Source organism: Saccharothrix sp. HUAS TT1, from assembly GCF_040744945.1.
GTDB lineage: Bacteria > Actinomycetota > Actinomycetes > Mycobacteriales > Pseudonocardiaceae > Actinosynnema.
The window spans coordinates 1,700,898-1,925,601 of record NZ_CP160453.1 but is presented as its reverse complement, the minus strand read 5'-3'; the positions used below and the strand labels follow the sequence as shown (position 1 = coordinate 1,925,601).

General features: G+C 72.0%; 230 protein-coding genes, 4 tRNA genes and 2 pseudogenes (2 of these 236 only partly in view). 90 read left to right on the top strand and 146 right to left on the bottom strand.

Translation table 11 applies throughout. The features are described from left to right. Window positions 1-49, top strand: partial view of a 1,4-dihydroxy-2-naphthoate polyprenyltransferase gene (locus AB0F89_RS09515; protein ID WP_367134639.1) — the 3' end only. The gene continues 824 nt to the left of window position 1, outside the view; 49 of the gene's 873 nt are visible here — the last part of the coding sequence; its start codon lies beyond the left edge, outside the window; the stop codon is at window positions 47-49. Window positions 50-77: 28 nt separating this feature from the next. Here the strand turns inward: AB0F89_RS09515 and AB0F89_RS09510 are convergent, their stop codons facing one another. Both AB0F89_RS09510 and AB0F89_RS09505 read right to left on the bottom strand, forming a co-directional pair. Then, window positions 78-476, bottom strand: a complete 399-nt coding sequence (locus tag AB0F89_RS09510; RefSeq protein ID WP_367134637.1) for a hypothetical protein — start codon at window positions 474-476, stop codon at window positions 78-80. Window positions 477-554: 78 nt separating this feature from the next. After that, window positions 555-1,649: a PLP-dependent cysteine synthase family protein gene (locus AB0F89_RS09505; RefSeq protein ID WP_367134635.1), complete on the bottom strand. Its 1,095-nt coding sequence runs from the start codon at window positions 1,647-1,649 to the stop codon at window positions 555-557. A gap of 23 nt (window positions 1,650-1,672) precedes the next feature. Between AB0F89_RS09505 and AB0F89_RS09500 the strand changes: the two genes are divergently transcribed. From AB0F89_RS09500 to AB0F89_RS09490, 3 genes are all read left to right on the top strand, one after another. After that, window positions 1,673-2,707 carry an ADP-ribosylglycohydrolase family protein gene (locus AB0F89_RS09500; RefSeq protein WP_367134634.1) on the top strand — a complete coding sequence of 345 codons (1,035 nt, stop codon included), beginning with the start codon at window positions 1,673-1,675 and terminating at the stop codon, window positions 2,705-2,707. A 61-nt stretch (window positions 2,708-2,768) separates the two neighbouring features. Next, the gene (locus AB0F89_RS09495; protein ID WP_367134632.1) at window positions 2,769-3,053 is read left to right on the top strand and encodes a PadR family transcriptional regulator; all 285 of its coding nucleotides are present in this window, start codon (window positions 2,769-2,771) and stop codon (window positions 3,051-3,053) included. Next, window positions 3,050-3,349, top strand: coding sequence for a hypothetical protein (locus tag AB0F89_RS09490; protein ID WP_367134630.1), 300 nt, complete (start codon window positions 3,050-3,052; stop codon window positions 3,347-3,349). Before AB0F89_RS09495 ends, AB0F89_RS09490 begins: the two co-directional genes overlap by 4 nt. A gap of 135 nt (window positions 3,350-3,484) precedes the next feature. Here AB0F89_RS09490 and AB0F89_RS09485 read toward each other — a convergent pair whose 3' ends face one another. Both AB0F89_RS09485 and AB0F89_RS09480 read right to left on the bottom strand, forming a co-directional pair. Beyond that, window positions 3,485-3,742, bottom strand: a complete 258-nt coding sequence (locus tag AB0F89_RS09485; protein WP_367134628.1) for a DUF4229 domain-containing protein — start codon at window positions 3,740-3,742, stop codon at window positions 3,485-3,487. A gap of 11 nt (window positions 3,743-3,753) precedes the next feature. Then, on the bottom strand, window positions 3,754-4,221 hold the full coding sequence (locus AB0F89_RS09480) for an Lrp/AsnC family transcriptional regulator (protein ID WP_367134626.1): 468 nt from the start codon (window positions 4,219-4,221) through the stop codon (window positions 3,754-3,756). Window positions 4,222-4,379: 158 nt separating this feature from the next. Between AB0F89_RS09480 and AB0F89_RS09475 the strand changes: the two genes are divergently transcribed. Together AB0F89_RS09475 and AB0F89_RS09470 are read left to right on the top strand one after the other, a co-directional pair. Next, window positions 4,380-4,589, top strand: coding sequence for a BldC family transcriptional regulator (locus AB0F89_RS09475; RefSeq protein ID WP_367138796.1), 210 nt, complete (start codon window positions 4,380-4,382; stop codon window positions 4,587-4,589). Window positions 4,590-4,641: 52 nt separating this feature from the next. Continuing rightward, window positions 4,642-4,821 carry a hypothetical protein gene (locus tag AB0F89_RS09470; RefSeq protein WP_367134624.1) on the top strand — a complete coding sequence of 60 codons (180 nt, stop codon included), beginning with the start codon at window positions 4,642-4,644 and terminating at the stop codon, window positions 4,819-4,821. A gap of 40 nt (window positions 4,822-4,861) precedes the next feature. Here the strand turns inward: AB0F89_RS09470 and AB0F89_RS09465 are convergent, their stop codons facing one another. The 4 genes from AB0F89_RS09465 to AB0F89_RS09450 form a co-directional block, all read right to left on the bottom strand. Continuing rightward, window positions 4,862-6,247 carry an AAA family ATPase gene (locus AB0F89_RS09465; RefSeq protein ID WP_367134622.1) on the bottom strand — a complete coding sequence of 462 codons (1,386 nt, stop codon included), beginning with the start codon at window positions 6,245-6,247 and terminating at the stop codon, window positions 4,862-4,864. A 155-nt stretch (window positions 6,248-6,402) separates the two neighbouring features. Then, a complete protein-coding gene (gene ccsB / locus AB0F89_RS09460; RefSeq protein ID WP_367134620.1) occupies window positions 6,403-7,344 on the bottom strand; it encodes a c-type cytochrome biogenesis protein CcsB in 942 nt (313 codons plus the stop codon). Continuing rightward, window positions 7,344-8,855 (bottom strand): cytochrome c biogenesis protein ResB, encoded by a 1,512-nt coding sequence (locus AB0F89_RS09455; protein WP_367138794.1) that lies wholly within the window; start codon window positions 8,853-8,855, stop codon window positions 7,344-7,346. Before AB0F89_RS09455 ends, ccsB begins: the two co-directional genes overlap by 1 nt. Before the next feature lie 50 nt (window positions 8,856-8,905). Further along, entirely contained in the window at window positions 8,906-9,682 is a 777-nt protein-coding gene (locus tag AB0F89_RS09450) for a cytochrome c biogenesis CcdA family protein (protein WP_367134619.1), read from the bottom strand. 187 nt (window positions 9,683-9,869) lie between these two features. Here AB0F89_RS09450 and AB0F89_RS09445 point away from each other — a divergent pair, with 187 nt between their 5' ends. Beyond that, window positions 9,870-10,835 (top strand): M64 family metallopeptidase, encoded by a 966-nt coding sequence (locus tag AB0F89_RS09445; RefSeq protein WP_367134617.1) that lies wholly within the window; start codon window positions 9,870-9,872, stop codon window positions 10,833-10,835. 4 nt (window positions 10,836-10,839) lie between these two features. On the opposite strand, the gene AB0F89_RS09440 is transcribed toward AB0F89_RS09445, so the two are convergent. The 19 genes from AB0F89_RS09440 to AB0F89_RS09350 form a co-directional block, all read right to left on the bottom strand. Continuing rightward, window positions 10,840-11,430, bottom strand: coding sequence for a TlpA disulfide reductase family protein (locus AB0F89_RS09440; RefSeq protein ID WP_367134615.1), 591 nt, complete (start codon window positions 11,428-11,430; stop codon window positions 10,840-10,842). Then, window positions 11,427-12,056, bottom strand: coding sequence for a histidine phosphatase family protein (locus AB0F89_RS09435; RefSeq protein ID WP_367134613.1), 630 nt, complete (start codon window positions 12,054-12,056; stop codon window positions 11,427-11,429). The genes AB0F89_RS09440 and AB0F89_RS09435 overlap by 4 nt, the downstream gene beginning before the upstream one ends. After that, window positions 12,053-13,354, bottom strand: coding sequence for a glutamate-1-semialdehyde 2,1-aminomutase (hemL, locus tag AB0F89_RS09430; protein ID WP_367134611.1), 1,302 nt, complete (start codon window positions 13,352-13,354; stop codon window positions 12,053-12,055). Before hemL ends, AB0F89_RS09435 begins: the two co-directional genes overlap by 4 nt. An 11-nt stretch (window positions 13,355-13,365) precedes the next feature. Continuing rightward, a complete protein-coding gene (locus AB0F89_RS09425; RefSeq protein ID WP_367134610.1) occupies window positions 13,366-13,713 on the bottom strand; it encodes a hypothetical protein in 348 nt (115 codons plus the stop codon). A 13-nt stretch (window positions 13,714-13,726) separates the two neighbouring features. Next, the gene (locus AB0F89_RS09420; protein ID WP_367134609.1) at window positions 13,727-14,188 is read right to left on the bottom strand and encodes a DUF3093 family protein; all 462 of its coding nucleotides are present in this window, start codon (window positions 14,186-14,188) and stop codon (window positions 13,727-13,729) included. After that, the gene (locus AB0F89_RS09415) at window positions 14,188-14,619 is read right to left on the bottom strand and encodes a hypothetical protein (RefSeq protein WP_367134607.1); all 432 of its coding nucleotides are present in this window, start codon (window positions 14,617-14,619) and stop codon (window positions 14,188-14,190) included. The genes AB0F89_RS09420 and AB0F89_RS09415 overlap by 1 nt, the downstream gene beginning before the upstream one ends. 149 nt (window positions 14,620-14,768) lie before the next feature. Further along, window positions 14,769-15,173: a hypothetical protein gene (locus AB0F89_RS09410; RefSeq protein ID WP_367134605.1), complete on the bottom strand. Its 405-nt coding sequence runs from the start codon at window positions 15,171-15,173 to the stop codon at window positions 14,769-14,771. Continuing rightward, window positions 15,170-15,709, bottom strand: a complete 540-nt coding sequence (locus AB0F89_RS09405; RefSeq protein WP_367134603.1) for a hypothetical protein — start codon at window positions 15,707-15,709, stop codon at window positions 15,170-15,172. The genes AB0F89_RS09410 and AB0F89_RS09405 overlap by 4 nt, the downstream gene beginning before the upstream one ends. Before the next feature lie 77 nt (window positions 15,710-15,786). Then, a complete protein-coding gene (locus tag AB0F89_RS09400; protein WP_367134601.1) occupies window positions 15,787-16,326 on the bottom strand; it encodes a hypothetical protein in 540 nt (179 codons plus the stop codon). 43 nt (window positions 16,327-16,369) lie between these two features. Beyond that, window positions 16,370-16,927 (bottom strand): hypothetical protein, encoded by a 558-nt coding sequence (locus AB0F89_RS09395; RefSeq protein ID WP_367134599.1) that lies wholly within the window; start codon window positions 16,925-16,927, stop codon window positions 16,370-16,372. Further along, window positions 16,924-17,901: a porphobilinogen synthase gene (hemB, locus tag AB0F89_RS09390; protein WP_367134598.1), complete on the bottom strand. Its 978-nt coding sequence runs from the start codon at window positions 17,899-17,901 to the stop codon at window positions 16,924-16,926. Before hemB ends, AB0F89_RS09395 begins: the two co-directional genes overlap by 4 nt. 273 nt (window positions 17,902-18,174) lie before the next feature. Then, complete coding sequence (locus AB0F89_RS09385) at window positions 18,175-19,707, bottom strand: uroporphyrinogen-III synthase (protein ID WP_367134597.1); 1,533 nt, start codon at window positions 19,705-19,707, stop codon at window positions 18,175-18,177. Between the two features lie 14 nt (window positions 19,708-19,721). Continuing rightward, window positions 19,722-20,678, bottom strand: coding sequence for a hydroxymethylbilane synthase (gene hemC / locus AB0F89_RS09380; RefSeq protein ID WP_367134596.1), 957 nt, complete (start codon window positions 20,676-20,678; stop codon window positions 19,722-19,724). Continuing rightward, window positions 20,675-21,997, bottom strand: a complete 1,323-nt coding sequence (locus tag AB0F89_RS09375) for a glutamyl-tRNA reductase (RefSeq protein WP_367134594.1) — start codon at window positions 21,995-21,997, stop codon at window positions 20,675-20,677. Before AB0F89_RS09375 ends, hemC begins: the two co-directional genes overlap by 4 nt. Window positions 21,998-22,031: 34 nt before the next feature. Next, entirely contained in the window at window positions 22,032-22,793 is a 762-nt protein-coding gene (locus AB0F89_RS09370; RefSeq protein WP_367134593.1) for a redox-sensing transcriptional repressor Rex, read from the bottom strand. Window positions 22,794-22,989: 196 nt separating this feature from the next. Continuing rightward, complete coding sequence (locus tag AB0F89_RS09365; protein ID WP_367134591.1) at window positions 22,990-23,643, bottom strand: fasciclin domain-containing protein; 654 nt, start codon at window positions 23,641-23,643, stop codon at window positions 22,990-22,992. An 81-nt stretch (window positions 23,644-23,724) separates the two neighbouring features. Next, window positions 23,725-25,227, bottom strand: coding sequence for a molybdopterin-dependent oxidoreductase (locus AB0F89_RS09360; protein ID WP_367134590.1), 1,503 nt, complete (start codon window positions 25,225-25,227; stop codon window positions 23,725-23,727). Window positions 25,228-25,291: 64 nt separating this feature from the next. Then, window positions 25,292-25,528, bottom strand: coding sequence for a glutaredoxin family protein (locus AB0F89_RS09355; RefSeq protein WP_201437781.1), 237 nt, complete (start codon window positions 25,526-25,528; stop codon window positions 25,292-25,294). Between the two features lie 5 nt (window positions 25,529-25,533). Then, complete coding sequence (locus tag AB0F89_RS09350) at window positions 25,534-27,015, bottom strand: AMP-binding protein (protein ID WP_367134589.1); 1,482 nt, start codon at window positions 27,013-27,015, stop codon at window positions 25,534-25,536. 172 nt (window positions 27,016-27,187) lie between these two features. On the opposite strand from AB0F89_RS09350, the gene AB0F89_RS09345 reads away from it, so the two are divergent. The 3 genes from AB0F89_RS09345 to AB0F89_RS09335 all read left to right on the top strand — a co-directional run bounded on the left by AB0F89_RS09345 (window position 27,188) and on the right by AB0F89_RS09335 (window position 29,981). After that, a complete protein-coding gene (locus AB0F89_RS09345; RefSeq protein ID WP_367134588.1) occupies window positions 27,188-27,841 on the top strand; it encodes a sigma-70 family RNA polymerase sigma factor in 654 nt (217 codons plus the stop codon). A gap of 103 nt (window positions 27,842-27,944) precedes the next feature. After that, the gene (locus AB0F89_RS09340; protein WP_367134587.1) at window positions 27,945-29,054 is read left to right on the top strand and encodes a DUF5667 domain-containing protein; all 1,110 of its coding nucleotides are present in this window, start codon (window positions 27,945-27,947) and stop codon (window positions 29,052-29,054) included. 39 nt (window positions 29,055-29,093) lie between these two features. Next, entirely contained in the window at window positions 29,094-29,981 is an 888-nt protein-coding gene (locus tag AB0F89_RS09335; protein ID WP_367134586.1) for an HAD family hydrolase, read from the top strand. Between the two features lie 6 nt (window positions 29,982-29,987). On the opposite strand, the gene AB0F89_RS09330 is transcribed toward AB0F89_RS09335, so the two are convergent. The 14 genes from AB0F89_RS09330 to AB0F89_RS09265 all read right to left on the bottom strand — a co-directional run bounded on the left by AB0F89_RS09330 (window position 29,988) and on the right by AB0F89_RS09265 (window position 41,791). Next, the gene (locus AB0F89_RS09330) at window positions 29,988-30,956 is read right to left on the bottom strand and encodes a lysophospholipid acyltransferase family protein (protein ID WP_367134584.1); all 969 of its coding nucleotides are present in this window, start codon (window positions 30,954-30,956) and stop codon (window positions 29,988-29,990) included. 44 nt (window positions 30,957-31,000) lie between these two features. Then, window positions 31,001-32,038 carry an NAD-dependent epimerase/dehydratase family protein gene (locus AB0F89_RS09325; protein WP_367134582.1) on the bottom strand — a complete coding sequence of 346 codons (1,038 nt, stop codon included), beginning with the start codon at window positions 32,036-32,038 and terminating at the stop codon, window positions 31,001-31,003. Window positions 32,039-32,169: 131 nt separating this feature from the next. Then, window positions 32,170-32,271, bottom strand: a complete 102-nt coding sequence (locus AB0F89_RS09320; RefSeq protein WP_015105422.1) for an AURKAIP1/COX24 domain-containing protein — start codon at window positions 32,269-32,271, stop codon at window positions 32,170-32,172. Window positions 32,272-32,394: 123 nt separating this feature from the next. Then, a complete protein-coding gene (locus AB0F89_RS09315) occupies window positions 32,395-32,598 on the bottom strand; it encodes a helix-turn-helix domain-containing protein (protein WP_053722699.1) in 204 nt (67 codons plus the stop codon). Window positions 32,599-32,718: 120 nt separating this feature from the next. Further along, window positions 32,719-33,531: a pyrroline-5-carboxylate reductase gene (proC, locus tag AB0F89_RS09310; RefSeq protein WP_367134580.1), complete on the bottom strand. Its 813-nt coding sequence runs from the start codon at window positions 33,529-33,531 to the stop codon at window positions 32,719-32,721. Between the two features lie 113 nt (window positions 33,532-33,644). After that, window positions 33,645-34,451 carry a thioesterase family protein gene (locus AB0F89_RS09305; protein WP_367134578.1) on the bottom strand — a complete coding sequence of 269 codons (807 nt, stop codon included), beginning with the start codon at window positions 34,449-34,451 and terminating at the stop codon, window positions 33,645-33,647. An 8-nt stretch (window positions 34,452-34,459) separates the two neighbouring features. Beyond that, window positions 34,460-35,365 carry a proline dehydrogenase family protein gene (locus AB0F89_RS09300; protein WP_367134576.1) on the bottom strand — a complete coding sequence of 302 codons (906 nt, stop codon included), beginning with the start codon at window positions 35,363-35,365 and terminating at the stop codon, window positions 34,460-34,462. 108 nt (window positions 35,366-35,473) lie between these two features. Further along, window positions 35,474-36,259, bottom strand: coding sequence for a sugar phosphate isomerase/epimerase family protein (locus tag AB0F89_RS09295; RefSeq protein ID WP_367134574.1), 786 nt, complete (start codon window positions 36,257-36,259; stop codon window positions 35,474-35,476). Continuing rightward, a complete protein-coding gene (locus tag AB0F89_RS09290) occupies window positions 36,256-37,521 on the bottom strand; it encodes a hypothetical protein (protein WP_367134572.1) in 1,266 nt (421 codons plus the stop codon). Before AB0F89_RS09290 ends, AB0F89_RS09295 begins: the two co-directional genes overlap by 4 nt. Continuing rightward, window positions 37,521-38,531, bottom strand: a complete 1,011-nt coding sequence (locus AB0F89_RS09285) for a hypothetical protein (RefSeq protein WP_367134570.1) — start codon at window positions 38,529-38,531, stop codon at window positions 37,521-37,523. Before AB0F89_RS09285 ends, AB0F89_RS09290 begins: the two co-directional genes overlap by 1 nt. 27 nt (window positions 38,532-38,558) lie before the next feature. Further along, window positions 38,559-39,239 (bottom strand): response regulator, encoded by a 681-nt coding sequence (locus AB0F89_RS09280; protein ID WP_367134568.1) that lies wholly within the window; start codon window positions 39,237-39,239, stop codon window positions 38,559-38,561. After that, entirely contained in the window at window positions 39,236-40,432 is a 1,197-nt protein-coding gene (locus AB0F89_RS09275; protein ID WP_367134566.1) for a sensor histidine kinase, read from the bottom strand. The genes AB0F89_RS09280 and AB0F89_RS09275 overlap by 4 nt, the downstream gene beginning before the upstream one ends. A 276-nt stretch (window positions 40,433-40,708) precedes the next feature. After that, window positions 40,709-41,455, bottom strand: a complete 747-nt coding sequence (locus AB0F89_RS09270) for a phosphoglyceromutase (RefSeq protein WP_367134564.1) — start codon at window positions 41,453-41,455, stop codon at window positions 40,709-40,711. Between the two features lie 117 nt (window positions 41,456-41,572). Then, window positions 41,573-41,791 carry a hypothetical protein gene (locus AB0F89_RS09265; protein WP_367134563.1) on the bottom strand — a complete coding sequence of 73 codons (219 nt, stop codon included), beginning with the start codon at window positions 41,789-41,791 and terminating at the stop codon, window positions 41,573-41,575. A 160-nt stretch (window positions 41,792-41,951) separates the two neighbouring features. On the opposite strand from AB0F89_RS09265, the gene fxsT (AB0F89_RS09260) reads away from it, so the two are divergent. Together fxsT (AB0F89_RS09260) and fxsT (AB0F89_RS09255) are read left to right on the top strand one after the other, a co-directional pair. Beyond that, window positions 41,952-44,432, top strand: coding sequence for an FxSxx-COOH system tetratricopeptide repeat protein (gene fxsT / locus AB0F89_RS09260; protein ID WP_367134561.1), 2,481 nt, complete (start codon window positions 41,952-41,954; stop codon window positions 44,430-44,432). A gap of 55 nt (window positions 44,433-44,487) precedes the next feature. Then, the gene (gene fxsT / locus AB0F89_RS09255; RefSeq protein ID WP_367134559.1) at window positions 44,488-46,866 is read left to right on the top strand and encodes an FxSxx-COOH system tetratricopeptide repeat protein; all 2,379 of its coding nucleotides are present in this window, start codon (window positions 44,488-44,490) and stop codon (window positions 46,864-46,866) included. A 345-nt stretch (window positions 46,867-47,211) separates the two neighbouring features. On the opposite strand, the gene AB0F89_RS09250 is transcribed toward fxsT (AB0F89_RS09255), so the two are convergent. Together AB0F89_RS09250 and AB0F89_RS09245 are read right to left on the bottom strand one after the other, a co-directional pair. Then, a complete protein-coding gene (locus tag AB0F89_RS09250) occupies window positions 47,212-47,820 on the bottom strand; it encodes a GIY-YIG nuclease family protein (RefSeq protein ID WP_367134557.1) in 609 nt (202 codons plus the stop codon). Between the two features lie 753 nt (window positions 47,821-48,573). Continuing rightward, entirely contained in the window at window positions 48,574-52,344 is a 3,771-nt protein-coding gene (locus tag AB0F89_RS09245; protein WP_367134555.1) for an NACHT domain-containing NTPase, read from the bottom strand. A 397-nt stretch (window positions 52,345-52,741) separates the two neighbouring features. Between AB0F89_RS09245 and AB0F89_RS09240 the strand changes: the two genes are divergently transcribed. Both AB0F89_RS09240 and AB0F89_RS09235 read left to right on the top strand, forming a co-directional pair. Continuing rightward, entirely contained in the window at window positions 52,742-53,614 is an 873-nt protein-coding gene (locus tag AB0F89_RS09240; RefSeq protein WP_367134553.1) for a hypothetical protein, read from the top strand. A 27-nt stretch (window positions 53,615-53,641) separates the two neighbouring features. Further along, window positions 53,642-54,211, top strand: a complete 570-nt coding sequence (locus AB0F89_RS09235; RefSeq protein WP_367134551.1) for a hypothetical protein — start codon at window positions 53,642-53,644, stop codon at window positions 54,209-54,211. Window positions 54,212-54,906: 695 nt separating this feature from the next. Here AB0F89_RS09235 and AB0F89_RS09230 read toward each other — a convergent pair. From AB0F89_RS09230 to AB0F89_RS09205, 6 genes are all read right to left on the bottom strand, one after another. Next, entirely contained in the window at window positions 54,907-56,469 is a 1,563-nt protein-coding gene (locus AB0F89_RS09230) for a 4-coumarate--CoA ligase family protein (protein ID WP_367134549.1), read from the bottom strand. A gap of 391 nt (window positions 56,470-56,860) precedes the next feature. After that, complete coding sequence (locus AB0F89_RS09225; protein ID WP_367134547.1) at window positions 56,861-57,733, bottom strand: DUF4349 domain-containing protein; 873 nt, start codon at window positions 57,731-57,733, stop codon at window positions 56,861-56,863. 68 nt (window positions 57,734-57,801) lie between these two features. Further along, on the bottom strand, window positions 57,802-58,284 hold the full coding sequence (locus AB0F89_RS09220; RefSeq protein WP_367134545.1) for a YbjN domain-containing protein: 483 nt from the start codon (window positions 58,282-58,284) through the stop codon (window positions 57,802-57,804). Continuing rightward, window positions 58,281-59,534, bottom strand: a complete 1,254-nt coding sequence (gene mshA, locus AB0F89_RS09215) for a D-inositol-3-phosphate glycosyltransferase (RefSeq protein WP_367134543.1) — start codon at window positions 59,532-59,534, stop codon at window positions 58,281-58,283. The genes AB0F89_RS09220 and mshA overlap by 4 nt, the downstream gene beginning before the upstream one ends. Continuing rightward, the gene (locus AB0F89_RS09210) at window positions 59,531-60,325 is read right to left on the bottom strand and encodes an alpha/beta fold hydrolase (protein ID WP_367134541.1); all 795 of its coding nucleotides are present in this window, start codon (window positions 60,323-60,325) and stop codon (window positions 59,531-59,533) included. The genes mshA and AB0F89_RS09210 overlap by 4 nt, the downstream gene beginning before the upstream one ends. 453 nt (window positions 60,326-60,778) lie before the next feature. Then, window positions 60,779-61,924, bottom strand: a complete 1,146-nt coding sequence (locus AB0F89_RS09205; protein WP_367134539.1) for an Ig-like domain-containing protein — start codon at window positions 61,922-61,924, stop codon at window positions 60,779-60,781. An 87-nt stretch (window positions 61,925-62,011) separates the two neighbouring features. Here AB0F89_RS09205 and AB0F89_RS09200 point away from each other — a divergent pair, with 87 nt between their 5' ends. Beyond that, window positions 62,012-62,743, top strand: coding sequence for an SDR family NAD(P)-dependent oxidoreductase (locus AB0F89_RS09200; RefSeq protein WP_367134537.1), 732 nt, complete (start codon window positions 62,012-62,014; stop codon window positions 62,741-62,743). Here the strand turns inward: AB0F89_RS09200 and AB0F89_RS09195 are convergent. After that, on the bottom strand, window positions 62,697-63,695 hold the full coding sequence (locus AB0F89_RS09195; RefSeq protein ID WP_367134535.1) for a hypothetical protein: 999 nt from the start codon (window positions 63,693-63,695) through the stop codon (window positions 62,697-62,699). The two genes, AB0F89_RS09200 and AB0F89_RS09195, sit on opposite strands and share 47 nt — an antisense overlap. 164 nt (window positions 63,696-63,859) lie before the next feature. Further along, the gene (locus AB0F89_RS09190) at window positions 63,860-64,966 is read right to left on the bottom strand and encodes a UDP-N-acetylmuramate dehydrogenase (RefSeq protein WP_367134533.1); all 1,107 of its coding nucleotides are present in this window, start codon (window positions 64,964-64,966) and stop codon (window positions 63,860-63,862) included. Here AB0F89_RS09190 and AB0F89_RS09185 point away from each other — a divergent pair. The 5 genes from AB0F89_RS09185 to AB0F89_RS09165 are packed head-to-tail and all read left to right on the top strand — an operon-like array spanning window position 64,965 to window position 68,970. After that, window positions 64,965-65,459: a DUF2505 domain-containing protein gene (locus tag AB0F89_RS09185; RefSeq protein ID WP_367134531.1), complete on the top strand. Its 495-nt coding sequence runs from the start codon at window positions 64,965-64,967 to the stop codon at window positions 65,457-65,459. The genes AB0F89_RS09190 and AB0F89_RS09185 overlap by 2 nt on opposite strands. Continuing rightward, window positions 65,438-66,241, top strand: coding sequence for a class I SAM-dependent methyltransferase (locus AB0F89_RS09180; RefSeq protein ID WP_367134529.1), 804 nt, complete (start codon window positions 65,438-65,440; stop codon window positions 66,239-66,241). Before AB0F89_RS09185 ends, AB0F89_RS09180 begins: the two co-directional genes overlap by 22 nt. Before the next feature lie 10 nt (window positions 66,242-66,251). Next, on the top strand, window positions 66,252-66,986 hold the full coding sequence (locus tag AB0F89_RS09175; RefSeq protein WP_367134527.1) for a maleylpyruvate isomerase family mycothiol-dependent enzyme: 735 nt from the start codon (window positions 66,252-66,254) through the stop codon (window positions 66,984-66,986). Window positions 66,987-66,998: 12 nt separating this feature from the next. Next, on the top strand, window positions 66,999-67,877 hold the full coding sequence (gene purU, locus AB0F89_RS09170) for a formyltetrahydrofolate deformylase (RefSeq protein ID WP_367134525.1): 879 nt from the start codon (window positions 66,999-67,001) through the stop codon (window positions 67,875-67,877). A gap of 25 nt (window positions 67,878-67,902) precedes the next feature. Beyond that, window positions 67,903-68,970 (top strand): LOG family protein, encoded by a 1,068-nt coding sequence (locus AB0F89_RS09165; protein WP_367134523.1) that lies wholly within the window; start codon window positions 67,903-67,905, stop codon window positions 68,968-68,970. A 10-nt stretch (window positions 68,971-68,980) separates the two neighbouring features. Here the strand turns inward: AB0F89_RS09165 and AB0F89_RS09160 are convergent, their stop codons facing one another. Further along, window positions 68,981-69,535, bottom strand: coding sequence for a YbaK/EbsC family protein (locus AB0F89_RS09160; RefSeq protein ID WP_367134521.1), 555 nt, complete (start codon window positions 69,533-69,535; stop codon window positions 68,981-68,983). Between the two features lie 69 nt (window positions 69,536-69,604). Here AB0F89_RS09160 and AB0F89_RS09155 point away from each other — a divergent pair, with 69 nt between their 5' ends. Further along, entirely contained in the window at window positions 69,605-70,363 is a 759-nt protein-coding gene (locus AB0F89_RS09155) for a TipAS antibiotic-recognition domain-containing protein (RefSeq protein WP_367134519.1), read from the top strand. A 42-nt stretch (window positions 70,364-70,405) separates the two neighbouring features. Here the strand turns inward: AB0F89_RS09155 and AB0F89_RS09150 are convergent, their stop codons facing one another. From AB0F89_RS09150 to AB0F89_RS09130, 5 genes are all read right to left on the bottom strand, one after another. Further along, on the bottom strand, window positions 70,406-70,960 hold the full coding sequence (locus AB0F89_RS09150; RefSeq protein WP_367134517.1) for a type 1 glutamine amidotransferase domain-containing protein: 555 nt from the start codon (window positions 70,958-70,960) through the stop codon (window positions 70,406-70,408). 9 nt (window positions 70,961-70,969) lie between these two features. Next, the gene (locus tag AB0F89_RS09145; RefSeq protein WP_367134515.1) at window positions 70,970-71,632 is read right to left on the bottom strand and encodes an alpha/beta fold hydrolase; all 663 of its coding nucleotides are present in this window, start codon (window positions 71,630-71,632) and stop codon (window positions 70,970-70,972) included. Beyond that, window positions 71,626-71,946 carry a DUF2516 family protein gene (locus AB0F89_RS09140; RefSeq protein ID WP_367134513.1) on the bottom strand — a complete coding sequence of 107 codons (321 nt, stop codon included), beginning with the start codon at window positions 71,944-71,946 and terminating at the stop codon, window positions 71,626-71,628. The genes AB0F89_RS09145 and AB0F89_RS09140 overlap by 7 nt, the downstream gene beginning before the upstream one ends. Window positions 71,947-72,026: 80 nt before the next feature. Next, window positions 72,027-72,719 (bottom strand): hypothetical protein, encoded by a 693-nt coding sequence (locus tag AB0F89_RS09135; protein WP_367134511.1) that lies wholly within the window; start codon window positions 72,717-72,719, stop codon window positions 72,027-72,029. Window positions 72,720-72,724: 5 nt separating this feature from the next. Next, window positions 72,725-73,138, bottom strand: a complete 414-nt coding sequence (locus AB0F89_RS09130) for a helix-turn-helix domain-containing protein (RefSeq protein ID WP_367134509.1) — start codon at window positions 73,136-73,138, stop codon at window positions 72,725-72,727. 112 nt (window positions 73,139-73,250) lie between these two features. On the opposite strand from AB0F89_RS09130, the gene tgmC reads away from it, so the two are divergent. Continuing rightward, window positions 73,251-74,375, top strand: coding sequence for an ATP-grasp peptide maturase system methyltransferase (gene tgmC / locus AB0F89_RS09125; protein ID WP_367134507.1), 1,125 nt, complete (start codon window positions 73,251-73,253; stop codon window positions 74,373-74,375). Between the two features lie 4 nt (window positions 74,376-74,379). Here tgmC and AB0F89_RS09120 read toward each other — a convergent pair whose 3' ends face one another. Further along, window positions 74,380-75,093 carry a zf-TFIIB domain-containing protein gene (locus AB0F89_RS09120; RefSeq protein WP_367134505.1) on the bottom strand — a complete coding sequence of 238 codons (714 nt, stop codon included), beginning with the start codon at window positions 75,091-75,093 and terminating at the stop codon, window positions 74,380-74,382. Window positions 75,094-75,167: 74 nt separating this feature from the next. Here AB0F89_RS09120 and AB0F89_RS09115 point away from each other — a divergent pair, with 74 nt between their 5' ends. Beyond that, window positions 75,168-77,099, top strand: a complete 1,932-nt coding sequence (locus AB0F89_RS09115) for an NACHT domain-containing NTPase (protein WP_367134503.1) — start codon at window positions 75,168-75,170, stop codon at window positions 77,097-77,099. On the opposite strand, the gene AB0F89_RS09110 is transcribed toward AB0F89_RS09115, so the two are convergent. Then, complete coding sequence (locus AB0F89_RS09110; RefSeq protein WP_367134501.1) at window positions 77,088-78,260, bottom strand: pyridoxal phosphate-dependent aminotransferase; 1,173 nt, start codon at window positions 78,258-78,260, stop codon at window positions 77,088-77,090. The two genes, AB0F89_RS09115 and AB0F89_RS09110, sit on opposite strands and share 12 nt — an antisense overlap. An 80-nt stretch (window positions 78,261-78,340) precedes the next feature. On the opposite strand from AB0F89_RS09110, the gene AB0F89_RS09105 reads away from it, so the two are divergent. Further along, window positions 78,341-79,546 carry a DUF445 domain-containing protein gene (locus AB0F89_RS09105; protein WP_367138792.1) on the top strand — a complete coding sequence of 402 codons (1,206 nt, stop codon included), beginning with the start codon at window positions 78,341-78,343 and terminating at the stop codon, window positions 79,544-79,546. A gap of 12 nt (window positions 79,547-79,558) precedes the next feature. On the opposite strand, the gene AB0F89_RS09100 is transcribed toward AB0F89_RS09105, so the two are convergent. Next, the gene (locus AB0F89_RS09100; protein ID WP_367134499.1) at window positions 79,559-80,098 is read right to left on the bottom strand and encodes a CGNR zinc finger domain-containing protein; all 540 of its coding nucleotides are present in this window, start codon (window positions 80,096-80,098) and stop codon (window positions 79,559-79,561) included. A gap of 152 nt (window positions 80,099-80,250) precedes the next feature. Here AB0F89_RS09100 and AB0F89_RS09095 point away from each other — a divergent pair, with 152 nt between their 5' ends. The 8 genes from AB0F89_RS09095 to AB0F89_RS09060 all read left to right on the top strand — a co-directional run bounded on the left by AB0F89_RS09095 (window position 80,251) and on the right by AB0F89_RS09060 (window position 89,986). Beyond that, on the top strand, window positions 80,251-80,775 hold the full coding sequence (locus AB0F89_RS09095; RefSeq protein ID WP_367134497.1) for a PadR family transcriptional regulator: 525 nt from the start codon (window positions 80,251-80,253) through the stop codon (window positions 80,773-80,775). After that, complete coding sequence (locus AB0F89_RS09090) at window positions 80,772-81,467, top strand: ABC transporter ATP-binding protein (protein WP_367134495.1); 696 nt, start codon at window positions 80,772-80,774, stop codon at window positions 81,465-81,467. Before AB0F89_RS09095 ends, AB0F89_RS09090 begins: the two co-directional genes overlap by 4 nt. Beyond that, window positions 81,464-83,761, top strand: coding sequence for an FtsX-like permease family protein (locus tag AB0F89_RS09085; protein WP_367134493.1), 2,298 nt, complete (start codon window positions 81,464-81,466; stop codon window positions 83,759-83,761). Before AB0F89_RS09090 ends, AB0F89_RS09085 begins: the two co-directional genes overlap by 4 nt. Window positions 83,762-83,942: 181 nt before the next feature. Continuing rightward, the gene (locus tag AB0F89_RS09080) at window positions 83,943-86,135 is read left to right on the top strand and encodes an FtsX-like permease family protein (RefSeq protein ID WP_367134491.1); all 2,193 of its coding nucleotides are present in this window, start codon (window positions 83,943-83,945) and stop codon (window positions 86,133-86,135) included. A gap of 88 nt (window positions 86,136-86,223) precedes the next feature. Then, window positions 86,224-86,763 carry an RNA polymerase sigma factor gene (locus AB0F89_RS09075; protein WP_367134489.1) on the top strand — a complete coding sequence of 180 codons (540 nt, stop codon included), beginning with the start codon at window positions 86,224-86,226 and terminating at the stop codon, window positions 86,761-86,763. Then, window positions 86,760-87,182, top strand: a complete 423-nt coding sequence (locus AB0F89_RS09070) for a hypothetical protein (RefSeq protein WP_367134487.1) — start codon at window positions 86,760-86,762, stop codon at window positions 87,180-87,182. Before AB0F89_RS09075 ends, AB0F89_RS09070 begins: the two co-directional genes overlap by 4 nt. Then, on the top strand, window positions 87,179-88,717 hold the full coding sequence (locus AB0F89_RS09065; protein ID WP_367134485.1) for a CHAT domain-containing protein: 1,539 nt from the start codon (window positions 87,179-87,181) through the stop codon (window positions 88,715-88,717). The genes AB0F89_RS09070 and AB0F89_RS09065 overlap by 4 nt, the downstream gene beginning before the upstream one ends. 315 nt (window positions 88,718-89,032) lie before the next feature. Then, on the top strand, window positions 89,033-89,986 hold the full coding sequence (locus AB0F89_RS09060) for a hypothetical protein (protein ID WP_367134483.1): 954 nt from the start codon (window positions 89,033-89,035) through the stop codon (window positions 89,984-89,986). 728 nt (window positions 89,987-90,714) lie between these two features. On the opposite strand, the gene AB0F89_RS09055 is transcribed toward AB0F89_RS09060, so the two are convergent. Both AB0F89_RS09055 and AB0F89_RS09050 read right to left on the bottom strand, forming a co-directional pair. Beyond that, the gene (locus AB0F89_RS09055) at window positions 90,715-90,903 is read right to left on the bottom strand and encodes a hypothetical protein (protein ID WP_367134481.1); all 189 of its coding nucleotides are present in this window, start codon (window positions 90,901-90,903) and stop codon (window positions 90,715-90,717) included. 182 nt (window positions 90,904-91,085) lie between these two features. Continuing rightward, a complete protein-coding gene (locus tag AB0F89_RS09050) occupies window positions 91,086-92,546 on the bottom strand; it encodes a PLP-dependent aminotransferase family protein (protein WP_367134479.1) in 1,461 nt (486 codons plus the stop codon). 61 nt (window positions 92,547-92,607) lie between these two features. On the opposite strand from AB0F89_RS09050, the gene AB0F89_RS09045 reads away from it, so the two are divergent. Further along, window positions 92,608-93,237 carry a YitT family protein gene (locus AB0F89_RS09045; RefSeq protein ID WP_367134477.1) on the top strand — a complete coding sequence of 210 codons (630 nt, stop codon included), beginning with the start codon at window positions 92,608-92,610 and terminating at the stop codon, window positions 93,235-93,237. Here the strand turns inward: AB0F89_RS09045 and AB0F89_RS09040 are convergent. Both AB0F89_RS09040 and AB0F89_RS09035 read right to left on the bottom strand, forming a co-directional pair. Next, the gene (locus AB0F89_RS09040; protein ID WP_367134475.1) at window positions 93,206-93,742 is read right to left on the bottom strand and encodes a Clp protease N-terminal domain-containing protein; all 537 of its coding nucleotides are present in this window, start codon (window positions 93,740-93,742) and stop codon (window positions 93,206-93,208) included. The two genes, AB0F89_RS09045 and AB0F89_RS09040, sit on opposite strands and share 32 nt — an antisense overlap. Continuing rightward, window positions 93,739-93,951 carry a helix-turn-helix domain-containing protein gene (locus AB0F89_RS09035; protein ID WP_141980138.1) on the bottom strand — a complete coding sequence of 71 codons (213 nt, stop codon included), beginning with the start codon at window positions 93,949-93,951 and terminating at the stop codon, window positions 93,739-93,741. Before AB0F89_RS09035 ends, AB0F89_RS09040 begins: the two co-directional genes overlap by 4 nt. A gap of 65 nt (window positions 93,952-94,016) precedes the next feature. On the opposite strand from AB0F89_RS09035, the gene AB0F89_RS09030 reads away from it, so the two are divergent. After that, the gene (locus AB0F89_RS09030) at window positions 94,017-94,760 is read left to right on the top strand and encodes a protein phosphatase 2C domain-containing protein (protein WP_367134473.1); all 744 of its coding nucleotides are present in this window, start codon (window positions 94,017-94,019) and stop codon (window positions 94,758-94,760) included. A gap of 42 nt (window positions 94,761-94,802) precedes the next feature. Here AB0F89_RS09030 and AB0F89_RS09025 read toward each other — a convergent pair. The 4 genes from AB0F89_RS09025 to AB0F89_RS09010 form a co-directional block, all read right to left on the bottom strand. Beyond that, a tRNA-Phe gene (locus tag AB0F89_RS09025) sits at window positions 94,803-94,879 on the bottom strand. A 36-nt stretch (window positions 94,880-94,915) separates the two neighbouring features. Next, window positions 94,916-94,989, bottom strand: a tRNA-Asp gene (locus AB0F89_RS09020). A 34-nt stretch (window positions 94,990-95,023) separates the two neighbouring features. After that, a tRNA-Glu gene (locus AB0F89_RS09015) sits at window positions 95,024-95,096 on the bottom strand. A 266-nt stretch (window positions 95,097-95,362) separates the two neighbouring features. Further along, window positions 95,363-95,608, bottom strand: coding sequence for a hypothetical protein (locus AB0F89_RS09010; protein ID WP_367134471.1), 246 nt, complete (start codon window positions 95,606-95,608; stop codon window positions 95,363-95,365). Between the two features lie 164 nt (window positions 95,609-95,772). Here AB0F89_RS09010 and AB0F89_RS09005 point away from each other — a divergent pair, with 164 nt between their 5' ends. Both AB0F89_RS09005 and AB0F89_RS09000 read left to right on the top strand, forming a co-directional pair. Then, window positions 95,773-96,168, top strand: coding sequence for a hypothetical protein (locus tag AB0F89_RS09005; RefSeq protein WP_367134469.1), 396 nt, complete (start codon window positions 95,773-95,775; stop codon window positions 96,166-96,168). Window positions 96,169-96,440: 272 nt separating this feature from the next. After that, window positions 96,441-96,749: a hypothetical protein gene (locus tag AB0F89_RS09000; protein WP_367134467.1), complete on the top strand. Its 309-nt coding sequence runs from the start codon at window positions 96,441-96,443 to the stop codon at window positions 96,747-96,749. Window positions 96,750-96,841: 92 nt separating this feature from the next. Here AB0F89_RS09000 and AB0F89_RS08995 read toward each other — a convergent pair whose 3' ends face one another. The 4 genes from AB0F89_RS08995 to AB0F89_RS08980 all read right to left on the bottom strand — a co-directional run bounded on the left by AB0F89_RS08995 (window position 96,842) and on the right by AB0F89_RS08980 (window position 99,082). Then, entirely contained in the window at window positions 96,842-97,045 is a 204-nt protein-coding gene (locus AB0F89_RS08995) for a cold-shock protein (protein ID WP_310310099.1), read from the bottom strand. Between the two features lie 213 nt (window positions 97,046-97,258). Continuing rightward, window positions 97,259-98,086, bottom strand: coding sequence for a glutamate ABC transporter substrate-binding protein (locus tag AB0F89_RS08990; RefSeq protein WP_367134465.1), 828 nt, complete (start codon window positions 98,084-98,086; stop codon window positions 97,259-97,261). A 157-nt stretch (window positions 98,087-98,243) separates the two neighbouring features. Beyond that, window positions 98,244-98,912 (bottom strand): oxygenase MpaB family protein, encoded by a 669-nt coding sequence (locus AB0F89_RS08985; protein ID WP_367134463.1) that lies wholly within the window; start codon window positions 98,910-98,912, stop codon window positions 98,244-98,246. Continuing rightward, a complete protein-coding gene (locus AB0F89_RS08980) occupies window positions 98,912-99,082 on the bottom strand; it encodes an oxygenase MpaB family protein (RefSeq protein WP_367134461.1) in 171 nt (56 codons plus the stop codon). The genes AB0F89_RS08985 and AB0F89_RS08980 overlap by 1 nt, the downstream gene beginning before the upstream one ends. A 198-nt stretch (window positions 99,083-99,280) precedes the next feature. On the opposite strand from AB0F89_RS08980, the gene AB0F89_RS08975 reads away from it, so the two are divergent. Continuing rightward, on the top strand, window positions 99,281-99,736 hold the full coding sequence (locus AB0F89_RS08975) for an excalibur calcium-binding domain-containing protein (RefSeq protein ID WP_367134459.1): 456 nt from the start codon (window positions 99,281-99,283) through the stop codon (window positions 99,734-99,736). 22 nt (window positions 99,737-99,758) lie between these two features. On the opposite strand, the gene AB0F89_RS08970 is transcribed toward AB0F89_RS08975, so the two are convergent. The 5 genes from AB0F89_RS08970 to AB0F89_RS08950 all read right to left on the bottom strand — a co-directional run bounded on the left by AB0F89_RS08970 (window position 99,759) and on the right by AB0F89_RS08950 (window position 109,134). Continuing rightward, on the bottom strand, window positions 99,759-104,660 hold the full coding sequence (locus AB0F89_RS08970) for a DNA repair ATPase (RefSeq protein WP_367134456.1): 4,902 nt from the start codon (window positions 104,658-104,660) through the stop codon (window positions 99,759-99,761). Next, window positions 104,657-106,654: an SPFH domain-containing protein gene (locus AB0F89_RS08965; RefSeq protein WP_367134454.1), complete on the bottom strand. Its 1,998-nt coding sequence runs from the start codon at window positions 106,652-106,654 to the stop codon at window positions 104,657-104,659. Before AB0F89_RS08965 ends, AB0F89_RS08970 begins: the two co-directional genes overlap by 4 nt. Next, complete coding sequence (locus tag AB0F89_RS08960; protein ID WP_367134452.1) at window positions 106,654-107,238, bottom strand: hypothetical protein; 585 nt, start codon at window positions 107,236-107,238, stop codon at window positions 106,654-106,656. Before AB0F89_RS08960 ends, AB0F89_RS08965 begins: the two co-directional genes overlap by 1 nt. Window positions 107,239-107,318: 80 nt before the next feature. Next, complete coding sequence (locus AB0F89_RS08955) at window positions 107,319-108,539, bottom strand: hypothetical protein (protein ID WP_367134450.1); 1,221 nt, start codon at window positions 108,537-108,539, stop codon at window positions 107,319-107,321. A 49-nt stretch (window positions 108,540-108,588) separates the two neighbouring features. Next, on the bottom strand, window positions 108,589-109,134 hold the full coding sequence (locus tag AB0F89_RS08950) for a TetR/AcrR family transcriptional regulator (RefSeq protein WP_367134448.1): 546 nt from the start codon (window positions 109,132-109,134) through the stop codon (window positions 108,589-108,591). Between the two features lie 57 nt (window positions 109,135-109,191). On the opposite strand from AB0F89_RS08950, the gene AB0F89_RS08945 reads away from it, so the two are divergent. Beyond that, complete coding sequence (locus AB0F89_RS08945) at window positions 109,192-110,238, top strand: FAD-dependent monooxygenase (protein ID WP_367134446.1); 1,047 nt, start codon at window positions 109,192-109,194, stop codon at window positions 110,236-110,238. A gap of 6 nt (window positions 110,239-110,244) precedes the next feature. On the opposite strand, the gene AB0F89_RS08940 is transcribed toward AB0F89_RS08945, so the two are convergent. Continuing rightward, complete coding sequence (locus AB0F89_RS08940; protein WP_367134444.1) at window positions 110,245-111,108, bottom strand: exodeoxyribonuclease III; 864 nt, start codon at window positions 111,106-111,108, stop codon at window positions 110,245-110,247. Window positions 111,109-111,254: 146 nt separating this feature from the next. On the opposite strand from AB0F89_RS08940, the gene AB0F89_RS08935 reads away from it, so the two are divergent. After that, window positions 111,255-111,330 (top strand) — tRNA-Lys (locus AB0F89_RS08935). Window positions 111,331-111,383: 53 nt separating this feature from the next. Here the strand turns inward: AB0F89_RS08935 and AB0F89_RS08930 are convergent. After that, complete coding sequence (locus AB0F89_RS08930) at window positions 111,384-111,740, bottom strand: tyrosine-type recombinase/integrase (protein ID WP_367138790.1); 357 nt, start codon at window positions 111,738-111,740, stop codon at window positions 111,384-111,386. Between the two features lie 269 nt (window positions 111,741-112,009). On the opposite strand from AB0F89_RS08930, the gene AB0F89_RS08925 reads away from it, so the two are divergent. Further along, window positions 112,010-113,404, top strand: a complete 1,395-nt coding sequence (locus AB0F89_RS08925; protein WP_367134442.1) for a hypothetical protein — start codon at window positions 112,010-112,012, stop codon at window positions 113,402-113,404. A 3-nt stretch (window positions 113,405-113,407) separates the two neighbouring features. On the opposite strand, the gene AB0F89_RS08920 is transcribed toward AB0F89_RS08925, so the two are convergent. After that, window positions 113,408-114,325 (bottom strand): phosphotransferase enzyme family protein, encoded by a 918-nt coding sequence (locus AB0F89_RS08920; RefSeq protein ID WP_367134440.1) that lies wholly within the window; start codon window positions 114,323-114,325, stop codon window positions 113,408-113,410. 395 nt (window positions 114,326-114,720) lie between these two features. Between AB0F89_RS08920 and AB0F89_RS08915 the strand changes: the two genes are divergently transcribed. From AB0F89_RS08915 to AB0F89_RS08900, 4 genes are all read left to right on the top strand, one after another. Further along, entirely contained in the window at window positions 114,721-115,584 is an 864-nt protein-coding gene (locus tag AB0F89_RS08915; protein ID WP_367134438.1) for a DUF5753 domain-containing protein, read from the top strand. 14 nt (window positions 115,585-115,598) lie between these two features. Beyond that, complete coding sequence (locus tag AB0F89_RS08910; RefSeq protein ID WP_367134436.1) at window positions 115,599-115,793, top strand: DUF397 domain-containing protein; 195 nt, start codon at window positions 115,599-115,601, stop codon at window positions 115,791-115,793. 346 nt (window positions 115,794-116,139) lie between these two features. Then, window positions 116,140-116,517, top strand: coding sequence for a hypothetical protein (locus AB0F89_RS08905; protein ID WP_367134434.1), 378 nt, complete (start codon window positions 116,140-116,142; stop codon window positions 116,515-116,517). 138 nt (window positions 116,518-116,655) lie between these two features. Then, entirely contained in the window at window positions 116,656-119,001 is a 2,346-nt protein-coding gene (locus AB0F89_RS08900) for a tetratricopeptide repeat protein (protein WP_367134432.1), read from the top strand. A 400-nt stretch (window positions 119,002-119,401) separates the two neighbouring features. Here the strand turns inward: AB0F89_RS08900 and AB0F89_RS08895 are convergent, their stop codons facing one another. After that, a complete protein-coding gene (locus AB0F89_RS08895; protein WP_367134430.1) occupies window positions 119,402-120,049 on the bottom strand; it encodes an HAD family hydrolase in 648 nt (215 codons plus the stop codon). 662 nt (window positions 120,050-120,711) lie between these two features. Between AB0F89_RS08895 and AB0F89_RS08890 the strand changes: the two genes are divergently transcribed. The 5 genes from AB0F89_RS08890 (at window position 120,712) to AB0F89_RS08870 (ending at window position 125,925) form a co-directional block, all read left to right on the top strand. Further along, entirely contained in the window at window positions 120,712-122,346 is a 1,635-nt protein-coding gene (locus tag AB0F89_RS08890; RefSeq protein WP_367134428.1) for an HNH endonuclease family protein, read from the top strand. Between the two features lie 363 nt (window positions 122,347-122,709). Further along, a complete protein-coding gene (locus AB0F89_RS08885) occupies window positions 122,710-123,180 on the top strand; it encodes a superoxide dismutase (protein WP_367134425.1) in 471 nt (156 codons plus the stop codon). Window positions 123,181-123,281: 101 nt separating this feature from the next. Further along, window positions 123,282-124,430, top strand: coding sequence for a tRNA dihydrouridine synthase DusB (gene dusB / locus AB0F89_RS08880; protein WP_367134423.1), 1,149 nt, complete (start codon window positions 123,282-123,284; stop codon window positions 124,428-124,430). Next, window positions 124,423-124,881, top strand: a complete 459-nt coding sequence (locus AB0F89_RS08875; RefSeq protein ID WP_367134421.1) for a hypothetical protein — start codon at window positions 124,423-124,425, stop codon at window positions 124,879-124,881. Before dusB ends, AB0F89_RS08875 begins: the two co-directional genes overlap by 8 nt. A 240-nt stretch (window positions 124,882-125,121) precedes the next feature. After that, the gene (locus AB0F89_RS08870; protein WP_367138788.1) at window positions 125,122-125,925 is read left to right on the top strand and encodes a GGDEF domain-containing protein; all 804 of its coding nucleotides are present in this window, start codon (window positions 125,122-125,124) and stop codon (window positions 125,923-125,925) included. A gap of 182 nt (window positions 125,926-126,107) precedes the next feature. On the opposite strand, the gene AB0F89_RS08865 is transcribed toward AB0F89_RS08870, so the two are convergent. Next, entirely contained in the window at window positions 126,108-126,581 is a 474-nt protein-coding gene (locus AB0F89_RS08865; protein ID WP_367134419.1) for a hypothetical protein, read from the bottom strand. A 782-nt stretch (window positions 126,582-127,363) separates the two neighbouring features. On the opposite strand from AB0F89_RS08865, the gene AB0F89_RS08860 reads away from it, so the two are divergent. From AB0F89_RS08860 to phoU, 3 genes are all read left to right on the top strand, one after another. Then, window positions 127,364-127,951 carry a hypothetical protein gene (locus tag AB0F89_RS08860; RefSeq protein WP_367134417.1) on the top strand — a complete coding sequence of 196 codons (588 nt, stop codon included), beginning with the start codon at window positions 127,364-127,366 and terminating at the stop codon, window positions 127,949-127,951. Between the two features lie 50 nt (window positions 127,952-128,001). After that, window positions 128,002-129,744 (top strand): LCP family protein, encoded by a 1,743-nt coding sequence (locus AB0F89_RS08855; protein ID WP_367138786.1) that lies wholly within the window; start codon window positions 128,002-128,004, stop codon window positions 129,742-129,744. Window positions 129,745-129,824: 80 nt separating this feature from the next. Further along, window positions 129,825-130,493 (top strand): phosphate signaling complex protein PhoU, encoded by a 669-nt coding sequence (phoU, locus tag AB0F89_RS08850; RefSeq protein WP_367134415.1) that lies wholly within the window; start codon window positions 129,825-129,827, stop codon window positions 130,491-130,493. A 23-nt stretch (window positions 130,494-130,516) separates the two neighbouring features. Here phoU and AB0F89_RS08845 read toward each other — a convergent pair whose 3' ends face one another. The 10 genes from AB0F89_RS08845 to AB0F89_RS08800 all read right to left on the bottom strand — a co-directional run bounded on the left by AB0F89_RS08845 (window position 130,517) and on the right by AB0F89_RS08800 (window position 139,788). Continuing rightward, window positions 130,517-131,314 (bottom strand): ESX secretion-associated protein EspG, encoded by a 798-nt coding sequence (locus tag AB0F89_RS08845; RefSeq protein WP_367134413.1) that lies wholly within the window; start codon window positions 131,312-131,314, stop codon window positions 130,517-130,519. Further along, entirely contained in the window at window positions 131,311-132,882 is a 1,572-nt protein-coding gene (locus tag AB0F89_RS08840; RefSeq protein ID WP_367134411.1) for a hypothetical protein, read from the bottom strand. The genes AB0F89_RS08845 and AB0F89_RS08840 overlap by 4 nt, the downstream gene beginning before the upstream one ends. A gap of 15 nt (window positions 132,883-132,897) precedes the next feature. After that, window positions 132,898-133,434 (bottom strand): DUF3558 family protein, encoded by a 537-nt coding sequence (locus AB0F89_RS08835; RefSeq protein ID WP_367134409.1) that lies wholly within the window; start codon window positions 133,432-133,434, stop codon window positions 132,898-132,900. Window positions 133,435-133,447: 13 nt separating this feature from the next. Next, window positions 133,448-133,849: a hypothetical protein gene (locus AB0F89_RS08830; RefSeq protein WP_367134407.1), complete on the bottom strand. Its 402-nt coding sequence runs from the start codon at window positions 133,847-133,849 to the stop codon at window positions 133,448-133,450. A gap of 164 nt (window positions 133,850-134,013) precedes the next feature. Next, window positions 134,014-134,790: a phosphate ABC transporter ATP-binding protein PstB gene (gene pstB, locus AB0F89_RS08825; RefSeq protein ID WP_367134405.1), complete on the bottom strand. Its 777-nt coding sequence runs from the start codon at window positions 134,788-134,790 to the stop codon at window positions 134,014-134,016. A gap of 10 nt (window positions 134,791-134,800) precedes the next feature. Beyond that, on the bottom strand, window positions 134,801-135,715 hold the full coding sequence (gene pstA, locus AB0F89_RS08820) for a phosphate ABC transporter permease PstA (protein WP_367134403.1): 915 nt from the start codon (window positions 135,713-135,715) through the stop codon (window positions 134,801-134,803). After that, on the bottom strand, window positions 135,712-136,767 hold the full coding sequence (gene pstC / locus AB0F89_RS08815) for a phosphate ABC transporter permease subunit PstC (RefSeq protein ID WP_367134401.1): 1,056 nt from the start codon (window positions 136,765-136,767) through the stop codon (window positions 135,712-135,714). Before pstC ends, pstA begins: the two co-directional genes overlap by 4 nt. A 34-nt stretch (window positions 136,768-136,801) precedes the next feature. Next, window positions 136,802-137,923, bottom strand: coding sequence for a phosphate ABC transporter substrate-binding protein PstS (gene pstS, locus AB0F89_RS08810; RefSeq protein ID WP_367134399.1), 1,122 nt, complete (start codon window positions 137,921-137,923; stop codon window positions 136,802-136,804). 192 nt (window positions 137,924-138,115) lie between these two features. After that, window positions 138,116-138,970: a mycothiol synthase gene (gene mshD / locus AB0F89_RS08805; RefSeq protein ID WP_367138784.1), complete on the bottom strand. Its 855-nt coding sequence runs from the start codon at window positions 138,968-138,970 to the stop codon at window positions 138,116-138,118. 62 nt (window positions 138,971-139,032) lie between these two features. Further along, the gene (locus tag AB0F89_RS08800; protein WP_367134397.1) at window positions 139,033-139,788 is read right to left on the bottom strand and encodes a winged helix-turn-helix domain-containing protein; all 756 of its coding nucleotides are present in this window, start codon (window positions 139,786-139,788) and stop codon (window positions 139,033-139,035) included. A 175-nt stretch (window positions 139,789-139,963) separates the two neighbouring features. Between AB0F89_RS08800 and AB0F89_RS08795 the strand changes: the two genes are divergently transcribed. From AB0F89_RS08795 to AB0F89_RS08750, 10 genes are all read left to right on the top strand, one after another. Further along, window positions 139,964-140,752, top strand: a complete 789-nt coding sequence (locus tag AB0F89_RS08795) for an alpha/beta hydrolase family protein (RefSeq protein ID WP_367134395.1) — start codon at window positions 139,964-139,966, stop codon at window positions 140,750-140,752. Next, window positions 140,749-141,546 carry a DUF2993 domain-containing protein gene (locus AB0F89_RS08790; protein ID WP_367134393.1) on the top strand — a complete coding sequence of 266 codons (798 nt, stop codon included), beginning with the start codon at window positions 140,749-140,751 and terminating at the stop codon, window positions 141,544-141,546. The genes AB0F89_RS08795 and AB0F89_RS08790 overlap by 4 nt, the downstream gene beginning before the upstream one ends. Next, window positions 141,547-141,972 (top strand): TlpA family protein disulfide reductase, encoded by a 426-nt coding sequence (locus tag AB0F89_RS08785; protein WP_367134391.1) that lies wholly within the window; start codon window positions 141,547-141,549, stop codon window positions 141,970-141,972. Window positions 141,973-142,219: 247 nt separating this feature from the next. Further along, window positions 142,220-142,657: a DUF4395 domain-containing protein gene (locus tag AB0F89_RS08780; RefSeq protein ID WP_367134389.1), complete on the top strand. Its 438-nt coding sequence runs from the start codon at window positions 142,220-142,222 to the stop codon at window positions 142,655-142,657. Window positions 142,658-142,695: 38 nt separating this feature from the next. Next, a complete protein-coding gene (locus AB0F89_RS08775) occupies window positions 142,696-143,541 on the top strand; it encodes a sulfurtransferase (protein ID WP_367134387.1) in 846 nt (281 codons plus the stop codon). A 2-nt stretch (window positions 143,542-143,543) separates the two neighbouring features. Continuing rightward, window positions 143,544-143,846: a DUF1416 domain-containing protein gene (locus AB0F89_RS08770; RefSeq protein WP_367134385.1), complete on the top strand. Its 303-nt coding sequence runs from the start codon at window positions 143,544-143,546 to the stop codon at window positions 143,844-143,846. 211 nt (window positions 143,847-144,057) lie between these two features. Further along, entirely contained in the window at window positions 144,058-144,693 is a 636-nt protein-coding gene (locus tag AB0F89_RS08765) for an FABP family protein (protein ID WP_367134383.1), read from the top strand. A gap of 75 nt (window positions 144,694-144,768) precedes the next feature. Beyond that, window positions 144,769-145,365: an allophanate hydrolase subunit 1 gene (locus AB0F89_RS08760; protein WP_367134381.1), complete on the top strand. Its 597-nt coding sequence runs from the start codon at window positions 144,769-144,771 to the stop codon at window positions 145,363-145,365. Between the two features lie 77 nt (window positions 145,366-145,442). Further along, window positions 145,443-146,285, top strand: coding sequence for a biotin-dependent carboxyltransferase family protein (locus tag AB0F89_RS08755; protein ID WP_367134379.1), 843 nt, complete (start codon window positions 145,443-145,445; stop codon window positions 146,283-146,285). A 153-nt stretch (window positions 146,286-146,438) separates the two neighbouring features. After that, entirely contained in the window at window positions 146,439-149,000 is a 2,562-nt protein-coding gene (locus AB0F89_RS08750) for a glycosyl hydrolase family 18 protein (RefSeq protein WP_367134376.1), read from the top strand. 48 nt (window positions 149,001-149,048) lie between these two features. Here AB0F89_RS08750 and AB0F89_RS08745 read toward each other — a convergent pair whose 3' ends face one another. Then, window positions 149,049-149,891 (bottom strand): aminodeoxychorismate lyase, encoded by an 843-nt coding sequence (locus AB0F89_RS08745; protein WP_367134374.1) that lies wholly within the window; start codon window positions 149,889-149,891, stop codon window positions 149,049-149,051. Between the two features lie 34 nt (window positions 149,892-149,925). Between AB0F89_RS08745 and AB0F89_RS08740 the strand changes: the two genes are divergently transcribed. The 5 genes from AB0F89_RS08740 to AB0F89_RS08720 all read left to right on the top strand — a co-directional run bounded on the left by AB0F89_RS08740 (window position 149,926) and on the right by AB0F89_RS08720 (window position 154,300). Next, window positions 149,926-150,375, top strand: coding sequence for a Fur family transcriptional regulator (locus tag AB0F89_RS08740; protein WP_367134372.1), 450 nt, complete (start codon window positions 149,926-149,928; stop codon window positions 150,373-150,375). Continuing rightward, window positions 150,372-151,463 (top strand): folate-binding protein YgfZ, encoded by a 1,092-nt coding sequence (locus AB0F89_RS08735; protein WP_367134370.1) that lies wholly within the window; start codon window positions 150,372-150,374, stop codon window positions 151,461-151,463. The genes AB0F89_RS08740 and AB0F89_RS08735 overlap by 4 nt, the downstream gene beginning before the upstream one ends. Before the next feature lie 103 nt (window positions 151,464-151,566). Then, the gene (locus AB0F89_RS08730; protein ID WP_367134368.1) at window positions 151,567-152,415 is read left to right on the top strand and encodes a 3-keto-5-aminohexanoate cleavage protein; all 849 of its coding nucleotides are present in this window, start codon (window positions 151,567-151,569) and stop codon (window positions 152,413-152,415) included. A 60-nt stretch (window positions 152,416-152,475) separates the two neighbouring features. Further along, a complete protein-coding gene (locus tag AB0F89_RS08725) occupies window positions 152,476-153,057 on the top strand; it encodes an aerial mycelium formation protein (RefSeq protein WP_367134366.1) in 582 nt (193 codons plus the stop codon). Between the two features lie 46 nt (window positions 153,058-153,103). Further along, window positions 153,104-154,300, top strand: coding sequence for an MFS transporter (locus AB0F89_RS08720; protein WP_367134364.1), 1,197 nt, complete (start codon window positions 153,104-153,106; stop codon window positions 154,298-154,300). Here the strand turns inward: AB0F89_RS08720 and AB0F89_RS08715 are convergent. After that, window positions 154,253-155,134, bottom strand: coding sequence for a hypothetical protein (locus AB0F89_RS08715; protein ID WP_367134362.1), 882 nt, complete (start codon window positions 155,132-155,134; stop codon window positions 154,253-154,255). The genes AB0F89_RS08720 and AB0F89_RS08715 overlap by 48 nt on opposite strands. 162 nt (window positions 155,135-155,296) lie before the next feature. Here AB0F89_RS08715 and AB0F89_RS08710 point away from each other — a divergent pair, with 162 nt between their 5' ends. Continuing rightward, window positions 155,297-155,482: a DUF3073 domain-containing protein gene (locus tag AB0F89_RS08710; protein WP_367134360.1), complete on the top strand. Its 186-nt coding sequence runs from the start codon at window positions 155,297-155,299 to the stop codon at window positions 155,480-155,482. A gap of 72 nt (window positions 155,483-155,554) precedes the next feature. Here AB0F89_RS08710 and AB0F89_RS08705 read toward each other — a convergent pair whose 3' ends face one another. After that, window positions 155,555-156,619 (bottom strand): NADH:flavin oxidoreductase/NADH oxidase, encoded by a 1,065-nt coding sequence (locus tag AB0F89_RS08705; RefSeq protein WP_367134358.1) that lies wholly within the window; start codon window positions 156,617-156,619, stop codon window positions 155,555-155,557. A 286-nt stretch (window positions 156,620-156,905) separates the two neighbouring features. Here AB0F89_RS08705 and AB0F89_RS08700 point away from each other — a divergent pair, with 286 nt between their 5' ends. The 3 genes from AB0F89_RS08700 to AB0F89_RS08690 all read left to right on the top strand — a co-directional run bounded on the left by AB0F89_RS08700 (window position 156,906) and on the right by AB0F89_RS08690 (window position 158,944). Next, window positions 156,906-157,652, top strand: a complete 747-nt coding sequence (locus AB0F89_RS08700) for a Crp/Fnr family transcriptional regulator (RefSeq protein ID WP_367134356.1) — start codon at window positions 156,906-156,908, stop codon at window positions 157,650-157,652. Window positions 157,653-157,757: 105 nt separating this feature from the next. After that, entirely contained in the window at window positions 157,758-158,600 is an 843-nt protein-coding gene (locus tag AB0F89_RS08695; RefSeq protein ID WP_367134354.1) for a hypothetical protein, read from the top strand. A gap of 2 nt (window positions 158,601-158,602) precedes the next feature. Further along, window positions 158,603-158,944 carry a hypothetical protein gene (locus tag AB0F89_RS08690; protein ID WP_367134352.1) on the top strand — a complete coding sequence of 114 codons (342 nt, stop codon included), beginning with the start codon at window positions 158,603-158,605 and terminating at the stop codon, window positions 158,942-158,944. Window positions 158,945-158,957: 13 nt separating this feature from the next. Here the strand turns inward: AB0F89_RS08690 and iolD are convergent, their stop codons facing one another. The 9 genes and pseudogenes from iolD to AB0F89_RS08645 form a co-directional block, all read right to left on the bottom strand. Further along, a complete protein-coding gene (gene iolD / locus AB0F89_RS08685; protein WP_367134349.1) occupies window positions 158,958-160,805 on the bottom strand; it encodes a 3D-(3,5/4)-trihydroxycyclohexane-1,2-dione acylhydrolase (decyclizing) in 1,848 nt (615 codons plus the stop codon). Next, the gene (iolB, locus tag AB0F89_RS08680) at window positions 160,802-161,683 is read right to left on the bottom strand and encodes a 5-deoxy-glucuronate isomerase (protein WP_367134347.1); all 882 of its coding nucleotides are present in this window, start codon (window positions 161,681-161,683) and stop codon (window positions 160,802-160,804) included. The genes iolD and iolB overlap by 4 nt, the downstream gene beginning before the upstream one ends. Beyond that, window positions 161,680-162,615 carry an aldolase gene (locus AB0F89_RS08675; RefSeq protein WP_367134345.1) on the bottom strand — a complete coding sequence of 312 codons (936 nt, stop codon included), beginning with the start codon at window positions 162,613-162,615 and terminating at the stop codon, window positions 161,680-161,682. The genes iolB and AB0F89_RS08675 overlap by 4 nt, the downstream gene beginning before the upstream one ends. Beyond that, window positions 162,612-163,541 (bottom strand): 5-dehydro-2-deoxygluconokinase, encoded by a 930-nt coding sequence (gene iolC, locus AB0F89_RS08670; RefSeq protein WP_367134343.1) that lies wholly within the window; start codon window positions 163,539-163,541, stop codon window positions 162,612-162,614. Before iolC ends, AB0F89_RS08675 begins: the two co-directional genes overlap by 4 nt. Continuing rightward, on the bottom strand, window positions 163,538-164,332 hold the full coding sequence (locus AB0F89_RS08665) for an ATP-binding cassette domain-containing protein (RefSeq protein ID WP_367134341.1): 795 nt from the start codon (window positions 164,330-164,332) through the stop codon (window positions 163,538-163,540). The genes iolC and AB0F89_RS08665 overlap by 4 nt, the downstream gene beginning before the upstream one ends. Beyond that, window positions 164,329-165,363: an ABC transporter permease gene (locus AB0F89_RS08660; RefSeq protein WP_367134339.1), complete on the bottom strand. Its 1,035-nt coding sequence runs from the start codon at window positions 165,361-165,363 to the stop codon at window positions 164,329-164,331. Before AB0F89_RS08660 ends, AB0F89_RS08665 begins: the two co-directional genes overlap by 4 nt. An 11-nt stretch (window positions 165,364-165,374) precedes the next feature. Then, entirely contained in the window at window positions 165,375-166,379 is a 1,005-nt protein-coding gene (locus AB0F89_RS08655) for a sugar ABC transporter substrate-binding protein (RefSeq protein ID WP_367134337.1), read from the bottom strand. A 22-nt stretch (window positions 166,380-166,401) separates the two neighbouring features. Then, window positions 166,402-167,256: a TIM barrel protein gene (locus tag AB0F89_RS08650; RefSeq protein ID WP_367134335.1), complete on the bottom strand. Its 855-nt coding sequence runs from the start codon at window positions 167,254-167,256 to the stop codon at window positions 166,402-166,404. Continuing rightward, a pseudogene (locus tag AB0F89_RS08645) lies at window positions 167,253-168,269 on the bottom strand (Gfo/Idh/MocA family oxidoreductase); the annotation flags it as partial. The pseudogene AB0F89_RS08645 and the gene AB0F89_RS08650, both read right to left, overlap by 4 nt. A gap of 114 nt (window positions 168,270-168,383) precedes the next feature. Between AB0F89_RS08645 and AB0F89_RS08640 the strand changes: the two are divergent. Next, the gene (locus AB0F89_RS08640; RefSeq protein WP_367134333.1) at window positions 168,384-169,382 is read left to right on the top strand and encodes a LacI family DNA-binding transcriptional regulator; all 999 of its coding nucleotides are present in this window, start codon (window positions 168,384-168,386) and stop codon (window positions 169,380-169,382) included. Here the strand turns inward: AB0F89_RS08640 and AB0F89_RS08635 are convergent. Further along, the gene (locus tag AB0F89_RS08635; protein WP_367134331.1) at window positions 169,369-169,680 is read right to left on the bottom strand and encodes a multidrug efflux SMR transporter; all 312 of its coding nucleotides are present in this window, start codon (window positions 169,678-169,680) and stop codon (window positions 169,369-169,371) included. The genes AB0F89_RS08640 and AB0F89_RS08635 overlap by 14 nt on opposite strands. Window positions 169,681-169,682: 2 nt before the next feature. After that, a pseudogene (locus AB0F89_RS08630) lies at window positions 169,683-170,416 on the bottom strand (SDR family NAD(P)-dependent oxidoreductase). An 84-nt stretch (window positions 170,417-170,500) separates the two neighbouring features. On the opposite strand from AB0F89_RS08630, the gene AB0F89_RS08625 reads away from it, so the two are divergent. After that, window positions 170,501-171,052 carry a TetR/AcrR family transcriptional regulator gene (locus AB0F89_RS08625; protein ID WP_367134329.1) on the top strand — a complete coding sequence of 184 codons (552 nt, stop codon included), beginning with the start codon at window positions 170,501-170,503 and terminating at the stop codon, window positions 171,050-171,052. Between the two features lie 3 nt (window positions 171,053-171,055). Here the strand turns inward: AB0F89_RS08625 and AB0F89_RS08620 are convergent, their stop codons facing one another. Further along, on the bottom strand, window positions 171,056-171,502 hold the full coding sequence (locus tag AB0F89_RS08620; RefSeq protein ID WP_367134328.1) for a VOC family protein: 447 nt from the start codon (window positions 171,500-171,502) through the stop codon (window positions 171,056-171,058). 62 nt (window positions 171,503-171,564) lie between these two features. Here AB0F89_RS08620 and AB0F89_RS08615 point away from each other — a divergent pair, with 62 nt between their 5' ends. Then, window positions 171,565-172,527, top strand: coding sequence for a helix-turn-helix transcriptional regulator (locus tag AB0F89_RS08615; RefSeq protein WP_367134326.1), 963 nt, complete (start codon window positions 171,565-171,567; stop codon window positions 172,525-172,527). A gap of 21 nt (window positions 172,528-172,548) precedes the next feature. Here the strand turns inward: AB0F89_RS08615 and AB0F89_RS08610 are convergent, their stop codons facing one another. The 7 genes from AB0F89_RS08610 to AB0F89_RS08580 form a co-directional block, all read right to left on the bottom strand. Continuing rightward, window positions 172,549-173,193, bottom strand: a complete 645-nt coding sequence (locus AB0F89_RS08610; protein ID WP_367134323.1) for a class I SAM-dependent methyltransferase — start codon at window positions 173,191-173,193, stop codon at window positions 172,549-172,551. 63 nt (window positions 173,194-173,256) lie between these two features. Then, entirely contained in the window at window positions 173,257-173,688 is a 432-nt protein-coding gene (arfB, locus tag AB0F89_RS08605) for an alternative ribosome rescue aminoacyl-tRNA hydrolase ArfB (RefSeq protein WP_367134321.1), read from the bottom strand. Between the two features lie 9 nt (window positions 173,689-173,697). Next, window positions 173,698-174,510 (bottom strand): hypothetical protein, encoded by an 813-nt coding sequence (locus tag AB0F89_RS08600; RefSeq protein WP_367134319.1) that lies wholly within the window; start codon window positions 174,508-174,510, stop codon window positions 173,698-173,700. Then, window positions 174,507-174,998 (bottom strand): SigE family RNA polymerase sigma factor, encoded by a 492-nt coding sequence (locus AB0F89_RS08595; RefSeq protein ID WP_367134317.1) that lies wholly within the window; start codon window positions 174,996-174,998, stop codon window positions 174,507-174,509. Before AB0F89_RS08595 ends, AB0F89_RS08600 begins: the two co-directional genes overlap by 4 nt. Window positions 174,999-175,053: 55 nt before the next feature. Then, a complete protein-coding gene (purM, locus tag AB0F89_RS08590) occupies window positions 175,054-176,115 on the bottom strand; it encodes a phosphoribosylformylglycinamidine cyclo-ligase (RefSeq protein WP_367134315.1) in 1,062 nt (353 codons plus the stop codon). 61 nt (window positions 176,116-176,176) lie between these two features. Then, window positions 176,177-177,709: an amidophosphoribosyltransferase gene (gene purF, locus AB0F89_RS08585; RefSeq protein ID WP_367134313.1), complete on the bottom strand. Its 1,533-nt coding sequence runs from the start codon at window positions 177,707-177,709 to the stop codon at window positions 176,177-176,179. Between the two features lie 104 nt (window positions 177,710-177,813). Then, the gene (locus AB0F89_RS08580) at window positions 177,814-178,545 is read right to left on the bottom strand and encodes a maleylpyruvate isomerase N-terminal domain-containing protein (protein ID WP_367134311.1); all 732 of its coding nucleotides are present in this window, start codon (window positions 178,543-178,545) and stop codon (window positions 177,814-177,816) included. Between the two features lie 2,157 nt (window positions 178,546-180,702). Between AB0F89_RS08580 and AB0F89_RS08575 the strand changes: the two genes are divergently transcribed. Both AB0F89_RS08575 and AB0F89_RS08570 read left to right on the top strand, forming a co-directional pair. Next, the gene (locus tag AB0F89_RS08575; RefSeq protein WP_367134309.1) at window positions 180,703-181,071 is read left to right on the top strand and encodes a hypothetical protein; all 369 of its coding nucleotides are present in this window, start codon (window positions 180,703-180,705) and stop codon (window positions 181,069-181,071) included. Further along, a complete protein-coding gene (locus AB0F89_RS08570) occupies window positions 181,068-183,062 on the top strand; it encodes an alpha/beta hydrolase (protein ID WP_367134307.1) in 1,995 nt (664 codons plus the stop codon). Before AB0F89_RS08575 ends, AB0F89_RS08570 begins: the two co-directional genes overlap by 4 nt. Here AB0F89_RS08570 and AB0F89_RS08565 read toward each other — a convergent pair whose 3' ends face one another. The 7 genes from AB0F89_RS08565 to AB0F89_RS08535 all read right to left on the bottom strand — a co-directional run bounded on the left by AB0F89_RS08565 (window position 183,063) and on the right by AB0F89_RS08535 (window position 189,220). Further along, complete coding sequence (locus tag AB0F89_RS08565; protein ID WP_367134305.1) at window positions 183,063-183,404, bottom strand: hypothetical protein; 342 nt, start codon at window positions 183,402-183,404, stop codon at window positions 183,063-183,065. A gap of 14 nt (window positions 183,405-183,418) precedes the next feature. Then, window positions 183,419-183,796: a sterol carrier family protein gene (locus AB0F89_RS08560; RefSeq protein WP_367134303.1), complete on the bottom strand. Its 378-nt coding sequence runs from the start codon at window positions 183,794-183,796 to the stop codon at window positions 183,419-183,421. A gap of 74 nt (window positions 183,797-183,870) precedes the next feature. Beyond that, on the bottom strand, window positions 183,871-184,683 hold the full coding sequence (locus AB0F89_RS08555; protein ID WP_367134301.1) for an ESX secretion-associated protein EspG: 813 nt from the start codon (window positions 184,681-184,683) through the stop codon (window positions 183,871-183,873). Window positions 184,684-184,756: 73 nt separating this feature from the next. Continuing rightward, window positions 184,757-186,073 (bottom strand): PPE domain-containing protein, encoded by a 1,317-nt coding sequence (locus AB0F89_RS08550; RefSeq protein ID WP_367134299.1) that lies wholly within the window; start codon window positions 186,071-186,073, stop codon window positions 184,757-184,759. A gap of 83 nt (window positions 186,074-186,156) precedes the next feature. Continuing rightward, window positions 186,157-186,549 (bottom strand): transcriptional regulator, encoded by a 393-nt coding sequence (locus AB0F89_RS08545; RefSeq protein ID WP_367134297.1) that lies wholly within the window; start codon window positions 186,547-186,549, stop codon window positions 186,157-186,159. Between the two features lie 117 nt (window positions 186,550-186,666). Beyond that, window positions 186,667-187,239: a DUF3558 domain-containing protein gene (locus tag AB0F89_RS08540; protein ID WP_367134295.1), complete on the bottom strand. Its 573-nt coding sequence runs from the start codon at window positions 187,237-187,239 to the stop codon at window positions 186,667-186,669. Between the two features lie 64 nt (window positions 187,240-187,303). Further along, on the bottom strand, window positions 187,304-189,220 hold the full coding sequence (locus tag AB0F89_RS08535; RefSeq protein WP_367134293.1) for a glycoside hydrolase family 15 protein: 1,917 nt from the start codon (window positions 189,218-189,220) through the stop codon (window positions 187,304-187,306). Between the two features lie 57 nt (window positions 189,221-189,277). Here AB0F89_RS08535 and AB0F89_RS08530 point away from each other — a divergent pair, with 57 nt between their 5' ends. Beyond that, window positions 189,278-191,125, top strand: coding sequence for a glycoside hydrolase family 15 protein (locus tag AB0F89_RS08530; protein WP_367134291.1), 1,848 nt, complete (start codon window positions 189,278-189,280; stop codon window positions 191,123-191,125). Beyond that, complete coding sequence (locus AB0F89_RS08525; RefSeq protein WP_367134289.1) at window positions 191,122-192,147, top strand: alcohol dehydrogenase catalytic domain-containing protein; 1,026 nt, start codon at window positions 191,122-191,124, stop codon at window positions 192,145-192,147. The genes AB0F89_RS08530 and AB0F89_RS08525 overlap by 4 nt, the downstream gene beginning before the upstream one ends. Window positions 192,148-192,160: 13 nt before the next feature. On the opposite strand, the gene AB0F89_RS08520 is transcribed toward AB0F89_RS08525, so the two are convergent. Then, the gene (locus AB0F89_RS08520) at window positions 192,161-194,320 is read right to left on the bottom strand and encodes a putative bifunctional diguanylate cyclase/phosphodiesterase (RefSeq protein WP_367134287.1); all 2,160 of its coding nucleotides are present in this window, start codon (window positions 194,318-194,320) and stop codon (window positions 192,161-192,163) included. A gap of 84 nt (window positions 194,321-194,404) precedes the next feature. Further along, window positions 194,405-195,226 (bottom strand): SAM-dependent methyltransferase, encoded by an 822-nt coding sequence (locus tag AB0F89_RS08515; RefSeq protein WP_367134285.1) that lies wholly within the window; start codon window positions 195,224-195,226, stop codon window positions 194,405-194,407. A gap of 148 nt (window positions 195,227-195,374) precedes the next feature. Here AB0F89_RS08515 and AB0F89_RS08510 point away from each other — a divergent pair, with 148 nt between their 5' ends. Both AB0F89_RS08510 and AB0F89_RS08505 read left to right on the top strand, forming a co-directional pair. Continuing rightward, entirely contained in the window at window positions 195,375-196,487 is a 1,113-nt protein-coding gene (locus tag AB0F89_RS08510) for a pentapeptide repeat-containing protein (RefSeq protein WP_367134283.1), read from the top strand. A gap of 1 nt (window position 196,488) precedes the next feature. After that, window positions 196,489-197,454, top strand: a complete 966-nt coding sequence (locus AB0F89_RS08505) for a pentapeptide repeat-containing protein (RefSeq protein WP_367134281.1) — start codon at window positions 196,489-196,491, stop codon at window positions 197,452-197,454. Here the strand turns inward: AB0F89_RS08505 and AB0F89_RS08500 are convergent. Further along, window positions 197,398-198,282 carry a LysR family transcriptional regulator gene (locus AB0F89_RS08500; RefSeq protein ID WP_367134279.1) on the bottom strand — a complete coding sequence of 295 codons (885 nt, stop codon included), beginning with the start codon at window positions 198,280-198,282 and terminating at the stop codon, window positions 197,398-197,400. The genes AB0F89_RS08505 and AB0F89_RS08500 overlap by 57 nt on opposite strands. A 107-nt stretch (window positions 198,283-198,389) precedes the next feature. Here AB0F89_RS08500 and AB0F89_RS08495 point away from each other — a divergent pair, with 107 nt between their 5' ends. Beyond that, on the top strand, window positions 198,390-199,235 hold the full coding sequence (locus tag AB0F89_RS08495) for an aldo/keto reductase (protein WP_367134277.1): 846 nt from the start codon (window positions 198,390-198,392) through the stop codon (window positions 199,233-199,235). 413 nt (window positions 199,236-199,648) lie between these two features. Beyond that, window positions 199,649-200,335 (top strand): lysozyme, encoded by a 687-nt coding sequence (locus tag AB0F89_RS08490; protein WP_367138782.1) that lies wholly within the window; start codon window positions 199,649-199,651, stop codon window positions 200,333-200,335. 51 nt (window positions 200,336-200,386) lie between these two features. Here the strand turns inward: AB0F89_RS08490 and purL are convergent, their stop codons facing one another. The 4 genes from purL to AB0F89_RS08470 form a co-directional block, all read right to left on the bottom strand. Continuing rightward, window positions 200,387-202,648, bottom strand: a complete 2,262-nt coding sequence (gene purL / locus AB0F89_RS08485; protein WP_367134275.1) for a phosphoribosylformylglycinamidine synthase subunit PurL — start codon at window positions 202,646-202,648, stop codon at window positions 200,387-200,389. Beyond that, entirely contained in the window at window positions 202,648-203,319 is a 672-nt protein-coding gene (purQ, locus tag AB0F89_RS08480; protein WP_367134273.1) for a phosphoribosylformylglycinamidine synthase subunit PurQ, read from the bottom strand. Before purQ ends, purL begins: the two co-directional genes overlap by 1 nt. After that, window positions 203,316-203,555, bottom strand: a complete 240-nt coding sequence (gene purS, locus AB0F89_RS08475) for a phosphoribosylformylglycinamidine synthase subunit PurS (protein WP_033428368.1) — start codon at window positions 203,553-203,555, stop codon at window positions 203,316-203,318. The genes purQ and purS overlap by 4 nt, the downstream gene beginning before the upstream one ends. Before the next feature lie 228 nt (window positions 203,556-203,783). Continuing rightward, window positions 203,784-204,323: a hypothetical protein gene (locus tag AB0F89_RS08470; RefSeq protein WP_367134271.1), complete on the bottom strand. Its 540-nt coding sequence runs from the start codon at window positions 204,321-204,323 to the stop codon at window positions 203,784-203,786. Between the two features lie 145 nt (window positions 204,324-204,468). On the opposite strand from AB0F89_RS08470, the gene AB0F89_RS08465 reads away from it, so the two are divergent. Next, window positions 204,469-205,455, top strand: a complete 987-nt coding sequence (locus tag AB0F89_RS08465; RefSeq protein WP_367134269.1) for an NAD-dependent epimerase/dehydratase family protein — start codon at window positions 204,469-204,471, stop codon at window positions 205,453-205,455. Window positions 205,456-205,482: 27 nt separating this feature from the next. Continuing rightward, on the top strand, window positions 205,483-206,094 hold the full coding sequence (locus tag AB0F89_RS08460; protein WP_367134267.1) for an MBL fold metallo-hydrolase: 612 nt from the start codon (window positions 205,483-205,485) through the stop codon (window positions 206,092-206,094). Here AB0F89_RS08460 and AB0F89_RS08455 read toward each other — a convergent pair. Both AB0F89_RS08455 and AB0F89_RS08450 read right to left on the bottom strand, forming a co-directional pair. Continuing rightward, window positions 206,013-206,741: a DUF2334 domain-containing protein gene (locus tag AB0F89_RS08455; protein ID WP_367134265.1), complete on the bottom strand. Its 729-nt coding sequence runs from the start codon at window positions 206,739-206,741 to the stop codon at window positions 206,013-206,015. The two genes, AB0F89_RS08460 and AB0F89_RS08455, sit on opposite strands and share 82 nt — an antisense overlap. A gap of 71 nt (window positions 206,742-206,812) precedes the next feature. After that, entirely contained in the window at window positions 206,813-207,703 is an 891-nt protein-coding gene (locus AB0F89_RS08450) for a phosphoribosylaminoimidazolesuccinocarboxamide synthase (protein ID WP_367134263.1), read from the bottom strand. Between the two features lie 62 nt (window positions 207,704-207,765). On the opposite strand from AB0F89_RS08450, the gene AB0F89_RS08445 reads away from it, so the two are divergent. The 4 genes from AB0F89_RS08445 (at window position 207,766) to AB0F89_RS08430 (ending at window position 210,703) form a co-directional block, all read left to right on the top strand. Further along, window positions 207,766-208,617: an ABC transporter substrate-binding protein gene (locus tag AB0F89_RS08445; RefSeq protein WP_367134261.1), complete on the top strand. Its 852-nt coding sequence runs from the start codon at window positions 207,766-207,768 to the stop codon at window positions 208,615-208,617. After that, window positions 208,614-209,444, top strand: coding sequence for an amino acid ABC transporter permease (locus tag AB0F89_RS08440; protein WP_367134259.1), 831 nt, complete (start codon window positions 208,614-208,616; stop codon window positions 209,442-209,444). Before AB0F89_RS08445 ends, AB0F89_RS08440 begins: the two co-directional genes overlap by 4 nt. Further along, the gene (locus AB0F89_RS08435; RefSeq protein WP_367134257.1) at window positions 209,441-210,190 is read left to right on the top strand and encodes an amino acid ABC transporter ATP-binding protein; all 750 of its coding nucleotides are present in this window, start codon (window positions 209,441-209,443) and stop codon (window positions 210,188-210,190) included. The genes AB0F89_RS08440 and AB0F89_RS08435 overlap by 4 nt, the downstream gene beginning before the upstream one ends. A 72-nt stretch (window positions 210,191-210,262) precedes the next feature. Then, window positions 210,263-210,703, top strand: a complete 441-nt coding sequence (locus AB0F89_RS08430; protein ID WP_367134255.1) for a hypothetical protein — start codon at window positions 210,263-210,265, stop codon at window positions 210,701-210,703. Window positions 210,704-210,713: 10 nt separating this feature from the next. On the opposite strand, the gene purB is transcribed toward AB0F89_RS08430, so the two are convergent. From purB to AB0F89_RS08400, 6 genes are all read right to left on the bottom strand, one after another. Next, window positions 210,714-212,147: an adenylosuccinate lyase gene (gene purB, locus AB0F89_RS08425; protein WP_367134253.1), complete on the bottom strand. Its 1,434-nt coding sequence runs from the start codon at window positions 212,145-212,147 to the stop codon at window positions 210,714-210,716. Between the two features lie 64 nt (window positions 212,148-212,211). Next, a complete protein-coding gene (locus AB0F89_RS08420) occupies window positions 212,212-212,979 on the bottom strand; it encodes a hypothetical protein (RefSeq protein ID WP_367134251.1) in 768 nt (255 codons plus the stop codon). Continuing rightward, window positions 212,976-213,506 carry an RNA polymerase sigma factor gene (locus AB0F89_RS08415; protein WP_367134249.1) on the bottom strand — a complete coding sequence of 177 codons (531 nt, stop codon included), beginning with the start codon at window positions 213,504-213,506 and terminating at the stop codon, window positions 212,976-212,978. The genes AB0F89_RS08420 and AB0F89_RS08415 overlap by 4 nt, the downstream gene beginning before the upstream one ends. A 47-nt stretch (window positions 213,507-213,553) precedes the next feature. Beyond that, window positions 213,554-214,138, bottom strand: a complete 585-nt coding sequence (locus tag AB0F89_RS08410; protein ID WP_367134247.1) for a TetR/AcrR family transcriptional regulator — start codon at window positions 214,136-214,138, stop codon at window positions 213,554-213,556. 55 nt (window positions 214,139-214,193) lie between these two features. Beyond that, complete coding sequence (locus AB0F89_RS08405) at window positions 214,194-214,946, bottom strand: hypothetical protein (RefSeq protein WP_367134245.1); 753 nt, start codon at window positions 214,944-214,946, stop codon at window positions 214,194-214,196. Between the two features lie 17 nt (window positions 214,947-214,963). After that, entirely contained in the window at window positions 214,964-215,482 is a 519-nt protein-coding gene (locus AB0F89_RS08400) for a SigE family RNA polymerase sigma factor (protein WP_367134243.1), read from the bottom strand. Between the two features lie 152 nt (window positions 215,483-215,634). On the opposite strand from AB0F89_RS08400, the gene AB0F89_RS08395 reads away from it, so the two are divergent. Together AB0F89_RS08395 and AB0F89_RS08390 are read left to right on the top strand one after the other, a co-directional pair. Further along, the gene (locus AB0F89_RS08395) at window positions 215,635-216,654 is read left to right on the top strand and encodes a low specificity L-threonine aldolase (RefSeq protein ID WP_367134240.1); all 1,020 of its coding nucleotides are present in this window, start codon (window positions 215,635-215,637) and stop codon (window positions 216,652-216,654) included. Window position 216,655: 1 nt separating this feature from the next. Beyond that, the gene (locus AB0F89_RS08390) at window positions 216,656-216,787 is read left to right on the top strand and encodes a hypothetical protein (RefSeq protein ID WP_367134238.1); all 132 of its coding nucleotides are present in this window, start codon (window positions 216,656-216,658) and stop codon (window positions 216,785-216,787) included. A gap of 52 nt (window positions 216,788-216,839) precedes the next feature. Here AB0F89_RS08390 and AB0F89_RS08385 read toward each other — a convergent pair whose 3' ends face one another. The 10 genes from AB0F89_RS08385 to AB0F89_RS08340 all read right to left on the bottom strand — a co-directional run. Next, window positions 216,840-217,583, bottom strand: a complete 744-nt coding sequence (locus AB0F89_RS08385) for a potassium channel family protein (RefSeq protein WP_367134236.1) — start codon at window positions 217,581-217,583, stop codon at window positions 216,840-216,842. 61 nt (window positions 217,584-217,644) lie between these two features. Then, on the bottom strand, window positions 217,645-217,818 hold the full coding sequence (locus tag AB0F89_RS08380) for a hypothetical protein (RefSeq protein WP_367134234.1): 174 nt from the start codon (window positions 217,816-217,818) through the stop codon (window positions 217,645-217,647). 26 nt (window positions 217,819-217,844) lie between these two features. Continuing rightward, window positions 217,845-218,999, bottom strand: a complete 1,155-nt coding sequence (locus tag AB0F89_RS08375) for a pyridoxal phosphate-dependent aminotransferase (protein ID WP_367134232.1) — start codon at window positions 218,997-218,999, stop codon at window positions 217,845-217,847. Window positions 219,000-219,064: 65 nt separating this feature from the next. Then, on the bottom strand, window positions 219,065-219,595 hold the full coding sequence (locus tag AB0F89_RS08370; RefSeq protein WP_367134230.1) for an ESX secretion-associated protein EspG: 531 nt from the start codon (window positions 219,593-219,595) through the stop codon (window positions 219,065-219,067). 104 nt (window positions 219,596-219,699) lie between these two features. Further along, window positions 219,700-220,467, bottom strand: coding sequence for an ESX secretion-associated protein EspG (locus tag AB0F89_RS08365; RefSeq protein ID WP_367134228.1), 768 nt, complete (start codon window positions 220,465-220,467; stop codon window positions 219,700-219,702). Between the two features lies 1 nt (window position 220,468). Then, complete coding sequence (locus AB0F89_RS08360) at window positions 220,469-221,773, bottom strand: PPE domain-containing protein (protein ID WP_367134226.1); 1,305 nt, start codon at window positions 221,771-221,773, stop codon at window positions 220,469-220,471. A gap of 9 nt (window positions 221,774-221,782) precedes the next feature. Further along, a complete protein-coding gene (locus tag AB0F89_RS08355; RefSeq protein WP_367134224.1) occupies window positions 221,783-222,397 on the bottom strand; it encodes a DUF3558 domain-containing protein in 615 nt (204 codons plus the stop codon). After that, complete coding sequence (locus AB0F89_RS08350) at window positions 222,381-222,836, bottom strand: hypothetical protein (RefSeq protein ID WP_367134222.1); 456 nt, start codon at window positions 222,834-222,836, stop codon at window positions 222,381-222,383. The genes AB0F89_RS08355 and AB0F89_RS08350 overlap by 17 nt, the downstream gene beginning before the upstream one ends. A gap of 163 nt (window positions 222,837-222,999) precedes the next feature. Beyond that, window positions 223,000-224,256, bottom strand: a complete 1,257-nt coding sequence (gene purD / locus AB0F89_RS08345) for a phosphoribosylamine--glycine ligase (RefSeq protein WP_367134220.1) — start codon at window positions 224,254-224,256, stop codon at window positions 223,000-223,002. Between the two features lie 28 nt (window positions 224,257-224,284). Then, a protein-coding gene (locus tag AB0F89_RS08340) for a TAXI family TRAP transporter solute-binding subunit (protein ID WP_367134218.1) crosses the window boundary here: on the bottom strand, window positions 224,285-224,704 show its end. 576 nt of this gene lie beyond the right edge of the window; only the last 420 of its 996 coding nucleotides appear in the window; its start codon lies off the right edge, out of view — the gene reads right to left on this strand; it ends in the stop codon at window positions 224,285-224,287.

Here is a 224,704-nt window from a genome sequence, read left to right as displayed (position 1 = left end):
GATGCTGGTGTGGGGTGTGGCGGTGCCGGTCGCGTTGGTGCTGGGCTGACGGTCGGTGAGGGCGCGAGGGTGCGGGACTACCAGGCGTCCTCGGTGAAGGACATCGGCTCGTCGTCGTCCGAGGGCTTGGGCTTGGGCGGCTGCGGGCGCGGGTCCTCGCCGCGGCACAGCGCCGACAGGGTGGCGCGGTCCGCCTCCAAGGCCGCCTTCACGCCCCGGTCGTCGGCGGCCTCCCCCATCAGCACCTGCCGCCAGCTCAGGTAGCCGCCCGCGACCCGGCGCTGCAGCGCCCGCAGCTCCGGCGAGGCGTCGTTCGACTTGGCGAACTGCATCACCCGCCGGACGTCCTCGGCCGAGGGCTCCTTCTGCGGGTGGCGCAGCTTGGCCGCCTCGCGCATCGCCTTGTCGGCGTCGGCGACCGACCTGGCCAGCACGTCCTCGGCTGTCAGCACCTCCGCCGTCCGCCACGCGCCCACCGCGAACCCCTCTCCACGCGCCGATCCCGCTGCGACGCACGGCGCGCGCCGTCAGTTCCACTCAGGGGGAAGATTCATTCACCCGGCCCACCGGCCGGATTCGCGGAACCCGGTCAGCGCGGTCAGGTGCGGTTCCAGGTCCATGCCCTGGGCAGCCACCCACTCGTCGTCGTAGTAGGTGTTCGCGTAGCGCTCGCCGCCGTCGCACAGCAGCGTCACGACGCTCCCCCGCTGCCGAGACGCCCGCATCTCGGCGATCAGCTGGAAAGCGCCCCACAGGTTCGTGCCGGTCGACCCGCCGACCCGCCGCCCGAGGACGTCCTCGACGTGCCGGATCGTCGCCACCGACGCCGCGTCCGGCACCTTGATCATCCGGTCGATGACCGCGCCGATGAACGACGGCTCCACCCGCGGCCTGCCGATGCCCTCGATCCGCGACCCGCGCGTCCCGATCAGCGACGAGTCGCCGTCGCACCAGGCGTCGAAGAAGACGGAGTGCTCGGGGTCCACCACGGCGAGGCGGGTCCGCAGCTTGCGGTAGTGGATGAACCGGCCGATGGTGGCGCTGGTGCCCCCGGTGCCCGCGCCGACCACCACCCACTCCGGTTCGGGCGCGGCCTCCATCTCCATCTGCTGGAACACCGACTCGGCGATGTTGTTGTTGCCGCGCCAGTCGGTCGCCCGCTCGGCGTGCGTGAACTGGTCCATGAAGTGCCCGTCCAGCTCGGCGGCGAGCCGCCGGGACTCGTCGTAGATCGCGCCCGGCTCGTCGACGAAGTGGCACTGGCCGCCCTGGCGCTCGATCAGCGCCACCTTCTCCGAGCTGGTCGAACGCGGCATCACGGCGATGAACGGCAGCCCGAGCAGCCGCGCGAAGTACGCCTCCGACACCGCCGTCGAGCCGGACGACGCCTCGATCACCGGCGTGCCGCCGACGACCCAGCCGTTGCAGATCGCGTAGAGGAAGAGGGATCGGGCCAGGCGGTGCTTGAGCGAGCCGGTGGGGTGGGTCGACTCGTCCTTGAGGTACAGGTCGATGCCCCACTCCGGTGGGAGCGGGAAGCGCAGCAGGTGCGTGTCGGCGCTGCGGTTGGCGTCCGCCTCGATGATGCGGACGGCCTCGCACACCCATTCCCTGGTCCGGGAGCTGCAACGGTCTACCGAAGAGGTCACGCCGGCACGATAACTTCTGCGACGTGAACTCACTTCTGAGCGGTTCAATCCGCGGCAGCCTCCTCGCCGGCGCCGTCGGCGACGCGCTCGGCGGTTCGATCGAGTTCGACCGGATCGACCGCATCCGGGGCCGCTTCGGCCCGTCGGGGCTGACCGACTACGCACCCGCCTACGGCAGGCTCGGCGCGATCACCGATGACACCCAGATGACCCTGTTCACGCTGGAAGGGCTGCTGCTGGCGCGCAAGCGCGGCAGCGACCCGGTGCACGAGGTGCGGGTGGCGTACGCGCGGTGGCTGCGCACGCAGGGCGGGCCGGAGGTGCGGGCCGACGGGTGGCTGCTGGACGTGCCCGAGCTGCACGACCTGCGCGCACCCGGCACCACGTGCCTGACCGCGCTCCGGTCCGGGGTGCTGGGGACGGTGGAGCACCCCATCAACGACTCCAAGGGGTGCGGCGCGGTGATGCGCGCGGCGCCGGTGGCGCTGTGGTCCGACGACGTGCGCGAGGTGTTCGACCTGGCCGCCGCGACCGGGGCGCTGACGCACGGGCACCCGAGCGGTTACCTGTCGGCGGGGGTGCTGGCGGTGCTGGTGCAGCAGGTGCTGGCGGGCGCCGAGCTGCCGGAGGCGATCGAGGTCGGGCGGGCGGAGCTGATCAGGTGGGAGGGGCACCAGGAGCAGTTGGCGCTGCTGGACCTGGCGGTGGAGCTGGGTGTGGGCGGCGTGCGGCCGACGCCCGAGGTGATCGAGACGACGTTGGGCGGGGGGTGGGTCGGCGAGGAGGCGTTGGCGATCTCGGTGCTGACGGCGTTGGGGGCGCGGGACCTGGAGGACGGGTTGCTGCTGGCGGTGAACCACTCGGGGGACAGCGACTCGACGGGTGCGTTGTGCGGGAACCTGCTGGGGGCGAGGGACGGGGTGGAGGCGATTCCGGCGCGGTGGTTGGAGGCGTTGGAGTTGCGGGAGGTGGTGGAGAGGTTGGCGGATGACGCGGTGAGGACGTTGGTGGGGCGTAAGGGTGGGAGTGAGGGTGAGGGTGGGGGTCGACATGCTTAATCTACATAGGTAGAGTTGGGGTGTGGAACCGCTTGGGCGTGTCGGAGGAGCCACGGTCGACGTGCTGGGAGTGCTGCTTGCGAGCGACCAGCCGCGTTGGGGCCTGGAGATCATCAAGCTGACCGGACGGCCGTCCGGCAGCGTCTACCCGCTGCTCGACCGCTTGGAGCGGGCGGGGTGGGTGACGTCGTCGTGGGATGACGACAGCGAGCGCCGCGGGCCTCGGCGGCGGATGTACGTGCTCACGGCCGGAGGTGCGGTGGAGGCGACCAAGGTGTGCGCGAAGAGGGGCAGAGCCGGGTCGGCGAGGTCCGCGGGGATCGGGAGGGGGGAGGTGGCGCGATGACTCGGGTTGCGTTGTTGCTGGTGAGGGTGGCAGCGGTGTGGCTGGCAAGTGCGGAGAGGGAGAGGTACCTGGAGCAGTGGCGCGCCGATGTGGTCGGGGCGCGGGAGCTCGGGTTGAGTCCGCTGGGCGTGGCGGTGGGGGCGATGCGCATTGCGCAGCGTGAGCGGAGGCCGGTGGTGTTGCCGGTGGGGGTTTTGGCGTTGGCCCTGAGGTTGCGCGGGAGCACGAATGTCGGGGCGGTGTTGGCGGTGATGTTGTTGGCCAATTTGGGTGGGGCGATCGTGTTGGTGATGTGAGGGTCGTGGTGGTCTTTTCCGGTTCGATGTGACATGGGGCCCTTACGGGTGCCCCATGCAGGCCGAAGCCATGTCACATCGAACCTCTGCGGGTTGGCGGCGGGCCCGATGTGGTGGGGGTGGGGGGTGTTGGGGTTAGGCGGTGTCGCCGCGGAGTTGGGCGCGGAGTTTTTCGCGTTCGGCGCGGCGGAGGGATTGTTTTTCGTCCAGGGCTTGGGCGACTCGTGTTCGCAGGCCGCTGAAGACGAAGAGGGACAGCGGGAGGGCCACCACCACGCCCACGGCGATGGCGACCAGCAGTGGCACGTTGACGAGCACGAGCAGCGCGGTGACCGCGGCGACCATGCCCAGGCGCGCGCAGATGTAGAGCGTCACATCACGACCCAGGTGCACGGTTACCCAGGTTACGCGTCGCTCCCCGAGCCGGCCGCCGCGGTGTTGGGGCGGCCCTCGAACCTGGTCGACAGGACGACCGTGGTGCGGGTGCGCGCCACGCCCTGGATGCGGCGCAGCCTGCCGAGGGAGCGCTCCAGGTCGTCGACCGTGGCCACCCGGACCTTGACGATGAACGACTCGTCGCCGGCCACCCGGTAGCAGGACTCGACCTCGATCAGCTCGGCCAGGGAGAGGGCCAGCTCGTCGTCGTCCGCCGTGTCGGTGGGGTGGATGCTGACCAGGGCGGTCACCCCCAGGCCCACGGCGCTGGGGTCGACCACGGCGTGGTAGCCGACGATGACGCCGGTGGCCTCCAGCTTGCCCACCCGTTCGTGCACGGCCGAGGCGGAGAGGCCCACTTTCCGGCCCAGGTCGGCGTAGGTGGCCCGACCGTTCTCCCGCAGGGCGGCGATGATCTGGCGATCAAGAGCGTCCACCGGTCACAGGGTAGGCCCACGGGTGGTGATGTCCGAACCGCACGCTTCGTCCCTTACTACCTCTTTACCATCACCCAAGCGTTCGAGTACCCGATGGGTGGGGTGCCACGATGCGTCCGGTACGTCTGTTCACCATCGGGGAGGATGCCGTGACCGTGATGCAGGGACACCAGGGGGAACGTCTGCTCACGCCGGGCGAGGTGGCGAACCTCTTCCGGGTCGACCCGAAGACGGTGACCCGCTGGGCCACCGCAGGTCGGATCGGTTCGATCCGCACGCCGGGCGGCCACCGCAGGTTCCGGGAGTCCGAGGTCCAGCACCTGCTCTCCCAGCTGACCACGGAGGCGACCGAACCCGTTCGGCACTGATGACGTGCACCTCCGGGACACGGGTAATCTCGTGGCAAAGGAGGTGGCGACCATGCTGTACCTGCTCGCGGTGGTCGGTGCTCTGACCATCGCCGTGCTGCTCTGGCGTGCGTTCGGACCGGACCGGGTCGATACCGCCCCCAGCCGTCGTTTCGTGGCTCCGGACGACGATCCGGACTTCCTGCGCAAGCTCGGTGAGCAGCGCAAGAAGAAGCCGGACGACGAGGAGTGACGGCGGGAGGGGCCTCGCGACCGAGGCCCCCCGTCCTGGGCTAGTTGTTCGGGAAGTCGTCCGCCACGGTGGCGGCCAGCTCCAGCAGCGCCAGCCTGGTGTCCGGGGCGAGCTTGTCCAGCTCGATCTCGGCGCCCTCTTCCAGGTGGGTGTCGAACGGGATGCGGACGACGGCGCGGCAGCGCTGCGCGAAGTGCGCGGCCAGCTTGTCCAGGTCGACCTTGCCCGAGCCCGGCCGCACCGAGTTGATCACGGCGACGGACTTCGCGACCAGGTCGCGGTAGCCGTGGGCGTCCAGCCAGTCCAGGGTGGCCGCCGACGTCTGCGCGCCGTCCACCGAGCCGGACGAGACCAGCACCAGCGAGTCGGCCTGGTCGAGCACGCCCTTCATGGCCGAGTGCATCAGGCCGGTGCCGCAGTCGGTCAGCACGATGTTGTAGAACAGCTCCAGCAGCGCGACCGTGCGCAGGTAGTCCTGGTCGCTGAACGCCTCCGACACCGCCGGGTCCTGCTCGGACGCGAGCACTTCGAGGCGGCTGGGCGACTGCGACGTGTAGGCGCGCACGTCGCTGTACCGGGTGATCTTCGAGGCGTCGCGCAGCAGGTGCCGCACGGTGGCCGTGGTCTCCCTCGGCACCTTCAGCGCCAGCGTGCCCCGGTCGGGGTTGGCGTCCACGGCGATGACCCGGTCGCCGCGCAGCGACGAGAACGTCGAGCCCAGCGTGGTCGTCGTGGTGGTCTTGCCGACGCCGCCCTTGAGGCTCAGCATCGCGATCTTGTAGCAGCCGCGCAGCGGTTGGTTGATCCGGCCGATCAGCTCGCGCCGGCGGATGTCGGCGGGGCTCTCGCCCAGGTTCACCAGGCCACCGGTGACCGAGTGGACGGTCTTGCGCCAGCCGGACTGCGGTGGGCGCTTGGCGCGCTTGATCAGCTGCTGCGAGGAGACGTCGCTGGCGTTGGCCCGCTGCGGTGAGGACTGCGGGTGCTGTTGCTGCTGGGGCTGGACGCTCTGCGGGAAGTTGTTGGGGAAGCCGCCGGGGTACTGGTGCCGGCCCGACTGGTTGGGGCCGGGGTACGGGCCGGACTGGCCGCCGGAGACCTGGTAGGAGCCGGACTGGTTGCCGGAGACCTGGTAGGGGCCCGACTGCTGGCCCTGGACCGGGTAGGAGCCGGACTGGTGGCCTTGGACCGGGTAGGAGCCGGATTGGTGGCCGGGGGGCTGCGCGGGGAAGCCGCCCGAGGGCGGGCCGGTCACCGGGCCGGACGTCGACGGGTCCAGGTAGACGGTCGGGGGTTCTGCGTAGTGGGCACCCGATCCCGGCTCGACCTGGTAGCCGCCCGACTGGTTCGGGTTGGGCGGCTGCTGCCCCTCCGCTCCGGTCGGCTGCTGCCACGACGGCTCAGGATTCTCGTAGCGACCGGTCACCGCTGGGGTCCTCCCTGAGCGAAGCGGATCGAGACCTCCCCGACCCCACGCGTCCGACGGTAGTCGGCGACCAGTGGTTCCACGACACTGGGTGTGAGCTCACCCGAGCGTTGGAACAGGTCGGGAACACCGCGTGACCTCTGTGGTCTACGGGATCAGCCGACGCCCGCGTACGAGTGCAACCCAGTCGTTACGAGGTTGATGAAGAACAGGTTGAACACCGTCAGCGCGAAGCCGAGCGAGTTGATCCACGCGGCCGGCCTGCCGCGCCAGCCGGCGGTCGCCCGCGCGTGCAGGTACGCCGCGTAGACGACCCACGAGACGAACGCCACGGTCTCCTTCGGGTCCCAGCCCCAGAACCGGCCCCACGCCGCCTCGGCCCAGATCGCGCCGCAGATGATGCCGATGGTGAACAGCGGGAACGCGAACACCGTGCTGCGGTAGGCGAGCCGGTCCAGCACGTCGGCATCGGGCAGCTTGCGGAACCGGGCGCGGTCCGAGGACTTCAGCAGGTAGAGGACGCTGGCCACGCCGGGCACCAGGAGCACGCCGCTGGACACCGAGATCACCGAGACGTGCACGACGAGCCAGTACGACTGGAGCGCGGGCTGCACGGGCGCGGCGTCGGCGTAGAGGACCGTGCCGCCGAGGAACATCAGGATGACGATCGGCACGAGCACGAAACCACCGAGCTTGCGCACCGGGAACGTGCGCGACAGCACCAGCCAGGTCACCACGGCGGCGAGCGTCAGCAGCGAGCCGTACTCGTACATGTTGCCCCACGGCGCGCGCTCGGTCGCGATCCCCCGCAGCACCAGCGAGGCGGTCTGCAGCAGCGCGCCGAGCACGGCCAGCGCCGCGCCCATCCGGCCGAGGCGTTCGGCGCGGGACCGCTCCGGCCTGGTGACCAGGCCCGGTGTCCACGTGCCGTCGGCCCGGGTGCCGCCGGTGACGGCGGCCAGCTCCTGCTGCTCGACCTTCGCGGGCCGGGCGAAAGCCGCCTCGCACAGGTACAGCACCGCGGCGAAGAAGTAGATCGCCACGGCGGCGCCGTAGGTCCAGTCGCTGTAGGTCGACAGGGTCGCGTTGACCGGCATCAGCCCTCCTCCTTGTCCGCGAGCAGGTCCCGGGACGTGGTCAGGTCACGGGCGAGCACCGTGAACTCCTCGCCGTACCCGGCCTGATCGGTGCGTGCGAGGCCGCCGACCTCGACAACGGTACGCCCGTCCTCCTGGGGTGTCGCCCGCACCCAGACGCGGCGGCGCTTGATGCTCAGCGAGACGCCGAGACCCAGGATGACCAGCACCGAGAACGCCAGCACCCACACCTGGGTCGGGTCGTGGGACACCTGGAGCGACACCCAGTCGCGGACGCCGTCGAAGCGGATGACGGTGCCGTCGTCCAGCGTCAGCTCCTCGCCCTGCTTCAGGTTCTCGCGGGCGACCTTGTTGAGCTTGCCGTCCTCGACCATCCGCCGGTCGATGGAGAAGATCGACTGGCCGCGCCCGGAGTCGGTGCCCAGGTCGCCGCGGTAGACGTCGATCGCCACCGCCGGGTCGTTCGCCGCCGGGAAGGCCGAGTCCAGCAGCTCGCCCTGGAAGACGGCGGTCGGCGCGAGCAGGCCGGTGATGGCGAGCTGGCTCTTGCGGCGCTGCTCGGCGTCCGGCACGTCCGGCGGGTCGAACTTGGTCGCGCCCTCGGAGGCCAGCGTGAGCTGGTCGACCGGCCGCCACTGGGTCGAGCCGGTGCGCGTCTCGCCGTTGGGGAAGGTGACGGTGAACAGCGGGGTGTAGCCGTGGCCGAGCAGGTAGAGCCGGTCGCCCGCGGTGCGCAGCGGGTTGTTGACCTCCAGCGGGAACGGCCGCCAGGAGCCGGTCCGCAGGTCCGCGCCGGACTGGTACTCGATGGCGGCGTGGAAGCTCTCGGCCTGGCCGTTGTGCAGGTAGGTGGCGTCGAAGTCGTTGACCCGCACGCAGAACTGGTTGAGCTGCGTGCCGTCGACCCGCAGGCCCGGCCGGAAGGTGTCGTAGTTGTAGACGCCGGAGTTGCAGAACTGGCCGCCGGCGGCGGGCACGATGACCTGGCCCTCGTAGCTGAACATCTTGCCCAGCGCGAACGCGACCAGCAGGCCGAGCAGGGAGAAGTGGAACACCAGGTTGCCGGTCTCGCGCAGGAACCCGCGCTCGGCGCTGATCGTGCGGGCGCCGTCGGCCTCCTCGCGGACGACCGTGCGCCAGCCCTTGAGCCGCTGTTCGGCGTGCTCGATGACCGCTCGCGGTGACGCGGTCGTGCCGGCTGACGCGTGGTGCGGCATCCGGGCCAGGTTGCGCGGGGTCAGCACGGGCTTGGCCCGCATCTGCTTGAAGTACTCCCAGGTGCGCGGCAGCAGGCAGCCGACCAGGGACACGAACAGCAGCACGTAGACCGCGGAGAACCAGTAGCTGGCGTAGACGTCGTAGAACTGCAGCTCGTCCAGCAGCCGACCCCACCAACCGTGCTCGGCGATGTACTCGTCGACCTTCAGCGAGTTCAGCGAACGCTGCGGCAGCAGCGCGCCCGGCATCGCGCCGAGCGCGAGCAGGAACAGCAGGGTCAGCGCGGTGCGCATGGCGGTCAGGCCGCGCCACGTGTTGCGCAGGAAGGCGAGGACGTCGCGCACTACAACGGCAGTTCTAGGTCGTTGATGACGGCGTCGCGCAGCCAGCCGACGAACTCGCCCCACAGGCCGGTGACCAGGGCGACGCCGACGCCGATCAGCAGCACGCCGCCGAACACCTGCACCTGGCGGACGTGCGAGCGCAGCCAGCCGGTCGTGCGGACCGCCCAGCGCGCGCCGAGCGCGATGAGGATGAACGGCACGCCGAGGCCGAGGCAGTAGGCGAGCACCAGCACCGCGCCGCGGGCGGTGACCGAGCCGACCTCGGTGCTGCGGGCCAGCGCCATCACGCCCATCAGCGTCGGGCCGAGGCACGGCGTCCAGCCGAGCGCGAACACGCCGCCGAGCAGGGGCGCGCCGAGCAGGCCGGCGTTGGGCGTGCGGTGCACGCGGACGTCGCGCTGGAGGGCGGGCACCAGGCCGATGAACACCAGCCCCATGGCGATCGTGATGACGCCGCCGATGCGCTGGAGCAGGTCGCCCTGGAACCAGAACAGGTCGGTCAGCCCGAGCACCACGAACGAGGTCAGCGCGAACACGACCGTGAAGCCGAGGACGAACAGCAGCGCCGCGCCGGCGACCCGCCAGCGGCCGGTCTTGCGGGCCTCGCCCTCCTGGACCGCGGGCGCCTCCGCGCCGACCAGCCCCGCGAGGTACGCCAGGTAGCCGGGCACCAGCGGGACCACGCACGGCGAGGCGAAGGAGATCGCCCCGGCCAGCACCGCCACCCCGGTCGCGAGCAGGATCGGGCCGGAGGTGGCCAGATCGGTCGGGTTCACGGGTCCAGGGTAGGTATCCGCCACTTGACGCCGTGCACCGGTATCCCTTATGGGCGATCCAGGTCACACCTTCGCCGGGGCCGTGCCACCGAGGTCGGGCGCAGGTGGTGTAGTACCCGATCCAGTGAATGTTTAAACGCGACCATCAACCCTTGTGGGTCAGCGGGCAACTTCATAGCGTGACGTCATGCGCGCACACCGGTTCACCTTGACCGTGCTGGCCGTTGCCTTCGCCGTCGTCGCCGCTCCCCTGCCCGGCGGCGCCGCGGAACCCGCCGCCCCGGACGTGGAGCTGATGGAGGTCTTCTCGCCCGACGGGACGATCTCCCGGACGGAGGTCCCGGTCGCCGCGCAGACCAGGGCCGCGGCCGCCGAGGTCGTCGCCGAGGTGGTGCCCATCCAGGAGACGGGCGCGCCGGACCAGCGGTTCGACCTGGTCTTCGTCGGTGACGGCTACACGGCGGCCGAGCTGGGCGCCTACCACTCGCACGTGGTCAGCAAGTGGACCGAGCTGTCCAACGTGGAGCCGTTCAGGTCCTACCGCCAGTACTTCAACGTCTGGCAGGTCGACGTGGTGTCGAACCAGTCCGGTGTGGACAACGACCCGAGCCTGGGCACCGACCGCGACACCGCCCTGGACATGGGCTTCTGGTGCCAGGGCCGGGACACCCAGACCGAGCGGCTGCTGTGCGTGAACCAGACCAAGGCCGGCCAGTTCGGCGCGCTCGCGCCGCAGGCCGACCAGGTCATCGCGCTCGGCAACACGGCCAAGTACGGCGGCGCGGGCGGTGGCGTGGCGACCGCCGCGGGCGCGAACGACCAGGCCGGGCAGATCGCGGTGCACGAGCTGGGCCACTCGATCGGCAAGCTGGCCGACGAGTACGACTACCCGTACGACCGGTACAGCGGCCAGGAGCCGACCGAGGTCAACGTCACCGCGGACCCGACCGGGGCCAAGTGGGCGGCCTACCTGGGGCAGCCGTCGCCGGACGGCGGCGTGGTCGGCGCGTTCGAGGGCGCCCGGTACCACCGGTACGGCCTCTACCGGCCCACCTCGGACTCGATCATGCGCACGCTGGGCCGGGAGTTCAACCTGGTCGGGCGGGACGCGATGGTCGAGGCGTTCAAGGCGAAGGTGCCCGAGCTGCGGTGAGTCGTCAGGACTCGGCGGCCAGCTCCCTGACCAGCGGGACCAGGTCGGTGGCGATCACCGCGCCGAGGAACGCCGCCGCCACCCGGTGCTGCTTGTCCAGCACGAACGTGGACGGCACGGCGTTGGGCGGCACGCCGCGGAACGCCAGCATCGCCCGCCCGGACTCGTCGTAGATCGACGGGTAGGACAGGTCCCGGTTGGCCATGAAGTCGCGCGGCGACTCGGTGGACGTCTCCTTGACGTTGACGCCCAGCACCTGCACGCCGAGCGGACCGGTCTCGTCCTGCACCTTCTGCAGCTCGGGGGCCTCGGTCCGGCACGGACCGCACCACGCGCCCCAGATGTTGACGATCACGACCTTGCCCGCGTAGTCGTCCAGGGAGACGGTCTTGCCGTCCTCCATCAGGCTCGGCCCGGACAGCCCCTCGACGCTCTTGCGCTCGTCCCCGTCGTAGCGCAGCCGCGTCTCGCCGTTGGGCGCGACGAGCTGGAACTCGGACCCGGCCACCACCGCGTCGTCACCGGACGTGCACGCCGTGACCCCCGCGACCAGCAGCGACGTCGTCAGGGCGACCAGCGCCCGCCGGACCCTCATGCCCCGGTCACCCGCGGGTTCGTCGCGCCGACCGGCTCGGTGTAGACCACCCGCACCAGCCGCTCCCCCTCGAACACCAGGCTCGTCAACGAGGCCAGCGAGCACTCGCGGCGACGCGGGTCGTGCCACATCCGCTTGCCCTCCAGGAACCGCCGCAGCGTCCAGATCGGCAGCTGGTGGGACACGCACACGGCCTCGTGGCCCTCGGCCTCGGTCCGGGCCCGCTGCACCGCGCCGAGCATCCGGTGCGCGATCGCCAGGTACGGCTCGCCCCAGGACGGCCGGAACGGGTTGACCAGCTTCGGCCAGTGCTTGGGCGAGCGCAGCGCGCCGTCGCCGACGGCCACCTTCAGGCCCTCGAACTGGTTGTCCGCCTCGATCAGCCGCTCGTCGGTGGCCAGCTCCAGCCGGTGCGAGTCGGCGATCGGCGACGCGGTCTGCTGCGCCCGGTCCAGCGGTGACGCGACGACGTGCGCGATGTCGTGGTCGGCCAGGTGCTCGGCCACGGTCAGCGCCTGCTTCTGGCCGCGCTCGGACAGCTTGAACCCCGGCAGCCTGCCGTAGAGGATGCCCGTCGGGTTGTGCACCTCACCGTGCCGCAGCAGGTGGACGACCGTGCGGCTCACTTGGCGCCCCCCTCGGTGGCGGCCGCGGCGGCGCGGGCGGCGTGCGGGAGGGCGTCGGCGATGACCTGGAAGTCGTCGTCGGTCATGGCGGCGTTGACGAACCACGCCTCGTAGGCGCTCGGCGGCGCGTACACGCCGCGTTCGAGCAGCGCGTGGAAGAACGGCGGGAAGCGCCACGTCAGCGCGGCCTGCGCCCCCGCGTAGTCGGTGACCTCGCTGTCGGTGAAGAACACGCTGACCAGGTTGCCCGCGAACTGGACCCGGTGCTCCACGCCCGCCTCGGTGAGCGCGGCGGTGAACAGCGCGCCCAGGCGGGTGGCGTTGGCGTCGAGGGTGCGGTAGACGTCGTCGGTCGCGGCGCGCAGCGTGGCCAGGCCCGCGGCCACCGCGACCGGGTTCCCGGACAGCGTGCCGGCCTGGTAGACCGGGCCGGACGGGGCGAGCTTCGACATCACGTCGGTCCGGCCGCCGAACGCCGCCGCGGGCAGGCCGCCGGACATGACCTTGCCGAACGTGTACAGGTCGCCCTCGACGTTCTCCAGGCCGTACCAGCCGGCGCGGGAGACCCGGAAGCCGGTCATCACCTCGTCCATGACCAGCAGCGCGCCGTCGGCCCGGCAGAGCTCCTTCAGCTCGGCGTTGTGCTTGGGCGGCACCGCGCCCATGTTGCCCGCCGCGGCCTCGGTGATCACGCAGGCGATCTCGCCCGGGTTCTCGGCGAAGGCCCGCTTGACGGCTTCGACGTCGTTGTACGGCAGCACCAGGGTGTCGGCCGCCTGCGCGCCGGTGACCCCGGGCGAGGTGGGCAGGCCCAGCGTGGCGACGCCGGAGCCCGCCTGCGCGAGCAGCGCGTCCACGTGGCCGTGGTAGCAGCCGGCGAACTTGACGACCTTGCGGCGACCGGTGAAGCCGCGGGCCAGCCGGATCGCGCTCATCGTGGCCTCGGTGCCGGAGTTGACCAGGCGGACCTGGTGCACCGGCGCGACCCGGTCGATGATCTCCTCGGCCAGTTCGACCTCGCCCTCGGTGGGCGTGCCGAAGGACAGGCCGCGCACGGCCGCCGCGCGGACGGCCTCGACCACGTCGGGGTGCGCGTGCCCGAGGATCATCGGGCCCCACGACGACACCAGGTCGACGTAGCGGTTGCCGTCGGCGTCCCACAGGTGCGGACCCTCGCCGCGGACCATGAACCTGGGCGTGCCGCCGACCGAGTGGAAGGCCCGGACCGGGGAGTTCACGCCACCGGGGATCACCGCCGCCGCGCGCTCGAACAGTGCCTGGGATCGCGTCGCTGTCACGGGGTCCAGTCTCACACGTCGGGTTCTCCGACCTGCTCCCGACCACGGGTGCGCACCGCGAGCAGGGTCTGGCGCAGCGCGTCGAGCAGCAGGACGCCCGCGATCGTGACGAGGCCGACGGACGCGCCGATCCAGTTGCCCTTGAACCGGGTCGACTCCAGGGGCGGGCGGTCGGGCACGGGGTAGCTGTAGTGCAGGACGCCCCGGTTCCAGCACCAGACGGCGGCCGGGACGAGGAGCGCGATGAGCACCACCTCGCCGATCGCGATGAGCGCGCGTTTCGGCTGGTGGAGCTGGGGGGCGTCGGGTTCCGGCTCGGGGTCCGGGACGGTTCCGGCGTCGGCGGTGGCCGCAGTCACGCCGGTCAGCTTCTCATGCCGGGGGCGGGTGGGGCCCGGAGCGGCGGGCGGCCAGCAGCTTCGCCACCTCGGCCCGGAGGGCGTCGGCGTCGTGCGCCCAGCCCAGCACCACCGTGCCGTCGGTGAGGCGGAGGGGCAGCGGCTCCGTGCCGCGGGGCAGCGACCAGCCGCCGCCCAGCACCTTGGCACCGGACCGCGGCTCGACGCCCTCGACGTCCCCGACGTCCCGGATCGGCAGCTCCTCCCGGCCCTGGTGCAGGGCGACGGGGGTCAGGCGCACGGCGTAGAGGCGGCGGCGGCCCTGCACCCAGAGCACCGTGGGCAGGAGCAGGACGACGGCGACGACGAGCCACAGCAGCGGCCGGGTGGAGCCGGTCACCACCTCGACCAGCAGGCCGAGCGCGGCGAACACCGGGCCCCAGAGCAGCGGCCACCAGGACGCGCCGGGCTCGGCGTAGAGGGTGGGCTGGTCCACTAGCCGTGGTTCCCGGAGAAGAACTGCCGCGTGCCCGGCAGGAAGCAGGCGACGGTCGCGGCGGCGGGCAGCGCCAGTCGCAGCACGATCACCACCCACGACAGCGGCTCGGTGTCGCCGTCCCGGGCCGCGACGATCGCGGCGGCCAGGGCGAGCACGCCGATGACCAGCGAGCCGCCGCACAGGCCGAGGCGTGCGTGGTAGCTGCCGCCCAGGAGGAGGAACGCGGCCCAGGTGCCGCCGATGGCCAGGCACGTGCCGGCGAACAGGGCCATGATCGTGCCGAAGCCGATCAGCGGGTCGCCCTCGGCCAGCGACCGCACCAGGGTGCCGACCGGCCACGACAGCGCGGCGAGCACCCAGAGGGCGAACGAGACGACGACGGTGGTCGGGCGGACGAGTGCGGTGGTGAACTGGTCGACGTTGCGCATCTGGCCGGGGTAGGGGCCGAGGTGGGGCGGAGGGTAGGAGTGAGGCGGAGGGTAGGGAGAAGGAGGGGGGTAGGAGTGAGGAGGGGGGTAGGAGTGAGGCGGGGGGTAGGAGTGAGGCGGGGGGTTCGGGGTGGGGTCTCTGTCCTCGGTCATGCCATCGACCTCACCCAGCGCGCGGTGGCGGGCAGCCACGTGAGCGACAAGCCCACGGCGATCAGCAGGAGGGTGACCACGTTCACCGCACTGGCGCCCGGCAGCACGATCCACAGCACGTGCAGCACGCTCACCCCGGTGAGCACGCCGCGCGCCCACCGCGTCCCGCGCCGCAGCAACCAGCCGAACAGGCCGTAACCGATCGCGAACCCGACCGCGACGACGGTCAGCTGCGTCAGCAGGCTGACGACCGCAGCCGGGTCGTCACCCGCACGGGCGGCGGCTTGCTCGAACTCGTCCCGGCGCAGCCACCGCACCACGTTCTCCAGCACGAGGAACGCGCTGAGGGCGAACCACACGCTGACCGCGCCGCGCACCACGGGAGGCGGCTGCACGGTCATCCGGCGCGCTTGACCGAGTCGAAGTACTGCTTCGAGGCGGGCAGGTACAGCGTCACGACGGCGGCGGCCACGGCCAGCATGATCAGCAGGCCTAGCTGCGACACCGCGAGCATCTGGAAGAGGAAGATCAACGCGCCGAGCACCGTCAGCGAGACCCGCGCCCAGTTGCGACCAGCGCGCGCCTTGAACGCGAAGAACGCCATCAGGGCGGCCAGGACGACGCCGATGGTCACGAGCACCGCGAGCGTCGCGGTCACCGTGGTGACGAACTGCTCCTCGGTGAGGCCCTGGGTGCCGCCGGCGTCGCGAGCGGCCTTGATGGCCTCCTCGCGCTCGGTGAGGATCAGCACGGAGGACAGCACGAGCAGGGCCGCGCCCGCGATCCACAGCCAGAAGGAGATCTGGAGCTGCTTCGGCGCCGGTCCGACGGGCTGGGCGTACCCGCCCTGGTTGCCGAAGTTCAGCTCGGACTCGCTGAGCGGGGGCGGTGGCGGGACGTACGGCGGCCGGTTGTCCGGATCATGTGGGGTTGTCACGATTGAGAACGCTAGGGCCGCCCGAGGCGTGCTGTCCACCGCGACAGGCAGCGGACAGCACACCTGTGACCTCGTGGTCAGCTGGCCTTGAAGTAGCGGTTCGAGTCGGACTTGAACATGAACACGATCGCGGCGATGGTGATCGCGAGCTGCACCAGGCCCAGCAGGGCCTGGATCGCGCCCAGGAAGCCGATGGAGAACATCACGCCGAGGGCCAGCAGGCCGAGCAGGCCGGCGATGACGGAGAGGGCGCCCAGCACGGTCAGCAGGATGCGGGCCCAGTTGGCGCCCTTGCGCATCTGCATGACGACCAGGATCCACACCACGGACAGGACGAGGCTGAAGATCAGGGAGCCGTAGCTCGGCTGGACCGACGCCGCCGCCGACGTGTCGAGGTTCATCGCCTCCAGCGTCTCCCGCGCCACGGCCTCGGCGGTGGCGAAGCCGATGAGGTTCGCCACGATGCTGACGCCCGCCGAGATCAGCCACAGCAGGTACGCGGTGTCGACCGACTTCGGCCGGTCGGGGCGGCGCAGCTCGCTGTCGCTCAGCGGCGGGGCCTGCGGCGGGTAGCCGGGCTGCTGGGGGTGGTTGTAAGGGTCGTTCGGATTGGTCATGTGACGGACCGTAGGAGGGCGGTGGCTTCCGGTCGACCGGAAATCACAATCCGTTAGCTACCTGCCGTGGCGTTCCCCTGACCGGCTGCACTGATCTGAAGTACCCGGAAACCGAACGCTGGTACATCAGCGCGACGGCCACCCCGTCGATCAGCATCGTGACCGAGCCGAAGGCCAGGTCGACGCCGCTCACGGCGAAGCCGAACGCGGCCGCGAAGCCGGAGCCGGCGGCGATCAGCCGCACCAGGCCGAGGAAGATGCCGCCGACCGCGAGCACGGTCAGCACGACCCGCGCCCAGTTCCGACCGGCCGCCATCCGGTTCGCCAGCAGGGCGTAGACCAGGACCAGGCCGGACGCCAGGACCAGGCCGAACACGATGCCGCCGGTCGCGGCGGCGTCCAGGTCGTCCTGGCCGAGGGTCGGCTGCCGGGTCCGCAGCTCGCGGATCAGCATCTCGCGGTCGGACAGCTGCACCAGGAACCTGGCCACGCCTACCAGGGCGCTGACGATGAACAGCCAGCGGGCCAGGTCGACCAGCTTGGGCGGGGTGGGCTTGGGGGTCTTGGTGGTCTTGGGTGGGGTCGGTCCCGGGGTGGTCATTCGCGGTCCAACCAGGAGGCGGCTTCGACGGCCCAGTAGGTCAGGACGACGTCCGCGCCGGCGCGGCGGATCGACGTGAGCATTTCCAGGACGGTCCGCTCGCGGTCGATCCAGCCGTTGCGGGCGGCGGCCTCGACCATCGCGTACTCGCCGGAGATCTGGTACGCCGCGACCGGGACGTCGGACATCTCGGCGACGGCCTTGACGACGTCCAGGTAGGGCAGGGCGGGCTTGACCATCACCATGTCGGCGCCCTCGGCGAGGTCGAGGGCGACCTCGCGGAGCGCTTCGCGGGCGTTGGCCGGGTCCTGCTGGTAGGTCTTGCGGTCGCCCTGGAGCTGCGACTCGACCGCCTCGCGGAACGGGCCGTAGAGGGCGGAGCTGTACTTGGCGCTGTAGGCGAGGACGCCGGTGTCGGTGTGCCCGGCCTCGTCCAGGGCGGCGCGGATGAACCCGATCTGGCCGTCCATCATGCCGCTGGGGCCGACGACGTGCGCGCCGGCCTGCGCCTGGGCGACGGCCATCTCGCCGTAGACCTCCAGCGTGGCGTCGTTGTCCACGGTGCCGTCGGGGGTGAGCACGCCGCAGTGCCCGTGGTCGGTGAACTCGTCCAGGCAGCAGTCCGACATGAGGACGGTGGCGTCGCCCAGTTCCTGGCGCAGGTCGCGCAGGGCGGCGTTGAGGATGCCGTCCGGGTCCGTCGCGCCGGAGCCGACCGCGTCCCGCTCGGCGGGAACGCCGAACAGCATGATCCCGCCGACGCCCGCCTGGACCGCCTCCACGGCGGCTTTGCGCAGCGACTCGCGGGTGTGCTGGAGGACGCCCGGCATGCTCTTGATCTCGGTCGGCGCCTCGGCGCCCTCCTTGACGAACATGGGCAGCACCAGTTGGCGGGGGCGCACGGTGGTTTCGCTGACCAGGCGGCGCATGGCCGGGGTGGTGCGCAGGCGGCGGGGGCGGTGGGTTGGGAACACTGCGGGGTACTCCCTGTTGGTGCTGGTGTTCGGGTCTGGTGCCGGTGTTCGGGGTTGGTGCTGGTGTTCAGGGTTGGTGTTCGGGGTTGGGGCAGGTCCGGCTTGATTTGACATGGGGCCCTTACGAGCACCCCAGGCAGGCCAAAGCCGGCAGGCCCGGCGGGGAAGAGCGTCCCGCCAAGCCTGCCGGCTTCGACCAGCCTATGGCACTCGAACCCATGTCAAATCAAGCCTCGTCGGCCGCCGGCTGTTCCGCCGAGGGCCTGTCGGTCGTCAAGACCGGCGGAGGCGCTTGGTCTTGCGCGGGGGTGGGAGGGCGCCTTCCGCGCGCAGGCGGGCGGCGTGCTGGGCCAGGGCGTCGACCAGGGCGGGGACGTTGGCGTCCTCCGGCTGGACGTCGACGCGCAGGCCGAACTCGCGGGCGGTTTCGGCGGTCTGCGGGCCGATGCACGCGACCAGGGTGCGGGCGTGGGGCTTGCCCGCGATGCCCACCAGGTTGCGGACGGTGGAGGAGGAGGTGAAGCAGACGGCGTCGAAGCCGCCCGACTTGATCATCTCCCGGGTGTCGGCGGGCGGCGGGGCGGCGCGGACGGTGCGGTAGGCGGTGACGTCGTCGATCTCCCAGCCGCGTTCCCGGAGGCCGGCCGCCAGGGTCTCGGTGGCGATGTCGGCCCGTGGGAGCAGGACGCGGTCCACCGGGTCGAGGATGTCGTCGTAGGGCGGGAAGTCGGCGAGGAGGCCCTCGGACGACTGCTCGCCGGACGGCACCAGTTCCGGGATGATGCCGAAGCTGCGGACCTTGGCGGCGGTGGACTCGCCGACGCAGGCGATCTTCACGCCGGAGAACGCGCGGGCGTCCAGGCCGAACTCGCGGAACTTCTCCCAGACCGCGCGGACGGCGTTGGTGGAGGTGAAGACGACCCACTGGTAGCGGCCGTCGACCAGGCCCTTCACCGAGCGCTCCATCTGGGCGGGGCTGCGCGGCGGCTCGACCGAGATGGTCGGGACCTCGACCGGGATCGCGCCGTGGGAGTGCAGGCGGTCGCTCATCGCGCCGGCCTGCTCCTTGGTGCGGGGGACGAGGACGCGCCAGCCGTACAGGGCGCGCGACTCCCACCAGGAGAGCTTGGTGCGGCCGGCCACCGACTGGCCGACGGTGACGACCAGGGGGCCGCCCAGGTCGCCGGCGTCGGCGGCGAGGGAGGCCAGGGTGGTGTCGACGGTGCGCTGGCCGAAGCCGGTCCCGTCGCAGGTCACGGCCACCGGGGTCTGCGGCGCGACGCCGTTCTCCACCAGGGAGGAGGCGGCTTCGGCCAGGTGGCCGCCGGTGGCGTGCAGGACGAGGGTCCCCGGTGCGGCGGCGAGGCCGGACCAGTCGACCGCGCCCCGGACGTCGGCTTCGGTGTGGACGGCGCCCAGGGCGACGCCCGCGTAGGCGGGCACGGCGGTGCCGGCGGGGACGCCGGGCACCACGTCGAAGGCGATCGTGGTCTTGGAGACCGCTTGGGCCTCCTTGACCACGGAGTCCAGGGTCAGCGGGTCGCCCGCCACCAGGCGGACCACGGCGTGGCCGTTCTTCGCCTCGGCGACCAGGTCCTTCGCCACGTCGGCGGGGTCGCCCACGGCGGGTCGCACCTCGACGCCGTCGGGCACCAGCGCCACCACCTCGGCCGGGACGTCGGGGTCCGTGACCACGAGCTCCGCCTTGTGGAGCAGGTCGCGGGCCCGGACCGTGAGCAGCCCGGTGTCGCCCGGACCTGAGCCGACGAACGCGACTCGGCCGGGGGTCTTGCGTGCGCGGGTCATCAGGGCACTCCCCATCAACTACGCCCCGCCGGCGACGCGGTGGCGTGGCCGGAGAGGTCGAGCAACTCGGCGGCCAGCGCGCGGCCGAGTTCCTCTGCTGCGGTCAAGTCACCGGTGGCGGACGCACGGAGGAGGTCGCCGTCCTCCGTCGCCATGACCCCGCGCAGGGACAGGCGGAGAACGACTTGCGTCGACCCGTCGGCTGCGTCTTCGGCGAGGTCTTCCACCACATCGGCCAGTGCGCCGACCGGCGCGCTGCAACCTGCTTCGAGCGCGGCCAGGAGGGCGCGCTCGGCGGTGACAGCGGCCCTGCTGGCCGAGTCGTCCAGAGTGGACTGGAGGAGGTGTTCGGCGTCGACGTCGTCGACCCGGCACTCCACTGCGAGGGCGCCCTGCGCGGGCGCGGGGAGCATCTGGATCGGCTCCAAGGTCTCGGTGATCTCGGCGGCACGGCCGAGGCGGCTGATGCCCGCGCGGGCCAGCACGACGGCGTCCAGCTCACCGTCGGCGACCTTGCGGATGCGGGTGTCGACGTTGCCCCGCAGGGGGACGACCTCGATGCCCAGGCCGAGGGCTTCGAGCTGCGCGGCGCGGCGCGGTGAGCCGGTGCCCACCTTCGAGCCGGTCGGCAGCTCGCCCAGGGTCAGCCCGTCGCGGGCGACGAGCGCGTCGCGCGGGTCCTCGCGGGGCGGGACGGCGGCCAGCGACAGGCGCGGGTCGCGCGCCGTCGGCAGGTCCTTGTACGAGTGCACGGCGACGTCGATCTCGTTGTTCGCGAGCGCGTCGCGCAGCGCCGAGGTGAACACCCCGATGCCGATCTCGGCGATGGGTGCGGACGAGCGGTCACCGGGGGTGGAGATCGTGACGATCTCCACGTCCGCGCCTGCCGCGCGCAGCGCGTCGGCCACGTGGCCGGTCTGCGCGAGCGCGAGGGCGCTGCCGCGGGTGCCGATCCTCAGGGTGCGGTTCACCGCTTCTCACCTTTGGGTTGCGTCGAATGGGGGGTGCTGACGGCGGTCGGCGCCTGCGGGTCGAGCCCGAACAGCTCGCGCAGCGCCTCGGCGTAGCCCGCGCCGCCCGGCGCCGCGGCCAGCTCCTTCACCCGCACGGTGGGGGTGTGCAGGAGCTTGTCCACCACCCGGCGCACGGTCTTGGCCAGCTCGTCGCGGACCGCGCCGTCCAGCTCGGGCAGCCGCGAGTCCAGCCGCAGCAGCTCGGCGTCCACCACTTCGGCGGCGCGCTTGCGCAGCGCCGTCACCGTGGGGGTGACCTCGGCCGAGCGCTGCCCGGCCAGGTAGGCGCGGACCTCCTCGGCCACGATCTCCGCCGCGCGCAGCGTGCCCTGCCCGGTCGGGGCGTCGGACAGCCTGCGCTGAAGGGTCTCCAGGTCGACCACGCGGACGCCGTCGAGCAGCGTCGCGGCCGGGTCGACGTCCTTGGGCAGGCCGAGGTCGCAGACGACCAGCGGCCGGTCCGGGGCGCGGTCGCCGATGTGCTCGGCGCCGACGACGGTGCCGACCGAGCCGGTGCAGGCGAACAGCACGTCCGCCCCGGCGATCTCGGCGGTCAGCGCGTCGAGGCCGGTGGAGGTGGCCTCGACGCCGTCCGCGCGCAGGGCCGTGGCCAGGCGCTCGCCGTTGGCCGGGGTGCGGTTGGCGATGACGACCTCGCCGATGCCCGCGCGGCGCAGGTGGGCGGCGGCCAGGCCGCCCATGGAGCCCGCGCCGACGATCACGGCCTTGCGGCCGTCGAGGCCGCCGAGCGCGGTGGCCGCGTCGCCGAGGGCTTCGGAGACGACGGACGCGCCGGCGTGGTCGATGTCGGTCTCGGTGTGCACGCGCTTGCCGACCCGCAGGGCGTGCTGGACCAGCTCGTGCAGCGAGCGGCCGACGACGCCCCGGTCGTCGGCGGCGTTGTAGGCGTTGCGCAGCTGGCCGAGGATCTGGGCCTCGCCGACCACCATCGAGTCCAGGCCGCCCGCGACGGAGAACAGGTGCTCGACCGCGGCGCCCGCGTAGTGGACGTACAGGTGTTCGAACAGGTCGGCGGGCTCGGCCCCGGCCTGGCGGGCCAGCACCTCGACGACCTCGTTCACGCCGCCGTGGAACGTCTCGACGACCGCGTACACCTCGACCCGGTTGCAGGTCGACAGCAGCACGGCCTCGGACACGCTCGGCGCCGTCAGCAGCTGGTCGAGGACCTTGCCGCGGTCGGCGTCGGCGACCGCGACGCGCTCCAGCACGGGGACGGGGGTGGTCCGGTGGGACAGGCCGACGACGAGCACGCTCATGCGCGCACCACCGACCGACGCACTACCCGCACGATCACGGGCGAATCACCACCCCGTCCACACCGATGCCGTTGACGACGTCACCGGCGGCCTCGTCAGCCCGTCGCGCGACGTGGAACGACAGGATCTGCATCTCGACCGCCAGGTCGACCTTGCGCACCTCGACGTAGTCCGGCACTTGGAGCACGACGGGTGCGAAGTTCAGGATGCACTGGACTCCGGCGGATACCAAACGGTCGCAGACGGCCTGAGCTGCCTGCGGCGGTGTCGCGATGACGCCGATCGAGACCTCGCGCTCGGCGCAGACGGTCGTGATGTCGTCGATGTGGTTGACCGGGATGCCGCCTACCGGCACTCCCGTCAGGTCGTCGTCGATGTCGAACAGCGCGGCGACCGGGAAGCCCCGGCTGGGGAAGCCGCCGTAGTTGGCCAGCGCGTGACCAAGATTACCGATCCCGACGACCGCCACCGAGTGCTTGCGGGTGAGGCCGAGGATGCGCTCGATGTGGCTCACCAGCACCTCGACGTCGTAGCCGACGCCCCTGGTGCCGTACGAGCCGATGTAGGACAGGTCCTTGCGGAGCTTGGCCGAGTTGACGCCCGCGGCGCCGGCCAGCTCCTCGCTGGAGATGGTCGTCACGCCCTGCTCGGCCATGCCCGAGAGCACCCGGAGGTAGACCGCCAGCCGCGCGACCGCCGCCTCGGGGATCGCGCGCGCCCGCTCCCGGACGTCGGCGGGGGCGGTGTCTCCTGGGCGGGTCACGACACCGTCACCCTCGCCCCGCTGAGCCGCCACGCTGGAACTCCTCGACATCCGTCGCACTGACCCGCCGGGTACCGCCACCAGCGGAGTGATGCGTCCACCGTACCGCTTGTGAACGCATGCACAAAGTTGACGAACGCGTGGGCGCGGGGACGCCGCCCACCATCGGGTGATGGGCGGTGGGAGTGGCGCGATCCGCCGCGCCACTCCCACCACGTCGGGGTCCGCCTCAGGCGGCGGGCGGGGTGAGGACCTTGCCGATCACGAACACGGTGGCGTTGGCGGTGGGGATGTTGCCGCACAGGACCGGGGCGCCGTTGACGGTCATCGAGTCGCCGGAACCCGCGATGGTCAGCTCCTCGCCGAGCAGGGTGTCGACCGTGCCGGCGGACTCCAGGGCCGCGGCGTCGTAGCGCTCGCCGACCACGTGGTACTTCAGGATGTCGCCGAGGACGGCGGGCTGCCCTGCGAGTTCGTTGAACTTCGCGTCGCCCAGCTCGGCGAACGCGCCGTCGTAGGGCGCGAACACCGTGATCGCCTTCTGGGTGTTCAGCGTGTCGCCGAGCCCGGCCGCGCCGACCGCCGCGACGAGCTTGGTCAGCAGCGGGTTGTTGGACGCGGCGGTGGCGACCGGGTCGGTGGCCATCCCCTCCAGCGAGCCCTTGTCCGACGGGTCGGTGGGCACCTGGGCGCAGCCGGGGCCGAACACGTCGGCCGTCGTCGTCATGCCGTCGGACGCGGCCATCGACTCGGTGGTGGTGGCGGCGGTCGTGGTGCTGGTGCTGCCGGACCCGGAGGACGCGGGGTCCATCCCACCGCAGGCGGCGAGGGAGAGCGTGGCGGCAGCGATGGCGGCAGCGGTGGCGAGCTTGCGGTTCCGCACTGGGATCACTCCTCGGTGGACTTGGTGGTCACTGAGGCGTTCGAAGTGGCCCCGGATCCGGTTCGCCCTTTTTCGAGTGATCTAGGCAACGGTGAAGAAGATGGAGTGCCAGCCGGTCGCGCCGTCCGGGACGGGGGCCAGCCGGGCCTGCGGCTGGGTGGAGCCGGCCTTGTCGGTGGCGCGTGACTCGATCGTGTGACCGCCGGACGGGAGGTCCAGCTCGATCCGCCACATCCGCCACGTCGAGCCGTTCACGTCCTCGGCGAGCGTCGCGGTCCGCCACGGGCCGTTGTCGACCCGGACCTCCACCTTCGCGATGCCGGTCGGCTGGGCCCACGCCACACCGGTGGCGACGACCTTGCCGGGCACCGTGGACAGGCCCTCGGGGCGGTCGATCCGGGACATCACCTTCACCGGCGCCCGCCGCGCCCAGCCGCGGTCCAGCCAGTAGCCGCGCTTCGCCTCGAACGTGGTCAGCTCCAGGTCGACCACCCACTTCGTGGCCGAGACGTAGCCGTAGAGGCCGGGCACCACCAGGCGGGCCGGGAAGCCGTGCTCCAGCGGCAGCGGCTCGCCGTTCATCGCGAGCGCGATCAGCGCGCCCCGGTCCTCCTCCAGCACGACGTCGACCGGCGAGCCGGCGGTCCAGCCGTCGGCGCTGGTGGAGAACAGCTGGTCCGCGCCCTCCCGGACGCCCGCCTCCAGCAGGACCTCCCGCAGCGGCACGCCGACGAAGTTGGCGGTGGAGATGTACGGCCCGCCCACCTCGTTGGACACGCAGACCATCGTCACGGTCCGCTCCACCAGGTCACGCCGCCGCAGGTCGTCGTAGCGGAGGTTCAGCTCGCGGTCGACCATGCCGTGCACCCGCAGCACCCAGTCCTCGGCCCGGACCCGCGGCACGCTCAGCGCCGTGTCGATCCGGTAGAAGTCCTCGTTCGGCGTGATGAAGGCGGGCGTGCCCTCGGCGGCGAAGTCCGCGCCCGGCGGGACGGCCGGGGCCGGGGTCGTCGGCTTGAGCTCGCCGACAGCCCGGCGGGACGCCTCGACGTCCACGCGGCCGCCCGCGAACTGGCCGACCAGTCCCGCGAGCCCCGCGCCGACCGCCGTCGCGCCGGAGGCGATGAGGAACGCGCGGCGGCCGTCGGCGGTCTCGGCGGGCCGGGACGCCTCGGCGTGCAGCCGGCGGAACACCACCACGCCCACGACCAGGCTCGCGACCGGCGCGAGGACGCCCAGCTGACCCAGGTCGGGCCGGTACAGCACGGCGGCGACGCCCAAGAGGCCCAGCACGGTCGCGAGCACCGTGCCGGGCAGCGGTGAACGCCGGGACAGCAGGCCCGCGACCACCGCCGCGACCAGCAGCACCACCGCCATGCCGAGCAGCAGCACGAGCTTGTCGTAGGTGCCGAACGTGCGGACCGCGAAGTCCTTCAAGGGGCTCGGCGTGAAGTCGATCGCGGTGTTGCCCACCGCGAGGAACGGCGAGGCCGACGGCCCCACCACCCCCGCGACGAGGTGACCGGCCGCGAGCGCGGCGGCCACGCCGAGGGTGCCGACGAGGGCGGCGGTCGAGCGCTTCATGGTGTTGATTCGACACCAGGAGCCATCCGGTTCGCCGAAACCGTAAGCGCGCGGTAATCGGCCCTCAGCGCAGGGCCGCGCGCAACCGGTCCTCCTCGACCGACCAGTAGCCGTGCTCCTCGCCGTCGACCAGGATCACCGGCACCCGGTCCCCGTACTCGGCGCGCAGCTCGCGGTCGGCGTCGACGTCCCGCACGTCCCAGGGGACGCCCAGCTCGCCGCAGATCCGCTCCAGGTCGGCGCGGGCCTGCTCGCAGGCGTGGCAGTCGACCCGGCTCATCAAGGTGACGTGGTGGCTCACGGTGCTCAGGCTAGGGGCAGCCGCAGCCGGGCCCGCGCCAGCTTGCCGGTCGGCGAGTGCGGCAGGGTCGTGGCGAACTCGACCACGGTCGGCACCTTGAACTTCGCCAGCCGGGCCGCGCAGTGGTCCTTCACCGCGTCCTCGGTCAGGCGGGCGCCCTCGTCCGCCACGATCACCACCTTGACCGACTCGCCGGTCCGCTCGTCCGGCACGCCGACCGCCGCCGCCTCGGCCACCCCGGCCAGCTCGGCCACCACGTGCTCGACCTCGTGCGGGTAGACGTTGAAGCCGTTGACGATGATCAGGTCGCCCGCCCGGTCGACCAGGTGCAGGTCGCCGTCGGCGTCGAGGTAGCCGACGTCGCCGGTGCGGAACCAGCCCTCGGCGTCCGGGCCGTGCGCGCCGTCCGGCCAGTAGCCGTCGAACAGGTTGTCGCCCCTGGCCGCGACCAGGCCGGTGCCCGGCTCGTCCTCGTCCTGGTCCAGCGGCCGGCCGTCGGTGTCGACCAGCCGCACCTCCACGCCCGGCAGCGCGCGGCCGACCGAACCGGCCTTGGGCGCGCCGCCCGCCAGCGTCGTGGTCAGCACCGGGCCGGTCTCGGTCAGCCCGTAGCCCTCGTAGACCGGCAGGCCGACGGCGTCGCGCATGGCGTCGAGCAGGCCGGGCGCGAGCGGCGCGGCGCCGGAGGTGAACAGGCGGACCGTGGCCAGGTCGTCGCGGAGCCGGTCGACCGGCTGGGCCAGGATCGCCGCGTACATCGGCGGCACGCCGACCAGCGTGGTCACCCGGTGCTCGCGGATCGCGGTCAGCGCCTGGTCCGGGTCGAACCGCTCCAGCAGCACGGCCGTCGCGCCCGCGCCCGCCACCTGGAACAGGCCGGGGCCGAGGCCGTAGACGTGGAACAGCGGCAGCGCCAGCAGCACCCGGTCCCCCGCGGTGACCGGCGCGGGCCGCAGGGACGCGCACTGCGCGACGTTGGCCAGCAGCGCCCGGTGCGACAGCATCGCGCCGCGCGGCGAGCCGGACGTGCCGGAGGTGTAGCCGAGCACGGCCAGGTCCTCGCCGGAGCCGATGGCGGTGAACTCCTCGCCCGGCTCCAGGCCCGGCGCGGGCAGCGCCTCGACGTCCACGTCGCCGCGGTCGCCGACGAGCAGCTTCGCGCCGCTGTCCGAGACCAGCTTCCGGAGCTCGCGGCCCGGCTGGCCGGGACCGGCGGGCACCAGCACGCCGCCCGCGCGCAGCACCCCGAACACGGCGACGCAGAACGGGAGGCCGGTGGGCAGCCGCACGACGACCCGGTCGCCCGGTCGCACGCCCGCGGCGACCAGCCGGTGCGCCTCGCCGTCCACGGCGGCGTCGAACTCGGCCCAGGTGCAGTCGGCCCCGGCTGCACCGGGGGCAGTGACATCCACCAGTGCGACGTGCTTGGGTCCACGGTGCGCGGAGGCGCGAACCAGGTCGGAGATGTTGCTTGCGGAAGCGGTCAACGTCGACCTCCTGGTGAACCACAGCGGACCTCAGCGCAGTCTGTCACGCGCGGGTGGCGTCACGCAGTGCCTCCGCCCGCGTGGCAGGTTCGAGACCACTTGCCGCTACCTACTACGGAGTAACAACACGTATGCTGCCGGCACGGCGACCCTGTGGAGGTGCCGCGAGCCGATGACCGCACGGGCACGCGAGAACTCCGTCCGAACCGTCCGGACGCTCCGGTCCAGGTGGAGCGCGGGAGGGCAGTCCAGCACGATCGAGAACGTGGAGAGCAACGCGGCCGAGGAGCCGTGGAACCTGGTCCGCGCCGCTCAGGGCGGCGACACGGACGCGTTCGGCGCGCTTTACGACCGGTACGTCGACGTGGTGTACCGGTACGTGCTCTTCCGGGTCGGCGACCGCACGCTGGCCGAGGACGTCACCAGCGAGACGTTCCTGCGCGCGCTGCGCAGCATCGGGTCGATCAGCTACCAGGGCCGCGACGTCGGCGCCTGGTTCGTCACGATCGCGCGCAACATCGTCTTCGACCACGTGAAGTCCAGCCGCTACCGGCTGGAGGTCACGACGGCCGAGCTGGCCGACAACCGCGAGGTCGCGGACGGTCCCGAGCAGGAGGTGCTGACCGACGCGACCAACGCCGAGCTGCTGCGATGCGTCGCCCAGCTGGGTGAAGACCAGCGCGAATGCATCACCCTGAGGTTCATCCAGGGGTTGTCCGTGGCGGAGACGGCCGCGAGGATGGGGCGCAACGAGGGCGCGATCAAGGCCCTGCAGCACCGAGCGGTGCGCCGGTTGGCCCAGCTGCTGCCCACGTGGTTGCGGTGAGATCACCGTTGCACCACGCGCCCCGCGCGTAACCCCGGGACCACCCGGTTCGTTGTTCGGGGCAGGGACGCTCCAGACAGTGCGGGATGGTTGGCCACGCGGGATGGTAGGCAAGGGGATCACGCCGCTATGGCGGCACAGGCAGCGCGAGCAGTTCGCCCGCGCGGTCGACGCGCACCCCGAACCCGTCGGTGACGGCCCCGACGACTTCGCGGACCTCGCCGACGAGCTGGCGGTGGTGGCGCTGCTGCGGGAAGCCGCAGTCACGTCGGGCCCCGACGAGGCCGCCCGCGCGCGGATGCGGGCCAGGGTGCTGGGCGCGGTGGCCGAACCGCCGCCGACCGGGCTCGACCTCGACCGGCCCGGGCGGGAGCGCCGCAGCGGCGCCCGGGCGCGATTAGCGGTCGCGCTCGCCGCCGCGCTGTGCCTGCTGTTCTCGCTGACCGGGATGAGCCTGCTGCTCAGCCGGGACGCCCTGCCGGGTGACGCGCTGTACGGCGTCAAGCGCACCGCCGAGACCGCCTCGCTCGGCCTCACCTTCGACGAGGAGTCGAAGGGCCAGAAGCGGCTGGAGTTCGCCGCCGCGCGCGTCGCCGAGCTGGAGACCATGGTCGACCGGTACCGCGAGTCCGGCGGCGGGCCGCTCGGTGGCTACCTGACCGCGCTGGCCGACTTCGACGCGGACGCCGCCGCCGGTTCCCGCGTGCTGACCGCCGTCGGGTCGAACTCCGACCGGCGCGCCCTCGAAGACCTCCGCGACTGGGCCACCGCGCACGCCGCCCGGCTGACCGGGCTGCGGGCGGCGCTGCCCGCCGAGGCCGCCGAGCGGGCGGGCACGTCGCTGGACCTGCTGGAGCGGATCGCCGACCGCGCGTCGGCGCTGCACGGACGGATGAACTGCGGGACCGTGACGTCGGGGCAGGTCGACCAGGTCGGGCCGCTGCCCGCCGAGGACGGGTGCGCGGCGCAGCCGGTCGTCCCGAACCCCGCGCCGGAGAGCGGTCAACCGCCGCTCCCGGCGCCCACGACCACCGCCGTCGCGCCCACCACCACCCGTGAGGTCCCGGGCGCCACCAGCGCGCCGGCCGGCGTGCCGACGTCGGCGCAGCCCACGACCCCGCCACCCGCGCCGACCACCACGACGACGAGCCCGCTGCTGCCGCTGCCCACGTTGACCCTGCCCCCGTTGCCGCTGCCCGGCCTCGGCGGCTGATCGCTACCCTGTCCCCATCGGACCTCGGGAGGCGCTGACGTGGTGAGAAGGCGTGTGGTGGAGGGTTCGGCCGAACGGGAGAGGCTCGCCGCGCTGGCCGGTGAGGCGTCGGCCGAGGCCGCGCTGACGGTCGGGCCGGTCGGGAGCGTGGCCACCGACCTCACCGCCGCCGCCTTCTTCGACGTCGACAACACCATGATGATGGGCGCGTCCATCTTCCACTTCGCCCGCGGGCTCGCGGCCCGCAAGTACTTCAAGAACTCCGACCTCGCCGGGTTCGCCTGGCAGCAGCTCAAGTTCCGGGTCGGCGGCCGGGAGGACCCGCAGAGCGTGGCGGCGTCGCGCGAGCAGGCGCTGTCGTTCGTGGCCGGTCGGACGGTGGCCGAGCTGATCTCGCTCGGCGAGGAGATCTACGACGAGCTGATGGCCGACCGGATCTGGGCGGGCACCCAGGCGCTGGCGCAGATGCACCTGGACGCCGGTCAGCGGGTGTGGCTGGTGACCGCGACGCCGGTGGAGCTGGCGCAGATCATCGCCCGGCGGTTGGGCCTGACCGGCGCGCTCGGCACGGTGTCGGAGCACACGGACGGCGTCTACACGGGTCGGCTGGTCGGCGACCTGCTGCACGGCCGGGCCAAGGCGCACGCGGTGCGCGCCCTGGCCGCCAAGGAGGGCCTGGACCTGCGGCGGTGCACGGCCTACTCGGACTCGGTGAACGACGTGCCGATGCTGTCGGTCGTCGGCACGGCGGTCGCGGTGAACCCGGACTCGGGCCTGCGCGAGACCGCCCGCAAGCGCGGCTGGGAGATCCGCGACTTCCGCACCGGCCGCAAGGCCGCCAAGATCGGCGTCCCGTCGGTCCTCGGCGCCGGCGCCCTGGCGGGCGTCGTGGCCGCCACCCTGGCCTACCGCCGCCGCGACCGCTGACGCCGGTCAGCCCAGGAACACGTTCCGGCGCTGGGTGAGCAGCCGGTAGAGGGTCTGCTGGATCGTCTCGCGCACCTGGTCGGTCAGGTTGAACACCAGCATCGGGTCGTCCGCCGCGTGCTCGCCGTAGCCGTCGGTCCGGATCGGCTCGCCGAACTCGATGTACCACTTCGACGGCAGCGGGATCGCGCCCAGCGGCCCCAGCAGCGGGAAGAACGGCGTCACCGGGAAGTAGGGGAAGCCGAACAGCCTGGCCAGCGCCTTGATGTCGCCGATCTTGGGGTAGATCTCCTCGGCGCCCACGATCGAGCACGGGATGATCGGCACGCCGGTGTTCAGCGCCGCCGAGACGAACCCGCCCCGGCCGAACCGCTGCAGCTTGTACCGGTCCTTGAACGGCTTGCCGATGCCCTTGAACCCCTCGGGCCACACGCCGACCAGCTCGCCCGACGTCAGCAGCCGCTCCGCGTCCGGGTTGCACGCCAGCGTCTGCCCCGACTTGCGGGCGATCGCGCCCAGCACCGGCGTCTTGAACACCAGGTCCGCGCCCAGCATCCGCAGGTGCCGGTGCTTCGGGTGGTCCGCGCGCATCGCGAACGCCGTCATCGTCGCGTCCAGCGGCAGGGTGCCGGAGTGGTTGGCGACGATCAGCGCGCCGCCCTCGCCCGGCACGTTGTGCATGCCGATCGCCTCGACCCGGAACCACTTCTCGTACAGCGGCCTGAGCGGCGGCATCAGCAGGTTGTCGGTGAGGTCCGGGTCGAAGCCGAACTCGTCCACCTCGTAGTCGCCCTGGACGCGCCGGCGGGCGAACGCCAGCAGCTCCGCCAGGCGCCGCTCCCACCCCTCGGACGCCGCCTCCTCGACGGGCCGGACCGGGGGCTCGGGCGGCGGAGCCGGCGCCTCGGCCCTCGCCCGTGCCGCGCCGTGCCGTCGGTCCGCACCGTGCAGCGGGATCACCCGCGCCTCCGCCACGTGTCCACCTCCTCCGTTGGGTCGCCCGGTCCGCCGGCGCGCGGCTAGCGGAACCTGGCCGCCAGGTCGAGCACGCCCCGCTCGACCGACGTCACCAGCTCCGGGTCGATGAGCGGACGCAGCGCGCGCCCGCTCACGTAGTCGTCGAACGCCTGCTGGGTGGTCCACCGCGGGGTGAAGCCGAACTCGCGCTTCAGCAGCGTCGTGTCCACCACGCGGCCCCAGTTCAGGAACCTCATCTGGTCCGGCGAGAAGTCCACCAGCCGGGCGCCGCGGAAGAACCGGCCCATCAGGGGCGCGGCGCCGCTCGGCACCGGCAGGCTGATCCGGCCGGCCCGGCGGATGGCCTGCGACAGCATGAGCACGCCGTCGCCGCCCACGTTGTACACGCCGGGCAGGTCGTGCAGCGTCGCCCGCTCCAGCACCGCCAGCGCGTCCTCGGAGTGCAGCAGCTGCACCCTGGCGTCGTAACCCAGCACCGTCGGCACCACGGGCAGGGCGAAGTACCTGGTCAGGACCGTGTCGATGCGCGGCCCGATGAAGTTGGTGAACCGCAGCGCGGTGACGTCCACGTCGGGCCTGCGCCGGGCGAAGCCGCGCACGTAGCCCTCGACCTCGACCGCGTCCTTGGCGTAACCGCTGGACGGCAGGTCCTTCGGGCCCATGTCCTCGGTGAACACCGCCGGGTCGCGCGAGCTGGACCCGTACACCGCGCTGGTCGACTTCACCACCAGCTTGCGCACGTGCGGCGACTTCTGGCACGCGGCCAGCAGCTGCATCGTGCCGATGACGTTCATCTCCTTCATCGCCGTGCGACCGGCCGGCCCGGCCGGGTTCGCGGTCAGCGACGCGTGCACGACCGTGTCGACCTGCGCGGTGGCGATGACCTTGGCGATGAGCGGGTTGCGGATGTCCGCGCGGACGAACTCGGCGCGGCCCATCCGGCGCCGCAGGTCCCGCGACGGCGGCTCGGTGTCCACCCCGAGCACCCGTTCGACGTCCGGGTTCGCCGCGAAGCGCGCGGCGAGGTGGCCGCCGAGGTAGCGGCTGGAACCGGTGACGAGGACGACCTTGGGCGCCATGCGACTCCCTGGTGCGGGTGGGGCGACCCGCCCGATGCTAGTCGGAACCGGACCCGCACCGCCCCGCAGACGAGGGCACCGCCAGCCCCGCGGCTGTCGCCGGGGACTGGCGGTGCGCGAACCCGCTGGGGTTACTTGCCGCGCTTCCTGCGCTGGACCCGCGTCTTGCGCAGCAGCTTGCGGTGCTTCTTCTTCGACATGCGCTTGCGGCGCTTCTTGATGACCGAGCCCATGCGGGTTCCTTCACTACTAGACGTCGGGTGGTCTCCACGCGCCGGTGGAGACACCCGTCAAGTGGGCGCGCCGACACCAGGCACGAACGGCCTATGAGTTTACCCGCCCGCCCGCACCGACCCTCACCCGGCGTCGAAGTAGGCGTTGCGCAGGTACTCGTGCACCGCCTTCTCCGGCACCCTGAACGACTTGCCCACGCGCACCGCCGTCAGCTCACCGGAGTGGACCAGGCGGTACACCGTCATCTTCGACACGCGCATCATCAGCGCGACCTCGGCAACCGTCATGAACCTGACTTGACCGAGCGACTTCTCCTCCGCTGGCATGGATCACCGCGTCCTTCGACACGCGTCGTGCCGTCGGCTTCCCCACCGACGGTTCGACACGCACGTGCTGCTCTGAGGGTAACGGGACGGGTGGGACTGGTGCGACGGCCAATGGCGGTATCAGTCCGCCTGGTGGTCCCGTCCCAGTTCCACCGAACGGTCGCGAGCCGCCTCGATGGCCGCCAGCAGGGCCGCGCGCACGCCGTGCTTCTCCAGCTCGCGGATGGCCATGATGGTGGTGCCCGCGGGCGACGTGACGGCCTCGCGCAGGATGACCGGGTGCTGGTCGCCCTCGTTCAGCATGGTGGCCGCGCCGACCGCCGACTGGATGATGAGCCGGCCGGCCAGGTCGCGCGGGATGCCGAGCAGGATGCCCGCGTCGATCATGGCCTCGACCAGGTAGAAGAAGTAGGCGGGGCCGGAGCCGGACAGCGCGGTGACGGCGTCCTGCTGGCTCTCCGGGACGCGGGCCACCTGGCCGACGGTGGTCAGCAGCTCCTCGACCAGGTTCAGGTGCTCGTCGGTGGCGTACCGGCCCGCCGAGATGGCGCTCATGGCCTCGCCGACGAGCATCGGGGTGTTCGGCATCACCCGGACGACGGGGGTGTGGTCGGGCAGCCTGCGCTCGTACAGCGACGTCGGCAGGCCCGCGCACAGCGAGACGACCAGCGTGCCGGGCTTGAGCACCGGCGCCAGCTCGTCCAGCAGCGGTTCGATGTCCTGCGGCTTGACCGCGACCACGAGCACGTCGGCCCGCTGCGCGGCGTCCGGCACGTCCAGGCCGCGCACCCCGTACCGCTCGGTCAGCGCGGCGGCCCGGTCCGGGTGCTTCTCGGTGAACACCAGCTCGTCGGCCCGGCGCCCGCCCTGCAACAACCCGGACAGCAGCGCCTCACCGATCTTGCCCGCTCCCAGCACGGCGATCGTCGTCATGGCCACCAGCCTGCCACGCGCCCCCTCACGAGAGCCCAACGCCCAGAACCCGAGAGTCCAACCTTCGGAACGCGAGAGTCCAACGTTCAGGACCCCTGAGTTCAACGCTCAGGTCACGTCGCGGGCGTCAGCGCGAGCTGCCGCGCCTGGCACACCAGCCGCCCGGCGGAGTCGATCACCACGGCGTCCTCGTCGAACCACTGCCCGTGCACCGCGCTGCACGACACCCGCACGCGCAGCCACCCCGGCGCCGGGTTCGCCCGCAGCAACGCCGTCAGCTGCACGGTCGGCGACCACCCGAACCGGCCCAGGTTGAACGTCACCGGCATCGAGACGTCCCCGGCGACCAGCGCGAAGTACGGGTCCGGCCGCTCGCCGAGCGGGCGCACCCACAGCCGCAGCACCAGCGGATCGCCCACCCGCCCGGTCAGGAACCCGGCGCCCCGCTGGTCCAGCCGCACGTCGCACACCGCGCCGAGCTTGTACACGCCGCCGGAACCCGTGGTCGCCAGGTCGATCGCGTCCGCGGGCGGCGCGGCGGGCATCTCCGGCAGGTCGGCGTAGTCCGGCGCGGCGGTGGGCATCCGGCCGACCGTCACCACCGCCTCGACGCAGCTGCGCCCGCGCTGCTCCAGCGTCGACGTCACCACGGTCGCCGTCCGGCCGGCCTTGCGCACGTGCGTCCGCACCAGCACCGGACCGACCTCCGGCGCGCGCAGGAACTGCGTGCTGACGGCCAGCGGCGCGAGGTCGTCGGCGCCGGGCACGGCCGCCCGCGCGCTGTCCACCGCCGCCCGCGCCACCAGGGCCAGCAGGAACCCGCCGTGCGGCTTGGGACCGATGGTCCACTCGGCGGGCAGGGACGCGGTGTACGTGCCGTCGCCCAGGGGGCGGACCGCACTGGCTACCGAGAAGGACACGGGGCTCCTCACGAGCGGGTGACCAGCGAGCGCAGGACGAACGCGACGTCGGCCGGCCGTTCGGCGAGCCGGCGCGCCAGGTACCCGTGCCACTGCCGGCCGAACGGCACGTGGACGCGCACCACGTGGCCCTCCGCCGCGAGGTGCCGCTGCTCGGCGGTCCGGACGCCGTGCGGCAGCTGGAACTCGAAGTCCTCGACCGACCGGCCGTGCCAGCGGGCGCGTTCCCCGATGATCTCGATCAGGCGCGGGTCGTGGGTGGCGAACACGGGGTGGCCGGAGCCGGCCAGCAGGGCGTTGGCGCAGCGCACGTAGTCGAGGTCGGCCTCGTGCCGGTCGGCGGGCGGTGGCGCGGCGCCCTCGTGCAGCAGGACGCGGGTGTCCCCGAGGGCGCGGCAGTCGTCCAGAGTGCGGCGCAGGCGCGCTTGGAGCACCACGCCCACCTCCGGCCAGTGGCGGCGCAGTTCGGCGAGCAGGCGCAGGGTGGCGTCGGTGGCGGCGTGGTCCTCGACGTCGAGGACGGCGGTGGTGCCCGCCTGCTCGGCGGCGGCGCAGATGCGGGAGGCGTTGTCCAGCGCCAGCGTCTCGTCCACGGCCAGGCCGATGGTGGACGGCCGCACGCTGACCTGCGTGTCCGGCGTGAGGCCGACGTCGTGCAGCTGGTCGAGCAGCGCCAGGTGGGTGCGCACGGCCCGTTCGGCGGCGGGGCGGTCGGCGGGGCCCTCGGGGAGGTGGTCGAGGGTGACGCGCAGGCCGTCGCCGATCAGCCGGCCGGCCGCGTCGACCGCGTCGGCGGCGGTCTCGCCGGCCACGAAGCGGCGCACCACGTCACGGCTGACGGGCGCCGTCGCGACGACCCGGCGCACCGCGTCGTTGCCCGCGGCGGCGAGGATCAACGAGCGCACCGGGTTCACGATCAAGACCCTAGCCGCTGAGCGTTGAATTCAGGGGTCCTGGACGTAGGACTCTCGCGTCCCGAACGTAGGACTCTCGCGTTCGAGGGGTGGGACGTGCGCGCGGGGTCAGAGGTGGAGGCGGGCGAAGAGGAGGGATTCGGCCAGCAGCTCGGAGCGCTCGGCGGCGGTGCGGGCGCGGCGGGTGTTGACCTCCAGCACGACCTGGCCGGTGAAGCCGGTGCGGGTCAGGTGGTGCAGCAGCTCGCCGCACGGCTGCGTGCCGCGACCGGGCACCAGGTGCTCGTCCTTCGGCAGCCCGGACCCGTCCGCCAGGTGCACGTGGGTCAGCCCGTCGCCCATGCGCTTGGCCAGCTCCATCACGTCCTGGTGCGCGGCCGACGCGTGCGACAGGTCCAGCGTGTAGTTGCGGTGCCCGACGTCGGTCGGGTCGATCGACGGTCGGAACGCCGTCACCTGCACCGACCGCCCCCGGCCCAGCGGCCGCCGCACCGGGAACATGTTCTCCACCGCGATCGCCACCCCGCTCTCGTCCTCCAGCGACGAGACCAGCTCGGCGAACCCCTCCGCGTACCGCTTCTGCCACAGGAACGGCGGGTGCAGCACGACCGTCCGCGCGCCCAGGTCACCGGCCGCGCCGACGCTGCGCCGCAGCCGTTCCGCCGGGTCCGGCGACCACACCCGCTGGCTGATCAGCAGGCACGGCGCGTGCACGGCCAGCACCGGCATCGAGTGCCGCTCGGACAGCCGGCCCAGCGCCGGCACGTCCTGGCTGACCGGGTCGGCCCACACCATGACCTCGACGCCGTCGTAACCCAGCCGGGCCGCCGCCTCGAACGCCGCGCCGGCGGGTTGCGGCCAGACGGCCGCGGTGGACAGGCCGACCGGGATCAAGACTTCACCAGCAGCATCGCCGCCGGCGACACCGTCACGATCAACCCGACCAGCACGGCCAGCACGGTGGTCTGGAGGTCGTCCGCGCGGCGGATCTTGCGGACCATCATCACCAGGCCGACGGTCACGGCCAGCGCCACCACCAGCGCCGCGGGCGCGGCGGTGCGCCACAGGAAGTTGAAGCCGAGCCACAGCGCCGCGCCGCCGACCACGCCGACGGCGAGCTGGCCGATCATGACCAGCCACTCCTTGCCCGCGGACCGGTCGACGGGCTCCTCGTCGTCGTCCTCGACGTCGGCCAGCCCGGCGGGCTCGTCGTCGTCCAAGTCGCGGCGCTTGAAGTCGCGCCCCGGGTAGTCGTCCTCGTCCTCCTCGTCGAGGTCGACGTACGGGTGGAACTGGGTGCTCTCCTGCTCGGCGGCCTCTTCCGGCTCGTCGTCGTCGCCGAACCAGTCCTCGGCGGTCTGGTCCGGCAGCGGGTCGGGCAGCCTGCGCGGCGCGGGCGGCACGATCAGCACCGACTCGGTCGGCAACGACTCCAGCGGCACGTTCGGCTTGAGCTTGTCGGTGATCCGCGGCATCACCTCGGTCACCGGCTCGCGCACCGGCGGCGGCACCGGCGGCGCGCCGGGCGGCGGCGCGGGCCGGACCAGGTTGGAGCGCGCCGGCTCCGGCGGTTTCGGCGGGGCGGACCGGGCCGGTTCGCCCTGGTAGTCGGCCACGATCGGCGGGACGACCCTGGTCTCCTCAGCCGGGTCGACCTCGGGCGCGCGCCTGCGGCCGGTCTCGACCTTCTTCGGCGGTTCGAGCCGCGAGGCGGGTGGCTCCAGCCGGGACGCCGGCGGTTCCAACCGGGAGGCGGGCGGTTCCAACCGGGAGGCGGGCGGTTCCAACCGCGAGGCCGGCGGTTCCAGTCGGGAGGCGGGCGGCTCCGGGCGGGCCGGCGGCGGGGACGGCGGCAGCGGCGGCGCGACCGGCGGTTGGTAGGCGGTGCGCTCGGCCTCCACGGGCCGACCGCGCTGCGGCAGCGGCGGCGCGGGTGGCAGCGGCGCGGCGGGCGGCTCCGGCTCGTCCTGGATCGCCCTCAGCCGGCCGCTGTCGGAGTTGACCCGGTCGATGATGGCCTGCGGAGCCGTGTCCGAGGTCTCTTCGGCCCGGCGCCGTCGCCGACGCGGCGACACCTCGCCGGAGCCCGCGCCGTACTGGGCGAGCAACTCCGCGACGGTGCGCTGGGTCTGCTCCGACTCGCTCTCTCGACTCATCAACTCCACCGTGCCCCGTGGCGGCCAGTCCGTCCAGTGTCACCCGTCCGGCGGGTGCGGCCCGGCGGGGTGTCCAGGTCCGAGCCATTAGTGTGGTCCAGTCGGCGCAGGATGACACCTTCCCGCAGCGCCCAGGGGCAAATCTCCAGTTCGCCGAGTGACAGCGCTCTCATGGTGGCCTCCGCCACCAGGGCGCCCGCCACCAGCTGGTGCGCCCGGCTCGCGCTCACGCCCTCCAGCTCGGCGAGGTCGGCCGCGGACATCCGGGAGACGAACGCGATGAGTTGCCGCAGGCCGGAGTCGGTGAGCACGCGCCGCGCCCGCGGTCCGGCCGACGACGGCGCGGCGCCGGTCAGCCGGGCCAGCGTCCGGAACGTCTTCGAGGTCGCGACCACCCGGTCGGGTGCCCCCACTCGGCGGATCTTCTTCGCGACCGGTGACAACTGCTCGGCCAGCCACTCGGCCGTTTCGCGCACCTCGGCCCGGCTCGGCGGGTCGTTGCGGAACCGGGTGCGGGTCAACCGGCCCGCGCCGAGCGGCACCGAGAACGCCTCCTCCGGCTCCTCGTCGACGCCGACCGCCAGCTCCAGCGACCCGCCGCCGATGTCCAGGCACAGCAACCGGCCCGCGGACCAGCCGTACCAGCGGCGCACCGCGAGGAACGTGTACCGCGCCTCGTCCTCGCCGCTGAGCACCTGGAGGTCCACGCCGGTCTCGGCGCGCACCCGCTCCAGCACGTCGGCCGAGTTGCCCGCCTCGCGCACCGCGGACGTCGCGAACGCCAGCAGGTCCTCGCAGCCGAGCCGCGTCGCCGCCGCCTTGGCCGCGGCGACGGCGCGGACCAGCTGGTCCGCGCCTTCCCGCCCGAGCGTGCCGGAGCCGTCCAGCTGCTCCGCGAGGCGCAGCACGGACTTCTCCGAACTCATCGGCGTCGGGTGGGCACCACGATGAGCGTCCACCACCAAGAGGTGGACGGTGTTCGACCCGACATCAAGCACCCCTAGGCGCACGCGGTGCACCGTACCTGGTCGGGATGATCAGGATTCGAACTTGTATCCCAGTCCGCGCACGGTCACCAGGTAGCGGGGCGCCGCCGGGTCGGGCTCGATCTTCGAGCGCAGGCGTTTGACGTGCACGTCCAGGGTTTTGGTGTCCCCGACGTAGTCCGCGCCCCACACCCGGTCGATCAGTTGGCCGCGGGTCAACACCCGGCCGACGTTGCGCAGCAGGTACTCCAGGAGGTCGAACTCCTTGAGCGGGAGGCTCACCTCGGCCCCGGCCACCGTCACGACGTGCCGCTCGACGTCCATCCGGACCGGCCCCGCCTCCAGGACCTGCGGCAACAGCTCCTCGGCCTCGCCGCCGCGGCGCAGCACCGCGCGGATGCGGGCGATCAGCTCCCGCGCCGAGTACGGCTTGGTGACGTAGTCGTCCGCGCCCAGCTCCAGGCCGACGACCTTGTCGATCTCGCTGTCCCGCGCGGTCACCATGATCACCGGCACGGCGGAGCGGGCGCGCAGCTGCTTGCACACGTCGGTGCCGCTCATGCCGGGCAGCATCAGGTCGAGCAGCACGATGTCGGCGCCGTTGCGGTCGAACTCCTCCAGCGCCTCCTGGCCGGTGGCCGCGAGCGCCGCGGTGAAGCCCTCCTTGCGCAGCAGGAAGGCGAGCGGATCGGCGAAGGACTCCTCGTCCTCCACGATGAGCACCCTGGTCACAGCTCTCCTCCGTGGTTGCCGCCCGCGCCGCTCGGCACGGGTCTGGCCAGCTCCTGCTTGGACAGGTCGGTGGTGTCGTCCTGGTCCGGGTGGGCCGGGACGCGCAGGGTGAAGGTGGAGCCGGTGCCCGGCAGGCTCCACAGCTTCACCTCGCCGCCGTGGTTGTTGGCGACGTGCTTGACGATGGCCAGGCCGAGGCCGGTGCCGCCGGTGGCGCGGGACCTGGCCTTGTCCACCCGGTAGAAGCGCTCGAACACGCGGGTCTGCTGGTCCTCGGCGATGCCGATGCCGCGGTCGGTGACGGCGATCTCCACGAACCCGTCGACCAGCTTGCGGCTGACCGACACCGGGCTGCCGGGCGGCGAGTACGCGACCGCGTTCTCCAGCAGGTTGCTCAACGCGGTGACCAGCAGCGTCCGGTCGCCCTCGACCTCCAGCCCGCTGGGCTCGTCGGTGGTGACCTGGATGTCGGCCGACTCGGCGACCAGCCTGGACCGGCCCATGGCCTCGTCCACCACCACGTCGACCTCGACCCGGCTCAGCTCCGGCAGCTTCTCCGCGCCCTGCAACCGGGACAGCGCGATCAGCTCGGTGACCAGCGTGCCCAGCCGGGTCGCCTCCTGCATGATCTTGGCGCTGAACCGGCGGACCTCCACCTGGTCGTCCGCCGCGTCCAGCACCGCCTCGGCCAGCAGCGCGAGCGCGCCGACCGGCGTCTTCAGCTCGTGGCTGACGTTGGCCACGAAGTCGCGCCGGGTCGCCTCCAGCCGGACGGACTCGGACTCGTCGGTGGCGTCGACCACGACGAAGCCCTCGACCAGCACCTTGACCGACGCGTGCACGGCCTGCGGCTGGCGGCCCTTGATGACCTCCAGCGAGGACAGGTCCACCGACACCACCCCGCCGCCGCGGCGGGCCATCTCGGCGGCCTGCCTGGCCCGGTCGTCCACCCGGTTGTTGCGCACCACCCCCAGCTCCTCGGCGCGGGCGTTGTGCAGCACCACGTCGCCGAAGCCGTTGAGGACGACGATGCCGTCCGGCGACGAGTGGACGACCATCGCCATCAGGTCGGCGACGGTGAGGCCCTTGGGGCGCGTCTCGCGGGCACGGGCGGTGGTCCGCCCGGCGAGGAACGCGCCGCCGCCGATCAGCAGAGCGGCGATCGTCAGGACGAGGTAACCCGTTGCGGTCACGAACGCATCGTAAGCAGGTCAGGGCGGGTGCGGCCTAGTCCTCGGGCGTGGTTCGTGACACCTGCGACACCCTCCTGGGTGGATGTTTTCCCAGCGGACGACCGGAGTTCACCCAATCGTGTCCAATTGAGTCGGGTCCTGTTCGGACAGGTGCAGAGCGGGGGAAGCCGGGTCCTCCCCCGGGTGACGGGCAGAGGACGAAACGGCGGCACGCGCGCCGGGTATCCCCTGCGCACGTGCCGCCGTCCGGTGGTGGAGCCGACCGCTGTGCCCGGTCTAGCGGCCCTGGTTGGCCACGGCCTTGATCGCGTCGGCCGCCGCGTCCGGGTCCAGGTACTCGCCGCCCGGCTTGACCGGGCGCAGCTCGTCGTCCAGGTCGTAGCGCAGCGGGATGCCGGTGGGGATGTTCAGGCCCGCGATGGCCTCGTCCGACACGCCGTCGAGGTGCTTGACCAGGGCGCGCAGCGAGTTGCCGTGCGCGGCGACGAGGACCGTCCGGCCCGTGCGCAGGTCCGGCACGATCGCCGACTCCCAGTACGGGACCATCCGCTTGACCACGTCGAGCAGGCACTCGGTGAGCGGCAGGTCGGGACCGAGGTCGGCGTAGCGCGGGTCGCCGTCCTGGCTGAACTCGGCGCCGGGCGCGATCGGCGGCGGCGGGGTGTCGTAGGAGCGGCGCCAGAGCATGAACTGCTCCTCGCCGAACTCCTCCAGCGTCTGCTTCTTGTTCTTGCCCTGGAGCGCGCCGTAGTGCCGCTCGTTGAGCCGCCAGTCCCGGCGCACCGGGATCCAGTGCCGGTCGGCGGCGTCGAGGGCGAGGTTGGCCGTGCCGATGGCCCGCCGCAGCAACGACGTGTGCACCACGTCGGGCAGCACACCCGCTTCGCGCAGCAGCGTGCCGCCGCGCTTCGCCTCGTTCACACCCTTCTCCGAGAGGGGGACGTCCACCCAACCGGTGAACAGGTTCTCCGCGTTCCAGACGCTCTCGCCGTGGCGGAGCAGCACCAGGGTTCCGACAGCCATGGGCGTCAGCCTGCCAGATGCGCCCGACGGCCTCACGCCCGTGGTCACTGTGATCTTTATCGGTGCAGCCCGACCGGCCGGGCCGGGCCCTCCAGCGGGGCCCGGCCCGAAGCCGGGTCAGCCGCCCAGGTTGCCCAGGCCGCCGCCGCCACCCAGACCGCTGCCGCCGCCCAGGCCGCCCGTGAGGCCGCCGAGGACCTGGCTCACGATGCCCTGCACCGGGCCGAGGCCGGGCAGCGCCTTCGCGTCGACCGGCGCGGCGTTGGCGGCCGGTGAGGCGAGCAGGATGACGGCGGTGACGCCGGCCGCGGCGGCCAGCTTTCCGAGGATGCGCATGCGCGTGTTCTCCGATGTGTGATCCAGATTTGTACCCGACATGGTTGTGGAGCGTGACCGGTCCGGCTCGGTCAGTAGCCGAGGTCAACACCATCGGGTGGTAGTGCGGTCCGGTGGGGGAACGATGGGATCGGGAGCACGTGCGGCGAGGGGGTGACCGGTGGCGGAGTGGGACTTCTTCGTCTCCCACAGCGAGGCCGACCGGGCGTGGGCCGAGTGGGTGGCCTGGGAGCTGGAGGCGGGCGGCCACCGGGTGCTGGTGCGGGCGTGGGACGCGGTGCCCGGCGCGAACTGGGTCGGTCAGGCGCAGGACGGCGTGCGCGGCGCGCGGCGGACCGTCGCGCTGCTGTCGACGGCCTACCTCGGCTCCGCGCACCGCGCCGCCGAGTGGCAGGCGGCGTGGCGCGACGACCCGGCGGGCGCGGACCGCGGGCTGGTCGTGCTGCGGCTGGACGAGTGCGAGCGGCCCGGGTTGCTGGGCTCGGTGGTGTCGGCGGACCTGTTCGGCGTGGACGAGGCGATCGCGCGGGAACGGCTGCGGCGCGTCGTGCGCGGCGCGGTGGGCGGGCGGCTCAAGCCCGCCGACCCGCCCGGCTTCCCCGGCCGCCCGCCGCGGTTCCCCGGCGCGCTGCCCGCGGTGTGGAACGTGCCGCCGCGCAACCCGAACTTCACCGGTCGGGCCGAGTCGCTGACCCGGCTGCGCGCGGCGGTGCGCGGGTCCGGGGCGGTGACCGTGCACTCGCTGCACGGGCTCGGCGGCGTCGGCAAGTCCGAGCTGGTGATCGAGTACGCGCACCGGTTCGCGCACGACTTCGACGTCGTCTGGTGGGTGCCGGCGGAGCAGCCCGCGCTGGTCCCCGACCACCTGGCCCGGCTCGGGCACGAGCTGGGGATCGGCGGCGCCGACCAGACCGCGCTGGTGGCGGCCGTGCTGGCGGACCTGCGGGCGCGCCGGCGCTGGCTGCTGGTGTTCGACAACGCCGAGGACCCCGCCCGGTTGCGCGAGCACGTGCCCGCCGGTGACGGCCGCGTGCTCGTCACCACCCGGCGCAGCGGCTTCCGGGCGTTGGGCGCGGTGCTGGACGTGGACGTGCTGGACCGGGCGGAGAGCGTGGCGCTGCTGCGCCGCCGCGTGCCGCCGATCACCGACGACCGGGCCGACGAGCTGGCCGGGCTGCTCGGCGACCTGCCGCTGGCGATCGAGCAGGCGTCGGCGTACCTGGACACCACCGGCCTGCCGATCACGGCGTACCTGGACCTGGTCCGCACCCGGATCGCCGAGGTGATCGGCCGCGGCCGGGTGGCCGGCCGGGACGAGACCCTGGCGACGCTGTGGGACCTGTCGCTGGCCGCCGCCGCGGAGCGGGACCCGGCGGCGACCCGGGTGCTCCACCTGCTGGCGTGGCTGGCCCCCGAACCGGTGCCGCTGGACCTGCTCACCGGGAACCCCACCCGGTTGCCGCCGCCGCTGGCGGACGTCGTCACCGACCCGCTGGCGCTGGCCGACACCGTCGGCGTGCTGGTCGACCGGTTCCTGGTGCGGCGCGCCGACGACGAGATCACCATCGCCCACCGGCTGCTCCGGGAGTCGCTGCGCGCCCGGCACGTCGACCGGGCGGCGGCGACGTCGGCGCACGAACTGCTCGCGGCCGACCTGCCCGCCCGGATCGCGGGCGCGCCGGAGAACTGGCCGCGGTGGCGGACCCTGCTCGCCCACGTGCTGGCGGTGTGCGACGACGTCACCGCCGCCGTGATCGGCGCGCCGGACCGCACCGCGTGGCTGCTCGACCGCGCCGCCACCTACCTGCAGACCCAGGGCCGCCTGGACGAGGCGCTGCCGCTGTTCCGGCGGGCGCTGGCCATGACCGAGGCGGAGCACGGCCCCGACCACGCGAGCGTCGCGGTCGAGCTGAACAACCTCGGTCTCGTGCTGCGCCGGCTGGGTCGGCACGGCGAGGCCAGGGAACTGCTCGAACGCGCGCTGGCCACCAACGAGCGGCTGTACGGCCCGGACCACCCGGACGTGGCGAACGTGCTGAACATCCTGGGCCTGGCGCTGATCGACTCCGACCGCGCCGCCGACGCCCTGCCGCTGCTGGAACGCGCCCTGACCATCGACCGGGCGCACTACCCCGCCGACCACCCGGCCGTCGCCACCAGCCTGAACAACCTGGGCCTGGCCCTGCACGGCGTCGGCCGGACCGAGGAGGCCAAGGTCGTGCTGGAACGAGCCGTGGCCGCCCAGGAAGCCACGTCCGGCCCGGACCACCCCGAGGTGGCGATCCGGCTGAGCAACCTCGGCCTGACCACCCTGGCCCTGGGCGACCCGACCGGGGCCCGCGCCCTGCTGGAACGCGCACTGGCCATCGACACCGCCACCTACGGCCCCGCCCACCCCGTCGTCGCCGCCCGCCTGAACAACCTCGGCTCCCTGCTGGGCGACCTGGGGCAGCACGCCGAGGCCCGCGACCTCCTCGAACGCGCGGTGGCTGTCACCGAAGCCGTCCACGGCCCCGACCACCCCGCTGTCGCCACCCGCCTGCGCACCCTCGCCGCCGTCCTGCGCGACATGGGCCTGCCCGCCGAAGCCGCGCCGCTGTCCGAACGCGCCGACCGGCTGACACCGCGATCGGGGCCGTAACCGGGGGTCGGGCGGGCACGATGTGACGGGGTACGCGGTGCGAGGGGTGGTGTCCGTGGCGGACGGGTGGGACTTCTTCGTCTCCTACGCGCAGGACGACCGGCAGTGGGCCGAGTGGGTCGCGTGGGAGTTGGAGGAGGCCGGTCACCGGGTGCTGGTCCAGGCGTGGGACATCGTGCCGGGCAGCAACTGGGTCGCCACCATGCAGGAGGGCGTGCGGAAGGCGGAACGCACCATCGCGGTCCTGTCGACGGCTTACGCGGGGTCGACTTACGGTGCGGCCGAGTGGCAGGCCGCGTGGCGCGACGACCCGCTGGGCGCCGAGCGCAAGCTGCTGGTGCTGCGGGTGGAGGACTGCGACCGACCGGGCCTGTTGGGGTCGGTGGTGTCGGAGGACCTGTTCGACCTTCCGCCGGAAGACGCCCGTGCCCGGCTGCTGCGGGTGGTGAAGGGCGCCGTCGAGGGCCGGTTGAAGCCCGCCACCGCCCCCGGCTTCCCGGGCCGCACGCGGGCGGTGGCGCGGGCGCCCCGGTTCCCCGGCTCGTTGCCGGACGTGTGGAACGTGCCGGCGCGGAACCCGAACTTCACCGGTCGTGTCGGGTCGCTGTCGCGGCTGAGGGAGGCGATGCGGTCACCGGGCACGGTGGCGGTGCACTCGCTGCGGGGCCTGGGCGGGGTGGGCAAGTCGCAACTCGCGATCGAGCACGTCCACCGCTGCGCCGCCGACTTCGACGTGGTGTGGTGGATCCCCGCCGAGCAGCCCTCCCTGATCCCGGACCACCTGGCCGAGCTGGGTGCCGCGCTGGGCGTGGACGGCGCCGCCGACCCGACCGCGAGGGTCTTGGCGGAACTGCGGGGACGTCAGCGCTGGCTGCTGGTGTTCGACAACGCCGAGGACGTCGACGCCCTGCGGCCCTACGTGCCGTCCAGGGGCGGGTGGGTGCTGGTCACCACCAGGCGCAACGGGTTCCGGTCGCTCGGTCCGGTGCTCGACGTGGACGTGCTGGACCGCGCGGAGAGCGTGGCACTGCTGCAACGCCGCGTCCCCGAGGTGGCCGACGACGTGGCGAACGCGCTGGCCGAGTGGCTGGGTGACCTGCCCCTGGCACTGGAGCAGGCGTCGGCCTACCTGGAGGCCACCGAACTCCCGGCCGACGCCTACCTGGACCTGCTGCGCACGCGCACCGCCGAGATGATCGGCCGAGGTCGGGTCGCCGGCCGTGAGGAAACGCTGGCGACCCTGTGGGACCTGTCGCTGACCGCCGTGGTCGAGCAGGACCGGGCGGCGGCACAACTGCTCGACCTGCTGGCCTGGCTGGCCCCCGAACCCGTCCCCCTGGACCTGTTCACCACCCACCCGGAGGTCCTGCCCGAACCGCTGGCCGAGGTCGCCGCAGATCCAGTGCGGTTCGCCGAGACGGTCGGCGCACTGGTCGGCTGGTTCCTGGTCCGGCGCTCCGGCGACGAGGTGACCACCGCCCACCGACTGCTCCAACAATCCCTGCGCGCCCGCACCACCACGGTGACACCGGCTCTCACGTCCCCGGCGCCGGTGGTCCAGCGACTGCTCGCTGCCGATCTGCCCGGCAACATCATCGCCGCACCGGAGAACTGGCCGCGCTGGCGAGCACTCCTACCCCACGTCTTGACCGTGCACGAGGACAGCACGGCCACCCCACCTATCACCACCGAGCACACCGCGTGGCTCCTCGACCGCGCCGCCACCTACCTCCAAACCCACGGCCGCCCCGCCGACGCCCAACCCCTGTACCAGCGCGCGCTGGCCATCGCCGAAGCCACCTACGGACCCGACCACCCCGAAGTCGCCACCGTCCTGAACAACCTCGGCCTCGCATTGCGCGACCTCGGCCGCCCCGGCGATGCCCAGCCCCTGCTCGAACGCGCGCTGGCCATCGCCGAAGCCGCCTACGGACCCGACCACCCCGAAGTCGCCATCGACCTGAGCAGCCTCGGCCTCACATTGCGCGACCTCGGCCGCCCCGAAGACGCCCAACCCCTGCTCGAACGCGCGCTGACCATCACCGAAGCCACCTACGGACCCGACCACCCCGAAGTCGCCATCGACCTGAACAACCTCGGCCTCGCGTTGAGCGACCTCGGCCACCCCGGCGATGCCCAACCCCTCTACGAACGCGCACTGACCATCGCCGAAACCGCCTACGGGCCCAACCACCCCGAAGTCGCCACCAGCCTGAACAACCTCGGCTTCACGTTGAGTGCCCTCGGCCGCCCCGAAGACGCCCAACCCCTGCTCGAACGAGCACTAGCCATCACCGAAACCACCTACGAACCCGACCACCCCATCATCGCCATCCGCCTGAACAACCTCGCGGTGACACTGCAAAGCCTTGGGCGCGGTGAAGAGGCACAACAGCTCATCGAGCGCGCAGACCGCATTCGATCTTCCGAATAGCCGGCATCGAACGGCACGCCACTCCACACGTGCCTGCGAGCTGACCGAGCACCGGAACCAGCCGATCACACCGACCACCACAGTGGCGCAGGTCAGCCGTGGTCCGGCTCACCTGCGCCAACCGGTCACCCGATCACCGAACCTCCCGCGCCCGCAGGTCCTTCCGCAGGATCTGACGGCACCACCACATCAGGCCCCTGACCTGCGCTTCAACCGTCGCCCGATGTGGAACGCGACATGTTGTTCCGTACAGGTTCCGTGGGTGCGGCATGACGTCTCCTTCCGGAGCCGCCAGCAGCAACGTCACCCACGGTCCACGTGCCGCAGCATCCATCGCGGAGCCGATCAGGAGAAGATCGGAAGGTTCCGCGCGGCGGCTTTGTGCTGTGCGCGGAGTGCCTTGAGCGTTGGGTAGTACGGGTTGTGGGCGTTGTCCATGAGGTTCAGAGGAAGCACTTCGCCGTTGATAAGGCTGTGCTCCAGCTTCCACGGCTCGTCCTCGGCGATGAAGGCCACACGGGCGTGGACACCCATCCACTCGCTCAGCTTCGCTTCCCCGGCGGGGGTGAAGGTCAACCGCTTGCCGCTGCCTACCCGACGAAGCTGGATGCCCAGCCGTTCGGCGAGGTGGCAACCCAGCGTCAACCGCAGGGTGGACCCTTCGGCGTTGCTGCGGAAGTGCTCGCGCACCCGTGCATACAGGCCCCGCTGACTGGCAGCCTTTCCGTTCGCCGGCGGCGCCTTAGGGGCAATGCCGACGTAGAGCAGCGTCCCGGCATCGGTGACACGGCACCCGTCGGTCGGCACCCCGGGCGGAACCTCCTCGAAGTACCAGGCGTAGACACCGGGCCGCTTCGGGATCGGGGAGTCCCGCACGAGCACCTCATTACGCGAGTACACCCGAGCAGGGTTCAGCAACCCCTCTGCCCGCTCGACGTACAGACCACTCCCCATGACACCACTCCCCTGAGCCGATCACCACATCCGCTGGAGGCAAGCTAGCGAACACCTCCGACAAGCAGGCTCCGAACTGGATCACGTCGGTTCAGGCCGGGTACCGACGCACGGTCGTCGGGCATCGTCATGACGGCGTCCCCAACCCAAGAGCCTGACTTCTGAACCCGAAGTTCGTGGATCTTGCCTGCCTGTCGTCTGCCGACACCTTTCAGAGTCTGCCGCCACCTGCATTATTTCCGAATGCGAACCACCACTGTGGACTGGTCGATGTGGACCTCTATCGTCATTAATCGGGGGTAACTGAGGGCTCGATTGCCGGTCGTTGTGCTATCGCTGCCCGCTGTGCTCGCTCGACGATGCCTTAGGGACAGCAAAAGATCATGCACAGAAATTTTCGGGTAACTGCCTAGGCGACCTTTTACAACCTAGGTTACTACCCGAGCCTGGTCACGCTAGGGCGTTCTAGGTATGCCGTAGGCAAGCCTGTGGGCTGGTCGACGCCGTCAAGGCGTCGACCAGCCCACAGGCGCGGCAGCCGAGCGCCGTGCCCAGCCCAATCTGGCTGCGTCGCACGCGCTCGTTCCGACTTAAGGTGGTCGATATCAGACAAGGCCTTCTGCAGATACATAACCTCGCTCGGTGATCGAGTGCTGCGGTCATCCATTCACCCGTTGTAAGAAAACAGTATCATTGTTTTCACAACGGTTAGCTCGAGATGCGTAATCAATGCATGGCACGTGCGACCTCTATTCAGCTCTCACCGTCCAAGTCGTACCAGTCACCTTTGGCGGCCACTGACGCCAGCGAGGGGGTACGCCGACCCAAATCCGCTGTAAGGGATTCACTGGCTGACATGACTACGCCGGGAGGCAATTCTCGGGCACGCTGCAAGATCGCTCGAGCGATGACTAGATTGAGCCGTTGATCCGTAGTGAAGAGAGAAAAATGGGTTGTACTACGCCTGACAATCGTATACGCCTCGGCAAGATCATTGACAGATTCTTCCGACCAACTTCCCCTTGTGAATGCCATTCTTTGCAACCAGGCTATCGCAGCAAGGCCAGCCAGCTCCCTGTCCCGCCTTTGCCGAGCAACTTTCGCTAGCACAACCATTGCATCCTCGCTCGCCAATTTTGCGGATGCAAGATAAAGCATGGGAGCGCTCGCCCTGCTAGAATTCCAATTGCTTTGAGTAATCGCGTGTACCATGTATGGACTCCGCAGCGAGTGCAGCGTACGAAGTGAATAGACGTCCATCTGGTTGACCCATGGAGCAAGTACGCTTCGATTATCCCACAGAACACTATTCGGAGCCCACTGCAAAATGCAAGATAGCGCAAAGAATGCATCATCGACGCTGGTGATACTGCGCAGTTGCTCGCTCCACCATTCGACACTGTTACGGCGTTGTCGCGCATATCTTGCTCGCTGCACTGGCGATATAGACTGGTCTAAAAGGTCGCAAAACTGACTGCGAGGCAGGTTTCCACTTCGCACCTCGCCCGCAACAGCGGCCATTGCTAGACTACGTTTACACCTACCGCCAAGAGCTTCTTCAACCAGTGCGTTAAGCCCTATCCACGACCCTATAGAATTCCGGGCATCCGATGCGTTAAATGCCTGATATGCGTCCGAAATCCGATAGATCAGGCGCACCACTTCGGTATCTGGACGCTTTTCTGACCATCTACGTGAATTAATTCTGTGCCTGCCATTCTGCACATAGTAGCTCACGTATGAGAGCGAGGTCATGGACAGTAGACCGATAGTGGGAGTTATGGAATTATAGGATACTGGTGCGTCCAGTGACACTCCAGACCTGAACGCATTCAAGAATGACGGAAAACTGTTGTCGTCAATGGTGATTCGCGTTACGTTAACCTGATTGAGGAGGAGATGCCAGGAGAGCACATCATCACCGATGTGCTCAATCACTTGAGAGACCTGCTCAGCAGGGAGTACGCGGATCACGCGCATAGTATTGCCGAGTGCTAGCCATCTCCGTCGAACAAGAGGGCTTGAGGCTGACGACCATCTTTGATACCACCAAGAGGCCAGCTCGGCCGAACCTAAGTTAGCAGACAACATCTGCGCGGAAGCGTACTCAGCAATTCCAGAGGAAGCTTGGCGCTCAATACGCGCGATCATTTTCTCAACGACTTCATCACCACCTGAGTCCGCTGAGATTGATAGGTTCTCATTCGCGACAGCTAGGAGGCTAACCGCGTCCTCAGAGCATATTAACTCGACTACACGAGCTTGTGCGCGTGGCTTCTGAGAGAAGACCTGATCACGAAGAAGAGAGAGCGCAGCTTGCCGTGAGTACGAAATCAGCGAAAAGTCTTGCCCTGGCTGCACGAGGTCTTCGAGAAGGTCGGCGATATTAGACAGTTCGCCAACGTCTGAGAACCCGGCATAGAAACGTGCAACGTTCCACCAATAAGGGTTTCGAATCAGGGCGTCGAACCGATCTGACCTATTGCCGCTCCTCTCGGCACCTTGCGTAGAATTTCTAGCCGTCGAGTACAGGTACTTGGCTGCAAAGTACTCACGTAAAGGCTGCACTTCGAACTCGAACGTGTTTTCAACCCTACTGGTCAAAACCATCACACGGTCGGTCATTCCCGTGAACAACTGGTCGACCAGGTCGATCTTCTTTTTCTTATATCCGTGGGTTTGTAGGTAGCCTTTAAGCATACCCTTGAGCTTGATTTCGGAGATGCTTCCGTTTGATTCCCCTGATTCCGCAAGGCAATGTAATTCCCATGCCACGTATCCGTGGAGATCCAAGATGAGTTCTCGCTCATCCCGAACAATAGGACTTTTTTCCGCCTCTCGATCAAGGAATGTTTCCATGTAGTCCCTATATAGAGCTGTTCGCTTATCTGGCAGCGACAGACCTTTCTTCCTCACTAGCCATAGAAGAATCGCAAGCTGCATCGGGTTTCGAGCGAGATCGATAATGTGTGGCTGTCCAAGGCGCTGACCAAGCACTTGCCGGATTTCATAGGCGGCCTGGTGGGCCACATTTCGAGACTTCAGCCAACCATCCGTGTACTCCAGTACCGAGGCGAGAGGTAGATCGCCTAGCGTCAGGTAGACGTATTCCTTCTTAGAGAACCCGGGAGTCTTGGCGAATGAGCTTGGCCTACTAGTCGCAATCGTACGAAAGGATGGACTGAACGGCTCGATTCGCGCAAGCGCTTCATTCACACACGAAACTACTGCGCGGCGGTCATTAAGATCGGGCACCTCGTCTAGACCGTCCAGAACGAGTAGAGCCGGTGTTGCACGCAGAATGCTGTCGAGGTCAGTTACCGTAAAAAGCATTCCGCCGGATTGGCGTCGAACTTGCGCTGCAAGAAATGATTCTAGCGTGTTCGACCAGTCTGGCGGCGTGCCTTTAAATGTTATGTCAAATGGATCTTGCTTACGTAGCCAGGCAGCTAGATCGCGTAGATCGACATGGAGTGGCAAGAAGATGGGACTAGAACGGTGTTCTGGAGGGAAGCGCTTTACCTCGGGCGTGTTCAAGAGGCGAGCTCGATGTACCTGACACAGATATTGCCCGATGGTTGATTTACCTTGGCCAGGAGCGCCCTCTAGGACAAACTTCAAAAACTCGGCGCCGCTGTCAGATCTGAAACCCTCTGCCAGTAAGCACGTCGCCGCAAGCGGTCCTTCCGCCCTGTTGGTCGCAATAAACGTTTCCGTCACATCTCTTCCCAAGATGCCGGACCATCGCTCAAGGGTATCGTTAAGTGAGCGAGCCGTGTGCCAGTCGGAGTTAAGAATATTGCGGACGGCGGGGTCGTCAATTTTACTTTGCGGTGGAACGACTAGCGGGACGTCGATAAATACATCTAAAAGTTGCGGCTCCAATTCCGCCTGCTTAAATTTGACAACTCGATCGCGGCGGTATTGGTGTGCTAGATACTTGGTTAGTGCGTTAACCCGAGGATCGGATCGCGCAATCTTCAGAAATTCATCGTCGTCAATGTTCGGTTGCCTAAGGTCAAGCAACTCGGCTAGACCGACGGTATCGCGAAGGAAGCCATACGTGCGTTTTATCTCACGTTCCGAGTCTAGACGCCTGTCAATATCGTCTCGCCACCAGACTTGAGCTGAAACGGGCATATTCTCATTCAACCACTTCTGCACGCGGTCGCGTGTTCCTTCATCTTGATGCGAAGAACATTGCGCGTTAGTAAGAAGGATGTACTTGTTGGTACCACGGGATGCGAGTACGCGGACTTTCTCCAGTTCGCCATTGAGTGCGTTTATAACCCACTTCTCAATCTCATTGGCAGTGGCAAGCCTATTTGGGGTGGGCTTCCGATACTTTACTTGATACACGACGGAATCGCTTGTGGGGGCCGCGGGAAGTGCAGCGTCTCGGCCTCCATCCGGCATCCCGACAGGGAAGCACTGGATGTCAGGAAGTTTAGCGGCAAGGAGGGCCTGACATAGTTGTTGGAAGCGGTCCGCCCCTAGTGACTCATAGTCATACTGCACTGTCACGCTCGCCTCCATGCTGAGGGTGCCACGATAACTTGACGGATATAGTATCCGAGTTCACAGCACAGTAGTACGGCATCCCCGTCGAACGGTGACACGCCGTGTACGCATAACCCCAACCCATCGAGGTAGGTCAGGTGGGGCTGCTGACCGTGCCTCCAGGTCGTCGCGGACGGGCTTCGGTGCCTTGGGTGTCGCGCCCGTGGGCCGCAAGGCCCACGTTGGCGCGACATAGAACACTGCCGAAGTCTGTCCGCGACGACCTTTACGAACTCTGAACGGTCAGCGGCCCCCGGAGGGGGCCGCCTTGAAGAAGAGAAGAAACTCTGAACACTGCGGTCCAACACGTGTCGGCCCACGCTTAGGGTGGTTGTCACTGAGCCCTTTCCAACCTTGCCGCGTGGACGGTGACCGTGGTGGAGATGTGGCGAAGCCCCTACAACGCCTGGCTGGCTCGCCTGCGGAGCGCGGCTGCGTGAGCCTTACTTACAAGGTCAACATCTGGGAACTGAAGACTCTCAAGCCGGACAGGAACGGCGAGAAGCGACCGAAGCCCTACGGCGTTCGCTGGGTCACCGCAGGTAGAGAGCACTCCGAGTGGTACCGGACTAAGGCGCTGGCCAGCAACCGGCGTAACGATCTTGTACAGGCGGCCCGTGAGGGGCAGGCGTTCGACATCGGAACCGGTCTCCCGGAGTCGGAAATCAAGGCGAAATCGGTGCGGTCGTTGTTGCAGCTCGCGCAGGAGTTCATCGAGCACGAGTGGAATGAGGTCGCACCCAACACGCGGAAACGGTACGTGGATGCCTGTGCGATTCCGGTCGCCGCATTCGTCACCTCGCAGCATGGAGCACCTACTCCCATGACGCTGAGGCGCACGTTGACCACGTGTCTGCTGCTTCCGCCTGAACTGAGACCGCACCAGCTCACCGATGAGCAGCAGGAGGCGGCGCAGTGGCTTGGAACTGCCTCCCGTCCGGCCCGCGAGTTGGCGGATGGCGTGGAGCTGGACAAGGTGCTGCGGACGTTGGCGCGCAAGCTCGACGGGAAGGCCACCACCGCGTGGACGGCGAAGTCCCGACGTGCTGTGGTCAGCTTGCTGCTCGGCTACGCGGTCAAGGTCGGTGAGCTGGCGGCGAACCCGCTGGCGGGACTGCGGGTAACCGGCCAGGACACGATCAACGAAGTCGATCCTCGGTCGGTCGTGAACCCGAAGCAGGCACGGCAGCTCCTGGCGGCTGTGACCTACGCCGGGAGACGACCGGGGAGTTAAGACTACCTGTTCGGTTTCTTCGCGACCATGTACTACGCGGGTCTGCGGCCCGGCGAGGTCAACAGGCTCCGTGAGACGGACTGCGAACTGCCTGAAACCGGCTGGGGTGAACTTCTGCTGGAGAAGTCGGCGACCCGCGCCGTGGCGCGCTACACGGACTCGGGGACGGGCTGGGAGGAGCGCAACTTGAAGCGGCGGCCTGACGGCGCGACTCGGCCGGTGCCCATCCCGCCCGCTCTGGTCGCCATCCTCCGGTGGCACCTCGACCGGTTCGGCACCACGCCGGACGGCCGTCTTTTCCGGGGCCTGAAGAGCACTGAGCCGATTAACTCGTCGGTCTACACGGCAGCGTGGCGGAAGGTGCGACTGGTCGGCCTGTCGCCCTCTCAGGCCGCTTCGCCGTTGGCGGACGAGCCGTACGCCCTGCGGCACGCGGCCGTCTCGACCTGGCTGGCGGCCGGGGTGCCCGCGGTTGAGGTGGCGGAACGGGCGGGGCACTCGGTGGCCGTTCTGCTCAAGGTCTACGCCAAGGTGCTCGACGGTCAACGCGAGAAGTCGAACCAGCGGATCAACGACCTTCTCGGCGAGGACGGCTAGATGAACCAGATCGAACCTAGCTGCACGAGCTATGCACACCGCCGCGCATAAGGTGCAGGTAGTCTCATTTCATCCGCCCCGGACGGCGTGCAGAGGAGGACCGGTTGTTCGACCAGCGAAAGTCAGCACCGGAGAGCATCCTCCATGCACAGCATGGCTCTGCATCAGGTGCTAGCACCGTCATCCAAGCCGGACGTGATGCGAACTGCACACACATCCACATCCATGTGCACGTTCAAAAAAAGCCTAGTAGAAACGGATTGGTCTGTAGCAGAAGCTACACTCCGATACCCCAAACGACCCGGATGGACCTGCAGGGACGTTAGCGGTCGCTGCTGTGAGGCCAAGTAAAAGGGGATTGGCCTAGTTCGGTGCAGCAGTTCCAGCGCCGGTCGAGGCGACGGAAGCCAGGGCGGCCCAGTGTCTGCTTCCTCATCAGGCACGTGCCGGTGCCGACGCCGAACAGTCGGCTGCATTCTGCGAGACGACAGAAAGTTTGCCCAGGTGAAGTGCATGACGAAGCCCCCGGCAGCGATCACCGCCGGGGGCTTCCGTTGTTCCGTGCATGTTCCGTGAGAAGCGGCAAGAAGCCACCACGACCGACAGAACATGACAGGTGCTCAACTTATTCGTGATCCTGTTGGCGCAGGTCAGGTATGGTTCAAGCGCCTCACCTGCGCCAACCGGTCACCCGATCAACTGGCCTCACGGGCGCGGAGATCCTTCCGCAGGATCTTGCCCGCCGCCGACTTCGGGATCGCTTCGATGAACTCCACGACCCGCACCTTCTTGTGCGGCGCGACCTGGGACGCGACGAACTCCATCACCGCCGCCGCGTCGAGGGTGGTGTTCGGCTGCCGCACGATGAACGCCTTCGGCACCTCCTCGCCCTCCGCGTCGCGCACGCCCACGACCGCCGCGTCGGCGATCTCCGGGTGCGTCAGCAGCAACGCCTCCAGCTCGGCGGGCGGCACCTGGTAGCCCTTGTACTTGATCAGCTCCTTGACCCGGTCCACGATGCTGACCAGGCCGCGCTCGTCGATCACGGCGACGTCGCCGGTGTGCAGCCAGCCCTCGTCGTCAAGGGTGGCGGCGGTCGCCTCGGGGTTGTTCAGGTAGCCCTTCATCACGTTCGGGCCGCGGCACCAGAGTTCGCCGCGTTCGCCGACGCCCACGTCCTCGCCGGTCGCCGGGTCCACGAAGCGGCACTCCATGTTCGGGGCGATCACGCCGACCGTGCCGACCGAGATGTCGTCGCGCCCGTCCGGGATGGCGTGGCTGACCGGGCTCATCTCGGTCATCCCGTACCCCTGCGAGACGCGGCACCCCAGGCGCTTGGCCACGGCCGCCGCGAGGTCGACGTCCAGCGGCGCGGCGCCGGAGAAGATGCCGTCGAGGCCGGACAGGTCGTACTGGTCGACCAGGGGGTGCTTGGCCAGCGCCACGGCGACCGGCGGGGCGATGTAGACGCGGTCGGTGCGGTGGTCCTGGATGACCCGCAGGAACTCGGGCAGGTCGAACTTCGGCAGCGTCACCACCGTCGCGCCGACGTGCAGGCCGTTGTTCATCAGCACCTGCATGCCGTAGATGTGGAAGAACGGCAGCACGGCGAGGACCTTCGTCTGCCCGCTGACCTTCAACAGCGGTCCGCACTGGACGATGTTGGCGACCAGGTTGCGGTGCGTCAGCATCACGCCCTTGGCCCGGCCGGTCGTGCCCGACGAGTACGGCAGCACGGCCACGTCCTCGGCCGGGTCGACGGTCACCTCCGGCACCGGTTCGGTGTTCGCCAGCAGCGACGACAGGCTCGGGTAGCCCTCGGCGGCGTCCAGCACGACCACGTCGGAGATGCCGGCCTTCTCGGCGCCCGGCGCCGCGTTCGGCAGCAGCGCGGACACCGTGAACAGCATCTTCGCGCCCGCGTCGGTCAGCTGGTGCGCGACCTCGTCCGCCGTGTACAGGGCGTTGATGGTGGTCGCGGTGGCGCCCGCCCGCAGGATGCCGTGGAACACGACCGCGTAGTACGGCGTGTTCGGGCTGAGGATGCCGACCACGTCGCCCTTGCCGATCCCCTTGGCGGCCAGCGCAGCGGCCAGGCGGTCGATCGCGCCGGCGAGCTGGGTGTAGGTCAGGGACGCGCCCGAGGTGCCGTCGACCAGCGCGACGCGGTCGGCGCGCTCACCGAGGTCGGCGAACAGCAACTCGTGCAGCGAGACGTCCGGGACCTCGACGTCGGGGAACGGACTGCGGAAGACCATGCGGCTGCCTCATTCATCCTGGGGGCCGTGATCCCGCCATCGTGAGTCAAGCCACAGGGATGGTCAAGGCAGTCGGCGGTCGCGCTACAGCGTTACTTAACTCGGCTAAGAAGACCCGAATGGAGTAGTGCGCCCCCTTGTGGTGATCACCGGCCATCTGCCAAGTTGGCAGGGTCCCGCGGGTCGGCTCCCACGCACTCCGAACGGCCCGCGCGGCACCTCCGCGGTTCGCAATCCCCCCGTCGAACCGCGGCCCGCTTGGAATCCCGGGCTCCCCCCGCCCGGATCCACTTTCAGCGGGGACTGACGCGGGGCGGCTTGACTCGCGACTCCCCCTCTCTCCCAAGCCGCCCCGCGCTCCCGCGCGATGTTGCTCTGAGTAGAGTTTTCGTCAGGATTCACCGCGCAACAGGGTGGTCCCGGCCCGCCGCCGACGGCGCCACCAGAGGTAGCCGAACGCGGGCAGGCCGAGCACCACCGCGAACGGCAGCACGGCGCCCACCACGACCAGCAGCCAGCCGAACGCCCCCAGCAGCGCCTTCCAGCCACCGGTGAACGCGGCCAGGAACCCGTTCTCCTCCTCGGCCACCACCGCGGGCGCGTCGCTCGTCGTGATGACGACGGTCAACGTCGACAGGGCCACCTGCCCCTTCAACGTCTCGTACCGGCGTTGCAGCGACTCCAGCTCGGACTGCCGCTCGGTCAGCTCGGCCTCGATGTCGGTGATCTCCGCGGTCGTGGTGGCCCGGTCCAGCAGCCCCCGCACCCGCTCCACGCTGGCCCGCTGGTTGGCGATCCGCGCCTCGACGTCCACGACCTGCTCGGTCACGTCCTCGGTCTGCAGCTCGCGCCGGGTGACGCTGACGCCCTCCAGCCGTCCGACGGACTCCAGCACCGGGTCCAGCCGGTCACCGGGCACCTTGAACGTCACGGACGCCCGGTGGGGCTGCGACTTCTCCTGCGCCGAGTACCCGCCCTCGGCGATGACCAGGTCCTTGACCCGGCCCAGCACCGCGGCGGCGTCCGCCGCGCCCAGCTCGATCGTCGCGGTGCGCACCAGCAGGCGATCCTGCTGGGCCGACGTCCCGGCCTGCTGGGCCTGCCCCTGGTCCGCGGCCTCCTGCTTCGGCGTGCCGCCCGGTTGCGCCCGCTCCGGCGCCACCGCCGGCTGACCGGCCGCCGAGTCCGACGACGACCCGGCCGAGCACCCCGCCAGCGCCAGCACCGCGAACGCGGCCAGCGCCAGTCCCACCCGTCTGCCCATGGTCCCCTCCCAGGTTTGCGGTCACCGCTGGGACGGGGCGCGGGCTCAGGGCCGTTGCGCGGGGGTGATCACGATTCGGACACCAGGTGCCGGAACGCCTGGAGGTTGGCCAGCGACTCGCCGCGCGAGACCCGCCAGTCCCACTCGCGCTGGATCGCGCCGGCGAAGCCGAGTTCCAGCAGCGTGTTGAAGTCGCCGTCGGCCGCCTCCACCACCTGCCCGAGCACGCGGTCCAGCTCGTCCGGCGTCACGGCGTGCAGCGCGACCCGACCGACCAGGTAGATGTCGCCGGTCGTGTCGATCGTGTAGTGCACGCCGTACAGCTTCGCGTTGCGGCGCAACAGGAACCGGTAAACGTCCTCGTGCGACTCGTCCGGCTTGCGGCAGACGAACGCCTCGACCACCAGCGCGTGCCTGCCGAGCACCAGCCAGCAGTTCGTCTGCAGCTTCTTCGTGCCGGGCAGGGTCACGAAGAACCGACCGGGTCCCTTGCGGTCGTAGCGCAGCTCGCGTTCGTCCAACGTGGAGCTGATGACCTCGTCCAGGCTCAAGCGATGACCTCCTCGCGGAACACGTCCCGTGCTTCGGCGTACCCCGCGAGCAGTGAATCAGTCGTCCTGTCCCACGAGAACCGGCGGGCGTGCCCGACCGCGTTGCTGGCCAGCTCCTCCCGGTACGCCCGGTTCAACCCGATGCCGGACAGCACCCGCGCCCACGACTGCGCGTCGTGACCGTCCACCAGCACCCCGGACACCCCGTCCCGGACCGCCACCGGCAACCCGCCCACCGCGGCCGCGACCACCGGCGTCCCGCACGCCTGCGCCTCCAGCGCGACCAGCCCGAACGACTCGTTGTGACTGGGCACCGCGACCACGTCCGCGGCCCGGTAGACCCGCGCCAACGCCTCGCCCTCCTGCGGTGGCAGGAACCGCACCACGTCCGAGATCCGCAGCTCCGAGGCCAGCCGGACCAACTCCTCCGGCGTCTTCATCCCCGACCCCGACGGCCCGCCGACGACCAGCACCACCAGCCGCGACCGCAACCCGGGATCGCGCGCCACCATCTCGGCCGCCGCGCGCAACAGCACGTCCGGCGCCTTCAACGGCTGGATCCGCCCCACGAACGCCAGCACGACGGACTCGGGCCGCAACCCCAGGGACGACCGTGCCGCGTCCCGGTCACCCGGCGTGAACCGCTCCAGGTCCACCCCCGGCGGCACGACCAGCACCTTCCCGGGGTCCGCGTCGTACAGCTTGACCAGCTCGGCGGCCTCGACGTCGGTGTTCGCCACCAACCGGTCCGCCTCCGCGACCACCTGCTCCTCGCCGATCACCCGCATCCGGGGCTCCGGCGTGTCGTCCACCGCCAGCGCCAGGTTCTTCACCTTGGCCAACGTGTGCGCCGTGTGCACCAACGGCACCGCCCACCGCTCCCGCGCCAACCACCCGACCTGCCCGGACAGCCAGTAGTGCGAGTGCACCACGTCGTAGTGCCCCGGCTCGTGCCGCGCCTCGGCCCTCAGCACGCCCGCCGTGAACGCGCACAGCTGACCAGGCAGTTCTTCCTTCCCCAGGCCCTCGAACGGCCCCGCCACCACGTGCCGGACCTTCACCCCGGGCGCCAGTTCGGCCACCGGCGGCAAGTCGGACGACGTGGCCCGCGTGAAGATCTCCACCGCGATCCCCCGCTGCGCCATCCGCCTGGCCGTCTGCACGATGTAGACGTTCATCCCGCCCGCGTCACCCGTCCCGGGCTGCTCCAGCGGCGAGGTGTGCACGGAGAGCACCGCGACCCGCTTCACCGCGAGACCTCTGCCACGAAGCCCGCCAGGTCGGCGGCGAAGCGCTCGGGCCGTTCCAGGAAGGGCGCGTGTCCGGTGCGTTCGTAGCGGCGCAAGTCGGCTCCGGGGATCAGGGCCGCCGCGTACTCCCCGGCGGCCGGGTCGACCACCTCGTCGGCGGTGCCGTGCACCACCAGTGTCGGCCTGTCCACCGCCTTCAGCACTGCGGCGCTGTCCACGTCCCGCTTGAACAACTCCCGCCGCACCCGCGGCGGGACGCGCAGCGAGGTGCCCAGCAGCCGTTGCACCAGCTCACCGCCCACGACACCCTGCGCCTGCCAGAACGACGCCAACGCGGGCACCGCCACCGCCGGGTCGTCCGACAACGCCCCCGGCAACGCCGCCCGCATCACCCCACCGACCGCACCACCGGGCCGACCACGCCCCAACTCGGTGATCGCGCCGACCAGCACCACCCCGCTGACCTGCGCCGTCCCGTGGAACCGCAGGTAGTCGGCTATCACCACACCGCCGTACGACCACCCGACCACCACCGCCGGCCGCCCGACGTGATCCAGGACGGCCTTCAGATCAGCCGCCCAGCACGCCGAATCCCGGTACCCGCCCTCCGCGACCTGCGAGTCCCCGTGCCCCCGCAGGTCCACCGCGTACGAGCGGAAGGACGGATCCGGCGACCACACCTCCCCGGACTGCGCCCAGCCGTGCACCAGCACGACCGCCGGACCGTCCTGCGGACCCGACTCGCGAACCGCCAGCCGGACGCCCTCGGCGTCGAGGAGAGTGTTCTGCACGATCTACGACAACGCCCAGGTCAACCCACCACTTCCCACCACCGGCGTTTTTCCGCCGTGTACCTCACCACAACCCAACCGCACCCAACCGCACCAACCCACCGAGGCTCGATTTGACATGGGTTCGGGTGCCATAGGCTGGACGAAGCCGGCAGGCCCGGCGGGACGCTTTACCCCGCCGGGCCTGCCGGCTTTGGCCTGCCTGGGGTGCCCGTAAGGGCCCCATGTCAAATCGAGCCGGACAGCACCACCGCCCTGAACGTAGAACTCAGGACTCCCGAACGTAGGACTCTCGCGCCCTGACCGTAGGACTCTCGCGCCCTGACCGTAGGACTCTCGCGCTCCCAACGCAGGACTCTCGCGCCCTGAACGTAGGACACGCGGGACGCGAACGTTCGACACGCGGGACGCGAACGTTCGACACGCGGGACGTGGGGGTTCGACTCGCGGGGGTTAGAGGGCGGACATGGTTTGCCACTGGGACCAGGGGATCTGCCAGTCGTACCAGTCGAACTGGGCGGGCAGGGTGGTGATCGAGCCCGTCACCTCCACCGGGTCACCCACCAGCGCGCTGTCGTAGTACGCCTTGGCGTCGGCCTCCAGCAGGTTCGCGCACCCGTGCGACGTGTTCGCCTTGCCGATGTTGGCCGCGTTGTCGTTGTTCTCGTGGATGAACTCGCCGTGGTTGGAGAACCGCACCGCCCACTTCTTGACCACGTTGGTGTAGCCGTAACGCGGGTTGTCGAAGCTGAACGTGTCGTTCTTCTGCATCACCACGAACGTGCCGTTCGGCGTGGTCAGCTCCGGGTCTGCGTCCCTGCCGAACGACGCCGGGTAGGTCGCCACCGTCTGCCCGTCGCGCTGCACCACCAGCTGGTGCGTCGGCGTGTCGATCTTCACGACCTGGTTGCGGCCGATGGTGAAGTCGCTGGTCACGTCCGCGCGGCCGTACGCGCCGCCGCCGTAGGGCACGCCGTACAGCTTCGCCTCGACGTGGACCTGGGTGTTCGCGGGCCAGTACTTCTCCGGCCGGTAGTGCACCTCGCGGGCGTTCAGCCACGCCCAGCTGCCCACCACGCCGGCCGAGTTGGTGACGGTCAGCGCCTTCTCCACGCTCGCCCGGTCGGTCACGTCCACGTCGAACTCGACCTTGATCGGGACCGCGACGCCCATCGTCTGGTTGTCGCCGGGGAACAGCGTGGCGCGCACCTGCGACGCCGGGGTGAGGGTGGTGAACGCGCCCTGGAGGTCGACCGGCCTGCCGTCGGCGCCGATCGCCCGGCCCGAGTAGGTGTAGCTCTTGCCGTACCCCAGCGGCTCGGTGCTGGTCCAGGTTTTCTTGTCCTCGGTGAGCGCGCCCGCGACGGGCTGCCCCTCGGGGTTGGTCAGGGCGACCTGGTCGATCGTGCCCTCGGCCACCGTCACCTGCACCGGCACGTTCACCGGCACGTCCTTGGCGCCGTCGGCGGGCGCGGTGGTGATCTTGGCCACCGGCGGGCCGTCACCGCCGACCGGTGTGGCCGCGCCCTGTTCCACCTTCGCCGAGCAGCCGGCCAGCAACGCCAAGCCGAGCAGCAGAGCCGCCAATCTCCTGTGCACGTTCGACCTCCTGATCGAAGGACGTCTCACGGGACCTCCGGTGCGAGTGATCTCGATCACATGAATCGCACACCTAGGATCATCACCGTGAACCGTCCTATCGCAGTCGTGACCGGAGCCAGTGCGGGTATCGGTGAGGCCACCGCCCGCAGGCTCGCCGCCGAGGGCTTCCACGTGGTGCTGGGCGCCCGGCGGGTCGACCGCCTCAAGGTTATCGCGGATGAGATCGGGGGCGCCGCCGTCGAGCTCGACGTCACCTCGGCGCCGTCGGTCGAGGCGTTCCTGGACGCCGTCCCCGCCGCCCGGGTCCTGGTCAACAACGCCGGCGGCGCGCGCGGCCTGGCCACCGTCGCCGAGGCCGACGAGGAGCACTGGCGGTGGATGTGGGAGACGAACGTCCTGGGCACGCTGCGGGTCACCAAGGGCCTGCTGCCCAAGCTGATCGCCTCCGGTGACGGTCACGTCGTCTCCGTCACCTCGGTCGCCGCTTACGAGGCGTACGACAACGGTTCCGGCTACACGTCGGCCAAGCACGCACAGTCCGCGCTGCACCGGACGTTGCGCGGCGAACTGCTCGGGCAGCCGGTGCGCGTCACCGAGGTCCTGCCGGGCATGGTGGAGACCGACTTCTCGTTGAACCGCTTCGACGGCGACGCCGACCGTGCCGCCGCCGTCTACCAGGGCGTGACGCCGCTGACCGCGGACGACGTCGCGGACGTGATCGCGTTCGCGGTGACCAGGCCGTCGCACGTGAACCTGGACCAGATCGTGCTCAAGCCCCGCGCGCAGGCGTCGGCGACACGCGTGCACCGGGCGTGAGCAGCAGGTCCACGTCCAGCTGGTCCAGCACCGCGCCGACCGGGTTGGCGAACCCGCGCGTCGGGCTGCCGGCGCAGTAGAGCCCGACCACGCGGTTGCCGTCGTCCAGCAGCACCGCGCCGGAGTCGCCGTGGTCGGCGAACCCCCGCGTCTCGATCCGGATCTGGTCGCGCAGGGTGCGCACGCCGATGCCCGCCCCGAAGTCCAGCGTGATCGCGGCGTCCGTCGACGCCACCACGCCCTCGGTGACGGCGGTCGTGCGGCCCCGCTTGCGGACCCGCAGGCTGACCCGCGCGTCGGCTGCCCCGGTGACCGCGCCCAGCCCCACCACCTCGGCCCGCACCCGCGGCGTGGTCAGCACGATCGCGGCGGCGTCCACCCGGCCGGACAGCGCGGCCCGCGCCAGCGCGCCGACCCGGTCGTGCACCGGGTGGCCACCGTCGATCCGGGACGGGTGCACCATCGGGTCGCCGACCGCCCAGGCGTCGTCGACGCAGGCGACGTGGAAGGACGTCAGCGCCATCACCACGTGCCTGCGGCGCGGCGTGACCAGCGCGCCGAGCGTCCCGGCCACCACGTAGTCGTCCACTTCGGGCACGTCCGGCGGCACGAACCGGATCGCCCGGCTCGGCCCGATCCCGATGCCGCCCGCCAGCACCTCGTGCCGCTCCGCGCCGCCCACGCCCTCCGGCGAGGCGATGGTGTGGTGCGGGTGGAACGTGTCCTCGACCACGTCGGTCGGCACGCCGAGGACGTCCGGCGGGATGGCGAACTGGGCGGCGGGTCCCTTGCGCCGGACGAACACCACGATCGCCAGCTCACCGGTCGCCCGGCCGCCGACGGTCTTCTCGCCGAGGTCGACACCCACCACACCGGGCCGGCTCAGGAAGTCGTCCTCAACCAGCTTCTTGATCGGCCTGACGGCCGCGCGATCGTCGTCGGGGTAGGCCATGACGACCTCCAACAGGTGCCCCTGCCTCCATGAAACGCGCGGAGTGAGGATTCGTCACACGTGGTCACCCGTTCGGCCTCGCCACCGCCGGCCCCTGGAACACCACAACCACCGCACCCACGACCGCCGCACCCCACGACCACGCACCCGACAACCCCAGGGCGTCAGAGCTCGCAGCCCACCAGCACGGGTTCCGGCCGCAGCTCCACCCCGAACGCCGTCCGCACCCCGTCGCGCACCTCGCGCGCCAGGTCCAACAGGTCCTCCGTGGAGGCCCCGCCGCGGTTGGTCAGCGCCAGCGTGTGCTTGCCCGACAACGCCACTCGACCGCCGGCGCCCCGGTACCCGCGCTGGAACCCGGCCCGCTCGATCAGCCAGGCCGCCGACAGCTTCGCGAACCCGGCCCCCGCCGGGTAGGTCGGCACGTCCACGTGCGACCCCAGCCGCTCGGCGATCCGGATCAGCACACCGGCCAGCGTGGAGTCGTCCAGCAGCGGGTTGGTGAAGAACGAGCCCGCGCTCCACGTGTCGTGGTCGGCCGCGTCCAGCACCATGCCCTTGCCGCGCCGCAGCTCCAGCACCGCCTTGCGGGCCGCGTCGGCGGGCACCCGGTCGCCCGGCGCGACGCCGAGCACCCTGGCCAGCTCGCCGTACCGGATGGGCGCCGACTGGCCGCCCGCCGTCAGCGCGAACCGCGCCCGCAGCACCACCGCCTGGTCCGTGCCCTTCAGCACGCTCGTGCGGTACGCCAGCCCCAGCCCCTCCGCGGGCACCTGGTGCACCCGGCCGGTCCGCCGGTCGAGCAGGTCCACCGACGTCAGCACCTGCGCGACCTCGACGCCGTACGCGCCGACGTTCTGCACCGGCGTCGCCCCGACCAGCCCGGGGATGCCGGACAGGCACTCCAGCCCGCCCAGCCCCTGCGCCACGGCCTCGGCCACCACCGAGTCCCAGTCCTCGCCCGCCTCGACGGTGAGCTGCACCAGGCCGTCGCCCAGCGGGTCCAGCCGCCGGCCCGCCGTGCCGACCTGCACCACGGTGCCGGCGAACCCGGTGTCGGAGACCACGAGGTTCGACCCGCCGCCGAGCAGCAGCAGCGGTTCGCCGGCCGCGTCCAACGCGCGCACGGTCTCGACCAGCTCGGCGGCTGTGGCGGCGCGCGCGAACCTCGTCGCAGGGCCACCGAGCCGCAGCGTGGTGCACTCGGCCAGCGGCACACGGGCACTGGAGGGCGGGGTGGTCACGACAGAGAACGGTAGCCTCCGCGACATGGCACGCCGCATCGAGCACCGAACCACGTCCCGCCGGCCCGCGCGGGACGTGTACGCAGCGCTGGTGGACGAGACCTACCTGCGGGACCGGTTGGCCGTGCTGGGCGGCGCGGACCCCGAGCTGATCACCTTCACCTCGACCGGCGGCACCACGTCCTACCAGCTCAAGCAGGGTGTGTCCGCCGAGCACCTGCCGCCGTTCGCGCGCGGTGTGCTGGGCGGTGACCTGGTCATCACGCGCACCGAGACGTGGACCGAGGCGGGTCTGACCGGCACCATCGAGGGCCTGCTCAAGGGCGTGCCGGGCCGCTTGGAGGGCACGATCACGCTCAGCGACACCCCGACCGGCAGCGAGTTGCTGCTCGTCGGCCAGACCAAGGTGGGCATCCCGCTGGTCGGCGGCAAGGTCGAGTCGTTGATCGCCGAGCAGGTGGCCCTGCTGCTGGACAAGGAAACCGAGTTCACCTCCGAATGGCTCGCACGCCACGCCTAGCCGCGGGTCGGGCCCGCGCGCTCGGCCTGCCCACCAGGGGCACCACGAACCCGAACCGCCTGCGCCGGGTGGACCGGTGGGTCGCGCACACCCACCGCGACCTGCTCGACCGGCCCGAGCCGCTGGTGGTCGACCTCGGCTACGGCTCGTCCCCGGTCACCACCGTGGAGCTGGCCGCACGGCTGCGCGCGGTCAACCCGGACGTCCGCGTGCTCGGCCTGGAGCTGGACGCGGACCGGGTCGCCGCGGGCAAGGAGGTCGCCGACCCGCCGCGGCTGGACTTCCGGCGCGGCGGGTTCGAGCTGGCCGGGGCCCGCCCGGTGCTGCTGCGCGCGTTCAACGTGCTGCGCCAGTACACCGAGGAGCAGGCCGCCGAGGCGTGGGGCGCCATGGTCGGCCGGCTCGCGCCGGGCGGTGTGCTGGTGGAGGGCACGTGCGACGAGATCGGCCGCCGCTGCTGCTGGGTCGCGCTGACCGCCGACGGGCCGCGGACGTTCACCCTGTCCTGCCTGCCCGCCGACCTGGAGACCCCGGGCGACCTGGCCGAACGGCTGCCGAAGGCGTTGATCCACCACAACGTGCCCGGCGAGAAGGTGCACGCGCTGCTGAGCGAGCTGGACGCGTGCTGGGCGACGTCCGCGCCGTTCGCGCCCTACGGCCCGCGGGCCCGCTGGGTGCGGGCCGTGGAGCTGCTGGCCGAGCGCGGCTGGCCGGTGCTGGACGACCGGAAGCGGTGGCGGCTCGGCGAGGTGACCCTGCCCTGGGACGTCGTCGGTCCCTAGGCTGTGCGGGGTGGACCACGCGGATCTCGTGCAGCAGCTGAGGACCCACTACGCCGCGGCGCGCGCCGCCGCCCTGGCCGCCGGGCCGGACGCGCAGGCGCCGACCTGTCCGGGCTGGGCGGTGCGGGACCTGGTCGACCACCTGGCGCTCACGCACTCCTGGGCGTCGACCGCCTTGCGCACCCCGCCGGACGGCGAGCGGCCGCGACCGCAGGACCGGCCCGCCGACTGGGACGAACTGCTCGATTGGTGGGACAAGAGGTTCACCGAGCTGGCCGATGCGCTCGCCGGCACCACGTCGAACACGCCCGCGTGGTCGTTCACCGGCCCGAAGACCCACGCCTTCTGGGCCCGGCGGCAGGCGCACGAGACGGCGATCCACCGGCTGGACGCCGAGCACGCGCTGCACGGCCCGGAGGTGCCGTCGCTGCTGTTCGACGCCGGGTTCGCGGCCGACGGCGTCGACGAGTACCTGGACCGGATGCTGCCCCACGTCGCCCGGCGCGAGCCGGTCGGGCGGGCGGGCCGCGTGCTGTTCCACGCCGCCGACGCGGGCCGGGCGTGGGAGCTGCGGCTCACGCCGGGCGAGCCGCCGGAGGTCGGCCGCCCCACCGGCTCGGCCACCGATGCGGACGCGATCGTCGCGGGCACCGCGGACGCGCTGTACCGGGCGGTGTGGGGCCGGCCGAGCGGCGCCATCACATCGGGGGACAGGTCACTGCTGGACGGGCTGCCGCGACCGTAGATACTTCGCGTCGTGCCCCTGCCTGAACGACGCTACGTGATCACCTTCGGCTGCCCGGACCGGACCGGCATCGTGGCCAGGATCTCCTCGTTCCTGGCCGAGCACGGTGGCTGGATCGTGGAGGCGGCCTACCACACCGACCCGGCCACCAACTGGTTCTTCACCCGCCAGGAGGTGCGGGCCGACTCGCTGCCGTTCGACGTCGAGGAGCTGCGGTCGCGGTTCGCCGAGGTGGCCCGCGAGCTGGGCGCGCACCCCGGCGCGTGGCGGGTGACCGACTCCGGCGAGCGGCGGCGCGTGGTGATCCTGGTGTCCAGGGAGGGGCACTGCCTGTACGACCTGCTGGGCCGGGTGGCCTCGCGCGAGCTGGACGTGGACGTGTCGGCGGTGATCGGCAACCACGCCGACCTGGCCGGGATCACCAGGGCGCACGGCATCCCGTTCCACCACCTGCCGTTCCCGGTGAACGACCCGGAGGGCAAGTCGGCGGCGTTCGCGCAGCTGCGCCAGCTGGTCGACGCGCAGCGGCCGCACGCGGTGGTGCTGGCGCGGTTCATGCAGATCCTGCCCGCCGAGCTGTGCGCGGACTGGGCCGGGCGGGCGCTGAACATCCACCACAGCTTCCTGCCGTCGTTCATCGGGGCGCGGCCGTACCACCAGGCGCACAGCCGCGGCGTGAAGCTGGTCGGCGCGACCTGCCACTACGTCACCGCGGAACTCGACCAGGGCCCCATCGTGGAGCAGGACGTGATCCGGGTGGACCACACCGACTCGATCAACGACATGGTGCGCAAGGGTCGTGACATCGAGAAGGTGGTGCTGGCGCGCGGTCTGCGGTGGCACCTGGAGGACCGGGTCCTCGTGCACGGGAACCAGACCGTCATCTTCTGACCGGCCGGGGTCGTAGGCTGCGCCGGTGCGCACGGAGTACACCGACATCCACCAGGTGCGAGCGGCGACGGACCTGCGGGACGCCGTGCTCGTCGGGCTCGACCTGAGCGACGAGGAGCTGCGCGTGCCGGTGGACGGCGCGCTGTTCCTCGGCTGCGCGCTCTCCCCCGTCGGCCAGCGGCGGGCGGCGGCGGCCGGGGCGCTGGTGTTCCCGGCGATCCCCGACCTGCCCTACGACGTGTACCGGTCGCGGCTGTACACGCCGGGCGAGCTGTTCGCCGGGTTCGACCCGGCCGACCCGGTCACCTACGCCGACACCCCGGACGCCCTGATCTACCGGCACAGCCGGGCGCGGGGCCACAACCCGGACCCGCTGCACGCCCTGGCCGAGCGGCTGCACGACCACGCGATCACCGAGGCGCTGGCGGACGCGCTGGCCGAGCGGCCGGTCGCGGTGATGGGCGGGCACGCGCTGGGCCGGGACACCGACGGCTACCGGCGGGCGGTGGGGCTGGGCGCGGCGCTCGGCGAGGCCGGGTTCACCGTGCTGACCGGCGGCGGGCCGGGCGTGATGGAGGCCGTGCCGCTGGGCGTGCGGATCGGCGTGGACGAGCCGACGCTGAAGGACCTGGCCAGGGCCCCGGGGTTCGGCCACGACGCGGAGTCCATCGGGCGCTGGATCGCCGCCTGCCCCACCGACCTGCCGACGCACGACCGGGTGCGCACGATCGGCATCCCGACCTGGTTCTACGGCCACGAGCCGCCGAACCCGGCGTGCGAGCTGCACGCCAAGTACTTCGCCAACTCGGTCCGCGAGGAGGGTCTGCTGACCGTCGCCACCGGCGGCGTCATCTACACGCCCGGCAGCGCGGGCACCGTCCAGGAGGTCTTCCAGGACTACTGCCAGAACCACTACGGCTCGGTCGGCCCGGCCGCGCCGATGGTGTTCCTGGGCGAGGACTTCTGGGTGAACGAGGTGCCGGCCGCTCCCCTGGTGCGCACGCTCGCCCGCGGTCGGGAGGCCGAGCGCTGGATCCTGGTCACCGACGACACCGACGAGGCGGTCGGCTTCCTGCGGGGCTACGCGGGGTGAGCGCCCGCCGCTAGCGGGCCAGGGCCAGGCCCTCCACGACCTCGGCGCCGGGCAGCTTCGCCAGCACCTCGCCGGGCACCAGCAGCTTGCTGCCCCGGACGCCGCTGCCGATCACCAGTTCCGGCGCGGTCGCGACCTCGGGCGACAGCAGCACGGGCCAGTCCTCGGGCAGGCCGACGGGCGTGATGCCGCCGTACTCCATGCCGCTGAGCGCCACCGCGTCGTCCATCGGCGCGAACGACGCCTTGCGCGAGTCCAGCCGCCGCCGCACCACGCCGTTCACGTCCGCCCGCGTGGTCGCCAGCACCAGGCACGCGGCGTAGCGGACCACGTCACCGCGCTTGCCCGCGACCACGACGCAGTTCGCCGACGCCTCCAGCGGCGAGCCGTAGTGCGCGCAGAACTCGGCCGTGTCCGCCAGCGCGGGGTCGATCTCCGCCACCGCGAACCGCGCGCCGTCCGGGGACGACCGGAGCGCGGCGGCGACCGGTTCCGCCACCAGGTCCAGCCGGTCGAGCGCGGGCACGGGGTTCAGCGTTCCTGCGATGGTCCACACGCCGACCATCCTGCCGGCACGCTTGACGTTGACGCTGCGTCAACCTCTACCGTCGTGAGCACGGGAGGGAGGACGGTCATGGCCTGGTCGATCGCGCAGGTCGCGCGGATGTCGGGGGTGACGTCGCGGACGCTGCGGCACTACGACGCCATCGGCCTGCTCGCACCGGCGTGGATCGGCGGCAACGGCTACCGGCACTACGAGCGCGAGCAGCTGCTGCGGCTCCAGCGCATCCTGCTGCTGCGCGAGCTGGGGCTCGGCCTGGACACCGTCGCCGAGGTCCTGGACGGCCGGCACCGGGAGGTCGACGTGCTGCGCAACCACGCGCGGTGGCTGGCCGCCGAGCAGGAGCGGCTGGCGACGCTGGCCCGGACCGTCTCCCGCACGATCGAGGAGCTGGAAGGAGGTGATCACGTGAAGATGGAAGAGCTGTTCGAGGGCTTCGACGCCGACCGCCAGGCCCGCTACGAGGCGGAACTGGTGGAGCGCTACGGCGAGGGGGCGCGGGAGCGCATCGACGAGGGCAAGCGCCGGATGCGGGGCTGGACCAAGGCCGACGCCGACGGGTTCCTCGCCGAGTGGCAGGCGGTCGTCCGGGCTTACGCCGACGTGTTCCGCGCCGGTGTCGCGGCCGACTCGCCGCAGGCGCTGGAGGTGACCGACCGGCACCACACCTGGCTGACCCGGAGCTGGACCCCCGACCGGGAGTCCTACACCGGCCTGGGTGAGCTGTACGCCGACTCGCCCGAGTTCCGCGTCCAGTTGGAGGAGCACGCCGAGGGCCTGGCCGAGTACGTCCGCGACGCCATCGCGGCCTACGCCCTGGCCCGCCTGTAGCCAGGTCCACGGGGAGGTGCACCTCCCCGTGGACCCGGTGGCTCAGAGTTCCTGCAGCCCGAACGCCTTCAGCGCCTCGCGGTTGAACGCGGGCAGGTCGTCGGGGTTGCGGCTGGTGACCAGGGTCCACCCGGCCATGTCGCAGACCCGGACCTCCTGGTCCGCCCAGTCGCCGCCCGCGTTGCGGATGTCGGTGGCCAGGCTCGGGAACGAGGTCAGCATCTTCCCGCGCACCACGTCGGCCTCGACCAGCAGCCACGGCCCGTGGCAGATCGCCGCGACCGGCTTGCCCGCGGCCACGTGCTGCTGGACGAACCGCACGGCGTCGCGGTCCATCCGCAGGAAGTCGGAGTTCGCCACCCCGCCGGGGATGACGATGCCGTCGTAGTCCATCGGGTCCGCGTGCGCGAACGGCACGTCGACGTCGAACTTGTCGGCCGGGGTCAGGTGCTCGAACGCCTGCACCTGCCCGAGCTTGGGCGCGAGCAGCCTGGGCAGCGCACCGGCCTTCTCCACGTGCTGCCAGGGCTCGGTCAGCTCGACCTGCTCGATGCCCTCCGTGTCGACCAGGAATGCGATCTTCTTCTGTTCGGCCATGCCCTCCGGCTACCCGCGCAGGAAGTCGGACAACCACCCGCGCACGTCACCGCGGTGGGTCGCCCACGACGGGACCAGCTCCAGCCTGCCGTTCGGGAAGGCCGCCGCCACCTGCTTGGCCACGTCCTCGGGGTGCAGCGGGTCCCGGGTCGCGCCGATCACCAGCACCGGCGCGGTGACGCGGGCCAGTGCCGCGCGGTCGGGCACCGCGACCTGGCCGGGCAGCTCGGCCAGCGCGCCGTCGAGGCGGGCGAACGCGCGCCGCCGTTCGGCCCGGTAGTCGGGCGGGCCGCCGACGGCGGTGATCGCCTCTTCGCGGTCGAGCACCCGCCGCGGCTCGTCCAGCACGGCGGGCAGCAGCAGGGCGACGCGGTCGAACGCGTCGGGTTCGTCGGCCAGCAGGGCGAGCAGCGCGCCCGCGGTCAGCGACACGCCGATCGCCCGGGTCGCGCCGGTCTCGCGGGCGACGGCGCGCAGGTCGGCGGCGATCCGCCGGTAGTTCCAGTAGCCCTCGGGCGCGTCCGGGGCGTCGCCGTGCGAGGGGAGGGTGACCACGACCCGCGTGCCCGGCAGGCCGGACGTGGGCAGCCGTGCCTCACCGGGTGTCGCGCCCAGGCCGTGGCCGACGAGCGTGACGGGTGCGCCGGAGCCGAAGCCCCGGTGCGTCACCACCTGGGGCCGCGCTGGACCTCGATCAGCCGCGGCCGGACGTCGACCACGTACACCGTGACCGCGACCAGTGCGGCGAGCCAGAAGATCCCGCCCGCGGAGAACGGGTGGAACAGCAGCAGCGCGAACGCGCCACCGCCGGTGATGCCGAGCCACGCGGGCTTGGTCATGCGCTCGGCCGCCGTGTAGGCGTCCGCGCGCTGGGAGAGCGCGTGCGCGAACGCGAACACGCCCATGACCAGCGCGGCGTAGTACGCCACGAACATGACCCAGGCGTCCAGGTAGAGCGGACTGAAGGGCGGGAATGGGGACAGCACACCACCAGCGTACGTGCGTCGCGCGGTCCCGGTACAGCCGAAACGGGGCGCCCCTCGTGGGACGCCCCGTGCCGGTCAGGTCACTTGCCGCTGTCGGCGGGCTTCTTCGGCGTGACGGCGCGAGCGCCGGTGGCGCTCTTCGGGGCGCCCGCCGGCTTGGTCTCCGCCACCGGCTTGGTCGCGGCGGTCTTGCGCGGCGCGGCGGCCTTGCGGGTGGTGCTGCGCACCTCGGCGGCGACGTCGCCACCGACCTCGACCAGGGTCTCGGCCAGCCGCTCGGTCGCGTCGTCCACGTCGTCGGCGACCTTCTCGCCGACCGCGCGGGTGCGGCGGGACACCTTGCCGAGCACGTCGTCGGCCAGCACGCGGGCGTCGGCGGCGGCGGTCTCGGTGCGCTTCTGCGCGGTCTCGACGGCCTCCTCGACCTGGTGCAGCGCCTTCTGCAGCTGCGGCTGGGTCTTCAACTTCTCCAGCGCCTCCTCGCCGTGCTGGGCGAGGAACTGGTAGAGGTTCAGCGCGGACTGCGTGTAGGCGTCGACCACCTTGCGCAGCTCGGCGGGGTCCAGCTTGTCCCGCAGGTCCTTCTTGAGGTCGGCCGACTCGGCCGCGGTCCGCGCCGACTCGGCGCGCTCGCGGGCCTTGCCCAGCGCCTCGACGACGGCCTTGGCGGCCAGGTCGCCGGCGCCGAGGGCGGCGAGCAGCGGCGTGCGAGCGGCGGCGACGGCCTGTTCGCCCGCCTTGCGCAGTTCCTCGGTGGTGGGCAGGTTCGGCATGGAGCTCACTCCTCCGGCTCGGTGTGGTGGGTGGTCTGGTTGCCGGCTCGGCCGGCGGCGGTCGTGTTCTCCCGCCGGAAGGACTCGTAGACGTCGAGCAGCACCTGCTTCTGCCGCTCGGTCAGGTCGGGTGCGGTGACGATGGCGTCGGCGAGGGCGCCGCCCTCGCGCTGCTCCAGGATCCCGGCCTCGACGTACAGCGCCTCGGCCGAGATGCGCAGGCCCTTGGCGATCTGCTGCAGCACCTCGGCGCTCGGCTTGCGCAGCCCGCGCTCGATCTGGCTCAGGTACGGGTTGGAGACCCCGGCCAGCTTGGAGAGCTGGCGCAGCGAGATCTTCGCCGTGTTGCGCTGCCTGCGGATGTAGTCGCCGATGTCGCGGCCGAGGTCGGCCACCGCCTCGTCGATGGACTTGTCCAACTTTGCGGCACCTCCTCGATCCGTATTCGACGGTACGCGGAGGTGCTAGCAGTTGCAAGCGCTCTGCTAGCGATCGGCACGTGTGCTCGACCACAGCGCTACGGTGGGTCGCGTGGACGACCCCGCGGACCTGCGCAGCCGGCTGACCGAGTCGCTGCTGACCGCGGGCGTGCTGCGCGACCCGCGGTGGGCCGAGGCGTTTCGCCAGGTCCCGCGGCACGCGTTCCTGCCGGGGTTCTTCGTCCAGCGGCCCGACGGCGACTGGCGGCCGATCACCGCCGCGCACCCGGACCACCTCGCGCTGGCGTACCGCGACGACGTCTGCGTGACCCAGCTCGGCGGTGACGACCGGGCGTGGCAGCAAGCGCTCGCCACCGGTGCCGCGTCCGGGGTACCCACCAGCTCGTCGAGCATGCCGACGATCATGGCGATCATGCTGGAGGCCCTGGCCGTCGCGCCGGGCCACCGGGTGCTGGAGGTCGGCACCGGCACCGGCTACAACGCCGCCCTGCTCTGCCACGTGCTCGGCGACCGGCTGGTGACCTCGATCGACGTCGACCCCGGCGTGCTGGCGCGGGCGCGGGACCGGCTGGCCGCCGCCGGGTACCACCCGACGTGCGTGGCCGGCGACGGTGAGCGGGGTCACCCGCCGCGCGCGCCTTACGACCGCGTCCTCGGCACGTGCGCCGTGTCGCGCGTGCCCGTCGCGTGGCTGGAGCAGACCGCGCCCGGCGGGGTGGTCGTGACGACGTTCAACCGGGCCATCGGCGCCGGCCTGGTGCGGTTGACCGTGCGGGACGGCGTGGCGACCGGGCGGGTGCTGCCGGAGGACGGCCGGTTCATGCCGCTGCGCGCGCACCGGCAGGCGTGGGCCGACCGGGCGCTGGCGGCGGCGCTGACCGCCGAGGCGGGGACGTCGCGCACGACGCTGCTGTCGTCACGGGCGGTGCTGGACCCGGCCGGCCCGTTCGAGTTCTTCGCCGGGCTGGCGCTGGCCGAGGTGGCGGTGGCGGCCGACCCGATCCGCCTGGCGCACCCGGACGGCTCGTGGGTGCGGCACCGCGGCGCGGTCGTGGACCAGGGCGGACCTCGCCCGCTCTGGGACCTCGCCGAAGCCGCCCACCGCCGGTGGCGCGCGCTGGGCCGGCCTCGGCGGCACCAGTTCTCCTTCACCGCCACGCCCACCGGGCAGCACTTCGCGCTGGACGGCACGGACCTGACGTGGCCGCTGCCGTGAGCGCTCAGTCGAGCAGTTCCTCCAGGAAGCTGCGCCTGCGGGGCGGGTAGTGCGGGTTGTGGTAGCCGGGCGGGTAGGCGGCCGGCGGTGGGGGCGCGGTGCCGGGCGGCGGCTGGTACGGCGGCGGCGCGCCGTGGGTCGGGGGCGCCTGGGCGCCGGGCGGCGGCTGGTAGGGCGGCGGTGGCTGGTACGGCGGCGGCGGACCCGGCTGGTCGCCGCCGGTCGGCACCGGCTCCCCTGCCCGCGGAGCGCCTTCACCCGACGAAGCACTCTCGCCCGGCGCGGCAGCCTCGCCCGACGCGGCAGCCTCGCCCGACGAAGCACTCTCGCCCGGCACAACACCCTCACCCGGCAGAGCGTCCCCGCCCGGCGCAGCACCCTCGACCGGCGTCGCTCCTTCCACCGGCCGCGAGCCTTCGACCGGAACTGCCATCGTCGGAGCTGCCATCGTCGGGGCGGCCGTCGGCGGTGCGGCCATTGGCGGCGGAGTCATCGGCGGGGCCGCCATCGGCGGTGGAGCCGGCGGGATCATCATCGGCGTGGCCAGGGGCACGCCCTCCGGGCGGTACGGCTGCGCGTAGTGCGCCCGCTCGGCGGCGATGATCTGTTCCAGCTCGCCGCCGTCGAGGAAGACGCCGTGGCAGTTCTCGCACTGCTCGATGTGCACGGAACCCCGGCTGATGGTCCGCATCAGGTCCTGGCATTTCGGACAGATCACGTCACCGAGCGTACGCAACGACACAGGGGTGGCCGCGTCACCACCAAACGTGACCGGTCAGTCATGATGCGTTGGTGTCCAGATTCCGCCAGCGGGCCGTGCTCACGGGGTGCGTGCTGGCCGCCGTGCTCACCGCGGCCGGCCTCTTCGTCACCGACTACGGCATCGACCCCACCCTGTGGCTGTCCGGCCTCGCCCTCGGCTTCCTGGCGCTGCTCGCCGCGCTGGACCCGTGGCTGCACCGCCGCAAGGCCGCCGGGCTGGCCACCGACGACAACCTCACCGCCGCCGCGACCGCCCTCGCCCGCGCCCTGCACGCCCAGTGGAACGAGGAGTGCCGGGCCCGCGGCCTGCACGACGACACCATCCTCGACCTGCACTGGAGCGCCGTCCACGGCGAACCGGGGCACAGCGACGGCGTCCTGCGCGCGTTCCAGCGCAACCCGCGCGTGGTGTTCCTCGGCGAACCCGGCGCGGGCAAGAGCACGACGGCGATGCTGCTCACCATCGGCCTGCTCAGCCGGCCCGGCGACGGCCCGGTGCCGTTCCTGCTCCCGCTGTCCACCTGGGACCCGGAGGCCGAGGACGTCCGCACCTGGATGACCCGCAGGCTCTACGAGGACCACCCGGCGCTGCGCAACACCGAGCTGTACGGCAGCTACGCGGGCGACCTGCTGGTCGAGCAGCGCCGGGTGTTCCCGGTGCTGGACGGGCTGGACCAGATCCCGGCCGAGCGGCGCGCCGACGCGCTGGACCGGATCAACCGCGCGTTCCCCGGCGGCCACCCGCTGGTGCTGACCAGCCGCACGGACGAGTTCGCCGAGGCGGGCACCCCGGTGGCGGGCGCCCAGGTGGTGCAGCTGCAGCCGCTGGACCACGAGGAGATCGCGGGCTACCTGCGCTCGGTCTCGGACCCGGTGACGGCGGCCCGCTGGGAGCCGATCTTCCTGCACCTGCGCGCCGAGCCGGAGGGGCGGCTGGCCGAGGCGCTGTCCACGCCGCTCGCGGTGTGGCTGGCGGGGGTCGTCTACGGCTACGGCGAGCCGAGCGAGCTGCTGGACCGGGTCCGGTTCCCGGACCGCGTCGCCGTCGAGGACCACCTGGTGGACATGCTGGTCAACGGCGCGTTCGGCGACCGGGGCGTGGCGCACCAGGCCGGTGCGAGCCAGGTCTGGCCGCGGGAGCGGGCGGCGCGCTGGCTGGCGTTCCTGGCGACCGAGATGCGTGCCCGGGGCGTGCGCGAGATGGGCTGGTGGGAGCTGCGCCGCGCGGTCGGCAGCACGTGGTTGGCGCTGCTCGGCGCGGTGGTGCTGGGCGCGATCGGCGGGTTCGGCGTCGCCTGGCTGATGGCGTACGCGAGCACGCCGAGGTGGGCCCCGATCACCGGCCTGGCCGCCGGGCTCGCGGTCGCCGTGGCCGCGCTGCACGCGTCCGGCCACCGCGTGCCGAAGCCGCGACTGGGCGTGTGGCGCAGCCTCGTCGTGGTCAGCGGCGTCCTCGGCACGGCGGCGGGCCTGGTGTTCGGCGCGCTGTACGGGCTGGACGCGGGCCTGGTCGTCGGCCTGGGCATCGCGGTGGCGGTGGCGCTGCGGTTCGGGCTGGCGGGCAGCGCCGAGCTGACCCACCCGTCCAGTCCGAAGTGGACCATGGCGCGGGACCGGATCGCGGTGTGGACCGGGTCGCTGGTGCTGGCCGTGGTGTTCGGCGCGGCCGCGGGCCTGGTGTTCGGGCCGACCCAGTCGGGCATGGTCGGGCTCGGCCTGGCCTGCGGGCTGCTGCTCGGCTTCACGCTGTCCGTGCTGCACCTGCGCTGGTGGTGGTTCACCGTGGCGCGGATCTGGCTGGCCGCGCGCGGCAAGCTGCCGTGGGAGCTGATGGTGTTCCTGGAGGACGCGCGCAAGCTCGGCGTGCTGCGCCAGGCGGGCTCCGCCTACCAGTTCCGGCACGCGCTGGTGCAGGACCGGCTGGCGGGTGAGCGCCCGACCCGGGTGACGTCAGACGCTTAGCCGGCGCAGCCGGTGGATCGCCTCGTCCAGCACCTCGTCGCGCTTGCAGAACGCGAACCGCACCAGGTGCCGCCACCGGTCGGGGTGGTCGGTGAACACCTGCACCGGCACCCCGGCCACGCCGATCCGCTCGGGCAGCTCCCGGCACAGCTGGAGGCCGTCGGTGAAGCCGAGCGGGCGGACGTCCGCGGTGATGAAGTAGGTGCCCTCGCTCGGCCGCACCGCGAAGCCCGCGTCGGCCAGCCCGTCGGCCAGCCGCGAGCGCTTGTCCTGCAGCGACGCGCGCAGGCCGGCCACCCACTCCTGCTCGTCGCGCAGCGCGTGCGCCACGGCGGGCTGGAACGGCGCGCCGCCGACGAAGGTCAGGAACTGCTTGGCCGCGCGCACCGCGCCGACCAGCTCGGCCGGGCCGCACGCCCAGCCGATCTTCCAGCCCGTGCAGTTGAACGACTTGCCCGCGCCGGAGATCGTGACGGTCCGCTCGGCCATGCCGGGGAACGTCGCCAGCGGCACGTGCTCCAGGCCGTCGAACACCAGGTGCTCGTACACCTCGTCGGTGATCGCCAGGACGTCGTGCTCGACGCACAGGGCGGCGACGGCGGCCAGCTCGTCGCGGGTGAGCACCGTGCCGGTCGGGTTGTGCGGCGAGTTGAGCAGCAGCGCCCTGGTCCGCGACCCGAAGGCGGCGCGCAGCGCGTCGACGTCCAGCCCGAGCCGCCCGGTGCCCGGCTCCTCGACCAGCCCCACGGTCCGCCGGGTCGCGCCGGCCAGCGCCACCGACGCGGCGTACGAGTCGTAGTAGGGCTCGATGAGCACGACCTCGTCACCGGGCTCGACCAGGGCCAGCAGGGCCGCCGCGATGGCCTCGGTGGCGCCGACCGTGACCAGGACCTCGGTGTCGGGGTTGTAGTGCGTGCCGTAGCGCGCGCGGTGCTCGCTGATCGCCTGGCGCAGCTCCGGCGTGCCCGGGCCGGGCGGGTACTGGTTGAGGCCGCCGTCGATGGCCGCCTTGGCGACCTCCAGCATCCCGGGCGGGCCGTCGGTGTCCGGGAAGCCCTGGCCGAGGTTGACCGCCCCCGTCCGGGTGGCCAACGCGGTCATCTCCGCGAAGATCGTCGAGGTGAACGGCCTCATCCTGGGTACTAGCGCTGGTGCCCGCACGACTCCGATTCTTCACGGACAATGGCCACGTGGAGCAACTGACCCCCGCTGACCAGCTCAAGCGCCAGGGCCTGCGCCGGATGAAGCTCGTGGCGACCGGCTTCTTCCTGGCCGCGACCCTGATCTTCGTCATCGCGCTGCTGTTCGAGGACGGCGGCCCGGCGTGGGTCGGGTACGTCCGCGCGGCGGCCGAGGCGGGCATGGTCGGCGCGATCGCCGACTGGTTCGCCGTGACCGCGCTGTTCCGCAGGCCGCTGGGCCTGCCGATCCCGCACACGGCGATCATCCCGACCCGCAAGGACACCTTCGGCGACGCGCTCGGGTCGTTCGTCGGGACGAACTTCCTGTCCGAGGCGGTGGTGCGGGACAAGCTGCGCCGGGCCGGCATCGGGCGGCGGCTCGGCGAGTGGGTCTCCGAGCCGGAGCACGCCGAGCGGGTGACGTCCGAGGTGGCCAACGTGGTCAAGGGCGCGGTCACCGTGCTGCGGGACGACGACGTGCAGGCCGTGGTCGAGCAGGCGATCGTGCGGCGGCTGGTGGACCAGCCGTGGGGCCCGCCGCTGGGCAAGCTGCTCGGGCAGGTGCTCACCGACGGCGCGCACCACAAGCTCGTCGACCTGATGTGCGACCGGGCCTACGACTGGGTGCGGGACAACTACGAGCGGGTGATGGGCGTGGTGTCGGACCGCGCGCCGTCGTGGTCGCCGAAGTTCGTGGACTCGATGCTCGGCGACAAGGTCTACAACGAGCTGCTGAACTTCGCGTGGGCGGTCAAGACCGACGGCAACCACCCGATGCGGCTGGCGGTGGACCAGTTCCTGATCGAGTTCTCCGAGGACCTGCGCACCGACCCGGCGACCATGCAGCGGGCCGACCAGGTCAAGCAGCAGATCGTGACGCACCCGGACGTGCAGCGGCTCATCGGGTCGGCGTGGGGCACGGCGAAGAAGATGCTGCTCGACGCGGCCGAGGACCCGTCGTCGGAGCTGCGCAGGCGGGTCCGCGAGGGGCTGGTGTCGTTCGGCAGGCGGCTGGTCGAGGACGAGTCGATGCGCGCGAAGGTCGACGGGTGGCTGGAGGGCGCGGCGGGGTACGTGGTGACCAACTACCGCGACGAGATCACCACGCTGATCACCGACACCGTCGAGCGCTGGGACGCCGAGGAGACCTCGCGCAAGATCGAGCTGCAGGTCGGCCGCGACCTGCAGTTCATCCGCATCAACGGCACGGTGGTGGGCGCGCTCGCGGGCCTGGTGATCTACACCGTCGGCCAGGTGCTGACCTGAGCCGGGCGGCGCTCAGGACACGCTGAGGGCGCGGCGCTCCCGCCAGTTGCGCGCCTTCTCCCGGTTGCCGCACGTCTGCATCGAGCACCAGGTGCGCGAGCGGTTGCGCGAGCGGTCGAAGAAGGCCCAGCGGCAGTCGTCCGCCTGGCAGATCTTGAACCGCTCCCACGACCCGAGCACCGCCAGCCGGGCCGCCGCGCCGAGCACCGCGCCGAGCGCGTCGGTGCTGGACATCGTCGGCACGCCGTGGCTGAGGTCGACGCGGACCAGGCCCGCCGCGGCGGGGGTGGGATCGGGTCCGTCGTGCCGTTCACCCAGCGAGGCCCGCAGCGACGCGCGGGCGGCGCGGACCTCTTCCGGGTCACCCGCCCGGCCTAGGCCGCGCTCGGTCACCCACGCGCGCCAGGCGGCGGCGCTGTCCAGGACGTCCGTGCCGAGTTCGAGGTCTCGGGTGTTCAGGAAAGCGAGCAGCAGCTCCACATCGTGTTCCGCATCGCCGGCTCGACCCTGCGTGAAAGCCGCGTGGTCCCAGCCGGCCGCCAGACCAGTCACCCCTCCACTGTAGGCGTCGGAGGGTCGCGATGTGGCGAAGTAACCGTCAATCCGTCGTGACCGGTTAGCCCACCTGCCCGTTCGGACGAGTGCCCGCGCTAGCCCGATCGGTCTATGAACTGTGTGTATACCTCGTGTGTATAGTCGCTCGCATGTCGATCGGACACACCCTGCTGGGCCTGCTCGAAAGAGGTCCACGGCACGGTTACGACCTCAAGAGGGCCTACGACGAGCGCTTCGGCCACGACCGGCCGCTGCACTACGGGCAGGTCTACACCACGCTCTCGCGCCTGCTCCGCAACGGCCTCGTGGAGGAGGCGGGCGTGGAGGCGGGCGACGGCCCGGAGCGCAAGCGCTACGCGATCACCGACGCGGGCGTGACGGACGTGGAGGGGTGGCTGGGCACGGCGGAGAAGCCGGAGCCCTACCTGCAGAACACCCTCTACGCGAAGGTCGTGCTGGCCCTGCTGTCCGGTCGCAGCGCCGACGACGTGCTGGACGTCCAGCGCGCCGCCCACCTGGCCACGATGCGCGAGCTGACCAAGCGCAAGGCCGGTGGCGACCTCGCCGACCAGCTCATCTGCGACCACGCCCTGTTCCACCTCGAAGCCGACCTGCGCTGGCTGGAGCTCACCGCCGCGCGCCTCGGCCAGCTGAAGACGGCGGTGACCCGATGAACGACCAGCAACCGGCCCGGCCCCTGCTGGAGGCCGTCGACCTGCACAAGTCGTTCGGCCCGACGCCCGCCCTGGACGGCGCGGGCCTGGCCGTGCGCGCGGGCGAGGTGGTGGCCGTGATGGGGCCGTCCGGCTCCGGCAAGTCCACCCTGCTGCACTGCCTGGCGGGCATCCTCACGCCGGACCGGGGCGCCGTGCGCTACCGGGACGTCGAGCTGAGCGCGATGGGCGACGGCCCGCGCAGCGAGCTGCGGCGCACCGACTTCGGGTTCGTGTTCCAGTTCGGCCAGCTGGTGCCCGAGCTGAGCTGCCTGGAGAACGTCGCCCTGCCGCTGCGCCTGGGCTCGGTCAAGCGCAAGGCCGCCGAGTCCCGCGCCCGCGAGTGGCTGGAGCGGCTGGAGGTGGCCGACGTCGCGGACAAGCGGCCCGGCGAGACCTCCGGCGGCCAGGGCCAGCGGGTCGCCGTGGCCCGCGCCCTGGTCACCGGGCCGCGGGTGGTGTTCGCCGACGAGCCGACGGGCGCGCTGGACTCGCTCAACGGCGAGCGGGTGATGCAGCTGCTGGTCACCGCGGCGAAGGAGACCAACGCGGCCGTGGTGCTGGTGACGCACGAGGCGCGGGTGGCCGCCTACTCCGACCGCGAGGTCGTGGTCCGCGACGGCCGGTCCCGCGAGATGGAGCCGGTCACGTGACGCGGTGGTTCTCCGACCTCGCCCTCGGCGTCCGGCTGGCGATCGGCGGCGGTCGCACCTCGTGGGTCCGGCTCGCGCTGACCGGCGCGGGCATCGGCATCGGGGTGGCCGTGCTGCTGGCCGCGTCCTCGATGCCGACGGTGCTGTCCGAGCGCGCTGAGCGGCAGGCCGCCGGCCAGCCGGTGCTGGGCGACCGGGACTCCGACAACGCGCTGCACCGGATCGACTGGACCTCGGACTACCGCGGCCACACGGTCTCCGGCTACTTCGTCAACCCCACCGGGGTGAACCCGCCGGTGCCGCCGGGCCTGTCGAGGGTGCCCGGCGACGGCGAGATCTTCCTCTCGCCCGCGCTGGCGGAGCTGCTGGCGTCGCCGGAGGGCGAGCTGCTGCGGGCCCGGTTCCCGCAGGAGGTGGTCGGCGCCATCACCCGGGCCGGTCAGAACGCGCCGAACGACCTGCAGTTCTACGCCGGCGACGCCTCCGTGCGCGGCGAGAGCGGCGACGTGGTCATCGGGTTCGGTGGCGCGGTGCAGGACCGCTCGATCGACCCGCTGCTGTCGCTGCTGATCATCGTCGGCGTGGTCGCGCTGCTGTTCCCGGTGCTGGTGTTCGTCGGCATCAGCACGAGGCTGGCGGGCGCCGAGCGGGACCGCAGGCTGGCGGCGCTGCGGCTGGTCGGCGCGGGCGCGCAGCGGGTGCGGCGGATCGCCGCGGGCGAGGCGCTGCTCGGCGCGTTCGTCGGGCTGGCCGTCGGCGGGGCGGTGTTCTTCGTCGCCCGGCTGTTCGTGGAGGAGGTCCAGCTCCTGCGGCTCAGCGTGTTCGCCGCCGACCTGACGCCGTCGCCGCCGCTGGCCGTGGTGATCGTCGTGCTGGTGCCGGTCCTGGCGGTGCTGACGTCGCTGGTCGCGATGCGGCGCACGGTGGTCGAGCCGCTGGGCGTGGTGCGCCGGACCAAGCCGGTGCGGCGGGTGCTGTGGTGGCGGATGGTGCCGATCGTGCTCGGCGGGGCGGCCCTGCTGACCCAGGCGGGCGCGTTCGGCGGTGACGAGGTCCGCGGGTCGGACGAGGTCGTCATCGGCGGGATCATCCTGCTGCTGCTCGGCATCCCGGTGCTGCTGCCGTGGGTGGTGGAGCGGTCGGTCGGCCGGCTGCGCGGCGGCCCGCCGTCGTGGCAGCTGGCGATCCGCAGGCTCCAGCTGGAGAGCGGCACCGCCGCCCGCGTGGTCGGTGGCGTGGCCGTGGTGCTGGCGGGCGGGATCGCGCTGCAGTCGGTGATGGCCAGCGCGGCGAGCCAGGTCATGGACCGGCCGACGTCGGAGGTCGACCGGGACCGGGTCATGATCAGCGTGCAGGACGCGTCGCCCGAGGCGACCGAGCGCACCATGGGCCTGCTGGCGCGGACTCCCGGCGTGGAGGGGGTGCACTCGACGCGGAGCCTGTCGTTCATGGTCGGCCCGCAGGAGTACCACTCGGCGACGATCGGCGACTGCGACGCGCTGCGGACGCGGGTGGCGCTGCCGAGCTGCCAGGACGGCGACTCGTTCTACGTCGCGCCCGACCCCGCGCAGGGCGGCGAGGCGAAGGATCTGCGACCGGGTCAGCAGGTCGTGGTGTTCGCGAACCAGTCCGACGAGGAGCCGAGTCTCAAGTGGACGGTTCCCGGGTTCACCGCGCTCGGCGCCGCCGACTCGTCACCGGGCTCGCGACCCGGCCTGCTGGTGACGCCGTCGGTGGTGCGGGACCTGCCGGTCCAGCCGGACCACGCCTCGGTGCTGGTGGAGGTCGACCGGGGCGTGCCGGACATCACCGAGCACGTCCGCAACGCGGTGGCGCCGATGACCTGGCGCACCTACACGTACTACTACGGCGCGATCGACCTCTCCGAGCGGGCCAAGGAGTTCCAGAGCATCCGCCAGGCGCTCATGGCGGGCTCGCTCATCACGCTGCTGCTGGCCGGCGCGAGCCTGCTGGTGCTGGCGCTGGAACAGGTCCGCGAGCGCAGGCGGCCGTTCGCGGTGCTCGCGGCGAGCGGTGTGCCGCGCGGCGCGCTGAGCCGGTCGCTGCTGTGGCAGAACGCGGTTCCGCTGCTCCTGGCGCTCGTGGTGGCGCTGGCCGTCGGCACCGCGCTGGCGGCCCTGCTGCTGCGGATCATCTCCGAGTCGATCGTGCTGGACTGGCAGGGCATCGCGGTGCTCAGCGGCGCGGCGGCCCTGATGGTCGTCGTGGTGACCGCCCTGTCGCTGCCGTCCCTGCGACGGGCGACGGGCGCGCTCGGCCTGCGTTCCGAGTAGCCGCGACGCCGGCGTCGCCGTCCCACCGCGGCGCCGGCGTCGCCGTCCGATCACGGGTCGGCGACGCCGGACCGGACCACCGAAGCCACGTCACCGGCCCTCAGGGCGTCTGAAGAGGTGTGACCCCATTTCCGCACCAGTGCCACCACCCGCACGGCCGGGGCGCTCGGGGAGCGCTCCGATGAGGTGGGCCGCCGACCTGGTCCTCGGCATCCGGCTGGCCGTCGGGGGCAGCCGGACGTCGTGGACCAGGTTGGCGCTCACCGCCGCCGGCGTGGGCCTCGGCGTCACCGTGCTGCTGCTGGCCGCGTCCGTCGGCCCGGCCCGGGAGGCCAAGACCCAGCGCGTCCAGGCCGCTGCCCCGCACTCGACCGAGGAGGGCGCGACCCTCAAGGCCCGCAACGTCAGCGTGTCCTGGCAGGGGCGGCTCATCACCGGCGTGGAGCTGGCCGCCACCGGCGACGACGCGCCCGCGCCGCCCGGCGTCGGCCGCCTGCCCCGCCCCGGCGAGCTGGTCGTCTCGCCCGAACTGCTCGACCTGATGCGCACCGACGACTCCGTCCGCGCCCGCTTCCCGGAGCGGGTCGTCGGCGTGATCGCCGACGCCGGCCTGCCCCGGCCGAAGTCGCTGATCTTCTACGCCGGGCTGGCCGACGCCCACCTGGACAGCGCCTACCCGGCCGCCGGGTTCGGCAGCGACCGGTCGCCCGTCACCCTGTCGCCGATCTACCGGCTGCTGGTGGTCACCGCGATCACCGCGCTGCTCGTGCCGCTCGGCATCTTCATCCTGGTCGCCACCCGCCTCGGCGCGACCGGTCGCGGTCAGCGGCTGGCCGCGATCCGGCTGGTCGGCGCGTCCCGCGCGCAGCTGCGCTGGATCGCCAGCGGCGAGACGCTGACCGGCGCCGTGCTCGGGCTGCTCGTCGGCGTGGCGCTGTTCTTCGCGGCCCGGCCGCTGGCCCGGTTCATCGAGGTCGAGGGCGTCGGCTTCTTCCCCACCGACCTGCTGCCCGACCCGCTCCTCGGCGCCCTGATCGCCGTCGGCGTGCCGGTGGTCGCCGTGGTGTCGGCCCTGCTCGCCCTGCGGACCGAGGACGTCGGCCCGCTCGGCCTCGACCGCGCCGTCGTGCTGCCGCGCCGCCGGGTGTGGTGGCGGTTCGGGCTGATCGGCGTCGGCGGCGCGCTGGTCGTGGCCGTCTCGGCGATCGGCGGCTACTGGCAGCTCACCGCCGACACCGGTCTCGCGGTCGGCCTCGGGCTGGGCATCGCGCTGGTCCTCGCGGGCACCGGCGCGGTGCTGCCGTGGCTGGTCGGCGAGGTCGCGCACCGCCTCGAACCGGACGGCGTCGCGCCGCTGCTCGCCCTGCGCACCCTGCGCTTCGACGCGGGCACGCCACGCGTGCTGTCCGGCGTGGTCGTGGTGCTGACCGGTTCGCTGACGCTCCAGGTGCTGCTCGGCGTCGCGGCCCAGTTCACCGCCGCGCCGCCGTCGGACACGCCGGACCGCTGGGTGCTCGACCTGCCCGCCCGCACCGGGGTGCGGGCGCTGGAGGAGGCGATCGCGCTGGTCGGCGGGGTGCGGCAGGTCAGCGAGGTGCGCTCGCAGTTCGCCGGCGGCACGGCCATCACCAGCACCGACTGCGCGGAGATCGCCGAACGCCTCGACGTCGACGACTGCGTGAACGGCTCCGCCTACCTGCTCGGCCCCGGGCCGGAGCCGGGGACGGCGCTGACCCTGGACGGGCAGCGGTGGGTCGTGCCGCCGTACCGGGAGCTGGCGGCGGGCTCGGTGCCCGAGTCGACCGGGCTGACCGGGCTGGTCGTGGCCGGCGGGGCCGACCCGGTGCTGGCCGCCGCGCAGCCGCACGAGCTGGTCGTGCGCGGCGACCCGGACGAGTCGTTCGGCGACCGCCTGCTGGCCGCCACCGGGCGGGCCGACCGCGGCGTCACGCTGCGCCGGGGGGTCGAGGCCGGGCAGGTGGAGCTGTTCACGTCGTTGCGCAGCGGCGTCATCGGCGGATCGGTGCTGCTCACCCTGCTGGCCGTGATCGGGCTGGCGGCGGCGGCCGTCGACCAGGTCTTCGAACGCCGCCGGCCGACCGCCGTGCTCGCCGCCAACGGCGTGCCGCCCAAGGTCCTCGCGGCGTCGGCGGTGTGGCAGTCGGCGATCCCCGCGGCGCTCGGCGTCGGCCTGGCCATCCCGATCGGGCTGGGCACGGCGTGGTTGGTCGCGCCGTCCGGCCGGTTCCGGGTCGACTGGGCCGAGGTCGGCACCACGGTCGCCGCCGCGGCGGTCGTCGTGCTCGCGGTGTCGCTGTGCACGCTGCCCGCGTTGCGCTCGGCGATCCACCCGACCGGTCTGCGAACCGAGTAGGGACGCACGGCGGTGACCGCCGGTTCCACCGGCCACACCATCGAGCGGCGACGGTATCCCCAGGTCAGAGCGGTGGCTCTGATGGAGCATGCAACACCTGGACAACGCTGAACTGCTCACCCTCGCCGGCCTGGGCGACCGGACCGCGTGGCACGAGGTCGTGCGCCGGTACGCGCGCCTGGTCTGGGCCGTGCCGCGGTCGCACCGGCTCGGCTCGGACGACGCGGCCGACGTCTGCCAGGCCACCTGGCTCGCGCTCGCCGAGAACCTGGCCCGCATCCGACGGCCCGACCGGCTGGGCGCGTGGCTGGTCACCACCACCCGGCGGGAAACGCTCACCGTGCTGCGCCTGCGCGGCCGGGAGGAGTCGCTGGCGGAGTGGGACGCGCCCGCCGACGGACCGACGCCGGAGGAGGTGGCGCTGGCCGGCGACACCCGGCTGTGGGACGCCTACGCGACGTTGACCGACCGGTGCCGGGAGATCCTGCGGCTGACCGCGTTCGCGCCGGAGCTGTCGTTCCGGCAGGTCGCCGAGGCGGTCGGGGTGCCGGTCAACAGCCTGGGCGCCACCCGCGGCCGGTGCCTGGCCGTGCTGCGCCGCAGGCTCGGCGCGGAGGTGGACCGGTGACGACGGACCGCGAAGTGCTCGACGCCATCGCGCGCCTGGTGGACGAGCTGGACCCGGCGCCCGCGACGCTGGCCGACCGGGCGCGCGCCGCGCTGGCCGAGCGCACCGGCGCGGCCCCGCTGCGGCTGCTGTCGGACTCGGCCGAGGGCGAGGAGCCGGGGATGCGCGGGTGCGGCGGTGGGCGGCGGTTGCGGTTCACCGGCCTGCACCTGCGGCTGGACCACGTCGCGGGCGGTCTCCAGGTCACCGGGCTGGCAGTCGGCGCGTCCCTCGTCGTGGCTCGCCGGCCCGGTGGCGAAGTCGCCGTGGAGGTCGACGAGGCGGGCTGGTTCCACCTCGACCGGGTGCCGTCCGGGCCGGTGCGGTTCGTGCTGCGCGGCGCGGGCTGTGAGCACGCGACGCGGTGGTTCGTCGCATGACGCCGGACCGCTTCCCGGCGCTGGTCAGCCGGGCGGAGGCGTTGCTCGCCACCGGCCTGGTGGAGGAGGCGGGTGTGCTGCTGCGACCGGCGGTCGGTGCGGGGCTGCCCGAAGCGCTGCTGCTCGCCGCGCGGTGCGCGTTGCGGGACGACGACCTCCCCGCCGCGCACGACCTGGCGGTCGAGGCCGAAGCCCTGTTCCGCCGGCAGGACCGGCTGTCGTCCGTGCCGGCGGCGCGGGCCGTGGCGTTGCGCGCGGGCGGGCGCGGTTCACCCGGCGCGGTGGCCGAGGCGTGCGATTCCCACGGGCACCACGAGGACGCGGCCGAGCTGCGACTCCGGCACGCGCCGGAGGAGGCGGCCACGCGCAGGGGTCGGGGCACATCCCGGTCCCGGGCCATCGGCTGGCTGGCGCGGGCCCGGCTGGCGGACACCCGGCGTGCCGCCGTGGCCGCGTGCCGGGCCGGGTTGGCGCTGCGCGACCCCGAGCTCTCGGCGGACCTGGTGGACATCGCCCTCGACCACGCGTTGACCAGCGGTGACGCCCGTTCGGCGTGGCGCTGGAGCGAACGGCGGCCGGGTGGTCCCCCGGCGGAGGTGGCGCGGGCGCGGGCCGAACTGCGCCTCGCCCGCGTGCGGGGTGACCGGGACCGGGTCGTGCGGCTGGAGCGCGAGCTGGTCCGGGTGTCGCGGTCGTCCGCCGGTCGTCCCGGTGTGCCGCTGGACGACGTCGTGGACGCGTTGGGCGACCGGGCCCTGCTGGTGTTCATCAGCCACCGGGGCGGGCTGGTCGGGGTGTCGGTGGCGCGGCGGCGGGTCCGGCTGCACGACTTCGGCGCGGCCGGGACCGCGGCGCGGCACGTCCGCTCGCTGTCGTTGGCGGACGCGCCGCACCGCGCCGCCGAGCTGGACCGGCTGCTGCGGCCCGCCGGTGACCGGGCGGTGGTCGTGGTGCCGAGCCCGGAGCTGGCCGGGCTGCCGTGGGCGGCACTGCCGTCCGCCCGGGGGCGGGCGGTGTCGGTGGCGCCGTCGACTGGGTGTTGGCACCGGGCGAACAGCCGGACGCCGGCGTTGGGCGAGCGCCTGTGGGCCGCCGGGCCGTCCCTCGTGCACGCGCGTCGTGAGGTCGAGGTGCTGCGCGGGGCGCACGGCGGGTCGGTCCGGTCCACGGTGGGGGGTGTGGTGCGCGGAATGGGTGAGGCGGACGTCGTGCACATCGCGGCTCACGGCGTGCGGCAAGACGAATTGTTTTCGTATCTGCAATTGGAAGACGGGCCCCTGCACGGGCACCGCTTCGAATTCCTTGATCGCGTGCCATCGGTCGTGGTGCTCTCGGCGTGCGAATCGGGATTGGCGCGCGTGCTGCTCCGGCGTGGCGCGCGGGTGGTCGTGGAAAGCGTCAGGGCCGTGCCGGACGACCGGGTGGTCGACGTGATGGTCGACCTGCACGCCGGCCTGGCGCACCCGGCGCAAGCGCTTGCGGACGCGCAGGCCCGGCACGGCGACCTCGGCTTCGTCTGCATGGGCGCAGGGTGACCACCCTTCGCTCGCCCGAGGGACACCCGATTGGCGGAATGGGGCTGGCGGGGTCGAAGCCGCCGGTCAGGTGCCCACCGGGGGCGGAATCACCACGTTCACAACGGACATTGCCGACCATCACACCATCAGGGGTACACGACGGACTGTATTCACCGCGCGATGTGACAACCCGGACAGCCGCACCGGACCGCCCTTCCGAGTGGGTTCCGGCGGAGAACGTTCGAAATCGCGGTGGCCAGTGCTAGACATAGCAGAACGTCGACCTCGAACGGTCCGTCCCGTTCGCCGTACCCGGAACGGTGGTGATCCACGGTGGCAGTCCCCTTCGCGGTGCGCCGCAGCGGGTCGTTGCTGCTCCGGGCACTCGCCGTCGGTGGTTTCGCGACGGCGGCGTGGTTCGTGTGCGCCGGGGTGGCGGCCGCGGGCGGAGACCACTCGGACGAGGTGGCGAAGACGCCCGACCTGGTGAACCTGGCGCTCGGCGAGCCGTCGGCAGGGGCCGACCTGCTCGCCGGCGCCGTGCCGGAGGACGTGGCGCCGTGCCTGGAGCACCACGCCGCGGGGCAGCCGTTCGGGCTCCCGCTGGTCGAGCCGTCCACGTTCGACGTCGCGGCGTTCGAGGCCGCGACCTTCGACGTGGCCGCGTTCGACGTCGCCGGTTACGCCTTCGAGCACTCCGCGGTGGCGGACCAACCTTTCGGGGCCGGCTACGCGCCCGTCCAGGGCATGGCAGCCGCCGTGCACGAGGAGGCGTCGTACGCCGACCCGGACTACGCGGAGTCCACCACCCACAGTTACTCAGGCGGCTACAGCCACTCGGCCGTGGCCGCCAACACCATGCCCGCGCCGCTGTACGAGGCGAAGGTGGCCGCCAAGGCCGCCGCCCGTGCCGCGACCCGGGTCGAGGTGGCCGCGCCCGAGCCGGCCGCCGTCGAGGTGAGCACCCCTCCGCGCACCGCCGCGTCGCCGTTCGCCGTGGACGTCCCGTCCGCGCCGACCGCCGAAGTCGAAGTGGACGCCTCCGTGACGTGGGAGGCTCCGGTGCCGAGCGCGCCGGCCCCGGCCCCGAAGCAGGCGCCGAGCGCGCCGACGGCGTCGTCCTCGTCCAGCGGGGCGGACAGCGGCGGCGGCCACCGGGGTGGCATCATCGCGTCGTTCACCGGCCAGTCGAACCCCAAGCCGCCGACCGCGTGGTCGACCGAGCGGCGTGATGACGACCGGTCACCGGGCAGCGTCCAAGGGCTGCCCAGCACATCACCCGACTGAGTTCGACAGGACCCGTGTGCCCTGAGCACGCGCGCCGTCACGACATCTCGACCAGTCACTTCACGCACTGTCACCGCATCGGTGACGTCTTCGCGCACGACCACCACAGGCCCCCGTCCTGCCAACCGCGCCCTGGCAGGACGGGCAAGGTCCCGTCGCCGCGCTGCCCCCGCAGCGAGGGGACCGAACGGGAACCTGCGGCAGGGGACGCCAATCCCTGGAGCGTCCCCGCCGCAGGTCCACGAACCGCCGTCGGGTTCCGGCTCATCGAGGGGCTGCGCCGGAGCCCGACGGGATCGGTTACACGATCGAGTGATCATCGCCCGAATATGTACGGAAACACTGTTACCGAACCTCGGTTAAAACCATGAGGAGCCCCTTCCAACCACGAACCACCTCAACCCCCCGACCCACCACCCCGACACCCTGCCGAGCAAGCCACAACCACCAACCCCACCCCTCACCCCGAGGCCCACCCCCACCCGCCCCGCTCGCCGGGGCCCACCCACCCAACTGCTGGACCACTCGCCCCGAACCCACCACACCGCCGACCCCCGCACCGCTCCCCAACACCAGCCCGCCAGCCGATCAACGGCCCGCCGACACTCACCACCAGCCCGGCCACCGCCAACCTGATCACCACCAACTCGGCTACCGCCGGCCCAGCCAGCGGACCACCGCCGGCCCAGCCAACCCGGCCACCGCTGGCTCAGTCACCGCCAACCCGGTCACCGCCAGCCCAACCAGCCAGCAGGCCACCACGCCGCCACCAACCCGGCCGCCCGCTGCCAGTCGCCACCAGCTGCCACCGCCAGCCGAAAGGCTGTCGCCAGCCACCAGCCGCCGGCCGCCAGCCGCCAGCCGGCCACCAGCCGCCGGCACGCCGCCACCGCCAACCGGCAGCTGGCAGCTGCCACCGCCAGCTGCCATTGCCAGCCGAACACCGGACCGGCGACAAGCCGCCACCAGCCCAGTCGCCGCAAGTCCGATCAGCACCAGCCTGGCCGCCGCCCACCCGGCCGCCGCCCACTCGGCCATCGCAGGCGCCGGCCGCCAGTCGCCGTGGATCTCGCGCGCGGAACCGACCGCTCCCCTCAGCTCACGCGACCGGCACGGCCAGGTCTGTGTCGTCGGCCATCCCGGTGCCCGACACGGAGGCGGCGACCAGGCCCAGGCGGCGGGCGGCGTCGTGGAGGACGTCCGGTGGTTGCACGAAGGGCAGGCGGAGCCAGCGCTCGAAGCCGCCGTGGGCTCCGAAGCGCGAGCCCGGGGCGAGGCGGATGCCGTGGTTCTGGGCGACGACCGCGATCCGGGTGCTGACCGGGGCGTCCAGTTCGCACCACACGCTCAGGCCACCGGCCGGGCGGCGGAAGCGCCAGGTCGGGCAGTGCTCGCGCAGGCCGTCCATCAGCACGTCGCGCTGGGCCGCCAGTTGGGCGCGCCGTTCGCGCAGCGCGGGCTCGGGGTCGGCCAGCAGCTCGGCCAGCACCAGTTGCTCGACCACGGCCGACCCGAGGTCGAGCGCGGTCCGGGTGGAGATCAGGCGGTGCACCACTTCGGGGGATGCACGGATCCAGCCGACCCTCAGCCCACCCCAGTGGCTCTTGCTGGCCGAGCCCAGGGTGACCACCAGGTCGTCCGCGAAGGCCGCCATCGGGGGCGGGCCGTCCAGCGGGTCGCCGTCGAGGTCCAGTTCCACGACTGTCTCGTCCACGACCAGCGGCGTGCGGGCGCGGCGGGCGGTGTCGGCCAGTTCGGCGCGGCCCTCGGCGTCGAGGCGGTGGGCGGTGGGGTTGTGGAAGTCCACGACGACGTAGGCCATCCGCGGTGCGGCCTGGCGGAGGGCGGCGGCCATGCCGGGCAGGTCCCAGCCGGTGTCGGTCATCGCCACCGGCACCGGGATGGCGGAGACGGCCTTGATCGCGTCCAGCGCGTTCGGGTAACTGGGCTGCTCCACCAGCACTCGATCACCCGGACCGGTGAACAGGCGCAGGGTGAGCGCGAGGGCGTGCTGCGCGCCGCTGGTGATCACGATCTGGTCCGGTGACGTCGGCAGCCCCCGCGCCGCGTACCGCTCCGCGATGCGCTTGCGCAGCTCGGGCAGCCCGTGCTCGTAGTAGCCGTGGTCGGCCAGGTGCTCCGGCAGGTACCGCCGCACCTGGTCGAACGCGGCCAGCACGCCGGGCAGCGCCGGCGGCGCGGCGCGGGCGAAGTCGACCATGCTGTGCCCGACCAGCGGCGTGTCCGGGGTGATCCCCAACGTCCCGGTGGGCAGGCTGATCCACGACCCCGCACCCCGCCGGCTGGCGACCAGCCCCTCCGAGCGCAGCTGGTCGAGCGCCGCGGTGATCATCGTGCGGCTCACCGGCAGCACCTCGGCAAGCTCGCGCTCGGCGGGCAGCCTGGTGCCCGCGGGCAGCCGGCCGTCGAGCACCAGCAGCCGGATCGCGGCGGCCAGGTCGGCCGACCCCTGACGTGCGCCGCGGCGGCGCCACTCGCCGAGCAGCCGGGCCAGGCGGAAACCGGATATGCGTCCACCTGGTGGGACGTCAGCGTTCATAAGGCCAATTATTGCTGATTGGCTCTGGAATACAAGGCCAATCAGCGCCAAGGATGGCCACATGCTCGCCGCACTCACCCAGGTCCCGGTCTCCGTGTCACCGTTGCGCCGCATCCCCCAACTCCTCGCGGGGCTGTGGCTGTACGGCGCGAGCATGGCCCTGCAGATCCGCGCCACCCTCGGCCTCGACCCGTGGGACGTGCTGCACGAGGGCCTGACCAAGATCACCGGCCTGTCGTTCGGCCTGGTCACGGCCCTCGTCGGCGCACTGGTCCTGCTCTGCTGGATTCCGCTCCGGCAGAAGCCCGGCGTCGGCACGGTCAGCAACGTGGTCGTGATCGGCCTTGCCGTGGACGTCACCCTGTGGCTGCTGCCGAACCCGACCGAACTCCTGCCGCGCGTCCTCTTCCTCACCGCCGGCATCGTGCTGAACGGCCTGGCCGCCGCCGTCTACATCGGCGCGCGCCTCGGCCCCGGTCCGCGCGACGGCCTGACGACCGGTTTCTGCGCGCGGACCGGGACCTCGCTGCGCCTGGTCCGGACGGTGGTCGAGCTGGTCGTGCTGGGCGTGGGCTGGCTGCTCGGCGGCACGATCGGCGTCGGCACCCTCCTGTACGCCGTCACCATCGGCCCGCTGACCCAGGCGTTCCTGCCGCTGGTCACCTGGGTGAGCGAGCGACCCGCTTCCTGACCTCGACGTAGCTCACGCCGTGCGCGCCCAGCACCTCGGCCACGAGGCCGCGCTCGGCCAGCAGCGCCAGCACCAGGTGCTCCTGGTCGAGCCGGCCGTGGCCGAGGTCGCGCGCCTCGACCAGGCTGCGCTCCAACGTCTTCTTCGCCGACGCCGTGAACGGCAGGTGGTTGCCGAAGAACCGCCGCTTGCGCCGGACCGGGCCCTCGGCCAGCGCGCCTTCGCCGTGCGAGCGCTCGACCGAGGCGACGATCCGGTCGACGTCGATGCCGAGCCGGCGCAGCGCCTCGGTGTCGGCGTCGCTGAGCCCGCCCTTGCGCCGGGCGGCGGCGAACGCGTCGACCACCTCGTCGCGGGACAGGTCGAAGTCGGCCAGCACGGGCGCGTCGAGCAGCGCCAGTGCCAGGTGCTCCGGCCCGATCTCGGGCGCGTCGAGGCGTTCGGCCTGCGTCACGGCGTCGTGGACGGCCTGGCGCGCGGCCCTGGTGAACCGTTCCGCGATCATCGGTCTCCCCCGTGCTTCTTGTGGACGGCCTGCCGGGTGACCCCGAGCTCGGCCGCGATCTCCTGCCATGACCAACCGCGGGCGCGGGCGTTGCGCACCTGCACGGTTTCGAGCGTTTCGAGCAGTCGGCGCAGGGCGCTCACCGCCCGCAGACCGACCCTGGGGTCCTGGTCGCCCGCCGCCGAGGCGAGTTCGGTCGCTTCCGTCATGCCGTCAACCTTGGTTGACAAATGCCGACTTGTCAACCCAGGTTGACGCACTAGGCTCGACCGCGATGCCCGAGATCACCACCGCCGAACGGGCCGGGGTGGGCCGCGACGGCCTGCCGCGCCCCACCGAGGACCGCGTCGTCCGCCTGCCGAACGCCGTGGTGCTGCTGGACGGCGCCACCTCGCCGACCCCGCGCGAACGCGACGGCGGCTGGCACTCCCGGCACCTCGCCGCGGAGCTGGTCGACCTCACCGGCGACCTCGCGGACGACCTGGCCCGCGCCATCGGGCGCCTGGCCGACCAGCACGGCCTCACCCCCGGCGACTCGCCGTCGAGCACGGTCGCCATCACCCGCTGGACCGACACCTCCGTCGACGTGCTGGTGCTGGCCGACAGCCCGGTCGTGGTGTTCACCGACGACGGCGCCGAGGTCGTCGCCGACAACCGGCTGCGCGACCTGCGCGGCCGGGTGGACCGGATCACCGACTGGCGCAACCGCGAGCACGGCTGGTGGGTGGCCGAGGCGGACCCGGCCGCCGCGCACCGCGCCGTCCGCGCGACGTGGCCGCGTGACCAGGTCCACGCGGTGGTGATGGCGACCGACGGCGTGTCCTGCGGCGTGGACGACTACGGCTTGTTCCCCGACTGGCGAACCGTGTTGGACATCACGTCGGAAAAAGGCCCGGAAGCGGTGCTGGACGAGATCCGCGCGGCCGAAGCCGGTGATCCTGATCGGGTGAAGTGGCGACGCGCGAAAGTGCACGACGACCAAGCGCTGGCAGTCATCCGATTTCGGGCGGGAAAATGAGAAAAGCCCCTCGCCGGAGCGGAGGGGCTTTCTCGAACGTTCTGGTGGCCAGGGGCGGGGTCGAACCGCCGACCTACCGCTTTTCAGGCGGTCGCTCGTACCAACTGAGCTACCTGGCCAGGTAGCGGCTCGACCAACCTGGCCGAACTGCCTTGCGACCCAGACGGGACTCGAACCCGCGACCTTCGCCGTGACAGGGCGACGCGCTAACCAACTGCGCCACTGGGCCTTGCTGCACTGCAGTATTGCACATCGGTACTACGTGCCCCCAACGGGATTCGAACCCGCGCTACCGCCTTGAAAGGGCGGGGTCCTAGGCCGCTAGACGATGGGGACCCAGTTCCGCCGGCAGCCCTTGGGCCACCTTCTTTCCCAGGCCCTCCACGCTGTCCGGTGGAAGCATCGTAAGCATAGAACACGAGTACCCACACCTCCAAAACGGGGGTGGCACAACTTGTTGACCTGCGATTCCACCCCTGTTCGCGGCGGTTCGCCCGCCCGTCGGCGACCGCGGGGCGGGCGGTGGCGGGCCGCCGGCGCCGGGCGGGCAAAGCCGCGGCCCCCTCGGAACACGTCCGAGGGGGCCGCGGGTCGTGCGGGTCCTACCGCTGCACCGGCGGCACGCCCCCGTCCTCACCCGGGGTCAACCCGAGCATGTCGAGCAGCAACCGGCAGTCCTCGGCGCTGGTGGCGCCGCGCGCCACCGACAACCGAGCCCGGTGCACCTGCTCGTCCGAGATCCGCGACGGCTCACCGGTTCGCTGGGCGGGCACCCCACCGCCGCCCGGCCTGGAGATCGATTCGTCCTGGTTCCACAGGAACTGACGCACTTCAAGGGACCCGCTCATGACGCCTCCCCGACTTGAGGTTGGCGCGAGGCTAAGCGAGCCTGTCGAACCACCGCAGCCCCCCGGAGAGTGATTCACAGACAACGGAGCGTCACTTTCCGTGTAGGCCACTTGGTGTCAAGCGCCGCGTGATGTGCTTGTCGCGAACGAGGAGGGTGCAACCCATGACCGAACCGGTACCGGGGCAGACGCCGGAACCGCCCGAGGCCGCCGACCCGCCGAAGGCCGGAACCGACCCCGCCGAACCCGCAGTCGCAGCGGAGCCCGCAACCCAGCCCGAGCCCGCAGCCGAAACCGCAGCCGAGCCCGAGCCCGCAGCCGAAACCGGGCCCGCGGCCGAGCCAGGGCCCGAGACCGCGGCCCACCCGACGGCGGCGAACCCGCACGAGTTGTTCGGCAGCCTCTCGCTGGCCGACATCGAGGCGGACATCGACCGGCTGATGAACGACAAGATGAGCGAGCTGGACGGGATGCTCGCCGGCCTGGAGGAACTGGTGCAGCGGCTGGAGGGCGAGATCACCAACCTGGAACCGCCGCCCGACGACGCGAACACCCCCTAGGGAGCGCCGCCACAGGCGCGCGCCGACGTGCTCCGCGGACCGCGGCCGGGGTTCCAGTCACCACCCACCTGAAGATTTCGGGCCAACCCACTCCCCAGGTCCGCGTGCGCGTGCAACAATCCGAATTGCTGACACACCCCCGGTCAGCACCTGTGGAGATCCCCTCCGGCCCCCGCGTTCCTCCCCCTGGCGCGGGGGCCTCTCCATGCACACATCTGTGACCCAGGCCACACTTTGGCCGGCACCGCAATCCAACCGTTATCGTGTCCGCCGTGCCTCTTGGATCCCTTGGACGGTCGAAGTCAGGCCGGCACCGCCCGCCCGCTGCCGAACTGGACGAAGCCCAGCCGGACGACGACCTGACGTCGTACCTGGCGGCCCTCGCCCCGGAGACCGCGGACCCGGAGACGACCGCCGGGACCAGCTTCGGCAACGCGCAGGTCTACCAGCTCCGCCTGCAGCTGATGGCGAACGAGCAGCTGAAGGAACTGGCCGCCGAGCGGCAGACGTCCCCCCAGGCGCTGGCCACCGAGTGGGTCATGCAGCGGCTGGAGTGGGAAGCCCGCCAGCGCGGCTACTGACACCCCGACGACGAACGGCGAGGCCCCCGACCATCCCGGTCGGGGGCCTCGCCGCTTGCTGGGAAGAAGTGAGTCGGAACGATCCGCCGCGATCAGACCTTGCGCACGTTCTGGGCCTGCGGCCCCTTGGTGCCCTGGCCGATCTCGAACTCGACCCGCTGGTTCTCGTCCAGGGTGCGGAAACCCTGGCCCTGGATCTCCGAGTAGTGCACGAAGACGTCCGGCCCGCCGTTCTCCTGCGCGATGAAGCCGAAGCCCTTTTCGGAGTTGAACCACTTGACAGTGCCCAGTGCCATGTACCTGCCTCCATCGCAGGAAAGCTTGGGGCTGCACCGTGCAGCCCCGGCCGTCCCGGGGCGTTTCCCCCACTGCTTCGAGTGGGGACGGCACGCCCGCGTGTCGTTCCGCGAGCGTGAGACACGAACACAGAAACCACGGCCTGCGTGGCAGAGCGTATCGGTTGGTGACGCCCAGCACTACACCCCCGAAGTCATTCGTCCACCGGACAGCTACTTCTCGGTCACCTTGGGTGGTTCCGGGAGTTCGACGCCGGCCTGCCCGATGTTGCGCTCCAGCGCGGACCGCCACTCGCCGGAACCGACCATCCTCTCGATCGCCGCGTTGACGTCCGACCTGCCCTCGGCGTCGTCCTTGGCCAGGCCGATGCCGTACCGCTCGGTGGTGAACGGGGCGCCGACCAGCTTCAGCAGCTCGGGGTTCTCGGCCACGTAGCCCGCGAGGATCACCTCATCGGTGGTCACCGCGTCGACGTTGCCCGCCAGCAGGGCGATGACGCAGTCGGAGTACTGGCCGTACTCCACCAGCTGGACGTCCTGGGCGAACTGGTCCTTGACCTTCTGCGCGGACGTCGAGCCGGTGACCGAGCAGAGCCTCTTGCCGTTCAGCGTCTCGGGGCCGGTGATCTCGTCGTCGGTGTAGCGCACCAGCACGCCCTGGCCGGTCTCGAAGTAGGGGCCCGCGAAGGCCACCCGCTCCTTGCGCTTGTCGGTGATCGAGTAGGTGGCGACGACGAAGTCCACCTCGCCGGAGGCGATCAGCTCCTCGCGGTCGGCCGAGCGGGCCTCGCGCCAGGTGATGCCGGACTCGTCGACGCCGAGCTGCGCGGCCACGTACTTGGCCACGTCGACGTCGAAGCCGACGTACTTGCCGTCCAGCCTGCGCTGCCCGAGGCCCGGTTGGTCGAACCGGATGCCGATGGTCAGCCCGCCGTCGTCGGCCTTGCCCGCCAGGGTGTCGTCGCTCGCGCCGCCGCACGCGGCGACCAGGGAAAGGGCCGCCACCAGCGCGGTCGCGGGCAGCAGTCGTCGGAACAGCATGAGCTGCGTCAACCTCTCGGGTGCTTGGGGCGGCGCGGATCGACGCGCCGGACGTTGTTCATGCTAAGCAAACCGAGCGGTCCCACCGGTGCGATAAAGGTCGCAATGGTCCACGCCACTGCGCCGTTCGGCGCAACGGCGGCTGTGAGCCTGCTCCCTAGGACGGCAGCAGCGCGCGCCTCGGCGCGACGCGCAGGCCGAGGCGGCGGATCGCCTTGGTCACGTGGCCCTCGGGGACGCCCCAGCGGATCGACGCCGGGACCAGGAGCGCGGCGGTCCGCGCGGCGCGCAGCAGGGCCGTGGCGACCGGTTCGGGGTACGGGCGGTGGCCGTGCAGGGCGATGGCCCACGGTGGCAGCACTGAGTACGCGAGGTGGCCGAGCAGCGGCCCGTAGGCGTCCAGGCCGAGCCGGAGCAGGCCGTCGACGGGCGGGCGGTGCAGGAACCGGTACACGACCTCGGAGTCCGCCGTGCGCGCCAGCTCGGGCCGCACGGCGGCGAAGTAGTCGGCCATCGCGGCGGCGCTGCCGGGCACCTCGTCCTCGTGCAGGCCGACGAGGGCGGCGGTGCGGCGCTGCTCGTCGTAGTAGCGGTCGACCTGGGCGTCGGTGAGCCGGTAGCCGGCGCGGCGCAGCACGGTCAGGAAGCTGTGCACCTCGGCGCAGTGCACCCAGAGCAGCAGTTCGGGGTCGTCGACGCGGAAGCTCCGGCCGGCGGCGTCCTTCGCGCGCAGGGTCCGGTGCGCGCTTCGCACCCGTGCGGCGGCACGGTTCACCTCTTCGGTGGAGCCGTAGCTGACCATGCCGACGAAGTCCGCGGTCCGCATCAACCTCTGCCCAGCGGGTCCCGCTGGAAGCTGGAGTTCTGCACGACGGCCGCCACCGCGCGCGGGTGCAGCGACTGGAGGTGGAGACCGGCGATGCCGGCGACCCGCATGGCGGGGTCGGCGTGCAGTTGCCACGTGACGCTTCCCGGTCCGGGCAACCCGACGTCCACCACCCGATCGTGTCACGCCATTCGCTCTGCGTCACCCCTGGGACCTGCCGGAACAGACCGGTCGGTAACACCTTTAGCGGCGTGAACGATTCCACGTGACACCGTGGAGCGTCCGGAGCGGGTGCAGGGATGAGCAGTGGCAGGAGTGTCGCCTTCGCCGGAGTGGCGCTGTTACTCGCGACCGGCGCCCTCGTAACGATGGCGATCTCGCTGAACGAGCCGCGTCCGGTGGACGTGCGGCGGGTGGAGCAGGGCCCGGCGGAGCCCGGTGTGCTCAGCGCCACCTACACGACCACGCTCGAAGCCGCCCGGCCGACGACGATCGCGGTGGTCGTGCCCGCACCGGGTCAGCGGCCGAACCCGCCGGTCGTCGTCGCGACGGTGGCCGAGACCACCACGACGACGGTGGAACCGCCGCCACCGCCGTCCAGCACCGCGGAGAGCACGACGTCCTCGCCGCCGCCCCGGGACGAGAACTGCGACCCCTCTTACGCGACCAGCGGCCCGTGCGTGCCGCGGCGCTTCCCGCGTGGCGTGTGGCGGCTGTGCGACTGGCTCCACGACCAGGGCACCACCCGGATCGAGGTGGTCGGCCGGGACCGGCACCACCTCGACCGGGACCGGGACGGCATCGCCTGCGAACCCGTCGACTGAGGCCGTCCCGGTCGGCCGGCGGTCAGCGGTCGGCGATGCGGTCCAGGGCGGCGCCCACGCGGTCGGACAGCAGGGACAGCGCGCCGACCGTCCGGGACGTCGGGTCGTCGTCCGCACCGCCCAACGCCTGCGCGCGCACGTAGGCCGCCTTGACCTCCTGCCAGCGGGCGGCCTGGGCCGGGGTCAGGGCGCCGCGCAGCTCGGCCAGCTTCAGCAGGTTCGCCTCGGCGCCCGAGGTCAGCGTCTGCGCCTCGCCCGCGTAGTGGTCGTCGATCACCGCGGCCAGCTCGGCGTCGTTCATCACCGGCACGACCTTCTCCGCCAGCTTGTTCATGTTCCGGTACGAGCCCTGGAGCTGGAACGGCGGCTCGACGCGCGAGGCGTCGGACTGGGCGGCCGAGGCGATGTACGCCTGGTTGTTCGCCAGAACGACCCGCTGCACGCGCAGCAGCTTGCGCAGCACCGACAGCACCTGCTCCAGCTCCACCGACGTGTAGGGGTGCGCGAGCCGGTCCGCCCGCACCTCCTCGCCGCGGGCCATCCGCACCAGCAGCTCGACGTCGCCCCGGTCGCGGGTGGACAGCGGCGCGAGCACCGGGTTGGACGTCAGCGCGTTCTCGACGTAGCTCAGCGCGAACAGGTCCTCGCGCCCGGACAGCACGTCGCCGAGGTTCCACACGTCGGCGCGGTTGGCGAGCATGTCGGGGATGCGGAACCGCTGCCCCGACTCGGTGTACGGGTTGCCCGCCATGCACACCGCGAACCGCTTCCCGCGCAGGTCGTAGGTCCGCGTGCGGCCGTCCCAGACGCCCTCCATCCGCCGCTGCGCGTCGCACAGCGAGATGAACTTCTGCAGCAGCTCGGGCGACGTGTGCTGGATGTCGTCCAGGTACAGCAGCACGTTGTTGCCCGCCTCCAGCGCGAACGAGATCTTCTCGACCTCCTGCCGCGCGGTGGCGTTCGGCGCCTCCGCCGGGTCGACCGACGTCACGTCGTGGCCCAGCGACGGGCCGTTGACCTTGACGAACACCAGGCCGAGCCGGTTGGCCACGTACTCCATCAGCGTGGTCTTGCCGTAGCCGGGCGGCGAGATGAGCAGCAGCAGGCCCATCTGGTCGGTGCGCTTGGCGTCACCGGCCGCGCCGAGCTGCTTGGCCAGGTTGTCGCCGATCAGCGGCAGGTAGACCTCGTCCAGCAGCCGGTTGCGGACGAACGCGCCCATCACCTCCGGCCGGTACTCGTCCAGCCGCAGCCGGGCCCGCTCGCGGGCCACGACCTCGTTGCGCCGGCGCTGGTAGGCGCGGTAGGCGGGCACGCGCTCGGCCCGGAACGCCCTGGTCCGCGCCAGCAGCTCGTCCAGCCGGAACGCCAGCGACCGGTCGACCACCCGCGGGTGCGTGCCGAGCAGGCCGTCCACGGTGGCCGAGAGCTGCGCCGACGACTCGTGCCGCGGCAGGTCCCGGCACAGCTCCAGCGCCACCGCCTCCGGCAGGTCGGGGTCGGTCGCGCCCGCCAGGAACGCCTCGTACCAGCCCTCGACCAGCCGCCGCCGCACGTCGGGGTCCTCGATCGCGCGCAGGTCGTCGTCGAACTCCTTGCGACCGCCCAGCGCCCGGTGGAACGCGTCCACCAGCGCCCGCGCGCCGGCGCTCGTGGCGAACCCGGACGGCGCGCCGCACAGCTCCTCGAACAGGTACTCGCCCGCCAACGGGTCACCGGCCGCCGCCGCCAGCTCCGCGCACAGCTCGTCGATCGCCGCCGTGTGCCCGAACACCTCCCGCGCCCGGCCCAACGACGTCGCCCGGCGCTCGAACGACGCCCGCACGCCCTCGTCCGCCGACGCCCAGAACAGCTGCGCCGCCGCCCGCGCGGCAGGCGGGTACCGCAGCACGCCCGCGCCCGCGTGCAACCGCAGCAGCACCTCCAGGACCCGTGCCGCGTCGTGGTCGTGCACACCGCGCTCGTAGCCCTCGTCCAGCCGCGACTCGGCGACCTCGCGCACCAGCTCCGGCAGCCGCTCCTCGGTGACGGCGGCGTGCAGCTCGTCCAGCGGGCGCGTGGCCAGGATCGACGCGGCCAGGTGCTCGGCCCGGTAGACCTCGGCCGTCTCCGACACCAGCAGCTGGTCCCAGAACGGCCTGGTGTCGGCGAACCCCGGGTCGCGCACCGGCGAGCGGAAGTCGGTGCCGGTGAGGGCGAATGACAGCTCGCCGTCCTTCGGCACCAGGGTCAGGTCCACCGGCTGGGTGTTCACCGCGAACCGGTGCCTGCCGAGCCGGATCGTCTCGCCGTCGAACAGGTCGAGCCGGTCGCGCAGCGCCCGACCCGCCTCCTGCCGCGCGGCCAGCACCCGGCCGTCCAGCTCCTCGGCCCGCACCTGGTCGCCGATCGACCGCAGCTCGTCGGCCACCGACCGGACCCGGGCCACCATCGGGTCGGACGCGAAGTAGGTGTTCACCTCGTCCAGCGACGCCAGCGACGCCACTCGCCGGGCGACGCTGGTCAGGATGCGGTCGGCCGACGTCGCCAGCCGGTCGGCGCGCCGGGCCCGGTCGTCCAGCAACGCCTGCTTGCGCGAGGAGAACGCCTCGTAGACGTCCGTGCGCTTGTCGCCGAGCCGGGTCAGGAAGTCGTCGAACCCGCCGAACCGCGACTCCAGGTTCTCCAGCTGCAGCAGCAGCCTGCCCAGCTGCTCGTCGCACCGCTGCGGCGTGTCCGCGACCGCCAGCGCGCCGGTGATCGCCTGGCCCAGCAGCGCGAACTCGGCGGCGAACTCGGCCCGGCCCTCGGTGGCCAGCAGTGCCCGCCTGCGACCGTCCACGGTGGCCCGCGCCCGGTTCAGCCCGCCCAGCACCTCGCCGATGCGCTCCAGGATCGACGTGCGCACGGTGGCGTCGGCGATGTCCAGCGAGCCGACGACCTCGGTCAGCACCTCCAGGCCGCGCTGCTGCTCGCCCAGCTCGCCGACCACCGGCTCGGCCTCGGCGACCGTGCGGATCGCCTCCGCCCGGCCCACCAGCGCCTCGACCTGCTCGTGGTAGCCCGTGAACGCGTCGTCGCGGCGCAGGTGCTCGACCGCCCGCCGGGCCGTGCCGCCCAGCTCCTCGTCCAGCGACGCGACCAGCTCGTCGATGCGGGCCACGTCGGCGTACCGCAGCTCCTTCAACGTCACCAGGTGGCCCTGCGCCCGCCGCAGGTCGGCCAGCTGCCGCACCCACGCGTCGGCCGTGGTCGGCGCCTCGCCGCGGGCCCGGCGCACCATCGAGGCGATCCGCTCGCCCGCCTCGGCCACCGCGGACGCCGCCTGCGCGGTCAGCGCCTGCACCGCCTCGAACTCGTCCAGCACCTGCTCGGCGGTCGCCCGCACCTGCGCCAGCGGCGCGCGCAGGTCGCCCAGGTCCGGCTCGCCGAGCCAGTGGTAGGAGTCGAACACCCTGGTGCAGGAGGCGATCAGGTCCTCGAACACCGGCACGGACGGCGCCATCTCGCCGACCATCCGGCTCACCGACAGGCAGTCCGAGATGCCGCGCACCAGGTCGGCGTTCCCGACCCGCTCCAGCGGACCAGTGCCGACCGGCTGCGCGGCGGCGTAGGAGTCGGACAGGTACGGCGTCTGCCACACCTGCATCGGGTGCACGCGGGTCGGCTCGTCGCCGGTGGCCCGGAACACGACCAGCGTGCCGTCGTCGAACAGGGAGAACCCGTGGCACGACAGCGGGTTCGCCACCTCCTTGCGGATCACGTTGTACGGCAGCAGCAGCGACCGGCCGTCGCGGCGGGCGTGGAAGACGAACAGCACGTCCTCGCCGTTGGTGGACCGGATGACCCGCTCGAACTCCAGCTCGTCCACCGGGGTGTCGAACGTCTTGCCGACCCCCGTGGCCAGGTAGTAGCCGCCGGGGAAGATCAGGCCCTGGTCCTCGGGCAGCCGCTGACAAGCCTGGCCGATGCCGTCCAGCCGCACCACGGACCGGGTGCGGGTGTTGAACACCAGGTGCCGCCACGCGGTCTCGTTGTACGGGCGGACGCGCAGCAGGACCAGCGACCCGACCCGCGCGTACTGCACCTCGGCGTCCGCGAGCGACTGCAGCGGCTCGTCCACCGGCTCGGTGTAGACGCCCTCGCCGGTCTCGGTGTTGTTCTCCACCTTGATGGTGAGGTCGCCGCCGATGGTCTCGACGAACACCTCGTCCTCGATCGAGATGTGCGGGTGCCTGCCCAGCACGTGGTGCTCGCGGCCGGTGGTGGTCCACTCGAAGTCGTGCGACGGCGGGAACACGTGGTCGCGCTCGCCCCGGTTGTCCAGGTACTCGACCGAGCCGTCCACGCCGACCCGCCAGCGCAGCACCCGGGTGTCCTCGATCCGCGCGCCGGTCTGGAACACCGCCAGCAGCTTGCCCTCGACCCGGCGCAGCTGCACCAGCCGGGTGTCCCGGTAGTACCGGTACAGCTCGGCGAAGTCGCGCTCGAACCCCGGGTCCCGCAGCAACCCCGGCAGCTCGTCGTCGGCCGCGTCCTCGAACCGGAACGCGTCGCCGTCGCGGGTGAAGCGGAGCAGCGAGAAGACGTCGTCCACCGTCGTCTCCGGCTTGAGGCCGATGAAGACGTTGTAGCCGAACAGCATCAGCCCGGCGACCTGCGACCCCCGCTCGTCGGCGACGGAGACCGAGACGCAGTCCCGCGGCACGCAGTTGTGCTCGGTGCGGATCCGCTCGGTGCCCAGCAGCGCCAGCTCGGCGCCGCCGAACACCTCCAGCCGGCGCGCGTTGAGCGCTTCCGCCCGGCTGGTGAGCCCGGCCGCCTGCTCGGCCAGCCGGGCCCGCAGCACCTCGTAGGTGCCCGCCTCCAGGTCCGCGCCCGGTGACGCGGCGGTCGGGGTCGTGGGAGCGGCGGTCGGGGTGGCGGCGGTCGGGGTGGCGGTCACGACAGCGAGGCCACCGGCCGCTCGGCCACGCCCAGGCGCTGCGCGGCGGCCAGCAGCTCGCGCAGCTTGCCCTCGTCCGGCCCGCCCGAGTTGATCAGCTTGAGCAGCACCGCGGACACCGTTAGGTTCTTCACGTCACCGGTGCTCAGCGAGCCGAGCAGCCTGCCGATGTCGTCGGTGAAGCTCGCCGACCCGTCCAGCCACGGCCCGGCCAGGGTCTGCGCCACCTCGGAGTGCCCGACGAACCCGTCCACCTGCTTGCCGACCGTGATCGCGCCGACGATCCGGTCGAAGAACATGCTGTCGCCACCGACGATGTCGATGTCGGCCTTCTCCAGGCCCGCGGCCAGCACCATCGCCTGCGACTCGGCCACCTGCCGCTGCACGTCGATCCCGGCGAGCCGGACCTCCTTCTCGGTCTCCAACCGCAGCCGGTACTCCTCGTGCTCGCGGGTCGCCTCGTCCAGCGCGGCCATCGCGCCCGCCTTGTCCGCCAGGCCCTCCGCCTCGCCCTTCAGCTTCTCGCGGATCGCGAGCGCGACGACGAGCGCCTTCTCCTTCTCCACCACGGCCTCGGCGCGGCCGACCTTCTCGATCGCCTCGGCGTCCCGCTCGCGCACCTGAACGCCGGCCAGCCCGGTCGCCGCCGCCTCGGCCTGCTTGCCCTCGGCCAGCCGGATCATCGCGCGGGTGTCCAGCTCGGCGGCCTGCTGCCGCGCCTCGGCCAGCAGCAGCTCCTCGCGCGCCCTGAACTTCGCCGCCTGCTCCGCCGCCTCGGCCGCCTTGATGTCCTTGACCAGGCCCTCCTGCGCCTCGGCCTCGGCCCTGATCACCACGGTCTGGCGCTGCCGCTCGGCCTCCTCGACCGCCCGCAGCCGCTTGATGATCTCCTCCTGCTCGGCCACGGTCTTCTCCACCGCGATCCGCTCCCGGACCACCTCGGCGATGGACCGCTTCTCGGCCTCCAGCTCCTTGTCCGCCGAGATCCGGGTCAGCTCGGTCTCCCGCTCGCGGCCGATGACCTCCAGCATCCGGTCCTTCTCGATGCGCTCGGTCTCGATCGCGATCACGCGCTCGCGGTTCTTCTCCGCCACCGCGATCTCGCGCGCCTTGTTCTCGGTCTGGATGCCCAGCTGCTCGTCGGTGCGGATGTGCGCGGTGTCGGCCTTGAGCCGTTCCTCGGCCTGCACCTTCGCGATCTCCGCCTCCTCCCGCGCCCGCATCGTCTCGACCTCGCGCTTCTGCTTGATCTCCGCGTCGGCCTGGCGGCGCTCCAGCTCCAGGATCGCCTCGCGCGCCTCGACGTTCTGGCGGGTGATCTCCTTCTCCTCGTGCCGCGTGAACTCGTTCGTGCGCACGTGCTCGATCGCGGTCAGCTCGGTGATCTTGCGGATGCCCTGGGCGTCGAGGATGTTCGACGGGTTGAGCTGCGCCATCGGCGTCTGCTCCAGGTAGTCGATCGCCGCGTCCTCCAGGCTGTAGCCGTTGAGGTCGGTGCCGATGACCTGGATGATCCGGTCGCGGAACTCGTCGCGCTTGGTGTAGAGGTCGATGAAGTCGAGCTGCTTGCCGACCGTCTTCAACGCCTCGGAGAACTTGGCGTTGAACAGCTCCTGCAGCGTCTGCTCGTCGCTCGCGCGGGCGGTGCCGATGGCCTGGGCCACCTTGATGACGTCCTCGACGGTCTTGTTCACCCGCACGAAGAACGTGATGCGGATGTCGGCCCGGATGTTGTCCTGGCAGATCAGGCCCTCTTGGCCGGCGCGGCGGATCTCGATGGTCTTCACCGAGATGTCCATGATCTCCGCGCGGTGCAGCACGGGCAGCACCACCGCGCCGGTGAACGTGACGTCCACCTTGCGCACCTTGGAGATGATCAGCGCCTTGCCCTGGTCGATCTTGCGGAACAGGCGGCTGATCAGGATCAGCAGCCCGATCACGACGACCAGGACCACGGCGACGAGGATGCCGAACCCGGTGGTGATGACGTCCATCAGCTGTCCCCCAGTGGGTAGGTCGGGCGGTGTCCGAGGTCGAGCGGCGCGACCCAGAAGAACTCGCCGGCGACGTCGTAGTCGAAGATCAGCGCGGTGGCGCCCGCGACCAGCAGCGGGTCCTCGCCGGGTTGGCGCACCTGCACCACGGCCGACGAGCCGTCGGCGGCGGTGACCTCGGCCTGGCCGAACGCCCGCGTCACCCGGCCGGTGCGGATGACGCAGGGCCGGCCGACGAAGTCCAACCGGGACGCGGGCGGGTCCGCCGGGAACAGCCGCCTCAGCGGGCGCATCGCCGGCCTGGTCAGCGCCAGGCCGACGACGAGCGCGCCGCCGAGCACCGCCGCGCCGGCCGGCGTCGACCGCGGCTCGACCAGGACCACGCCGGTGAGGCAGGCGAACCAGGAGAACGCCACTGCCAGGGAGATGCCGATCGTCGCGGGCACGCCGCCGACGTCCAGCTCGACCCAGTCCGCGTCCGCGACGCCGAAGGCGACGAGCAGCCAGTAGGCGACGACGAGCACCAGCAGAACGCTCAGCACCACGACCGGGAAACCCAGCGCCGCCGCGAAGAACCGCCCCATGCACCCCCCTTTTCCGGGACCCTAACCCGGATCCGCCGCCGATCAGGGGCGTTTCGCGCAACGCGGTCGGACCGCCCCGATCAGTGCACGAGCAGACCCGACACCCGGGTCAGCGGGTTGCCCGCGTAGCTGATCACCGCGCCGTCCTCGACCGGCATCGACCGGATGCTCATGCCCGCGAACCCCTGGTCGGTCACGAACCAGCCCCACGTCGTGGTCCACGGCCGGTCGTCGCCCGGCACGAAGTCCGGCGTCGGCCGCACGCGCTCCTGCACCACGAACGCCTGCCCCGCCACCTCGTCCAGCACCTCGGCCCACTCGCGGTCGGTCAGCAGCCAGCCGGGCCGCACGCCGTCACCCGCGAAGCCGCCGGACGCCTTGACGATCAGCTCCTCCCGGTTCTCGCGCAACCAGTCGCGCGGCACGTCGCGCACGTCGCGCGTCCACGGCAGGAGGCGGTCCACCAGCGCCCGCTCGTCGTCGCTCAGCTTCTCGCGGTGGTCGTTCAGCAGGGCGAGCGTGGCCTTGCTGCCGTAGTAGTAGCTGGAGAACGGCGTGTAGACCTCGGTCTTGTGGCCCTTGACGAGGGTGTCGACCTTGCCGACGGCCTGCTTGGCGGAGAAGTAGCGGACGACCACGTCCAGCTTCGTGCCGTTGAGGTAGAGGTAGCCGTCGCGCTCGGTCAGCTCGTGCAGCTCGCCGAGCAGGACGTCCACGCCCAGGCGCTTGCAGGTCTCCTCGATGCTGGCGAACGCCTTCCCGAAGCGGGCCATCATCCCGCCCTCTTCGAGGAACGCGATGGTGCGGTCGCGGCCGACGGCGTCGAGCAGCTTCTCGATCGGGTCGAAGTAGGCCAGGTCGTGCGCCTCGACGAACGGCTGGAACCCCGGTTCCCGGTGGATGGCGCGGGCGAGGGTGCCCAGGTCCGTGCCGCCGAGCTGGGAACCGGCGTTGATCTCCAGCAGCCGCAGGTCGTCGCCGGCCCGGTAGATGTCCGCGCGGCCGTGCACCGGCGGGCGGTCGGTGCCCATGATCGCGACTTCCTCGGGCGGGATGCCCAGGGCCTCGGCGTACCGGGTGAAGCTGCCGCCGAACAGCTTGGTGGGTAAGGAGAAGAGGAGTTCGAAGAAGTCCATCACGTCGGCCGCGACCCGGTGGGCGGTGTGCTCCTCCAGGAAGAACGGCCGGCCGACCAGGCGGTGGCCGTAGGCGGTGGCGAAGTGCGGCGGCAGGTCCAGCCGCCCCATCACCCCGTGCAGGCTCTCGTCGTCCAGGTACGCCTGCGTCACGTGATCGGTCACGGGTGTTCGCTCCTCCGGTGGTGGGTGGGGCCACATGATGGCGGAGCGATCAACTGCCGAGCACCCCCCGAAGCACCGCGCGAACGGCTACCGTCGGGTCGAACCGCGGCGACGGGTTGGCCAGCTGGTTGGCCAGCAGGCCGTCGATCACGGCGAGGAGCAGCGCCAGGTCCGCGGTCGGGTCGGTAGAGCCGAGGCGGGTGATCAGCGGCAGCGCCCAGCCCGCGATCCCGCGGTGCGCCCGGTCCACGTGGGCGCGGAGCTCGGGGCGGTGGGCGACCTCGACGAACAGCGCGTGCCGGGCGAGCGTGAGGACCCGGTCCTCAGCCAGCCGCTCGACCAGGGCTCCGACCGCGCGGGCGAGCGCTTCGGGGGTGCCGACGTCACCGGCCAGGTCGCCCCACAGCGCGGTCTCGCGTTCGAGGAGGCGACCGAGGACCGCGCCGACCAGCGCGTCGCGGGTGCGGAAGTGGTTGGACGTCGACCCCGGCGGCAGGCCGGCCTCGGCGTCGACGGCGCGGTGGGTGAGCTGCCGCGGACCGCCCGTGCCGAGCACCCGGATCGCGGCGTCGAGCACCTGCTGCTGCCTGCTCATCGACCGGCACACTACACCCGTAGTTCTCGGTACTACACCTGTAGTAGGTTGGCCGGCATGGGAGCGCGGCGGGCAGCGGTGATCGGTGGAGGGGTCGGCGGCCTGGCTGCGGCCACCGGGTTGCGACGGCACGGGTGGGAGGTGGTCGTCTTCGAGCGCGAGCCGGCGTTGCCGCGGGTCGGGACCGGGCTCGCGATCTGGCCCGACGCGCTGGCGGCGTTGGACCGGCTCGGGGTCGGCGACGCGGTCTGGCAGGCCGGCCGGCGGCAGGACGACGGGGTGCTGCGCAAACCGGACGGCGCGGTGATCGGGACCCTCGGGGCGGGCGGGGTGCACCTGGTCACCCGGCCGGCGCTGCTCCGCGCGCTCGCCGGCGCGCTGCCGGACGGGGTGGTCCGCTTCGACATGTCCGCGGGCCTGGCCGACGCCGCTGGGTACGACCTGGTCGTGGGCGCCGACGGCATCCACAGCGCGGTGCGCGACGAGGTGTTCGACGGGGTGTCGGACACCCAGGTCCGGCGATCCGGGGCGATCGGGTGGCGCGGCGCCGTGGACGTCCCGGTCGAGGTCGGCGGCGAGACCTGGGGCCGCGGCGGCAAGTTCGGCCTCACCCCGCAGGCCGACGGCCGCACCAACTGGTACGCGATGGCCGAGGACCTTTCGCTGTTCGCCGACTGGCACGACCCGATCCCTCGGGTGCTCGCCGCGGCCACCGACGTGCTGCGGCACGAACTGCTGCACCTGGCGCCGTTGCCGAGCTTCGTCTCCGGCCGGGTGGCGCTCCTCGGCGACGCCGCGCACGCCATGACACCGGACCTCGGGCAGGGCGCATGCCAGGCGATCATCGACGGGGTGGTGCTGGCCGAGTGCCTGACCGGTGACGTCAACGCGGGCCTGCGGGCCTACGACGCGAAGCGCAGGCGGGTGACGCAGCGGCTGGCCGCGCGGTCGCTCCGGCTCAACCGGCTGGCCCGGGCGCGTCGGCTGACCGGTGTCCGCGACGTGGCGCTGCGCGTGGTGCTGGCGCTGGCGTCGGCGTCGCGGCCGAAGTCGCCGGAGGTGCCGTGGAGCGCCGACCTGGAACGCGACGAGCTGGCGGGCTAGGGACCCCTACCGGGGGACCTTGACCGACTTGCGGGCGCGGGGCGCGGACGGCGGCGGCACCACCGGTCCGATGTCGCCGTCCGGGGCTTCGTCCAGGTCGACCACGACGGGCGCGTGGTCGCTCGGGCCGGTGCCCTTGCGGGCCTGCCGGTCGACCCACGCGGCCTTCACCCTGGCCGACACCGGGGTCGAGGCGAGCACCAGGTCGATCCTCATGCCGAGGTCCTGGTGGAACATCCCGGCGCGGTAGTCCCAGTAGCTGAAGACCCGCTCGTCCGGCCACCGGTCGCGGACCACGTCGTGCAGCCCGAGCGCCTGCAGCGCCGCCAGCGCCTCCCGCTCCGGCGCGGTCACGTGCGTGTGGCCGGCGAAGGCCGCCGGGTCGAACACGTCCGCGTCGGCCGGCGCGATGTTGACGTCACCGCAGACCACCGCGTCCTCCGGCCCGTCCGCCACCACGTCCCGCAACGCCGCGAGCCAGGCCAGCTTGTAGCGGTAGTGGTCGGAGTCGGGCTCCCGCCCGTTCGGCACGTACACGGAGTGCACCCGCACCCCACCGCACGTCGCCGCCACCGCCCGCGCCTCCTGGTGCGGGAACCCCGGCCCACCGGCGAGCCCGGTGACCACGTCGTCCAACCCGACCCGGGACAGGACCGCCACCCCGTTCCAGCGCCCCTCCCCGTGCACCGCCACCTCGTACCCGCGCGAGGCCAGCTCGTCCCCGAGCAGCGCTGTGAAGGCGTCGTCGGCGAGCTTCGTCTCCTGCAGGCACACCACATCGGGCCGCCGCTGGTCGAGCCACGGCAAGAACCGCGGCGCCCGCTGCTTGATCGAGTTGACGTTCCAAGTGACCACCCGCACCGGCCCCACGTTAGCCCGCGCGCCGTGATCGCGATCGTTGGAACCCCCTGACCAGCACCGCAGCCCCCACCACCGCCCGGACGTGACGCCACCCACACCCCGGACCCGACCACCTCGCTCACCGACGGGCGCCGCCTCGGTAAGCTGTCGACCAAGGGCTGCTAGCTCAATTGGCAGAGCAGGAGACTTTTAATCTTCGGGTTCAGGGTTCGAGTCCCTGGCGGCCCACCAAACCCGCTGGTCACGACGATGGGTCGGGGACCGAGCAACCTCGAAGCCCTCATCTACCCCTCACTTACGCGGATGACAGCGCCAAGCGCATCCGCCGCCGCCCGACCCGGTGACCTGCGCCCCATGTACACGTCCTGCGTCATCGACGGCCGGGAGTGGCCGAGCAGGTCGGCGATCTGCCTCGCCGTCAGACCCGCTTCGTCCAACAGCGTGGCGACGGTCCTGCGGAAGGTTCGGAAAGTCACCCATTCGTAGCCCGCTCGGGTGATGAACGGCTTCCAGGCGCGATTGCGGACGTTGGTCGCTTCACGAATCGTGCCGGTCGAACTGGGAAAGATCGGACCGTCGAGGTTCGACGCCTTCGAACGCCTTTCCACCAACATGGCGACACACCAGTCCGCCAGCGGGATCGGTCGTTCGGCGTCGGGTGGCGTCTCTCGAAGGGATCGGTGGTCCCGAAGACGGTCGACCTGATCGCTGATCTCCCGGACCTCCTCCGGGAGGAGGCGGAGGCGCAGGAGGATGAATTCCAGCTCACCCGGCGTGTCATGGGAATAGCAAACGCCAGGTCAGCAGGTGTATGGCAGTGTGTTCGCAGGGGTGCACGCGGACACGAGGGGGTGCTTGGGGGGTGCTTGTGAGGGTGCACGCACCCGTGGCCGAGGTGGACCCATAGGGGGTGACGCGCGAGCCGAACCGCCTTCTAGGTGACGTGATGCGGGCGGCGGGAGCAAAGGGCCTGGCCGCACGTGTACGCGAGTTGGCCGCGCGGGACGGGCAGACGATCGCTGCCGATCACGTATCCGTGAAGCGGTGGTTTGACGGCACCAGCCCGAAAGCGGCGACGCAGCAGTACATCGCCTTGGCCCTGGGCTCGAAGCTGGGGCGCCCGGTGTCCCTCGAAGAAATCGGCTTCTCCTCGACGTTGCAGCCGGTCGGACCGGACGCGACAGCGTCGGCGGCCGACTACCCGGCAAGCTCCTCCACAGCCGTCGAACTGCTGGGCCAACTCACTGCGGCCGACCTTGAGGACCAACCGGGGTTGGCTCGTTCCGGGTGGACCAGCGCGGCGACGCCGGGCGTCATCACGGGCTACCTGTTCGGCGACAGCCTCGAAGTCGGCGAGAGCCTTCGTTCAGCCGGTCCCGCAGCCGCAGCGATCCGGGCGACCGCAGCGCACCTGATGGACCTGGACTTCAAGTTCGGCGGCGGTCACGTCAGGCGGATGCTGCTCTTCTACTTCAAGACCGAGATCGCACCGCTACTGCGCCAACCGCACCCAGGACCGGTCAGGCGAGACCTGTTCAGCGCCGCTGCGGAAGTGGCGCAGTTGCTCGGCTGGAGCGCCTACGACGCCGGACGGCACGCGGCGGCTCAACGCTACTTCGTGCAGGGGTTGCGCCTCGCGCGCGAAGCAAGCGACTCGATCATCGGTGGCCGACTGCTGGCCAACCTGAGCCACCAGGCGAACTACCTCGGTCACCACGCTGACGCGGTCCAGTTGGCGCGCGCAGCCCGGACCGCGACCGGCGACAAGGCGACTCCCGCCGTCCGCTCGATGTTCCTGGCGATGGAGGCACGTGCACTCGCCAGCAGCGGCCAGGCCGCGGAGTTCGCCCGTGTGCTCACGCAGGCCGAACGGATCTTCGAGCACTACTCACCAGACAACGAACCCGACTGGATCAAGTACTTCAACGCCGAGGAGCTGTCCGGCGAGGCAGCGCACGGGTTCCGCGACCTGGGTCGAGCGGAGGAGACGCGACTCTTCGCCGCCCAGGCGATCGCACCGGAGGCGACACCACCCAGGACGCGCGCGTTCATCGGGATGGTCACCGCAGCGGGTGCACTCACGAACGGCAGTCCGGACGAGGCTGTCGCGTTGGCGCTCGATGCGGTCGACCTCGCCGGACCGCTCCAGTCCAGCCGCTACGTGAGGTACTTGACGGACTTTTACGACGCGCTGAACAAAACGCACCCCAAGAACCCGCTCGTGACTCACTTCGCCGAGGGTGTGTTGCGCAATTACCCCAACTTTACCCTCGGTTCCGCCGTCATGCTCTCACGCGTCGCGTAAGGGTTAGAAAGCCTGCCAATCCCGCGTGGCTTCACCCGAGCGGAGCGTGTTCATCCGCCGCTCGTACTCACGCGCGATTTCCTCCGACTCGTTCACGTTCTGCATCAGCCAAGTGGTCATTTTGACTTCATTGATCTGTCGCAGAACGTCGAACCCCTCCCACTGCGTGATGTCGTAACCGTAGGCATCGGCGAACAGCCCATACTGCTCGTCAGTCCACCAACCAGCCGTCACGTACTCGGTTGCCGTAACCGCGAGATCCCACTCCGGTTGCCCCCATGCGAATCGCTCGAAGTCGATGAGGGTCGCAGTTCCACCTGTGATCATCAGGTTCTGCACGTGAGCATCACCGTGGACCGCAGTCGCCCGCAACGGGAACTCCAACTCCTTGAGGGACGCGGTGAGCGAGTCCACACGCGAAGTCAGGAAGCTGCGGTCATCGCCCGAGATCCCTGCAGCCTCGATGCGCGGAACGACGCGATCCAAGACCGAAGCCGTTGGCAGCTTGAACGTCGTAGGCGCTGACAGGGCGTGCAGGCGTCGGAGGAGCTTGCCGAGAGCTGCGACGTCGTCAGGGCCGCCGTTCCTGCCGTCGATGTAGAACCAAAAAGTGACAGGATGCCCGAGCACTGAGATTGGCTGCGGGATGTCCAACGCCTTTGCTGCCGGAATCGCCTGACTGCCCAACCAGTCCGATACTTGGACCTCTTTGTACGCATCCGGCCAGTGGTCAGGTCCACGTGCGATGCGAACGACGATGCCAAGGTTCGGCAAGTGGAACAGGGCGTTCTCTCCGAGTCGCAGAGGACGTGCCGACGACACCGGCAATTCGGCCAGTTCGCAAGCCTGCGCCAGGATGTTTTTCGCGCGCTTCAGGCCGAAGGCGGGGGAGTTGACTTCAATGCTCATGCCGTCCGTCACGTCTCAAGGCTAGGTGGTGTGACCGCCGGGTGCCAGCGGTCTGGGCAGTGGTTCGACTCGCCGATCCATGGGGATGCGGCGAGAAAAAGTGTTTCGACTCGTTCATCGCAAGTGCGAGCCACGTTCAATTGCTGATGTTGTACGCCCTCAGCACATCCGCACAGGACATCCACACCAACAGCGGCGCGGTGGTCGGCGTTCCTCCTTACGACGTGCCGATCCATGCGGGACCAACGGGGTCACGGCCGTGCGTTGCTCGCAGGCTGTCCATCCTGCGTCTCCAGGGAGGAGACGTGACCCCATCGGCAAACGTAAGGTACAGAGTGTATCTACACACCGTCGATACACCGAAAGTGTGGATGCTGTCGGGTGATCACCCCGACTAGGGTTCAGCCGTGACAGCAAGGCAGAGCGGCCCCACCAAGCGCAGGAGGCGACTCGGGCAGCTCCTGCGCACGCTCCGGGACGAGCGGTCCGTCAGCGTCGAGGCCGTGATGGAGCGGTTGCACTGCTCGGACGCCACGGTCAGCAGGTTCGAGACCGGCAAGTCGCTGATCAAGCACAGCGACCTTGAGGTGCTGCTGGACTTCCTCTCCGCCGACGACGACACGCGACGCCAGGCGTTCGAGATGTGGGCCGACGCCTCCCAGACCGGCAGACAGCCCGAGTACCTGAACGCACTCCCTCGCAAGTTCCGCGCCTACGTCCGCCTGGAGGCCGAGGCATCCCGCGGCCTGTTCCTCCAACCCCTGCTCGTGCCGGGCCTGCTCCAGACCGAGGACTACGCCCGCGCCATCCACACCGCCGACAAGTTCGTCCCACGCGAGGGCGTCGAGAAGTCCGTCGCCGCGCGAGTGAGCCGTCAGCGCGTCCTCACCGGCCCCGACCCGCTCCAGGTGCATGCAGTGATTGACGAAGCCGTGGTCCGCCGGACCATCGGCGGTCTTGAGGTCATGCTCGGCCAGTTGAAGCGGCTGCTGGAGCTGGGGAAGCAGCCCAACGTGACCATTCAGATCCTGCCGTTCGGTGTCGGTGCCATCGGGACGATGGGCGGCCCGGTGACGATCCTTGAGTTCCCCGACCCCGAGGATCCGCCGAACGTCTACCTCGAACATCCAGCAGGCGGTGAGTGGGTCGAGGCACCGCAGGCAGTGGTGGACTTCATCAACGTGTTCGACGAGGCTGCGTCAGTCGCTCTGAGTGCGTCGGAGTCGGCCGAGTTGATCTCCGCGGTCATCGCAGAGCTTGGTAGCAAGTGAGGAGTGTGGCCACGATGGATCTGTCCGACATCGTCTGGCGCAAGTCAAGCCGCAGCAGCGGCAACAACGAGTGCGTAGAACTGGCCGTCGCCGAGACCAGCACTAGTTTCCGCGACAGCAAGGCACCAGTCGCCGGGGCCTTGGCGTTCCGTGACGCTGGATACCGGCGCTTCTTGTCCGCCATCAAGTCGGGAAGCCTCGACGTCTGACGAGTACCGCTGCTGTCCACGTACAGGACAACGTTCATGGTCCGATAAGGATGAGGGTAGGCGTTAGCCGGGTTGTTCCGTATGCGGGCTGCCCGCCAAGCAGCACCTGTCGGTGTACGCCCTGGTGCGCAGATGTAAGTACGGGAGGACGTGTACAGCAGTGGCCAGAAGCAGGTACGGATCGACGTCAAATTCGTTGAGCTATGGGTTTGAGCTGTGTACGCGCCGGCCCTGGACGAGCAGATATTGTGGTCACGCGTGGTTTCGGTAGCGGTGGGCGGCAGGGCTGCGATCATCGGGTATCGGTCCGTGGGCGCTGCAGCCCTTGTGGGTTGAGGGGGTTGTCGTGGTGGTCGCTCGAAGCCGTACCTGGTGGGTGGCTGGTGGCGCGCTGGTCGGCGGTGGTGTGGTGTGGGCGGTACTGCAATTCGGTGTGCCGGTCTTCCTGACCGACCAGACGCATTGGGCGCGGCCGGTCCTGGAAGCGTTGAGCTGGATCGCCGGCATCGGCGGCGCGGTGGTGGCGTTCGTTGCGTTGCGCCAGGGACGTGACCGCACCGCTGCCCGGGAGGTGGCTCCGCCTGCTGCATCGCAGACAGCCACCGGCGGCGGAGTGGTCTTCACCGGCGACGTGACTGGCGGCTCGGGCTCCGGGACGACCACTGGGGTGCACATCGGCCAGGTTGGTGGCCCTCCGGACCCTCCGCTGCCGACGCGGCCTTAGGCCACGCCACGTCGGCGGCACCAACCACGGCCGCACCGGCAGCCTCGGTCACCGGGAACGTGACTGGTGCCGATGGGACCACGATCGGCGCCCTGCAAGGCACCCTGGTGCAGGGCGATCTGGTAGTCGGCGGACCGGGTGTGCCAGCCATGGAGTCGATCCCCCGCGACGCCGGGACTGGGCAGGATTCCGGCCGACTCGGAGCTGTTCGTGGGGCGGTCGGGTGAGTTGGCGCGTCTGGACGCGGCGGTGGCGGGTTCGGGGCGCGCGGTGGTGGTCACGGTCCACGGGTTGGGTGGGGTCGGCAAGAGCACCCTGGCCGCCCGCTTCGCCCACCTGCACACCGACCGCTACGCGCCGGTCTGGTGGATCACCGCGGACTCCCCGTCCGCGATCGACACCGGCCTGGCCGACCTGGCAACCACCCTCGCCCCTCAGGTTGCGGGTGCGCCGCTGGAGCAGCGCACCGAACTGGCCGTGCGGTGGCTGGCCACCCATGACCGGTGGCTGCTCGTGCTGGACAACCTGACCACGCTTGCCGACGCGGCAGGGCTGCTGGAACGAGTCCGGACCGGCACGATCGTGATCACCTCACGCCAGGGCACCGGCTGGCAGGGCATTGCCACGATCCCGCTGGACGTGCTGCCCGCCGAAGAGGCCGTGGAGCTGCTGACCCGCATCGTGCGCGCGGAGCGGCCCGACGCCGACCGACTGTGCGAAGAGTTGGGGTGGCTGCCGCTGGCGATCGAGCAGGCAGGCGCCTACCTCGCCCAGACCCGTATCACCCCGCTCACCTACCTGGACCTGCTGAAGCGGTACCCGGCGCGGATGTTCACCGCGGCCGCGGAGGGCGGAGACGCCCAACGCACCATGGCCCGCGTCTGGCGCGTCACCCTGGACCGCCTGGACGACACACCCCTGGCCGGGCGGGTGCTGCGGCACCTGGCCTGGTACGCCCCCGACGCCATCCCCCGCACCCTGCTCGCGGGCGTGTTCGACGAGCCGGACCTGTCGGAGGCGTTAGGCCGGCTGGCCGCCTACAGCATGATCACCCTCACCGGCGACACCATCGGCGTACACCGCCTAGTCCAGACCCTCACCCGAACCCCCGACCCCACCGACCCCCACCGCCAACCCACCGACATCGCCCACGCCCGCGACACCACCGCCACCGTCCTCGCCACCGCCCTCACCGGAGCCGACCACCGCCTGCCCGCCGACTGGCCCGTCTTCCAGACGGTCTTGCCCCACGCGCGGGCACTGCTCGAACACACCCACCCCGACACCGATACCGAACCGCTCTGCTACCTCGCCCATCGCCTCGGCGGCTACCTCGGCGACCAGGGCAACACCACCACTGCCATCGCACTGCACACCCGCGCCGCCCATAGCCGCCAGCGCCTCCACGGCCCCGATCACCCGGACACGCTGGCCTCACGCAGTGACCTGGCCTACGCCTACCAGACGGCGGGTGATCTGAAACGGGCAATCCCGCTGCACGAGGCAACACTGGCCGATACCGAACGAGTGCTAGGCCCCGACCACCCGAACACGCTGGTCTCACGCAGCAACCTGGCCAGCGCCTATCGGATGTTGGGTGATCTGGAACGGGCAATCCCGCTGTACAAGGCAATACTGGCCGATGCCGAACGGCTGCTGGGTCCCGACCACCCGAACACGCTGGCCTCACGCAACAACCTGGCCAGCGCCTACGAGACGGCGGGTGATCTGAAACGGGCAATTCCGCTGCACGAGGCAACACTGGCCGATATCAAACGGGTGCTGGGCCCCGACCACCCTGACACGCTGGCCTCACGCAACAACCTCGCCTACGCCTACCAGGCGGCGGGTGATCCGAAACGGGCAATCCCGCTGCACGAGGCAACGCTGGCCGATACCGAACGAGTGCTGGGCCCCGACCACCCTGACACGCTGGTCTTTCGCAATAACCTGGCCACCGCCTACAAGGCTGCGGGTGATCCGAAACGGGCAATTCCGCTGTTCGAAGCAACGCTGTCCGATCGGCAGCAGTTACTGGGCCCCGACCACCCGAACACGCTGGCCACACGCAACAACCTCGCCAGCACCTACCAGGCGGCGGGTGATCTGAAACGGGCAATTCCGCTGCACGAGGCAACACTGGCCGATGCCGAACGAGTGCTGGGCCCCGACCACCCGAACACGCTGGCCACACGCAACAACCTCGCCAGCACCTACCAGGCGGCGGGTGATCTGAAACGGGCAATCCCGCTGCACGAGGCAACACTGGCCGATACCGAACGAGTGCTAGGCCCCGACCACCCTGACACGCTGGCCTCACGCAGCAACCTGGCCAGCGCCTATCGGAGGGCGGGTGATCTGGAACGGGCAATCCCGCTGTACAAGGCGACACTGGCCCATGCCGAACGGGTGTTGGGCCCCGACCACGGCCTGACCAGAACGATCCGCTCGACTCTCGAGACTACGACAAGCGGCCACGACTGACCCGCCACCCCAATCCGGCCATCGGACCGCCCAATGCCCGTCGGTTACTTCAGACTCGCGGTACGGCCCGGTGCCGAACCCGAAGAGGACGTTTGTTCGGTGGGTTGGTGGCGGCAATGCCACACGGCTGAACATCTAGGCAATTGCTGGATGTGTCCGAGCCGTGGGGCGGACTTAGTCGTGCTCGAAGCTGGGATCATCTGGTGCCTGTGTGCACGTTCACTCGTACCAGGCTATGCACATTCACCTGTACGCCGACAGCACCCGAACATGCCAGCTCACATCCTCAGGTCCGCCAAGCCTTGTCGGTGCTTCTGCACACTTATCCCTCGCTCAGCACCGACCTGCTCAGCCTGGCAGCGTGAGCCCTGTGCCCGCTCACCAACAAACGTTTGCCAGCTCACGCGTCCCTAAGCAGCTCCGGCAAGTCGCGCAGAGAGTCGATCACCCAATCGGCATCACGACGCACCAACGGGTCATCGGCCCACAGGTATCCCCACGGGCCACGCCGGATCAACGCCGTACGCAACCCAGCAGCCTTCGCCGCCACAACATCGTTGTCCCGATGATCACCGACGTACAACACATCCCCAGCCACCGCCGCAGGCGTCATCCTCACCACCCGCTCAAAGAACTCCGCCGCAGGCTTGGCCACACCCCACTCACCAGACATCGCCAGCCCATCCACCGGCAACTTCAATCCACGCAGCAACTCAGCCGCCCGAGCCGTCTGGTTCCCCGCAACCCCCACCCACACCCCAAGCTCCCGCAACCGCGCCAACCCAGCCCGCACATCCGGGTAGAGGTCGTCCTCCTCGATGCGCTCCCCGACGCCCGCCTCCTCCCGCAACCGCCGCTCAAGGGCCACATCAAACCCAGGCCGGAAGTACTGGAACGTCTCCGCGTTATCCCGCTCTGCCGCAGTCACCGCCCCGAGCACCGTCGAGAACGTGTGCCGAGACACCCCAACCCAGTCCGCCCAAGCCCCCCACTCCCGCGAGTCGTCCAGCAACGTCTCACCCACGTCAAACACCACCGCCACGACCATGCCCTACTCCTATGCCATCCCTGCCCACCACGCGCCAGTGACACTGGCCCCAGTGTGGACCGAGGCAGCCTGACCACGGTGTTCAGAGTTTCTTTTCTTCATCAAGGCGGCCCCCTGCGGGGACCGCCGGCCGTTCGTACCCTTTGAGGCTGTCGCGGGCGGCCTTCGGCGATGTCCTCGGTCGCACCAACGTGGGCCTGGCGGCCCACGGGCGCGACACGCGAGGTACCGGAGCCCGCCCACAACAGCCGGAGGCCACGGCCAGCGTCCCCGCAGGGAACCGCGTGGTCAGACTGGCGCTGCTCTTGCGGGGTGTTTCCAGCGTTCGGACATGGGACGAGCGCGAGGAGTCGGCTTGGCAGGGCTGTCATGGCGCTCGGCTGCCGCGCCTGTGGACAGCCCGACGCCTTGACGGCATCGACCAGCCCACAGGCTTGCCTTCGCAGTGACTACGCTTGTTGGTCCTACTCGAACGTCATGACGAGCAGTAACACGCAGACGGCTAGGCTTGTCAGTCAGCGCTTCAAGATCATCAGTCGCGAAGGACTGGCGGCTCGGGTGCCGTCATAGCGTCGAACGCCTGCGTGATCTATTGTGCGACCGACGACCAAGACAGTGGCCTAAGCGACCTAGCGACAGAGGTCGCAGCATGGGGAGCCAAGATGCCAAAGTACATGGTCAACCTTGATGCCTTGATTCCTCGCGAGGACTTCGAGGCAGTAAGTCCTGACGTAATCACTCAACCATCAGGTCTCATGACGAACATTGGCGTCACGGATCTTGCGCCTGATAGCCTAATGTATAACGTCCTTCGCAAACCTGACTTCCAAAGGGAAACGGCTAACTGGACACCAGACAAAGTGGCCGCTTTGGTTCAAAGCTTCCTTGAAGGCGATCTCATTCCAGCCATCATTCTATGGCGATCACCCAAGAGTGGTAATATCTTTGCCATCGATGGCGCGCACAGGCTGAGTGCTCTTATTGCGTGGGTTCATGACGACTACGGCGATAAGCATCGATCGCTGCGTTTCTTCGACGGTGTCATTCCAGATGAGCAGAAGAAGGCGGCGAAGGCTACACGTGATGCAATTCAAGGAAGCGTGGGTTCGTTTTCTGACCTTAAACTTGCCCTACAAAATTCGGACACAGCTTCGAAAGATCGTTTGCGCCTAGCCCGGAACCTTAGCGCCTTCGCACTCCAGTTGCAATGGGTTAACGGTGAGTCCGAGAAGGCTGAGACGTCGTTCTATCGAATCAATCAGCAAGCTACTCCCATTGATCCGACCGAGCTTGATATTATCAGAGCTCGTCGTAAGCCGAACGCGCTGGCAGCGCGGGCCTTTATTAGGGCAGGGACGGGACACAAATACTGGTCGTCTTTCGACGAGAGCGTCCAGACCACAATCCAAGAGCTCGCCGAAGACGTATACAACTTGTTGTTCAAGCCCACGCTAGACCTGTCTATCCGATCTTCGGATCTACCCGTGGCCGGTAAGGGTTATTCGGCGGATAGCCTAAGAATGGTATTCGAGTTGGTCAACTTCGTGAATGATCTTCAACCGGAAAGCTGGCGAGACGAAGTTGAACCGAAGAGGCGTTCGAAGGTGGTTCGCGACACGGTTACAATTCTAGAGGACGACCGGGATGGTGTGACTACTATCCGATTCATGCGGACAGTCAAGAAGGCAGCCGAAAGGGTTTCCGGAAACTCTCCGGGCTCGCTGGGGCTTCACCCTGCAGTTTATTTTTACAGTGCGACCGGAAGGTTCCAGCCTGCCGCATTTCTCGCTGCAGTGGCTTTCACTCAAGAACTCAACGAGAAGCGGCGGCTCGCAAAATTTACCGAACACCGCAAGCGGTTTGAGGACTTCATAGTCGAGTACAAGTACTTCGTGAATCAGATCGTGCAAGCGTACGGAAGCCTTCAGCGGTCAGTACCTTCAATCCTTGAGTTCTACAGGATTTCCCTTGATTCTGTCGTTGCAGGTCTAGGTGACGAAGAGGCGGTTAATGCCCTGCGTGCGAGCTCCGCTCCGCGTCTTCCTGTGAAAATTATTACGGACGACGATCGTAAGCATCGCAGGAACTTCACTAGCGACACAAAGAACTCTCTTGCACTCAAGGCGACGCTTGAGGGCTCACCCGCATGTCCGATCTGCGGTGCGCGACTGCACCTGCGCTCGATAACCGTTGATCACATTATTCGTCGTCAAGACGGCGGGACCGGCGACCCCTCGAACGCCCAGTTGACTCACCCGTACTGCAATTCCGGGTTTAAAGAAAGTCGGAGCCTCTAACACAGGAATCGCTTTGCTAATGGTCAGCGAGAATATTGGGGCGGCAAGCGGCTTTTGACAGCGAGATCAACTCCCCCGGTTACCCCCGACTAACGACGACAGAGGACCGCGTCGTTCGATTCACAATGGTGGTTCGCATCTGGAAACTCCGCAGGCCAAGGCGGGTATCGGAAGATGTCGACAGACGACGGGTAAGCAAGATCCACAACCTTCGGGTTCAGGGTTCGAGTCCCTGGCGGCCCACCACTTCGCTCTAGCCACCATTCGAATCGGTGATGCCCTCGAATAGCCGCCGGCCGAGCAGTCCACCGGAAAGGGTGATGGTGGTGGCGGGGGTGGTGGTTGGGCGGATAAGCAGGGGGCATGTACCTCGCTGCGGCCCTCGTGCTCGCTGCCTCGGTCGCGCCGGTGTCCGGGGGCCTGACCAGCTATGACCCGCGTGTTCCGGCTGGAGCGCGGGCTTCGGTGGTGGTTGCGCCCATCGGTGGTGGGACGGTGGTGATGCTGCGGACCACCGGGCTGCTGCCCGATCGCGAGTACGGCGCACATGCGCACGTGAACCCCTGCGGACCCACTGGGGCGGATGCGGGGGCGCACTTCCAGCACGTTCAGGGTGGTGCGACGGATCCGGCGTTCGCGAACCCGCGCAATGAGCTCTGGCTCGACTTCACCACCGACGCGCACGGTCGCGGGTACGCGGTGGCGCGGGTCGACTGGAGGTTCGGTGAGAGGCGGGCGGGGTCGGTGGTGTTGCACGAGGAGCACACGCACACCGAGCCGGGGCACGCGGGGACGGCTGGGGCGCGGTTGGGGTGTCTCAGCGTGCCGTTCTAACGGTCCAGGCCCGCGACCGGTGTGGAGCGGGTGCGGGTGGCCGTGGGTGATTCGCTGATGTGTCGCCCACCACTGCCTGGGCTGGGCGACAATGGACGGCGATGTCCACCGCGCTGCACGCCACCAAGCCCCTGAAGATCGGCCGGTACCCGGTCGACCCCGCCGTCGTGCTCGCACCCATGGCGGGCATCACGAACGTGGCCTTCCGCCAGCTCTGCCGCGAGTTCGGCAGCCCCTCGTCGCTGTACGTCTGCGAGATGATCACCGCACGGGCGATCGTCGAGCGCGACGCGAAGACCATGCAGATGATCACCTTCGGCGAGGGCGAGAGCCCGCGGTCGATGCAGCTCTACGGCGTCGACCCGAAGTCGATGGCGGAAGCCGCCCGGATCATCGTCGGCGAGGACCGGGCCGACCACATCGACATGAACTTCGGCTGCCCCGTCCCCAAGGTCACCCGCAAGGGCGGCGGGGCGGCGCTGCCGTACAAGCGGCAGCTGTTCCGGCAGATCGTGCGGGCCGCGGTGCGCGCGGCGGAGCCGGCCGGGGTGCCGGTGACGGTGAAGTTCCGGATCGGCATCGACGCCGACCACCTCACCTACCTCGACGCCGGGCGCATCGCCGAGGACGAGGGCGCGCAGGCGGTCGCGCTGCACGCCCGCACCGCCGCCCAGCGCTACTCCGGCCAGGCCGACTGGTCCGCCATCGCCCGGCTGAAGGAGGCCGTGACCAGCGTCCCGGTCCTCGGCAACGGCGACATCTTCAGCGCCCGGGACGCCCTGGACATGGTCGCCCGCACCGGCTGCGACGGCGTCGTCGTCGGTCGCGGCTGCCTGGGGCGCCCGTGGCTGTTCGGCGAGCTGCAGGCCGCGTTCCGGGGCGAGCCGATCCCGCCCGGCCCGCGGCTCGGCCAGGTCGCCGACGTCCTGCGCCGCCACGGCGTGCTGCTCGCGGACTTCCTCGGCGAGGACAAGGGCCTGCGCGACCTGCGCAAGCACATGGCCTGGTACCTGAAGGGCTTCCCGGTCGGCGCGGAGCTGCGGCGCAACCTCGCCATGGTCTCGACCCTCGCCGAGCTGGACGACCTGGTCGGCAGGCTGGACCCGGAACTCGACTTCCCGGACAACGCCGACGAGCCGCGCGGCCGGCAGGGTTCACCCGGCAAGGTGGTGCTGCCCGAGGGCTGGTTGGACGACCCGGAGGACGCGACCGTGCCCGTCGGCGCCGACGAGATGCACTCGGGTGGGTGACGTGCTCCTGCGCGCCGTGACCGCGGCGACGTGCGCCCTCGCGCTGTCCGGGTGCGGTTCGACGATCACAGGCGCCGCCCAGCCGCTCAAGGTCACCGACGTGGAGCGCGAGTTGGTGACCGGGTACTTCAACGACCTGAACGAGGCGGGCGGGCAGGGCACGGCCGAGCAGCGCGAACTGCTCCAGGACACCCAGCACCCGGACTTCCGCGACGAGGACTGCGAGCTGCCCTCGGGCACCATCGAGGTGCAGCCGACCATGTCCACGCTGCGCCTGGACCCGGCGTGGGAGCCGCCCGGCGCGGACGAGCACCCGCGCGGCGTGGTGCTGGTCGTCGCGGTCACGTTGACCGTGGTGCAGGAGGGCGCCGAGGTCGGCAGCCAGATCGGCTCGCAGCACGTCGTGCTGCTCAACGGCAAGGCTTACGGCTTCGCCCCGTGCGTCAACTGAGGCCCTTCCGGGACCGTTGAACACGCTCGGCAAGCTTTTGGCTGCCGCTATCACCGAATGTCACCAGTTCGGAGCAGTGCACGGTCAACCAGTCGAGGGAAATCCCTCTATGACGCGTCCCGCCCGCTCAAGCGTCGCCTCGTATCAGACGACACCTTGGCAAGTAGGGAGGTGAGCGTGATGACCGCACTGCGACCCGAAGTCGCCGAGTTCGACAGCGACGGCCAGCCCGGAGGGGGCATGCCCGCGACCGAGAGCGAGGGCACCGGACTGGTGCAGCTGCACGAGTCGATCGCCGCGCTGCTCGCCTCCCGCGGCCAGTGGCGGCAGGCGTACCAGCACCTGCGGTCCGCGTTCGACCTGGTCTACGCCGACCAGGACGAGCAGCCGCAGGTGCCCGAGCAGCTGCGCCGGGAGGTCGACCGGCTGCGCCGCGAGCACGCCGAGGCGCGCGAGCAGAGCCTGCGCGACAGCCTCACCGACAGCTACAACCGCCGTTACCTGGACGAGCGCCTGCTCGACATGGTCGCCCAGCGCGGCTCGACCACGGCCGGGCTCGCCATCGCGTTGATCGACCTGGACTGGTTCAAGCAGGTGAATGACACGTTCGGGCACCTGTTGGGCGACCGGGTGTTGCAGCGCGTGGTCGAGCTGTTGCAGGAGGAGCTGCCGGAGGACGGGTTCTGCGCCCGCTACGGCGGCGAGGAGTTCGTCCTCGTGCTGCCCGGCGTGGAGCCCGGGCCGGCGGTGGAGATCGCCGAGTCGGCCCGGTTGCGTGTCGAGCGTCACGCCTGGGCTTCGCTCGCCCCCGGTTTGCGAGTGACCGTCAGCATCGGGTTGGCTTGCGAGCCGCCCGTCGCGGACTCGCCGGCGCGTCCGCCGGTCGCGCCGGAGCAGCAACTCCTGCGCGCGGACAGCCTGCTCTACACGGCCAAGCAGTCAGGACGCAACGCGGTGGCGTACCGGGAGAACGGACGCGTGCGCCTCGCCGGTGCCGCTTCCGGGCGACGAGGCATAGCCGAATCGCGGGTCGCCGGTTACTGATACCTAACGGCAACTCACCCTTTCGGACGTAGTCTGCTGCGCGCAACCGAGTACTGCCGACCCCTGTATCACCGGGAGTGGTCGTCAGGACTGGCGGTCATCCGTAGTATCGCCAAGGCAAGTGACACGCCGTTGGTGCAACCAATGTGTCCTTGCTGTCGTCAACTCGTGATGACGACCGACTAATGACCGAAGCTGAAGGGAGACCGGGTGCCCGACGAGCCCCGCCGTGGCGGCCCCGGACCCGGCGGTGACCAGGACCCCCAGGAAGACCAGCCGACCGGTCGTCGTCGCAGGTCGTTGGACAGTGGCGGGCTGAGCGTGTCCGACCTGCTGGAGCAGCACAGCCGCACCAACATCCCCCGCCCGGTCCCGCCCGGTCCCTCGGACACCGGCAGGCGCGCCGCGCCCGAACCGGAACCGCCGCGCAGACCGGCGCCGCCCCCGAACGGCAGGCCCGGCCCGGAGGCGACCGGCAGGCGTGCCGCCCCCGAGCCGCCGCGCAGGCAGGCCGAGGACACCGGCGCCCGGCCCAGGCCGGCGAACGGCGCGCCACCGGCGCCCGGCCGCCCCACCGCGCCGCCGCCGAACGACTTCTTCGCCCCGACGGGCGAGGGCACCGGCACCCGGACCCGGCGACCCCAGCCGGAGGACACCGGTACTCGCCGCCGCCCTGAGCCCGAGGGCACCGGAGCCCGCCGTCGTCCTGAGCCCGAGGACACCGGCAGCCGCCGCCGCCCCGAGCCTGAAGACACCGGCACCCGTCGCCGCCCCGAGCCCGAGGACACCGGCAGCCGCCGCCGTCCCGAGGAGCCGGGCCAGGCGCGCCCCTACCCGGGCAGGCCGGACGGGGTCGACCCGAGGCGTCCCGCCGCCCGCCCGCCGGCGCCCGGCGAGGGGGGCGAGCCGAGCAGGCGCTTCCCCGCCAACGGCCGCCCGCGCCCGGAGAACGGCCCGGTCGACGCGCCGCGCGTCCCGCAGGACCCGGCCGGACCGCGCAGGTCCGCCGACCACACCGGTCAACGGCCGCGGCCGGACCTCCCCGGCACGCCGCCGGGTCGACGGTCGGCCGACGCGCCGCGCCAGCACCCCGAGGGGTTGGTCGGTGACGCGCCTCGGCGGATGCCCGACGGCAGCGGACCGCGGCCCCGGCCCGAGGACCTGACGCCCGAGGCGCCCCGGCGGATGGCCGACAGCGGCTCGCGTCAACGTCCTGAGGAGCCAGCGCTCGACGCACCTCGGCGAATGGCCGACAGCGGACCGCGCCAGCGTCCTGAGGACCCGGCCGACGGCCCGCGCAGGCGGCCGGACGAGGTCGGCCCGCCCGGTCGTCGGGCGGCAGAGGGCGCGGCGGCCGACGGCATCGCCCGGCGGCTCGCGGACAGTCCCCGCCCCGGTGAGAACACCGGTCAACGGCCCCGCCCCAGCACCCCCGCCGATGGCCCCCGCCGCCTCGCTGACGGCAGCGGACCGCGCCGGCGGCCGGACAGCCCGGTCGGTGACGGTCCGCGTCGCCTCGCCGACGGAAGTGGCCCGCACGACGTCACCGGTGGACCCCGGACCGCTCAGCGCCCGCGTCCCGAGGGCAGCGGACCGCGTCGGCTCGCCGATGGCCCGCCAGTCCCGCCGGTCGACGGCCCTGTCCAGCCCCGTCGCCTGGCTGATGGCCCGCCGGTGGACGGCCCTGGTCAACCGCGCCGGTTGGCTGATGGCCCGCCGGTTCCCCCGGTCGACGGCCCCGGTCAACCGCGTCGGCTGGCCGATGGTCCGCCAGCGCCTCCGGTGGACGGTCCGGGTCAACCGCGTCGGCTGGCCGATGGTCCGCCGGCGCTTCCTGTGGACGGTCCGCCTCGACGGCTGGCCGATGGTCCGCCGGTCGACAAGCCCGGCCAACCGCGCCGCCTCGCGGACGGTCCGGCCGACGGCAGCGGCCCCCGTCCCGTCGGCGACCCGCCCGGCCGCCGGTTCGCCGACGACGGCGAAGTCGCGCCCGACCAGGCGCACCCCGTCGTCGCCGACCGCCTGAACACCCCCGAACCGCGCGAAGCCATCGACCCGGCCAGCCTCACCACCGAGATGGAGGCCATCAGCGACGAGGTCAAGAAACGTCGCGAGGTCGACCACACCCTGGCCCGCTTCTCCGCCGTCCACGACGAGCTGGCCGAGCAGGAGCGCCTGCGCAAGGAACGCCGCCAGAAGCTCATGCCCTGGAAGGCCGACCACGACGAGGACGCCACCGAGTACGCCGAACCGGTGGACCTCGCCGACGGCGACGGCCCGCACCGCCGCGGTCGCACGGCCAAGCACAGCAAGATCGTCGGCACGATCAAGGTCGTCGCGCTCACCGCCGCCGTGCTGGTGTTCGTCTCCACCGGCCTCGGTTGGGGCGCGATGCTCTACATCGACAGCAAGATCACCGAGATCGACGCGCTGGGCACGAACTCCGCCGCCGTCCACGAGGCGGAGAAGCAGCTCGGCGACGAGAACTTCCTCATCGTCGGCTCGGACACCCGGGCGGGCGCGAAGCCGCAGGACGGCGTCGGCGACGAGGGCGCCGAACCGGGCGCGCGGTCCGACGTGCTGATGCTCGCGCACGTCCCGGCCGACCGCAAGCGCATGGTCATCGTCTCGGTGCCGCGCGACCTGCTGATCACCCGCCCCGACTGCGAGGGCTGGGACCCGACCACCGGCGAGTACACCGGCGAGCAGTTCGCCCGCGAGGCGGACGTGAAGGCGAACGAGCCCTACGCGGTCGGCGGACCCCGGTGCGTCAGCAAGTTCATGACCGAGCTGACCGGCTTGGAGATCAACCACTTCATCAGCGTCGACTTCAACGGCTTCAAGGGCATGGTCGACGCCATCGGCACCGTCCCGGTCTGCGTGCCCAAGCCGATGGAGGACGACGAGCTGGGCGTCATCTTCGACAAGGCCGGCCGCTACGAGATCAACGGCGACAAGGCGCTCGACTTCGTCCGCGCCCGCAAGGTCGAGGGCGAGACGAAGACCGACTTCGACCGCGTCGGCCGGCAGCAGCAGTTCCTGTCCTCCTTGCTGCGCAAGGCGTTGTCGTCGGAGATCCTGCTGAACCCGGGCAAGCTCAACGGCTTCCTCAACGCGTTCGCCGCGTCGACCGTCGGCCAGAACATCGGCGTGAACGACATGCTGACGCTGGCGCAGTCGTTGCAGAGCCTGGAAGCGGGCCGGGTCACGTTCGTGACCATCCCGCACGAGACGTCCGAAGGCCCCACGCTGTCGAACGACGACAACCTGGAGCTGCTGAAGGAAGACGACGTCAAGAAGCTGTTCCAGGCCGTCATCGACGGCACTCCGCTGCCGGAGGAGACCCCGGACGACACGCCCGCCGACCCGGACAAGGCCCAGGCCGACCCGAACAAGGCCGCCGCGCAGACCTCCGCGCCGCCGCCCGGCCCCAAGCAGGGCAAGGTCATCGACCACAATGGCCTGAAGATCCAGGTCCGCAACGGCGACCCGAACAACGACGGCGCGGCGAGGCTGACCACGGAGGCGTTGCGGGAGCTGGGTTACGACGTGGTCATCCCCGGCAGCGCACCGCCCACCGACCGGACCGTCATCAAGTACGGCATCGGCGCGGAGGACGCGGCGGCGACGCTGCAGACGTCGGTGCCCGGCGCGACGCTGCTCTTCGAGCCCAGCATGGGCGGTGCGGTGCAGCTGCTGATCGGGCCAGGCTGGGACGAGGAGATCGTCGCGCCGCAGGCGCCGGGCTCCGACCCCGGCAAGGCCGCGCCGCCCGGGGACCTGACCGTGGTGAACGCGGGCAAGGACCCCTGCGCCTGAGCGAACTGGACGTTTCGGGTTCACCACCGGTTTACCGGGGTGGGTCGCTACCGCGATGACCCCACCGTAGGCTGACGGCCATGCGTGAGGCCTACCACGACCAGCTCGGACAACTCGCCGACCAGCTCGCCGACATGTGCGGGATGGCCGGTGACGCGATGGAGCGGGCGACCACGTCCCTGCTCGGGGCGGACCTCGCCCTCGCCGAGCAGGTGATCGGTGACGACGCCAGGATCGACGACGTGCGCGCCAACATCGAGGAGCAGGCGTACGCGCTGCTGGCGTTGCAGGCGCCGGTCGCCACCGACCTGCGGATCGTGCTCGCGGTGATCCACGCGGCGGAGAGCGTGGAGCGGATGGGCGACCTCGCGCTGCACGTGGCCAAGGCCGCCCGGCGCAGGCACCCGAACCCGGTGCTGCCGGACACGGTCCAGCCGTACTTCGCCGAGATGGGCCGCATCGCGGTCGAGCTGGCGCGCGAGGCGACCGACATCATCCGCACGCAGGACGTGGCGCGGGCGCGGTCGCTGGAGGACGCCGACGACGCGATGGACGACCTGCACCGCCACCTGTTCACGGTGATCATGGACAAGGACTGGGCCCACGGCGTGCCGTCCGCTGTGGACACCACGCTGCTCGGCCGGTTCTACGAGCGCTTCGCCGACCACGCGGTGTCGGTGGCCAAGCGCACGGTCTTCGTGGTGACCGGTCGGATGCCCGGCTACCACGGCGAGACCGCCGACGCGTGACCGCCCGCTAGCGGAGCAGGCCGCTAGCGGAGCAGGCCGTTCAGCTCCTGGGCGAGCTGGCCCGCGATGCGCGCGTTGTCGGCGGGGGCGTGGGTGAGCCACTTGCGGCCGTCCTGCCCCTGCCGCGTCTGCGACATGTAGCGGCCCTGGTCGTTGTCGAACCAGGCGACCTGCGGCGCGCGCTGCTCCCGGCCGTGCCTGCCGCGCACCGTGACGCCGAACTGGCCGGCCCGCAGCCGGGGGCGTTCGAACACCGCTTCCAGCGCGCGGACCTGCGTGGACACCGACGAGCGCGGCGCCATGGCCTGGGTGAACGTGGCGTTGCCGAAGTCGTCGTCCCGGCGCGGCGGCGGTGGCGGGGCGGACGTCGGCACCGGCACCGTGATCGACTGGCCGGGGCCGGGTCGGGTGGGCGGCACCAGGTCCACGATGGCGCGCAGCAGCGCGGGCGCGCGCATCAGGTCGACCTTCAGCTGCCGGTCGTCCATCACCGCTAGGGCCGCTGCCTCACCGGCCGCGCCGCCGCGGGCCAGCAGCTGGCGCTCGACGTTGCGGGCGTCGAGCGAGGCGACCGCGTTCAGGCAGTAGTCGAACCGGACCAGCAGGGTCAGCGCCTCCTCGACCTCGGGCGCGACCCGGCCGCGCCGGACCAGGCCGCGCGACTCCAGGTCGCGGTGCACGGCCTCCCGGATGCCGCGCCGCTCGTCGAAGGTCTGCCCGAGGTAGGGGAACTCGAACGGGTAAGGGCGGCTGCCGAGCTTCAGGTCCTCCCAGAGCACGTCGGCCGCCGCGAACGACAGGGCGAACGAGAACACGCTCACCCGCCGATGACCGGCGGGGCGACCATGGTGCCGTCGCCGAAGACGTCCTCGGTCTCCACCAGGTAGGACGCGGCCTTGTGCTCCTTGTCCTCGTCACCCTGGCCGCGAGCACCACCGGCTCCCGCGCCCATGCCCGCGCCCAGGCCGCCGACGCCACCGCGACCGGCCGCACCGGCGCCGCCGAGGCCACCGGCGCCACCCGGCCCGAAGCCACCCGCGCCGGACCGACCGGCCTCGCCGAGCGTGCCCGCGCTGCCGCCGGGCCCGAAACCGCCGCCCAGGCCGCCCAGGCCACCGCGACCTGCCGCGGCCAGGCCACCGGGTCCACCGATGCCGCGGCCACCACCGGCGCCGCCCCCGCCACCGCCGCCGGCACCACGACCGCCGGGGCCGTTGGGCCCGTTCGGACCGTTGGGCAGCCGTCCGCCGGGCGGGACGGTCGTCCGTCCGTTGGGACCGGTGCCCGGCGGGAAGTACCCGGGCGGGTACGGACCACCGCCACCGCCACCGGGCAGGTTCGTGCTGCCGCCGCCACCGCCACCACCGCCGGGCAGCGTCGTCTGGCCACCACCACCGGGCCCGTTCAACCCGGACTGGTTCGTGCTGCCACCGCCACCGGTGCCACCGCCACCGCTGCCGGGACCACCGAGGTCGCCGAGCCCGCTGCCACTACCGGTCCCCGTCCCGGTGCCGGTGCCGCTGGGGATGGTCGGCCGGGTGCCGATCTGGCTGTCCCCCGTGCCGTTCGGGTCACCGCTGCCGCCGGTGCCCGCCATGGGCGGGGGCGGGGAGAAGGCGGGCATGGTGGAACCCGACTCCTGGAAGTCCTGCGACATGGTCGTCATGACCTCGGCGGCCCGTTCGTGGGCCTGCTGCTTCTCCTCGAACTTCTGCTCGATCTTGTCGATCGTCTCGGCCCACTTGAACGGGTTGGGCTCGGAGAAGAACATCTTGTAGGCGTCGGCGGTGCTGAAGTCGACCGGTTCGGGCATCGCGTTCTTCGCCTGCTCGGCGGCGGTGCTCTGGGTGTAGAGCTTGTTGCCGGTGAGCTGCGCGCCCTGCGCCGCGTTGCCGGACCAGGTGGCGACGTTGGTGAAGTAGCCCTGCGCCGACTCGGCCGCCGCGCCCTGCCAGGCGCCCTTGCTGGCGGCGGTGGCGCTGGTCAGGTTCGTCTGCAGCTCGGCGAGCGTGTTGCCGATCTTGGTCCACGCCTCGCCCTGCTCGTTGGCCGTGCTGGGGGCCATGTTCTGGGTGACCATGTCCTTGAGGGCCTTGTGGTCGTAACCCAGGTAGTGCGAACCGGCGGGGGTCAGCGGCGGGCGGTAGTTCTCCACCACCTGCTCGAGCTGCCGCTCCTGGTCGGCCTGGTTCTGCGCCGACTGCGCCTTGTAGCGCAGGTAGTCGTCGAGGGTGAGGATGCCGCCGAACAACCCCGGGTTGGCATCCCGCTCGCGCTCGTACTCGGCGCGCAGCTCGGCCTCGGTCTGCCCGGCGTAGGTGACCTGGCCGGCCTGGCTGTTGTTCTGCGGCGGCTGCGAGGACGGCGGCTGCGAGTTCGGCGGCGTCACGACGTTCTCCCCTGGTTACTTCGGCAGCTTGGGTTCGATTGCTTCGGCGACAGCTTTCGCCGCGTCGCAGGCTTCGTCCAGCGAGGCGTTCGCACTGCCGACGACGTCAACCCTGGAAGTGGCGGTCACCTCGATGGCGACCAGGCACGACGAGCTCGAGGCGGGTTCCGTCGCCAGCGCGCCCTTGCGCGGTCCGACGTCGATGCTCGACACCTCTTTGCCCACGGCGTCGGCGATCTTCAGCGACGGCTGGGCCTTGACCGTCACCGACGTGGTCGCGGAGAACTCCGCGTCGCAGGACTTGCCGTCGGCTTCGACCTCGGTGAGGTTCAACTGAGCAGCCACCGAGTTCAGCGCTTCGCACGTGTCGAAGTCGGCCAGCGAGTCACCGCCACCGGACGGCTTCGACGTGGTGGTCGCTTCCGAGGTCTCCTCGGCCGAGGTGGAACCCGTGGGCGCGGGCGTCGGATCTCCCTGGGTGGTGCAGCCGGTGGCGACAACGCCGAGCACCGTCAACGCCAGGACGACGCGGATCGACAATCCCTTGATCAACTGACTTCCACCCTCAGTAGCGCTTGTAGGTGCCGGCATTGGAGTCATCGACCTCGCGGTAGTTCTCGATCGCCTTCTGAAGCGCCAGCCGTGCCTCTTCCAGCGCGGACTTCAGCTGTTCGATGGCCGGAACGATGCCGGACGTGCCGGCGCCACCCTCGACCCCTTCCCGGTTGTAGCGGGTCAGGGCGGTCGCGTCCGGACTCGTGCCCAGTTTCACGTCCTGGCGCAGCAGGGCGACGTCGTTGTCCATCTTGCGCAGGTCCTTCTGGGCGTTGTCGATCGCCTTCAGGTACTCCTGGGCGCCGGCCTCGCTGATGGCGAACGAACCCGACTCGGCGGCCTGCTTCAAGCCGACCATGTTGGCCGTCATCGCCTGCATGGACTGTGCGCTCCACGCACCTTCCGCCGCCACGGTTACCCCCTGCGAGTCTGCCGATCCCAACGGTCACGGTACCCCCGGACGGAGCACCGTGTCTCGGCTTTGACGGCGGGCGCGAGCCCCCGGTTCCCCTCGTCACCCGAACGCGCGGAAGCCCTCCCACCAGCGGTGGGAGGGCTTCCGGGTGGGGGTGGGGGTTAGCCGAAGCGGCCGGAGATGTAGTCCTCCGTGGCCTTCTGGCTGGGGTTGGAGAAGATCTTCTCCGTGTCGTCCACCTCGATCAGGCGGCCGGGCTGGCCGACGCCGAGCAGGTTGAAGAACGCGGTCTGGTCGCTGACCCGCGCGGCCTGCTGCATGTTGTGGGTCACGATCACGATCGTGTATTCCTTCTTCAACTCCGTGATCAGGTCCTCGATCGCCAGGGTCGAGATGGGGTCCAGCGCCGAGCACGGCTCGTCCATCAGCAGCACGTCCGGCTGGACGGCGATCGCCCGCGCGATGCACAACCGCTGCTGCTGGCCACCGGACAGCCCGCCGCCCGGCCGGTCGAGGCGGTCCTTCACCTCGTTCCACAGGTTCGCCCCGCGCAGCGACCGCTCGGCCACCTCGTCGAGCTTCTTCTTGTTCCGCTCACCGGCCAGCTTCAGCCCCGCCACCACGTTGTCCCGGATGGACATCGTCGGGAACGGGTTGGGGCGCTGGAACACCATGCCGATGGTCCGGCGCACCTGCACCGGGTCGACGGCGGAGGCGTAGATGTCCTCGCCGTCCAGCAGCACCTTGCCCTCCACCCGGGCGCCCGGCGCGACCTCGTGCATGCGGTTCAACGACCGCAGCACGGTGGACTTGCCGCAACCGGACGGGCCGATGAACGCCGTCACGTTCTTCGGCGGCACGGCGAGCGAAACACCGTCCACGGCGTGGAACTTGCCGTAGAACAGGTTGAGGTCTTTCACGTCGATGCGCTTGGCCATGACCGCCCGCTCACTTCGTCTTCGGAGCCAGCCACCGCGAGATCACGGTCGCCAGCAGGTTGAACAGCGTGATGATGATGACCAGGGTGATCGCCGCACCCCAGATCCGCTCGAAGCCCGCCTGCGTCGGGTTGTTCCGCTCCGACGTCATCAGCAGCGGCAGCGAGGCCATCGGGCCTTCGAACAGGTTGTAGTTGATGTACGGCGCGTACGCGGCCAGCACGAGCACCGGCGCGGTCTCGCCCATGACCCGGGCGAGGGCCAGCATGATGCCGGTGATGATGCCGGACAGGGCCGTCGGGACGACGATCTTCACGATCGTCTTCCACTTCGGCACGCCGAGCGCGTAGGACGCCTCGCGCAGCTCGTCCGGCACGATCTTCAGCATCTCCTCGGTGGTCCGCACGATCACCGGCACCATGAGCAGCACCAGCGCGAGGGACACCGCGAACCCGCTGCGGCCGAAGCCGAAGTACGTGATCCACAGCGTGTAGACGAACAGCGCGGCCACGATGGACGGCACGCCGGTCAGGATGTCGACCATGAACGTGGTGGCGCGGGACAGCTTGGACCGGCCGCCGTACTCCACCAGGTACACGCCGACGAACAGGCCGATCGGCACCGAGATCAGGCCGCACACCAGGCCCTGCACCAGGGTGCCGTAGATCGCGTGGTAGACGCCGCCGCCCTGCTGCCGGCCGAGCAGGCCGGACAGCGACTTCTGCCACCAGTCGCCGTCGAGGACCACCGGGAACCCGCGCTCGACGACCACGTACAGCACCCAGATGAGCGGCACGATCGCGATCAGGAACGCCCCGTACACCAGGGCGGTGGCGACGCCGTTCTTGAACCTGCGGGCCGGGCTGACGCTCTGGAACGTCGGCGGCGTGGCGAGGCGGTTCAGGTCCGCCGTGTCGGTCGTCATTCGTACTCCTTGTGACCGGCGACGATGGTCCGGGCGATGGCGTTGACGCCGAAGGTGAGCACGAACAGGACCAGGCCGGCGGCGATGTACGCGCCCGCCGTGCGCGGGTCGTTGAACTCGGGCGCGGCCAGCGCGATCTTGGACGCGAACGTCGCGCCGCCGTCGAACAGGCTCCACGCGAACGCCGCGCCGGTGCCGCTGAGGATGATCGTCAGCGCGATGGTCTCGCCGAGGGCGCGACCGAGGCCGAGCATGGACGCGCTGACGTAGCCCGCCTTGCCGAACGGCAGCACGGTCGTCCGCACGACCTCCCACTTGGTGGCGCCGAGCGCGATCGCACCCTCGACGTGGGTGACCGGCGTGCGGTCGAACACCTCGCGGCTGACCGCGGTGATGATCGGCAGGATCATCACCGCCAGCACGATCCCGGCGGTGAAGATGGTGCCGCCCAGCTCGATGCTGACGTTGCCCTCGGCGAACAGCGGGATCCAGCCGAGGGTGGACGTCAGCCACTCGCCGACCGGGGTGAGCACCGGGCCGAGCACCAGCAGGCCCCACAGGCCGAAGATGATCGACGGCACGGCGGCCAGCAGGTCGATGACGTAGGCGAACGGCCGGGCGAGCCTGCGCGGCGCGTACTGGGTGAGGAACAGCGCGATGCCCAGGGCGATGGGCATCGCGATGGCCAGGGCGAACGCCGAGGACACGACGGTCACCAGGAGCAGGTCCAGGATGCCGTAGCGCATGTTGGCGACGTCGCCGGTGGACCACTCGCGGCTGGTCAGGAAGTTGACCTGGTCCAGCGCAAGCGACGGGATGGCCTGGAGCAGCAGGAAGACGCCGATCGCCGCGATCAGGACCACGATGAAGATGCCCGACCCGGTGGCCAGGCCTGCGAAGATCCGGTCACCCGGCCGGACGTGGGTCTTCTGGTCGGCTTCCGTGGTCGGGGGAATCGGAGCCTCCGAGTCGGGTCGGGCGGCCGGGACGCCCGACCGGGCACCGGTCGGACCGGTGCCCGGCGGGCGGGGGGCCACTGTGCGGTCACTCATCGCGATGGCGTTCCCGGGAAGTGTGCCGGCCTGATCAGGCGATGGCCTTGATGGCGGTCAGCAGCTTGTCCTGGAAGGCCTTGGGCAGCGGAGCGTAACCCGCCTCCGCGAGCCCTTCCTGGCCGCTGGTCGCCGCGACCGTGAGGAACGCCTTGACGGCCTTCGCGGTGTCGGCGTCGTAGCCCTTCGAGCAGACGATCTCGTAGGTGGCCAGCAGCAGCGGGTAGGCGCCCGCGGTGGTGGAGGCGTAGATCGAGTCCAGGTCGAGCACCAGGTCGTTGCCCGTGCCCTTGATGGTGGCGCCGTCGATGGCCTTGCCGACCGTCTCGTCGGTCAGCTCGACCGCGCCGGAGCCGTTGTCGATCTTGGCGATGGACAGCTTGTTGTCCTGCGCGAACGACAGCTCGACGTAGGTGATGGCGCCGTCGACCGAACCGGCGGCCTGCGCGACGCCGGCGGACTTCTCCTTGGCCTCGCCGACACCGCCCTTGAACTGCTTGCCGTCGCCCTGGGTCCACGCGCCCTTCGAGGCGGCGGTCAGGTACTTCTGGAAGTTGTCCGTGGTGCCGGACTCGTCGGACCGGTAGACGACCTTGATGTCCTTGTCCGGCAGCGACGCGCTGCTGTTCACGGCCTTGATGGCCGGGTCGTTCCACTTCGTGATGGCGCCGTTGAAGATCTTGGCGGCCAGCTCGCCGGTCAGGGTCAGGTCGGTGACGCCCTCCAGCTTGTAGCCGAGCGCGACCGGGCCGAACACCATCGGCAGGTTCCACGCCGGGTTGCCCTCGCAGCGCTCGGCCGCCGCGGCGACCTCGCCCTTGCTCTCGGACAGCGGCGAGTCGGAGCCGCCGAAGTCGACCTGGGCCGCGTTGAACTGCTTGACGCCCGCGCCGGAGCCGGAGGCGTTGTAGGCGAGGTCGGAGCCGGGGCACGCGGCCTGGTACGCCTGGACGAACGAGGCCATCGCGTTCTGCTGCGCCGAAGAGCCCTCTGCGCTCAGCCTCGACTTGCCGCCGCACTCGACGGGGACCGTCGCGGCGCCCGCCGCCGACGTCGGACCCGTGCCGGCGGTGTTGTTGTCGCTGCCACACGCGGTGAGCAGAAGCGCACCGGCCGCGATCAGGCCGAGTACGGCGCCGTGTCGCTTGGTCTTCACCTGAGGTCCTCCAGCTGCGGAAGCGGATTCGCGGCAGACCTCCGCCGCTCGACACGGACGGTAGGTAGCGAGGGTGGACGGCCCCCCAGGAGAAGGTGAACGGCGGGTGAACACCACACGGGAAGTGACGGAGTACACCGCCTTTTGGGTGTCCCGTGACCTGCGCGTTTGCAGGGCGTGACAGGTTTGTCACTACCGGGAGTACTGGACGTCGGAATCCCACCGGGTGAAGCCCAACCGCTCGTACACGGCCAGTGCCGCGGCGTTGTCGGACTCGACGTAGAGCATCACCTCGGTGAGCCCGGTGGCGCGCAGGTGCGCGAGCCCGGCGAGGGTGATCGCCTTGCCGAGGCCGCCGCCCTGCGCGTCCGGGTCGACGCCGACGACGTAGACCTCGCCCAGCTCGGCGGTGTGCGCCTTGGTCCAGTGGAAGCCGAGCAGCCGCTCGTCCCGGTCGACCGCGAGCAGGAAGCCGGCCGGGTCGAACCAGGGCTGCTCCTCCTTCTGCCGCACGTCCTCGATGCTCATCGCGCTCTGCTCGGGGTGCCAGGCGAACGCGCGGTGGTTGACGTAGACCACGGCGGCCTCGTCCCGGCCGGGCACGAACGGGCGCAGCGCGACGCCGTCGGGCAGGACGGGCTCGGGCAGGTCGGCGTCGAGCGGGCGGCGCAGCCGCAGCAGCTCGCGGACCTCGCGGTAGCCGAGCCGCGCGGCCAGCGCCCCGGCGCCGGGGTGGCCGCCGTGCGACCAGACCCGGACCGGCTTGGGGCGGTCGGCCAGCGCCCCGACCAGGGCGGCGCCGACGCCGCGGCGGCGGTGGTCGGGGTGCACGGCCAGCTCGGCCACCTCGTTGCCGTCGGAGTCGCCGAACACGTCCAGGTGCAGGTAGCCGGCCAGGGTCTCGCCCGCGCGGGCGAGCAGGTGCCTGCTGCCCCGCGCGCCGGGGCGGAGGCGGAGCACCACGGCTTCGCCGACGGGTGCGACGCCGTCGACGGTCTGGGCGGCGTCGAGCAGGCCGGAGATCTCGGCGGCCTGCTCGGGGGACAGCTCCTCGAACCAGCTCAGTTCCACGCCGGAAACCTACTCGGGGACCGCCGCCTCCGGGTGGCTCAGGCCCGGAAGATCAGCTCGGCCTCGTCGACGTTGGTCTCCGCCGCGTCCACCACGTGGTCCACGCGGCGGGCGCCACCGGGGCGCGGGGGGCGGACGAACTTGTAGCCCACGTTGCGCACGGTGCCGATCAGGGACTCGTGCTCGGGGCCGAGCTTGGCGCGCAGGCGCCGGACGTGCACGTCCACCGTCCGGGTGCCGCCGAAGAAGTCGTAGCCCCACACCTCCTGGAGCAGCTGCGCGCGGGTGAAGACCCGGCCCGCGTGCTGGGCCAGGTACTTCAGCAGCTCGAACTCCTTGTAGGTGAGGTCGAGCGGGCGGCCGCGGAGGCGGGCGGTGTAGGTGGCCTCGTCGATGACCAGCTCGCCGAGCTGCAGCGAGCCGTCGCCGCCGGGCTGGGTGGCGCCGCGGCGGGAGCGCACCAGGCGCAGGCGGGCGTCCACCTCGGCCGGGCCGGAGGTGGGCAGCAGGATCTCGTCCACGCTCCAGTCGGAGTTGACCGCGACCAGGCCGCCCTCGGTGACGACGGCCACCACGGGCACGTCGACGCCGCTGGAGTCGAGCAGCCGGCACAGGCCGCGGGCGGCGGCCAGGTCTGTCCTGGCGTCGACCAGGACGATGTCGTGGGGACCGGCTTCCAGCAGCGCGGAGACCTCCGGCCGGAGCGGCCGGACCTCGTGCGGGAGGAGCGACAGCGCGGGCAGCACCGCCTCCGGATCGGGGTCGGTGGTCAGCAGCAGCACGTCGATGCTCATCGCGGCGCCCTCTCGTTCGGCCGGTGCGTGGTCACCGACCAAGCACAGGCGAAGTACGGTGACCGGGCCCCGTTGCCTGCGGATGACGGAGACGATACCGGTGCACGGCACGAAAGACCCAGGTCAGCAGGTCAGGGTCACAGTTGTTTCCACAAGCGTCACGCGTGTTACACGCATGTCACACGACGCTGTCCTCCTGCACGGCGTGCACGTGAGGTCGGCGCCGGCCACGACGGACCTCGCGTTCGTCGTGGGCCACGGCTTCACCAACCACGTCCGCAAGCCGTTCGTCGCACGGGTGCTGCGGCGGTTCGCGCGGCACGGCGGGGTGGTCGCGCTGGACTTCCGCGGCCACGGCCGCTCCGGCGGGCGGTCGTCGGTCGGCGGCGACGAGGTGCACGACCTGGCGGCCGGTGTTTCGCTCGCCCGCGACCTCGGGTACCGCCGGGTGGTGACGGTCGGGTTCTCCATGGGCGCCTCCATCGCGCTGCGCCACGCGGGCCTGCACGAGGACCGGCCGGACGCGGTGGCGGCGGTCAGCGCGCCCTCGCGCTGGTGGGTGCGCGACACGGTCGCGATGCGCCGGGTCCACTGGCTGCTCGAACAGCCGCACGGCAGGCTCGCCGCCCGCGCGCTCGGCGTCCGCCTGGGACCGCCGTGGCGGATCGCGCCGGAGAGCCCGCTGGAGGTGGTGCACCGCATCGCGCCGACCCCGCTGCTCATCGTGCACGGCGAGCAGGACCACTACTTCGGGCCCGCGCACGCCGTCGCGCTGCACCGGGCCGCCGGCGGCGACGCCCGGCTGTGGCTGGAGCCGGGCTTCCGGCACGCCGAGTCGGCGATGACGCCCGCTCTGGTAGACCGGATCGCGACGTGGCTGGACGAGCACTCCCGGCAGGACGGGCGCTCCCGGCAGGCGGGCGCCGAGCACCGCACCACCCACCGGACAGGGGACAGGCGATGACCGCCACCGAGACCAAGCGCCGCCGACCGGCCCGCGGCCGCAAGCTGATCATCGCCGCGCTCGTGCTGCTCGCGCTGCTGGTCGCGGCCGACTTCGGGCTGGCCGCCGCGGGCGAGTACCAGGTGGCGCAGAAGATGCGCGAGAAGTTCATGCTGAACGAGGACCCGTCGGTCCGGATCAACGGCTTCCCGTTCATCACCCAGGCCGTCGGCGGCGACTACCGGGACATCGAGATCAGCGCCACCGGCGTGCCCGTCCGCGACCAGCTGCGCGACCTGGAGATCCGGGCGAACCTGCGGCACACCCGGATCGGCCTGTCGGACCTGCTGGCCGGCAACACCCGCGGCGCGAAGATCGACGAGGTGCAGGGCAGCGTCAAGATCAAGGCGAACGACCTGAACCGGGTGGTCAACCAGGTCACGCCGTTCACCGACATGGCGATCGAGCCGGACACCCGCGCCGAGCCCGCCGCGGGCCAGGCCGCCGACCCGACCGTCGCCGCGGTGAAGCTGTCCGGCAACACGAAGGTCGCCGGCCGCAGCATCCGGATCACCGCGTACGGCACGGTGTCGCTGGTCGACGGCCAGGTGGTGATCGCGATGAACGACGTCGAGCTGGACGACCTGTCGCTGGACGGGCTGGACGCGGTGCTCGGCGTGGTGCGCGAGGCGCTGAGCGTGACCATCGACCCCGGCACGCTGCCGTTCACCGTGACGCCGACGGCGGTCCGGGTGGAGAGCGGCGCGTTCACCGTGGAGGGCGCCGTCCACGACATCCCCCTGGACGGCAACTAGATGACCGGCGTGTGGGCGCTGCTCGGCGCGGTGGCGGTGGTCGCCGCGATCGGCCTGGTGCTGCGCGCGCGGAACGGCCGGGTGCGCGCCGCCAGGCCGCGCGGCGCCCTGCCCGCGCCGGTGCGCGACCTGCTCGACCCGGACGCGCCGGTGACGCTGGTGCAGGTGTCCACGGCGTTCTGCGCGACCTGCCGGCAGACCAGGTCGCTGCTCGCGGACCTCGCCGCCCGCACCGACGGGCTGCGGCACGTCGAGCTGGACGTGACCGACCTGCCGGGGGTGGCGGCCGACCTCGGGGTGCTGCGGGCGCCGACGACGCTGGCGTTCGACCGGTCCGGCGGCGAGCTGCTGCGGGTCGGCGGCGTCCCCAGGGCGGACACGCTTATTGCGGCTTTGCGCGCACACCTGCCTAACCCGATCGGGTGAAGCTGGGAACTCCCACCAATTGGACACCACTCCCGGCACCAGGGACGACCGGCTACCCTCGAACGCATGACCACGGTGCTGACCAAGCGACTCGCGGTGGACCTGTGCCGCGTGCGCAGCAGCCTGTGTCGCGCGGCGCGCTGACCGGGCGGTCCCCGGCGGCCCGCGCACCCTTGACGGGTGCGTGCGCCTGCCCCTAGACCGCCTGATACGGACTGCCAGTCTTGTCCACCGTCAGGAGGTCGCCGTGCCGAGAGATGCCCCCGTGGACCCGCGCGGTCCCCGGTTCAGCGCCTGGATCACCACCAGCATCCTGGCGGTCGTCCTGCTGACCGGGTCGTGGCGGCTGCTGGCCGCGCAGACGGTGCTGTTCGGGATGTGCGCGTTCATCTCGCTCAAGCTCAACCCGTGGGGTCACGTCTACCGGTTCGCCGTGCAGCCGAGGATCAGGCCGACCGCCGAGCGCGAGGAAGCCGCCCCGCTGCGGTTCGCGCAGGGCGTCGGGTTCGTCTTCGCCCTGGTCGGCACGATCGGGTACGCCACCGGCCTCACCGCGCTCGGGGTCGTCGCCACGTCCGCCGCGCTGGTCGCCGCGCTGCTCAACGCCGCGCTCGGCCTGTGCGTCGGCTGCGAGGTGTTCCTGCTCCTGCGCCGCTACGCGCCCGCCCTCGCCCGACCACAGTGACACCGTCGCAGTACGAACGAAGAATTGGGAGCAGCTCGATGAGCCGTGAAGACGTCCTGGTCTCGGCCGCTTGGTCCGAGGAGAACCTGACCGCGCCCGGCGTGGTCTTCGTGGAGGTGGACGAGGACACCACCGCCTACGAAGGGGGTCACATCCCGGGCGCGGTGAGGATCGACTGGAGGACCGAGCTCCAGGACCCGGTGCGGCGCGACTTCGTGGACCGCGCGGGCTTCGAGAAGCTGCTGTCCGCCAAGGGCATCGCCAACGACGACACGGTCATCCTCTACGGCGGCAACAACAACTGGTTCGCCGCCTACGCCTACTGGTACTTCAAGCTGTACGGCCACCACGCCGTCAAGCTGCTCGACGGCGGCCGCAAGAAGTGGGAGCTGGACGGCCGCCCGCTGGACAAGGAGCAGGTCGACCGCCCGACCACGACCTACACCGCGCAGGAGCAGGACCTGGCGATCCGGGCGTTCCGCGACGAGGTGGTCGACGCGATCGGCAACAAGAACCTGGTCGACGTGCGCTCGCCCGACGAGTTCTCCGGCAAGCTGCTGGCGCCCGCGCACCTCCCGCAGGAGCAGGCGCAGCGCGGCGGCCACATCCCGAGCGCGATCAACGTGCCGTGGAGCAAGGCGGCCAACGAGGACGGCACGTTCAAGTCGAACGAGGAGCTGGCCGAGATCTACGGCGCGGCCGGGTTCGACGGCTCGCGCAAGACGATCGCCTACTGCCGCATCGGCGAGCGCTCGTCGCACACGTGGTTCGCGCTGCACGAGCTGCTGGGCCACGAGGACGTGAAGAACTACGACGGTTCCTGGACCGAGTACGGCTCGCTGATCGGCGTGCCGATCGAGCTCGGCAGCGGCAAGGAGGGCTGATCATGAGCTTGGACGGTTGCGGCGCGCCCCAGCAGGGCGTGGACGTCCAGGTCGGTGCGAACGAGGTCGTGCTGACCGGCAAGGTGCGCTCGGCGGGCGCCCCGGTGGGCGGCGCGTTCGTCCGCCTGCTGGACGCCTCGGGCGAGTTCACCGCCGAGGTCGTCTCGTCGGTCGACGGTGACTTCCGGTTCTACGCCGCGCCGGGCACGTGGACGATCCGCGCGCTGCACCGGTCCGGCAACGGGCAGGCGTCGGTCAGCGCGGAGGGCCCGGGCGTGCACCCGGTCGAGGTCGCGGTGGCCTGAGCGGCCCTAGGACACGGGGGCGCACGGGCTCGACCCGGCGCCACCCCCTCGCCGACCCCGGTGGCGTTCGCCACCGGGGTCGGCGACTTCCCGGGTCGAGTGCCTAAACTGGCCGGGTGGAACACTTCTTCACAGGACTGCTGGTCCTCGTGTCCCTGCTGGTCGTGTGGTTCGCCGGGTACGTGGTGTACCGCCTGTTCTCCGACCAGCGGTGAGCGACAACGAGCCCGTTCCGGGCAGTGGTGACGCGGCCGTGCAGGCCGCCGCTTCGCGCGCCTCGGTGACCGGTGCGCGCAACCTGCCGCAGTTCGACGACCTGCCGATCCCGGCGGACACCGCGAACCTGCGCTCCGGCCCGTCGCTGCACGACGCGTGCCTGGCGCTGCTGCCGCTGGTCGGCGTGTGGCGCGGCGAGGGCGAGGTCGTGTACCCGACGATCGACGGCCCGTTCCGCTACGGGCAGCAGATCACGTTCGCGCACGACGGCAGGCCGTTCCTCTACTACGAGGCCCGCGCGTGGCTGCTGGACGAGGACGGCGGCGTGATCCGGCAGGCGGCGCGCGAGACCGGTTTCTGGCGCCCGCAGGCCGACGACACGATCGAGGTGCTGCTCACGCACAACACCGGGATCGTGGAGCTGTACTACGGCAAGCCGCGCACCCAGACGTCGTGGGAGATCTCCACGGACGCGGTGGTGCGCACGGCGACCGCCAAGGAGGTCACCGGGGCGCAGCGGCTGTACGGCATCGTCAACAACGGCGACCTGGCGTACGTCGAGGAGCGGGCCATGGTCGGCCAACCGCTCCAGCCGCACACCTCGGCCCACCTCAAGCGCGTCGTCGGGTGACCTGAGCGTCGTCGCTCCACGACGAGCGCCGGCGCTCAGTTGGATTGTTCAACAATCCTCCTCTACCCTGGTCCCATGCAGCTGCGGCGTTGCGGCACCGACGCGGTCCTGGTCGAGGTGGGCTCGCTCGGCGAGGTGGAGGCCGTGCGCGCCGCCCTCGCCGACCTGCCGGACGTGGTCGAGCTGGTCCCGGCCGCCCGCACGGTCCTGGTCGTCGCGCCGGGCGGGCTGACCGCCGTCCGCGCGGCCCTGGCCACCGCCGACCTGGCGCACCGGCCCGGCGCGGACGGCGCCGAGGTGGTCGTCCCGGTCCGCTACGACGGCCCGGACCTGGACCTGGTCGCCGAGACCGCCGGCCTGACCGCCGCCGAGGTGGTCGAGCTGCACACCGGGGCCGACTACCGGGTCGCGTTCTGCGGGTTCGCCCCCGGCTTCGCCTACCTGACCGGCCTGCCGGAGCCGCTGCGCCAGCCGCGCCTGGACTCGCCGCGCACGAAGGTCCCCACCGGCTCGGTCGGCGTGGCGGGCGAGTACACCGCCGCCTACCCCAGGTCGACCCCCGGCGGCTGGCGGCTGATCGGCCGCACCGACGCGCCGCTGTTCGACCCGCGCCGCCCGACCCCCGCCCTGCTCGCCCCCGGCGACCGCGTCCGCTTCGAGGCCACCCGATGACCCTGCAACGCGAGAGTCCGACGTCCGGCGCGCGAGAGTCCAACGCTCGGCGCACCCGGGTTCAACGCTCGCTGACCGTGCTGCGCACCGGCCCGCAGGCCCTGGTGCAGGACCTGGGCCGGCCCGGCAACGCCCACCTCGGCGTCCCGCCCTCGGGCGCCCTGGACGTGCCGTCGCTGCGGCTCGCCAACCGCCTGGTCGGCAACCCCGAGGACGCCGCCTGCCTCGAAGTGCTCCTCGGCGGCCTGGCCCTGCGCGCCAACGCCTCCTGCACCGCCGCCGTCACCGGCCCGTCGACCCCGGCGCTGGTCAACGGCGTGCCGCGGGACTCGCCGCTGCACCTGGCGCCCGGCGACACCCTCACCCTGGGCACGCCCTCCGGCGGCCTGCGGTGCTACGTCGCGGTGTCCGGCGGCATCGCCGTCCCGGCCGACCTGGGCAGCCGGTCCACCGACCTGCTCTCCGGCCTGGGCCCGCCGCCGCTGCGGCCGGACGACGAACTGCCCCTCGGCGAGCCCACCGGTGTGCCGGTCGGCGCGGACGTGCTGGTGCCGGTGCGGGTGCCGGGCGAGCTGGTGGTGCCCGTCGTCCTCGGACCGCGCGACGACTGGTTCGACGACCCGGCGGGCCGGCTGCGCGCGGGCCGCTGGACGGTGTCCGACCGGAGCAACCGGGTCGGCCTGCGCCTCACCGGCGCGGTCCTCGACCGGGCCGCGCACCGGGTCGGCCGGGAGCTGCCGAGCGAGGGCCTGGTGACCGGCGCGGTGCAGGTGCCCGCCGACGGCCGGCCCGTCGTCTTCCTCGCCGACCACCCCACGACCGGCGGTTACCCGGTGATCGGCGTGGTCGGCGCGGACGTGCTCCCGCTGCTCGGGCAGGCCGCGCCGGGCACCCGGCTGCGGTTCGCGCCGGTGGCCTGAGCACCGCCGGGCCGCAGGGCTGAACGGACGCAATTGGTCTAGACCCATTGTCAACGAGGTCCGCAAGACTTACGTTCAGAAGCGTTCAGAAAGCGCAAGACCGGGCCGCCGTGGTTCTCGACTGTTCCCTGTCAATCGAGAGGCACACCCCTGATGCGCCGACCAGCCATCGCGCTCCTGGCCGTCTTACTGGCCACCGCAGCGCTGCCCACCCCGGCCACCGCCGCCACCGGCCTGACCGCCGCCTTCAGCCGAACCGGCGCCACCGGCAAGTTCGTGGTCGCCAACCCGACGACCGCCGCCGTCGCCGGCTGGTCGATCAAGTTCGACCTGCCCGCCGGCGTCACGGTCAGCGGCGCGCAGCACGCCACGACCACCCAGAACGGCACCCGGGTGACCCTGACGCCCGCGTTCTACATCAACACCCTCCAAGCCGGTCGCGACACCGAGCCGTACAGCCCGACGTTCACCCTCAGCCAGGCCGCCGACCCGACGACCTGCACCGTCAACGGCGCGAACTGCGACGGCAGCGGCCCGCCCGCCCCGCCGCCCGCGCCGACCACGGCCGACTTCACCCTGACCGGCTCGACCGGCAAGTTCGTCGTCACCAACAACACCGACGCGGTGCTGGCCGACTGGTCGATCACCTTCACCCTGCCCGCCGGCGTCACGGCGAGCGGCGCGCAGCACGCCACGATCAGCCAGACCGGCAACGCCGTCACGCTGAACCCCGTGCACTACAACCGGAGCGTGGGCGCACGGCGGTCCACCGAGCCGTACAGCCCGACGTTCACGCTGAGCTCGGCGGCCGAGCCGGTCACCTGCCGGGTCAACAACGCCAACTGCGACGGCACCCCGGACACGCCGCCGACCCCGCCGGCCAACCTGCACTCGCCGGTGAAGACGACGAAGACCGCCTCGCTGGCGTGGACCGCCTCGACCCCCGGCTCGCTGCCCATCGCCGGGTACGAGGTCTACAACGGCACGACCCTCGCCACCACCGTCACGTCGACCAGCGCCACCGTCACCGGCCTCAGCCCGAACACCGCGTACCGCTTCACGGTGAAGGCCAAGGACACCAAGGGCGCGCTGTCGACCGCTTCCAACGCGCTCGACGTGACCACCAACAACCCGGCCGACGACACCCAGCCGCCGACCGCGCCCGCGAACCTGCGCAGCACCGCCAAGGACGCCGGCAGCATCACGCTGAGCTGGGACGCCGCCACCGACAACCGGGGCGTGGCCAACTACGACGTCTACCAGGGCGCCACCGTGAAGGCGACGGTCACCGGCACCACGGCCAAGGTCGACGGCCTCTCGCCGTCCACCGCCTACACCTTCACCGTCAAGGCCCGCGACCTGCACGACAACACCTCGGCCGCGAGCAACGCCACCACCGCGTCCACTTCGGACATCGTCGGCGGGTACGCGCGGATCGGCTACTTCGTCCAGTGGGGCATCTACGGCCGCCAGTACTTCGTGAAGAACCTGGACACCAGCGGCGCCGCGGCCAGGCTGACGCACCTCAACTACGCGTTCGGCAACGTCGACCCGGTCAACCTGACCTGCCTGCACGGCGTCACCAAGGGCACCTCGCCCGACCCGCAGGACCCGAACCAGGGCGACGGCGCGGGTGACGCGGAAGCCGACTACAGCAGGCCGTTCAGCGCGGCGCAGTCCGTGGACGGCGTCGCCGACACCGGCTGGGAGCCGCTGCGCGGCAACTACAACCAGCTGCGCAAGCTCAAGGCCAAGCACCCGCACCTGAAGGTCCTGATCTCGCTCGGCGGGTGGACCTACTCGAAGTACTTCTCCGACGTCGCGGCCACGGACGCGTCCCGCAAGAAGTTCGTCAAGTCCTGCCTGGACGTCTACATCAGGGGCAACCTGCCGGTGTACAACGCGGCGGGCGGGCCCGGCACGGCGGCGGGCGTCTTCGACGGCATCGACCTCGACTGGGAGTGGCCGGGCGCGGAGGGGCACCCGGGCAACCACGTCGGGCCGGACGACAAGCGGAACAACACCCTGCTGATCGACGAGTTCCGCCGCCAGCTGGACGAGCTGGGCGGGCAGACCGGCAAGCGCTACGACCTGACCGCGTTCACCCCGGCCGACCCGGCGAAGATCGAGGCCGGGTGGGACCTGCCGCAGGTGGCGAAGTCCCTGGACATCTTCAACGTGCAGGGCTACGACTTCCACGGCGCGGGCAGCGACAACTCGTGGGAGCCCAACCGGACCGGCCACCAGGGCAACCTGCACGCCGACGTGGACGACCCGTACCCGTTCCACTTCAGCGTGGAGGAGGCGGTGGACGCCTACACCTCGGTCGGGGTGAACCCGCGCAAGATCACCATCGGGCTCGCCTTCTACGGCCGCGGCTGGCAGGGCGTGCAGGCGGGCGGGAAGAACGGCGAGTGGCAGTCGGCGACCGGGGCCGCACCGGGCCAGTTCGCCGAGGAGGCGGGCACCCGCGGCTACTCGAACCTGCTGGCGAGCGTGCCGGGCTGCACCGTGCACCACGACGAGGCGGCGGTGGCGACGTCCTGCTTCACCGGCAACGGCGGGCAGTGGTGGACGTTCGACGACGCGTGGGCGATCCAGAAGAAGACCGCGTGGCTCAAGCAGCGCGGCCTGCTCGGGGCGATGATCTGGGAGATGTCCGGTGACACCGCCAACGGCGCCCTGATCAACGCCGTGGACGCCGGCCTGAAGTAGGCGGGACGCGCGGCCCCGGGCGCGGAGGAGGCGCCCGGGGCCGCGGTCCTAGTACTCCGACTCGTACAGCGCGGCCAGCCGCGCGTGCAGCTCGGTCGAGTCCGGCAGCGCCTTGCCGTCCAACGTGTGCACCCGGGTGACCTTGCGGACGCTCGACGCCAGGAAGACGCCGTCCGCCGCGTACAGCTCCTCGACCTCGATCGGCCGCACCTCGACCGCCCAGCCCTCGCGACCGGCGGCCCGGAACAGCGCGGCCTGCGTCGTGCCGGGCAGGATGCCCAGCTCGGCGGGCGGCGTCACCAGGGTCCGGCCGCGGGCCATGATCAGCGTGGACGTGGGTCCTTCCAGCACCGAGCCGGACGACGTGGTGAACACGACCTCGGCCGCGCCGCGCCGCTCGGCCTCGCGGATCGCCGCCATGTTGACCGCGTACGACAGCGACTTGGCGCCGAGCAGCAGCCACGGCGCGCGCTCCATCAGGCCCGGCTCGATGCCCCGGTCCAGGGTGACCGCGGCGATGCCGTCGACCCGCTGGGCCAGCACCTTGGGCGCGATGTCCAGGCCGAGGGCGAACCCGGTCGGCGTGCCGTCCCCGCCCTCGACCCCACGCGTGTAGACGAGCTTCAGCGCGATCTCCGCGCCGCCCGTCCAGTTGTCCAGCACGAGGTCGACGGCGCGCTCGAACGCGGCCCGGTCGGGTTCGGGCAGGTCGAGCATGGCGGCCGAGCGGGCCAGGCGGTCCAGGTGCGGACCCAGCTCCCGGGGCTTGCCGTCGACGACGAGGATCGTCTCGAAGATCCCGTCGCCGCGCATCAGGCCGTAGTCGTCGACGCGGATCAGCGGGGCGTCGGGATCGGCGAGCGTTCCGTCCAGTAGTGCGAGCACGCGCATACCGTGAGACTACTCACGGCCTACCATCGGCTCCGTGGACACCGCCGGCGCTCCGAAAGCCCTGCGCAAGACGCTGCACGAACGCGGCTTGCGGATGACACCCCAGCGCCAGCTGGTGCTCGACGCGGTGCGCGAGCTGGGGCACGCGACGCCGGAGCGGATCTGCCAGCGCGTCCAGGTCACCGCGCCCACGGTCAACATCACCACGGTCTACCGCACGCTCGACCTGCTGGACCGGCTCGGCCTGGTCCGGCACACCCACCTCGGGCACGGCGCGCCGAACTACTCGGTGGACGAGCACGAGCACGTGCACCTGGTGTGCCACCGGTGCGGCCGGGTGGACGAGGTGCCGTGCGACCTGCTCGCGCCGCTCGGGGGAACACTGCGGGAGCGGCACGGGTTCGAACTTGATGCGAGCCACCTCGCGCTGTCCGGCACCTGCCGCGAGTGCCTGAGCCAGAGCGCACCGAAGGAGTCCGAGTGAACTCACCGCTGTTGACCGCCCCCGGCGCGGTCGCCCCGTTCGAGGGCGCCCCCGACCAGGGCGTGCCGTGGCACTTCGGCGACCCGTTCGCCGAGCAGCGCTCGGCCGCGCGGTCGGTCGCGGTGTTCGACCGGTCGCACCGGGCCGTCATCGCGATCCCCGGCGACGACCGGCTGACCTGGCTGCACTCGCTGACCAGCCAGCACTTCACCGCGCTCGGCGAGGGCCGGGGCACCGAGGCGCTGATCCTGGACGTGCAGGGCCGGGTCGAGCACCACGCCGTGGTGGCGAACGTCGGCGGCGTCGCCTACCTCGACACCGAGGCGTCCCGGGCGGGCGAGCTGCTGGCGTACCTGACCAGGATGGTGTTCTGGTCGAAGGTCGAGCCGCGGGACGCGACCGCCGAGCTGGCGGTGCTGACCGTCGTCGGCCCGGAGGTCGCCGGGCTGTTCGACAGGCTGGCCGTGCCGCTGCCGGAGGGCCCGAACGGCGTGGTCGCGCTGGAGGGCGGTTTCGCCCGCCGCATGACGTGGCCGGGCCAGGACGCGGTCGACCTGGTCGTCCCGCGCGGCGAGCTGGCGGCGTGGTGGGCCAGGCTCACCGACGCGGGCGCGCGCCCGGCGGGCAGCTGGGCGTTCGAGGCGCTGCGGGTGGAGTCGCTGCACGCCCGGCTCGGCGTGGACACCGACGAGAAGACCATCCCGCACGAGGTGAACTGGATCGGCGGCGCCGTGCACCTCGACAAGGGCTGCTACCGGGGCCAGGAGACGGTCTCGAAGGTGCACAACGTCGGCCGGCCGCCGCGCCGGATGCTGCTGCTGCACCTGGACGGCTCGCGCGAGGTGCAGCCGGAGACCGGCGACCCGGTGCTGGTGGACGACCGCGTGGTCGGCCGGGTCGGCAGCGTCGCGCTGCACCACGAGCTGGGCACGATCGTGCTGGCGCTGGTCAAGCGCTCGGTCCCGCCGGAGACCGAGCTGCTGGTCGGCGCGGAGGACCGCCGCGTCCAGGCGTCGGTCGACCCCGACTCGGTGCCGCCGGACACGCCGGGCCTCGGCCGGGAGGCGGCCCGCAACCTCGGCCGCTGATCGTCCGGACCGGAAAACCGGCGACCTCGCCCACCTGCGGTTCCGGGCCGGTCGGGCACCGCTGACCCGTTGGACCGAACGGGTTCTGTGCCAGGATCACGACATGTCCCGACCCGGATCCCACGGCACGCTGCTCACCGTCGCCCCCACCGGGGCCGAGCACGCGAAGGCCGACGTCCCCCAGCTGCCGGTCACGCTGGCGGAACTGGTCAGCACCGCCCAGGCGTGCGAGCAGGTCGGCGCGGCCATGGTCCACGTGCACATCAGGGGCGCGGACACCAGGCCGACGCTGGACCTCGGGCTGCTCAAGGAGGCGGTGGCCGCGCTGCGCGAGCACACCGACCTGGTCGTGCAGCTGTCCACGGGTGGCGCGGTGACCGACCCGGAGGCCGACCGGCTGAAGGTGCTCGACGCGCTGCCCGACTCGGCGTCCTGCACCATGGGCACGGTGAACTTCGGCGACGACGTCTTCCTGAACCGCTGGGAGTTCGTCGTCGCCCTGCACAAGGGGATGCAGGAGCGGGGCATCGTCCCGGAGTACGAGATCTTCGACATCGGCCAGCTGGCGTCGCTGCGGCGGTTGCTGGACCAGCACGGCCTGCCCGCGGGCGGCAAGGTGCACGTCGACCTGGTGATGGGCGTGCCGGGCGGCATGCCCGGTGACGCGGAGACGCTGGTGGCGGCGTTGCGGCTGCTGCCGGAGGGCGCGTCCTTCTCGGCGACGGGCATCGGGCGGACCACGCTGCCGGTGATGTTGACGGCGTTGGCCGCGGGCGGGCACCTGCGGGTGGGCATGGAGGACACCACCTCGTACGCGAAGGGCCAACCGGTCCGGGACAACGCGCAACTGGTCGCGCGCGCCGCGGGGTTGGCCAAGATCGCCCAGCGCCCGCCGCTGTCGCCCGCGGAAGCACGCGCGCTCTTGGGCGTGCGCAGTCCGGTACAGGTTTGAGACAACTTTGGAAGCAGGTTTGTGTTGGCGGGTGGACACGAACTACCTCAGGATGAGTACGTGATCGAGGTGCGTCCTGGCGGGCGCCGCCGTATCGACCGGGTGCTCGCCCCCGACTACGCGGAGGGTGTCGAGCGGCTTCCGCTCGCCGAGGTGCGCGCGCTGCGCGACGAGGCGGCGCAGGAGGAGACGGACCTGTCGTACCTGCGGCGGCTGCTGCACGCGCGGATCGACATCGTGCGGGCCGAGCAGGAGCGGCGGACGTCCGGCGGTTCGGCGGTGGTCGACCAGCTGGCGACCATCCTGGCCTCGAACGCGGTGGGGCCGGCGACCGGCCTCGGCCGGTACCAGACCCAGGAGCCGTCCCGGGCCGAGGCGCACCGGCGGCACGTCGAGGCGCTGGTCTCCGACGTCGACCTCTCGGACGTGAGCGCGCTCTCGGACGACAAGCTGGACCTGGCGCTGCGGGTGTTCGTCGGCGAGGAGGCATCGGTCTCGTCCCGGCGGCGCGAGGTGCAGGCCGTAGTCGACGCGCTGAACGCCGAGATCGCCGGGCGGTACCAGAACGGCACCGCCTCGGTGGACGAGCTGCTGGCCGCGGAACGGGGTTGGCCGACCAACCCGGGGCGTTCCAAGGAATAGGATCACACTCCCACTCCATGGACCAGCCACCTAACGTGGCTGGTTGATGGCACAACAACGGTCCACGCGCCCCGGTTACCGCTGGGTGGTGCTCGCGATCGGGGCGGTGGCCCAGGGCGCCAACGCCGCGGTGTTCCTCGGCCTGCCGGCGATCACGCCGCAGCTGCGCGAGCACTTCGGGCTGTCGCTGCCGCAGGTCGGGCTGCTGCTCGGCGCGGTCAACCTGGGCACCATGCTCACCCTCGTGCTCTGGGGCGCGGCGGCCGACCGGCGCGGCGAGCGGCTGGTGATGGCGGTCGGCGGCTTCGGCGCCGCCGGGTGCCTGGCCCTGGCCGCGTTCGACGGGCCGGTGGTGGCCGGGCTGGCGCTGGTCGGCGTCGGCCTGTTCGGCGCGAGCGTGAACGCGGCGAGCGGCCGGGCGGTGCTGACCTGGTTCCCCGCCGAGCGGCGGGGGTTCGCGATGGGGTTGCGGCAGACCGCCACCCCGCTCGGCGCGGCGCTGACCGCCGCGGTGCTGCCGGTCGTCGCGCTGCGGGCCGGGGTGCCGGCGGCGTTCCTGGCGCTGGCGGGCTGCACCGCGTTCGTCGCGGTGGCCGTGGCGCTGTGGGTCCGGGAGCCGCCGTGGGCGGTGCGGTCCGGTCGGGGCCGGCACGGCGTCGTGCTCAAGGACCCGGGCCTGATCCGGCTCAGCGCGGCCAGCGGCCTGCTGGTCGTCCCCCAGTTCACCGCCGCGGCGCTGATGGTGGAGCTGCTGCACGACCACCGCGGCGTGGCCGTGGGCGTGGCCGCGGGCCTGTTCGCCGCCGCCCAGGTGGCGGGCGGCGTGGGCCGCCTGGTCGTCGGCGCGTGGTCGGACCGGTCGCCGACCAGGGTCGGGCCGCTGAAGGCGCTGAGCGTGCTGATCGCCGCCGGGTTCGTCCTGTGCGCGGCCCTCGACCGGGCCCCGGTGTGGGTGCTCGCGGCGGCCCTGGTCCCGACCGCCGCGCTGGCGCTGTGCTGGAACGGCGTGGCGATCACCGCCGCCGGCGAGCTGGCGCCACCCGGCCGGACCGGGATCGCGCTCGGGATGCAGAACACCGCCAACTACCTGAGCGCCACCGTGACGCCGCCGCTGGCCGGCTGGGTCGCGGTGACCGCCGGCTGGCCCGCCGCCCTGCTCCTGGCCGCGGCGGCGGCGCTGGGGGCGCGCGTGCTGCTAGCCGTGCCGCTCGCGGCGGGCCGGCTCGCTCCAGAACTCCCGTAGCTGCTCGTACCGCAGCGCGACCTCCTCGGCGTCACCCGCCTCCAGCGCGTCCACGATCGCGTTCACGTCGGTGGCCGAGCTGTCCTCCAGCAGGTCCTGGTCGTCGATGAGCTGCACCAGGCCGCCGTAGTCCAGCTCGACCGCGGAGTCCGGCGCGAAGTGGTCGAGCCACCGCCCGGTGTCCGCGAGCACCTTGGCCGGGCCCGCGTCGCCCAGCGAGCTGGACACCACCTGGTGCGCCCGTGCCACCCGCGCCCTGGCGTCCGGCATGGACACCCGCCACGACACCTGCCGCTCCGGGTCGTCCTTCGGCGCGAGCACGATCCGCCGCGTCCCCGGGTCGACCAGGGCGAACCACGGCAGCGGCACGGTCCAGGTGGTGGAGATGACGTGCACCGCCCCGCCGGTCAGCTCGGCCATCACCGCCGACGCCCTGGCCCGGATCGCCTCCGGCTCGACCTCGACGGCCGCCTCCCGCAGCGGCCCGGTGGCCGTGGCCAGGAAGCCGACCAGCGCGGCGGCCGACCTGGCCCGCAGGTCGAGCGGGCAGACCAGCGGTCCGGGCCCGACCTGGCCGGGCACCTCGGCCGGGCTGATGGTCATCACGTCGAACGGCGCGTCGGGCGCGACGCTGCCGTCCGACCGCTCACCGGGCAGGAGGCGACGCGGGCGGGCCAGCTGTGATCGCAACCACAGCTCCTGTTCCCGCGCGCCGACGTCCGCTCGGCTCAAAGGCCCGTCTTCCAGGGCTTTCCGCACCTGGTCCGCCAACGGTGCGTCAAGAGCCGACAGCGGTTCGTACACCCTGAGGTAGGCGACGAACGGTCGAGGCACCCGCGCATCCTCCCATGGGGAGATTTGGCGGTACGTGTCACGCCTACCGCGTCGCGGGGAACCCCTTCGACACGGTACGGTAGTTACCAGGAACTAGTTGTCGAGACGAGTGGGGCCGCCGTTCCCCCGGCCGCCCCCGTCCCTGTGCGAGGGGGTCGAGCCATGGGGCGCGGCCGAGCGAAGGCCAAGCAGACCAAGGTGGCGCGGGAGCTCAAATACAGCTCTCACAACATCGACGTCGACGCCTTGCAACGCGAGCTGTCCGGCGGCGAGTCCGCTGGGGTCCGTCGAAGCGAAGAACGCTTCGACGACCCGTCGGAAGACGATTACGACGACTACCGTCGCTGACACAACAACACCCGCTGCTGAGGTTGGGCTGCCGGTTTCGACGACCGGCAGCCCAACCTTTGCGGCGGGCCCCTAGAACGCCCTGGCGTACTGCCTCGGCGGGTTGACCTGCACCCCCAACCGCTGTGCCGCGTGCAACGGCCAGTACGGGTCGCGCAGGGATTCCCGGCCGAGCAGCACCAGGTCGGCCGAGCCGTCGGCGAGGACCTGTTCGGCCTGCCGGGCGTCGGTGATCATGCCGACCGCCCCGGTGGGCACGTCGGCCTTCCGCCGCACGGCCTCGGCGAACGGCACCTGGTAGCCGGGGCCGGTCGGGATGTCCGCCGACGGCACGTTGCCGCCGGTGGACACGTCGACCAGGTCGGCGCCCAGGGCCGCGAGGCCGCGCGCCAGCTCGACGCTGTCCTCCGCGGTCCAGCCGCCCTCGACCCAGTCGGTGGCGGAGATGCGCACGAACACCGGCACGTCCGCGCCGACGGCGTCCCGGACGGCGGCGGTGACCTCGCGCGTCAACCTGGCGCGGTTCTCCGGGGACCCGCCGTAGGCGTCGGTGCGGTGGTTGCTGAGCGGCGACAGGAACTCGTGCAGGAGGTAGCCGTGGGCGGCGTGCACCTCGACCACCCGGAAGCCGGCCGCCAGCGCGCGCCGGGCCGCGGCGGCGAAGTCGGCGACCACCCGCGCGATGCCCGCCCCGTCCAGCTCGACCGGCGACCGGTAGCTCTCGTGGAACGGCTCGGCGCTCGGCGCGACGGGCGCCCAGCCGCCGTCGGCGTCCGCGACCCCGCCCCGCCGCTCGGCGAACGGCGGGTACGTGGACGCCTTGCGGCCGGCGTGGGCGAGCTGCACGCCCGCGACGGCGCCGTTGGCGTGGATGAAGTCCACCACCGGCCGCCACGAGTCGACGTGCGCGTCGTCCCAGAGGCCCGTGTCGTCGGGCGAGATGCGGCCGGCGGCCTGCACCGCGGTCGCCTCGGTGAGCACCAGGCCCGCGCCGCCGACGGCGCGCGAGCCGAGGTGCACGAGGTGCCACTCGTTCGGGTGGCCGTCCTTCGCCGAGTACTGGCACATGGGGCTGACCGCGATCCGGTTGGGCAGCGTCACGGCGCGGACGGTCAGCGGGCTGAACAGCAGGCTCACGTGCGGCTCCTGGAGGGGTCCCGGTACGACGACGGCCCTTCGGCGCGTCACCCGGTCCAAGTTCACCGGATCGGCCCCTTGTTCCCCGGTGTGGTGACCGTCCCACCTCGCGGGAGCTGCGGAATTCCATTCGATTCGGTATTGCGCGCGCATTCGCACGTGATCTTCAATGGGAGGTCGACTGGCAAAACGCCGAACAGAAGGCCACCAGTTACGCCCATTCGGGTGTACTGTCCGCAGCACGTTCGGGGAGACCATCACTTGCCGCCCGACGCAGGTCGGTCCTTTGGAAGTTCCCGCCGGTCACGACAGTAACAGGATCCACATGCTGCCCATGCCGACCACGATGACGCAGGATCCAGGGTGGCCCAGCAACAGCCTCCTGGGTCGCCTCCGAGACAACACCCGACAAGAACTGCTGAACATCGGCACGGTCGTGCGCTACACGGCCGACCGCGAGGTCATCGAGCAGGACGCGAAGGACACTCATGTCCTACTGCTGCTCGACGGCGTCGTCAAGGTGCAGACCACGGACGAGACGGGCGACACGGCGCTGCTCGCGATCAGGGTCGCGGGCGACCTGGTCGGTGAAATGGCCGCGCTGGACCAGAAGCCGCGTTCCGCCACCGTCGTCACGTGCGGTGACGTGGTGGCGAAGCTGATCACCAGCGGTGAGCTGATGGGCTTCCTGCACCGGCGCAACGACGTCTTCGTCGAATTGATCGGGATGATCAACGACCGGCTGCGCTGGGCGAACCAGCGGCGGCGCGATTTCCTGTCCCACCCGGCCGCCGAACGGGTGGCGCGGGTGCTCGCCGAATTGGTGCAGACCTACGGGCGCGAAGAGGCGCACGGGTGGACGTTGGGAATTCCGCTGACGAAGGTGGAACTCGCCTCGATCGCCGGGATGAAGCCCCGAACGGCCGAGAAGGCGTTCTCCGATCTGCGAAAAGCGGGGGTGGTGGTCAGTCACCTGAGGCGTGACGTGCTGGTGCCCGATCTGGCCGGACTGCGGAAATACGCGGGGTTCTGACCCGGGACCGCACGACTGCGGAATTGCTGCCGATGCAGTAGTCCACAGTTACTCTGCGCAGTCGGACAACCGCCGTGCGCCAGCACCCGTCGAGAGGTCGTGCCCATGAGCTTCCAGCGCAGTCTGCTGGTGTGTTGTGACCTGAGGAGCTACGGGTCGGCCGACGACCTGCTCCAGCGCGAGCTGCAGGAACTGCTCGTGCGCAGCCTGGACCGGGCGGGGGTGGCCGCCGGCCTGGACCGCTCGACGTGGCGGCGGCAGGCCAAGGGCGACGAGGAGTGGGCCGTGCTGCCCGCCGGGACGCCCGAGGGCGACGTCGTCGACCGGTATGTGCGCGCGCTGGACGCCGAGCTGGCCGCGACCAACCGGTACCGGCTGCCCGAGGGCAGGCTGCGGCTGCGCCTGGCGATCCACTTCGGCGCCGCCGTCGAGGGCGCCAACGGCTACCCCGGCCAGGACGCGGTGCTGGTCAGCAGGCTGATGAACGCCGAACCGGCGCACGCGGCGCTGGACCGGTCGCCGGACGCGCCGCTGGTGGTGGTGCTGTCCGACACGCTGTTCACCTCGCTGGTCGCGGCCGGGCACACCACGCTGCGGCCGGCGGACTTCCGCCGGGTGCCGGTGCGGGTGAAGGACTTCAGCGGCCACGGGTGGATGTGGCTGCCGAGCGGTGACGTGCACGCCCTGGTGCTGGACGAAGCCGCGCCGACCGGGGCCGAACCGGCGGGGGCCGCGCCGACCGGGGCCGCGACCCCGGTCCCGCCGCCCGTCGCGTCGGTGAACCAGAGCGCGGTGGCGACCGGCGGCTCGACGGTCGTCCAGGCGGGTCGCGACGCGCACGCGCCGGTGCAGAGGGCCGACGTGATCCAGCACTTCCAGGGCAACGACCAGCGGAACTCGTCCTTCGGCCCGGACTACCGCGGCCGGGACGCCGACAAGGGGGCGTGAGGATGCGCGAGGAACCGCTCAGACTCCTCGCCGGCGCGACCGCGGGCGCGCTGGCGACGGTCGTGGACACCGAGCAGTGGCCCGACCTGCGGACCAGGGTGGCGGCGGTCCTCGCGCCCGAGCTGGCCGACCTGGTCAGCGCCCGGATGGACGAGGCCAGGAGCAGGCTCGTCGCCGTGCCGCGGGTCCGGCTGGAGCCGGCCCGGGCCGAGTTCACCACCGAGTGGCGCGGCTGCATCCACACCATGCTGTGGGAACGGCCCGAGGCCGCCGGACCGCTGCGCGCCGTGCTGCGCGACGTGAGCCCCGCCCTGCCGCGGTCGGGCGACTTCCCGCGGCGGTGAGCGGCGGGGCCGGTCAGAGGTAGCGGAGCTGCCGGGACTTGCCGGCGGCGGCGTCCTCGCGCGCCGCGGCGACGTCCGGGCGGTGGGCCACCTCCGGCACGCCGACCTCCCACCACGCGCCCGCCTCGGTCCACGCGGACGGGTGGGTGCGGAGCACGACGACGGCCGGGCGGCGCTCGGTCCTCGCGACCTCCCTGGCCCGGCGGTAGGCGTCGCGCAGGCCGTCGAGGTCGGCCACCGGGAACGTCGCGCAGCCCATCGAGGCGGCGTGGGCGGCGAAGTCGACGCGCGGCGGGTGGGCGTGCGCGGTGCGGACGTCGGCGTAGAGGTTGTTGAAGGCCGCGCCGCCCTGGCCGGTCTGGAGCCGGTCGATGACCGCGTAGCCGTCGTTGTCGCAGACCACGGCCACGAAGCCGTGCCCGGCGAACGCCGCCGAGAACAGCTCCGAGTTGAGCATCAGGTACGAGCCGTCGCCGACGAGCGCGGTGACCACGCCGCCGGGCCGGGCGATCGCCGCGCCCCACGCGCCGGCCAGCTCGTAGCCCATGCAGGAGAACCCGTACTCGACGTCCATGGTCGCCTCGCCGAGGGCGCGCCAGCCGCCGACCAGCTCGCCGGGCAGGCCGCCGGACGCCGTCAGCACGTAGTCCTCGGCCGTGGACAGGTCGTTGACCACGCCCACCACCTGCGCGTACGTCGGGACCCCGCCGGGCGCGCGCAGCCCGTCGACGTGCGCGTCCCACTTCGACCGCTCCTCCGCCGCCCGCGCCGCCCACGCCGGGTCGGCCCGCCAGTCGCCGAGCGCGTCGGTCAGCTCGCGCAGGCCCTCGTCGGCGTCGGCCACCACGGCCAGCGCGCCGTGCTTGACCGCGTCGAACCGCGCCGCGTTCAGCGAGACGACCCGGACGTCGGGCGCGAACACCGTCCACGACGCGGTGGTGAAGTCCTGCAGCCGGGTGCCGGCGGCCAGGACCACGTCGGCGCCCGCGGCCAGGGCGTTGGCCGAGGTGGAGCCGGTGACGCCGAGCGGCCCGGCGTGCAGCGGGTGGTCGTGCGGGACGAGCGTGCGGCCGGCGGTGGTCTCGGCGACCGGGACGGCGTGCCGCTCGGCGAAGCGGATCGCCCGGCCCGCGGCCCGCGAGTAGCGGACGCCGCCGCCCAGGACCAGCAGCGGCCTGCGGGCCCGGCGGAGGGCGTCGGCGGCGTCGGCGAGGGCGCGGGTGTCCGGGCGGGGGCGCGGCGGGCGGTGCAGGACCGGGGCGAACAGGGCGTCCGGGAAGTCGAACGACTCGGCCTGCACGTCCTGCGGCAGGGCGAGCACGACCGGGCCGCAGTCGGCCGGGTCGGTGAGCACCCGGGCCACCTGCGGCAGGGTGCTCAGCAGCTGCTCGGGGCGGGTGATCCGGTCGAACAGCCTGCTGACCGCGCGGAACGCGTCGTTGACCGTGGTGGTCGGGTCGCCGAAGTGCTCGACCTGCTGCAGCACCGGGTCGGGCGCGCGGCTGGTGAACGCGTCGCCGGGCAGCAGGAGCAGCGGCAGGCGGTTGGCGTGCGCGACGCCGGCGGCGGTGACCATGTTCAGCGCGCCCGGCCCGATGGACGAGGTGGCGACGCCGACCTGGCGGCGGTGGGTGGCCTTGGCGACGCCGACCGCGGCCAGCGCCATGCCCTGCTCGTTGTGGCCGCGCCAGACCGGCAGCTCGGCGCGGACCTCCTCCAGGGCGTTGCCGAGGCCGAGGACGTTGCCGTGGCCGAAGATCGCGAACACGCCGGGGAACAGCGGCGCGCGGGCGCCGTCGGGCAGCTCGGTGCGCTGGGCGAGCAGCCAGCGGACCAGCGCCTGGGCCGTGGTGAGCCTCATCCGACCCGCCCTCCCGCGCTCGTCACGGGGCAGCGGGGGTCGGTCGCCAGGGCCGGCCAGGTGTCGCGGACCCAGGCGTGCGCGGGGTCGTCGCAGAACGCCGTGGACCGCTCGGCGCCCGGTCCGGCCAGCACGTTCAGGTAGTACATGGGGTAGCCGGGGGCGGCGACGCACGGGCCGTGGTAGCCGCGCGGTACCAGGAAGACGTCGCCGTCGCGGACCACGACGTCCTCGTCGATCCCGCCGTCGTCGGTGTAGGTGCGGTGGAAGCCGAACCCCTCGCGCGACGGGGTGACCTGGTCCCGGCCGGCGATGCGGAAGTAGTAGACCTCCTCGTTGACGACCTCGCAGGTGTGGTCGTGCTTGTGCGGCGGGTAGGACGACCAGTTGCCGTCCGGGGTGATCAGCTCGCACGCCACCAGCCGGTCGGCGTGGTCCCAGGCGCCGGGCACGCCGAAGTTGGTGACCTGGCGGGTGGCGCTGCCCGCGCCCCTGACCTCGACCGGGACGTCCTCGGCCGGCCCGTACCTCGGCGTGAGCCTGCGCTCGCAGCGGGCCATCGGCAGCGCGACCTCGACACCGCCACCGGTGTGCAACCGCACCTCCGCGTCCCGCGGCACGTAGGCGAAGTCCGTGACGCGGCTGAACACCGAATCGCGGCCGCGCAGCTCGAAGCGCTCGCCGTCGACCTCGACCACGCAGCCGCCGGACAGCGGCAGCACGAACGCCTCGCAGTCACCGGTCTCGAAAGTGGTCGTCCCACCGGGGTGCAGCAACAACACCCGCAACCCGGTGTAGTTCCACCCGGCGGCGTCGGGGGTGAGTTCGACGGCGTTCTCCCCTTCGGACAACGTGCCGAGCGGGCGGTGCAGGCTCATGTTCCGGCTCCCCTTCTCACGTCCCGGCCCTCGTGCGCCGTGCGCAGCACCCGGGCAGCGGCTTCGACGGCGGCGGGCACGTCGCCGTCCGGTGGGTAGAGCAGGGCCCGCCCGACGACCAGCCCGCGCACGGTCGGGTGGCGCAGGGACCGGCCCCACGACGCCAGGTCGTCGTCCAGGCGCGCGGACGGCACGCCACCCAGCACGAGGGCGGGCAGCGTGGTCGCGCCCAGCACCTCGTCCGGCGACGGCGGCAGCTTGAGCCAGGTGAACGCCGACGTCGCGCCCAACCCGGCGGCCACGCTCGCGGCCCGCGCCAGCGCGGCGGCGTCCCGCTGCAGCACCAGCTCGCCCGCCGCGTCCCGCACGTGCGGCAGCGGCTCGACCAGCGCCACCAGGCCGCGCTCGGCGAGCGCCGACACCGCCGCCGCGCAGCTCTCCAGCGTCGGCGCGGTGCCGGGGTCGGCGTCGACCAGCCGCAGCAGCATCTTGCCGCCGTCCAGGCCGCTGCCCGCGATGGACGCGGGGTCGTAGGCGGTGAACCGGTCGTCGATCTCCCAGTCCGCGCCCGCCAGGCCGCCGCGGTTCATCGAGCCGATGACGACCTTGTCGTGCAGGCCGTCGAGCAGCAGCAGCTCCTCGATCACGTCCGGTGTGCCGAGCACGCCGTCCACCGCCGGGTTCGCCAGCGCGGTGAGCAGCCGGTCCAGCAGCGACCGCCGGTCGGCCATCGCCAGCGGGTCGCCGCCGACGCCGAGCGCGCCGCGGGCCGGGTGGTCGGCCGCCACCAGGAACAGCGTGCCCCGCTCGGACAGCAGCCGGGCGCGCCGCCGACGTGCCTGGTAGGCGCGGCGGATGGCGGTCGGGTCGGTCGCCCTGGTGACCAGCAGGTCCGACCACCGCTCGTCGGTGATCAGCCCGGACCGGGTCACAGCAGGTCCTCGATCTCGGCCGGGGTGGGCATGGCGTCGGCGCAGGCCAGCCGGCCCGCCACCAGGGCGCCCGCGACGTTCGCGTAGCGGGCGATCCGGGCCGGCTCCCACCCCGCCAGCAGGCCGTGGGCCAGCGCGCCGCCGAACGCGTCACCGGCGCCCAGCCCGCAGACCACGTCCACCGGGTGCGGCGGCACGGTCCACGAACCGGCGGCGGTCGCGACCAGCACGCCGTCACCGCCCTGCTTCACGACCGCGAGCTCGACGCCCCGGTCCAGCAGCCGCGCGGCGGCCTCCGCCGGGTCGGACGTGCCCACCGCGACCTCCACCTCGGCCCGGTTGCCGACGGCCACCGTCACGTGGTCGAGCATCCAGCCGATCTCCCGCCGCGCGGTCGGCACGTCCGGCCAGAACACCGGCCGGTGGTCGAGGTCCAGCACGGTGTGCGCGCGCCGGCCGCGGCGCTCCAGGACCAGCCGCTGCGTCTCCCGGGCGGGCGACGCGGAGACGCCCGTCCCGGTCACCCACAGCAGCGGCACGGAGGCCACCAGGTCCCACGGCACGTCGTCCGGCACGAGCGCCAGGTCCGGCGCGAGGGGCGAGCGGTAGAACAGCAGCGGCGGGTCCTCCGGCGGGTCCAGCGCGCAGAACACCACGGGCGTCCGCAGGCCCGGCGCGGTGCCGACGAACTCCGCCGACACGCCGAACGACTCCAGCGCCGACCGCACGTAGGGCCCGAACCCGTCCGGGCCCACCTTGGTCAGCACCGCCGCCCGCCGGCCCAGCCGCGCCGCCGCGACCGCCACGTTCGTCGCCGTCCCGCCCAGCGACTTGGCGAACGTGCGCACCTCCGCCAGCGGCACGCCGCTCTGCTCCGGGTAGAGGTCGACCCCGACCCGGCCGACGGTCAGCACCTCGACCGTCACCCGTCGCCCCCGCGCAGCTCGTGCTCCAGCGCCTCCAGCTCGGCGCCGCCCGCCATCTGCCGGGTCAGCTCGTCCAGGCTGATCCGCGACTTCTCGTGCGCGCCCAGCACGCGCCCCCGCTTCAGCAGCAGGAACCGGTCGCCGACCGGGTACGCGTGGTGCGGGTTGTGGGTGATCAGCACGACGCCGAGCCCGCGGTCCCGGGCCCGCGCCACCTGCTTGAGCACGATCCCCGCCTGCTTCACCCCGAGCGCCGCCGTCGGCTCGTCCAGGATCAGCACCTTCGCCCCGAAGTGCACGGCCCGCGCGATCGCCACGCACTGCCGCTCGCCGCCGGACAGCGTGCCCACCGGCTGCTCCACGTCCCGCAGGTCGATGCCGAGCCCGGCCAGCGCCTCCCGCGTCACGGCCCTGGCCCGCCGGCGGTCCAGCACCCGGAACGGGCCGAACCCGGTGGTCGGCTCCGACCCGAGGAAGAAGTTGCGCCACACGCTCATCAGCGGCACCACCGCGAGGTCCTGGTGGACGGTGGCGATGCCCCGGTCGAGCGCGTCGCGCGGCGAGGCGAACCGGACCGGCTCGCCACCGACCAGGAACTCGCCCTCGTCGTGCCGGTGCACGCCCGACAGCACCTTGATCAGCGTCGACTTGCCCGCGCCGTTGTCGCCGAGCACGCACGTCACCTCGCCCGCGCCGACCGAGGTCGAGACGTCCCGCAGCGCGATCACGCTGCCGTAGGTCTTGCCGATGCCGCGCACCTCCAGCAGTGCCCGTCCGGTCGGGGAACTCATCGCCGCACCCTCTCCGCCCGCCGCCGCAGGGCGTTGTTGACCAGCACGGCCGCCAGCAGCATCACGCCGAGGAACAGCTGGAACCAGTCCGAGTTCCAGTTCGCGTAGACGATGCCCTGCCGGGCCATGCCGAAGATCAGCGCGCCGATCGCCGCGCCGACGGCCGAGCCGAACCCGCCGGTCAGCAGGCACCCTCCGATCACCGCGGCGATGATGAACTGGAACTCCAGCCCGATGCCCTGGTTGGCCTGCACGCTGGTGAACCGCAGGATGTTGATCGACCCGACCAGCCACGCCGCGCCCGCCGTGGTCATGAACAGCAGCACCTTGGTGCGCGCGACGGGCACGCCGACCGCCCGCGCCGACACCGCGGACCCGCCGACCGCGAAGACCCAGTTGCCGAACCGGGTGCGCAGCAGCACGACCGCCGCGACGACCGTGACCAGCGCCCACCACGCGATCGACACGTAGAACGCCGAGCCGCCGAACGTGACCGTCGAGGCGAACAGGAACCCGGCCGACGCGTAGCCGTCGGCCGACCTCATGCCGGACACCTGCACGGTGCCGGTCACCAGCCGGGTCACGCCGAGGTTCAGGCCCTGCAGCGCCAGGAACGTGCCCAGCGTGACGATGAAGCTGGGCAGCCCGGTGCGCACCACCAGCCAGCCGTTCAGCGCGCCGACGGCCAGCGCGAACACCAGCGACGCGAGCAGCGCGAGCCACGTGTTCCAGCCGAGCCGGGTCGCCAGCACCGCCGTGACCAGCGCCGTCGACGCGGTCAGCACGCCGGCCGACAGGTCGAACTCGCCACCGACCATCAGCAGCGCCACCGCGACCGCCATGATGCCGAGCGTGGACGCGTCGTCCAGCCACGTCGCCACCCCGCCCGCGCTGAGGAACCGCTCGGTCACCAGCGAGAAGAACGTGAAGACCAGCAGCGCGCCGAGCAGCGAGCCGATCTCCGGCCGGACCACCAGCCGGTCGAGCAGCCGGGGCGGGCGGACGCGCTCGTCCGGTGGTGCGGGAGTCACGGGCGTCCTCCTCAGCGGGTGCCGCGCTCGGCGTACTCGGCCACTTCGTCCACGTTGGACCCGTCGACGAAACCGGGTCCGGTGAGGACCGGCTTGCCGCCGCCGACGGTGTTGGCGTTGTCGCGGTAGAGCTTGAGCATCACGATCGGCAGGTAGCCCTGCTCGTACTGCTGCTGGTCGACCGCGAACAGCACGTCACCGGCCTTGATCGCGGTGGTGACGTCGGCGTTCAGGTCGAACGTGGCGACCGCGGCCGTCGAGGACGCGCCCTTGACCGCGCTCACCGACGACACCGCGACCTGCGGGTTCAGCGCGAGCACCGCGTCCACCGAGGGGTCGGTCTGCAGCGCGCCCCTGATCCGCGACTCCACGTCGGTCGGGTTGTTGATGTCCACCTGGAGGTTGGTCACCGCACCGCCGAAGCCGGCGCGCGCGCCGTCGCAGCGCTGGTTGAGGCCGATGTTGCCCGCCTCGTGGATCACGCACAGCAGCTTCGCCTTGCCCGCCTCCTTCAGCTTCCGCCCGGCCTGCTCGCCGGCGATGCCCTCCTCCTGGCCGACGTGCGCCAGCGCGCCGAACGACGCGCTCTTGTCCGAGCCGGAGTTGATGGTGACGACCGGGATGCCCGCGGCGACCGCCTTCTCGATCGACGTGCGCAGCGCGTCCGGGTTGGCCATCGACACCACGATGCCGCCGACCTGCTGCGACACCGCGTTGTCGATCAGCGTGGACTGCCGGCCGGGGTCGCCGTCGGAGTTGTAGTCGACGGTGACGCCGAGCTGCTCGCCCGCGTCGGTCGCGCCGTTCTTCACCACGTTCCAGAACGCGTCGCCCGCCGTGCCGTGGGTCACGACCGCGACCTTCAGGTCACCGGCAGGCGCCTGGGCCGCGCCGGTCCCGGTGCTCCGGGTGTCCTGCGCGGCGGGACCGCTGCACGCGGCCAGCAGCGCGAGCCCGGTCAGCGCCAGTCCGATCCGGACCGGTCCCGTTCGCGGTGGCTTTCGAGCGGACGTCATCGTCTCTCCTCGCTGTGGCGGTTCAGTTGTCGGTGAGCCGGGTGAGGTGCGCGAGGCTGCGCGCGGTGTCGCGCACCGGGGTGTCGGGCGGGCTGTCGTCGCCGAGGGCGGTGTCCTGCTCCAGGACGCACCAGCCGGTGTAGCCCGTTTCGCGCAGGAGCGCCACCAGGGCGGCCACGTCCACGTCGCCGTCGCCCAGCGGCACGTACATGCGCTGCTGCACGGCGGACATGTAGCCGACGTCCCCTTCGCGCACGGTCGCCGCGATGTCCGCCCGCACGTCCTTGAGGTGCACGTGCCCGATCCGGCGGGGGTGGCGGCGGGCCAGGTCGACCGGGTCCGTGCCGCCGATCAGGAGGTGGCCGGTGTCCAGGCAGAGGTCCAGGTCCGAGTCGGCGAGGAACCGCTCCACCTCGGCGGCCCGCTCGACGTGCGTGCCGACGTGCGGGTGCAGCACGGTGCGCAAACCGTGCTGCCGCGCCCGGTCGCGGATGGCGGCGGCGGTGGCGATCAGGGTGCGCCACTCGTCGTCGGTGAGCGCCGGGCGCTCGTCGTAGCCGTCGAGCCCGGTGGCGGCGGCCAGCACCAGGACTTCCGCGCCGGCGGCGGCCAGCAGCGCGATGGTCTGGTCCACTGTGGACTGCTCGCCGGTGTGGAGGGGCACGGCGAGGAAACCGCCGACCAGTGCCAGGTCGTGCTCGGCCAGCAGGGCGGTCAGCTCGGCGGGGTCGGTGGGCAGGTAGTCGGGTGGACCGAGTTCGGTGGCCCGCAGTCCCAGCGACGCCATCTGGTCCAGCACGGTCGCGGGTTCGAGCACCCTGCCCCAACCCGGTACCTCGCAGACACCCCAGGAGATCGGCGCACCAGCGATCTTCACGCGATCACCTCCGCCTGCACTCGGACCGGGGCGCCCGAACGCCGTGACTGCTCGCACGCCTCGGCGAGCCGGAGGCTGATCAGACTCTCCCGCGCGGGCGACGGGTTCGCCACCGTGCCCGCCACGACCTGCGCGAACGTGGCCACCTCGGTGAGGTAGGCGCGGTGGAAGCGCTCCGGGAAGCCCGGGTAGGCGTCGGCCGCGACCCGCGGTCCCCCCGGCTCCAGCGACGTCAGCGGCGTGCGCGGGTCGAGGCCGACGGCCAGCGAGTCCCGGCTGCCCAGCACCTCGATCCGGTGGTCGTAGCCGAGCGGGTCGTGCCTGCCGCCGGCGAGGGTGGCGTGCGCGCCGCCCGCGAACTTCAGCAGCACCACGGCGTTGTCCACGTCGTCGGCGTCCGCGAAGGCCCGGTCGACCAGCACCGACCCCGACGCGTACACCTCCACCACCGGCTCGCCGACCAGCCACGGCACCGCGTCCAGGTCGTGGATCAGCAGGTCGCGGAAGATGCCGCCGGAGTTCGGCAGGTAGCCGAGGTCGGGCGGCCGGGCGTCGTTGCCCAGCGCGCGGACCAGGTAGACGTCGCCGACCTCGCCCGCCCGGACGCGCCGGTGCAGCTCGGACACCGCCGGGTCGAACCGGCGCTGGAACCCGACCAGCACCTCCACCCCGGACGCCTCCACCTCGTCCACCAGCGCGCGCATCTCGTCCAGGTCGCTCGCGATCGGCTTCTCGCACAGCGCCGGCACGCCCGCCGCGATCGCCGCGCGCAGCAGCGCCGGGTGCGTCGTCGTGGGCGTGGCCAGCAGGACGCCGTCACTGGCGGTGAGCAGCGCGTCGAGGTCGGCCACGCTCCGGGTGCCGGGCAAACCGGCCGACGCCCGCGCCGCTCGGCCGGGCACCGGGTCGAACAGCAGCACCTCGTCCACCTCGTCGAGGGCGGCCAGGTTGGTGGCGTGCATGGTGCCGATCCGACCGACTCCGGCAACTCCGATGCGCATCCTGCTGGTCTCCGTCCTGGTAGAGGCGGTCTCGCGTTAGAGCGCTCTATTCGTTGGAGCGCTCCAATGCTGTAACCTCCGTCACACGGGTGTCAAGGTGCGGGACGCGCTCGTGAGGGGACGCCGGTGGTCAGACCCACGATGGAAGACGTGGCGGCGCGCGCCGGGGTGTCCCGCGCGCTGGTGTCACTGGTCATGCGGGGATCACCCAAGGTGAGCGATCAGCGCCGGGCCGCGGTGCTCAGGGCCGCCGAGGAGCTGGGGTACTCGCCGCACGCCATGGCGCGGTCGTTGGCCAGCCGCACGTCGCACGTGCTCGGCGTGATGGTGTCGGACCTGCACAACGCGTTCTTCGCCGAGGTGGTGGACGGGCTCGACGCGGTGGCGACCGGGCACGGCTTCGACCTGATCGTCAACACCGGCGGTCGCAGCCCGGCGCGGGAGCGGCGGGCGCTGCGCAGCCTGCTGTCGTTCCGACCGGCGGGGCTGGCCCTGCTGTCGCCGGTGGTGCCGACCGCGGACATCGGCCGGGCGGCGGACCAGGCGCCGGTGGTGCTGGTGGCGCGCTCGTCCCGACTGGCCACTGTGGACACCGTCAACGACGACGGCGGGCGCGGCATCGCGCTGGCCGTCGACCACCTGGTGTCGTTGGGGCACAAGAGGATCGCGCACCTGGACGGCGGCGGCGGCACGCAGGCCGGGCCGCGCCGGCGCGGTTACCTGGCCGCGATGGCGGCCCACGGCCTCGCGCCGCGGGTGGTGGCCAGCGAGTACACCGACGCGGCCGGCGCGCGGGCGGTGGCGGGCCTGCTGGGCGACGTGCCCACGGCGATCGTCTCGTGCAACGACTTCAACGCCGTCGGGGCGATCTCCGCGTTGGAGGAGGCCGGTTTCCGCGTGCCGCGGGACGTCTCGGTGGTCGGTTACGACAACACCTCGCTGGCCGCCCTGCGGCACGTCTCGCTGACCACGGTCGACCAGCCGCGCAACGAGTTCGGCCGGCTCGCCGCCGAAGCGCTGCTGCAACGGGTGCGGGGCGAGCGCGAGGAGCCGGTGCGCCACCTGCTGCGCCCGTCGCTGGTGGTCCGCTCGACCACCGCGCCGCCCCGGGTCAGGTCAGCTTGAGGCCCACGACCCCGAGGACGATCAGCGCCAGGCACGCCAGCCGCAGCGGTGACGCGCCCTCACCCGAGGCGACTACGCCCACCAGCACCACCCCGACCGCGCCGAGCCCGACCCACACCGCGTAGGCCGTGCCGACGGGCAGCTGCCGCATCGCGATCGCGAGCAGGGCGAAGCTCGTCACGGCCGCCGCGACGCCGACCACCGTCGGCCACGGCCAGGTGAACCCCTCGGACCGACCCAGCGCCGTGGCCCACACGACCTCCAGCAGCGCCGCCCCGACCAGCAGCAACCAGGCCACGGCTAGGCCACCGCCCCCGCGTCCACGACGAACGCCGCACCGGTGGTGCTGCGCCCGCCGTCGCCGACGAGGTGCGCGACCGTCGCGGCGACGTCCTCGGGGTCGCAGTACCGGCCGAGCGCGGTGTGGCGGCGCTCGGCGTCGGCGTCCGGGCCGTCGGCGGGTTCATCTCGGTGTCGGTCGAGCCGGGGTGCACCAGGTTGACCGTGATGCCGCGCGGTCCGAGGTCGCGGGCCAGCCCCCTGGTCAGCCCGACCAGCGCCGACTTGCTCATCGCGTAGAGCGCCCAGCCGGGGTCGGGCACCCGCTCGACGAGGCTGCTGCCGATGCCGACGATCCGCCCGCCCGCGCCCATGTGCGGCGCCACGGCCTGCGCCAGCACGAACGCCGCCCGCGCGTGGATCGCCAGGACGCGGTCGACCTCCTCGGCGGTGACGTCCTCGAACGGCCCGAACGGGGCGACGCCCGCGTTGTTCACCAGGACGTCCACCCCGCCGAACGCCGCCACGACCCGGTCCACCGCCGCGCGCAGGGCGGCGACGTCGGTCGCTTCGGCCCGCACGGCCAGCGCCCGCACCCCCGTGGCCGCCATCTCCTCGACCACGGCCCGAGCCCGGTCCTCGGACTTCTCGTACGTGATGGCCACGTTCGCGCCGTCGCGGGCCAACCGCTTGGCGATGGCCGCCCCGATCCCTCGGCTGCCGCCCGTGACCAGCGCTGATCTGCCTTCGAGCACGGTGCCCCCTATAACCGGAACTGGTTCCGGTTCAGGGTAAGCGGAACCAGTTCCGGTTGTCCAGGTACGGGTTAGGGTGCTCCGGTGACGCGGGAGCGGGCCGACGCCGCCAAGAACCGGGCGAAGATCCTGGCCGCCGCCACCGACCTGGTGGCCGAACGCGGCATCGAGGGCCTGGCCATGGCCGACGTCGCCGCCGCGTCCGGGGTGGGCGTCGGCACCCTCTACCGGCGCTTCGGCGACCGCTCCGGCCTGGCCCACGCGTTGATCGACGCCTCCGAGCGCGAGTTCCAGGCCGCGTTCCTGACCGGTCCGCCCCCGCTCGGCCCCGGCGCGCCGGCCGCGGACCGGGTCCGGGCGTTCCTGCACGCGCTGGTGGACCGCACCCTCGCCCAGCTCGACCTGCTCCTGCTGGCCGAGACCGCCGGGCCGTTCGCCCGGTTCGGCGGCGCGTACGACGCGCACCACCGCCACCTGACCCTGCTGATCGCCCAGGCCAGGCCGGGCGTGGACGCGGCGGTCACTGCGGACGCCCTGCTCGCGCCGCTGGCGGCGAACCTGGTGGCGCACCGGGGCGTCGGGGCCGCGACCCTCAAGGCCGGTCTCGACACCCTGCTCGACGGGCTGCTGCGCTAGCCGTCAGTCCAGGCAGAACTCGTTGCCCTCGGGGTCGGTCAGCACGATGTGCCCGGCCGCGAGCGGTGGCGCGGGCTCGAAGCGCCGGAGCCGGGTCGCGCCGAGTGAGACCAGCCGCTCGGCCTCCTCCTCCAGCGCCGCCATCCGCTCGTCGCCCTGGAGCCCCGGCGCGGCCCGCACGTCCAGGTGCACGCGGTTCTTGGCCTGCTTGCCCTCCGGCACCTTCTGGAAGAACAGCCGCGGCCCGGAACCGGCGGGGTCGAGCAGCGCCGAGGCGTCGTTGCGGCGCTCCGGCGGCACGCCCATCGCCTCCAGCGCCTGCTCCCACGACCCGAAGCCCCGCGGCGGGTCCTGGAGCCGGTAGCCGAGGACTTCGGCCCAGAAGGCGGCCAGGCCCGCCGGGTCGGCGGCGTCGAAGGTGATCTGGACTTCACGGGTTCGGTCGGTCATGGCACGAGTCTGACGTGGATAGCGGACAGGGTCGTTCCGCGATCCGTGGCACGATCGGGCGCGTGACGGTCGAGGCCACCACCGAACGGGTGCTGCGGTTGCTGGCGCTGCTCCAGCGGCGGGCGACGTGGACCGCCGCCGAGCTGGCCGCCGAGCTGGGCGTCACCGACCGCTCGGTGCGCCGGGACGTGGAGCGGCTGCGGGCGATCGGCTACCCGGTGCACGCGACGGCGGGCGTCGGTGGCGGCTACCAGCTGGGCGCGGGCGCCCGGCTGCCGCCGCTGCTGCTCGACGACGAGGAGGCCATCGCGACGGCGGTGTCCCTGCGGGTGGCGTCCGGCGGCACGGTGGCCGGCGCGGCCGAGGCGGCGCTGCGGGCGCTCGCGAAGCTGGACCAGGTGATGCCGCCCCGGCTGCGCGCCGAGGTGCGGGCGGTGCACGACGCCACCGAGGTGCTGACCGGCGCGGGGGTGGAGATCGACGCGGAGCTGCTGGTCGCGCTGGCGCGCGCGTGCCGCGACTCGGTGCGGGTGCGGTTCCGGTACCCGGGTCGCGCCGGCGGTGAGCGGGAGCGGACGGTCGAGCCGGTGCGGGTGGTGTCCACCGGCCGCCGCTGGTACCTGATGGCGTGGGACGTCGACCGGGACGACTGGCGCACGTTCCGGCTGGACCGGGTGCTCGACCTGGTCGCGACGACCTGGCGGTTCCGGCCGCGGGAGCACCCGGACCCGGCGGCCCACGTGCAGCGGTCGGTCACCGCCGCGCCGTACCGGCACCTGGCCAGGGTCCGGGTGCGCGCCCGGCCCGAGCAGGTGCGGGAACAGGTGCCGCCGCAGGTCGGGCGGGTCGAGGAGGACCGGGACGGGTGGTGCGTGCTGGTCGTCGGCGGCGACGACCTGGAGTGGCTGGCCGTGCACGTCGCCCGGCTGCGCTTCGACGTGCAGGTGCTGGACCCGCCGGAACTGCGGACCGCCGCCGCCGCGCTCGCCCGCCGCGCGGCGGCGATGGCCCGGGACCCCGGCTAGGCGCCCACCGCCCCGGCGCCGCTACGCCCCGGCCTTGCGCACGATCAGGTAGCCCTGCGGCGTCTTCTCCCACTGGGGGTCGACCGGCTGCCGCTCCAGGCGGGTGTGCGGCTCGAACCCGGCGTCCGCGAGCTGCCCGAGCAGCTTGTCGGGGTCGAGCCGGTACAGGTCGAGCTGGATGTCGTGCCCGTAGCCGTGGTCGAAGTGCCTGAGCTCGTCGCCGATCTGGAACGCCATCAGCAGCAGGCCGCCGGGCGCGAGGACGCGGTGGAACTCGGCGAACACCGCCGGGTGCCGGTCCCACGGCACGTGGATCGCCGAGTACCAGGCCAGCGCGCCGCCCAGCGAGCCGTCCGGCAGGTCGAGGTCGAGCATCGAACCGACCTCGAACCGCAGGTCCGGGTGGTCGCGGCGGGCCACGGCGACCATCTCCGGCGACAGGTCGACGCCGAACACGTCCACGCCCAGGTGCTTGAGGTGCGCGGAGATCCGCCCGGGTCCGCACCCGACGTCCGCGACCCGGCCGGTCACCAGCTCGGCGAACAGCCCGAGGACCGCCCGGTCCGCCGGGTTCTCGGCGAGCAGGCCGCGCACGAGGTCGGCGTAGCTGCGGGCGACGGTGTCGTAGGCGGTGCGGGCCGTGGTCAGGAACTCGGGCTCGGTCACGCCGGGGACCCTAGCCCGGGGCGCCGACAACCGACCCGGTCCACCCGGACGCGGGAGTCCCGCTCAGTCCCAGCCACCGCCGGCGCGCCGACCCTGCTTCGTCTGCGCCCGGCGCTTCTTCTCCGCGATCCGGCGCTCCTTCGACCCCTTGGTCGGCTTCGTCGCCCGGCGCACCGGCGCGGGCGCGGCGGCCGCGTCCCGCAGCAGCCGGGCCAACCGCTCCCGGGCCGCCTGCCGGTTCTGCAGCTGCGCCCGGTGCTCGCTCGCGGCGACCGTGAGCACGCCGTCCACCAGCCGCTTCGCCAGCCGGTCGAGCATCCGCGCGCGCAACCAGCCCGGCACGGACGGCGAGGCAGCCAGGTCGAAGCTCAGCTCGACCCGGCTGTCCGCCGTGTTCACGCCCTGGCCACCGGGTCCGGACGACCGGGAGAACCGCTCGCTCAACTCGGCCGCCGGCACCACCAGCGTCCGCGTCACGACCAAGTCCTCAGCCACCCCCACAGGTTAGAAGGTGAAGCCCGGTGAAGTCGCGATCTTTGTCAGCTGCTCGGGGGTGAGCGGCGGCGGGGTCCCGTTGCCGGTGGCCTTGTCGCTGCTGTTCGACGTCTGCGCCGACATCACCGCGCCGTCGGGCGTGGCCGTCCGGACCGTGATCAGGGTGACGCCGTCGTGCTCCTGCGTGGACACCGCCACGGTCCTGCCGTCGTGCGGCACCTCCTGGCACGTGGTGTCCAGGACGTCGCACCTCGCGTCACCCGGGTACAGGTGCAGCAGCAGCGACCCCCGGCCCACCGACGTGGTGACGTTCATGAACGACAGGTACGCGTTGGAGTTGCTGATGCGGAACGTCCACGGGTCCATCGGGTCCTGCGGCACCGCCTCGGCCCGCGCGTCCGCCGGGATCGCCCCCGACGCGGCGAGCAGCGCGCCCAGCTGGCTCGCCCGCTCGGGGGTCACCGGCTTGGGGGGCTTCGGCATCTCGAACGACGACGGGGGGTTCGACGAGCCGGGCCTGGTGGTGGACGAGACCGCGGGTTGCCCGGTGGTGGTGACCGGCGCGGAACCGGTGGTCAGCGGTGGCGCCGTGGTCGAGGCCCCCTCGGTCGCCGCTTGAACCCCGCCGCTGCCACCCCCGGCTCCGGACCAGAGCACCGCGGGGACGGCCACCGCGGTCACGGTGGCGAGCACGGCGACGGCCGCGTAGCCGCGGCGGAAGGTCGCCTTGCGCCGGCCGTCGCGCAGGATCGCCGCCTTGTCGATGGTCAGCGGCGGCTCGTCCTCGAACGCCGCGGCCAGGGATCGCTTGATGTCGGTCATCGCTGCTCCTCGAAGACGTGGCGACCGAGAAGTTCGCGCAGCGCGGCAAGCCCCTTGGCCGCCTGGCTCTTCACGGTGCCTTCGGATCGACCGAGCAGACGGGCGGTTTCGGTGACGCTCAGGTCCTCCCAGTAGCGGAGCACCACGACGGTGCGCTGCCCCGACGGCAGCGCGGCCAGCGCCCGGCGCATGTCCAGGTCGGCGGGCGCGGCGCCGGGGGCCGAGGTCTCCGGCACCGCGTCGACCACCGTCTCCCGGCTCCGGAACCCGCGCCGGCGCTCGTCGATCGCCACCCGCACCAGCACCTTGCGGGCGTAGGCGTCGACGCTGTGCCGACGCACCCGCGGCCAGGCGACGTACAGCTTGGTCAGCGCCGTCTGGACCAGGTCCTCGGCGCGGTGCCAGTCGCCGCACAGCAGGTACGCGGTCCTCCGCATCACCAGCGCGCGGGCGTCGACGAACTCACCGAACTCGCGATCGCGTTCCACTCACCCTCCTCGGTCGCCGCTTAGTACGGGCGACGACCGCCGGGGGTTGCCGGGATCAGAAACGCGGGTGGTCGCCCACCAGGGCGGCGCCCGGCTGGTCGGAGCGGACCACGTCGCCGAGCACCCACGCGGGCACGTGGCGGGCGGTGAGCACGGCCAGCGACCGGTCGACGTCCTCGGGCGCGACCACGGCGACCATGCCGACGCCCATGTTGAACGTCTTCTCCATCTCCTCGCGCTCGACCCGGCCGCGCTGGGCGATCAGGGCGAACACGGGCGCGGGCGTCCAGGTGCCGCGGTTCAGCTCGGCGCGCAGGCCCTCGGGCAGCACGCGGGCCAGGTTCGCGGCCAGGCCACCGCCGGTGACGTGCGCGAACGTCCGGACCTCCGCCTCGGCGGCCAGCGCCAGGCAGTCCTTGGCGTAGATCCGGGTCGGCTCCAGCATCTCCTCGCCGAGGGTGCGGCCGAACTCCTCGACGTGGCCCTCCAGCGGCATCCGGGCGATGTCCAGCAGCACGTGCCGCGCCAAGGAGTACCCGTTCGAGTGCAGGCCGGACGAGCCCATGGCGATCACCACGTCACCCGCGCGCACCCGGTCCGGGCCGAGCATGGCGGACGCCTCGACCACGCCGACGCCCGTGCCGGAGATGTCGTAGTCGTTCGCGCCCATCAGGCCGGGGTGCTCGGCGGTCTCGCCGCCCAGCAGCGCGCAGCCCGCCTGCACGCAGCCCTCGGAGATGCCCTTGACCAGGGCGGCCACCTTGTCCGGCACGACCTGGCCGATCGCGATGTAGTCCTGCATGAACAGCGGCTCCGCGCCGCACACCACCAGGTCGTCGACGACCATCGCGACCAGGTCGATGCCGACCGTGTCGTGCTTGTCCATCGCCTGCGCGACCGCGATCTTGGTGCCGACGCCGTCGGTCGAGGACGCGAGCACCGGCTCCTTCCAGCGGTCGAGCTTGAGCTGGAACAACCCCGCGAAGCCGCCGATGCCGCCGAGCACTTCGGGACGCTGCGCCTTCGCCGCCCACGGCTTGAGCTTCTCCACCGCCTCGTCGCCGGCTTCGATGCTTACTCCAGCTGCGGCGTAGGTCGCCTTGGCGCTGTCCGTCACGTCTCTGTGCTCCACTTTCAGGGCAACTGTTCATCCGGGCGCGCGCCCGGCTTGCCGTCACTCAGGGCCGTTGCAGGGCGTCCTCGGCACCGTACCCGTTCGTCAGAACGGGAGCGGCCGAGCCCGAGACGCCCCTGATCCCCTCCAGCAGGTGCTTGCCGATCAACGCGTCCTCGGGCAGCGGGATCGGGTAGTCGCCGTCGAAGCACGCGCAGCACAGCCGCGACTTGGGCTGCTCGCTGGCCGAGATCAGCTCCTCCAGCGACACGTAGCCCAGCGAGTCGGCGCCGACCGAGCGGCGGATGCCGTCGGTGTCCAGGCCGTTGGCGATCAGCTCGGCCCGCGAGGCGAAGTCGATGCCGTAGAAGCACGGCCACTTGACCGGCGGCGACGCGATCCGCACGTGCACCTCCAGCGCACCCGCCTCGCGCAGCATCCGCACCAGGGCGCGCTGCGTGTTGCCGCGGACGATCGAGTCGTCCACCACGACCAGGCGCTTGCCGCGGATCACGTCGCGCAGCGGGTTGAGCTTCAGCCGGATGCCCAGCTGGCGGATCGTCTGCGACGGCTGGATGAACGTGCGGCCGACGTAGGCGTTCTTGACCAGGCCCGAGCCGTAGGGGATGCCGCTGGCCTGGGCGTAGCCGATGGCGGCGGGGGTGCCGGACTCGGGCACCGGGATGACCAGGTCGGCCTCCACCGGGTGCTCGACCGCGAGCCGGCGGCCGATCTCGACCCTGGTGGCGTGCACCGAGCGGCCGGCGATCGTGGTGTCCGGGCGGGCCAGGTAGACGTACTCGAAGATGCAGCCCTTGGGCTCGGGGTTGGCGAACCGGCTGGACCGCAGGCCGTTCTCGTCGATCGCGATCAGCTCGCCCGGCTCGACCTCGCGGACGAACGACGCGCCGACGATGTCCAGGGCGGCGGTCTCGCTGGCGACGACCCAGCCGCGCTCCAGCCGGCCGAGCACCAGCGGGCGGACGCCCTGCGGGTCGCGGGCCGCGTAGAGGGTGGACTCGTCGGAGAACACGAGGCAGAACGCGCCGCGCAGCGTCGGCAGCAGCCGCATGGCCGCCTGCTCGATGCCGATGTCGGCGGCCTGCGCGGCCAGCAGGCCGCACACCAGGTCGGAGTCGGTGGTCGCGCCGTGGCCGGTGTCGACGCCGACCTCGCGGGCCTTCGCCAGCAGCTCGGCGGTGTTCACCAGGTTGCCGTTGTGGCCGAGGGACAGGCCGGAGCCGGTGGCCGTGGTGCGGAACGTGGGCTGCGCGTTCTCCCACGTCGTGGAGCCGGTGGTGGAGTAGCGGCAGTGGCCGACCGCGACGTGGCCGCGCAGCGACTGCAGCACCTGCTCGTCGAACACCTGGCTGACCAGACCGAGGTCCTTGAAGACCACCACCTGGCTGCCGTCGCCCACCGAGATGCCCGCGGCTTCCTGGCCGCGGTGCTGGAGGGCGTACAGGCCGTAGTAGGTGAGCTTCGAGACGTCTTCTCCGGGTGCCCAGACGCCGAACACACCGCATTCTTCGCGGGGTTCTCGCTCTTCCTGGGTTTCGGGGTCGGTGCGGCCGGTTGCTGAATGGTCAGAGACCACCGGGTTGCTCCCTAGCGACGAGGGCGGGCTGCACCACCGAGTGTAAGGCTGATGGGGGTGCTACCACCCCCATCAGGACCCCCGTGACGTGACCAAACGCACGCTCAGTCCAGCTTCAGCGCGTACCAGACCCGCTCGTCGCCGGTGTGCTTGAGCGGGAGGCGGCCCCACAGGCCGTAGTGCACGAGCTGCGCCTCACCGCTGACCACCAGGTCCGCCTCCTCACCCGGCCAGGCCGCCCGCACCTCCGGCACGACGCCGGGGGTGAAGGTCACCACCCAGGACTCGGGCACGTCGGTGAGCTGGACCAGGGCGCTGCCCCTGGTGGTCAGGGGCACGTCGGTGGCGTACTTGGCGGCGAGGAGGGTGGTCAACGCCTCCTCGATGCCGTCGACGGCGAAGTCCGCGTCACCGACCACCAGTTCGCGCAGCGCGGCCTGGGCGTCCCAGCGGCGCAGGTCCAGCTCGTGCGCGATGCGGCGGTGCCACACCCAGGCCAGGTCGGGCGCGGCGGGCGAGAACGTCCAGGCCGTCCGGTTGCCGGGGGTGGTCGGCAGCAGCTCGGCGGCCTTGGCCAGCTGCTCGTCCAGGTAGGCCAGCGGCTCCACCTCGGCGGGGGGCCGGGGGAGGCGGAGCTGGACGGTGCTGCCGGTGCGGAGGTAGTCGAGGGAGGTTTCGAGGAACCTGCCGACGTGCAGGGTCAGGTCGGTGAACGTCCAGCCGGGGCAGCTGGGCACCTTGGCGGTGGGGTCGGCCTTCCCGACCGCCGCCCGGAACATCTCCGCCTGCGCGGTGAAGACCTCGGTCCACCGCTGGGTGGTCCAACCTCCTGGCACGGTCCAGCCTCCAGTCGAGTCGATCGGTGCGCGGCCATCGTGCCGCACGGGCCCGTCGGGTTGGTGGCCGATGGGCGGCGTTCCCACCTACCGACGCAGGGACGGCCCCGCCGGTGCCCTCCGACCACCGACAACCTGACCGCTCACCTAGACGGCCGCCGACTCGCGCCCCGGACCGCTACCACCGGGCAGTGGCGGGCGCACCACACACCGCCGCGTTCGCCCTCGCCGGCCAAGGCCCACGGACACCGGACTTTCACCACCGGCGCCAGCAGGCTCGATCCACGCCGCCGCGACCAGGCGCGCAGGACGGGCTGAGCGGTGCCAGACGTCGCCGCTGGCACTGGCGGGTTCGGCCACGGGGCACTGCGGCCGGTGCGCAGGACAAGCCGAGGTTGCCGCACATCAACCACCGGCGCTCACGGCCTCGGGCATAGGCGGACTCGGGCACAGGCCGCTGCGACCGGGTGGGCTAAGGAGATCGGGCTGCCGGCCACCGGCACTGGAGGGCTCGGGTGCGGGAGGACTCGGGTGCGGGTTGTTGCGGCCGGGCGGGCAGGACCGGCCGAGGAGGGTCGGGCTGTCGGCCACCGGCAGTGGCGGGCTCGGTTATGGGGTGCTGCGGCCGGTGCGCAGGGCAGGCTGCGAGGTGCCGGGGTGCAACAACCGGTACTCACGGGCTTGGGTGCAGGCCGGGCGGCTGGGCGGGCTGAGGAGTGCCGGGCTGCGGGTCACTGGTACTGGTGGGTTGGGTGCAGGTGAGCTTGGGCACGGGCCGCTGCGGCTAGGTGAGCTGAGGCGGACCGAGATATCGACCAGCGGCATCCGCAGGCCGGGCGCAGGACGTTGCGGCAGGGCAGGGCAGGGTGGGCCGGAGAGGACCGGGCCGTCGACCAGCGGCACTCGCAGGCTTGGGGGCAGGCTGCGAGGTGCCGGAACGTCACCACCAACGCTCGCGGGATTGGGGGCAGGCCGCTATGGCAGGGCTGGCCGGGGAGGGCCGGGGGGTCGACCAGCGGCACTCGCGGGCCGCTGCGGCTGGGCGGGGAGAGGAGGGCCGAGGTGTCGGACACCGGCACTCGCGGGCCGGGCGCGGGCCGTTGCGGCTGGGTGGCCGGGCGGGCTGGCCGGGGAGGGCTGGGATGTCGGACACCGGCACTCGCGGGCTTGGGTACGGCCGCTGCGGCTGGGCGGCCGGGCGGGCAGGCGGGAGGCCGACGCCGAACACCGGCACTCGTGGGGTTGGGCGCGGGCCGTTGCGGCTGGGTGGGCAGGGCGGGGTGAGAAGGGCGGGGTGGGCAGGGCGGGGTGAGGAGGGCGAGGTGAGGAGGGCGAGGTGAGGAGGGCGAGGTGAGGAGGGTGGGGGGCGATCAGCGGTGGGGGCGGGGTTGGTTAGGAGTGTTGTGGTTGGTGTGCAGGGTGGGGTGGGGGTGCCAGGAGGTCACCGCTGGTGTTGGTGGGCTTGGGTGCGGGCGGCGGCGTCGAGTCTTGCTGCGGCTTCTTCCCACCAGCGGGCGAGGTCGCCGATTTGGAATTCCCAGGGGTCGGGGTCGGGGTCGGGGTCGGGGGTGTCGGGGTGGTGGGGGGTTGGGGTGGGTAGGTCGAGTTCGGCTGGGTCGAGTTCCTCGGTGGCGAATTGGGTTGGGCCGGGCCACGCCTCGCACTCCTCTGGCCACCTGATGGGCGGCGAGGGGACGGGGTTCGGGGGTGGGGGGTGGATGGTGGGGCGGTGGTGGGGGTGGGTTGGGGATTGGGCCGTTCGGGGTGGTGGGTGCGGTGGGCTCCACGTCGGGGTGGCCGGTGCGGTGGTGTGGGGTGGGGACGATCGGGTGGGGTGCGGTGCGAGGGGGGCGCGCAGGGCGGTGGCCACGTGGGCGGCCAGGGCGGACTTCCAGCGCTGCCAACGGATCTCCCTCGGTGAGAGGGCGCGGTGGCGGGCGCGAGGTGGTGCCGGGGACAGGAAGGCGAGCAGGAGCGCGCTCATCCTGGTGGCCACCTCCCGCACGAGGTGGAGAGTGATCGTCCTGGGTGTGGTGAGCAAAACTGTCATGTGTTAATCATCGAACTGCTGTTCGAGGTAGGCAAGATCACCTTCGGGTGATCACTTCCGGGGGTCTTCTTTCACCTCCTTGGCCCACGGGGCCGAGGGAACCGAAGATGGTGACGCCGCGTCGCACCTCCAGCGGCTGGCGGCACGAAGGGTGGGCGATCGTGTTCGGTGTGCGACCAGAGACGTTGCGCGCGGCGTCCAAGGAGTTCCACGAGGGCGCGGACGCGACCGGGGACGGCGCGGAGATGATCTCGATGCTCAGGTTGGACGCCGACGCGCTGGGGCAGGTGCCCGCGGCGGCGGAGTTCGTCGACGCGCTGGCCAGGTGGTCCGGCGAGCAGTCGGACGACCTGCGCCGCGGCAGCGCCTGGTACCGCGACGCCGGTGACGGCCTGAACGAGAACGCCGACTCCTACCAGCGCGCGGACGACGATTCGCACACCTCGTTCCGCGGCATCGAAGGGGGCATGGCGTGAGCTTCACCGACCCCGAGGTCCTGTACGGGCAGCTGGCCACCGGTGACGCCGGCCGCGTCGCGGCCGCCGCCGACCCCATCACCGGCGCGATGAGCGCCGTCGGCCGCGCGGGTCAGGCCGTCTCCAGCGGCGGCAGCACCGCGACCTCCGGCTGGCGGGGCGACTCGGCGGCGAAGTTCGGCGCCCGCGCCGAGCTGTCCACGAGGTCCGCGACCGTGGCCGGCGAACGGCTCGGCGCGGGCGCGGACATCGTCCAGGCCGCCTCGCGCGCGTACGCGCAGATGCGCGGCAGCGCCGACCAGCTGATCGACTTCTGGCGCGGTCGCTCACCCGCGCTGGACGAGGCGCAGACCCGCGAGCTGGCCAACCGCGTCAACGAGCAGCTGAACAACGTCAAGACCGGCTACGAGCGCGTCCTGCGCTCCTACGCCGACGCCCTCGGCAAGGTCCGCCCCGGTTTCGAGGAGACGGCGGGCAGGGACGCCGGTTGGGCCACCACCGTCGCGGCCGTGCGCACGACCGCCACCGTCCCCGGGCCGGGCGCCGACCCCAGGCAGGTCGCCGCCTGGTGGAAGTCGCTGTCCAAGGAGCAGCAGGACGAGCTGCTGCGCACCAGGTTCCAGGAGCTGGGCCAGCTCCGCGGTCTGCCGTCGGGGGTCCTGGACGAGGCCAACCGCTTGCGCATCGCGGACGACGCCCAGCGCTTCGGCGCGCAGCGCGACCAGCTCGACGCGCAGCTGGCCGCGCGGGCGGAGGAGCTGGGGCTGGACCCGGCCGACTCCGAGGACATGACCGCGCTGCTGAACGACGAGCAGTACGCGTCGCTCAACGAGCAGCGCCAGGAGGCCGCCACCAAGGCCGAGAACGCCGAGCGGGTGCGGCAGAGCATCGACCAGGCCGAAGAGCTCGCCGAGCGCAACGGCTGGCTGAACGCCGAGGGCAGGCCGGACGTCCGGGTCCTGGCCTGGGACCCGTACGGCCCGCGTGGTGACGGCGCGACCGCCATCGCCTACGGCGACCCCGACACCGCCCGGAACGTCGCGGTGAGCGTGCCCGGCACCGGCTCCGCGCTGGACGCCTTCTCCGTCGACCAGGCCGGGAACCTGCGTGCCGCCATGGGCGCGGAGGGCAACGCCACCATCCAGTGGCTCGGCTACGACGCGCCCGGCTGGGCGCCCGGCGAGGTGGACAACCCGGCGCAGGCCCGCGAGGGCGGCGCGAACCTCGTCGCCGACGTCGCCGGCTACCGCGCGGCCGCCGAGGCGGCGGGCAACCACCAGCACCTGACCGTGATCGGCCACTCCTACGGCTCCACCACGGTCGGCTACGCGGGCATGAACGGCCTGGCGGCGGACGACATCGCGTTCGTCGGCTCGCCGGGCGTCGGCGCGTCCAACGTCGACCAGCTCTCGGCCGGTCCCGGTCACGTGTACGTCGGCGCGACCGAGCACGACCCGGTCGTGCAGGGCACCAGCCAGACCTGGTTCACCGAGGACGGCTCCTCGATCGGCCCGTACGACGAGCGGTTCGGCGCCAGGACGTTCGGCACGACCGACGGCGCCTCGGCGTTGGGCGCGCACTCGCAGTACTACGCGCCCGGCTCGGAGTCGGTGCAGAACCTGGCCCGCATCGCGACCGGCGACGGCGGTTCGGTGACCTCGCAGGACTGGGACGAGAACCCGCTCGGCCCGTCGCTGCCCGGCTCGCACCTCCCCGGCGTCGGGCCGGTGGTGGACTTCGTCGGCGGCACGGCCGTCGGCGCGGCGGACCTGGTGGCCGACGCCGGGACCGGTCTCTACAACGCCGGTCGCGACGCGTGGAACGGCAACTGGTCCGACGCGGGCAACGGTCTGCTCAACACCGGCAAGGAAGCCCTCAACGACACCGTGGACGTGGTCGTCGGCGGTGTCGGCGACGTGGTGGAACTGGGCCGCGACGCGGTGGAGGGCGTCGGCTGGGCGTGGGACAGGACGGTCGGGTCCTGGTTCTGATCAGCGCAGGCGGCAGGGCCCGATCCCGCTCTGCACGCCCTCCTGGTCGAACCCGCTCTCGTCGGACTGCCGCACCGCGCACACCACGAGGTCGCCGACCGCGATCCCCTCGGGGAACTGGTCGAGGTCGGCGGCCGTCCTGGTGATCTGCTCGATCCCGTCCGGCTGCTCCTGGTCGATCTCCAGGTTCACGAACGAGGGCTTGGTCTCGCCCATCGACTCGTACCCGGGGTTGATCTTGACGACCTTGAAGTCCACGTCGCCCGACCACTCGCCGGCGCCGCAACCGACGAGGAGAGCCCCTGCCGCGAGGACGGCGACACACGCCTTGAGCGCCTTCACGCGACCGAGCTTAGCTAGAACCGCAGCACCGGGAGCAGGGTTGAGAGATCGGCCCTGCTGCCGGACGCGGTGACCCTGCCGCCGTCCACCGCCGCCGCCCAGCCCAGCCGGCCGACGGCCAGTTCCAGCCACGTCCGCGGGTCGGTCTCGACCACGTTGGGCGGCGTGCCGCGGGTGTGCCGGGGCCCGGCCACGCACTGGACGGCGGCGAACGGCGGGACGCGCACCTCGACGCTGCGGCCCGGCGCGACCTGCTCCAGCGTCCTCAGGCTCAGCCGCACCGCGGCGGCGAGCTGCGGGCGCTCGGGCTGCTCGGCGGCGCCGGTCAGCCAGGGCAGCACGGCCTCGACCGCGGCGCGCACCTCGTGGGGGTCAACGGGCTTGGACGGCACGCGCCCAGGTTAACGCCGCCCGCGCGGCCACCGCCGGGACCGCCCCGCCGGGACCGTCCACAACGGACCGCCGGTCAGAGCCGGGCGGCGCGCACCGCTTCGGCGAGCAGTTCCTCCACCTGGTGCGCGAGTCGCCGCGAATCGGTCGGGCTGAACGTGCTCCACGGCGCCGAACCGCCCGACGCCCGCCGTTGCTGCAGGTAGCGGCCGTCCTCGGTGTCGAAGAACGCGACCACCCGGTCCGGTCGGCAGCGCTTGCCGTACTTGTCCCTGGCGGCGGCGCCGAAGTTGCCGGTGTGCACGAGCCCGGTGAACATCTTCACCAGCGCGACCGCGTCCTCCTGCCGGACGCCGTGCTCGCGCAGCGAGTTCTCCAGGCTCTTGGGCGAGCCGTCGGACCGCTTGACCGCGGCCTCCAGGTCGGCGCTCGGCATGGTCACCGAGTGCCCGCTGCCCGTTGGGTGCGCGGGCAGCGCGGCCAGCACCGCCGACGCCAGGCCGCTGCCCGCCGCGCGCCGGAAGGTGAGCCGGCCGTCGGTCAACGTCGCCACCGCGCCGTCGTCGCCGTTGGCCACGGCCAGCACCCGCACGCTCTTGCCCAGCCACACCCGGCCGTCGACCTCGCGCTCGGGCCGGTTGAACAGCCGCAGCAGGTGGTCCAGCTCCGGGTGCAGCCCGGTGGGGCCGCCGAGGCCGCGCGCCCCGATGCCGTGCCAGACGCGCCGCTCCAGCTCGGCGCGCTCCTGGTGGGTCCGGCCCGGCGAGGGCACCTTGATCACCAGCGGCATCTGGCCGAGGTCCAGGCGCTCCCAGAGCACGTCGAACTCCTCGGCGGAGAGCTCGATCGGCTCCCGCTCGGCGGGCCCCCCGAAATACGTCACCGACATCCCCGTCCCTGAAACACCGGGCACGGGCCCGCGCCGAGTCGACGCGGGCCCGTGCACCGGAGGATCCCGCTTGCTAGGGCATTTCCCCGATCACCGGCGGCGCGACGAGCCGGTCGTCGCCGAACACGTCGTTCGTCTCGACCAGGTAGTCGGCTGCCTTGTGCTCGATGTCGTCCTCGCCGTCGCCGCCGTGCGCTCCCGCCGCACCGCCGGCCATTCCCGCGCCGGGCGCGCCCGGACGACCCGCGGCGCCCGGACCACCCGCGCCGGGGCCGAAGCCACCGGCGCCGGGGACGCCGCCACGACCGGCCAGGCCGGCCGGGTTGTTGCCACCGGGCAGGCCGGAGCCGGGCAGGCCGGAACCGGGCACGCCGCCCGCGCCGGGCATGCCGGGCATCCCCGGACGCACGTTGGCGGGGTTGCCGGGACCACCGGGACCACCCGGGCCACCGGGCATCCCCGGCATGCCGGGCGCGCGCCCCGTCGGCACGTTCGGGCGCTGCGCGCCCGGACCGCCGGGACCGGTCTTCGGCGGGACCGGCTGACCGTTGCCCGGGGGCTGCGGCCGGGTCCAGCCCGGCGGCAGCGGCGGCACGCCGATGGGCGGCCGGACCGGCGTCGGCTGGTTCACCGGCGGCGTGAACGTCGGCGGGGTCGGCGTGGGCGTGCCGGTCGGCGGCGGCGCCCACGACGGGTTGGTGTTGCCACCGGTCGTGCCGGGCAGCGTGGTCACCTGCGGCACCGGCGTGCCGGTCGGCGGCGGCGCCCACGACGGCCGCGTGCTGCCGCCGCTGTCGCTCGGCGGCGTCCACGTCGACGTCGACGTGTAGTTCGCGCTGGTGCTGTTGAACTCACCCGCGCCCGCCGGGGGCGGGGTGTCGATGACGACCTTCGGCGGCGGGACGAACTTGCCCAGCGTGTCGGCGTTCCACTCGCTGCTGGACTGGTAGTTGTTCATCACCTCGACGGCCTTGGCCTCGGCGTTGTCCTGCGCCGCTTCCTGCCGCTCGTGGTCCTGCTGCTGCTGGATGACGTGCATCATGCCGATGGGACCGGTCAGCCCGCCGACGATCTTGTCGCCGAGCGAGGGCGCCTCGGTGGTCACCGGCACCGGCTCGGGCATCTCCTTGCGCGCGGTCGAGATGTAGTCCGCCTGCAACTGGGCGGAGGTCTCCATCGTGCTCGAACCCTGCTGGGCGTCCGACGCCCAGGCGGAGAGCGGCGACAGCGAGGCGACCGTCGTGTCCGCGGTCTCGCCCTCCCAGCTCGCGCCGAGCCTGCCCAGGCCCTCCCGGATCGAGGTGTCGATGTCGCCGAGGGATTCGGACAGCGCCTTCCAGGAGTCCTCGAGCGGCCGGGACGCGGCGACGCCCGGTCCCTCGTTGATCATGCGGTGGAGATCGGGGTGGGCATACCCGCGCCAGCGGTGGTCACCCATCGTGCTCGCCCCCCTCGGGTGCGTAGGTCAGCAGGTCAGCCGTTGTTGATGCGTCCCCAGGACGCGGTGTTGTCGCCTTCGACGCGCCGGTAGTCGGCCTCGATGGCGGTGAGCTGGTCGACCACGCCCTTGAGCTGGTCGCGGTAGGCCTTGATGGCCGTCAGGCCGGCCGAGTCACCCGCCTCGAACGTGTCCTGGTTGAACCGCTCGGCGGTCTCGTTGCTCACCGGGTCACCCGCCCAGGGCTTCGCCTCCAGCTCGGCCATGGCCCGCTCCAGCTTGGCCTGGAGCTGGTCCAGCGCGTCCGAGAACACCTTGCGCGCGGCCGGGATCGCCGACGGCTCGATGCTCAGCTTCCGCTGTGCCCCGGCGTAGTCGGGAAGCGTCGCAGGCGTCGAACCCCCGCCACCACCATCCGCGATGAACACGGCACACCCCTCCTCAGTGCTGCACAAACCCCAGCGTGTGCATTCGGGACGACTCTAGCTCTGATGCGTGACGCGGGTGAGCGGTTCCCAGTGCGAAGAAAGTAGTCGTGCTCGCCTTCACCCGTTCATGAGGTTGGCCACGACGGCGCCCGCGACCGGCTGGACGAGTCGGCAGAGCGTCGGCACGTCCGTGTCGCCGAGGCTGTACGCCTGCACGTCGGCCGACTGCCCGTCCGAGACGTCGACGTGGATCGCGCAGGCGAGGCCGAGCGAGTTGGTCGACTCGACCATCACCGCCGGGAAGCCGCCGACCTGCAACGCCGTCGAACCGGGCCGGGGCGGCTCGGTGTACGCCTCGACGCCCCGGGTGCTGTCGAGGTAGATCGCGATGGAGTGCTCGCGGTCCTCGCGGCTCATGCTGCACCCCGGCTTGCCCGGCGCGTCGTCCTGCTGCGGCGGCCGGTCCAGGCCGAACTCGGCGCGCTGGGCGTCGGTCAGCAGGCCGCAGGGCTCCAGGCCCGAGATGTCGATCGCCTTCGGCCGGTCGGCCGGCGCGGAGGTCGAGGTCGGCCCGGCCGATGCCGTGGTGGTGGTCGTGGCCGTCCCGCCCGGGTTCGCGGACCCGTCCGTGGACTGCGAGCAGCCCGCGAGCAGGGCCAGGGCGGCGAGGAGCGGCACGGCACGGCGCATGTGGACCAACGTATCGGATGGACGTCGCCCTCAAGGGGCGTTGCGGCCAACGCGACCGGGCCGGTCAGCAGCCGGTGTAGCGGCAGGCCACCACGGTGGGCAGCTCCACCGGCCGGCCCGCGTCGATCGACTGCGCCAGCCGCACGTACTGGGCGTGCGTCCAGGCCAGCGGCGTCGCCGACGTGGTGCCGCGGCCGTTCCAGACCTGCTCGGGCAGCATCCGGCCCTCGTTCGCGGTGGAGGCGATGTCGGCCAGCCGGCGGCGGGCGGCGGCGGTGTCGCCCGCCAGCAGCTCGTACTCGCCGCGCTCGCCGGCGAAGATCGGCCAGAGCCTGCCGTAGGTGCGGCCGTGGCCGATGTTCCACGGGCCGCCGTCCGCGCGCTCGCCGTAGCCGTCGCCGTTGTAGCGGTGCCAGAACCGGCCCACGCCCAGCTGCTCGTCCACGACGCGCACGGTGTTGCGCACGACCGGGTCGTCGTGCGACCGGACGCCGAGCCGCACCAGCTCCAGGAAGCTCGGGTCGACGGCCGCGCGCTGGTCGATCGCAGTGGGGTGGTTGTCGCCGGGGTTGTAGGTGGTGCCGGCGTCGGGCCGGCCGTCCTTGGTGAGCCGCAGGTAGTACGGGTCGGGCGAGAACGGGCCGGTGCTCGTGGCGGTCCAGCCCTCCAGCCCGCCCTCCCACTCGTCGGCGATGGCGAGGTACTTCGCGGCCCGCGGGTCGCCGGACCGCTGGAGCAGGTCTGCCAGGCACACCAGGCCGGCGATCTCGGCGGCGATCGTGCCCGGCGAGTAGCCGCCCTGGTTCTCCCACCGCTCCTGCTCGGTGGCCGGCGCGCCCGGCTGGGCGATCATGAACTCGGCGGCCGCGACCAGCGAGTCCACTGTGGACTTGTCGGCGCGGCCGAGCAGCCAGGCCAGCAGCATCGGCGCGGCCTGCTCGTCCTGCTGCACGTTGGTCCAGTACGGCTCGCCGTCCACCCTGGTGTTCTGCGGCAGGTGGCCGTCGGGCTGCTGCTGCACGTCGAGCATGAAGTCCAGCGCGCGCTCCGCCGCCGCGCGGTCGCCGGCCGCCAGCATCGCGCTCGCCACCTGGTACTGGTCGCGCGGCCAGACCAGGGCGTACGAGCCGAACTCCGGCGCGATCGTGCGGTCGAAGCCGAACGCCCACGGGAAGCTCGGCGAGGCGATGAACGCGCCGGGGTGGCGCTTGTCCTCGGTCGCCGCCATCACCATCATCGACGTGTCGTACAGGTCCCGGTCGGCGCTCCTCGGCCGTTCCAGGCCCTTCAGGTACTGGTCCCAGCCCTGGTCGTAGCGGCGGGCGTGCCGCGGGAAGCCCTCGACCAGGGACGTCCTCGCCGTGGTCAGCGCCTCCTCGGCCCGGCCGCCGAAGCCGATCGCCAGCGTGGCGCTCCGGTCGCGCACGCCGTCCAGGCCCAGCGCGCCGGTCTGGACGACGTTGCCCTCCGTGGAGCCGCGCCCCGTGATCGGCTCGTCGGCCACCAGGGCGCTCGCCGACCGCGCGTCCTGGGCCAGCAGCGCCCCGGGGTGGTCCACGGCCGAGTCGTCGTCGCCGTCCCGGGACAGGTTCGGGTCGAACACCACCTGCACGTCCACCGGCCGTTCGGCGCGCAGCCGCACGTCGGCCAGCACGGTCGGCCGCGCCGGGTCGGTGGTGTAGGTGATGTCGGCGCGCCAGCCGTCGCCCCGGAACTCCTGCCGGTAGCGCAGCCTGCCGACCGGCTCGGTGCGGCCCTCGGCGGTGCGGCCGTCGACGACCAACCGCAGGTCACGGGTCGCCGGCGTGCTCAGGTCCGGGTAGAAGACCTCGGTGAGGCCGGTGCGGCCGAGGGTGAACCAGACCGGGCTCGTCGCCTGGCGGGCCGTGCCGAACCCCTGCTTGTCCGCCGGTGCGTACGTGACGGGGGGACCGGGGACGGTCAACGCGCTCGCCAGCAGCACCGCGACTAAGGAGGTCATGCCTGTTGGGTGCGCAACGACGCGCGCGGTCAAACGCGGGTACGTAGGGTCGGCGGTGTGGGAGACACGGGACCTGGACGGATCGAGGACTACGCGCTGCTGTCGGACCTGAGGACGGCGGCACTGGTGGGGCGGGACGGGTCGATCGACTGGCTGTGCATGCCGCGGTTCGACTCGCCGTCCTGCTTCTCCCGGCTGCTCGGCACCGAGGACGACGGGCACTGGCGGATCGCGCCGACCGGCGAGGTGGTGTCGGTCCGCCGGTCCTACCGGGACGGCAGCCTGGTGCTGGAGACGGAGTTCGAGACCGTCGACGGCGTGGTGCGGCTGATCGACACGATGCCGCCCGAGGAGGACGACTGGGACGCCGACACGCGCGTGGTGCGGGTGCTGGAGGGCGTGTCGGGGCAGGTCGAGATGTCGCTGCGGTGGGTGCTGCGGTTCGCCTACGCCGACTCGGTGCCGTGGGTGCGGCGCGGTGAGCGGGACGGGCAGGAGTGCATCGTCGCGCTCGCCGGGCCGTCCGCCGTCGCGCTGTACGGCGACCGGCTGCCGTACCGGGTGCACGGCCAACGCGCGCACGAGGCGGAGTTCACCGTCTCCGCGGGCGAGCGGCTGACGTGGGTGATGGAGTTCGCCTACTCGCCGGACGAGCCGCCCGCGCCGGTGGACGCGCTGGGCGAGGTGGCGCGGGCCGAGGCGTTCTGGCTCGCCTGGTCGTCCAGGATCGGGTACGACGGGCCGCACGCGGACGTCGTGCGCCGGTCGCTGATCACGTTGAAGGGCCTGTCGTACGCGCCGACCGGCGGGATCGTGGCCGCGCCGACGACGTCGCTGCCGGAGACGTTCGGCGGCACGCGCAACTGGGACTACCGGTACTGCTGGCTGCGCGACGCCACGTTCACGCTGCTGGCCCTGGACAACTTCGGCTGCGTCGACGAGGCGGTGGCGTGGCGCAAGTGGCTGCTGCGCGCCGTCGCGGGCGACCCCGCCGACCTGCAGATCATGTACGGCATCGGCGGCGAGCGGCACCTGGTCGAGTGGGAGGTCGACTGGCTGCCCGGCTACCGGGGCGCGCGGCCGGTGCGGGTCGGCAACGCGGCCTACCGGCAGTTGCAGCTCGACGTGTACGGCGAGGTCATGGACGCGCTGCACCTGGCGCGGGAGCGCGGGCTCGGCGAGACCCCGGACTCGTGGGCGATGCAGCGCGGGATGCTGCGGCACCTGGAGAAGGTGTGGGAGCAGCCGGACAAGGGGCTGTGGGAGGTGCGCGGGCCGGACCGGCACTTCACCCACTCCCGGGTGATGCTGTGGGTGGCGTTCGACCGGGCGGTGCGGGCGGTGGAGGAGTTCGACCTGCCCGGACCGGTCGAGCGGTGGCGCGAGCTGCGGGAGACCGTGCGCGAGGAGGTGCTGGAGAAGGGCTGGAACGCGTCCCTGGGCACGTTCACCCAGTACTACGGCGGCACCGAGCTGGACGCGGCCACGTTGCTGATCCCGGCCGTCGGCTTCCTGCCCGGCGACGACCCGCGCGTGCTGGGCACGCTGGACGCGGTCTCCCGGGTGCTCAAGCGGGGCGACCTGGTCGACCGGTACGAGACCGGGCACGGCGAGTCCGAAGTGGACGGCCTGGCCGGTGTCGAGGGCAGCTTCCTGGCGTGCTCGTTCTGGTTCGTCGACGCGCTGGCGCTGGCCGGGCGGCGGGAGGAGGCGCTGGCGATGTACGACCGGCTGGTCGACCTGTGCAACGACGTGGGGCTGATGGCCGAGGAGTACGACGCGCGGACCGGTCGGATGTGCGGCAACTTCCCGCAGGCGTTCAGCCACCTGGCGCTGGTCAACAGCGCGGCGGTGCTGTTCGGCGGCCACACCCGCGACGAGCGCGACCGCGGCGGTGCGCGGTGAGGGCGGCGGAGGTCGTCCCCGGCGACCCGTCGGCGTCGCGCGTGGTGGACCGCGAGGTCGTCGAGGCGCCCGGCGAGCTGGTGGTCCAGGGCCTGGTGGCCGGCCTGTGCGGCACCGACCTGGAGATCATCCGCGACGGCTTCGGCTCGCTGCCGCCCGGTCGGGACCACATCGTGCCGTTCCACGAGTCGCTGGGCCGGGTGCTCAGCGCGCCCGAGGACTCGGGGTTCTACGAGGGCGACCTGGTCGCCGGCGTGGTGCGCAGGCCGGACCCCGAGCCGTGTCCGGCGTGCGCGGTGGACGCGTGGGACTTCTGCCGCAACGGCAAGTACACCGAGCGCGGCATCAAGGAGCTCGACGGGTACGGCATGCAGCGCTGGACCGTGCCGCCGAAGTTCGCGGTGAAGCTCGACCCGACGCTGGGTGACGCGGGCGTGCTGACCGAGCCCGCGTCGGTGGTGGCCAAGGCGTGGGCGCAGGTCTCGGCGGCGGCCGAGCGGGCGCACCTGCCGGTGCGGTCGGTGCTGGTCACCGGCGCCGGGCCGATCGGCCTGCTGGCGGCGCTGCTGGGCGTGCAGCGCGGCTTGGAGGTGCACGTGGTCGACCGCGTCACCAGGGGCCCGAAGCCGGACCTGGTGACCGCGCTGGGGGCGACCTACCACCCGGACCTGGCCGGGGTCACCGCCGAGGTGGACGTGGCCGTCGAGTGCACCGGCGTCGCACCCGTGATCTGGGAGTGCGCGCGCCGGGCGTCGGTCACGGTGCTGGCGGGCATCTCCGGCGACCACGACCCCGTGCCGCTGGACCCGGGCGTGTTCGACGGGATGGTGATGGGGAACAAGTCGGTCGTCGGCACGGTGAACGCGGGCCTGCTGGACTACGTCGCGGCCGCCGAGGCCCTGTCCGAGGCCAGCAGGCCGTGGCTGGACGGCCTGCTCACCCGCCGCGTGCCGCTGGACCGGTTCATGGACGCGCTGGAGAAGGAGGAGGACGACGTGAAGGTGGTCGTCGACCTGGCCTGATCCGCGAACCCGCTCACCGGCGCAGCAGCTCGTCGATCTCCTCCGGCTTCATCGGCTTGGCGAAGAACCAGCCCTGGCCGGTGTCGCAGCCGATCCGGTGCAGCCGCTTGGCCTGCGCCGGCGTCTCCACGCCCTCGGCGGTGACGCCGAGCTGCAACGCGTGCGCCAGCTGGACCAGGGTGGACACGATCTGGGCGTCCACCGCGTCCTCCTCGTCCGCCGCCCGCAGCCCCTCCATGAACGAGCCCGCGATCTTCAGCTCGTGCACCGGCAGGTGCTTGAGGTAGGCGAGGTTCGAGTAGCCGGTGCCGAAGTCGTCGATCGCGATCCGCACGCCCATGTCGGACAGGGCCCGCAACGCCTCCAGCGGCTCGTCGGCGGTGCCCATGATGGCGCTCTCGGTCAGCTCCAGCTGGAGGTGGTGCGGCGGCAGGGCGCACTCGTCCAGGATGTGCTTCACGTCCCGCACCAGCTCCGGGTCGCGGGACTGGCGGACCGCCAGGTTCACCGACACGAACGGCGCGGAGTCGCCGAACTCCTCCAGCCACCGCCGCGCCTGCTCGCACGCCCGGCGCAGCACCCAGCGGCCGAGCGGGACGATCAGGCCGGTCTCCTCGGCCAGCTCGATGAACCGGTCCGGCGCCAGCCGGCCGAACTCGGGGTGCTGCCAGCGCACCAGCGCCTCGACCCCGACCACGGTGCTGTCCTCCAGCCGCACGAGCGGCTGGTAGTCGACGTAGAACTCGTCGCGCTCCAACGCCGCCGGCATGGTCGCCGACAGCGTGAACCGGGCGACCTCCTTGGCGTTGCGCTCCGGGTTGTACAGCGCCCAGCGCGACTTGCCGTCCGCCTTCGCCCAGTACAGCGTGATGTCCGCGTCGCGCATCAGGTCGGCGGCCGTGGTGCCGGACAGCGCCCGCTCCACGATGCCGATCGACGCCGACACGGTCAGCTCGTGCCCGCCGATCCGGATCGGCGACTCCAGCTCCCGCAGCACCCGGTCGGCGACGTCGACGATGTCCTGGGTGTCCTGCGAGCCCTCCACCAGGATGACGAACTCGTCGCCACCCATCCGGGCGACCAGCTTGCCCGCGCCGGACACCGAGAGGTCCAGCCGCCTGCCGACCTCGACCAGCAGCTGGTCGCCGATGTCGTGGCCGAGGCTGTCGTTGATCACCTTGAACCCGTCGAGGTCCAGGTAGCACAGGCCGGCGCGGTGGCGGGCCCGGTTGTTGAACACCCGGCCGAGGCGTTCCAGGAACAGCGCCCGGTTCGGCAGGCCGGTCAGCGGGTCGTGCAGCGCCTGGTAGCGCAGCCGGTTCTGCAGCAGGTGCCGGTCGGTGACGTCCTCGATCATCGCCACCTGGTACTGCGGGTCGCCGTGGTCGTCGCGCACCAGCGACAGCGTCAGGTGCGTCCACACCTGCTCGCCGTCGGCCCGGCGGAACCGCTTCTCCGCCCGGTAGTGGTCGCACTCGCCCGCGGTGAGCTGGTCGTACAGCCGCCAGACGCTGCCGCCGTCCTCCGGGTGCATCAGGTCGCGGATGTTGTACTGCCGCATCTCCTCGACGCTGAACCCGAGCATGTCCTGCAACGCCTGGTTCACGTCCAGGATGCGGCCCTCGATGTCGGCGATGCCGATGCCGATCGCGGCCTCGGTGAACATCGCCCGGAACCGCGCCTCGGACGCGCGCAGCGCGGCTTCGGCCTGGTCGCGGGCGTCCAGCACGGCCGCGCGGATCGCCTCCTGCTCGGCCAGGGTCCGCTCGCGCAGCGCCCGCGCGTACCCGGCGGCCAGCGCGCCCTGCAGCGCCGCCAGCCGGGACCGCATCAGCTCGTCGGGCTGGATGCCCAGCTCGCCGAGCAGGTCGTCGCCGAGCAGCTGCACGGTCCGGCCGAGCGTGTCGGTGCCGGTGAAGTGCGCCTCGACCAGCCGCGCGCCGATCTCGTAGCCGGGAGCGGTGCGGAACGGGCTGGCGTGCAGCGCGTGCACCAGGACCTCGGTCAGCGCCTGGAGGTGTTCGGCGACCTCGGCCCGCGTCATGGGCACGTAGCTGCTGCCGATGACGGCGGTGGCCCACGTCCGGGCGAACGACTCGGCCCCGGCCAGTACGGCGGGGTCGAGGTTCGATCGGCCCGGTGCTGCCACCCGATGGTCAACCTGTTCCGTCATGTCCGCCGGCCTACCGCCACAACCGAGAGGATACGGCCGGTCGCCGCGCGCGGTCGACAGCACGACCGGCGCCGTGGCCGCTCATCAGCCCTTCCGCCCGACGCCGCCGAAGCTGACCATGGTCGCGGCGGACTCGTCCACGTCGTCGGGCGACTCCGGCCGCCACAGCGGCAGCCGCGCCACACCCGGCTCGACCAGCTCGAACCCGTCGAACAGCGCCTGCACCGCGCGCTTGGGCCGGAAGTTCATCTCGCTGACCCCGCGGTTGTAGACCTGCCGCGCGTCGTCCCACGCCGGGTTCCAGTCGCTCTCCTCGAAGCCCGCGTGCGAGATGGCCAGGTAGCTGCCGCCGGGGAGCGCGTCGCGGTAGTCGGCCACGATGCCGCCCGGGTCCTCGGAGTCGGGCACGAAGTGCAGCAGGGCGATCATCAGCACGCCGATCGGCCGGTCGAAGTCCAGCAGGTCGCGCACCTCGGGCGACTTCAGCACCTGGTCGGCGTCGCGCACGTCGGTCTGCAGCACGCTGACCAGCTCGTTGCCGGTCAGGATGGCCCGGCTGTGCGCGACCGCGACGGCGTCCATGTCGACGTACACCACGCGGGCGGACGGGTCGGCGGCCTGCGCGATCTCGTGCACGTTGCCGACCGTCGGGATGCCCGAGCCCAGGTCGAGGAACTGGCGGATGCCCTGCGAGAGCATGAACCGCACCGCGCGGCGCAGGAACGCCCGGTGGTTGAGCACGATGCTCTTGATCACCGGGACGTCGTTGAGCACCTTGTCGGCGACCGCCCGGTCGACGGCGAAGTTGTGCGCGCCGCCCAGCCAGTAGTCGTAGACCCGCGCGATGCTCGGGCGGGCCAGGTCGATGTCGCCCGGCGCCCAGGTTGGCCGCTCCACGCTGTCCACCGTCTTCTCCTCGGAAACTTGCTCGTGTCCCACCGTTGCGGTGACACCCACATCATGGGCCAATCCGGTGAGTTAGCACACCGTTGGGCGGCGGGGAGTTCCGAATCCGTCACCCCGCGAGCCGATCACCGGGAAGAATGACCTCCTTGTGAGGCACCTGTGGATCGCGGGCGCGGTCGTCGTGCTGGCCGCGGCCGTGCTGCTGGTCGTCCAGCAGCGGCGCGGGCGCACCCTGCTGGTCCCGACGCTGACCGGGTCGATCGGGGCGTTCCTGCTGGTCGCGGGCTGGTTGTTCGTGGTCGACCCCGGTGTGCCGCGCAACGAGGCGATCAAGACCGGCGGGCTGGCGGGCGGCGCGCTGGTGGCGTTGTACGCGCTGTGGCTCAACGACCGGCGCCGGCGCACGGACGAGGCGCGGCAGCGGATCGAGGACGCCCGGCACGAGTTGGAGAGCGCGCGGGCCGAGCACGACCGGTCGCGGGTCGCCGACGAGCGGTTCGCCCGATCGGTCGAACTGCTCGGTCACGACGCGGAGCAGGTGCGGGTCGGCGCGATGCACAGCCTGGCCGGGCTGGCGCGGTCGCGCGCCGAGTACACCCAGACCGTGCTGGACGTGCTGTGCGCGTACCTGCGGCGGCCGTTCCACCTGGCGGACCGCGGCGGCGAGGGCGTCCGGGACGAGCGCGAGCTGGAGGTCCGGCTCACCGCGCAGCGGCTGATCGCCGACCTGCTGCCCCGCGACGGCGTCGAGGGCGCGCCGCACTACAACCTCGACCTGACCAGGGCGTACCTGGAGTACTTCGACGTCTCGCACCGCCAGGTCGGCGACCTGGTCCTGCGGGCCGCGCACCTGCAGGAGTCCAACTCCTTCCACCACACGGTCGTGCACGGCAACGCGTGGTTCACCGACACCCGGAGCCAGGGCCGGCTCTACCTGCACGACATGGTCTTCCACGCCAAGGCGTGGTTCAGCCGGTTCGGCTGCTCGCAGCCGACCGACTACCGCGCCACCCGGTTCCTCGGGCCGAACAAGTTCGCCGAGGTCGTGTTCACCGGTCCGGTGACGTTCGCGGGCTGCGAGTTCGCCGAGCCGATCGACTTCGAGCACGCGAAGTTCGCCGGGGGCGTGGACCTGGAGCTGGCCAGGCCGACGGTGGCGCGCACGCACGGCATGCACGTCTCGCTGGAGCACGAGAACGCGCTGCCCGAGGGCTGGGTGGTGGAGCGCCGCGACGGCGGCGTCGGACTGGTCAGGAGCTGACGTGCGAGGACGTGCCCTGTTCACGGCGAGCGTGCTGGCCGCGCTGCTGGTCACCGTGGCGACGACGGCGGTCCTGCTGTGGGTCGACCCGAAGCAGCCGAAGGCGGAGGCGGTCAAGACCGGCGGGCTGGCGGGCGGCGCGGTCGTCGCGCTGTACGCGCTGTGGCTCAACGACCGGCGCCGGCGGACCGAGGAGGCGCGGCACGAGCTGGAGGGTCAGAAGGTCGCCGACGAGAAGTTCGCGCGGGCCGTCGAGCTGCTGGGCAACGAGGCCGACCAGGTCCGGGTCGGCGCGATGCACGTGCTGGCCGAGCTGACCCGGACCTCGCCGGGGTACAAGCAGACCGTGCTGAGCGTGCTGTGCGCCTACCTGCGCCGCCCGTTCTCGCACCCGGCGCTCGGCGCGAAGGCGGAGGACCCGGACCAGGCGTACTTCGGCGAGCCCGAGCGGCCCGTCACGGAGGAGGAGGACCGGGAGATGACCGTGCGGATGACCGCGCAGCGGCTCATCACCGACATGCTGCCCTGGGGCTCGGACCGGGACGAGACCCCCTACAGCCTGGACCTGACCGGGGCGAAGCTCGTGCACTTCCGGCTGGAGGGCCGCCGGCTGGCCCGGTTGGTCGCCCGCCGGGCCGACTTCTACGGGATCACGCAGTTCGCCGAGGTCGAGCTCGGCAAGCCCGCGCTGTTCTCCGGCGCCACGTTCCACGGTCGGGTGAACTTCCGGGACGGGAAGTTCGACGGCGGCATCTCGTTCCAGGACACGACGTTCAAGCGCGAGCTGAACGTCACCGACGCGCGGGTCGGCACCTTCCTGCACGTCGCGCCGACACCGCCGGAGCACCAGGTCGGCGCGCTGGAGGTGCTGCCGGGCACCGCGTTCCGCAACGACCCGGCCGGCTGGCGGCTAACCGGCGACGGGCAGTCGCCCGCCCGCCTCCAGGGCCATGTCGAGCAGGACTGACGCGGCCGCGCTCACCGCCGGCGCGGTGACCACGGCGGTCTCCGCCAGCGGCGCGTCGACCAGGTCCACGAACCGCGCGCGGGTCTGCTTGACCGCGAACGACTTCGGCACCAGGGCGACGCCGAGGCCGAAGCCGACGAAGTCCAGCAGCGAGTGCACGTCGTTGACCTCGACCGCGACCCGGCGGTCCACCCCGGCGGTGGCCAGCGCGCGGTCCACCTCGTCCCGCGTGCCCCAGTCCGGGTTGAAGTCGACGAACGGCTGACCGGCCAGCTCCGCCAGCCGCACCGACTCGCGCTCGGCGAACGGCAGCTCGGGCGCGCACGCCAGCACCAGCGGCTCGCTGGACAGCGTGGACACCCGCAGGTCGTCGCCGACGCGGCCGGCCGTGACGAACGCGAGGTCGAGCCGGCCCGCGCGGACCAGGTCGACCAGCTCGCCGGAACCCGCCTGGCGCAGCCGCAGCTCGACGCCGGGGTGCAGCTCGTGGAACCGGGCCAGCACCGCGGGCAGGTGCACGGCGTGCAGGCACTGGATGCTGCCGACGGCCAGCTCACCGCGCAGCAGCCCCTGCACGGCGGCCACCGCGTCCCGCGCCGCGTCGATCGTGCCCAGCGCGCGCCGCGCCTCGACCAGCAGCGCGCGGCCGGCCTGGGTCAGCTCGACCTGGCGGGTGCTGCGCACGAACAGCGGCGCGCCCAGTTCGACCTCCAGCGCGCGGATCGACGCGGACAGCCCCGACTGGGCGACGTGCATGCGCCGGGCGGCCCGGGTGAAGTGGCACTCCTCGGCCACGGCGACGAAGTACTCGAGCTGGCGGAGTTCCACGATTCATCACCCGTACTGCTGAATTGCATCAGCTTCTTCTGTTGGACAGCTCAATGAGCACCGCCCAAGCTGGGTAGGCACACGACGACAAGCGGAGGTATTACCAGATGTTGACCCGCCGAATCGGAGGAGTCGAGGTCAGCGCCATCGGCCTGGGCGCGATGCCGATGTCGCTGGAGGGCCGCCCCGACCGGGCGCGGTCGATCGAGACCATCCGCACCGCGCTGGACAGGGGCGTGACGCTGATCGACACGGCCGACGCGTACTCGGCCGACGACAGCGACTTCGGGCACAACGAGGAGCTGATCGCCGAGGCGCTGAAGGGCGTCGACGGCGTCATGGTGGCCACCAAGGGCGGCCACACCCGGGTCCCCGGCGGCGGCTGGGAGCTCGACGGGCGGCCGGAGTACCTGAAGGCGGCGTGCGAGGCGTCGCTGCGCCGGCTCGGCGTGGACGCGATCGACCTCTACCAGTTCCACCGGCCGGACCCGTCGGTGCCGACCGCCGAGTCGGTCGGCGCGCTGGCCGAGCTGCTGGACGAGGGCAAGATCAAGCTCGCGGGCGTCTCCAACTTCGATCCGGCGCAGATCCGGGAGGCCAACGACGTGCTCGGCGGCCGGCTGGCGAGCGTGCAGAACCAGTTCTCGCCCGCGTTCCGGTCCAGCGAGCCGGAGCTGGAGCTGTGCGCCGAGCTGGGCATCGCGTTCCTGCCGTGGAGCCCGCTCGGCGGCATCAGCGCGGCCGGCGAGCTGGGCGAGCGGTTCGCCGCGTTCGCCGAGGTCGGCCGGGCGCACGGGGTCAGCCCGCAGCAGGTGTGCCTGGCGTGGATGCTCGCGAAGGCGCCTCAGGTGGTGCCGATCCCGGGCTCCTCGCGACCGGCGAGCATCGCCGACTCGGCCGACGCGGTGCACCTGCGGCTCACGGACGAGGAGCTGCGACGCCTGGACGGGTGACGCCTGCGGATGCGGGCGCGGGCGGATGGCCGGACGATCAACGCCGGACGCACCGGCACACGACCGAACGGGGGGCGTCAGTGGCGACCCGCACCCGCCCGCGCACCGGCCGCACCGCTCGGCCGTCCTGTCACCGGATGACCGGAACCCGTTCGGGGACAACGACGTGCAGTTGCTCGGGGTCGCACTCGGGTAGTGCCACTGCTCCGTTTTCGTGACTAATTCACATGAACCCTGGTCTAGTGGTTAGACGTGCAGCACACTGCCCAACGAGTCAACCCCCTGCATGGCTCGAGGAGTCCCCGATGAACAACTTCGCACGCTCCGCCACCGCACTGCTGACCACCCTCGGCCTGGTCGTGCTCGGCCTGACGGGCGCCGCGCAGGCCGCGCCGGTGGTCGAGGACCACGCCATGGGCTCGCAGATCGCCAAGCACGAAGGGCGCGGTGACCAGCGCATCGTCATCCCGACCGACCCGAACGCCCAGGCCGTCGTGTACGGCATCGACGTCAGCGGCCACCAGGGCAACGTCGACTGGGCGTACTGGTGGAACCAGGGCAAGCGGTTCGCCTACGTCAAGGCCACCGAGAGCACCGGCTACCGCAACCCGTACTTCGCGCAGCAGTACAACGGGTCCTACAACATCGGCATGATCCGCGGCGCGTACCACTTCGCGCTGCCGGACCGGTCCGCCGGCGCCACCCAGGCCGACTACTTCGTCAACAACGGCGGCGGCTGGTCCCGGGACGGCAAGACCCTGCCCGGCGCGCTCGACATGGAGTACAACCCGTACGGCTCGACCTGCTACGGGCTGTCCAAGGCGGGCATGACCTCGTGGATCCTGTCGTTCAGCGACCGCTACCACGCCCGCACCGGCCGCTGGCCGGTCATCTACACGTCCACCAGCTGGTGGAACCAGTGCGTGAGCGGCGACTTCAGCTCCACCAACCCGCTGTGGGTCGCCCGCTACTCGTCCACCGTCGGCACCCTGCCCTACGCGTGGCCGATCTACACGATCTGGCAGTACTCGTCCTCGCCCATCGACCAGAACCAGTTCAACGGCGCCTACGACCGGCTCCAGGCACTGGCCAACGGCTGACGCCGGGTGGTCGGCCGGGGTGCGGGCGCACCCCGGCCGACCACGCCGGGCTCAGTCGAACAGCGCCGGGAGGGTGCCCTCCCACGCCTCGCGCAGCTCGTCCAGCGGCAGCGAGCCGAGGTCCTGGACCTCCAGCGCCGCCGACTCCGGGTCGACCACGCCGACCTTGCGCCACGGCAGGCCGCGCGCGGTGCACATGTCGGTGAACCGCAGCTCCTCCGTGCGCGGCACGGCGACCAGGACGCGGCCGGCCGACTCGCTGAACAGCGCGGTGAACTTGTCGCCCTCGAGGAACACCCGCGCGCCGACCTCGCCGATCAGGCACGTCTCCACCAGCGCCTGCGCCAGGCCGCCGTCGGACAGGTCGTGCGCGGCGGACAGCATGCCGTCGCGCGAACCCGCCACCAGCACCTCGCCGAGCAGCTTCTCCCGGGCCAGGTCCACCTCCGGCGGCAAGCCGCCCAGGTGGCCGTGCACGACGTGCGCCCACTCCGAGCCGCCGAACTCCGCCCGCGTCTCGCCGAGCAGCAGCAGCGTCTCGCCCGCCTCCGCGCCGATCCCGGTCGGGGTGCGGCGGCGGACGTCGTCGATCACGCCGAGCACGCCCACCACCGGCGTCGGCAGGATCGCCGTCGCGCCGGTCTGGTTGTAGAAGCTGACGTTGCCGCCGGTGACCGGGATGCCCAGCTCGGCGCAGCCGTCCGCGAGGCCCTTCACGGCCCGCTCGAACTGCCACATCACCGCCGGGTCCTCCGGCGAGCCGAAGTTCAGGCAGTTCGTCACGGCGACCGGCGTCGCGCCCGTCGTCGCCACGTTCCGGTACGCCTCGGCCAGCGCCAGCTTCGCGCCCGCGTACGGGTCCAGCTTGGCGTAGCGGCCGTTGCAGTCCGTGGCCAGCGCCACGCCCCGGTTGGTCGACTCGTCGATCCGGATCATGCCCGAGTCGGCGGGCTGCGCGAGCACCGTGCCGCCGCGCACGTACCGGTCGTACTGCTGGGTGACCCACCGCTTCGACGCCAGGTTCGGCGACGCCGCCATGGTCTTGACCAGGTCGAGCAGGTCCTCGTCGGCGGGCCTGGGCAGCCGGTCCGGCGTGTCGGCCTGCAGCTCGTCCTGGTCCGCGGGCCGCTCGATCGGCCGGTCGTACACCGGGCCCTCGTGCGCCACCGTGCGCGGCGGCACGTCCAGCACGACCTCGTCGTGCCAGGTGATCACCAGCCGGTCGCCCTCGGTGACCTCGCCGATCTCGGTCGCGATGACGTCCCACTTCGCGCAGACCGCCATGAACGCGTCCATGTCCTCCGGCCGCACGACCGCGCACATGCGCTCCTGCGACTCGCTGGACAGGATCTCCGCCGGCGTCATGCCCGACGCGCGCAGCGGCACCCGCTCCAGGTGCACGCGCATGCCGCCGTCACCGGCGCTGGCCAGCTCCGACGTCGCGCACGCCAGGCCCGCGCCGCCCAGGTCCTGGATGCCGACGACGATGCGCTCGGCGAACAGCTCCAGGCAGCACTCGATTAGCACCTTCTCGGTGAACGGGTCGCCCACCTGCACGCTCGGCAGCTTCTTGCGCTTGCCGGCGGTGTCGTCGAACGTCTCGCTGGCCAGCACGGACACGCCGCCGATGCCGTCCAGACCGGTGCGCGCGCCGAACAGGACCACCTTGTTGCCGGTGCCCGAGGCGTGCGCCAGGTGCAGGTCCTCGACCCGCATCGCGCCCACGCACAGGGCGTTGACCAGCGGGTTGCCCGCGTACGTCGCGTCGAACACGACCTCGCCGCCGATGTTCGGCAGGCCGAGGCAGTTGCCGTAGCCGCCGACGCCCGCGACGATCCCGGGCAGCACGCGCCGGGTGTCCGGCGCGTCGGCCGGGCCGAACCGCAGCGGGTCCATCACGGCCAGCGGGCGCGCGCCCATCGCCAGGATGTCGCGCACGATGCCGCCGACGCCCGTCGCCGCGCCCTGGTAGGGCTCGACGTAGGACGGGTGGTTGTGGCTCTCGGCCTTGAACGTGATCGCCCAGCCGTCGCCGATGTCGACCACGCCCGCGTTCTCGCCGATGCCCGCGAGCATCTTCGCGCGCATCTCGTCGGTGGTCGTGTCGCTGAAGTACTTCAGGTGCACCTTGGACGACTTGTAGGAGCAGTGCTCGCTCCACATCACCGAGTACATGGCCAGCTCGGCGTCCGTGGGGCGGCGGCCCAGGATGTCCTTGATGCGGGCGTACTCGTCGTCCTTCAGGCCCAGCTCCTTGTAGGGCTGCTCCTGGTCGGGCGTGTTCTCCGCGTTCTCGACGGTGTCGACGGCCATCACGCGCTCACCACCGAGTCGACGAGGGAGAGGAACATGCCCAGGCCGTCGTCGGTCGGTCCGGTGAGCGCGTCGATCGCGTGCTCCGGGTGCGGCATGAGGCCGACGACCCGGCCGTTGGCGCTGGTGATGCCCGCGATGTTGTTGCGCGAGCCGTTCGGGTTGTCGCCGACGTAGCGCAGCACCACCCGGCCCTCGCCCTCCAGTTCGTCCACAGTGGACTGGTCGGCCTGGTAGCCGCCCTCGCCGGACTTGAGCGGCACCAGGATCTCGGCGCCCCGGTCGTAGCGGGTCGTCCAGGCGGTGGAGTTGTTCTCCACCTTCAGCCACTGGTCGCGGCACACGAAGTGCAGCTTGTGGTTGCGGATGAGCGCGCCGGGCAGCAGGTGCGCCTCGCAGAGGATCTGGAAGCCGTTGCAGATGCCGAGGACCGGCATGCCCTTGCGGGCCGCGTCGACGACCTCCTGCATGACCGGGGCGAACCGGGCGATCGCGCCGCAGCGCAGGTAGTCGCCGTAGGAGAAGCCGCCGGGCACGATCACCGCGTCGACGTCCTTCAGGTCGTGATCGGCGTGCCAGAGCTTGACCGCCTCCCCGCCCGCGTACCGGACCGCGCGCTCGGCGTCGACGTCGTCCAGCGTGCCGGGGAACGTGATGACGCCGACCCTCATGCCTCCACCCGCCTCACGACCCAGTCCTCGATCACGGGGTTGGCGAGGAACGTCTCGGCGATCTTGGCGAGCGTGGCGTCGTCGACGTCGTCGGCGACCTCCAGCTCGAAGTGCTTGCCCTGGCGGACACTGGTGATTCCGTCGAACCCGAGGCGGGGCAGCGCGTTGGCCACCGCCTGTCCTTGCGGGTCGAGGATTTCGGGCTTCGGCATGACGTCGACGACGACTCGGGCCACGACAGGCTGCTCCAAGCTAGGAGGGCTGGCGGTACTGCCAAAGCCTACCTGACCAGGGTGTTCATCATCTTCACAGGTGGTGGGCGGCACATGTTCACCTCGAATCACCCGATCGTGATGCGGTGTTCCCGATGGCCGTTCTGATAATCTGGCCACAGCTTCGGCCCGTAAGCCGAGGAAGTGAGCGCGGTCCCCCTCCGGACGGTCGGCGGCCGCGCTTCGCGCTGTCTACGGCCAGTCGAGCCTGATCACCGATCCCACCATGGGCGCCACCCGCCGCGCCCAATCGCCACCCGCGCCGTGGCACCAGCCGGCGATGTCCGCCAGCCACAGCAGCGGTTCGCCGGTGCCGTTGAAGTGCTCGTAGACGAGTCCGGTGTCGCGAGCGCGCTTGCCCAGGGCGAGGCGGATGGTCGACTCATCGTGGGCGTCGCGCTCCTCACGGCTGTCCAGGACCAACCGGCGTCCGCCGACGTCGAGCAGGTCTTCCGTCAACCTCGCCAGGCACTCCTGCCGAGCGCTTTCCTCGCTCCACCGGCAGCTCGCCCGGTAGATGTCGACCCGGGCGCCGAACTCGACCACCCTCGAGAGCAGCAGCCGGCGGCGCGCCTGCTTCTCCTTGTAGAAGTGCAGTTCCCTCTGCCCCGGGAACAGCAGGCCGCGCAACTGCGTTCGCAGGCGCTTGAGGTCTTCCGGCTGGACGATGGCCGCCACCAGGTAGTACGTGTCTTTCCGCCGGGACTCGTCCACGAACGCGTGCACACTCACGGTCGGGTATCGGCTTCGGACCGGGCTCTCCGAAGCGAATCCGCCCGAACGTGCGTTCGCCCGCACCGGCGGTCCCGAGGGGGCGTGCCGTTCGCTGTGGGCGGACGTGGTGGCGGGGTGGGGCTCAGCGCCGCAGGGTGGGGGCATGCGCATCCTGGTGCTCGGCGGAACGGTGTTCCTCAGCAAGGCGACGGCCGCCGAGGCGGTCCGGCGCGGGCACGAGGTGGTCTGCGCGGCGCGCGGGGAGTCCGGGCGGGTGCCCGACGGGGCGACGCACGTCGCCGTCGACCGGGACGTCGACCTCGGTCCGCTGGAGGGCGCGCACTTCGACGCCGTGGTGGACGTGGCGAAGATGTCGGTCACCTGGGTCCGCCGGGCGCTGCGCTCGCTCACCGCCGACCACTGGACGTTCATCTCCAGCTGCTCCGTCTACGCCGACCACGCCACCCCCGGCGGCACGGCGACGCTCGACCCGCTGGAGGACGACCCCGACGCGCCGATGTCGCCCGACCGCTACGGCGGCGTCAAGGTGGCCGGTGAGCACGCCGTCCTCGACGCCGCCGGCGACCGGGCCTTCATCGTCCGCGCGGGCCTCATCACCGGCCCCGGCGATCCGAGCGACCGGTTCGGCTACTGGCCCAACCGGCTGTCCCGGGGCGGCCGGGTCGTGGTGCCCGACGCGCCCGACCAGCCGGCCCAGCACGTCGACGTGCGCGACCTCGCCGCCTGGGTGGTGGACGCCGCCGAGCGGCGCACCACCGGCACCTACGACGCGATCGGCCCGGCCAACCCGCTGTCGCTGGTCCTGGGCGAGGTCGCGGGCGCGGTGGCGCCGCCCGGCACCGAGCTGGTCCGCATCCCCGAACCGGTCCTCCAGCAGCACGAGGTCGCGCCGTGGGTCGGCCCCCGGTCGCTCCCCCTGTGGCTGCCGCCGACGCACCGGGCGATGATGTTCCGCGACGCCGGTCCCGCGCTGGCCGCCGGCCTCCGGGTCCGACCCACGGCGGAGACGGCGCTGGACTCGTTGGAGCACGAACGCGCCCTCGGCCTGGACCGCACCCGCCGCGCGGGGCTGCCGCCGGACGTGGAGGACGCGCTGCTGCGCGCGGCGGACGGCGGCGAACAGGGGTAGAACACCGGGCGGAGAGAGGAGCACCCCTTGCTGATCGTCCACTTCGGACACTCCTGCCTGCTGGTCGACACCGGCGCGGCGCGGCTGCTGTTCGACCCCGGCGCGTACTCGGCCGGCTTCGAGCAGGTCGAGGACCTGGACGCGATCCTGATCACGCACGAGCACCCCGACCACCTGGACCCGGCCAGGCTGCCCGCCCTGCGCGCGGCCAACCCGCGGGCGCGGCTGGTCGCGCCGTTCGAGCTGGCCGGCGCGGAGCTGGTCCGGGGCGGTGACGCCCTCGACCTCGGCGGCGCGGCGGTGGACGTCGTCGACGCGCCGCACGAGGTCATCCACCCGCGGCTGCCCGTGCCGGTGAACGTCGGCTACCTGGTCGACCGCGGCGCGTTCTACCACCCCGGCGACTCGCTCACCGCGCCCGCGCAGCGGGTGGACGTCCTCGGCCTGCCGACGGCCGCGCCCTGGATGAAGGTCTCCGACGCCGCCGACTTCCTGGCGCGGGTCGGCCCGCGCAAGGCGGTGCCGATCCACGAGGCGATCCTGGCCCAGACGGGGATCTACCACCGCGTCCTGGTCGGCACCGCGCCCGAGGGCACCGAGGTGGTCGTGCTGCCCCGCGGCGAGGCGGTCGAGCTGTAGGTGGTCGAGCCGTAGGTGGTGGGCGACGCGCCGTGGCGCAGGGCCAGGTCGACGGCCTCCAGCAGCGGCCCGAGCCGGTCCAGGTCCGCCGCGTCCACGCCGAGCCGCACCAGCTCGCCGCGCCGGGCCGCCCGGCCGACGCCGGACAGGTGGCCCCGGTGCTCGCCGACCACCCGGACCCGACCGGTCCGCACCTGGCCGGTGCGCAGCTGCCGCACGCCCGTCACGTCCGCGCACACCTCGAACCGGTGCCGCCGCAGGGCGACGACCGTGCCCGGTGACGCGACCCAGCCCGGCGGCGCGAACAGGTCGGTGGCCAGCCCCAGCCGCTCCAGCGCGGCACGGGCGGCGACCAGCCGGAGGCCGGCCTCGTGCGCGGGCAGCGCGGCGAACTCGGCCCGCCTGCGCGGCGACACGGACCGGCGCGCCGGGTCCGGCTGGTGGTCGAAGCCGTGCAGGACCAGCGCGTCACCGGCGGCGACCCGGCCGCGCACCCAGTCCAGCGCCGGGCCGGGCACGGCCTTGCGCGGCGCCAGCAGCAGCGACAGCGGCACCCGCCGCCGGTCCAGCTCGTCGGCGAGGTCGGCGCACCGGGCGATCGTGCTCGGCCCGGCGCCGGACAGCGAAACCACGAGGTCGGCGGCCATGCCACCAGTGCGCCGCACCGGTGTGTCGCCCGCCCGAAGACCAGGTGACGGCCGGGTGCGGGCTCGGCGAACTATTCCGGGCTGGGCCAGTCCGCGAACGACCGCCCGGTGATCCGCTCGTACGCCTCCACGTACCGCGCGCGGGTGGCGGTCACGACGTCGTCGGGCAGCGGTGGCGGCGGGGTGTCGGACGCGCGGTCCCAGCCGGAGGCGGGCGAGGTCAGCCAGTCGCGCACGTACTGCTTGTCGAACGACGGCTGCACGCGGCCCGGCCGGTAGCCGTCCAGCGGCCAGTACCGCGACGAGTCCGGCGTCAGCACCTCGTCGCCGAGCACCAGCGCGCCGGACCGGTCCAGCCCGAACTCGAACTTCGTGTCGGCCAGGACGACCCCCCGCGACCGGGCGAACTCCCGCGCCGCGCCGTAGACCTCCAGCGTGGCGTCGCGCAGCCGCGCCGCCAGCGGGGCGCCCACCTGCGCCTCGACGTGCTCGAACGACACGTTCTCGTCGTGCGCCCCCAGCTCGGCCTTGGTGGCCGGCGTGAAGATCGGCGGCGCCAGCTCGGACGCCTCGACCAGCCCCGGCGGCAGCTCCACGCCGCACACCGACCCGGTCTGCCGGTACTCGGCCATGCCCGACCCGGTCAGGTAGCCGCGCGCCACGCACTCGACCTGGACCATCTCCAACCGGCGCACCAGCAGCGCCCGGCCACGCACCTCGGCGGGGATGCGCGGGTCGTCCCACGCCACCAGGTGGTTGGGCGCGAGGTCGGCGAACCGCTCGAACCAGAACACGCTCATGGCGGTCAGGACCCGGCCCTTGTCCGGGATCTCCGTGGTCAGCACGTGGTCGTAGGCGGAGATCCGGTCGGACGCCACGAACAGCAGCAGCTCGTCGTCCACCTCGTGGACCTGACGGACCTTGCCTGCGGCGACCTGTCGGTAGTCAGCGAGCTTGGGCACGCCCGAAGAGTACTTGTCCCAGGTCATGGGCGGGTCTTCCCTCCTGGGGCAAGATTCACCCCATGCGCGTACCCGGACTGATACTCGCCGTGACCGCCGGCCTCGCGGTCGCCTGCGCCCCCGCGGACCAGGCCACGCCACCGACCAACCAGGTGGACGGCGTGGCGTGCACGAAGGACAAGCTGCCCACCCTCACGCCGGGCAAGATCACCTTCGGCACGGACCAGCCGGTGTACGCGCCGTGGTTCGTCGACGACGACCCGACCAACGGCAAGGGCTTCGAGTCGGCGGTCGCCTACGCCCTGGCCGACGAGCTCGGCTACGCCAAGGGCGACGTCGTGTGGACGCGGGTGCCGTTCAACGCCGCCATCCAGCCCGGCAAGAAGACCTACGACATGGACCTGAACGAGTTCTCCATCACCGAGGAGCGCAGGAAGGTCGTCGACTTCTCCGCGCCGTACTACGACGTGGACCAGGCCGTGATCACGCTCAGCTCCTCCAAGGCGGCCTCGGTGAAGACGCTCGCGGAGCTGAAGCAGGTCAAGATCGGCGCCCAGGTCGGCACCACCAGCTTCGACGCCGCCCAGCGCCTCCAGCCCGAGCAGGACGTCGCGGTCTACAACACCAACGACGACGCCAAGGCCGCGCTGCGGGCCGGGCAGGTCGACGCGGTCGTCGTCGACCTGCCGACCGCGTTCTACATCACCAACGCCGAGCTGGAGGAGGGCCTGATCATCGGTCAGATCCCGGCGGGCGACGGCAAGCCCGAGCAGTTCGGCATCGTGCTGGACAAGGGCAGCCCGCTCACCCCGTGCGTGTCGACGGCGGTGGAGAACCTGCGCGCCGACGGCACGCTGGCCGCGATCGAGCAGGAGTGGCTGTCGGTCGCGGGCACCGCACCCGAGCTGAAGTGACGAGCGAGCTGCAGCGGGAGCGCTTGGCGTACAAGCGCTCCCGCTCGCGGCGGTCCACCCTGGTCGCCTTGCTGTCGACCGCCGCGTTCGCCGTCGCGGTCGGGGTCACCATCGCCCGCGCGCCGGGCTGGCCGCGCGTGCGGCAGTCGTTCTTCGACCCGGGTATCGCGTGGCGCTCGCTGCCCGCGATCCTGGAGGGGCTCTGGCTGAACCTGCGCGTGCTGGCCGTGTGCGGCGTGCTGATCCTGGTGCTCGCGCTGGGCGTGGCGGCGCTGCGCACCCTGCGCGGACCGGTGTGGTTCCCGCTGCGCGTGCTGGCCACGGCGTACGTGGACCTGTTCCGCGGCCTGCCGCTGATCATCCTGCTGTACCTGGTCGGGTTCGGCCTGCCCGCGCTGCGGCTGACCGGCGTGCCGAACGACGCCGTCGTGCTCGGCGGGGCGGCGCTCGTGCTGGCGTACACCGCGTACGTGGCCGAGGTGTTCCGCGCCGGGATCGAGTCGGTGCACCCGTCGCAGGTCGCGGCGGCGCGGTCGCTGGGCCTCGGTCCGCGCAAGACGCTGCGGCTGGTGGTGCTGCCGCAGGCCGTGCGGCGGGTGATGCCCGCGCTGCTGAACGACTTCGTCGCGCTGCAGAAGGACTGCGGGCTGATCTCCGTGCTCGGCGCGGTGGACGCGGTGCGGGCCGCGCAGATCGAGCAGTCCCGGGCGTTCAACTTCACCCCGTACGTGGTGGCCGGGCTGCTGTTCGTGTTGCTCGCGGTGCCGACGGCGCGGCTCGCCGACGCCCTGGGCCGCCGCCTGGAACGCCGCCAGGGGGGCCGATGACCGAGCCGGTGCTGAGCGTGCGCGGTCTGGTCAAGCGCTACGGCGACGCCACCGTGCTGGACGGGATCAGCCTCGACGTGCGCGAGCACGAGGTGGTCACCGTCATCGGGTCGTCGGGTTCGGGCAAGTCGACCCTGCTGCGCTGCGTGAACCTGCTGGAGGAGCTGGACGACGGCCAGGTGCTGCTCGACGGCGTCGACGTGTCCGACCCGCGGGTGGACGCCGACCGGGCCCGCCGCGGCATGGGCATCGTGTTCCAGGCGTTCAACCTGTTCCCGCACATGAGCGTGCTGGACAACATCACCCTCGCGCCGCGGGTGGTGCACGGCGTGCCGCGGGCCGAGGCCGAGCGCAACGCCCTCGACCTGCTGGACCGGGTCGGTCTCGCGGACCGGTCGGGCAGCTACCCGGAGCAGCTGTCCGGCGGGCAGCAGCAGCGGGTGGCGATCGCCAGGGCGCTGGCCTACGCGCCGCGGTTGCTGCTGCTGGACGAGATCACCAGCGCGCTGGACCCCGAGCTGGTCGGCGAGGTGCTGGCGCTGGTCCGGGAGCTGGCGGCGGCGGGCCGGACCATCCTGATGGCCACCCACGAGATGGGGTTCGCCCGCCAGGTCGCGGACCGGGTGGTGTTCCTCGACGGCGGCAGGCTGGTCGAGTCCGGTCCGCCCGAGCAGGTGCTGGGCGACCCGGTGCACCCGCGGACCCGGCAGTTCCTGCGCCGGATCGTCGACGCGGGCCGCCTCTGAGAGGTCCCACCATCAGGCCGCCAAGAGGACGCCACTTGGGGTATCGGACGAGTGCCCCCTACGCTGCATGCCGTGGTCCATCGGAAGGCATTCGCAGTGCCCGTCGCGGCGAGCGGTGGGTTGTTCCTGCTGCTCCTCACGGGTGCGTGCGCCAAGCCGTCGGCGAGCCCGGAGCCGGTGGTGCTCCCGACGACCTCCAGCTCGGCGCCGGTGACCTCGATCCCGGCGGTGGCGAACATCTTCGTGCAGCCGGTGGCGACCACCCCGCCACCGCCGCCGCCGACGGTCGCGGCCACCACCGAACCGCCGCCGCCACCACCGCCGCCACCGGCGCAGGTCGAGCCGGAGCCCGAGCCCACGGCGGCGCCGACCACGACGCCGCCCCGGTTCGACGAGGTGGCCCTGGAGGGCTTCCCGTGCCAGGAGGAGGGCGCGCGGGCGATCGACCCGGCGGGCCGCGACCTGGTGTGCACGCCGACCCGGCGGGGCCGCCTGACCTGGAAGCGGGGCTAGCCCGCCGGCCCTAGAGGATCGGCTCGGGCACGTAGCCCGCCGCGGCGGGGTAGTTCGCCAGCACGTCCTCGACCTGCCGCACGACGTCCTCGACCTGCTGCTCCGCCACGCCGGTGAACGACAGCCGGTCGGCCAGCAGCCCGTCCAGCGCGGCCCGGTCCAGCGGCAGCCGGTCGTCCCCGGCCAGCCGGTCGAGCAGGTCGTTCTCCGCCAGGCCCCGCTCGCGCATGGCCAGCGCCACCGCGACGGCGTGCTCCTTGATGGCCTCGTGCGCGGTCTCCCGGCCGACACCCGCGCGGACCGCCGCCATCAGCACCTTCGTGGTGGCCAGGAACGGCAGGTAGCGGTCCAGCTCGCGGGCGACGACCGCCGGGTACGCGCCGAACTCGTCCAGCACCGTGAGGAACGTCTCCAGCAGGCCGTCGAAGGCGAAGAACGCGTCCGGCAGCGCGACCCGGCGCACCACCGAGCACGACACGTCGCCCTCGTTCCACTGGTCGCCCGACAGCTCGCCGACCATGGACAGGTAGCCGCGCAGGACGACCGCGAAGCCGTTGACCCGCTCGCACGACCGGGTGTTCATCTTGTGCGGCATCGCGCTGGAGCCGACCTGGCCCGCCTTGAAGCCCTCGGTGACCAGTTCGTGGCCCGCCATCAGCCGGATCGTCTTGGCCAGCGACGACGGCCCGGCGGCCAGCTGCACCAGGGCGGACACGACGTCGAAGTCCAGCGACCGCGGGTAGACCTGGCCGACGCTGGTCAGCACGGTGGCGAAGCCGAGGTGGCCCGCGACCCGCCGCTCCAGGTCGACCAGCCGGTCCCGGTCGCCGCCGAGCAGGTCCAGCATGTCCTGGGCGGTGCCGACCGGGCCCTTGACGCCGCGCAGCGGGTAGCGGGCGATCAGCTCGTCCAGCCGGCGGAACGCCACCAGCAGCTCGTCCGCGGCGGTGGCGAAGCGCTTGCCGAGCGTGGTGGCCTGGGCGGCGACGTTGTGCGAGCGGCCCGCGAGCACCAGGTCGGTGTGCTCGGCGGCCCGGCGGGCGAGCCGGGCCAGCACGGCGGCGGTCTTGCCGCGCACGTGCTCCAGGGACCGCAGCACCTGCAGCTGCTCGACGTTCTCGGTGAGGTCGCGCGAGGTCATGCCCTTGTGCACGTGCTCGTGCCCGGCGAGCGCGTTGAACTCCTCGATGCGCGCCTTCACGTCGTGCCGGGTGACCCGCTCGCGCTCGGCGATGGACGCCAGGTCGACCCGCTCCACCACCCGCTCGTAGTCGGCGACGGCCTCGGCGGGCACGTCGACGCCCAGTTCGGCCTGCGCCCGCAGGACCGCGAGCCACAACCGCCGCTCCAGCACGACCTTGTGCTCGGCTGACCACAGCGTGGCCAGCTCGGTGGAGGCGTAGCGACCGGCGAGGACATTGGCGATGCGGGGCTTGACCGTCACGTGACCAGCATATTTCGCCCGGACGGGCGAGCCGACGCCGGGGAGCTCAGGGCGCGGTCAGCTGTCAGGGCGCGATCAGCTTCGGGTCGGTGGCCAGCTCGACCAGCTGGTCGATGGTCAGCGCCACCTCGGTCCGCAGCCTGCCGTCCCCGCCGGGGTCGCGGTCGTAGGCGGTGAACTGCACCACCGAGCCGTCCTGGCGGAAGTGCACGGCGGTGCGCGACCGGAGCTTCGCGCCGAGGTCGGTGGTCGCGGAGGTCGTGAGCCGACTGCCGTCCGGCCGGGGCTGCGGCTCACCGCACACGACGTCGGCGCAGAACGCCTCGACGGTCATCCCCACCGCCGGCGCGACCAGCCGCACCGCCACGTCCGCCACCCCCTCGCCGTCGATGAACCGCACCGTGCCGGTGAAGAAGCCGGGCGCCCCGTCGCGCGCCTGGTCGAACCCGGTGGTCAGCACCTTCGCGTGCGGCACGACCTGGCCGAACCGCAGGCGCAGGTACTCCGAGAGGAGCGCCGTGGAGCCGTCCTCGGCCCGCGTCGGCGCCGGGGTCACCACCACCGGTGGCCGCGGCGCGGAGGCCGCGGGTGACGCCGTGGTCGTCAGCACCGGCCCGGCCGCCGCGTCGACCGCGTCCCGCCGGTCGAGCACGCCGGGCAGGGACAGCACGGTCCCGGTGAGGGCGAGCGTCGCCACCGCCACCGCCACCAGCGCGCGACGCCGCCGCCGCGCGTCCTGCGCCCGCCGGATCAGCGCGTCCGCGTCGAAGTCGAGCGGCGGCTCGTCGCCGACCGCGGCCCGCAGCCCGTCACGCAGGTCCGCCTCGCTCATGACGCCACCACCGCACCCCGCTCCAACCGCTCGACCGCCGCGCGCAGCGCCACCAGCCCGCGCGCCGTCTGGCTCTTGACCGTGCCCTCGGTGCAGCCCATCACCACGGCGACCTCCTGCACCGGCAGGTCCTCGAAGTACCGCAGCACCAGCACCGCCCGCTGCCTCGGCGGCACCCGCAGCAGCGCCGCGTGCACGAGGTCCCGCGCCCACAGCTGCTCACCCGCCCGCTCCGGGTCGGCGGCCGAGTCGGCCACGTCCGGCACCTCGCCGTCGCGCTGCTCGGCCCGCCGCCACGGCCTGCGCTTCTCGTCCAGCCACGTGCGCAGCAGCACCTTGCGGGCGTACCCCGAGGCGTTGTCGCGCCACTCGATCCGGTGCCACGCCTGGTACAGCTTGAGCAGGCTGGCCTGCATCAGGTCCTCGGCCGTGTGCCAGTCGCCGCAGAACAGGTAGGCGGTGCGCCGCAGGGAGGCGGCGTGGCCCACCGCGAACTCACGGAAGCCCTGCTCGTCCGCCTCGCGCATGCCAACGGTCCCCTTCCAGCCCCCCACCCTCCTTCACGCGGTGGGGGTCAGCGGGGTTGCATCGACTTGCGCAGCATCCGCCGGGCCGCCGCCCTGGGGTCCGGGCTGATCTCGATCAGCGCGTTCACCACGGCGCCGTCGACCAGCGCGATCAGCTCCTCCACGCGCTCCCGGGTGACCGGCTGGCCCGCGCGGGTGAAGATGTCGAACAGCAGGGAGTGCAGCTCGCCGGACAGCTCGCGCATCAGCGGTCGCAGGTAGGGCCGCCGACCGGTGGCGACCAGGCGTTCGTAGCGCAGCAGCACGGCCTCCGCGTCGCCCTCGCCGGACGGGCCGAGCAGCAGGTCCAGCACGAGCTCGACGAACGCGTCGCCGCCGCACTCGCGCGGGTCCAGCTCGTCCAGCCGGGCCTTGCCGTAGGCCAGCTCGGCGGTGCCGTGGAACTCCAGCGCGGCGGTGACCAGGTCGTCCAGCGAGTCGAAGTAGTACGTGGTCGAGGCCAGCGGCAGGCCCGCGCGCTCGGCGACGGCGCGGTGCCGGATCGCGTCGAAGCCGCCGTCGACCAGGAGGCCGGCGGCCGCTTCGACCAGCGCCTGGCGCCGGCGCTCACCCTTCGGCGTTGCGGCTGTCATTGCAGGAAAGGTACTAGTGCCCGCGACCGGTCACGGCGACGCTCGCCCGCACGGCTCAGAGCCGGGCCGCGAGCCGTTCGGCCAGCGCCGGCAGCCGGTCCTCGAACGGGCCGCCGGCCGAGCCGCCGTCGGACCGGCTGATCACGTGCAGCTCCTCGCCGCCGGGCGTCTTCGCCGACGCGGACGCGGAGCCGGGGTCCGGCGCCAACCCGGTCGTGCCGACCGGCGCGATCACCGCCGACACCGTGCCGCGGGCATCGCCGTCGCGCACCGGGAAGCTCGCCCCGCGCGCGCCGTCCGGGCAGTTCGCCACCGGCGGCGCGGCCTGGTCGGAGTTGGCGACCGAGAGCTCGTCGGCGAGGGCGACGGCGAGCTCCCGGTCCACCTCAACGCACCCGCGTTGGGCGCTGCCGACCGACGTGCGGTCGGCGCTCCCCGATGGCTCGTCCCCCTGCGTAGACGGGTCTTCGGGGATGTTCATGGGCGGTGTTCCACCGCTGCGGTCCGGTGCCGCGTCCTTCGGCGCCAACTCCGGCTCGCCCGCGCTGAAAGGTGTGACGTTAAGGGACGAGGCGTCCTGAGCGGAACCCGCGACGGACGTGTTGTCCGAGTTGTCCAGGAGGCCGGCGGTGACGGCCACGCCGCCGAGCACGAGCACGAGGGCCATCGCCGAGCCGAACGCGACCGCCGAACGCCGCCGCGCCGTCGCCCGGACCGACGCCGACCGCACGCTCGCCACGTCGAAGGACGGTGGCGGCGCGTCCCCGGCCGCGTCGCGGAACAGCTCCGCGAGCTTGTGCTCGTCCACCTACCTCCCCCTCCCGCTCACGACGCCGGCCGCAAGTCGTCGATCGTGTCGCCCAACGCCTCGCGCAGGGCTTCCAGGCCCCGTGAGGTCTGGCTCTTCACCGTGCCCTCGGAGCACCCCAGCGCCTCGGCCGCCGCCGCCACGTCCAGGCCCTCCAGGAACCTCAGCACGAGCACCGCCCGCTGCCTGGGCGGCACCCGCCGCAAGCCCGCGACCAGCGCCTCGCGCGTCGCCACCGAGTCCGCGACCTCGCCGTCGTTCGAGGGCGTCTCCGGGACCTCGTCCACGAAGCGCTCCCGCCGCCACGGCCGCCGTGACTCGTCGATCACCGCGCGCACCAGGCTGCGGCGGACGTAGGCGTCCAGGGCCTGCTTGTCCCGGACCTTGCGCCACCTGCGGTGCAACGCGACGAACGCGGTCTGCGCGAAGTCGTCCGCCCGGTGCCAGTCACCACAGAGCAGGAACGCCGTTCGGCGCACGGCCTCCCGGCGAGCTGCGAAGTACTCCGCGAACTCCTGCTCGTCGCGCTGATCCACGCGGACTCTCTCCGCTCCTCGTGCTTGCACCTACCGGACGGAACCGACGGGGTCCACGGTTGCACGCCGGTCCTCGGAGACCTGCGTCACCCCCATCGTGGTACCGCCGACGCGGCTGGGTCAGGGCTTGCCCGGTGTGATGTGATCCATTCGTGACCCAGCTCTCGCCGCTCGACTTCCGCTCCGACACCGTCACCCAGCCGGATGAGGCCATGAGACTGGCCATGTCCAGGGCCGAGGTCGCCGACGACGTGCTCGACCACGACCCCACGATGCGGCTGCTCGAAGAGCGGGTCGCGGAGGCGCTGGGCGTCGAGGCGGCGCTGTGGGTGCCGTCGGGGTCGATGGGCAACCTCATCGCGCTGACCGTGCACCTGCGGCCCGGCGACCGGTTCCTGGCGCCGCGCGGCGCCCACGTGCTCGACAACGAGCTGGGCACGGCGGCGTGGATCGCGGGCGGCATGCCGCACCCGCTGGAGTGCGACGCGGGCCCCGGCCGGGCGTCACCCGACGCGATCCGCGCGGCGGCGGGCGCGGCCGGGCCGTACTACGCGCTGCGCACGACGCTGTTGTGCCTGGAGAACACGCACAACGCGGCCGGTGGGGCCGTGACGCAGCCCGACGAGCACGCGCTGCTGGTGTCGGCGGCGAAGGAGACCGGCCTCCGGGTGCACCTGGACGGCGCGCGGCTGTGGAACGCGGCCGTGGCGCTCGGGCTGCCGCCCGCGGCCCTGACCGTCGGGGTGGACACGGTGCAGGTGTGCCTGTCCAAGGGCCTCGGCGCGCCGGTCGGGTCGGTGGTGGCCGGGTCGACGTCGTTCGTGGCCGAGGCGCGGCGGGTGCGCAAGATGCTCGGCGGCGGCGTGCGGCAGGGCGGTGTGCTGGCGGCGGCGGGCCTGGTCGGGCTGGGTCGCGTCGACGACCTGGCGCGGGACCACCAGAACGCGCGGGCGCTGGCGCGCGGCCTGGCGGAGCTGGACTGGCAGGTGGACGAGCCGGAGACCAACATCGTGCTGGCCGGCGTGCCGGACCTGGAGGTGACGCTGACCGGGCTGCGGCACCTCGGCGTGTTCGCCGGGCCGATGTCGGGCAAGGTGCGGTTCGTGCTGCACCGCGACGTGGGCGCGGAGGACGTGGCGGAGGCGTTGCGCCGGATCGGGTCGGTGAGCTGACGTGCGCTGGGTGGTGTTCGACTGCGGCGAGGTGGTCAGCGAGCCGACGGCGGAGCTGCCGGTGCCGGCCGAGCGGCTGACCGGGGTGGTGTGGGAGGGTCCCGCGCACGCGCGGCGGGTGCTCTCGGCTTAGCGGCCCCTGGGGTCGGCGGGTCAGGTGGCCGGTGGGTCCCCGGGTCAGCCGCTCAGCGGGTCTTCGCCGCGCGCAGCTCCTCGCGCAGCTCGGCCAGCTCCGCCCGGACCAGGCGCAGCTCGGCCGCGGTGACCTGCTCGGCCTCGGTCACCGACTCCTCGACCCCGCTCAGCCGGTCGACCAACCAGGACGCGATCGTGCCGGTGATGACGCCCAGCAGGGCGATGCCGCCGATCATCAGCAGCGCGGCGACCAGCCGGCCCTCCCAGGTGACGGGGTAGCGGTCGCCGTAACCGACGGTGGAGATGGTGGTCAGCGTCCACCACGTGGCGTCGCCGAACGTGGTGATGGTGGCGTCCGGGTGGTGGCGCTCCGCGTCCAGCACGGCCAGCGAGGCGCACAGGCCGACCAGGAGGGTGACGCCCGCGGCGTACACGCCCACGCGCTGCCGGAACCTGCCCGCGAACCGCTTGTTGAGCACCTTGAGCGCGGTGATCAGCCGCAGCACGCGCAGCTGGCGCATCATCGGCAGCAGGACCGCCAGCAGGTCGAGCAGGTGGCTCGACAGGAACCTGCGCTTGTCGGCGGCCAGGGCGAGGCGGGCGGCGTAGTCCACCGCGAAGATCAGCCAGATCAGCCAGAGGACGACCTCCAGCACGCCGTGCAGACCGGCGGTGGCGCGGTCGTCGAGGACCTGCCAGGCGTAGGCCACCACGAAGAGGACGGCCAGGCCCGTCATCGGCCACTCGGCGCGGCGCTCCCACCGGTCCAGGCGGCGCTCATCGGTCGCGGACACCGACCCATGGTGCGGGCCGGTTCGACGTTTTTCCAGCTCGCGAGAAATATTTGAAGAGTTTTCAGGGGCCCTTGATGCCCTTGGGCCGCTTGCCGCTCTTGATCGCGCCGTACGCGGCCGTGCCCAGGAAGAGCACGCCACCGATGATCGCGAGCCAGAAGGCCCCCTTGATCACGGCGCCGAGCACCGAGATCACGAGCCAGGCCGCGAGCAGCCACAGGATTATTCGGACCATGCCCCTCGAACGACCGGCCGGCGCGATCAGTTCCCCGGCAGCCAGGCGCCCATCCGCCGCAGCGCCTCCTCCACGTCCCGGCCGGACCCGGCGAAGGAGAGCCGGATGAACTCGTGCCCGCGCACCGGGTCGAAGTCGATGCCCGGCACGATCGCGACGCCCGTGTCGTCCAGCAGCCGGCGGCAGAAGTCCGTCGAGTCGTCGGTCAGGTGCGAGACGTCGGCGTAGGCGTAGAACGCGCCGTCGGCCGGGGCCACCCTGTCGATGCCGAGGTCGGCCAGGCCCTTGAGCAGCACGTCCCGGTTGAGGCGGTACCCCTCGACCAGGTGCTCGGTCCGCGCGTAGGACTCGGGCTCGAACGCCGCGACGGCCGCGTGCTGGGCCAGCGCGGGCGGGCAGAGGGTGAAGTTGCCCGTCAGCCGGTCCACCGCGCGGCGCAGGTCGGGCGGCAGCAGCAGCCACCCCAGCCGCCAGCCGGTCATCGCGAACGCCTTGGAGAAGGAGTTGACCACGACGGAGTCGCGCGAGGTCTGCCAGGCGGACGCGAGCGGCGTGCCGTAGCTGATGCCGTGGTAGATCTCGTCGCTGACCAGCCGCACGCCGCGCTCCGCGCACCAGCCGGTCAGCCCGGCCAGCTCGTCGGGGGCCAGCGCGGCGCCGGTCGGGTTCGCCGGGCTGGCGACCACCAACCCGGCCAGCGGACCGGCGTCCTCCAGCATCGCCACCGTCGGCTGGAACCGGGTCTCCGGCCCGCAGGCCAGCTCGACCACCTCGCAGCCCAGCGCCCGGAGGATGTTGCGGTAGGCGGGGTAGCCGGGCCGGGCCAGCGCGACCCGGTCGCCCGCCTCGAAGGCGGCGAGGAACGCCAGCAGGAACCCACCGGAGGAGCCGGTGGTCACCACGACGTCGTCCGCCGAGACGTCGAGGCCGTACTGCCGGTGGTAGTGCCCGGCCAGGGCTTCGCGCAGCTCCACGATGCCCAGCTGCTCGGTGTAGCCCAGGGTCTGCTCGCGCAGCGCGCGGTGGGCCGCTTCCAGCACGGGCGCGGGCGCCGGGCTGGACGGCTGCCCGGCCGCCAGCGACACCACGTCCCCCACCAGCCGCTGCCGCCGTGCCGCGGCGGACAGCACCTCCATCACGTGGAAGGGGGGCACGTCGGCACGAGCGGAGACACCCAGCATGCCGGCCAGGCTAATCGACCGGACGGCGAATATCGCTGGTCACCGGCATGGTCCGGGTCACGTGGTCAGCCGGGGAACCCGCTCAGCAACCCGGCGATCCCGGCCCGCAGCCCGGCCGGGTCGGTCGGACCGTGGAAGTCGACCACGTCCGCCGCCCGCGTGCGCCGCCCGCTCCGGTCGATCGCGGCCGCGCCGAACCGGCCGCTCAGGTCCGGCCCGCCGACCCGGCCGCCCGGCAGTTCCGGCAGGAGCCCGATCAGCGCGTCGGCGAGGTCGGCCGCCACCTCCCGCACGGTGAGCACGTCCCGGGTCAGCACGGCGAGCACCGACCCGGAACCGGTGGGCGCGGCCAGCGCGCGCACCGCGGTGGTGCCGAGGCCGAGCCGCAGGTCCGCCGAGCGCGGTGGGTGGGCGATGAGCTTGAACACCGCGCCCAGCCACGGGTCCAGCTCACCGCCGCGGGCCAGGCCCTGGTCGGCGAGGTGGTCCCACGGGGCGGGTTCGTCCTGGACGTGCAGGACGTACGGCATCGCGCCGAGGTCGAGGTGTTCCCAGGCGGTGCGGAACGCGGTCGCGCTCAGTGTCGCAGTGGTCACCAGACGTCACTCCCGAATGACGGCGGGCATCGCTCCGGCTCCCCGGGCCCGCAGGGAACTGACGTCGGTGGACACGTCCGGGTTCCGCTCCGCCGTGCCGGAACTCAGACCTCTTGCAGCAGCTCCCAGACGCACGCGGCGAGGCGGGCGTTGTCGATGGGGGTGATGGTGCTCCAGCTGCGGCCGTCCGAACTGGGCCGGACCTGGTGCAGGTAGCGGCCGGACGGCGTGTCGTGCCAGGCGACGACGCGGTCGGCGCGCACCGGCGGCCCGCCCTGCCGGGCGCGTTCGACGCCGAACTGGCCGCGGGTGCCCATCCCGTCGCACATGCCGGCCAGCTCCTGCGCCTCGTGCAGCGGCAACCCGTGCCGCTCCAGCGCCAGCACCAGCCTCTCCGCGTCCCGCCCGGCCTCCTCCGACGCCACGCGCAGCAGGTCGTTCGGCAGGCTGATCGACCGCCCGTACCCGGCGCGCGCCTCACCGGCGACCGACACGGCCGACTCGGCCAGGGCACTGGCCCGCGACTCGATCAGCCACACCTCGTCGCCGTCCACCACGGCGAGCACCCCGTCGTCACCGGCCGCCGCCGCCAGGCCCTTGATCTTGCGGCGGTCGACCCAGATCCAGAGGTCGATCGACACCTGCGGGTTGGCCAGCAGCGCGAACGCGTCGGCCAGCTCGGGCGTCACCCGCCGGTTCCCCGCCAGCCCGCGGTCGGCCATCGACTGCCACGCCTGCTCGACCAGCACGGCGCGCTCGGTGTGCGTGGTGCCCGGGCTCGGCACGTCCAGCGCGACGTTGCGCCTGGCCAGTCGCTCACCTTCCCACGCGACGTCGAACTCCAGCGTGGACAGGACAACCGTGCCGCTCACTTCACTTCTTCTCGGGCTCGTCGTCGCCGATGACCGACTGCACGACCATCCGCTCGTCGCCGAAGACGTCGTCGGAGTCGACGCCGTACTTGCGGACGTGCTCGCCGTCCTCCTCGCCGGGACCGCCCTTGGCGCTGGCCGCCGGCTGCAGCATCGAGGCGCCGGCGCCCGCCTTGCCCGCCGCGCCACCCGCCGCACCGCGACCGGGGGCGCGCTCGTCGGGGTCGATGGCGCCGATCGTCGCGGAGATGCCGGGCTTCCCGGTCAGCGCGCCGGGCATGCCGGGCACACCGCCCTTGCCCGCCGCGCCGCCGCCGCCCGCGCCCTTGGCGCCGGCCGGCCCCTCGGGCGCCTTGCCACCGGCCGTGGCCGGGCCGGCGTTCCGGACGACCTGCCCACCGCGCGCCTGCGTCGCCGCGAGCCCCAGCCCGAGCCCACCGGCGATGCCGAGCCCGAGCCCCAGCCCGAAGTTCGACCCGCCGACCTTCCCCAGCGCGGCCGGCGGCAGGACCGTCGGCGCACCGGGGGTGTTGGGCAGCAACCCGGTCGACCCACCGGGCAACTGGCCGGGCAGCTGACCCGGCAACTGCGGCGGCAACCCGATCGAACCGCCGCCGGGCAGCTGACCGGCCCCACCGGGCAGCCCGCCGGGCAGGCCACCACCCGGCACACCACCGGGAACCCCGGGCACCGGCCCACCGAACTGCCCCACCGCCGCCACCGGCGTGCCGACGCTGGACACCGCCGTCACCTCGAACTGCGGCGGCTTGTTCATACCCTGGTACTGGTTCAGCGCGTCCCGGCTGGCCTCGGTGTACTGGTCGAGCCCCCGGATCGTCTGCTCGCGCGCCGCCTGCGTCGCCTTGACCTCTTTGGCGTGGTCGGTCTCGTACCCGAAGAACCCACCGACCTTGTCGCCGAAGTTGGTCTCGGTGTCCCCGCGCAACTGCTGGGGCTCGGGCATGGCGTGGCGCGTCTGGCTGTAGGTGGCGCTCTGCGTCGCGGTGGCCTTGGAGTTCTGCTGGGCGGCGTCGGTGCCGGAGGTCGCCACGTCGGCGGACACGGTCGTCGCCTTGCCCGCGTTGTCACCGGCCGCGCCCTGCCACGCGATGCCGAGCTTCTTCAGCTCTTCCCGCAGCACGTGGTCGGTCTCGTCCAGCGTGGAGGCGAGCTGGCGCAACGCGTGCGACGCGTCGCTGAACCGCTGGGCCGCGTCACCCTGCTGGAACTGCCCGACCAGCTCGGCCAGCCCGGAGTTGGTGTACCCCTCGAAGCGGTGGTCGGTGATCTGCCTGAAGCCGCCCATACCTCCCCCTCACTTCACAGTCTTCAACGTCGTCAGCGCCATCTCCGCGCCCTTGGCCGCGTTCTGGCACATCTCGTCCTGGGTGAAGTTGTCGCCGATCGGCAGGAAGGAGACGAACAACTGCTGCCCGTCCGCAACGTCCACCGCGAGCGAGCAATCACCCTTGGTCGTTCCCGCCAGCGTCACCTGGAGCGCGCCGTACCCCGCCACCGTCTTCTGGACGACGTCGAGGTTGCCGCCGCTCTGCCAGTAACCGGCCCCCTCGTCCGAGATCAGCGCGACCTCGTAGCTGTAGAGCGGGCGCGAGTTCTTCCGGAAGCTGCACCCCGGCATCTCCCGGTCCTCGATGACGTCCATCGGCTGGCTGTGCGCCGCGTCGATGCCCAACTCGCGCTGCTGGTCCTCGGTCAGCGTCGTGCAGGCGTCGGCGATGCCGTCGACCTTGATCTCCGCCGGCCGTCGGGGGAACTCGACCGTCGGCTCGGACGTGCCCGTCGTCGCCGTGGTCTTCTCGACCGGGGTCGTGGAGGAGGTGGCGGCACCGGGCTCCTTCTGCGTGCAGCCGGCCACCACCGCGCCGACCGCCAGGGCGAGCACGATGAGCGCTTTACTGCTGCGAAGCACCCGCTGCCCCCATGGCCGCCGTGACGTCTTCATCGGTGTGCCCGTACTGCTTGGCCGCGGCACGCAGCTGCTCGACGAGGCCCACCAGGCTCTCGATGTACTGCTCGACCCTCTTGGAGTACGAGTCGTCGTGGTCGACCAGCCGTTCGTTCCACGCCTCGGCGATGTCCTTGTTCACGGTGTCGAGACCACCGAGGTTGACCTTGAGGTCCCGCACCGCCGCGCCGTAACTCGTCCACAGCGCGTCGATCTGGGTCTGGATGACCCTGCCGGCGTCGAGGACCGTCTCCTTGGAAACGCTGAACTGCTGCCCCGACACCGGCCCGGTGGCCATGGTGCTGTTCAGCCGCTTCTCCGCCGCGAACATCTCGCCGACCGCCTTGCCGACGGCTCCCCCCGCGGCGGCGACGGCGCCCAGTAGGCCGCTCTCCTGGTCCACGACGTCCTACCCCCGTACGGTCGGTGACGGATTGATCCCGGTCCGAGGCTACCAACGACCACGTGAGCCGGGTCTGAGGTTGGACGAAGAAACCCGCGCACCGGTTCCGGTGGACGGCGCGCGGCCGATCGGGGGTCCGATCGGCCGCGCGGTCGCGAGCGGGTCAGGGGAGGGTGATCGAGCCGTTCGCCGCGCGCAGCGCGATGTCGGTGCGGTGGTGGGAGCCCGTCAGGTGGACGCCCTCCACGCGGCGGTACGCGTCGGAACGCGCGTCGTCCAGGGTGTCCCCGGTGCCGACGACGGACAGCACCCGCCCGCCCGTGGACACGACGGCGCCGTCCTCGCGGCGGCGGGTGCCCGCGTGCAGGACGCCGTCGGCCTCCGCGCCGGCGATCACGTCACCCGTGCGGGGGCGGCCGGGGTAACCCTCGGCGGCGATGACGACGGTCACGGCGTAGCCGTCGGCCCACTCCAGCGGCGGCAGGCCGCCCAGGCCGCCGGTGGCGGCGGCGTGGAAGACGGCGGCCAACGGGGTGCGCAGCAGGGCCAGGACGGCCTGGGTCTCCGGGTCGCCGAACCGGCAGTTGAACTCGATGACCTGCGGGCCGGTGGACGTCAGCGCCAGGCCCGCGTACAGCAGGCCGGTGAACGGGGTGCCGCGGCGGGCCAGTTCGTCCACGACCGGCTGGACGCAGGTGGCCACGATCGTGTCCACCAGGTCGGGCGGCGCCCAGGGCAGCGGTGAGTAGGCGCCCATGCCGCCGGTGTTCGGGCCCGAGTCGCCGTCGCCGACCCGCTTGAAGTCCTGCGCGGGCAGCAGCGGCACCACGGTGGAGCCGTCCACCAGGCAGAACAGCGACACCTCCGGGCCGTCGAGGAACGACTCCAGCAGCACCGGGTGGCCGTGGTCGAGCAGCGTCATGGCGTGCGCGCGGGCCACGGCGCGGTCGTTGGTGACGACCACGCCCTTGCCGGCGGCCAGGCCGTCGTCCTTGACCACCCAGCGCGGGCCGAAGCGGGTCAGCGCCGAGTCGAGCCGGGCCGGGTTGTCGACGGTCTCCGCGACGGCCGTCGGCACGCCCGCGGCGGCCATGACGTCCTTCGCGAACGCCTTGGAGCCCTCGATCCGGGCCGCCTCGGCCGACGGGCCGAAGCAGGGGATCCCGATGGCGCGCACGGCGTCCGCCGCACCCGCCACCAGGGGCTGCTCCGGCCCGACCACGACCAGGTCGGCGTTCCACTCCTTGGCCAGCGCCGCGACCGCCGCGCCGTCGGTGACGTCGACCCCGTAGGTCTCCGCCGCGCCGGCGATGCCGGCGTTGCCCGGCGCGCACGCCAGCGCGATCACCGAGGGGTCCCGCGACAAGGCGAGGACTAGGGCATGTTCACGGGCGCCAGACCCGATGACCAGGACACGCACGGTGCGGAAGCCTAGATGACCCGGCCGGTCATCCGCCCAGTGCGTCCAGCGAGCCGGGGTGCAGCGGCACCGGGTCGGTCATCCCGGCCTTCTCCTTGGCGATGTCCTTGGCCGCCGGGTGCACGGCTTCCAGCTCCGTCTTCTTGTCGTAGATGAGCTTGGTCACGGCGCACGCGTCGCCCTCGGGGAAGTCCGACCGCACCAGCAGCACGTTGGGCACCGCCACGGTCGGCACGTCGGCGGGCTGGCCGTAGGTCGCGGCCGGGATGACGCCCCGGTCGTAGACCTCGTTGACCTCCTTCAACGCGTCCAGCTGCGGTGTGATGTCGATGAACTTGACGTCGTCCTTCAGCGACGTGGTGATGTCGGTGATCTGCGCCGTCGGCAGGCCGCCGGACCACACCAGCCCGTCGATGCTGCCGTCCTTCATCCCGTCCGCGGTCTTGGC

What these genes read in the sequence shown, in the direction of transcription:
- AB0F89_RS09490 (WP_367134630.1), top strand. Translation starts at nt 3,050, where the DNA reads ATGACTCGGGTTGCGTTGTTGCTGGTGAGGGTGGCAGCGGTGTGGCTG.
- AB0F89_RS09475 (WP_367138796.1), top strand. Translation starts at nt 4,380, where the DNA reads ATGCAGGGACACCAGGGGGAACGTCTGCTCACGCCGGGCGAGGTGGCG.
- AB0F89_RS09470 (WP_367134624.1), top strand. Translation starts at nt 4,642, where the DNA reads ATGCTGTACCTGCTCGCGGTGGTCGGTGCTCTGACCATCGCCGTGCTG.
- ccsB (WP_367134620.1), bottom strand. Translation starts at nt 7,344, where the DNA reads ATGCCGGTCAACGCGACCCTGTCGACCTACAGCGACTGGACCTACGGC.
- AB0F89_RS09455 (WP_367138794.1), bottom strand. Translation starts at nt 8,855, where the DNA reads ATGCGCACCGCGCTGACCCTGCTGTTCCTGCTCGCGCTCGGCGCGATG.
- AB0F89_RS09445 (WP_367134617.1), top strand. Translation starts at nt 9,870, where the DNA reads ATGCGCGCACACCGGTTCACCTTGACCGTGCTGGCCGTTGCCTTCGCC.
- AB0F89_RS09440 (WP_367134615.1), bottom strand. Translation starts at nt 11,430, where the DNA reads ATGAGGGTCCGGCGGGCGCTGGTCGCCCTGACGACGTCGCTGCTGGTC.
- AB0F89_RS09415 (WP_367134607.1), bottom strand. Translation starts at nt 14,619, where the DNA reads ATGCGCAACGTCGACCAGTTCACCACCGCACTCGTCCGCCCGACCACC.
- AB0F89_RS09410 (WP_367134605.1), bottom strand. Translation starts at nt 15,173, where the DNA reads ATGACCGTGCAGCCGCCTCCCGTGGTGCGCGGCGCGGTCAGCGTGTGG.
- AB0F89_RS09400 (WP_367134601.1), bottom strand. Translation starts at nt 16,326, where the DNA reads ATGACCAATCCGAACGACCCTTACAACCACCCCCAGCAGCCCGGCTAC.
- AB0F89_RS09395 (WP_367134599.1), bottom strand. Translation starts at nt 16,927, where the DNA reads ATGACCACCCCGGGACCGACCCCACCCAAGACCACCAAGACCCCCAAG.
- AB0F89_RS09385 (WP_367134597.1), bottom strand. Translation starts at nt 19,707, where the DNA reads ATGACCCGCGCACGCAAGACCCCCGGCCGAGTCGCGTTCGTCGGCTCA.
- AB0F89_RS09375 (WP_367134594.1), bottom strand. Translation starts at nt 21,997, where the DNA reads ATGAGCGTGCTCGTCGTCGGCCTGTCCCACCGGACCACCCCCGTCCCC.
- AB0F89_RS09360 (WP_367134590.1), bottom strand. Translation starts at nt 25,227, where the DNA reads ATGAAGCGCTCGACCGCCGCCCTCGTCGGCACCCTCGGCGTGGCCGCC.
- AB0F89_RS09345 (WP_367134588.1), top strand. Translation starts at nt 27,188, where the DNA reads ATGACCGCACGGGCACGCGAGAACTCCGTCCGAACCGTCCGGACGCTC.
- AB0F89_RS09340 (WP_367134587.1), top strand. Translation starts at nt 27,945, where the DNA reads ATGGTAGGCAAGGGGATCACGCCGCTATGGCGGCACAGGCAGCGCGAG.
- AB0F89_RS09325 (WP_367134582.1), bottom strand. Translation starts at nt 32,038, where the DNA reads ATGGCGCCCAAGGTCGTCCTCGTCACCGGTTCCAGCCGCTACCTCGGC.
- AB0F89_RS09320 (WP_015105422.1), bottom strand. Translation starts at nt 32,271, where the DNA reads ATGGGCTCGGTCATCAAGAAGCGCCGCAAGCGCATGTCGAAGAAGAAG.
- AB0F89_RS09315 (WP_053722699.1), bottom strand. Translation starts at nt 32,598, where the DNA reads ATGCCAGCGGAGGAGAAGTCGCTCGGTCAAGTCAGGTTCATGACGGTT.
- proC (WP_367134580.1), bottom strand. Translation starts at nt 33,531, where the DNA reads ATGACGACGATCGCCGTGCTGGGAGCGGGCAAGATCGGTGAGGCGCTG.
- AB0F89_RS09290 (WP_367134572.1), bottom strand. Translation starts at nt 37,521, where the DNA reads ATGAGTCGAGAGAGCGAGTCGGAGCAGACCCAGCGCACCGTCGCGGAG.
- AB0F89_RS09270 (WP_367134564.1), bottom strand. Translation starts at nt 41,455, where the DNA reads ATGGCTGTCGGAACCCTGGTGCTGCTCCGCCACGGCGAGAGCGTCTGG.
- AB0F89_RS09265 (WP_367134563.1), bottom strand. Translation starts at nt 41,791, where the DNA reads ATGCGCATCCTCGGAAAGCTGGCCGCCGCGGCCGGCGTCACCGCCGTC.
- AB0F89_RS09250 (WP_367134557.1), bottom strand. Translation starts at nt 47,820, where the DNA reads ATGGGGAGTGGTCTGTACGTCGAGCGGGCAGAGGGGTTGCTGAACCCT.
- AB0F89_RS09235 (WP_367134551.1), top strand. Translation starts at nt 53,642, where the DNA reads ATGTACTACGCGGGTCTGCGGCCCGGCGAGGTCAACAGGCTCCGTGAG.
- AB0F89_RS09230 (WP_367134549.1), bottom strand. Translation starts at nt 56,469, where the DNA reads ATGGTCTTCCGCAGTCCGTTCCCCGACGTCGAGGTCCCGGACGTCTCG.
- AB0F89_RS09225 (WP_367134547.1), bottom strand. Translation starts at nt 57,733, where the DNA reads ATGGGCAGACGGGTGGGACTGGCGCTGGCCGCGTTCGCGGTGCTGGCG.
- AB0F89_RS09195 (WP_367134535.1), bottom strand. Translation starts at nt 63,695, where the DNA reads ATGGCCTACCCCGACGACGATCGCGCGGCCGTCAGGCCGATCAAGAAG.
- AB0F89_RS09185 (WP_367134531.1), top strand. Translation starts at nt 64,965, where the DNA reads ATGGCACGCCGCATCGAGCACCGAACCACGTCCCGCCGGCCCGCGCGG.
- AB0F89_RS09190 (WP_367134533.1), bottom strand. Translation starts at nt 64,966, where the DNA reads ATGTCGCGGAGGCTACCGTTCTCTGTCGTGACCACCCCGCCCTCCAGT.
- AB0F89_RS09180 (WP_367134529.1), top strand. Translation starts at nt 65,438, where the DNA reads ATGGCTCGCACGCCACGCCTAGCCGCGGGTCGGGCCCGCGCGCTCGGC.
- AB0F89_RS09160 (WP_367134521.1), bottom strand. Translation starts at nt 69,535, where the DNA reads ATGGTCGGCGTGTGGACCATCGCAGGAACGCTGAACCCCGTGCCCGCG.
- AB0F89_RS09155 (WP_367134519.1), top strand. Translation starts at nt 69,605, where the DNA reads ATGGCCTGGTCGATCGCGCAGGTCGCGCGGATGTCGGGGGTGACGTCG.
- AB0F89_RS09150 (WP_367134517.1), bottom strand. Translation starts at nt 70,960, where the DNA reads ATGGCCGAACAGAAGAAGATCGCATTCCTGGTCGACACGGAGGGCATC.
- AB0F89_RS09135 (WP_367134511.1), bottom strand. Translation starts at nt 72,719, where the DNA reads ATGCCGAACCTGCCCACCACCGAGGAACTGCGCAAGGCGGGCGAACAG.
- AB0F89_RS09105 (WP_367138792.1), top strand. Translation starts at nt 78,341, where the DNA reads ATGAAGCTCGTGGCGACCGGCTTCTTCCTGGCCGCGACCCTGATCTTC.
- AB0F89_RS09095 (WP_367134497.1), top strand. Translation starts at nt 80,251, where the DNA reads ATGTCGATCGGACACACCCTGCTGGGCCTGCTCGAAAGAGGTCCACGG.
- AB0F89_RS09090 (WP_367134495.1), top strand. Translation starts at nt 80,772, where the DNA reads ATGAACGACCAGCAACCGGCCCGGCCCCTGCTGGAGGCCGTCGACCTG.
- AB0F89_RS09080 (WP_367134491.1), top strand. Translation starts at nt 83,943, where the DNA reads ATGAGGTGGGCCGCCGACCTGGTCCTCGGCATCCGGCTGGCCGTCGGG.
- AB0F89_RS09075 (WP_367134489.1), top strand. Translation starts at nt 86,224, where the DNA reads ATGCAACACCTGGACAACGCTGAACTGCTCACCCTCGCCGGCCTGGGC.
- AB0F89_RS09065 (WP_367134485.1), top strand. Translation starts at nt 87,179, where the DNA reads ATGACGCCGGACCGCTTCCCGGCGCTGGTCAGCCGGGCGGAGGCGTTG.
- AB0F89_RS09050 (WP_367134479.1), bottom strand. Translation starts at nt 92,546, where the DNA reads ATGAACGCTGACGTCCCACCAGGTGGACGCATATCCGGTTTCCGCCTG.
- AB0F89_RS09045 (WP_367134477.1), top strand. Translation starts at nt 92,608, where the DNA reads ATGCTCGCCGCACTCACCCAGGTCCCGGTCTCCGTGTCACCGTTGCGC.
- AB0F89_RS09040 (WP_367134475.1), bottom strand. Translation starts at nt 93,742, where the DNA reads ATGATCGCGGAACGGTTCACCAGGGCCGCGCGCCAGGCCGTCCACGAC.
- AB0F89_RS09035 (WP_141980138.1), bottom strand. Translation starts at nt 93,951, where the DNA reads ATGACGGAAGCGACCGAACTCGCCTCGGCGGCGGGCGACCAGGACCCC.
- AB0F89_RS09030 (WP_367134473.1), top strand. Translation starts at nt 94,017, where the DNA reads ATGCCCGAGATCACCACCGCCGAACGGGCCGGGGTGGGCCGCGACGGC.
- AB0F89_RS09010 (WP_367134471.1), bottom strand. Translation starts at nt 95,608, where the DNA reads ATGAGCGGGTCCCTTGAAGTGCGTCAGTTCCTGTGGAACCAGGACGAA.
- AB0F89_RS09005 (WP_367134469.1), top strand. Translation starts at nt 95,773, where the DNA reads ATGACCGAACCGGTACCGGGGCAGACGCCGGAACCGCCCGAGGCCGCC.
- AB0F89_RS08995 (WP_310310099.1), bottom strand. Translation starts at nt 97,045, where the DNA reads ATGGCACTGGGCACTGTCAAGTGGTTCAACTCCGAAAAGGGCTTCGGC.
- AB0F89_RS08990 (WP_367134465.1), bottom strand. Translation starts at nt 98,086, where the DNA reads ATGCTGTTCCGACGACTGCTGCCCGCGACCGCGCTGGTGGCGGCCCTT.
- AB0F89_RS08985 (WP_367134463.1), bottom strand. Translation starts at nt 98,912, where the DNA reads ATGCGGACCGCGGACTTCGTCGGCATGGTCAGCTACGGCTCCACCGAA.
- AB0F89_RS08975 (WP_367134459.1), top strand. Translation starts at nt 99,281, where the DNA reads ATGGCGATCTCGCTGAACGAGCCGCGTCCGGTGGACGTGCGGCGGGTG.
- AB0F89_RS08965 (WP_367134454.1), bottom strand. Translation starts at nt 106,654, where the DNA reads ATGGACGTCATCACCACCGGGTTCGGCATCCTCGTCGCCGTGGTCCTG.
- AB0F89_RS08960 (WP_367134452.1), bottom strand. Translation starts at nt 107,238, where the DNA reads ATGGGGCGGTTCTTCGCGGCGGCGCTGGGTTTCCCGGTCGTGGTGCTG.
- AB0F89_RS08950 (WP_367134448.1), bottom strand. Translation starts at nt 109,134, where the DNA reads ATGAGCAGGCAGCAGCAGGTGCTCGACGCCGCGATCCGGGTGCTCGGC.
- AB0F89_RS08945 (WP_367134446.1), top strand. Translation starts at nt 109,192, where the DNA reads ATGGGAGCGCGGCGGGCAGCGGTGATCGGTGGAGGGGTCGGCGGCCTG.
- AB0F89_RS08910 (WP_367134436.1), top strand. Translation starts at nt 115,599, where the DNA reads ATGGATCTGTCCGACATCGTCTGGCGCAAGTCAAGCCGCAGCAGCGGC.
- AB0F89_RS08895 (WP_367134430.1), bottom strand. Translation starts at nt 120,049, where the DNA reads ATGGTCGTGGCGGTGGTGTTTGACGTGGGTGAGACGTTGCTGGACGAC.
- AB0F89_RS08890 (WP_367134428.1), top strand. Translation starts at nt 120,712, where the DNA reads ATGCCAAAGTACATGGTCAACCTTGATGCCTTGATTCCTCGCGAGGAC.
- AB0F89_RS08885 (WP_367134425.1), top strand. Translation starts at nt 122,710, where the DNA reads ATGTACCTCGCTGCGGCCCTCGTGCTCGCTGCCTCGGTCGCGCCGGTG.
- dusB (WP_367134423.1), top strand. Translation starts at nt 123,282, where the DNA reads ATGTCCACCGCGCTGCACGCCACCAAGCCCCTGAAGATCGGCCGGTAC.
- AB0F89_RS08870 (WP_367138788.1), top strand. Translation starts at nt 125,122, where the DNA reads ATGCCCGCGACCGAGAGCGAGGGCACCGGACTGGTGCAGCTGCACGAG.
- AB0F89_RS08860 (WP_367134417.1), top strand. Translation starts at nt 127,364, where the DNA reads ATGGCCCCCGCCGCCTCGCTGACGGCAGCGGACCGCGCCGGCGGCCGG.
- AB0F89_RS08855 (WP_367138786.1), top strand. Translation starts at nt 128,002, where the DNA reads ATGGAGGCCATCAGCGACGAGGTCAAGAAACGTCGCGAGGTCGACCAC.
- phoU (WP_367134415.1), top strand. Translation starts at nt 129,825, where the DNA reads ATGCGTGAGGCCTACCACGACCAGCTCGGACAACTCGCCGACCAGCTC.
- pstB (WP_367134405.1), bottom strand. Translation starts at nt 134,790, where the DNA reads ATGGCCAAGCGCATCGACGTGAAAGACCTCAACCTGTTCTACGGCAAG.
- pstA (WP_367134403.1), bottom strand. Translation starts at nt 135,715, where the DNA reads ATGACGACCGACACGGCGGACCTGAACCGCCTCGCCACGCCGCCGACG.
- pstC (WP_367134401.1), bottom strand. Translation starts at nt 136,767, where the DNA reads ATGAGTGACCGCACAGTGGCCCCCCGCCCGCCGGGCACCGGTCCGACC.
- AB0F89_RS08800 (WP_367134397.1), bottom strand. Translation starts at nt 139,788, where the DNA reads ATGAGCATCGACGTGCTGCTGCTGACCACCGACCCCGATCCGGAGGCG.
- AB0F89_RS08795 (WP_367134395.1), top strand. Translation starts at nt 139,964, where the DNA reads ATGTCACACGACGCTGTCCTCCTGCACGGCGTGCACGTGAGGTCGGCG.
- AB0F89_RS08790 (WP_367134393.1), top strand. Translation starts at nt 140,749, where the DNA reads ATGACCGCCACCGAGACCAAGCGCCGCCGACCGGCCCGCGGCCGCAAG.
- AB0F89_RS08785 (WP_367134391.1), top strand. Translation starts at nt 141,547, where the DNA reads ATGACCGGCGTGTGGGCGCTGCTCGGCGCGGTGGCGGTGGTCGCCGCG.
- AB0F89_RS08775 (WP_367134387.1), top strand. Translation starts at nt 142,696, where the DNA reads ATGAGCCGTGAAGACGTCCTGGTCTCGGCCGCTTGGTCCGAGGAGAAC.
- AB0F89_RS08770 (WP_367134385.1), top strand. Translation starts at nt 143,544, where the DNA reads ATGAGCTTGGACGGTTGCGGCGCGCCCCAGCAGGGCGTGGACGTCCAG.
- AB0F89_RS08760 (WP_367134381.1), top strand. Translation starts at nt 144,769, where the DNA reads ATGCAGCTGCGGCGTTGCGGCACCGACGCGGTCCTGGTCGAGGTGGGC.
- AB0F89_RS08750 (WP_367134376.1), top strand. Translation starts at nt 146,439, where the DNA reads ATGCGCCGACCAGCCATCGCGCTCCTGGCCGTCTTACTGGCCACCGCA.
- AB0F89_RS08745 (WP_367134374.1), bottom strand. Translation starts at nt 149,891, where the DNA reads ATGCGCGTGCTCGCACTACTGGACGGAACGCTCGCCGATCCCGACGCC.
- AB0F89_RS08730 (WP_367134368.1), top strand. Translation starts at nt 151,567, where the DNA reads ATGTCCCGACCCGGATCCCACGGCACGCTGCTCACCGTCGCCCCCACC.
- AB0F89_RS08720 (WP_367134364.1), top strand. Translation starts at nt 153,104, where the DNA reads ATGGCACAACAACGGTCCACGCGCCCCGGTTACCGCTGGGTGGTGCTC.
- AB0F89_RS08710 (WP_367134360.1), top strand. Translation starts at nt 155,297, where the DNA reads ATGGGGCGCGGCCGAGCGAAGGCCAAGCAGACCAAGGTGGCGCGGGAG.
- AB0F89_RS08695 (WP_367134354.1), top strand. Translation starts at nt 157,758, where the DNA reads ATGAGCTTCCAGCGCAGTCTGCTGGTGTGTTGTGACCTGAGGAGCTAC.
- AB0F89_RS08690 (WP_367134352.1), top strand. Translation starts at nt 158,603, where the DNA reads ATGCGCGAGGAACCGCTCAGACTCCTCGCCGGCGCGACCGCGGGCGCG.
- iolD (WP_367134349.1), bottom strand. Translation starts at nt 160,805, where the DNA reads ATGAGGCTCACCACGGCCCAGGCGCTGGTCCGCTGGCTGCTCGCCCAG.
- iolB (WP_367134347.1), bottom strand. Translation starts at nt 161,683, where the DNA reads ATGAGCCTGCACCGCCCGCTCGGCACGTTGTCCGAAGGGGAGAACGCC.
- AB0F89_RS08665 (WP_367134341.1), bottom strand. Translation starts at nt 164,332, where the DNA reads ATGAGTTCCCCGACCGGACGGGCACTGCTGGAGGTGCGCGGCATCGGC.
- AB0F89_RS08655 (WP_367134337.1), bottom strand. Translation starts at nt 166,379, where the DNA reads ATGACGTCCGCTCGAAAGCCACCGCGAACGGGACCGGTCCGGATCGGA.
- AB0F89_RS08620 (WP_367134328.1), bottom strand. Translation starts at nt 171,502, where the DNA reads ATGACCGACCGAACCCGTGAAGTCCAGATCACCTTCGACGCCGCCGAC.
- AB0F89_RS08600 (WP_367134319.1), bottom strand. Translation starts at nt 174,510, where the DNA reads ATGACCGACATCAAGCGATCCCTGGCCGCGGCGTTCGAGGACGAGCCG.
- AB0F89_RS08575 (WP_367134309.1), top strand. Translation starts at nt 180,703, where the DNA reads ATGGTGACGCCGCGTCGCACCTCCAGCGGCTGGCGGCACGAAGGGTGG.
- AB0F89_RS08555 (WP_367134301.1), bottom strand. Translation starts at nt 184,683, where the DNA reads ATGTCGGTGACGTATTTCGGGGGGCCCGCCGAGCGGGAGCCGATCGAG.
- AB0F89_RS08550 (WP_367134299.1), bottom strand. Translation starts at nt 186,073, where the DNA reads ATGATCAACGAGGGACCGGGCGTCGCCGCGTCCCGGCCGCTCGAGGAC.
- AB0F89_RS08540 (WP_367134295.1), bottom strand. Translation starts at nt 187,239, where the DNA reads ATGCGCCGTGCCGTGCCGCTCCTCGCCGCCCTGGCCCTGCTCGCGGGC.
- AB0F89_RS08535 (WP_367134293.1), bottom strand. Translation starts at nt 189,220, where the DNA reads ATGACCTCCTTAGTCGCGGTGCTGCTGGCGAGCGCGTTGACCGTCCCC.
- AB0F89_RS08520 (WP_367134287.1), bottom strand. Translation starts at nt 194,320, where the DNA reads ATGACGGAACAGGTTGACCATCGGGTGGCAGCACCGGGCCGATCGAAC.
- AB0F89_RS08495 (WP_367134277.1), top strand. Translation starts at nt 198,390, where the DNA reads ATGTTGACCCGCCGAATCGGAGGAGTCGAGGTCAGCGCCATCGGCCTG.
- AB0F89_RS08490 (WP_367138782.1), top strand. Translation starts at nt 199,649, where the DNA reads ATGGGCTCGCAGATCGCCAAGCACGAAGGGCGCGGTGACCAGCGCATC.
- purL (WP_367134275.1), bottom strand. Translation starts at nt 202,648, where the DNA reads ATGGCCGTCGACACCGTCGAGAACGCGGAGAACACGCCCGACCAGGAG.
- purQ (WP_367134273.1), bottom strand. Translation starts at nt 203,319, where the DNA reads ATGAGGGTCGGCGTCATCACGTTCCCCGGCACGCTGGACGACGTCGAC.
- AB0F89_RS08465 (WP_367134269.1), top strand. Translation starts at nt 204,469, where the DNA reads ATGCGCATCCTGGTGCTCGGCGGAACGGTGTTCCTCAGCAAGGCGACG.
- AB0F89_RS08455 (WP_367134265.1), bottom strand. Translation starts at nt 206,741, where the DNA reads ATGGCCGCCGACCTCGTGGTTTCGCTGTCCGGCGCCGGGCCGAGCACG.
- AB0F89_RS08445 (WP_367134261.1), top strand. Translation starts at nt 207,766, where the DNA reads ATGCGCGTACCCGGACTGATACTCGCCGTGACCGCCGGCCTCGCGGTC.
- AB0F89_RS08435 (WP_367134257.1), top strand. Translation starts at nt 209,441, where the DNA reads ATGACCGAGCCGGTGCTGAGCGTGCGCGGTCTGGTCAAGCGCTACGGC.
- AB0F89_RS08420 (WP_367134251.1), bottom strand. Translation starts at nt 212,979, where the DNA reads ATGAGCGAGGCGGACCTGCGTGACGGGCTGCGGGCCGCGGTCGGCGAC.
- AB0F89_RS08415 (WP_367134249.1), bottom strand. Translation starts at nt 213,506, where the DNA reads ATGCGCGAGGCGGACGAGCAGGGCTTCCGTGAGTTCGCGGTGGGCCAC.
- AB0F89_RS08410 (WP_367134247.1), bottom strand. Translation starts at nt 214,138, where the DNA reads ATGACAGCCGCAACGCCGAAGGGTGAGCGCCGGCGCCAGGCGCTGGTC.
- AB0F89_RS08380 (WP_367134234.1), bottom strand. Translation starts at nt 217,818, where the DNA reads ATGGTCCGAATAATCCTGTGGCTGCTCGCGGCCTGGCTCGTGATCTCG.
- AB0F89_RS08375 (WP_367134232.1), bottom strand. Translation starts at nt 218,999, where the DNA reads ATGCTGGGTGTCTCCGCTCGTGCCGACGTGCCCCCCTTCCACGTGATG.
- AB0F89_RS08360 (WP_367134226.1), bottom strand. Translation starts at nt 221,773, where the DNA reads ATGGGCGGCTTCAGGCAGATCACCGACCACCGCTTCGAGGGGTACACC.